Below are 230,686 nucleotides of genomic sequence, written 5' to 3'. Positions count from 1 at the left end.
AGGCAAATTTTCTGTAGTGATTCGCTTTCATTTTTCTGAATTTAATATGTTCTGAGATTTTCGATTACATTTTTCTCCGTTTCAAATTTATCGGCGACCAAGATTTTGCCGGGTTTTTTGGTAAGCAGTAAGCGGTAGAAACGAAACCGACTTGCGGCTAATGAAATAACACCATTTGCAGGCGTTTTGTTTAATCGCATCAGGCTGCGCCGAGGGTAAGTCAGAAATAAAAAAGATTCGTGATTCGGCTTAGAAACAAGCTAGAACTAGGCTGACGCTATATTGGAAAAACTGATCGATGCAATCGATGATATGTCTTGGATTCACCAGAAAATCTTTGAGCAACTTCAAAAACAAAAAAAGCCTTGTAATCGATTCGTTGCCTTTTCACCCATCTGGCATTAAACATTCCCCTTTCATATATAACTCACCGTTTTGGCGTTTGCCTCGTCGTATTTGCAGAACTCAAAAAGTATAATCGTTCACCTCAAAATGACCATTAGTTGTACAAAAACAAACCATTTCTGAACAAAACAATACCATCCTGCACTTTCTTGATGATTACTTTTGCCTTGTAAAAGGAATTTAAAAGCCAATACAACTGTAGCGCACAATAAGTAAGTACAGTTAGTCTAACCAAATCATTATGAAAATTAGTTTTTCCAACTTAAAACATCAACATACCGCAGTAACTTTTAAAATCGTTTTGTTTCTATTTTGCCTGCTATTATCAACGTGGGTTGTTGCGCAGGAAAGGAATAGGTTTAATACCATTGATAATAAACAGTACCATCTTGTTAAGCCTGGTTACGATAGCAATACTGTACTTCAAAATCCGCTAAATGGATGGGTAATGTATGCTTCGAGAAATGCGGACGTTTCGTATTGGGACACCACTTTTTTTGTTCCGGAGTTAGGGAAGAAAATTAAGCCAATTGATTATGCGTCGGCATGTTATGTAAGAACGAGTTGGGCGTCTTTAAACCCCTCAGAAAACGTTTATGCCTGGAACGATCCAAATTCTAAAATTGCAAAGCTGATTAAGGGTGCTCAAAATAGAGGATTACCTATTGCTTTTCGTATCGTTGTTGATGGACGCGATCAGGGAGCGAATACACCAGCTTTTGTTTACGCTGCCGGCGCAAAATTTTATTTAGAAAATAAAGCAAATCCGGATAGAAAAACACCATATCCCCAGGATCCTGTTTTTAGGAAATATTACTCAAAATTTATTGAAGCTTTTGCCAAAGAATATAATGATTCTGAAAAAACATCATTTATTGATGCCTACGGGCTTGGTAAATGGGGCGAAGCGCACAATGTAGTGTATCAGGACCCAGGTAAATCTTCCGATTCCGCTAAAACTGAGCAATACAAGGAAGAAGTATTGGATTGGGTAACCGATTTATACACCCGCAACTTTACTAAGGTTCCGCTGGTAATTAATTATCATCGGCTAATTGGTCACCCGAAAAGCTGGGCAGCAGCAAATCCAAACAGCCGGAGATTATTAGAAAAGGCTATACATAAAGGGTACAGCTTAAGGCATGATGCATTTGGTATGACCGGATATTATCAGCAATGGGAGAAAGATTTTGCAAAATCATGGAATTTCAAACGACCAATTATCATGGAAGGTGGCTGGATCGTTTCAGGTACGCATCGGTATTGGATAGATCCGAGTAATCAGTATCGGGAAGGTCACGATGAAGATGTTAGAAAAGGAGAATATGAAGCATCGGCTGAGGCAAAGGTGAACATGATGGACTTCCGGGCCGGTGGTGAAACCGCATCCTGGTTTACAAAGGCATTTCCTTATGTTCAAAAATTTATCTCGGAGGGTGGATATCGATTGTATCCGGATGAAATAAATCTTCCCGTTGAGTTGAGTTCCGGAGATGTTGTTAACATCTCGCATCGTTGGAAAAATATGGGCTGGGGCTATTGTCCGAATAATATTCCGCAGTGGAATTATAAATACAAAGTGGCTTTTGCTTTATTAAACGATCGTGATGAGGTGGTTAAAGCGTTCGTAGATTTAAAAAGCGAACCCTCAAACTGGATAAAAAACCAACCCACTAAGTACATTTTTAACCAGCGCATCCAACTTCCTTCGGGTAAATATACCTGGGCGATAGCGATTGTTGATACAACGAAAAATAATCGTCCGGGAATAAAACTGGCCATCAAGGGCAAAGCTACCCCAACGGGCTGGAACAAATTAAGCCAGGTTATAATTAAGTAGAAATTTCAAAATAGTAGCGTGATCAATATGCTAAAAACAAGTTATAAATACCTCATTACATTCATATTATCGGTCTTCACTTTACCTCTTTATGCTTCCAATGACACACCTTACAGTCGATTGGAAAAGGATACCCTGGTAGTGGGGAACCAGTGGATAGAAAGAAAATTTCTTTGGAATAAAGGCAACCTGATTACCTACAGTTTAACCGATAAAGCCACTAAACAAATCTGGCTGAACAGGTTAAAAAGCCCTGATTTTCAGGTAACTAAAGATGAACCAACAAATGGAACTTATACTTCGAAAGAAGTGAAGGAAACGGCCATTCATCCCACTTATCTGGCTGTAGAAATCAATGTTTCGCTGGGTACTTTATCTGTTAAAAAGGTTTATCGGATTTATGACGATAGCCCTGTAATTGCCTGCGATATTTATTTAAAAGGTAGTACGAATCTAGCATCGGATGCCAGTGCCATTAACGCCGCGGATCGGAAAAACATCGAGTTTGCTGAAGATATGAAGTCGCAGCAAATGACGGCTATTTTAGATCAAATTAAACTGGATGGTTTTCACTGGCAAACCAAGATCGTTGAATTTTTTGATGTGACCGACTGGAATAACAACCTGATTGAAGAAAGGAATATCATTCCTTATCGCAAAACGAATTACAGAGGGAATTTATTGGTAGCGCACAACAGCGAAAATAACAAAGGCTTTTTCTTTTTGAAGGAAGCGCCGACCTCAAGTGTTCAATTGGCTTATCAAGGTTACGATTTTACCACCGAGTTCGGCCATTTTACCGTAGCCGGATTAGGATTGACTGCCAAAGATATCAAAGCTGAGGAATGGACCAAAGCCTATAGCAGCGTAATCGGTGTGTACAGCGGTGGCGAATTGCAGCAATTAACTGCTTTGCGTAGTTATCAAAAAAACATCCGCAAGCTATTGCCTGAGCGTGATGAAATGGTGATGATGAACACCTGGGGGGATCGCAGTCAGGATGCGAAAGTAAATGAAAAGTTTAGTTTACTGGAGGTAGAAAAAGCAGCCGAATTAGGAATTTCACACTTTCAGATTGATGATGGCTGGCAGATCGGGAAAAGTCCGAATTCAGCTGTAGCAAAAGGATCTTTTAAAAACATTTGGGATAACCCTGATTACTGGAAACCAGACCCCAAAAAGTACCCAAATGGTTTACATCCAATTGTAAAGCGGGGAAAAGAATTAGGGGTAGAAATCTGTCTATGGTTTAATCCGAGTGTGCAAAACGACTATGCAGACTGGCAGAAAGATGTGAACGCTTTGGTGAGTTTATACAAAACATACGGCATCCGTACGTTTAAAATCGACGGTTTGGCTATTCCCACTAAACAATCAGAAATCAATCTCCGTAGGCTATTCGATGGCGTGTTAGCGCAAACCAATAACAAAGCGGTGTTCAATTTAGATGCTACCGCAGGCAGGAGGGCAGGCTACTACACTTTTAATGAATACGGCAATGTGTTCTTAGAAAACCGTTATACCGACTGGCAGAATTATTATCCCTACTGGACATTAAGAAATTTATGGGCTTTAGCGAAATATGTGCCCGCAGAGAAATTACAAATCGAATTTCTGAATAAATGGCGGAATGCTGATCGGTATGGTAAAGATATTTTTGCGCCGGGGAATCATTCTTTCGAATACTTATTTGCCACTACAATGGCAGGGCAACCACTGGCCTGGTTTGAGGGAACGGGTTTGCCAGCTGAAGCACTAAAAATCAAAGATCTGATTAAAGCTTACCGCAAAATACAGCACGATTTCCATTTGGGAATCATTTTGCCCATTGGCGATGAACCTTCCGGAAGGTCCTGGACTGGCTTTCAATCGTTGAAAGGAAACCAGGGTTACTTCATTTTTTACAGGGAAAATACGGCCGAAGCAGTTGGTACCGTAAAAACCTGGTTGCCCGCCGGAACTACAGTGAAATGTACACCAGTTTTAGGAAACGGAAAGGCCATAAAAACGACGATTGCGAAAAACGGATCGATTGAAGTGACACTTCCAAAAATAAACGACTTCGTAATGTACCGCTACGAAATCACCAATTGAGACTATATATGAGAATTATTCTAACCACATTTTTACTAGCCCTTACCATCAGCTCCTGGGGACAAAAAAAGTACCAGTTAAAATCCCCCGATGGGAAATTAGTAGCCACTATTTCCCTGAATGACAGGATTAGCTATGCCATTACCCATGAGGGAGATACCATTTTAAAACCTTCTGCCTTGAACATGGCCTTAGAAAACGGCGTGACCTGGGGCAAAGGCTCCCGGCTAAAAAGTGCCAAAACAACTACATCCCATCAACAGATTAAGGCATTGTTTTATAAAAGAAGCCAGATTGATGACCATTACAACGAGCTGGTTTTGAATTTCAGGGAGAACTTTAACCTCATTTTCAGAGCTTATGATGAAGGTATCGCTTATCGCTTTGTATCTACCGGCAATCATCCAATAACTGTAAAAAACGAGGAGGCTGTTTTCAATTTTTCGAAAGATTTCAACGCCTATGTGCCCTATGTAAAAGGAAAATTTAAGAATATCGAAAGCCAGTATTTCAATTCTTTTGAGAACGAATATACTTACACGTCATTGAGTAAAATCAATGCTGATAAACTGGCTTTTTCGCCTTTAGTGGTAAGTCTAGATCATGGTAAAAAGGTTTGCTTAGCAGAAGCTGACTTGGAAAGTATCCAGGCATGTTTCTCACTAACGCTAACGGTTCTAACTCCTTACAATCAAATTTTGCGCCTTATCCAACGGCAACCCAACAAGGCGGACATAACGAGTTGCAGCAATTGGTTACGGCTCGCCAACCTTATTTGGCCAAAAGTAAAGCTAAAGCTCAGTTTCCATGGCGTATCGTAATTGTTTCTACTAACGATAAACAACTTGCAGATAATGATATGGTTTACAAGCTGGCAGCGCCATCAAGACTGGCAGATGCTTCCTGGGTTAAACCTGGTAAAGTAGCATGGGAATGGTGGAACCATTGGGGTCTCTCAAAAGTAGATTTTGAAGCAGGTATCAATACCAAAACCTATCAGGCTTATATCGATTTCGCCGCTAAAAATGGAATTGAATATGTGATTTTGGATGAAGGCTGGGCTGTCGATAAAAAAGCCGATTTGTTTCAGGTTGTGCCCGAAATAGACTTGAAAAAGCTGATTGCTCATGCAAAAGCTAAAAATGTAGGCATCATTTTATGGGCCGGCTATTACGCTTTCGAAAGAGATTTGGAAAAAGTGTGTAAGCACTATGCAGAAATGGGCGTAAAGGGTTTCAAGATTGATTTCATGGATCGTGACGACCAGCAAATGGTCGATTTCCATTACCGTGCGGCCGCAGTTGCGGCTAAATACAAGTTGATGCTGGATTTTCACGGAACTTATAAACCTACAGGCATCAACAGAACTTACCCTAATGTGATCAATTTTGAGGCAGTTCATGGTTTGGAACAAATGAAATGGACTGGCCCGGAGTTAGATCAGGTGACTTATGATGTTACTTTTCCATTCATTCGGATGGTGGCCGGACCGGTTGACTACACGCAGGGTGCGATGCGTAATGCCACCAAAAGAACCCACCGGGGGATAAACGATGAACCGATGAGCCAGGGCACACGCTGCCGTCAGCTGGCACAATATGTCATTTTCGAATCGCCGTTAAACATGCTTTGCGATAGCCCTACCAATTACGAAAAAGAGCAGGAAAGCACCGATTTTATTTCGGCAATTCCAACCGTTTGGGACCAGACGGTTGCTTTGGATGGTGAGATCGGGAAGTACATCGCCATTGCCCGTAAAAAAGCAAATCATTGGTATGTAGGCGCAATGACCAACTGGGATGACCGTAAGCTTGATATCGATTTATCATTCCTTGGAGAAGGGAACTACGTAGCGGAGGTATATCGAGACGGCGTTAACGCCAATCGGATCGCCTCCGATTATAAAAAAGAAACCATCACTATTCCTGCTAATCGTAAAATGACCATTTCTATGGCTAAAGGCGGCGGTGTCGCCATGAAAATTTCTAAGAAATAAATACACAAAATAATGAAGCCGAGAACCTTTTATTTAGCATTGTCGCTCTTTTTAAATTTGATTTTTTCACATTCCATGGCACAGCAAACCATGACCAATGTTTATGGCAGAAATGTGCAATCTTTAAATGGGAAATGGGATGCGATTATTGATTTATACGACCAGGGGAGAAAAAACAAAATCTTCCTCAATAAAAAGCCTGAAACCAAAATTGATTTTTACGAATATTCTTTTGATAACGGACTTCGCTTAAATGTGCCCTCAGACTGGAACAGCCAAATGCCCGAACTTAAATACTACGAAGGCACCATTTGGTATGCTCGTCATTTTGATGCAGCAAAGGAAGTTGACAATCGTTCATTCCTTTATTTTGGAGCGGTAAGTTACCGTTGCAGAATTTATCTGAACGGTAAAGAAATTGGTCGGCATGAAGGAGGTTTTACGCCTTTTCAAATCGAGGTGACTGATGCTATAAAAGAAAAAGATAACTTTTTAGCGGTCGAAGTTAATAATACGCGTCAGGTTGATGCTATTCCGGCCATGGCTTTCGATTGGTGGAATTACGGTGGGATTACCCGTGATGTGTTTTTAGTAAGCACACCAAAAGTGTTCATTGAAGATTATTTCATCCAGCTGGATAAAACCAAAGCCGATAAAATTAATGCCAGCGTTGAACTTTCTGAAAAGGTTAGCCAATCGGTAACTATCGAAATTCCTGAACTTCAGTTAAAGCAAACAGTTAGAACAGATGCCAACGGCGAAGCGAAAACTTCGTTTGCATCGAAGAAAATAAAGCGGTGGTCGCCGGGCTCGCCTACTTTGTACAAGGTTAAAGTTTCCAGTAAGAGCGATCGGGTAGAAGAGCAAATCGGTTTCCGTAATGTTTGGGTCAAAGGAGAGGATATTTATCTGAATGATGAACCTGTTTTCTTAAAATCCATCTCCTTTCATGAAGAAATTCCGCAACGTAAAAGTCGTGCTTTTTCCGAAGCAGATGCGGTTATGTTGTTATCAGAAGCCAAAGCTTTAGGTTGTAATATGATCCGTTTGGCGCACTATCCACAGAACGAATATACCGTTAGGCTGGCCGAAAAAATGGGTTTTTTGCTATGGGAAGAAATTCCGATTTGGCAGGGGATCGACTTTAAAAACGAGTCGACCAAAGAAAAAGCTGGCAAAATGATGCGTGAGATGATCATGCGGGATAAAAATCGTGTTGCTTTAACGTTTTGGGGTGTAGCCAACGAAACGCAGCCGTCGGCACCTCGTAACGCTTTCATTAAATCACTAATTGACATTACCAAATCGATTGATACTACGAGATTGATTACTGCGGCTTTTGATTTGGTTCGTTTTAACAAGGACAAGCAGGTTTTTGTAATGGACGATCCTTTTATCAAAGCGTTGGATGTTGTAGCAATCAACAAATACCTGGGCTGGTACCATCCCTGGCCCGTTACGCCAGATAAAGCAACCTGGGATGTGGCTAAAGGGCAGCCATTAATAATTTCTGAATTTGGTGGTGAAGCACTTTACGGAAAAACCGGAGATGCAGATGTAGCGAGCTCATGGAGCGAAGATTACCAGGCAACCTTGTACAGAAAGAATTTAGAAATGTTTAAACATATCCCAAATCTAAGGGGCACTTCGCCATGGGTGCTTTTTGATTTCCGTTCACCATTCCGTTTTCATCCGACTAACCAGGAAGACTGGAACAGAAAAGGTTTGGTCTCTGACCAGGGCTACCGAAAGAAAGCCTGGTACTTAATGAAAGAATATTACGATAGTAAATAGAAAAACCGCCATTGCGAGGACGAATGACGAAGCAACCCTACAACGGTTGTTTACAAGCGCCCTATCGCTTTAAGATTGCTTCGTGCCTCGCAACGACGCCACTATTTTCGTCATTGCGAGGAGGAACGACGAAGCAATCTTTTATGGAAGGATTACCAAAGTATAATGAAATAGAAAATTAGCACACCCACAAATGAACCCTTATAAAAACCTGACTATATTACTGTTACTGCTTTTTTTGATGCAGGCTTACACACTAAAAGCGCAAACTGCATCCATAGATTTATCTGGTAAATGGAGATTTCAAACCGATGTAATGGATTTTCGCAGAGGATCTCTTTCTCCCCGGTATAACCACATTTTACCGGAAGAAATCCAGCTTCCAGGCATTACCGACGATTATAAAATTGGCTATAAAGTGCCATACCAATACATTGATCGCTTAACCAGAAAATACGAGTACATGGGGCCGGCCTGGTACCAACGCGACATCGAAATTCCTGCAGCCTGGAAAGGCAAGAAGATTTTCGTGTATTTTGAACGTACGCATTGGTTAAGTTCAATTTATGTTGATACTAAAGAGGTAAGTGCCATTGATTATATCAGTGTACCACACAACCACGATTTAACCAATTTCGTTAAACCAGGAAAAACCCATCGGATTACTGTTTGTATCGATAACAGATTTCAATACAAAACCCATAAATGGAACCATGCCCATACCGAATTTACCCAGATTAACTGGAACGGGATCTTGGGAGAAATGAAGCTGGTGGCAATTGATCCCGTATATTTGGAAGACCTTCAGGTATACCCCAACATTGCAAACCGCTCGGTAAAAGTACGCTTACAGATCAATAACGAAACCAAAAAGCAATTTACAGGCAAGGCTTCCTTCACTATAAATGGTAAAAATTACAACCTCAAAAATGAAGTTGCGGTAGTGAGCAAAGACTCGGTAACTTTTGTAGAAGCCAATATTCCAATGGGTAAAACTGCCAAACTTTGGGATGAGTTTAACCCGAATGTTTACGAGATTACCTGTCAGTTAAACACTTCTGATGGAAAAATAAACTATCAGCATGAAAAAGCGACCACTTTTGGATTACGCGAAGTAAAGCAAGGCAAAAATCATGTCGTGATGAACAACCGTCCGTTGCATTTGCGAGGCAATGTGGAGAATGCGGTTTTTCCAAAAACTGGTCATGTGCCGGTTGATGATGCTTCGTGGGAACGGATCATGTTATTAATGAAAGATTACGGAATGAACCACCTGCGTTTCCATTCGTGGTGCCCGCCAAAAGCGGCCTTTCGCATGGCGGATAAACATGGGATTTATTTTGAAGTGGAAATGCCAATGTGGGGTAAGGATGCCGAACCTGATGAAAACAGGTACAACTTCTTTCGCAGGGAAATTAAAGCAATTTTGAAAGAATATGGTAACCATCCGTCATTTGTTTTGTATTGCAACGGCAACGAAATCACAGGGAATTTCGATTTTATTGAAGAGTTGACAGCCGAAGGAATCAAGTTAGATCCCCGTCATTTATACAGTGGTTCTACCGCTCGCACCCGTGTAAAATCCGATCAGTATTATGTATCGCAGCAAACTAATAAAGGTCCGGTAAAAGTTTACGAAGGTTTACCGAATACAAACTGGGATAGGAGCACCGAGTCTGATGTTGATGTGCCGGTAATTTCTCACGAGTCTGGACAACGTTGTGTATATCCGAACTTTGAAGAGATCAAAAAATACGCGAATAGCCCGGTAGAAGCCCGAAATTTTGAAGTATTCAGAGATATGCTGCAGAAAAACGGCATGCTAGATCAGGCCAATGACTTCTTTCGTGCTTCCGGGGCATTAACGGTTTTAGAGTATAAAGCTGTAATTGAGGCATTGTTGCGTTCATCCAAATCTGCTGGTTTTCAGTTATTGTCTATTAACGATTTTCCCGGCCAAGGTTATGCGCCAGTCGGTATCTTAGATCCATTCTGGGATAGCAAAGGTTTAGTTACACCCGAACAGTTCAGAGCGTTTTGTGCGCCTACAGTGGCCTTATTGCGCTACGAAAAAAGTAGCTTTTTCAATTCAGAAACGTTTTCGGGTAAAGCAGAAGTTTATAATTATAGTAATGCCGCCTTAAAAAATGCAAAGTTAAAATGGTGGTTAACTGATGAGAGCGGCAAAGTATTGCAAAAAGGAAATCTGAAAAGCCAGACTATTGCAAATGATAGTGTTTCGCCGGTTGGCGAATTTTCGATCCCGTTAAAAGGCATCAGTGTTTCGCAAAAGCTAACGGTACATTTATCAGTTAACGATCAGATCCAAAACAGCTGGGACATTTGGGTTTATCCAGGCCATGAAAAGTTAATGCAGTCTACCGATCAGGTTTTGTACACTACTGTTTATGACGATGTGGCTAAAAAGCAATTATCAGCGGGTAAAGCGGTGGTGCTTTATCCTGCTCCCGAAAATGTAAAAGGACGTAAATCAATGTTCCATAACCATTTCTGGAATCCCATCATGTTCGCCTGGGCGCCTATGACTATTGGAAATTTAGTACACAATAAACAACTCATGTTTAACGACTTTCCCACCTCATACCATACCGACTGGCAATGGTGGGATATCCTAAACAACGCCAAAGTAATTGAAATGCAAGGTGCTCCGGAACAACTTCGCCCGTTTATCCAGGTGATTGATAGTTACGATAACAACCAGAAACTGGGTATCGGTTTTGAAGCTAAGGTAAACGGCGGAAAACTGTTGGTCTTGGCGGTAGATACGAAGATGGATATGAATAAACGTCCGGCTACACAGCAACTATTGTACAGTATAGATAATTATGTAAAAAGCGATAAATTTTCGCCGCAGGTTTCTGTGGAAGAAACTTTTATCCAATCATTTTTAACGAACTAATAAAGGAACGTGATGTGGAAAAAAATAGCTTTAGGGCTAACGTTAATAGGTAGCCAGGCTTTAATGGCGCAGGAGATCGTATTTAACAAGAAAGCTTCGCTGAATCAGGCTTACCAAAAGGCAGTGGAGGCAGAAAATTTGTTGCCAATGAACGATCTGAACATGGAGTTTGGATACGTTTTATATCAAGCCGAAATCACCACCGAGGCAGAAAGTGAAGATTTAGAACTGGAAAACGTTCGTGATTATGCTGCTGTTTATATAGATGGAAAGTTGCTGGGAAGGTTAACCGATAACCATAAGAAAATCGATATCAAAACTACTCCCGGCAAATATTTACTGCAAATTTATGTAGAAAACATCGGTAGAATTACCTACGGGCCAGAAATAACAGACAACTCGAAAGGCTTGTTTGGAGAGGTCACTTTAGCTGGAAATAAGGTCTCAAACTGGAAAATGATCCCGTTGATGATCAAACAGTATCCGGTTAAAGACCTTGTATTTGAAGACCGTAAAGAAACTTCTGTTCCCGGATTTTATAAAGGGAATTTCAACATTGACGAGCTGAAAAAGACTTACCTGGATATTACCGGATGGGGAATGGGAGAAGTATGGGTAAACCAAAAATACATCGGTTCTTACTGGGAAGAGGAAAAACAACAATCCATCTTAATTCCATCTGAAGATTTGGTAAAAGGAGAAAACGAAATTGTAGTTTTCGAGCTCAAAAACAATCAGCAAAAGACAATGAAATTATCGCCAATTCCTGTTTTTAAATAGAGATGATGAAAAAGACAATTTTAGCGCTGGCGCTTACTTCGGCTACGTTATTTTCGGGCTATAAAGAAGATACACCGGTTTATAAGGATGCCAGACAACCTATCGAGAAGCGAATAGAAGATTTGATTGCTCGGATGACCCTGGAAGAAAAAGTGATGCAGCTGAACCAGTACACCCTTGGCAGAAACGACAATAGCAACAATATGGCCGATCCGGTGAAGGGTATTCCGGCGGAAATTGGATCACTCATTTATTTTGGCAGCAATGCTGATTTACGGAACACCGTACAAAAGAAAGCCATGGAACAAAGCCGCCTGGGTATTCCGATTATTTTCGGTTACGACGTCATCCACGGCTTTCGGACCATTTACCCGATTTCTTTAGGTCAGGCTTGTTCCTGGAATCCGGTATTGGTCGAAAAAGCTTGTGGCGTAGCAGCGCAGGAAGCTCGGATGTCTGGTATAGACTGGACTTTTTCACCCATGATTGACGTAGCCAGAGATGGCCGTTGGGGCCGTGTTGCAGAAGGTTATGGCGAAGATACTTATACGAATGCCGTTTTTACTGTCGCTTCGGTCAAAGGTTACCAGGGTAAAAATTTGTCGGGCGATAAAAACGTTGCGGCTTGCCTGAAACATTATATTGGTTACGGCGCTTCGGAAGCTGGCCGCGATTATGTGTACTCAGAAATTTCTAATCAGACGCTTTGGGATACTTACATGTTGCCTTATGAAGAAGGCGTGAAGGCTGGTGCAGCAACTTTGATGAGTTCGTTCAACGATATCAGCGGAACGCCGGGTTCGGCTAACCATTATACCTTAACCGAAGTATTGAAAAAGCGCTGGAAACACGATGGTTTCGTAGTTTCGGATTGGGGTTCTATCGAGCAGCTTCGTCCGCAAGGCGTAGCCGCTAACAAAAAAGAGGCCGCTTTAAAGGCATTTACGGCAGGCGTAGAGATGGACATGATGAACAGAAGTTACGATAACTATTTAGGCGAGCTGGTTAAAGAAGGAAAAGTGTCTCAGGATTTATTGAATGATGCCGTAAAGCGTGTGCTGAGGGTGAAATTTAAATTGGGATTATTTGATCGCCCGTACGCACTAGCCAGTACCGAAAAACAAAGGTTTTATCGCCCCGAGAGCTTAAAAATTGCAGAACAATTGGCTGAAGAGTCGATTGTTTTGCTTAAAAATAAGAATAAAGCACTACCACTAAATAACATCTCAAAAATTGCATTGATCGGCCCTATGGCGAAAAGCCAGGGGAACTTATTAGGTTCCTGGGCTGCTCAAGGCAAACCCGACAATGTTATTAGTATTTATGACGCCTTGCAGGCAGAATATAAAGGCAAAGCCGAGGTTTCTTATGCTTTGGGCGCTGATTTTGATGGGCAGGACAAGAAAGGTTTTGACGAAGCAATAGCCTTAGCTTCAAAATCTGACGTAATTGTATTGTGTTTAGGTGAAAAGAAAGAATGGAGTGGAGAAAATGCTTCACGTTCAACCATCGCTTTACCACAAATACAGGAAGAATTGGCTATGGAACTTAAGAAATTGGGCAAGCCGATCATTCTGGTATTGTCCAGCGGTCGTCCGTTGGAGTTGAACAGACTGGAGCCCCTTAGCGATGCGATTTTAACCGTGTGGCAACCGGGAACACCCGGCGGTAGGCCATTATCGGGTGTGTTGTCTGGTCGTGTAAATCCTTCTGGCAAGCTGGCGATGACTTTCCCCTTTTCCACAGGTCAAATTCCAATTTATTACAACCACAGGCAGAGTGCCCGTCCGCAGCAAGGAAAGTATCAAGACATTCAAAGTACGCCATTATATGAATTTGCACACGGTTTGAGCTACACCACTTTTGAATACGGTGAGCTGCAAGTTTCATCAACCCAGATAAAACGCAACGAAAAATTAACGGTAGAAATTCCGGTTAAAAATACCGGAGATCGAGACGGTATCGAGACTGTACATTGGTTTATTCAAGATCCGGTTTCAAGCATTTCGCGTCCGGTTAAGGAGTTAAAGTATTTCGAAAAACAACTCTTGAAAAGGGGCGAAACGAAAACCTATAAATTCGAAGTGGATTTACAACGCGATCTGAGCTTTGTGGATGGAGATGGCAAGCGATTTTTAGAAGCTGGTGATTACAACATCATTGTTAAAGACAAGAAAATTAAAATAGAAATCGTAGATTAACGCTCTTTAATAAAGATTTTGCTTTAAATTTCAATTATCCCTTCTTTGACAATCTAAGCTTCCTGAAGTATCGGGACAGGTAGTCGAAGATTACTTTTGGCAGCATGTTTCGGAAAGATCGGCCTGGAAAAAGTGTAATCAGAATTTAAGCACTTTTTAATAATTTAATGATGAACAGCAATCGTTGCTAATGAAAAAATACATCCTTGTCGCTTGTTTTTTTACGGTGCTTTTTCAAAGTGTCTCCGCAATCGATCTCTCCAAATATCGATTTCATGTAATGCCAGAAACTTCTTACTACGGTGGGATACAGAGCATCGCAAAAGATAGTTTGGGAAGGATGTGGTACACAGGCCCTGATGCGCTTTTTATGTACGATGGCAATAGTTTTTACCAGTTAAACGATATTGTTTTTGCCATTCAGCCCAAAGTAAAGTGGGGATATGGTTCGGTAGTTAGAGATAAAAAAGGGAGTCTTTTTGTAAGTACCGGAAATGGTTTATTGAAATTCGATTATCAAAAATTCGCATTCAATTTAGTAGTTAGTGGCCGAATACGGTCAGTTTGTTTACACGATGATGGTAAGCTGTATATTTTATCGGGCGATACACTGAAACGCTATGATGATAAAACGAAGAAAACAGATTTTTTTCCTCTTCCTAAAAATCAGTCATCTAATAACCTGATAAGCGTAAAAGGAAATATATTTCTTACCCAGGATGCAGTATTGCAAAAGGTAGATATGGACAGAAAAAGATTGGTGCCATTTGCCAATTTTGGGGCGGTTACCAATGCCGTTAATGATGGTTTATCCTATCGCGGTTTGTATTATTTCCTTACGCAGAGAGGAGGAATTTACGTTACTGATGAAGCCGGAAATCTGAAGCAAAAAATTCCGGTGGTGGTGGCGGGCAGTCAATCTATGCTTTCCAAAAAATTATACATCGATCAAACAGGGATAATGTGGGTAGCTACGCAGGCGGGCTTGTTTTTTTACGATCCCGTAGCTGGAACAAGCAATTACCTGCGCATGAACCTTAACGATGCTTTTTCGCTGCCAACAAACTCTATCTGGACGATTTATGCAGATCCCGACCAGGGTGCGTGGATAGGGACTTATGGTGGAAAAATCGCCTATTGTTCGCTTTACGATTCGCGGGTACGTTACTTTAATCCCAGTCCCGGTGGGCTCAACCATCCCGTTGTAAGCAGCTTTCAGGAAGATCATTTGGGTAACATCTGGATTGGAACCGAAGGTGGTGGACTGAACTATTGGAACAGACAAACCGATGCTTTTAATCACTACCTCAAATCGCAGGGCAATTCGCCCAATTCTAATATGATCAAGCGTTTAAAGTTCGATCAAACGAATAAACAACTGGCTATTTCGGCATACAGCGGTGGCATCGGCTACCACGATATGAATAGCAAATCTTTCAGCAGCCTGGATTTCTTTTCTCCGGAAAGTAAACAGCCGTTAACAGTTTACGATTTTGTTCGTGATCATGAAGGAACCTGGTGGATGAGTGATCCGGACCGGTCTTTTTTTTACAGAAAAAAGCAAAATGGCCCCGTTGAGTTAGTGAGGGTAACGGGTGCCGATGGAAAGGTATTGACTTCAGAAGTAGAAGCAGTATTTATTAACAAGCAAAACCAACTTTGTTTAGTTACGCATCAGGGCTTTTTTATTGTCGATCCAAACAACCTCAAAGTAATAAAACATTACCTGATCAAAGATCCGTCTTATGCAGCAAATTACTTGTGTAGCTTTGTTGAGGCATCGAATGGTGATTTTTGGTTTGGAACACTGGGCAGGGGTGTAAATGTCCTCAAAAAGGATGGAACCTACCTAAATTATGGTCCGGCTAATGGTTTGACTGCCAAAATGGTTTTCGCGATTTTGGAAGACGAAGCTTCGAAGAATATGTGGTTAAGCACCAATGATGGTTTGTACTTATACGACAGTAAAACCAGGGTGTTTGATAAAGCCAGGTTTTACCAGGAAAACAGCTGCGGATCTTTCTACATCCGCTCTGCCTATAAAACAAGCAAAGGCGAAATGTTGTTCGGTGGAACCAATGGTTTCATGCTGTTTGATCCTGCTTTTCTAAACAAAAACCCACAAAAGCCGAAAGTGTTCTTTACCGGGTTTTTAGTGAATAACAATCTGGTAACGGCACACTCAGAAAATTCTCCTTTAGAAAAAGATATTGCCAGTCTTTCTAATCAAAAAGAAGATAGAATACAACTTTCGAGCAGCCAATCGAATGTAGAAATCAGGTTTTCGGCCGACAGTTATTTATCTGCAGATAAAAACCAGTTTGCCTACCGCATGATAGGTTTAGGAGAGAAGTGGCAAACCAGCCATGCCAATCAAAAATCGGTACAGTTCCTCAATCTGCCTGGCGGAGATTATACTTTCGAAATTAAGGCTTCTAACAATGACGGACTTTGGGGCGATGAAATTTCGAGGTTGTATATTCATGTAGATCCCCCGTTTTTTCTTTCATGGTGGGCCTATTGCTTTTACTTTATTGTAGTGGCTTCTTTGCTCTTTTTCATTACCAGATATTACACCAATAAGAAGGTTTTCCAGGAAAGGTTAGCTTTAGAAGCTTTGAAAGAGCAAAATATGCAGGAATTAAGCCAGGCTCGTACAGATTTTTTTACCAATATTTCGCATGATTTAAAAACGCCCCTCACCCTGGTAATTCAGCCACTGAAGCAGTTAAAGGAAACGTTAGCTACCAACGACAGTGCGGTGGGTTATATGGGTTTGATTGAGAAAAATGTATCCAGAATACAAAGAATGATCAGCCAGTTGTTGCGTTTCCGCGAAATTGAAAGTCAAAAAATTACGCTTAATCCGCAAATCGGCGATTTCATCACCTTCGTTAAAGATCTTTTTGGATTATTTGAGCTCTACGCTAACAAGAAAGAAATTGAAACCAATATTGCTGGCCATAAAGATAACCTGATGGTTGCTTTTGATTACGATGTGATTGAGAAAATCTTGACCAACCTATTCTCCAATGCGTTAAAATATACACCAAACAAGGGTTATGTCGGTGTTCGGATCTATAGCTCAACCGATGAGGAAAAAGAACGTTTAGCGCTAAAATTAGATGAACAGGAAATTGAATATATTTCAATCGAAGTCTTAAATAGTGGTGATGGATTTTCCGAAGAACAGATTGCAACACTTTTCACTTCGTTTAATCGCTTATCATCGCACCGGCCAACTTTTGAAGAAAGTTCCGGATTGGGTTTAGCGATTGTAAAAAAATTGGTTGATGTGTTGAACGGAAAAATCTGGATGGTAAATAAAACAGATAAAATTTCTTTCACGATTATGCTGCCGCTCAAAAAACAGGCTGGTACGGGAGATATGCAATCTACGGTTTATGATTACACCATTTCGGAGATCGACGATATTGTTATGCAAGATACTGAAGAACCACAAAATGGTGCCACAGGCTTAAGAAAGGCAGATAATATTTTGCTGATTGAGGATGATCCGCAATTGCGGGCCTATTTGGAACAACGCCTGGCTGAAAAGTACCATGTGTATACGGCCAGCGATGGCGCAGAGGGAATGACCAAGGCAGAAAAAATCTATCCTCAACTGATTATTACGGATTTGATTATGCCGAAAAAAAATGGTTTGGATGTTTGCCGCAGTTTAAGGCAGAATTTTAAAACCAGTCACATTCCAATTATTATGATTTCGGGCAATGGCGATGATAATCAGAATAAAATAAAGGCATTGGAATACGGTGCGAGTGTGTTTATTGATAAACCCTTCGATGTTGATTATCTGTTGCAGCAAACAGAAACCATTCTTAAAAATCAACAGGAACTGAAAGAAAAATACAGTAAACGTATTCAGGTAGATCCTTCAAATGTGACGGTAACCTCAATGGATGAGGAGTTACTGAGGAAAGCGATGAAGGTGATTGAAGAGAATATTGCCAACGCTAATTATTCTGTCGAAGGTTTCGTATCGGATATGAATGTGGGCAGGACAATCCTATACCAGAAAATTAATGACATTGTAGGCATGTCTATCAAGGAGTTTATTCTTAACATCCGTCTGAAAAGAAGTGCCTATCTGCTGGAAAAGTCAGATTTAACGGTGGCAGAAGTAGCCTATGAAACGGGTTTCAATAATGCAAAATACTTTAGTGTTTGTTTTAAGAAGCAGTTCGATTTAAGTCCTTCAGAGTTTAAAAAGAAAACAGCCGGGAGTTTGAAGAAATAGTATTTCCCGGCGATGTGGCATTGTCAAATTGTTTGGTCGTTCCTACGCCGTCATCCTCGCGTATGCGGGGATTGTAAAGCGTATATATCTCTTTAAAGGATTGGCTTATTCCTTGCATTAAGATCCCGGAATAAATCTGGGATGACGTTCTTGTTGCAGGGGAGGTGAAACTTCCAGAGGTACCAAAACCTCAAAAATTCCTTGTTAAAGTACAAAAGCGAACCATTTCTGTACAAAAGTAAACCTTCCTGATTGAGTGTTTTTTTAGTTTTGAGCATACCAAATATTCAAACCTAAAATCAATGAACACAAAAGTAACACACATCTCATTGCTATTGCTAATAGCTTTAATTAGTGTTGGTCAGGTCAGGGCGCAGTCGCTTAAAAATGTAATCGATAAAGCTTTTAGAAATGCGGAGCAACAAAGCCTGTTGATGGCCAGAAAGTATGAAAACCAGCCGGGCAGGTTGCCTAAATCTTTTGAAGGAGGTAAAGATACTTCATCAGACTCCCGATGGTGGTGCAGTGGGTTTTTCCCCGGTTCGCTCTGGTATTTGTACGAAAACAATAAAAATACCGAATTGCTTAAGTACGCTAAATTATTTACAGATAGGGTAGAACGGGAAAAATACACCACCGATAACCATGATGTTGGCTTTATGCTTTACTGTAGTTTCGGCAACGGTTTGCGCATAACCGGCGAAGAACATTACAAGGAAGTATTATTAACTGGTGCAAAATCCTTGGCTACCCGTTTTGATCCTAAAGTGGGATTAATCCGTTCGTGGGATCATAACACCGCAATTTGGCAGTATCCGGTAATTATTGATAACCTCATGAACCTGGAGCTGATGTTGTGGGCAGCTAAATATTCCGGGGACGATAGCTTTCGAAAAATCGCAGTTTCACATGCAGATAAAACGATGATTCATCATTTTCGTCCGGATCACAGCTCTTACCACGTAGTTTCTTACGATAAGAAAACGGGCCTGCCGCATAAAAAACAAACACACCAGGGTGCCGCAGATGATTCTGCCTGGAGCCGAGGACAATCATGGGGTTTGTACGGTTACACTTACTTATATCGCGAAACTAAGGATCAACGTTATCTGGAACAAGCTAAAAACATTGCCAATTTCTTAATCAATCATCCTCAGATGCCAAAGGATTTTATTCCTTACTGGGATTACAATGCACCGCAAATTCCAAATACCACCCGCGATGCTTCTGCGGCAACGGTGATGGCTTCGGCATTAATTGAACTGAGCGATTTTGTAGATGCGGATCTGAAGAAGAAATATATGAAAGTGGTAGATACCCAGATTAGAACCCTGGCATCTGATGAATACACCGCTAAGCCAGGCGAAAACGGCAATTTCATCTTGAAACACAGCACCGGAGCTTTTCCTTTCAAGGCCGAAGTTGATGCGCCATTAACCTATGCAGATTACTATTATCTGGAAGCATTAACAAGACTGAAAAAAAGGCTTTAAAATACAGTAAAAACAAGTAATCTTGCGTATTCAATTCAAAATCTCTATAAATTCATTGCAATGGCGATCTTCAGGAAAGCATTATTCACAGGCTGTATTTTATTATGCAGCATCAATTTTTTATCAGCCAAACAAAACCACAAAACGGAAGATATTGCTATCACTCCGAACCATTATAAAACGGGGACACAATCAGCACGCATACAAAAGGCCATAAACGAAGCGAAGAAAACCACAGGCAAAGTTGTAATCCCCAGGTATGATGTGGTTACAAAAACGGATGTCTGGTTGATAGATGAGGCTATTTTATTGCCGTCTGATTTCGAATTGGAACTTAACAACTGTAAAATCAAACTCTCAGATCGATGCAGAGATAACTTTATCCGTTCTGCAAATTCGGGTTTGGGAATAACGGCTGTAGCATCTTTAAATAACATAAGGGTAATAGGCGTAGGGAATGTATTGCTCGAAGGTGCAGATCATCCACGTTCTACGGGAGATCACAACAAAACATTATCGCTCAATCCAAATGGTTTCAGCGAATCTTTTGGTACCGATGCCGACAAACCCAACGAAAACCAGAAAGGCGGCTGGAGGAACCATGCCATTATATTTGCACACGTAGATGGATTTGAAATTAGCGGCATCACGTTAAAAGATTATCACGGGCATGGTTTGGTTTTAGAACGCAGTACCAATGGTGTTGTGAAAAATATCACTTTTGATGTTAGGCAGGCCGTAAATATAAACGGAACGGCGCAGCAAATCCTTAATCAGGATGGGATGGGAGTGCGTTTTGGTTGTAAGAACATCATCATCTCTAATATCAGAGGAAAAAGTGGCGACGATTTTATCAATATAGGCTTAACAGACACCGGTGTGCCGGCAGGCAACGAAAATGTAAATGTGGTAAGTGGCTCCGTCTACACCGGAGATAAAGATAATATTGCTAACATCTACCTTCAAAACTGGCAGGATTTCTACTCGCTATCCCATCGTGCTATTCGTATTATGCCTGTAGGTAAACTAAGAATCAGCAATGTCTTCATCGAAAATATGATCATCAGTCCGTTATCCAAAAAAGGATTGGAAGTTGAATTTGCAGAGAACATCAAAGGTTTATTCGTGAGAAATCTGGTGAGTAATTTTCAAATACAAGCCAAAGGAATTTCAGATGCTGGTTTTAGAGATATCTTTTATACCGGTGAGGGTGCTCCGATAAATGTTACGCCAAGCGAAAGTGTAGCGATCGATAATGTGAAAAATATCAGGAAATAAAAGCTTTCAAAAAAAGGGCTTTTTTGAAATGTAAAGATCAAAAAGTGCTTTTAATTGCTGTTCTGTACAAAAGCAAACCATTTTCGTACAAAAGTGAACCCTAGAAGGTGCTGATCTGCTATAGATTTGTAATAACGAAATCAATAAACCCTAACCAAATATGAAAACTAATTACCTACCACAGTCGGCATTTGCCGATGCACCGCTAAACACAGCAAAAATAAAGAAAAGCTACGCTCCATTTTTTAATCACCCTGCAGTCTTTTGCCTGATTGCGGGCGGAAGAAAATAAGCCGGATTCGATTATTAAAATGCTGTTAACAATTTAGGGGACGCCTTATTTTTTAACCAGCACTTTAATATTAATCAGATAACAAAATGAGTATTTAAACATCTTCACAGGTGATTCATTTTAAGATAAATTGCTAACCATATATAAAACTAGATGATAAAAAAGCTACATACCAAATCTGCGGGTTGGTTATTAGTTGTTATTTTATCCTGGGGCAGTATAAATTCACTTTATGCCAAGCCAATCGAAATAACGCTCAATAACAACGCTAAGCCAGAAACCAAACGATTTAAGGAAATTGTTGGTACAGTAAAAGACGAGAAAAATCTTCCGATACCCGGAGCAAGTGTTAAAATTAAGGGTACAACTATTGGCGTTCAAACCGATGTGGATGGAAAATTTAAAATTAACGCTAACCAGGGTCAAATCCTTGTGTTTTCCTTCATCGGCTCTGAAAGTAAGGAAGTAGTAGTGGGCAGTTCCACCGCTATCAATGTAATTTTGCCTGCTACCAGTAGTGCCTTAAGTGAAGTAGTGGTTAACGGCTATTCAACACAAAGAAGATCTGCTGTAACGGCGGCAATTAGCACGGTATCGGGTCAGGATTTACTTAAATCTCCCGTAACAAACGTTAATAATGCATTGGCTGGTCGCGTACCGGGATTAGTCGTTCAGCAAACCTCTGGTCGTCCGGGAATTAACTCTGCAGCGCTATACATTCGCGGGCAGGTTTCGCCAACAGCAACAGCTTTGATCATTGTTGATGGGGTGGAAAGAACTTCGTTTAGTGATATCGATGCCAATGAAATTGAAAGTATTAACGTATTAAAAGATGCCTCTTCTACAGCATTATATGGTTTGAAAGGTGCCAATGGTGTGTTTGTTGTCACCACCAAGCGGGGCATTGAAGGACCTGCCAGAGTTACACTTTCCAGTAACCTGGGGTTTGTTAGTCCAACATCTCGTCCGGAAATTTTAGATGCCTATGAAAGTGCATTATTGCTAACCGAGGGACAAATTAATGTAGGCGATCCGAGAACATTTACAGATGACGATTTAGCCATATTTAAATCAGGTACCGGAAACCCTTTGCTATATCCTAACGTGATGTGGTACAATGAACTGGTAAAGAAAAACTGGATGCAAAACCAACAGAATGTTACAGTTTCTGGTGGTAGCGAAAAAGTAAAATACTTTACATCTTTCAGTCATTTGAATGAGGAAGGTAACTTCAAAGAATTTAAAACACCACTGGATTATTCGACCTCGCCAAGTTACAGCCGTTACAATTTTAGGGCTCGTGTAAGTATCGATCTGACTAAAACGACCAACTTTGAAGTGAATTTGGCTGGTAGAAACGAACATCGCTACAGTCCGGCCGGGATGAGTGAGTACAATGATCCGGCAGGGGTGGTAAGCAATGGTATTGAGGGCCTGGTGGGCAGGGCTTTAAAAATGCCAACCTGGGCAGCGCCTTTCTTTAAGGAATATATTAATTCTGATGATCCAAAAATTATCGCATTGGATGGTAATTACAATCACCTGGTAAATTATGGTTTGGGTGGCGTTAACTCCGTCAATCCTTACGCATTACTTACCTATGGTGGTTATGCTTTCACTGATAATAACGTTGCAGAATCAATTTTTACACTCAGGCAGAATCTTGATTTTGTAACCAAAGGTTTAAGCTTTAAAGCGCAATTTGGTTACGATGCCACGCAACTTTCCGGAAAGCTGCAAAGAGGAAGCACCGGATATTTGGAGTTGAACCGTACAACGTTAGCGCTTACACCGGTAGGAGGAACTTACAACGACTTTTTTGGTGCACCGGCCTACTCAAGAAGTGGATTTACCAAAACCAATTTACAGTTGTTTTTAACCTATGGCAGAACATTTGGCAAGCATAATTTAAGTGCAAATTTAATCGGCCAGCGAGAATTGCAGGGCTCTGCAGCAGCGGCAGCGCCTTATGCTAATCAAGGTGTAATATCAGAGGCCACCTATAATTACGCAAATAAATACTTTGTAACGGCAAGTGCCACATATAATGGCTCTGAAAACTATGCCAAAGGTTATCGGTACGGTTTGTTTCCTGCGGCAACGGTAGGCTACAATTTAGCAAATGAGGAGTTCATGAAAAAGCTATCCTGGATGAGCATGTTCAAAATTCGCGGATCAATCGGACGGGTGGGGATACCCAGTCCGGGCACCAGTCGTTTTTACTACCAAAACCGGTTCGGAGCAGGTGGAAACGCTGTTTTTGGTAATCCTAACAGTAATTTTAGTGCACCTACCTATATCCAGTCGCAATACGGAAACCCTTTCATTACTTTTGAAATTTCTACCAAGCGGAATTTAGGTCTTGATTTAGCTTTTTTTAAAGATAAGCTGAATATTACTGCCGATTTGTTTGATGATAAACGTTCTGATATCCTATCTACGCGTTCTGCCACAAGCTTTGCCACTTATGGGGCAACAGTTCCAAGTACAAATTACGGTGTAAATTACAATCATGGTTATGAACTTTCGGTTACCTATAGAGATAAGGTGAAAGACTTTACTTACGCCATTACCGGAAACTTAAGTTTTGCCCGTAACGAGAGAAGAGTGTTGGACGAAGCACCTGGACTGGCTGAAAATTTAAGGGCTTCCGGAAAACCAATCGGAACTTTTTTTGGCTACCATGTGCTGGGCTTCTATGCTGATCAGAAAGACATTGATAGCAGCCCTAAAAATAAAATTACCGCTTACCCATCTATTCCCGGCGATTTTAAATATCAGGATATCAATGGCGACGGTATTATTAACAATCAGGATGTCATGGCAATTGGCCATCCAAACATTCCGGAGTATAACGCCAGTTTAAATCTGCAATTGGGATATAAAGGATTTCAGTTAGCGGTATTATTTAATGGCGTAACCAATGTAAGTTCAAATGTGGTTTTCCAGAGCGGAGGCACCAATCAGTTTTATGTACCGATGTTAGACCGGTGGAGCCCTACCAACACCGATGCCAGCTGGCCTGTCATTCGCCCGGGATTAAACGCAAATCCAAACGAAAGTTTGAATGATTTTACCCTTCAGGATGCCTCATACATTAAGCTTAGAAATGTGCAGCTCAGCTACACTTTACCCAGGCAATGGCTTTCCCGGTTAAAAGTGAATAGCTTAACCGTTTTTGTAAGCGGGCAAAATCTAAAAACCTGGACCAACTTTTACGGCATCGATCCGGAAAATAGTTTGTCAGGAAATGCCTATGCTTCATCAATTACAACTATTCCTACTACTAAAGTGGTTAACCTTGGTCTCAATTTATCATTTTAATTAACGAAATCATGAAAAAAATCATAAGTCTTTTGTTATTGATTACCATAACAGCCAGCTACTCCTGCAAAAAAGATTTCCTGCAAAGAGATGTAGGCATTCAAAGTGATTTGGAAGAGGTTTTTAAAGACCCGTTGCTGGCTTCCAGATTTGGAGATTTTACCTACACGCTCTCTATAACAGATTATGGCCGCTTAAGCGGATATAAAGGAATGACATCTCAGTTTACTGATGAATCTATTGCCAACAATGGCCAGATTGAGGTTGCAGCGATGAATACCGGCCAGTTTCTTGATCCAGGAGCATCTGATGTGACCGGTATTTATTCGCAAATGTACAGAGGTATCCGCAATGCAAATTTAATGCTTTCCAATATGGGCAAAACCCCATGGACTGAGTTGTATAATCCTAATTATATTAAAGGAGAGCAATTATATTTAAGAGCGTATTTTTATTTTGAGTTATTGAGACGTTTTGGTGGAGTAGTGCTGTTAACAGAAGCACAGGATTTTACAGAAGCATCGACCGACTTAAGCAGAGCCAGCTACGACGAAACACTTGCCTTGATACTAAAGGATATTGAAGAATCGATCAAACTTCTGCCGCTCACAAATTCCGATTGGCCTAATTCGGCGGCGCAATCTAATCGGGCTACCGGCGCAGCAGCAATGGCGTTAAAAGCAAGGGCTTTATTGTTTGATGCCAGTCCGCTTAATAATCCTGATGGCGATGTGAGTAAATGGAAAAAAGCCTCAGCTGCATCAAAAGCCATTATAGATTTAAATAAGTTTTCGCTGGAAGCTAATTATGCAAATGTGCTTACCGTAGCCAACTCCAGCGAATACATCAGAATTTGGCCAAGAGGCGGAAGAGGCTTCATTGGCACTTACCTGAGCGATTTTTTAATTCCTACCAGTTATGGCGGAGCACAATCTAACCTTTCGCCACTTCAAAACCATGTGGATTTATATGAAATGGCGAATGGAAAACCAATTACTGACCCTACATCTGGCTATAATCCACAAAACCCCTATGTAAACAGAGATCCCCGCTTTTATGTCAATATTTTATATAATAACGTAACCTGGCAGGGAAGACCAGTACAAACCTGGCAAACTGAACCAAATGCACAAGGCATTGTTACCTATGGCACTGATATCAGTTCTGCAACTTCTATTACTAAAACCAGCTATTATTTAAAGCGACTTTGGCCCGAAACTTCACGCTCTGGTTCAAACGCATCAGCTTTGTTAAATTATGTTTTTTATAGATATGCAGAGGTGCTGTTAAATTACGCCGAAGCTTTAAATGAAGAAAGTGGTCCGACAGGAGATGTTTATAATGCTGTAAATGCAATTCGTTTAAGAGCCAAAATGCCTGCTTTACCCGTTGGCTTAACACAAGCGCAGATGCGTGACCGGATCAGGAACGAAAGAGCTGTTGAATTTGCTTTTGAAGATATGAGATGGTGGGACATTCTGCGATGGAAAAAGGGCGCTGAAATTGTGGCTCAGCCCATGAAAGGTATGAAAGTGATTAAAAATGCAAATGGAACTTTTACCTACAGTGTAGTAGAGTTACCTGCTTTTAGTAAGGTATTTAATGATCAAATGTATCTGTATCCGATACCGCGTTCTGAAATGAATAAAACCAGTGGGGCTTTAAAGCAAAATCCAGGTTGGTAATGATCAGTTACATAATTTAAACGACACGAAATGACTAAATATATTAAAAGTTTGGGCTTGCTTTGGGTTACGGTATGCGCTATCGGCGTCACTGCTTCGGCTCAAAGCACTAATCAAACTGATACAACAAAAAATAGCAATGCGAATGTAAACCGCGTTGCTCAGCCAGATTCAACAAATACACTGATTGAAATTCCTTTCGGAACAAGAAGCAGAGAAGAATTGAATTATGCGGTAAGCGCTTTACGTTCTACCCAGCTTACACAGGTTCCGATCAGTAACTTATCGGGCCTGCTCGCTGGCAGATTAAGTGGTTTTCTCTTCAGGTGGACTGGTAATCAGCCGGGAGGGGGGAATGTATCCTACCAGATTCGCGGAAGATCATCCTACGCACAAGGATCTACACCAACCTTCTTAGTGGATGGTATAGAGCGTGACTTTGAAGATATGGATATTACAGAGATTGAGAGTGTGACCGTATTGAAAGATGCTGCTGCTTTAAATTATTATGGGTTAAATGGCGGCAATGGAGCCATTTTAGTAACCACTAAACGTGGAAAAATAGGCCAGAATTTTATAACTTTAGATGCTCAAGGTGGCTTTCAATCTGCCAGTAACATCATTAAACCATTAAATTCTTATGATTTCGCCACACTTTATAACCAGGGTTTAACCAATGTTGGTCAGACTCCTGCATACAACGCTCCAGCTTTGGATGGATACAAAAATCACACTGACCCTTATTTGTATCCTGATAATAATTACGTCGAGAGATTTATTAAAAAACAAGCGCCTACACAACGTTATGCCATAACGTTTAGTGGCGGTAACAAAAGGGTACGTTATTTTAGTGCGGTAAGTTACCTCAATCAGCAAGGTCTTTTTAGGGAAACAGAAACTCCAAATTACAATTCAAACTATGGTTATAAGCGCTACAATTTCAGAATTAATTTAGATTATGATGTAACTAAAACATTAACGCTCTCTTTATTAGCTGGTGTAAGAAGTGAGGTGAGAAACGACGTAGGCGATGGAACAAGTACGGTTCTAAATAATTTATACAACCTGCCGCCAAACGCATTTCCCATTTTAAATGCCGATGGCACTTATGGTGGTACCTCACTTTTTCAAAACAATCCTTTAGGTCAGTTACAGGCCACTGGTTTTTCCAGAACCACTACCAATATTTTATTAGCCAGTATCATGGCCGATCAAAAGCTTGATTTTATTACCAAAGGTTTATCTGCTAATTTATTCTTCTCTTACGACGGTTATGGCAATTATGGCGATGGTTTAACAGAAAATTATGCGGTATTTAATCAAACAGTAACACCGGCCCAAACGTATCGTACGCCTGCGGTAATTGCTTATCGTACAGCAGCTTTTCAAACCAATACCAAGAATAATGAACTTTGGTTTGGTTTGGATTACAAACGCAGTTTTGGCGAACATCAGGTGAATGCCAGCGTAAAAGCACAGCAATATGTAAGTTCCGCGGTGGATAGAATTGATTATCGTTCACGGATGTTAGTAGGCAGGCTCGACTATAGCTTCATGCAACGGTACATGCTTGGATTTACAGGAAGCTATTCTGGTTCGGAAAACTATGCACCTGATCGTCGGTTTGGTTTCTTCCCCGCAGTATCAGCCGGTTGGTTGCTTTCAAAAGAAGATTTTTTGAAAGATTCTGAGCTTATCAGTTTCTGGAAGTTACGCGCTTCATATGGCAGATCAGGCAATATCGGCCCCACTTATGACACCGGTGGCAACATTGTAAGGCTTCCTTATCGTACCTTATTCACCAGAGATGCCGGTCCGTTTTTAGGCTCCACCTTTTCAACTTCAACAACAGCACGTTTGGTAAGTCCGGCAGGAAATCTGTTAACCACCTGGGAGAAGGTTGATCGTTTGAACATCGGAACAGATGTTGATTTCTTCAAAGGCGCTTTTTCGTTTTCAGTTGATTATTTTAATGAAGAACGTACAGACATATTAGGGCCGCCTAATTTACCAGGTATCGTAGGGATTGCCATTGCTCAGGTAAATTCGGGTAAAGTAAGCAGCAAAGGGTTTGATTTAAGCGGAACCTTTAATAAAAAAATTGGTGATGTTTTATTGAGCGCCAATGCTAATTTTACTTATGCCAAAAATATTATCCTCGAAAGAACAGAAAATACTTTGCCTAATCAATCAACCATTGGGCGCTACATTGGGGGTGGAAATTACTATATAGCGGAGGGTATTTTTCAAAATCAGGCTGAAATTAACGCCAGTCCGAAGCAAACCTTGGCCAGCTTAGTTGTTCCCGGCGATATCAAATATAAAGACATGAATAACGATAATATCATTGATGCCAATGATGCTGTCGCTGGCGATTATACCGATATCCCAAAAATGTACTATGGATTTGGGCTTAACATCAGATACAAACAGTTTGATTTAGGAGCACAGTTTCAGGGAATTGAAGGTAGAACGGTCGATGTTTCTGACATTGTATACGCCGGTCCTAATGGATTAAATCAATTGCGTTTGGAAAGCTGGACACCTGCTAATGCAGCAACGGCACAATATCCGCGTATTGGCATTACCGATAATGGGAACAATACAGCTAATTCTACTTTTTGGTTACGTTCTGGAGATTTTATAAAATTGAGATCTGCAGAATTTGGCTATTCTACACCAGAACGACTTAATCAAAGGTTGCGTTTTGCAGGAGCCCGAATATTTGTTAGCGGTAACAATCTGTTTGCCATTTCATCACTTAACAAATTGGGTATAGATCCTGAAACACCAAATGCAGGTCGTTTCTCTTCTTATCCTTACGTTAAAACATTCGCAATAGGTATTAATATTAAATTTTAATTGAGATGAAGACAAAATTATTTTGTGCACAAATCCTTTTTGGCTTTTTGCTAATCTGTTTTAGCGCTTGTAAAAAGGATTTCTTTACGCCATCATATAGTGAAGGACCTGTAATTGAAGAGGCAATCTGGAATACCGACCGAAGAGTAAGAGAATACCTGAATAATGGCTATAATTATATGCTGGCAAGGTATAATGTTGATGGTTCCGGCGCATTAATGGCGAGCGGAAGCGATGAGGCAGTTAATTCAAACCTGAACAGTAACATCAATATTTTTAACAATGGTAACTGGAGCAGTTCCAGAACCTTTGATGAACAATATACCAACCTCTATAACGGTTTGTGGGTGGTGAATACGTTTCTAGAGAGATCGCCAACGGCGGTTATTTTTCCGGCAAGTGATTTGCGTGGATTAAGAGGGGAAGCTTTCTTCCTTCGCGGGCTATTTCATTACGAGCTTTTTAAAAGATATGGCGGTGTGGTTTTGGCAACACGTTCATTTTCTCCAACCGAAAACCTTAACATTCCAAGAAATACTCCTGATGAAGTAGTACAGCAAATTGTAAAAGATTGTGATTCTGCAATTAACCAAATTCCGGCCGCTTCCACCAAAGATTGGGATGCTGCGAATTACGGACGAGCAACAAAGGCCGCAGGAATGGCATTAAAAGCGAAAACGCTTTTGGTGTATGCAAGCCCCCTGTACAATACAGGCAATAATTTAGAGCGGTGGCAAAATGCTGCGAAAGCGGCAAAGGATCTGATTGATTTAAACAAGCATAGCTTGCTGAGTAATGCTTTATTCCAAGGTTTATGGGATTACACAGCCACTGCAACAACCTACAATAATGAAGTGATATTCGCAACGCCTGCCAGTAATACCAATGCTATTGAATCTAATAATGCACCAATTAGCTTTACAGGTGGATTAGGAAGAACCAACCCGACACAGAATTTAGTTGATGCTTTCGAAATGACAAATGGTAAGCCGATCACCGACCCTACATCTGGTTATGATCCGCAAAATCCGTACACTGGTAGAGATCCCCGTTTAAATCAATTTATTGTTTACAACGGAGCAACCTTTAAAACAGGAAGTTTAAGTCGTGCCGTAGAAACTTACGAAGGTGGCCGCGATAATGTGCCGTCTAATATCAATAACACCAAATCTGGCTATTACTTAAGAAAATTTTTAAGCGGAAATTCGACATACAACATTACCGGTACAACCAGTGTACGCAGGCCGTGGGTGCTTTTTCGATATGCTGAAGTGTTGCTAATGTTTGCAGAGGCATCAAATGAATTCTCAGGACCTAATGCAGACGTTTATAATGCCATTAATGCGGTTAGGAATCGTGCGGGCATGCCTTCGCTATCAGGATTAACACAATCTCAAATGCGTGAACGAATTAAAAATGAAAGAAGAGTCGAGTTTTGTTTCGAAGAGCAACGCTTTTTTGATGTTCGTCGTTGGAAAGAAGGAGAAAAATACTTTAACGGTGAAGTTAAAGGAATGAAAATCTCCAAAACTGGAAACGCATTAACCTACACACCCTTTGTAATTGAAAACAGGGTATTTACAAGCAAAAATTATTGGTATCCGTTTCAGCAAAGCGAATTGAACAAAGCCAGTAACCTTGTTCAAAATCCCGGTTATTAAATTATTGCGGCTACAAATGTAAAGATGAAATCAACATTTGTAGTCGCTATTCATATCCGATACGCAGCTTCATTTTTTTGAGATTCAAAATGAATAAAATACAATCTATCCATAAGGCAGTATTCAGGCATACAAAGCAAAAAGTCAAAGTACTTTTCTTACTGCATTTATTTCTGTTAATGTCAGCAAAATCGCAGGCGCAAAAAACAGATAAATTTATGGGCGAAACAGTAAATTATGATGAGGAGGCTGTGCCTGCATATACACTTCCGGATGTTTTAAAGACCGGCAATGGAAAAAAAATCACGAGTCGTAAAAACTGGGAAGCAAAGCGTAGACCTGAAATATTATCCCTTTTCGAAGAAAATATTTATGGAAAAATGCCTCCACGTTTAGATAGCCTGAAGTTTATGATTTCCAATATTGATTCGAATGCAATGAACGGAAAGGCACTTTTAAAAGAAATCCAGATTACGGTATGGCGGAAAGGAAATTTTTTAAGCTTCCCGCTTGTACTCTTTATTCCCAAAAACCGAACGAAACCAGCGCCTGCATTCTTACTTATCAACAATCGGAGTAAAAAAAATACCGATCCCACTCGAGTGGAAAAAAGTACGTTCTGGCCTGCAGAAATGATCATTGATAGTGGATATGCCATTGCTGCATTTCACAACGCCGATGTAACTCCAGACCGGAAAGACAGCTATCGACAAGGTTTATTAGAAAAAATATTTCCTGAAGAGATACAGAAGCCTGACGGGATTAAAGCCATTGGTGCCTGGGCCTGGGCAGCCAGCAGGGTAATGGATTATTTTCAAACGGATAATGATATTGATTTTAATAAAGTGGCCATTGTGGGGCATTCCCGAGGTGGTAAAACTGCATTGTGGGCTGCAGCTCAAGATCAGCGTTTTGCCATGGTATTGAGCAGTTGCTCCGGAAGCACAGGCGCTGCGCTGGCTCGTCGGCGTTATGGCGAAACAGTGAGTTTAATTAACAGGCAATTTCCGCACTGGTTTAATGACAATTATAAAAAATACAACAACCAGGTTGATCGTTTGCCTGTAGATCAGCACATGCTCATCGGATTGATCGCTCCAAGGCCGGTTTACGTGACCAATGCAACGGAAGATCGATGGGCGGACCCAAGAGGTTCATTCCTTTCTTTGGTGAACGCCAAACCCGTTTATGATCTGTATAAAAAGAAAACCATGCTCCCGGCATCATTTCCAGATACCAATAGTCCGACTATTCGTTCCGCCATCGGTTACCATTTTAGAGATGGCAAACACGACCTGAACGTTTACGACTGGACCAACTTTATAAAATTTGCAAACTTTAATTATAAAAGATGATCTTGTTCTTTGCACTTTAAATCAATTTGATTTGGGATGATTGGTGCCCAAACTTACCGATTACAATTGGGCACCAGTTAGGGCACCAGTTTGTATGGTTTAAGATGTTTTGAAATGACTTATAATTTTTGAGAATTGTGGTTTAAAATATCTTTTAAACAGAAAAGGCGCAATCTCTTGCGCCTTTCGTGATCCCGCTGGGATTTGCACCTGGTGCTAAAATCAGCGTTTAAATAGTATTTTATGCGATTTTTGATTTTTACTCACCTAATCTCTCACCATTTTTTTCGATACGTTTTAGCTGCAATTGCTATAGTGTAAATATAATCATTCCCTTTAAAAATTAAAAGAAATTTAAATTACCAATCACTGTGCGGTTCGACTCCGGCAATGGGTACAAAAATCTTCGGGACTCCCGAAGATTACCTAAGAAAATACTCTTCCTTTATCTGAAGCCCTTTCTTTTAATAAGAAAATAAACATTAGTTGATATCTTCAAGATAAAAAAATCCCCTATATTCATAAACTCAATTAAAACTATCTGTAATGGAAAATTGCGCTCACTATTGGATAATTATTGGTATTATGCTTTTCTCAGGTTTTTTAGGTGGATTTGGTAATTATTTGATGCTGAAGAAACAAAAAAGTGAGAATCCACATCAAGAAAACTTATTAATAAGATCAATTGTTCTTGGACTAATAGCTTCATTTTGTGTACCACTTTTCTTGAAAACAATATCAAGTAACTTATTAGACAAACCTGTTTCTACAAATCAAGGAGGCATTTTATTTAACTCCAATTACTTCGTATTAGTAGGCTTTTGTTTACTTGCTTCAGTTCTATCTAAACAATTTTTAGAAAGTCTTTACGAGAAAGTAATTAAAGCACAAGAAGATGCAAAAAAAGCAGTACATAAGGCCGAAGCGGCAAATGAAAAGGCCGAAGATGTTGTAGCATCATTAACGGAAAAAGATATTCAGGAAAGTAGTAGCACAAATAACAATGATTTTGAAAATGTTGCTCCTAACCTAATAGTTTCTTTAGAAGATCAAATAATAACTTCAATTAGAGATTCAAAATATATTTGGAGATCTATTTCTGGTATTGCTAAAAATCTTAACAAACAAAAATCTGAAATACAGCCAATCATTGATAAGTTGATGGATGAAGGGAGGCTTGAATCAAAGCTTAATTCACAAAATCAAATTCGTTATAAAGTTAAATTTTAACAATTAAATTGTTAAGTCTTCGGGGCCCTAAGATACCTAACTTCACGGTTACGGAAACCCGTAAATTAAATGAGGATTGGATTGCTAGATTTGAACTATAAAATTTTAATTACTAATATTATGGAACAAATTCAAGCAATTAAACCTGGTCCGAAGCCTAAAAAAGATAATGGACAAGATGATAAAAGAAGAAGGGTTTTACCTGAGACAAAGCCAAAACACCCTGATTTAAAGCCACACAAACATAGACCCAAGGATTGAATTTATTTGTTGATGTATTAAGTTTTGCTAGGCAAAAAGATATATTAAGTGTTTTTTGGCTTCCTCTTTGTTTTTGAAGTAGCAAGTTCTCTTTCTCTCTTAATCTGTTTGCTTGTTATTTCGCCAAAATCCTACATTATTTTGAGTATTTTTTCTGCTTCTTCAAGCGAAACTACTATCTCTTTTTCGGCAAGGATTTGCTGAGCTTATTCAGGTGTAATGTTGCGTTCCATACTCTGAGTATACACAAACTGACAAAATGATACGTCAAAACTTAATGCACCAAAAGCTAATTCTAAAGTTTATAGCAAAATGACTTAAATTACTCGAATGCGCTCTATTTTTTTGAATTTGAAGATTTCCGCCTAAAAATAATAGCAAAAAATATAATTCAAGTATAATAATCTAAAAAAAACAGCAAAATTGTCAGAACACCATGAACAGCTGGCAGAATTTTAACATGTCATGTTGACATTAATCTTAAATAAGCGTCAACATGTTGACATTATTGTGGAGTAAAAAACTGTGGCACAATTATGATGGATTTGTTTATGGTTTGTTCTTTATAAAAAAGAAAAGCCTGCTGGAGTAGTGATCCACGCAAGCTTTAAAGTATGTCATCAGTTTCAGGAAACGGTTAACCACCGTTGGCATGCTAATATGACGGTTTTTGTTATTTACGTCGCAAAAGTAAAAAAAGTTTGATGTATTCATAGTTTATTCGCTTTGTAACAGTATTATTATCATTCATATCTTAACCACCTGATTCCGGAGTAAGTTGCCCTGACACGAAATAGAATGGGCGTAAATGTAGATTTTGCAAACTAAAACTATTATGCAGAACCACACAAATTCGGATGCGATGCACCGATCAGGAGCGGTAAGGATACCCACCTCCATTTTGCCTGTTTTTAAACAAGGCTCGTTTTTAATGTATATACAGCAAAATGCTGACTTTTCGAAAGGAGGGATGGTTAATGGCTGATTCTACTAAAAACACAATCAAATTTTATCCAGTTTGCAATGGCGATATGACATTGATTACGCTGGCAGATAAAACAACAATTCTTGTAGATTGTAATATTCGTGAATCTGCTAAAGGTGATGATGACGAGAATCTTTTTGATGTTCATGAGGATCTACTTAAATCTCTTCAAAAAGATGCTGACGGCATTCCCTTTGTTGATGTTTTCATCCTGACACATGGAGATTGGGACCATTGCCGTGGCTTCGATAAGAATTTCTATCAGGGAAATCCAAAAGATTATACTTCGACCGACAAGAAAAGCAACTTGATCCGCGTTGAGGCTATGTGGTTCTCGCCAATGATTGCTGAAGAACACACCAATACTGATGAAGATGCTTATCAAACCGAAGCAGAAAGAAGATTGAAGCTGCATCGCGATAAAAACTCGAAAAAAGATGACCGTGGGAACAGGATCAGGATCATCGGTTATGATGGCAACTCAAAGTATGAGGACCTCGATCACCTTAGATCAATTCCCGGAGATATAGTAAGCCGCTTTAATGATAAAAATCAGGATACGTTTTCAATTTTTGTGCATTCTCCTTTTAAACAGCATTTGACTTCTGCTACCAAGGATAAAAACTCTACCAGTATTGTATTTCAGGCTCGTTTTAAGGAGAAAAAAGAAGATGCTACATTTTCTACGCTTGCCATGTTTGGTGGGGACTCTGACCATTATTCATGGGATACCATTCTAAAGGAAACAAAGAAATCAGGCAAGGATAAAAGTGAAAGTGCGTTGAACTGGGATATATTCCTTTCTCCTCACCATTGTTCCTGGTCTTTTTTCAATGATCGTCCGCAGGTGGATAACAAAGAACCAAAGAAAACTTCATTAGAGGTGCTGGATTACAAAAGAGGTGCTAGTCCTAAAATAATCGCTTCTTGTAAAAAGATTGTGGAAGCTAAACCTAATCCACCCCATAATGCTGCCAAAAAGCAATATGTGGATAAAGTTGGTGACGCTAACTTTCTGAACACCACGGTATATGAAGTTAAAAATGACACGCCGCAACCGATAGTGTTTGAAATTACTACTCAGGGACCAATAAAGCCTAAAGTGCAGGAAGGTACTGCCAGAGCCGCAGGCAGTGCAGCACTAGGAGTTGTTAATTCTGCTTCAAAGTATGGAAGCGGAAAAGTTTAGTAATAGCTTACCGGATTTTACCGGTGAGATTGTGAATCCTGCATTGCAGGATTCACTTTTATATTTAAAAAACGTTCTGGGCGACAAGTTCGTCATAAAGGAATGGGATGAATACCGGATTGCAGTGCCTGTAGATATTGCCGTGGAATTGCCTAGCCTGGGAAATAAAGATGGTATCGATATCAGTCCTTCTGAGCCGGTAATCTTTACTTTCAGTCTTAGGCACTACCCTGCTTTCTCACCAACTGTATTAACAGACCGTCTGGATTTTCCAAAAGATAAGCTTGCGCACCTATATATTGCAAAAAATGGTAGGCCGCCAGCGTTTTGCTACGTTAGGGGTGATAGTAATGAATGGTATGCCAATAAGCGTATTAACGATTTGCTGATCCGGATCGGTAATTGGCTTAGGGATGCTGCAACGGGTGAATTGACAGAAAACGGTGATCAGTTTGAACCTTTGAGGTTGGAGGGCTATGAGGATACTATTATTTATGACTACGACCGATTTGCCGAAACAGTACTACAGGACAAGGCTTTAATTCCGGGTGAACATTATTCAATTGCACTGTTTGAAAGAATCAAAGACGGTGAATCCAGCACTTACAAATTCCAAAAATTTGTAACAATGACAAATGCCCTAAAAGTGATCCAAGAGGTAGACCTCGAAAAGAAAAAAGATAAGAAGGCATTGGATCGAAAGCAATACCATTTTGGGTATGTGCTGTGGAGTGGTGACGATACAACTTATAAAAATTACGAGATCGAGTTTCCCGAAGATTGGGAAGGCTTCAAATTGTTCTGTAATAATTTCGGCATTGACCACTCAAAGTTTGAGGATATGGTTGCGACTGGCGATGCAAATTATTTTGTTCATTTCCCAGTGATTTTGGGAATAAAAAGACCCTCGACGCTTGTTGGCTATTCTTCAACTGTTGAGTTTGTCAATTTTCGTTTTTGGGTTGATACCACCGATGTCTCGGATGGAAAAATCATAAACAACATCCCTGTGAAAATCCAATCGCACAACCAGCCGCTTACCACTGCAAAGGCACGGGCGATTTCTGGCGATGAAAATGAGTGGAAAGAGCGCAATGTGGTGTTTGGCTGTGGTGCATTGGGTTCTAAAGTCGTGATGCATTTTACAAGGGGAGGTCAAACTAATCTTACCTTGATCGATCCAGACCACATTTCTCCACATAATCTGGTTAGGCATGCGTTGTTTGCAGACGATGAAGGAAATAACAAGGCTTCTGCATTGTCAGCAAAGATTACGAAAATGTATCCTATGGGCTCAGTAAGAACTATTAGCGGGCCATCCTTCAAGGACGATGTTTTTGAAAAGGAGGAAACTTTTAAAAATTATGGATGGGCAATGGATTTTACCGCTTCAGATGCTTTTTTCAATAAGATTACTGTCGCTAGTAATATGGGGGCGTTAAAAATTGCAAGCGGTGGAATTTCCGATTTCGGGAATCTTGGCATCCTGCTCAAAGAAGGCGCTAACAGGAATCCGAGGATTGACGATTTACAGGCAGCCCTTTACAGTACTTATAAAACAGACCAGAAGATTTCTGACTGGCTTCGCAGGGAACAATTGGCTACTTCAAATGGTAATCTCATTGTACAGGTTGGTATTGGCTGCAATTCGGAAACGACTGTTCTATCCGATGATAAGATTTCATCACATAGCGCTTATTTTGCTGGTGTGCTAAAGGGGCAGATTCCCAAGGATGTTCAAACTGGCAAGGTATACCTTAATCGCATTATCGGCGATGAAGATTACAATATTGAAACCTCTGTCCTGAATGTTGACCCATTTGACATTATAGCGGCAAAAAATGATGCTTCCTGGTCAGTTAGGTTCAAGAGTGGGATACTTGAGCAAATTAAGTTAGAGGCCAAAAAAGCAAAAAGAAAGGAAACCGGGGGCGTATTTGTTGGAATCATAAATTACAAGACAAAGACTATCCATGTAACCGACCTCATATCGGCACCACCTGACAGTAAAGCAAACAGTATTTGTTTTTACAGGGGCTATTCGGGCTTGCCAGAAGAAATCAAAAATGTCACCGAAGGTGCCGGTGGTCAACTCGGTTACATTGGGGAGTGGCATTCTCACCCAGATGGACCCAATGGTTTGAGCAGCGTAGATATGAACAGTATATACAGGTTTAAGGATGAGTTTTCAGGACTTGTTACCCCCTTGCCAGTGTTTTTGACGGTTGTTGCCCCTGCGGGAATTTTACCTTTTGTGTTTTAATTAAATAGTTATGAGTACAGAAACTAATTTAAAAGCTGCAAATTCGGCTTCATTATGGGCTTTCTTCATTTTCAACTTTGTTGTTTTCAACTCGTTGTTTTTTACCAGTTATTATGATTCGATTCTGAATGACTTTAAGTTGATGCTGTCGGCAAGAACGTCAGGAGTACTTATTGCACCGGTAGTATTGTTTATTGTTAATGGATTTTTATCCAGCGAACAAAAAGCGATTTTGATATTTTGGAGGTTAAAGAATGTCTTACCAGGTTCAAGGGCATTTTCAAAACACGGAAAGAGAGACCCACGGGTAAACATGAATAGGCTCGGCGCTCTCCATGCACCACTCCCTATTGATCCTACTGATCAAAATAGATTGTGGTTTAAGCTTTACAAAAGTCATCGTGAAGATATTGCAATCTTAAAAAGCCATAAGGATTTTTTATTGGCAAGAGATATGACTTCAATGGCTTTTCTATATTTAATTCTTGCTGGTATTCCAATGTTGTTTTTTGCAAAAGCGCCTTTAGTATATTATTACATCATTTTTTTAATAATGCAATACCTGACCTTAGTAACAGTCGGGCAAAACAAAGGGAAAGCATTTGTAACTAATGTCCTAGCTATAGAATCAACAAAATAACTAATATATTATTAGGTAATTAGAAGTTCGATTAGTGTACTTCCTAATTTTCAGAATCTTCCAGTGAATCGATTGGTATTCTGCAAAAAATCTTCAAATCCTCCTCCAATTGGTATGGATTGAAGTTTATACCGAGTACAAAGCCAGAAAGATAGTTTTCAGGAACATTCTTTCTGTTTTTTTTATGCACCAAACTCTTGTTTATCAGATATGTTAAGCGTGCTGCTGGATTTGTAATTGCGGTTCGACCTTCAAAATCTAAAATTCTCCATTTTTCTGAAAAGAACGAACCAATAATATATCTATTCTCTTCGATTGTACCTAAAGAATACAATTCTGTCAATCTTTTGAGCCGATTAAGTATTCTTTTCGAACTATTATTTTTTGTGTTGTCGTCACTCATAGGCGCTAATTGCTTAACTAATCTAAATTTTACAGGTAGCAGAAAAACTGAGTTCCGAGTGTTTTTCTTATCACCATCCTGAGTTTCGGTGCAAGGGAATGAAATCCGTTTGTATCACAAACGTACATTTCACTCCGCCAAAAAAACAGGCGGAGTCACCCTCTTCCAAGAGGACAGTACTGGTTAAAAAAATGTGATACAATTTGATGTTTAAAGGCCGGAGTTAAATCCTGGTCTGCGCCTATTGATCGGTTGGTTTGTTGGTAGGTTTTCGATAAACTGCTCCAGGTTCAAAGGAAGAAAAACCCTAAGTTTTGTGCGGATAAATTTGCGCGGTGCAGTTACAATTCTTTTAATCTTTGGAGAATGTTTTCCGCTAAAATTGCGACCTTTTGACTCTAATATATTGTTCATGATTCTATGTTTTTGATCGAACCAAAGGTGGGCAGGAGAAGTTCCGGAAACTGGGGAGCAAATAGGGGAGTTGTTATAGAAGATGGGTGAGATATTTATTAAATATTATGCTCAATATGAAAATCTGTACTAGATGAGTTTGCAAATAAGTACTGTTATTTTCTGGTGAAATACCATAATCATTAATGAGTTATTCGCTAGTCGTTTTAGATCTCCTGCGATTGCCCGCTGATCAACTTATATTGGTTAGGGTGTCTGAACATACCATGATATGGTATGTTTCTATCTCTCAAAAAGTCAAAAAGTTCTTCCTTCTCTTCTTTGTTGTTTTGGTCAAATCGACTTCCAAGATAAACGGCAACTGGATCAGGTACACTGACCTGCTTTGGAAAAAAATCCCCTTGTTTAAAAGTAGTAATGCGCCACTCTTGCTCATAACTCCAATCACTGCTTTTTACCAAAGAAGAGCAAACCAGTGCCATCGTATCCAGCTCTTCCAAAACACCAACTTTATATACCTCATCGGAATAGCGTACAGGTTGGATAAGTGGCCTTACGTGGTCGACATCCCTAAAATCGTATTCTAGGCATATTCCCTTATGCTCCTGCGCGTAGTGAGGCCACATCAGCAGAGAATCATTTCGCTGGGTAAAACAGGTGATTCTAAGTTTTTTACTCTCGTTTTCATTGATTTCAGTGAATCTTTTTTGCATCGTTTCTAATTGCTCTACAGCGCTTATAGTGATAATATTTCTGGAGATGCAAATTCGTCTGTAGGCTTCGTAGGGTTTCTCATTAGTACACAACAGATTTATTTCGTGTTTGGTCAAATCTGAGAATTTTGCGGCAAAACCATCTTGAAACTTTTTACTGGCATAATACATTCTAAGACATTCATCATTGTCAAATTGTAACATACACTCGAACGGGTCATTTAATGAGCCCATCTCTGCCAAATGGATCTCCTTATTTTTTAGGCTTTTGATTGTCCATTCGTTAAGTCCCTTATATTTAAAGAATGATTTAGGGAAGTGTTGTTCCTTAATCGGCATAGCCGTTTCAAAATCACTTTTCAACATTGCATTCCAATACGTTTCAACCCAGTTTGAATTCATTGTGTTTCAAAATAAATAATTGATGAAGGGTGATGCTTGTCTATCCACCTGGACCAAGTTAATATTTTGAGTGTGTAACTCAAAAATTCTGGCAACGATTATAAATGTTTAAAACTCTGTTGAAGCCGCGAAAGATTTTGTATTAATTTTAAGGCTATGGAAGTTCCAAAAATAAATCAGATCGATTACAACAGTACCTATATCAGTATGAATCTGATCGATGAGCTTGATTATTACTTAGGTGGTTATGCTAAGCCAAATGCTGAATTTATATTTTCCCTAAATACATTTGTTGAGTCATTTATTGCCTGTTCAGGATTTTATACGTCTTTAACTGAACTCAACCATATTAACCTGACTTCTGGAGCATTGTTTCCTCATGGACGGCCCATACTTAATATGATTGTCAAAGAAACGGGTCTTCGCTTTGTAAACGGTGTGGTAGAAAAACCGGCAAAAACAATTTATTCAGATTATGATCAGCTGCTCACTAGAAAGGAAGCACACCAAAAGTTCATTGCCAAATTGGATAAGCTTGAGTTGGAACAGTTTCTGCTTAAAAGCAATATCTTGTTGACTCCAGAGTTTATTCCACTAATGACTTCGACTTTTGAAAATGGCGAATTTTCTGTTTTTGAATTGCACAGTACCTCAAGTGAACTTGTATCAAACCTGCTGAATGTTTCACACCACAATAGTATACAAACCACATTACCAATCTATCTCTTTAACAGGCAGGTTAATGAATTAACCAAAACGCCTTATTCGATACAGGCACTTGAAAATGTCGCGAGAATTTTTGATGAAAAAATTGATAACCTCAAAAAAAGCCTTGGCTACAAATATCTCCCCATACCACCCTTTACCAATATTTTATTGAGCCAGTTACGTTCAATAGCTGATATACCGGCTAAACTCACTCAGTTGAGAGCTGATTACCAAGAGCTCAGAACACAATTTGTAGAACTGGAGAGAAATATTTATGGAACAGAGAGTATTAAAGAGCAATCTGATGCATATTATAAGTTCACAGAATTTTGGACGGTATTTAACAAAAAATACCTCAACAAAAACAATCGGATATTTTATGGAGCACTTGATCTTGGACAGGGCATTGATGCAGATAAGTCTGTGGATACCTTTATTGATAAAAAGAGTCCAGCAGAAGCATTTACTGACCTGAACATGGGTAAGCTAGGTGTGAACTTGGTCAAGGGTGCTTACAACTGGCATCAGGATAGGAAAGTGATCAAAAGATTCAAAGGTTTGACAAATATCTGGGAGCTTTTCGAGAATAGTACCAATCTAACCCAACAGCTGGGCAATTTTGAACGGCTTTTTCGAATTAAGTTCACTGATGCGGAAATTAGTGCTGTACGTCACTTTATTCAAAATCATTTTACTGACATCTCATCAATTCAATCGCCATGAATTATTTAAACAGAAGAGAATCAACTGGAATATTTGTGTATGACGATGGCATTTATCGGGAATATAAGGCGGATGTGGGAAATGGTTCAATCAACTCCATAGCAGTTGCACTTGACTACGATCTCAATGAAGTGCATTCCTATTTTCTTTCAGAAGGAACTTCGGAAAAGATCCATCATATCGTATTGGAAATCTTTAGCCGCAATGTAATATTTGTACTGACCCACAAACATGTCACCTTCATCACTGAAAAGGATATTAGGAAGGCAATGACTGGATTTTCTTATGATTACGAATATAGTCCATCAAGAGTTCAGGATATTTTAACTGCCGGCGTTGATAATAGTGCGCTTGGAATTGATTTTTTGTCGGACGTACTCAATATTAAGAACAGAGCAACTTCTGGGCTCTTTTATGCGAAAAAAATAAAGACTTATTTACAGATAACTGATGGGATTTTGACGGACTTTCAGTTTGATGATGGTTTTAGCACAGGAGCCAGACAGCTTCGAAGTGCTAACCAGACTGTGTTTGATGGCATTTCAGAAATTGCCAAAAGGTATCGGCCAGATGATATTTTTATGCAAACTAGAGAAATCAACCAGCAGTCAGAAGCATGGGCGATGGTTCCTGGAGCCCGTGGAAATGAATATTGCTTTTTGCACCGCTATGCTAACGACAGTATTAATTTCTATATGCTAATGGTTTGTCATTATGATCAGGATATTACCGAAGAAGAATTCAGAAGCATCAATTTTGGACGCTATGAATGGGATAAATCTTGGAAGGGAATTGGCCGGAAATATAATTGCGGACGGTTTACTTTTCAGTTCTTACCAGATGGAACACTCAACGATTTTGCCATGTTGTAAATATGTTAAATTTAGACTATTCTGGCCCAAATCTAAGAATCCTTTTTACCAGATCTAAACTTCAATAAAAAATCTTTCATTTCTTTCTGTCTTTTCGCTATGAGGTCTTTTACCTCTTGGTCGGGATTGAATACACGGTCTATAAAATCAAAAAACTGATCAAGACCATTATTTTCCTTGGAATAGTGCACAACTAGAATACACGAAGGACTGTAGTTTCTTGCGATAACAGAGGTTACAAAATCAATCTCTTTGTTAAAAGAGTTTAAATATTTGTTGAGGGTTTCCCGCTCATTTTCCGTAATAAAGTTATTGAAAATGGTATTGTTATAAGTTTCCAGATCAATTCCCGCTGGACTCTTCACTACCAGGCAGGTTTCATTAGTGGAAATTTCCTCAATATCATCGGCAAGTTTTATCCTGTCAATATCTACATCTTCCCGGATTCGGAAAAGTTTAGCGGTGGTTACAATAATCGGAATATTATAAAAGATCGTGTTCTCAAAATGTTCACGCAAAACACTATCAACCTGATGTTGCATTCCATTGATGATCCGCCCGGCCATCGCATAGGAAAGTTGATGAATAGCCTGCGTTATGGTCTTCGGATTATTTCCGTAATTTGTAAGCTCAATACCTTTTGAGCATAAAGGTGCAAAGGGAATTGGGAAGGGCGGTTGATAGTGTGGCGCAGTATTAAAATGCGCGTTTTTATGCATAAAGGAGGTATGAGTAATTTTGTCAATTCCATCATACTGTTCAGGTAGAAATACCCACTTAGTGCTTTCGTGCCTATATTTACACTCGATCATTAAATCGGCGAAATGGGGGGTTACAATGTAGGAACTATCCAGGTCATAAGAAAACTCCGTCAGATTTTTATCTTCATTTTCTCTGAAATAAGTGTATTCAAAATTGCTAACACAATTTTTAGCGTCCAAATACCTTTTGATCTCAAATTCCAGTGGGATGCCACTTTTCAATAAATGCTCTTTCCAATTTGACTTATTTGCCATGTGGTGAATTTAAACATTCTAGGTAAGTTCGCATTCAATCTCTAATGTAATTGGACTGTCAAGTTTTCCACACCCCCCCTTTTGCGTTAAGACCATTAGATATTCTCTAATCCGCAAAGCTTTTCAGTCCAGTACATGATTGGAAAATTGTTGATACCAATGACCACTTGTAATGATGTATCAGGGATCGCCCCTGGGGAAAAGTAATTAATAGTTTGGAATGAGGATTATTCCAAACTATTAACCGAGTACAAAATTTCCCTACGGGGATATGCTGAATAACTCCAGCGATTAACATTTTTTTTGGAGATGTTCATTCTTTGATTAGAACGCACCTTTTAGTGTCGATAAGCATATTATCCCATTCAATCAAATGCCTATCTTTCTGTACAAAAGTCTCTTGACTGATCAGTCTGTGTAACTCAGAAAGTTTCCCGTTTAATATCGCATGTGGGTTAATGCCCTGCCTCATCAACAGGGGCTTCAATTCCGGGTAATAGTTTGCCAATTCACCCTTAGTATAAAGCTCTACCCCGTCAAATAGTGCTAGAGTTTGACCGATGTTAAAAGCCAAACTTTTATATATATTACCATTCGTTACAGCATTGTTTGTAAAGGGTGTTTCGAAGTCCAATTCAGACAACAAGCCAATACTATCACTCCATTTTCCCGACATAAGAGCTGGTCTTAACCGTTCCTGATATTCCTGGTGCCGCTCATTATTTTTAAACCAAAGGATCGACGCATTCACACATTTTACCACCGCGAGTGGTCGGTTCCTGAGAACTAACCGGTCGATCGGAAAAGCGAAGGGCTGCTCATGATGCCGATAGGTATGGTATAGGCTGTTATTCACACCGTCAGCCGGTCCCTTGTTGGGAATCGACTCCGCTACAATGCCGTCTCTGATCTTGATTATATTTATATTCCATTGGCCGATCTCAGGAAATTTCAGTTTTAAAGCATGGGCGATCATCGAATCCCCTTCTTTAGAAGAGGCCTCTGGATGATCGATCATGACATCAATATCAACCGAATCGGGTGAACCAAAAAAATAATACGGATAACCAATATCTATCATAACTCAGGCCAAACATATTTAAATGGCCTTAGTTCTTCAAGAACCTCTTCTGCCTTATCGCGAATTTCAATTTGCAAGTTCTGAAATGCCAGTTTAGCTGCATCGATCTGTGCATCTTCAAGGTGATGTGTACTAGCCGTACCAACCTCCGCTACACGGGCTTTCAATCCATCCAATAAATCAAGTGCCTCCTGGGGCGGAAGTTTTTCGAGGGTTTTAAGGCCTGTTTGAAAGCGTGACAGGTCAATATGGAAACCATTTTGTCTGTTAAACAACGTACCTGCTAATACCCCATCGACAAAACCAGCTGGCAGGTTTGTCTGCCCAGGCAAGGCATCAAAATAACCAATTGCATTCCAGTTATTACCTCTTGCCGCATAGGTCAGACTAGCTCCGATAGCCGCCTGGCCAGTGCCGTCCAATCCATCCAACAATCTCCGGCCATTTTCTGACTTTATAAAATCGACTATCGGATTTTGTTTATCGTAATTGCCCGTATCCATGCCAGCCAAAATCCGGGTCAGCATCTGCGGCTTATCTGCATAAAAATTGATCGCGTAACTGAACTGGATGTTATCCAGGAATGCGAAATATCGTGTACGGTAGTCAGGCTCCAAGATACCGGATCCAACTAATTCAAAAAACGTACACTTGATTTGGTAGCGTTTGGTCTCATCAACTTCAGCTAGTGCATAATCAAAAAGCAGTTGTTTGATCCTGGCTGGAAATTTAATCCAGGTTTGGGTTGTCGCACATCCAAATAATACGGTAAAGGGGTATCGAACTGTTTTAGCCTCCAAGGTCCAATTTGGATCGTCCAACCGGAGTGCACTTTCAGCCAGCAATTTTGTCAGAAAGAGTTTTAACTTATGCTGTATGTCTTTTTTTGTCTCATTGTTTTCTATCCCCCCCAGTTCAGCCAACAGATTTTTAAACAGATAAGGATGAAGATCATGCGTAATACGGGGCAAAACTCCACTATAATACTTTAGTATTTCCACTTCGTTATTAGGCAAAAAGAAAGGCTTGTCAACCAGGTTTCTGATCATCTCATCAAGAAAGCCCTTTTTGTATAATAAAGGTTTTGCGACGCAAATTTCTACCAATTTATTGATGATAAATTTAGTCTCGTCTAAATTGGGCGCAAGTTGGTAAGGGTGTGCAAAAATACTTCTTTGGCCCCAGAGATATTCTAAAGTAGCTTTGTCCGTTGCATCTACGAGGTTCAACCCAACGGCTTTCTCCAGAATAATTTTGTCAACTGATTTTTTGTTGTTTTCCGCTTCCCCTATAGCTGCCAATGCCGTTGTTGCAGCAGCATCACCCAGATTGGAAGATTGCAATATTTTATTTTTCAGATTCTCAGAAATACCTACCCAGCTCATGATATAAGCTGAGCGCAGAAAATTTGCATTCAGGCAACCGATAATTTCATCAAATAATGGATAATCCAGAGGGTCATGTATCTGGGCTTTTAGGGCATTGCCCCATTCTTGTATACTCATAGCGTTAATTATTTTCTGTAAAGATAATCTTTACTGTATTTGTAGTCAAAATTGTCGTGACCTTTTAAACAATACACTTGATAGGAATTGTCAAACCCGCCAGCTTCGCTCCGCACTCATATATTACTGACAGTACTTGGCTGGTGAACTATGCAATAATAATATACCTGCATATCTCAGAAATGGATTTGAATAATAGTTTATGACACCAGTACCTAGCCGCATATTTTTAAGATTATAAAAAAAATATACAGCTACGCAGATAGATTGCGCAGTTTGCATGTAGATTCGTTAAGTTAATCAATAAACGACGTTATCGATATGGATACCAAAAGAGAAACAATTTTTTCACGCATGCTCATTGACGAAGATAAAGTTCAACTAATAGAACTTTCATCCATTTTGGATAGGACGGTGGATTTAGGGGTAGCGATACTCGAAGCTGACTTAGCAAGGGGTGGAGATGAATTAGATCTGCCACCAATACTGTTTCTTAAAAACCTGATAAGCAATATAGATGGTATTTCGGTCTTAGTTGCTAACTCCATCATTGAACCTTGTAACACGCTATTAAGAACATTGCTGGAAAACTTCCTTTCGCTGGAATACCTTCTTGAAGATAATTCCGGATCAGGGCAGCGTTCAAGAAACTTTATGGTCTGGGATTATGTTGAGCGGCGCAAATTGCTCAAAAAGGGCGACGTGAATAGCCCTGAACATGCACAGTTGTCCAAAAAATTTAAACAGGACAAACGGCTTTTCGATAGCCCGGTAATGTCTTTCCCCATGGCGGATAAAATCTGCGAACGGATAGATACGGGTTTGAACGGAAAACCCAACCGGGAGACCTGGCTAGAGTATGAAAGAACAAAGAAAATAATAAAGAAAACCCCTGCATGGTACAATTTATTTAATGGTCCAGGCTCACTTGAAGGTCTTGCAGCCAGGGTTGGTTATCCCGCCCTTTATGACATACTATACCGGGGGTTTTCACCTTCAAGCCACGGGAATAATATTGTGCCTGGTAAAATTTCTTTTTCGGATGGTCCGCAGGTTAATCTTGAACCCTTACGTGACAAAATGCGGGCCTCCGAAACAGTGAACCACTGCCTTGAGATCAGCAATCTAGCATTCCGGACTTACCTGAAAAAACGCGTACCGTTTTTGGCGGAAAGTTATGGGGCATGGGTTACTTATACATCTCCCTACAGGACGCAGCTGAACAGTGAAGTGAGCGAGATGATAAAAAAGGAAGATCAATGGCTTTTGGATAGGCTACAGTTGAATGGGCGTTCTCGATAATTATGAAATAAGCTTGACTGTGTTTTTCGGTGAAAGCGATTCTTCCCCACTTTGGTGGTAGGATAAAATCTTGATCACCTAGAGCATTCTAATAGCCCTATTGTGCTACCCCATGTTTTTATCTATGTATTTACCTCGTATTTTAGAGTCCTATGGATCTAAGTAAAACGCTATTCTACGAAAGGAAAAACAAGCTCAGAGAAACCAGGGCAATGGCGAACCGTTTTCTCGAGGAAAATATATCCATCAAAAGTAAACTGACCGCCAAATGGGAACAGGAGCGGGTGGAAAGCAACATCGCCCACCTAAAGGAAATTATTGCCGGCTTAAATAAAGAACTCAGCGAGAAGGCCATCAAAGATCACGTACAAGAGACCTTGATCGAGCTGGTGTCTCACAAAAAGGCAAAAAAAAAGTCCATGGGTGCTAACCTGCTCAAAAATTTCACGGAAAATATGCTTCCCTATGAAATCGCCAAATATTCCCTCAACTATTCCATTGATAATGATTTTTACTGGACCAAAGATGGCACGATAGGAGATCACTACGAAGTTGCCGTGGGAATCCGGGATCCCGAAACGTTTGGAGTTTACTGCAGCGAAAAGATCGCCAATATCCGCGAATTTGTGCTCCCATACCTTAAAGATTATCTGGACTATGATGGAGATTTACTAGAGAGCATTGTTACAAACTTCGATCAGCAGCAGCCCGCAAACAGCAACATCCTACTAATGGTGGTCATTGAAGGCATGGTAAGGGCTATGTGCGCAAAGCTTTACCTCCGTCAGAATCCTTCAGCTACTCAGCAACAGGCCACAAAGTTCATCAAAAAATTCCAGTCAATGGAATCCCTGATCATCAAACCCGACTGGAAAAACGATATCCCCTACGATTTTTTTGCTGCTATCAATCTCGCCAAACACATTGACGATCCACAGCTCGAACAAGCCAAAGAAAAATTCAGAGCGGCAGAAAAATTTCGAAAGGAAATCTCAGCCGCTCGGCCCGCGTCCTTGAGATTCTTGCAGATCCAACTTTAACCGATCAGGATAAACAGGATCGTGCTGTGACGATCACCAATGCTGCAATGGATGATATAGTGCCATGGGTGGATTTTGAAAAACAGCCCGTTTACGTATCAATCAAAGTTGAACTACAGTTTTTGGTCCGCAGGTTCAAGGAAGATCGCAATGAGATGATCCATGGCGGTTATGAATCCTACAACAAAAAATGGAAAAGCAATAGCTACCTGTCTGCGATAATCGCCACCTGTAATCTGATGAAAAAGCTCGACCGCGTTTACGGTGAGGTTATTCCTGCAAATTCCATTGCGATTGCAAAAAGTAGCTAACAAAACAAACTGGGGATTATTTCTTAGGTTTAGCTACGTTTTTTTATGATGTTTTTTAATAACAATCTTTTTGTCTTTGGCGGGTTGTTCGCTGATTTCTAGTTGCTTATAACATTTAAGCAAAGGGATATCCAAATCGGGCAGGCCCTGGTATTCCGTCAGGAGCTTATCATAGGCCAGTAACTGCTTTGGATTATCATGGGTCTGAAAGATCAGATAGATGCCTTGTCTGAAATTGGCATTCAGATATTTGGTCATCTTGATGCGATATCCCTGGCGCTGCTTTTCATTCTGGATCTCCGAATTGTGCAACAGTTTTAGTTCGACCATTATGGGCCCATAAAGCCCGTAAGAAATCAGATAATCATATTTTAATCCTTCATAACTTTCAACTTCCCTATAAATATCAGATTTTCGCAAACCGTTCTCCATCAGTGCTTTTTCCAGTGCTATTTTCAACGTTTTCTGGATGAGTACTTCCCCGAGTTTGGGCTCAGATCCCGCCGAGCTTGATTTAAGCTGATCAGAAACCCGGTAAAACCCCTCATTTTCGATCAAGTTTTTGATTTCGGTGTTGATCACCTTTAAGATTAGTTCCCGGAGCTCACTGTGGCTGTTGATTGGTAAATAAACTTTAGAAAGAATGAGGTTAAGTTCCTGAATTGCCACAATAAAAGGCTCAGGATTTTTCTTTTTCTGTTGCAGGTCTTTGATGAGTTCGTCCAATTGCAGGCTAAAGGAAAAGGTCTGTTCCGTGACTGGAAATTTACCTACAACCTTTTTGAGATCTGAAATGACCTGGGCAGTGACAAACGTTTTGAAATAAGAATAGATAACCTGTTGCAGGTAAACACTATAACGGAAATTCAGTTTTCCATTTCTCAAAGAAAATGAATAGGTCAGCAGCTCAAGCATCTGGGCATAAATCAGTGGATCCTCAATACCATAAAAGCACACCGGGAACTCCGGTCTATCCATCTCGCTCTCAAAGCTACTTACGCCCCTTGCTCCGTTATACTGGTGATCGGTATCAAATGGACGGACGCGATCCCGCAGTTCCTTGAAACGCCACAAAATAGAATCCCGGTCTCTAAACCTGGTAATCAATGCCGCATTTGCGACATCCCTTAGCTTTAGGCTGCTTGCAGGGGCCTCAAAAATCAGTTTTAGATTAGCGAAGTCCTGCTTATCTCTGGCCAGTTCACCGAAGGCAGCAAGCGTCTCTTCCTTTTCCCAGGATTTGACTTTGGGATCTTGAACCAGTTTAAAAAGTACTGGGTTAAGTGCATCGAGTTTAAATGTTTTTGCCACTTCTGCAAGTGAGCGGGCACTTAAAGCCAGCATGTCGTCCGTTCTGGACATGCAGAAATCATACAGCAATTTCACATCTTTAGGGGTGATGGGGCTGATCGTTTTAACCAGGTTCTGCAGCATGTCCTTGCGCTGGTGCTCAAAGATATCGATCCTGGGTAGAGTCTTGAGCAATTTTTCCCGATAGGAAATGATCAGCTTCTTTTCACCCAACAGGTAAGCCGCTTTAAAATACAGCTCAATATGAAACCAGGTATCCTGGTTATGACTGAAGCTAGTCTGATTTTCTTTTACTTCCTTGATTTCGATTTTGAAAACATCCGGTTTATAGGATTCAAGGATCATCGCAATCACCTCGATGAGCTCCGCTCTGTCATCGGTACCGAGCTGGGGTTCGAGCTCATCAAATTTATTGACCAGAAAGGGAATCAGGGCAGGGTTAAAGAATTTTTTATCCTCCAAATAATAATCCCTGAGCTGCTCAAGGCTGGTTTTCTCCTTTTTCCCGACATAATGCGTTTTATTTTTGGCCCAGACCTGGATATATTTTTTATCAAGATAAGTAAACAATGGATGATTGATCATTCTTTCAAGCTGGTTCTGAGCCATATGTACCACCCGATCAAGCCGCCATTCTGCATTGTTTTTGAGCAGAAAAGCTTCGATCAGCTGAAAAGTCGGCACATCGATATGGATCGCCATTGATCTTACCAGCTCATCCACTGAAGAAAGGAAAGTTTTTAGTGGCATGATCTGTTTAAGGACCATCCTGTCTTTTTTGATCAGATAAATCAGCGATTGTTCACAGATCTTAGGCAGGTAATGTGCATATTGGTCCTGCGCATAAGTGGCCAGCACGAACTTCCTTACGGCATTGTCCACTTTCCTGTCATCTAATGCTTCTATGGTTTCAAAGAGGCGATAGAACCCATTTCCATATTGGAAGTTATCGTTTTTAAGTCCATCAGTTATCCTGCAAAACGTATCAAAAACAGCAATAATATTTTCTGCAATCGTGATGTTGTTTATTGCACTTTCCAGATTGTTGATGTTTCTGCCTTGTATAATGATCCTTTTGATAAGTTGGATAACTTTCGGCTCATCAGGAGCCATATTGGTCAAAGCATGCAAAAGATTATTAAGCAGATAATCCTTCTTACCTTCAAACTTATTAATGAGTTTTAATAAGGGCTCTGGTCGATGTAAGGCAATTAGCGCATATAATATAGTCGTATGGATCGAATACAGTTCGTCTTTCTGGACCAGTTTGGTCAGGTAGCTCACCCATGTATCGATTTGTTCATCATTTAAGCACCCTCCCTTGGCGAGCGCCTCGATCAACAGGATCTGATTAGTCTGGATGTGTCGTACAGGGTCGGTAAGCCGGTTTTCAGCATATAGCGGGCTAAGGATCGCCGTGTTAGCGGGAGTGATAAAATTTGACAACTGGGTATAGATCTGGTATATTAGCTTGCCTTTTGTGGAATAATAACTAAAGATTGTTTGAAAGAACTGATCTTGAAAGACAGTTTCAAAACGCTTGGAGGGAACATCCATTAAAATGGAGATAAGCTTGTCATCAATTCCTTCATGCTTTCGTGTCTGGATAAAGGTGATGATCGGCCGCACAAATTCCGGTTCCATGTCCACCGCGAAGCTAAGCACATCAATCCAGTTCTGCCTCATGATCTGAAGTTCAGGTTCAATCATCAGGTCATAAATGGTCTGAAATCGGTAACCCAAACGGGTCAGTTCCTTTGCGGCCAGATATTCCTGGAACTCTGAGTTTTCAAACTGCAGCATATCACCGGTTGTTTTCATTACCCTTTCCAGTAAAGTGTCCAGATCAATAGAATTGAGGAAAATCAGGCTGATGTTGGAATCGGTGAGGTCGAGTAGTGTAATAAAATCCTCTTTGGAAATCTGGTTGAGTCCATGGATCTCCATCACCAGCGAGAGCCTTTCCAGCACACGTTTAGTCAGGTACTTTTGGTTGGAGTTTGATTTGTCAGCTTTATCCTCATATTCCAATTTATAGTAAATTACCCTTTCAAATAGTTCTGACTTGCGCAATTCAGTGATCTCACTGGGCTGCTTCTTATGGTGCAAGATATACTTGCAGAATTCACTTAAGTACCTGGGTACCGATAATATGGATTTTCTGGTGTCGGCCTTGGAGTTTTGCACGATTTTTTCAATATCATCCCGGCTAAAGTCCAATGATTTTAAATTCATTTCCATGAACTCGGAGATCTGGAAGTCTTCAAACGCCAGTAGCCTGATAAAACTGAAATTTGCTTCAATTAGCAAATGCTCGATCAGCGGTAAATAATGCGTACGGTTGGTGATGATAAGTTTGATCCCATGCTCTCTACAATGGTTAAAGACCCTCAGAAAGGTCGCGATGATATCCTTATTTTCATCCAACGCATCAAATATGAAATAGGGGCGATCCTTTGGAAGTTCATTTTTTTCAAGATCGTTCCGGATACCGTTCTCATAGTAATAAGAGATCTGCTCTTTTTCAAGGAGTTCAAGTACCTGTGTGATGAGCGTGGTTTTGCCATACCCTGGTTCAGCGATGACAAAAAGCTGATCAAACTCGAGTAGATCTTTGGTCTCCAGTTTCCTTGCAGAACCAAAAACATTTATTTCCGTTGGCTTATCGTTCAACAGATCATCGAAGGTATTGTAACGCTGGTAATATTGAGGGATTAAGTTAGATTTCATAAGAGCACAATTAGAGCCACAAATTAGTATAAACTCTAGAATAATGAAAGGATTAACCGAATTGACAAAACGAACAGTAAATTCAGGATGGTACCGGTAGATTGGTATATAATTTTCATAGTAGTGAGATTAGGAGTATATGAAGTTATATTTCGTTAAAAAGTTGCTCCATTTTAGTTGAAGTTTCCAATACACGATTGGGTGTTCATGCTGCCGATGAAAACATTATCGGTTCAGTGGAATATGTGAATGGATATATCAGGTTGAGCTACGATATTGAAACGCCGTTTATCTTTAATCAGGAGCAGGTTCATGTCGTACGTTCTGAGATTCAAAAAAAAAGGGTATTAAGGCAACAATTTCTTGAAAAACAATGTAAAATAGGTAACCACCTTACGTAAATACTAGCGTCAAGCTTTTACTTTCTTTGGCCCTACTATTAAAGACTTTCATGTCGGAGAAAATGGAAATAGGGATGCTTTTCTTTTGGATTTTATAAAAGATCATATTTAATAGTCGTTCAACACTTAACATTTCTGAAAAATGAACCTAGGTATTGACATTAAAAAAAATATTTCTATAAATGTGCACGCTTGTTGGCAAGCTAGCCCGTTCGTGCAAAGATTTTCATCAGCCAATTTAGTTTAATAATGCAAACCAACCGCTTATTATCCTAACAAGATTACGGACGCATAAAATCAGGATAGTAAGATGGTACAAAAGGATTGTATTATGGAAACTATTGAGTATTTCAAACTCCAAGCAAAAAATCTTCACAAAGATTTCAAAACCCAAAAAACCTATTTCGATTCCGAACTGGAACGCAACCTATTTGAGTATGCGCCTAAGTTTTTCGACATCGACCCATTGATTACGGACTTCGAAATCAATGAAGAAAAGTTTACCCTAATGAACGCCCAGCACATCATTGCAAAACTGGCGGGATTTATAAAGTGGGCACAAATGGAAAAAGCCTCAGAATGGGCCCTGGAACTAGGCAAGATGCTCTTCAACAACATGCACAAAATCAGGCCTGAAGACTGGGAATATTACATCCGGAATCTAGAGAACCAAAACGGCGTATTGTTTACAGATGAGGGTAAGTTCGACATCTTTAAAGAGGTTTTTGCAGATGTAGATGGCCATGAAACTACTGGCTGGGATTATCGTCTATTTCGTGACCTAAAACCCTCGACTAAGGTTAAAAAAATTAAACCCAGGAAAAAGAAAAAAAAGAAAGCTGTTGAAATTACCACGCTTCCAATGAAAGGAATACGTCTTAAAAAGTTCATTGAAGCAGCCAACTGGAAATTCGAGGATTTGATGGAGACGATTGAACCTGAACATCCTGAAACGATACGCAAGTTATGGAATCCACAGGTCTACATCAATCAGGTGATCATACCTGATAAGTTGCCGATTGACCGCAACTATGCACTTTCCCTGGTTGAAGCGTTTTTAATTCATCATTTTATTGACCTCGACAGCATGGGCAACAATCCCGACGAAAAATAGGGGATGCTTATCGTTTTAATTTAAGCCGCTAAAATAAGGCAAATCGGCACGATTGTGTCGATTTGCCCGTAATATGTAGACGCTAGCGGAGTGGTTTTTTTCGGTGGAAAATCCAAAAAAATCAATGGATCTTCACCTATTACCGACTTTTTACTAAATACGTCGATTTCTTAAGATATCTCCAAAGGATTCTGGAAATGGTGTTAAATTTAATTCTATATACGATAACATTTTCAAATCTTGTAAGAGTTGTTTGGACGTGAAGTTGACATCGAGTACAGAAAACTTCGGGACTTTCGAAGATTACCGAAGAAAAGTCCTTGGTATGTATATTGAGGACTTTTCTTGTTTTAATGTAAATTCAAAATTTCGTTTGCTGATGCTCTATAGCAGTAACCTGTATGAGGAAAGCTAGCCATGACATTTTTTAAACTTCAACCCGCTGCCGCAGGGGCATGGCTCATTGCGGCCTATTTTCGATGGAAAATCCCGTTTTACTTCATGAATATTCGCTTGTTGCTGCATGGCATCCATAATTTGCCCATACTCCGGCGTGATGTAAACAAAAGCATTTTCCTCAAGTTTCTCCAATCCATGCTTTAAATAATAACCCAAATACTGCAGTTCATTGGCCGCCCGGTATTGCTTACTGTAAAGCGTCCGGCGGTGGATATAATCAATAAACCGCCCCGGGGTTTTAAGGTAAGCCAGCAAAGTTTCCAGATCAAAAATACCAAAGGCGACTGGTGTAGTATCCAGCTCATCCCCAAACAAAATATGCGTCAGATGGGACATCGCCGGAAACTGGTCAAGCAAAACAATGACCGTTTCGAATTTAGATACTTTCCTTGGTGAATATGTTTCGCCACCAGGTAATTCAAAATTATAGTCTTCCGGGTTTTGTAAAGCGATAATACATAAATCGGCCTGGTCTTTGGCAATGCGCACCGCTTTTTCAAAATCAGCGGTAATTTGCTCTAAATCTCCCTTTTTGGATTTCTGGGTCAGCTTTTTGGATTTAACCTGAAAAATGAAGGCGGTATCCTCGCTATAAGCCAGGATATCCACATCCGTGAGGGTGGTAGATTTTTTTATTTTTATGTTCACATTCCGCTGCACATTTCCTGCTCCAAAAAAACCTGAAATGTAATCGGATACCAAATCCTCTGCCGCATTTCCACGGTTTTTAGCTGCCTTGGCACAATAAGCTTTGTCTGCAAACATCCAGTAATAAGGGGACTCATACATTGCTTCCGCCACAAAATAGGGCAGTGGAATAAAATAATCTTCATGGGTTAAGCCAATAATTGGCCGCTCAGTAAAAACATTAAAGTCAGCAATATCGTGATAAGTGGAATTCAGTCCCGCATAAAGGTCGAAGCTAAAAGCTTCCAATATCGCTGCCCCACTGGATAGTTCTCCAACCAAATCTGACTTTGTAAAGAGAAATACCCCAACTTTTTCGTTTGGTCTGATTTGCCTTTTCGAAATTCTGACCAATTGTAAGCGGCCATTAATCATTCGTCTGATGTTCTCAAAAAATGCAGGCAGTTCCGATAAAATTATTCCCTTATGCGCTAGTAGCCAATCTGCATCGGCTCCATATTTTTTAGCCAGCACTTCCACGTACTGAGTATCATAACCTGCAGTAGAAGAATAAAAGAACGCTTCTTTAAAAAGCTGGCCGTTCACAAAAGCATCGTAAATGCTTTGCCCTTGATTTCTTTTCTCCAGGTTATTAAAAAATAGGCTTGTATGGTATTGTTTTAACAGTTCATCGGTTTGCCTCATCAAAATCGAGGGGTCATTTGCAGCCGAAGGATTGTGCTGATTTTTAATCCATAGCCCCACCAGCATCAAAAATTCATTATAGCTCAGCACTTCCTGAGCATCAGCATTTGCTATCTTTTCCGCTGAACCCATAAAATCCCGGAATATGAACCCGGCTAAAACTTCCATATAATTTTTAGCACTTACCAATTCATTTAAGGAATGGAGCACTTTTTCATCTTCTACAAAAGGATTTGTCTTCATTAAAATGTTAAATTCTATAAGCCTGATTTACTGAACCCAGAAAATAACAAATGTTTGTTATTATTCTTAATTGAAAAAACAGCCTGAATGGATCTCGATTGCATAATTTGGACGTGGCATTGCCATTGGCGACAAATTGCGGAAAGGAACATCTTTGAATTGGTCATGTAGTTGTTTGGACATAATGAGCGTTTTTTTACTATTTATTAAAAGTAATCAAAACTTCGCATATACTCAACGAATACCACTACACTCAATTTTATAACAGTTTTTTAGATTTATCCATGTCAGATTAAAATTTCCCCCTAGACCTTTTGTAAACCGATTCTGGACAATCCACTAGACTAGTCAAGACTTCCTCGTTGAATTTGCTGAAAAAAATCTCCACACCTCGGATTGCTCGGGTAGTTTTTTTCGCAAAGTCTTGCCTTGCCTATTGGATTGTATCAATTAAGAGGGTTATCGAAAGGCCAATAGGCTTCTACCGATTGATTTAAAAATAGCGTGACGAACAATACAAATGGCAGAAGCCAACCCGCAGAACTAAATAGCAAAATACAAACGGCATTCTGCATAGCCAGACCCGCTCTGCACCATACCAATTAGGGTGAATGAGATAATATAAAATTTTACTATTTTAGTATTGAAATAATTATCTAAAAATGACGGGCTTAATTCAATTTTTAACTAAAATACAAACTTTTGAACTCCGACTCATTAATAAGACCGAATTAAAAAGCACCATAAAAGAGGCCCCAAATAAGCCTGCTTATAGCCTCGCCCATGAAACACATTACTATGATTCGTTCACTTATAAAAGCGAGATCAGGTTATTAAAAGACATGGCATTAATTGATCTGCTGTCGCTTAACGACGTCAGCTTAAAAAGAGAACTTGAACAGCTCAAAAAATTAAAGGAAAGGTTTAAACTCATATGGACAAATTTTCACCAGCATTACGGTGAACTTAAAGCCGAATATCCCGGCAACTTCATATTTTCGATCCAACTCAATTATTTGTTTATCGTTAACAACCTTCAATCAGACTACAAGGATATTTATATAGGTGATGAGTTTGTGGAAAGTCTGCACGATACTTTGAAGATTAGGGACAAGTTCTTAAGTGAGCTAATCAGCGAAGTAGATGAAATTCTAAATCCCCGTGAAACCTTCGAGGAATGGATGGCTAAACAGAAAAACCCACAACAAACTGACGAAGCCACGGCAGAGCAGCCACCAAAAATCCCATATAATCCCGATGCGGGTCGGCCAAAATTCAATCATCAATATGTAGATGATTTCTTGCAACTGATAAGGACTTATTTTTCAGAAGAACATTTCAACCAACTTGCCGCACTGATAAAAGCGGACGAACAACCTGCAAGCCAGTTGATCTTCAACGGAAACAGTAATAAACTGGCCGATGCTTTTAAGCAGCTTTATGAAGCCAACCTGATTGTGGGATGCAATAAAGCAGAACTTGAAAAATGGATTCTAAAACACTTCTTATATAGCAATGGAGATAAAGTAAACGAATATTCGGAGGGCTGGCTCAGTGCGATAATATCTTCCGATACCAAGGTCTGCAAATCACCGATTTTAGAGGTAAGGATAAAAGACAAAGTTCCTTTTCTGGTTCCAACAGTCCGAAACAAAAAAAACAGTAAATATTAGTAGGGAAACAGTAAGGATGCGGTTTAACGTGTTGTAACCCTACAAAACAAGCCACTAAAATTGCGGTATCAAAACAAAAGATACCGCTTATGAAGTACACATTTGAAGAACTACCGCAGGCCATTAGTACACTGCACGAAAAGGTAGACCGTATTAAAGACCTGCTGCTGGAAAACAGGTCGCAAAATTCCCTACGTCCCCGAGACGATTTATTGACCATCAGACAGGCTGCCGAATTTCTCAGCCTGTCTATACCCACGCTTTACACCAAAGTGAGCCGCAAGGAAATCCCCGTGAACAAGCGGGGCAAAAGACTTTATTTTTCCTCGGTGGAACTGTCAGAATGGGTAAAGTCGGGAAGGAAGAAAACCACTGAAGAAATCTATCCCCCAACGAACGGTATCCCACCACCAACATAACTATCTATCCCTATAGCCAAGCAGATATGTATCCATATAACAACATAGATATATATCCACATAGCAGCGGTTTATGTGTAACAGAAACCACTGGCACAGCAGCTAATTCGCTACTGCCCGAAAAGGCTGTGGGGCTTTCAGGGGAGCTGTCATTGGCGGTAGAAAGGCTGTTCAGGCAGTCAGTCCCCTTTCCGGGGGCTGAGCAAGCGGAAGTTGGGCAGTGGCCCTACTTGCTTGCCCTGAGCTATCGCTACAGGGGTTTCAAGTATCCTCCGGGGATACTTGTTGGCCTTTCAGGCCGATAAAGACAGTAAACGGTATACTTTGAAGTATACCGAATAATTAAATGTAAAAACATATGTATATGTGCATTAATGCATATATCAGCACGACAGGAGTAAATTATGAAGATGGACATCATTACAATGGACGACTTACAGCAGTTCAAGACAGAAATGCTAAATGAAATGAAAAATATTTTGAAAACTAATAGTGGCGCCTCAAATAAATCATGGTTGAGGAGTTCTGAGGTAAGGAAAATGCTAAATATTTCACCTGGAACATTACAGAACCTGCGTATCAATGGCAATTTGCCATTTCGTAAGGTCGGGGGAACTATGTTTTACAGTAGGGAAAAAATTGAAAAGATGATGGAGGGGAAATAAAATGAATAAAGATGAAAATTTTTACCACAAAGGATTGCGTAGATACTTTGAGCAGGCGTCACAACAGCCACATTTTTTTCCAACGCATTTAAGCATATTAATTGCATTGGTTCAGTGTTGCAATTATCAGGATATAACGCTCCCATTTAATGTAAGCAGAAAAAAGCTTATGCGATTTTCAAGGATAAAGTCTGTTTCTACATACCACAAAAATATCAGGGAATTGAAGGAAAGCGGTTTTATTAAATATAAACCCTCGTGGCATCCAAAGCTGGGAAGTGAAGTGAAACTTAATATAGAATTGGAGAAAAACTTTTAAGGATATGGTAATGGAAGATATCAATATCAAGTCTGTGCGATACCCAAAAGCAACGGACGAAAAACTGGAAAAAATTTCGCTGAAACTGGGGAGAACAAAAAAACTGGTGGTTATACAGATGGTAAATTATTTTTATGGTACAAAAAAAGATCCCGTCGATTTCAATGATGAGCTACTTAAAAAAGAGCTTGTTAACGGAGTAAATAGAATAATTTCCTTTTTTAAAAAACAGGAGAAAGATTTTCTGCTACCAATGTTTACCGATAGTAATGGACTCATCATTATAGCAAAAGAGCATACGGAATATTTCAAAATAATCTGGCAGCATCTACAGAGAGAGGAAAAGAAAAGTGACGGAATTTATAACCGCATGGCACAATTGGAAAAAGAAATTGCCAGAACGCACCAATACTACAATGAAAAAAGTAAACTAAAATCTAGTTTTAGAGAAATACTGAACTATTACATCAATCAAAGAGAATCGTTAGGATGGCCAGTATCTGCCGCCAAAAAGGAGGAATTGCAAAGCCATGTCAGAAAATCCCTTGAAAATATTTAGCCTATGTATATCAATATCACGGCATCCGAAACGGGGAATAACAAAGGCAGTAGTGGAGCTTTGGTCAATTATTTGGAAAAGGAGAATGATCTAAAGAATGGGAAAAATTCCATATCGGATTACGAAAACTGGTTCAATGGTGTTAGAAACGATGTTAGGAGACAGGAAGTCCGGGTAAAAATCGATAATAATATTGCAAAGCTTGGCCGTGATGACAATAAGTTTTTCCTGATTAATATCAGTCCAAGCCAAAAGGAGCTGGAACATCTTTTTAAACAATATGAAGAGAGTGGTGCAAAAGAGAAACTCAAAGAATTTGCGGTGAATGCTATGGACGAATACGCTAAGAATTTTAAAAGACCAAGTATCCATACCAATACCGATCTTTTATGGTTTGGCAAGGTTGAAAACTATCGTTACTACAAGTACACAGACAAAGAAGTAAAAAATGGAATAAAGCAAAAGGGCGATCGAAAAGAAGGACGACAAATGCACGTTCAGATTATCGTAAGCCGAAAGGATGCCAGCAACAAAATCAAGCTAAGCCCGATGAACAATTCAAAGGGCAAGAACCAGGCACATTCCAAAAAACTGGGGCAGTTCAACCGTGTGGCGTTCAAGCAATCGGGAGAGAGCATCTTTGATAGGCTCTTTGGTTTTGACAGGGGGCTAAAGGAGACTTTTGCGCATGCCAACGTACAGAAGAATGGCAGTATCGCACAGAAGGAACAGATGGATATTCTTGCAATGTCAACAAATCAGCAACATAATTTAAAGCATGTTAATGAACTGGCACGGGATGTAGCAGATGGGCTTTTTCACTCGGTTGCGGATATGGTCTTGGTAACAGGCCAATCGATAAGTGGGTTTATCGAGGCAATGCTGGAACCAGTGCAGTCTATCGAGCCAGATGTAAATCCAGTGGAGCTTGCAGCACGGAAAAGGCGGAAGCGACAGATGCAACAAAATCAAGGCCTTGGGCGGTAGTCTCAGATTTTCCCCCTGCGCATTTGCGGCCTGCAAAAACGGCCAGCCCACACAGCCCCGCTGTTTTTGCTCTGGTGTCTACGGAAAAGGTTTGGCCGTTTCCTGCCGTTTGTTCCGTTGGTCGGGATAATTCTATTTGATCCTACGCCTTGATGTAATCGCTGTGAATGCTATTACTGAATTCAACTTTTGTCAAAACCCCTTACCACAATGTCCAGAATTTGTCCTTTTTAATTAGTTTTTTGACGTATAAGGATTTTAATGGTTGTGGTTTTGTTTTTTCAGATTTCAACTGTTTGTCCATCATTTCATTCATGTTCCATCCAGATGTAAATGTTGGCTTGAAGTGGTATCCCTTTCCACTCCAGTTTTTCACATCATATTCAAAATCAATATCGATTTGTCCAATTACTTCATATAGCATTGAATAATTTTTGAAATACAAGTCTGGCATGTACCAAGTCACCTCAACTTTATCTTCCCAGCTGGCAAAATTGAGAACTAATACTTCAGAATTTCTAATGTCATCCAAAGTTGGCTTTGTTGAACTATTCACTCTCGTTGTAGCAACTAAATTGTAAGCTGTTTCAGGATTTTGATCCGAAGCCAAGACTATTGCAGCTCCGAAATTTCCATTGTCCAGTTTGAAGCTTATACAGTCACCAGTAGAAAATACTGGGGTTTTTAACTTAGCTTTTTTACGAGGCTTTGGCTTAAGCCTGTTTGTTCTTAATTTGTCTATAAATTTTTCTAATGAAATTCTGCGTTTCTTAATGTCTACTGCGCTTGCGCCAAGATCAAGCCAGATTTTCAACTCTTCGCCACTTTCAATTATTTTTTCAATTTTATTTAATATCTGGGGATTGAGAGAATTAGTTTCCCAAAGCGCAAGACCAAGGGCAAACCAAAGGCTGTTTTTCTCTTCTTCGATTTCCAGTATTTCCCAATTGTCATTGATTATTTTTTCTGAAATAACATGTGGCTCTGCACCTTTATTATATTGGTCAAAAAATTCACTATATATGTCAGCAAATGCGTCGTTGTCTTTTATTGAAGTTCCCCAAGTTCCCATTTAATTATTTTTATATCATTTATATGAGTAAGTATACGTATAGTCAGGTATGCATTTTGGATGGCATAAAATTTCTGTACTTGTGAATCCTATTTCCCTATATATCTATAAACGAATATACTCGTTTATATCTATTATTAGATGTTACAGTTGAGCAAACCTAACAGCTATAAAGTATGACATGTTATTGAATGCGCTGAAAACCGAGCTATTTTTTTTAGGCCGGAAGGTGTTAAAACGAATTTAAGCCTTTGTCTCAATGCGCTGACTGATCAGCCACGTAGCCTCGAAAAGTTTGACCAATTGTTCGTAAACAGTAATTACTTCAGATTTGGAAAGGCTTTCTTCCATGAAGGAGGTGCTCAGCGCATTGTGAAGCCATGTGTGCAGGATTTTTTTGTAGCCGTCCAGTTTATAGATCTTGAACATTTTCTTTAGTACAGATGAAGGCTTTACGATCTCCCGAATGCTCAGATTTTCAGGATAGTCCCGTAGCTTCTTCCTTTCCGTTTTGATGTACCATTTTGCGATATCCCTTTCCTGTTTGTCATCGAAGTCAAGTCTGCCAAGCTTGTAGCGCTTTAAGAGCCAGGCGGCCTCTATCAGCTTTATGGTCAGTTCGTAATGATAGACAAGGTTGTCTGGGCTACATTTTTTTGATTCTTCGGATTCAAGCGCTGCATCGTTTCTCCAGCGTTTCAGCATCTTCAAATGATTGGGCAACCAGGAGTGACTGAAAAAATCGTGTACCACTTTTATCTGATCTGTTATTTCATCACTGTTTAGATAAACGATCCTGTTATCAGATGTTTTTTTTGTTTGCTTTTTCATAATTCAAGTATTGGTCTGTAATATTTTTTCGATCTGTACATCATCGGCGTTTTTTAAGACCGCATAATCTGATGCCGATTTAGCAAGCAGTTCTATTTTCTCGTTGCACATCTCCTTTGCCAACAAAAGAAAAGATGCTACCCGTTGATAAAGACGTTCCGCGTCCTGCCGGGAAACCGTAAAATCATCTTTATAACGTGAACCAGAATAACTTTTTGCCATTACATCAAATAAGCGCTCATCTTCGGGAGTGGACAGGAAAAGTTGAAAAGGGCGTTCGGAAAAGCAAGTACACAAACGGAGCAGGCGGTAAAGGTTATGGAACTCCGAGCGGTAAGCAATGTTAACCCTCACAAGACAGATACAAGTCTGTTCTACAGCCTGATGGAGCATAAAGGCACAAATCCCGAACTGTTCCTTCTCCAGACATTCGGATGCGCACATTAGAAATCCGTCAGCCAGTGGTATGCGATGTTGATAATGTCTAAGCGCCTTTATTGCGGCCATTGTGGGGATAAACGCAGCTATTGGATCACTGTCTAACAGCCCGTCATTACTATAGAGCAGTTTTCCATAGGTAAGCACCCCGATAAAAAAGCGGCTATTTTGCTGTACTGCGTCGATAAGGGATTGCCGGCCGTGGGAGATCACCGTAATCGTTCCATGCTGATAATAGGTGTTGGCAAAATCCTGCATTTCGTAATCAACTCGGGTTGCCGTTTCGGTAACCACCAATAGGCAATGGTCACATTTAAAATAGCCTTGATTGTCATTAAAGCAGCCTTGGGAATTATGAGTGTAGCTGTTCTGCGAAAAGCTGAAGATCTGGAGTGGTTCGAACTTCTGGGCGATCCGATGGATAAACTCCCTAAAATGGACAGCGTGTTCGGCTTCTGGTGATACTTTTGGTTCCATATTGATCTCATTTAGTTAGTAGCGTTTAAATGAGTCTTGGAGATGCAGAAATAGGTGCGGAACTGCATCTCGTGGTTGCATAAAAGTTTCTGAAGCCTTACGTAACACGAGTGTACAGCAGTCCCGCACCTATTTTAGGAATACGCAAATATAGCATATTAATAAATAGGCTGGGTAATCTGCTGTCTTGCGCTACGGCTTCAGAAATGCAACCGCAAGACCATTAATATTTTGTCGTTGTTTAATCTTATATATTCCGATTATCCAATACCCTAAGGTAATCAGTTATTTGCAATACTCCAAATAAAAATACTCTTTTTATGGAGTGTGTTAAAATGGAGTATTTGTGTTACTTTATTTCATGGCAAAAGGCAATCTTCTAACAAGCGAAAAGGAATTGAGGAAAATAGGCTTAAGACTAAAAGCCCTCCGCAAATCTAAAGGTTATACTAGTCCAGATAAGTTTTCCTATGAGAACAACCTGAACCGTTCGCAGTACGGTAAATATGAGGCAGGTAATACCAATATCACAATTGGCACATTGATCAACATCTTAAATTGTTTTGGCGTGAGTTTGAGCGAATTTTTTAATGAAGACTATGATGGAATTGAACAATCAAAATAATGGAGATAAATTATTTAAAAGGTGATGCCACCAATTCTGCAACTATTGGCATCAATATAGTTTACGACATTTAGAATGTGGATACCGATTTCATTAACAGAATTAAAAGAATGCATTTCACGTGTTGAATTAAAACTTGACGGTGAGTTGCTGAATTTCTGGAATCTGATTAAAATTATACCTCAAAAATGGCACGAAACAGAATATGGAGTTGAGGGTGGAGGATTTTGGGTTGTCGCAGTTTTCGGGAATACAGTAGTTTTTTATAATGATATCGAAGATGGGTTTAATATTTCACCATATACAGCTTACGGACAGATTAGCAAATATGCATGTGAACAAGCCGAACTTGATTGGATCGTAGAACGATTTTACAATTCATTAAAACAGAATGCTCAACTACCAATGCGCACAAGTGATTTGACAAGCAAGATACTTGCATATCGATATCTTAAAGATTTCGATATCGATCAATCCATCGACTGGGCTGTTGAAATGTTGTCGCTTGGTTACGAAACACCGTCTTTACTGATCTTAGCAGGTATTTCTAAGCCAGCAAACTTTTTTGAAACAGAAAAATATCTACTCTCTTCATTTAATGAGCTTGTTATCGTGTTGCCAGAAGAACAAGAAGCAATTGTTGGGTACTGTAGAACTTTCATTGAAAAAATGGCTAAATCGATAGATGTTAAAAGCAATCTAAAAGCTTTGTATTCGACAGGTCTGGCTTTTGATTATGAAAAACCAATTTTCGATTTTTATCTACTGTACTGGGCGTGGGGCGATTTAGACTATGGCGAGAATTATCAAGATTATGTTCCAGAGGCTACCAAAGATAATATAGAAGGATTGGTAACAAATAAAGCAATCGCGTGGCTGCAGAACAATAGATACATTTAACCAAACTTGCTGAACCCTAAATTAAGTAATAAATATTTGACCTCTTTTAAAATGGCAGAAGAAGAATACGAAAAAATACTTTTCCAATTTCACAGTGATGTCCTTGATGAAGAAACCATCGAGACAATGTGGGCTGTAGTAATTGATAAAGAAAAAGGCCTTTACAAATTGGACAGTATTCCCTTTTATGCTCCCGACGTCGCGGCTGATGATATTATTTATGCAGAATTTGATGAAGATCAAGAACGGTTAACCTACAGGAACACAGTTGAAGCGTCTGGTAATTCTACTGTTCAGGTTGTAATATTGGATTCTGGCACTGATACAAATGAAATTAGAGAAATGTTTGACTCGCTTGGCTGCACTAGCGAAAAGTATAATGAAGGATATTTTGTAATTGATGTCCCTAGTAGTCTGGACTATTCAGCTGTACAGAATAGGCTAACGGAGCTGCAAAATGCTGGGATTATCGGTTATGCAGAGTCCTGTTTATCTAAAAAGCACGGGTTGGAGTAAATTATGAAAACAGAAATCGATTTTTTATCCGATAAAGAAGTAGAAATTTGGAATTATGCCGAGTCTCAAAATGGAACGATGGACTTTTTAACCGAAAAACTTTCCGCGGAAGGAATATTTGAGCAATATCGGAATATCCATAAATCTTATCTTGAACTCTATTCCCGCATTGATGAAGAAACAATAAAGCTTGAAATCTTAAAGCGGCTGATATTTTTAAATTGGTACGCTCTGGTAGAGCCGAGTTGTTATACAGGAATTGAAGATCTTGACAATGCAACCGCATCTGAATCATATTCCATTTTAGATCAATATTTAATCGATGGAAAAATCGATTCAGAATTTAAGTGGATGTTGTCTTTCTATTCCAGTTGGGACTACACGATACTTCCATTTTCAGAAAATAAACTTGAAGCCTTAACTGCATTTGTAAAAGGGGTAGATACTTCCATTTTAAGCTGTCCTAAAAATCAGTTGCCAAAAGGCGTAATGGATAACAGGGGACAGATGGGAATTTATTGGATAAGTATGTCAGTTGAAAAGAAGATTATATGAGCACCCAAAACAAAAAAGATATACAAGTCATATGCTTAGCTATAAATTAATATATTAGCAATACAAAACCAGCAAATTTATGGCGCAAATACCACTGCTTACAGCTGCATTGGAGAATGTTTACGCCTGGTATATATAAGTTACTGGTAGGCTTAAGAGGAGAATACATTGGACAACAAAATTGAGACATATTCGACACTTTGGAGTTTGGTTGACCTAGACCAGACAGATCACAAACTGAAGGAAATCGCGGTTCTCTTCTTAAATGCAATGAACGACTGGCCGACACAAGACCAGTACAAAATTGCAGACTTTGACAAAGAACTTAAAGAATATTTCGGCTCACCATTGACAATTGAGAAAATACAACTAAAGAAGTTTAATGGAAAAAATGCTTGGCAGGTTGAAGCGGGCAGTTCAATAGTTGAAGTCATTGACACTTCGGGAAGATTTTGGAATGAAAGTAACTTCGATAATATATTAAAAAATATTCTTAATTTCTATGAACAGGAATTTAAAAGGACTGACTTTATTGCACAACTGAAATATAGGACAACAGAACAAGGTGGTAGACAGACTCCAGCTAAAAGCGGTTACAGACCACAAATAAAGTTTGACTTGATAGAAATGCAGACATCAGGACAACAAACTTTTATTGACAAGGAAACTGTTTTTCCTGGTGACACAGTTAACGCAAAAATTAAAATATTATCACCAGACTATTTTTCGGGTTGTCTGACAGAAGGAATGGAGTTTGAATTTAGAGAAGGTGAGACAGTTATTGGGACAGGAGAAATAAAATATATCGTAAATGACAAACTTGAAAAAGCCAACTGGTAACAGCACCTACCCAGATGGCGGGGTTTCGTGTCCCTAAGAGAGTAATGATAAAAAATCAGTGGTAAATCATAATTGTTTCCAATTAACCACGCTTTGTTAGAGCCACTATAAACATAAATTATATGTTATTTAAGTATAAATCAGCCAAACATTTCATAATGCTGTTTTTTGCATTCTGCTTTATTTCATGTGCTACGATTTTCAAAGACAGTCCTCTTACGCTCTTGAAAGAGGTTTATAATCATAAGAAAACAAAAAAAGCCATGGTGTTTATGAACGATGGGAACGCAACAACTGATAATTCCTTACATGTAATTCTGGAAAATGCAGATTTTGAATTAACCGAGGCGGAGTCAGGAAATGTTTTTATCGTAGATTCTGATCATAACTCTGCAAAACTGGATTCAGATGCGATAAACTTAACCTGGTTAAGTGAAAAAACTTTGGAAATCTCATTTGATTCAAAATTGAGGGCATTTAAAAAAGCTGATGAAATAGATGGAGTGAAGATTGTATATAAAGAACGATAGAAATAACCATATGAAATGTTATCTATACATAGACAATGATAAGATTGGTAAAGTTGATTTCAAAGTAATTGATGAAAGTATGGGAGCGATATCGGGCGAACTAATTACTAATGAAAATTACGGAAAATACAAACTAACCGTTCAACAACATTTTCAGTTGAAAGGCATTTCCAATATTGAAGATTTTAATTTTAGAATTACCTTAGAAAATGGAACAGAACTAAATCCCGCAGGTGGCATAGGGGTTATTGATTCCGCAGAATTCAATGAGTTAAAAGTTGAATCGGCTGGGCTGGATTTATCGATTTTTAGAAGTGGCAAATAATTACTGTAGTTTACCTATGAAAATTGACCAAATATCAGAGATTGGAATAGACATCGAAGAAAGGCTGTGCATAAAACCCTCAATAGCTCGTTTTGATCTCATTTATAGAACAGCCACAGAAGTACATTGGGATGCAAACGGACTTTTCCTTTTTTCACCGAAACCGAGAGAATTGACTTATCTTGATTGGTATATTCATATTGTAGCTGTAGTAAATGATGAATGTGGTTACAAGCTGGTATTGAGTGATAAAACTATTTGGACAAACATTCCTGATGAATTAAAATGGGGAATTCTAAAGTTGGATAAAAAAACGTTTAAAGGAAAATAGCTCTCCATCAACCGCAACTCATTTTGTATCTGAACCAATAATGAGCCAATTAAAATACCTTCATATTTTAAGGTTCCAATTTGGTACCTTAAGATAGGTTATCACGAATTGTGATAACCTATCCCTGGTATTTGTATAAATCTAGCGACTCATTCCTCTGCCACGATCGTTTTTCTGGCTATTTTTTGTTTCCTGAAGCTTACGGTACAATTCCCTGCTTTCTAGTAGATTGGTATATTCACGTACCGCCTTTGAAATACTTCCCTGCACATCCTGCCATTTTAGCTTTCCATCCATCAGTTTTACGGGAACATTAAAGTCGATATCGTTATGGTACATTAGAGACGACTTAGCAGTGTTAGGGTCGACATTTGGATATTTCTGGCAGTAGTAATCCAATATTTCATCTAAAGGCATTTCCATTAACAGGTAATGCATATCGATAAAATCCTTGATCCTTTGTCCGCTATTCACAATTGCATTGATCTTCATGGCAGATATATCCTGATTGGACATCATCCTTATGCCTTCGATTGTTTCTATTGGTCTGATAGATGGATACTTGTGCGAGATAAAATCAAAATCAACTTCGCCAATGCTACCACTTACATAATTGCCCTTGTGGCGTTTTACATCCGCACCATAGCTGTTCCTTAAATGTACAGCGAGTCCATCACCATCAAAGTCTGACGAGCTGAAAAGGTCGATATCTACGGATTCCCTGTGGCCAATCCTTAAAGATAGTGCGGTACCTCCAACAAGGTAAAAGGAGTTGAGCTGATGGTCTTGCATCAGTGTCTGGATTAGATCCAGTGTCCCTGGTGTAACTGTTTCTTTGTGTAACATCTGAGTTTTTCTTTGCTCAACTGAAAATATTTACAAACGGCCTCCATGGTCATATCAGAAAGATAGGTGATGTCTTCATTGAGGGCTCGGATTACGTTTTCTCTACCATAAAACCTGATCATCTCTTCCCAATCCATTGTATTGCCTTTATCAAGCACCCGTTCGATAACGGTTTTGTAACTCCTGTTCCAGTCCAGTTTTTCGAAATCAAAGTCCCAGAACAGTACCTTTGGAAGGTCGGGTCTTCTGATCTTTTGTATCAGTGGCTGTCTTTCAATCTTGATTTCATCGTTTTCGAACGGAACCTTTTTTTTGGAAAGATAGTTGTTCAATGTATGATAGTTATAGGTTGGGTAGCTGTCGCAAAATCCCTTCAGACTTGAAAACACATCGATATCCGTACTGGCAAATCTTTTCCAGTGCACAACGATTACTCTTTTGTTCAATTCCTTTGACATCCTACAAATTTAACTAAAACAGGAACTAATGCCTAATATTTTTAAATATTTGTCAGTTGTTGTTTATTTGTCTATTAATATTTATCATTTAGAATCGCCATATCTGCACTTACCTTTATATCCAAGACCTTTGCATATATCTGGGTAGTCCTGATATTGGTATGTCCAAGCATCTTCGATACGCTTTCCATTGGCACTCCATTAAGAAGGGTAACGGTGGTAGCGAATGTATGCCTTGCAATATGTGAGCTTAAGGGTTTATCAATTTCGCACACAGTAGCAATTTCTTTTAGATACTCATTCATCTTCTGGTTGCTCGAGACTGGCAATGCTCTGTCTTTGGTGATGCAATAGGGATGATCGATATATTTTTCCAATACTGCGATTGCAGGAGTCAATAGGGGAACAGCAGAACGCGTTCCCGTCTTGGTTCTGTTTATATAAACCCATTTTTTGCCATCTAAACCTGTTTTAATATTAGATAAGCTCAGCTTTTCTATGTCAGAATAAGCAAGTCCCGTGAAACAGCAAAAGATAAAAACGTCCCGTACCTGACTCAGTCGCTCGGTTAAGAACTGCTTTTCTGAAATTTTAGTTAATTCATCCTCTGTAAGAAATGAACGCTCTACGTTTTTACTCTTTAGTTTGTATCCAAACATTGGATCGCTGTCTATCCATTTTAAGCTCAAAGAAATACGTAGGATTTTACCAAGACTTTTCAGATACCTTACTGTGGTATTGTTGGCACAACCGTTTACTGACCTCAGGAAAAAATCAAAATCTCTTATAAACGCATGGTTAATATTTTTGATGTTGATATCTGTTATCTTGTATTTTTCATTCATGAAAGCTACAAGATGCCTTTCCAAGACCTGAAAGCGCTTCAAAGTACCAATGGCGTATTCACGTCCAACTAGGGCTTCCATCTTTTCGTTGTGTATTTTGATCCCTTCCATCAAGGTATGCTTCCGGACTTCCCGCCCGATAAATTTGCACTTAATTCTTTCGGAGGTAATAATTTCACCTGCATCAAAAAGATCCCTGTAAACCTGGTTGATCATTGCCTGGAGATTGTCCAGGTAAGCATTAAAGCTTCTGACATCTTCCTTTTTTCCATCCTGTCTGCCTGATTTGGTATTCCACTTTTCAGGATCGCACTCAAGCCCGCTGGTCATTTCTGCCCTTTTTCCGCCAACAGTTATCCTAAGATAAACTGGGACATGGCCGCCACGATAGTTTTTCTGCTTTTTAAGATAAAAAAGCAGGCTAAAATTAGTCTTCATATAAACTGAATTAAGGTTAACAAAATTAGCCCTGCAGTCTGAAAACGTCAAGATGTTCGATGGCCGAACGACTTGCTAAACAAGTGGTTATGTATAATTCGGTGAGTACTTCTGGTACCTAAATTACTCACCGAATCACACACTTTTAATATGAGATTCGGTGAGTATTTTGGTTTTTCTACTAAAACAAAAAAGCTTGCAATCATTTGATTTGCAAGCTTTTACGTAGTTTTGATACTATCTTCTGTGATCCCGCTGGGATTCGAACCCAGGACCACTACATTAAAAGTGTAATGCTCTACCAGCTGAGCTACGGAATCTTCTTTATCAGAAACAATATCCGTTTCCTTTAAAGTGGTGCAAATATAGGGTTAACAACAATTGCGTGCAAATAAAATTTCTGGAAATGTCATAGTATATTGATTTATAGGCGAATTAATTTTTCCTTTCGCTTTTTTAAACATAATTGATAAATTTAGCAACTACTATTAAGATCATTTCATGTCGAAAATCAACCTATCGTGCGCTATTTTGCCACTTTTTTTCTTGTTCTCGTGTAACTCAGATTCCAAAAAAGCCGCTGCAGAGGCAAAGTTCAAGCAAGATTCTATGGCTTCGTGCGAGAAAAATTTGCCAAAACGGTTCGGAGCCGTCAAAGATACATCGAGTTTTGCAAGCAATGCCGTAAGTCACGATGGTATGGTTTTAATTCCGGGGGGCGAGTTTACGATGGGCGCATCAGATAAAGAAGGGCGGGAGGATGAGTATCCAAAGCACCGGGTAAAACTGGCTTCCTTTTGGATGGATGCTACCGAAGTGACCAACGCCAGCTTCAAGAAATTTGTTGATGCAACAGGCTATGTTACCACAGCCGAGCGCAAGCCCGATTGGGAAGAAATGAAAAAGCAATTGCCGCCCGGAACGCCCAAGCCCGACGATAGCGTTTTCGTAGCAGCCTCTTTAGTATTTTATCAGCCGAAGTCGGTAACCAGCTTAAATGATGCTTCGCAATGGTGGCGCTGGGTAAAAGGTGCCAATTGGAAGCACCCACATGGCCCAAAGAGCGACATTAAAGGGAAAGAAAATTTCCCCGTTGTACACCTATCGTGGGATGATGCGCTGGCGTATTGCAAGTGGTCGGGAAAAAGATTACCAACAGAAGCAGAATGGGAATATGCCGCAAGGGGCGGTTTGAAAGATAACCTCTATCCCTGGGGCAACGAAGATATTGAGAAAGGAAAAGCAAAAGCAAACACCTGGCAGGGTAATTTTCCGGTTAAGAACACAGATTGGGATAAATTTAACGGGCTGGCCGCCACGAAGCAGTTTAAAGCGAATGGGTACGGATTGTTTGATATGGCCGGAAACGTTTGGGAGTGGTGTAGCGACTGGTACCGACCCGATTACTACAGCACACTGAACGGATTAAGCACCAACCCACAGGGGCCACCCGATAGTTACGACCCAATGGAACCAACCGTACCCAAAAAGGTAGTTAGAGGCGGTTCTTTTATGTGTAATGCTTCGTACTGTAAAGGGTATAGGGTAACCTCGAGAATGAAAACCTCAACTGATACGGGCCTCGAACATACCGGTTTTAGATGCGTAAGTTCAAATTAGTAAAAATCACGCAAACGTTTGACCTCATATTTCTTGAAATATTTGCTTAGTTTGGTCCTAACAATTAAACCGAACCAAACTTTATGCAATCGACAACAAAACCAGGCCAGGGGCAGGGCCTAAAACCCCTTATCATTATTTGCGCCCTATTTTTTATTTTTGGCTTTGTAACCTGGGCAAATGGTACTTTAATTCCTTTCTTCAAGTTATCTTTCGGATTAACAAATCTTCAGGCGTTTTTTGTAACCTTTGCCTCGTACATGGCTTACTTCTTTTTAGCCTTACCATCCTCATGGATACTTAAAAAAGTAGGTTTCAAAAATGGCATTATTTTAGGTTTGTTGATTCTTGGCTTGGGTTCGCTCATCTTTATCCCCGCTGCCCAAACCAGAACTTTTGGCTTATTCCTCACCGGAATTTTCGTTCAGGGAGCCGCATTGGCCTTGCTTCAAACGGCATCAAATCCTTATTTAACCATTATCGGGCCGATAGAAAGTGCAGCAAAGCGCATCAGTATAGCTGGCATCTGCAATAAATTTGCAGGAATGATTGTGCCTTTGATTATGGGCACGCTGTTTTTAAAAAATGCTTCGGAAGTAGAAAAACAAATAAAAGCCGCCACCGGAGCCGTACACGAGCAATTACTTAATGATGTTTTAGGAAGAGTAAATATGCCTTACATTGTTTTGGCCATTGTTTTTTCCCTTTTTGCTTTGCTTATTAAGTTTACCAACCTGCCCGAAGTGGAAGTTGAGGAAGATGTTGTTGATGAAACCAAGGGCGCTGTTGTAAAACATACCAGCATATTTCAATTTCCACATGTGTTTTTAGGGGCGCTTTGCATCTTTGTTTACGTAGGCGCCGAAGTAATGGCGGGCGATATTATCGGTATCTACGGCAGGGAGCTCGGCATCAGTGCAGAAATTAGCGGAAAATTAACCTCTATTACGCTGTTTAGTATGTTGGTAGGCTACATTATCGGCATTGCAACCATTCCAAAGTATATATCACAACAAAAGGCACTCCGCATCTGCGCAATTTTAGGTATCGTGTTTACGGTGTTATCTTTTGCTATTTCCAGCTGGTTTGCAGTGATCTTTGTTGCCTTGTTAGGATTGGCGAACTCGTTAATGTGGCCGGCAATTTTCCCCCTGGGAATCAGCCACCTGGGCAAGTTTACCAAAATTGGTTCGGCAATTATGATTATGGGTATTGCCGGCGGCGCCATAATGCCGTTGATGTACGCATTTTTAAACGAAAAGTTACATATCAACTTTCAAATGGCCTATCTGTTAACCGTGTTGCCATGCTATTTATACATTCTTTACTTTGCAATAAAAGGTCACAAAGTAGGCTTGAACTTAAAGTAATCCAAAAAATCAATACACCCTTAAGCCCGGTCTGTAAAGATTGGGCTTTCTTTTGCCATAAATTTTCACTTATTTTGGCGCATGATTAGGAAAGTGACTTCTCATTTCTAATATCTCATATCTCAACAAAATGAATAAAGCTATTTTCCTGGATCGCGATGGCGTTCTGAATCACGAGATCTACGATTACATTTGCCGCGTTGAAGATTTCAAAATTCTTGATTATCAGATTCCGGTTTTAAAAAAACTGTACGATGAAGGTTACCTTTTAATAGTAATTACCAACCAGGGCGGTATTGCTTTAAAGAGATACAGTGAACAAGAGTTGGCGATTATGCATCAAATGCTGCGAAATGCGTTTATTGCCAAGGGGGCCGATATTGCAGGATTTTATTACTGCCCGCACCATCCAACCGTTGGTGGCGAATGTAAATGCCGCAAGCCTGCATCGGGAATGATTTTAGATGCCATTGATATGTACGAAATTGACCCTGCACAATCGGTAATGATCGGCGATAAGCCCCGAGACGTTGAGGCCGCTAATGGGGCAGGAGTGAAAGGAATATTAATTCAACCTGATGAGCAGATCAGTTACGATAAAATTAAGGAAGTTTTGAGTCGTGAGTCGTTAGTCTGAAGTCTTTCCGTCATTTCGACTGGAGCGAAGCGTAACGGAGAAATCTGTTTGATCAGCGCTACTGCATAAGGGCAAATGATATCTCCGCCGATGAAAAATCGGCATTTGATATGACGGGTAGTTTTATACGCATCGCTTACACTACCATTCCGATTTAGACCCGATTGTAATGGCAGCCTCCGATTCCTTCAATCGGAGCTATAATGGAAAGCGGGGCAGAAGCAACCGATGTGCACTGTAATTGCTCTCCAAACAAACAAATTCCCTCATAAAATGTAATCACCCTTTGCAATCTACATAACATACAAGAGTTCTCCGTAAAGTTGTCAGCTAGTAAAAAGATCTCTCCGCTACGGTCGAGATGACGAGTAATTGAAGTGAAAAGAAAAAGCCCTAATCTCCAAGCTGAAAATTCAACTCAAAAATTAGGGCTTCATATCCGGAGACTCCCGACTGAGGACTCTGGACTAAAGACTATTTCCCCGCTGCCTTAGCATGATCGGCCAGAAACGTTGCCAAACCTGTATCGGTTAACGGGTGTTTCAATAAGCCAACAATAGCAGCCAATGGAGCAGTAATTACATCAGCACCGAGTTTTGCACAATTTACAATATGCAACGGACCACGGATAGAAGCGGCCAAAATTTGAGTTTCGTAACCGTAGTTATCAAAAATCGTTCTGATATCTTCAATTAGCACCAGGCCATCGCTTGATATATCATCTAAACGACCCAAAAACGGCGAAACATAAGTTGCACCAGCTTTAGCTGCCAATAGTGCCTGCCCGGCAGAAAAAATTAATGTACAGTTGGTTTTAATGCCTTTTGATGAGAAATATTTAATGGCCTTAACGCCGTCTTTAATCATCGGCACTTTCACTACAATTTTAGGATTTAGTGCTGCCAAAGCTTCACCTTCCTTAACAATTTCATCAAATGTGGTTGCAATAACTTCGGCACTTACGTTATCTTCAACTATATCGCAAATGGCTTTGTAATGGTTAATTACGTTTTCCTCGCCGGTAATGCCTTCTTTAGCCATTAAGCTCGGGTTGGTAGTTACACCATCTAAAATGCCAAGATCATGCGCCTCTTTAATTTGGTCGAGGTTTGCTGTGTCAATAAAAAATTTCATGGTTTTAAATTCTTAAAATGATTATTAGGTTATCTTTCGGGAACCCTGACGAATTTAATGCTTCCCCCTTCAGGGGATTAGGGGGTAAAAAAAAAGGGCAAGCACCTTCTATCGCACCGCTACAACCTTCTACCCTTGCTATGTTCCCATCCTGGGGGAGTTCAAAGGGAGCTGGTCGTAAAAGACTTGCCCGTCACAAAGGTAGGAAAAGATGTTGTTTTGCAAAATGCATTTTTCTAATTTCTCAGCTATTGCCGCTATCTTGTTGATTAGTAAATTAATAATTTTCCTCCGTGGTTGCAACGGTTTCATAAGAATGATGAATTAGCTGTAAAACGGCATCTTTTTTGAGCCGGGCAGGCGAATAAGTCTTCTCACTTTTTTTAATTATCAATTCAATAAACGGCCGAACTGAACGTGTGCAACGACGATTGGAGAGCAAGATCAGATCAGACCAATAAACATAGCTCAGCATTATCAAAATTGCATAGCTTGCCGATTTGTGTTATTTACTAGTAAAGAAACTATTCACATTTAAAATCAATGAACTAAACTTTTGGGCCATTTGCCTAATGTCAGTATATGCTTATTTACCAAAATCTTCGGTTAACATATTCTTAACAGGGACTTCATTTATTTATCAATTTGATATTTAATGCACCAAATTTTGTTTATAAACTAAGATAATTCAAAAAATAATAACAACTCGGTAATTTAAAAATGCTTTTTCGTATCTTAGTGTTTCCTATACACTAACAACTAACGAGCAAAGAATGACACCAAACAGTGGATTGTACGATGCGCAATTTGAACACGATGCCTGCGGTATTGGGTTCGTTGCGCATGTGAAAGGGCGAAAATCGCATCAAATTATCTCCGATGCACTTACTATTTTAGAAAATCTAGATCATAGAGGGGCATGTGGAGCAGAACCAAATACAGGCGATGGCGCCGGTATCATGATTCAGATTCCTCACGAATTTTTATATGACGAATGTCTCAAAGCAGGCTTCAGCTTACCCGAAACCAATAATTATGGTGTTGGGATGCTGTTTATGCCGAAGGATATCCGATCGAGAGAGGAATGCAGAGAACTGATTTACCGTGCTGCAGAAAAATTGGGATTGGAGATTTTGGGTTTCAGAAAAGTTGATGTTGATACGACCGATATTGGCAACATGGCGCTTTCGGTTGAACCCGAAATTGAGCAGGTGTTTATTGCCCGCCCTTACGCCATTGCAGCAGGCGCCGATTTCGAACGCAAGCTCTATGTTTTTAAAAACTATCTCATTAAACTTATCGCCAACACGGTTAATGGCGGTAAAGATTTCTACGTGGTTTCGCTATCGGCGCAAACCATTATATACAAAGGCCAGCTGACCTCGTTACAAGTTCGCACTTACTTTACCGATTTGAGCGATAAACGCATGGTTTCTGCCCTTGGCCTAGTTCACTCTCGTTTTGCAACCAACACCTTTCCATCGTGGAGATTGGCTCAGCCTTTCCGTTTTATAGCGCATAATGGCGAGATCAACACCCTGCAGGGAAACCTGAACTGGTTCAGGGCCGGTGTAAAATCTTTCGCTTCGGCTTATTTTACGCCAGAAGAATTGGACATGTTATTGCCTGTTATTGATGAGACGAACTCCGATTCTGGCTGTTTGGATAACGTAATCGAACTTTTACTTCACGCCGGTCGAACCTTACCGCACGTTTTGATGATGTTGGTGCCAGAAGCATGGGATGGTAATGAGGATATGGACCCGCTTAAAAAGGCGTTTTACGAGTTCCACGCTACTTTAATAGAACCGTGGGACGGTCCGGCTGCCATTGCCTTTACCGATGGTAAGCTGATTGGCGCCACCCTCGATCGTAACGGTTTGCGCCCTTCGCGTTACGCCATCACTTCAGACGATCGCGTAATTATGGGATCAGAAGCTGGTGCACTGGCCATCGATCAAAGTACCATTATCGAAAAAGGCCGCCTTACACCCGGCAAAATGTTCGTCGTGGATATGGAGCAGGGAAGAATCATCAGCGATGATGAAATTAAAACGCAGGTGTGCGGCAAAAGTCCTTACGCCGATTGGATCAATCAATATCAAATCCGTTTAGAGGAACTGCCCGAGCCACGTGTAATGTTCACTGGCTTGTCGTCAGAATCGATATTTAAATACCAGCAAGTGTTTGGCTATAGCAGCGAAGACGTAGATCTGTTGCTTAAACCAATGGCTATTGAGGGCAAAGAGCCAATCGGCTCGATGGGAACCGATACACCGCTTGCCATTCTTTCAAAGCGCCCGCAACACTTGTCGAACTACTTTAAACAGTTGTTTGCGCAGGTAACCAATCCGCCAATCGATCCCATCCGCGAAAAAGTGGTAATGAGCTTAGCGAGCTTTATGGGCAGCATGGGCAACCTGTTGGATGAATCGCCAAAGCAGGCCCATTGTGTAGCCATTAAACACCCGATTTTAACCAATCAGGAATTAGAAAAACTGCGAAGTATCGATACAGGCGTTTTCCAGGCGAAAACCTTGCAAACTTATTTTCGTGCCGATGGAAAGCCGGGTGCAATGGCAAAAGCGTTAGATCGTTTGTGCCGCTATGCCGTTGATGCCGTAGAAGATGGTTTTCAGGTAATCGTATTAACTGATAGGGCAATCGACTCTGAACACGCGGCAATGCCATCATTATTGGCTGTATCTGCCGTTCACCACCACCTGATCCGCAAAGGCTACCGCGGTGCTGTGGGGATCGTAATTGAGGCGGGCGACATTTGGGAGGTGCATCATTTTGCTACCTTGCTTGGCTTCGGCGTTACGGCAATTAACCCGTACCTAGCTTTAGAAACCGTTAGCGGTTTCCAAAAAGAAAGTGGCTTATCTGTTGAGCAGCTTACTAAAAATTACATCTATGCCGTAAATAGTGGTTTGCTTAAAATATTCTCTAAAATGGGTATTTCCACATTGCAATCGTATCAGGGAGCGCAAATTTTCGAAATTTTGGGCTTAGATAAGCAAGTGGTAAATACTTATTTCACAGGTGCAGTATCCCGTATCGGTGGTTTAAATTTAGATGAAATTGCTAAAGAGACCCTAATTAAGCACCACCGCAGTTTCGGTCCCACAACACAAACCGATAACCTATTGCCTGCAGGGGGAACTTACAAGTTTCGTCGCAAGGGCGAGGCGCATTTGTTTAACCCGCAAACCATCCACTTGTTGCAAAACGCAACCCGTAAAAACGATTATAACATCTTCAAACAATATTCTAAACTGGTAAATGAGCAGACACAACAAGCTTACACCATTCGGGGTTTGTTTGAGTTTAATTACAGCCGCCCGTCGGTTCCATTAAACGAGGTCGAATCTACAGAAGCCATTTTGAAGCGTTTTGCAACAGGGGCAATGTCTTTTGGGTCCATATCTCACGAGGCACACTCCACTCTGGCGATTGCCATGAACCGCATCGGCGGAAAAAGCAATACCGGCGAGGGTGGTGAAGACGAAATGCGCTACACTAAAATGGAGAATGGCGACAGCATGCGTTCGGCCATTAAGCAGGTAGCATCGGGTCGTTTTGGTGTAACCAGTTATTATTTAACCAATGCCGATGAGCTGCAGATTAAAATGGCTCAGGGCGCAAAACCGGGCGAAGGCGGTCAGTTACCCGGCCACAAAGTAGACGATTGGATTGCCAAAGTGCGTCACTCTACGCCCGGTGTAGGTTTGATTTCGCCACCTCCGCACCACGATATTTATTCGATTGAGGATTTGGCGCAGTTGATTTACGATTTAAAAAATGCCAATCGTGCAGCAAGAATCAACGTAAAACTGGTTTCTAAAGCAGGCGTAGGTACAATTGCCGCAGGTGTTGCAAAAGCACACGCCGATGTAATTTTGGTTTCAGGTTTCGATGGTGGAACAGGTGCTTCACCGCTAACCTCAATCCAACATGCAGGTTTACCGTGGGAGCTTGGTTTGGCCGAAGCACATCAAACTTTAGTTAAGAACAAGCTGCGTAACCGTATTGTGCTTCAAACCGATGGACAATTGAAAACAGGACGAGATATTGCTATTGCAGCATTATTAGGTGCCGAAGAGTGGGGCGTTGCAACGGCAGCACTTGTTACAACAGGTTGTATTATGATGCGTAAATGTCACCTGAATACCTGCCCTGTAGGCGTGGCTACGCAAGACCCCGAATTGAGAAAATTATTTACTGGTGATGCTGATCACGTGGTAAACTTATTTTATTTCCTGGCCGAAGAACTGCGTGAAATTATGGCTGAACTCGGTTTCAGAACCATAAACGAAATGATCGGCCAGTCGGATATTTTAAAAGTACGCGAATTGCCTGCTGAAGACTGGAAATTGAAGCACTTGAATTTATCGGCGATCTTGTTTAAAGCAGAAGATAATGGTTTGCCATTGTTTAATACCGAAGAACAAGATCACGGTTTGGCCAATGTGTTAGATCATCAGTTAATTGCGGCGGCACAGCCCGCAATTACCAATAACGAGCCTGTTTTTGCAAGCTTCAATGTTAAAAACACCGATCGGTCACTAGGTACCATGTTATCGAACGAGATTTCGAAAGTACATTTGGGCGCAGGTTTACCTCCAGATACTATCAACTTTAAGTTTGTAGGCTCTGCCGGGCAAAGTTTTGGTGCTTTTAACACACGTGGTGTTACCTTATCGTTAGAAGGTGAAGCGAACGATTATGTCGGTAAAGGCTTATCAGGAGCTCGTTTAGCCGTTTATCCATTCTCAAATTCAACATTCGTACCCGAGCAAAACATCATCATCGGCAACGTAGCGCTTTACGGGGCTACCTCAGGTGAGCTTTATGCCCGCGGAAAAGCAGGAGAGCGTTTCGCAGTTCGTAACTCGGGCGCTACGGCCGTTGTAGAAGGTGTTGGCGATCACGGTTGCGAATACATGACTGGCGGTGAGGTGCTAATTCTTGGTGATACCGGAAGTAACTTTGCTGCTGGTATGAGTGGCGGCGTGGCCTGGGTTTACGATGCCAATGGAACTTTTGCCCGCAAGTGCAACAGGGAAATGGTCGATCTGGATCCCCTGCAAACCGAAGATGAACAACGAATCATGGCATTGCTAAAAACGCATATCAGACTTACAGACAGTAAGGTTGCTGAGTTTATCTTAAGCGATTGGAAAACACAATCGAATCATTTTGTAAAGGTGTTCCCTAAAGAATACAAAGCAGTTTTAGCAAAACGTAATCAACAAGTTAAAATACACTAAGCCATGGGAAAAGTAACAGGATTTCAAGAATACGATAGAGTTGCGCCCACAAGAGAAGCGGCTACAACTCGTATAAAACATTATGGGGAATTTTTGAACGAATTGCCCGCACAAGAATTAAATAATCAAGCTGCCCGTTGTATGGATTGCGGCGTTCCGTTCTGCCAATCGGGTTGCCCATTAGGAAACGTTATTCCAGAATTTAACGACGCCGTTTATCAGGCAAAATGGGAGCAAGCTGCAAATATCTTATTGAGCACTAACAATTTTCCAGAATTTACCGGAAGAATTTGTCCGGCGCCATGCGAATCTGCATGCGTATTGGGCATCAATCGTCCCCCGGTTTCAATTGAGGAAATTGAAAAGCACATTATCGAAATTGCTTTCGAAAAAGGTTTCATCAAGGCAAAGGCACCATTAATTAGAACGGGCAAAAAGGTTGCTGTAATTGGTTCAGGTCCCGCTGGTTTAGCCGCTGCTGCTCAGTTAAATAAGGTTGGCCATGAAGTAACCGTTTTCGAACGTGATGATGCACCGGGTGGGCTTTTGAGATACGGTATTCCCGATTTTAAACTGCAAAAAAATGTGGTCGATCGCCGCATTGATCTGATGAAAGAAGAAGGCATCATTTTTAGATGCAACGCCAACGTAGGCGAAAATGTAGAAATCAGCACGCTTTTGCGCGATTTTAACGCCGTTGTTTTGGCCGGAGGGTCGACCATTCCGAGAGATTTACCGATACCGGGCAGAGAAGCCAAAGGTGTTCACTTCGCTATGGATTTCTTAAAGCAACAAAATAAACGTGTGGCCAATCGTGCGGTTGTTACCGAAGACATTATGGCTTCAGGCAAAAATGTAATCGTTATTGGCGGTGGAGATACCGGATCTGATTGCATCGGAACTTCTAACCGTCATGGCGCAAAATCGGTAACGCAGTTCGAAATTATGCCAATGCCGCCTCAAATGCGTACCACAAACATGCCCTGGCCAACCTATCCAATGTTGTTAAAAAACACTTCTTCGCATGAGGAAGGTGCTCAGAGAGCATGGTCGGTAAACACCAAAAACTTTATAGCCGATGAAAACGGGAACCTGAAAGCCTTAAAAGTGGTTGATGTGGAGTGGGAAATCGATGCAAACGGAAGGCCGCTTAGCTTTAAAGAGGTAGAAGGCACTGAAAGGGATTTGCCCTGCGAGCTGGTATTGCTGGCAATGGGTTTTTTGCACCCGCAAAAAGAAGGCTTAATTGAAAAATTAGGTGTTGAGCTCGATAACCGAGGTAACGTAAAAGCATCCGAACATACCTACCAAACAAATATCGCCAAAATTTTTGCAGCCGGCGATGTACGTCGTGGTCAATCGCTCGTAGTTTGGGCAATTTCCGAAGGAAGAGAAGCCGCCCGTAAAGTAGATGAATACTTGATGGGAACTACAAAACTGGCATCAAGAGATGCCATTGCTTATGCCTAAGCGAAAGGTCCCGTTCGGTGTCATTCTGAGCGGAGTCGAAGGTTAAATAATTCAATAAAAAAAGGTTGTGAGGAAACTCGCAACCTTTTTTTTGATTGGGCGTATCGGGCGTTAATGTGAACGTTCATTCTCAGAAGCCAGTTTTCTGCAAAAACAAGGGAGTTGATTATTTTTTTTTTGATGCTGTCATCTGAGTTTTAATTTCTCGGAAAAAAATCAATATGGCATGCCAAAGGACAACAACCCACTGCCCAAAAGGGGAAGTGAGACTATCTCGTCGTAGCGTCGCACTACGACATTGTATTGTATTCAAGAGCAACGTTTTAGTATTGTATTAATCGTAAAGTGCCGTAATAAAGCTTCAATTCTAGAGGATGAACCCCTTTCACCCGACGGGATTTACTAAAAGAAAAACAAACCACAGACACTGATAGGGAGAGGCTTCAAGCCACTGACCTTTATTTCCCTCTCTCCCGGAGAGGGACTTGCACCCCAGAACACGCCTCACAAACTTTCAAAGGGAGAGGATCTTTTGTAACAAAATACTTAGTCAAACGTTTGCGTAGATTTTTTTATTTGTTTTCGTAGGCTTTCGACCTTATTTTTAGTAACCTTAAGGAAACCAAATATATCCTACGCTACATGAAAACTAAACAAACCGAAAACTCCGGTTCTCGTCGGGATTTTATTAAGAAATCGGCAATTGCATTGTCTGCATTTACCATTGTACCGCGATACGTGCTGGGCGGCACCGGTTTTATTGCCCCGAGTGATAAACTAACCAAGGCCGTAATTGGTGTCGGATCGATGGGTAGAGGACATTTCGGCTATGACGGGACCCAGGTAGTGGCCATTTGCGATGTTGATACCAGACATTTGGCCCAAGCCAGTGCGATGCTCGATAAAGGCGTAAAAACTTTTGGCGATTACCGCGAATTGCTCAAACTGCCCGAAGTTGATATTGTACACATCGCAACTCCGCCGCATTGGCATGGCATTATGGCCGTAGAAGCCGCCAATGCAGGGAAAGATGTTTGGTGCGAAAAGCCCATGACGCATACCATTGGCGAAGGTAAAAGGGTAGTAGAAGCTGTACAAAAGCACGGCACCATGTTTCGATTAAACACCTGGTTCCGCTTTAAAGATACTTTTTATGGAATGGGCACCACCGTAAAACCGATTAAGAAACTGGTAGATAGCGGGCTTTTGGGCTGGCCTTTAAAAGTAACCGTTGGCAAACACACGGGCTACGACTGGAAGTTTTATTGGGTAGGAAAGGACGACCTCACGCCGCAGCCCGTTCCGGCAGAACTCGATTACAACATGTGGCTCGGCCCCGCACAATACAAACCTTACAACCCGCATCGCGTTCACACCACGTTTAGAGGCTATTGGGATTACGACGGAGGCGGTTTGAGTGATATGGGCCAGCATTATATCGACCCCATACAATACTTTTTGGGCAAAGACGATACCAGCCCGGTTTCGGTTGAAATAGATGCGCCGCAGCAGCACACCGATGCCGTAGGTACCTGGCGGAGAATTACCTACACTTATGCAGATGGTTGCCAAATTATTTTAGATGGCGAAGGCAAAGACACCAACGTACCCTATATTGAAGGGCCAAAAGGAAAGCTATATCCCGGTTTTAAGTCGGATATTCCGGATTTGGAGCGTAAACTGGCGGCCTTTCCCGATCCGGCCCTGCAAATCACCGATTTCACGCAATCAGTTAAGACCCGCCAAAAATTTGCGCTGAACGAAGAAAACGGGCATCGATCGTGCAACATTGTAAACATGGGGTTAATCGCACTCAAACTCGGGCGCTCGTTGAAGTTTGATCCGGTAAAACAAGAATTTATCGATGATGATGGTGCCAACAGATTAATTAATCCCGTAATGCGGGCACCTTTTTCTATTTAACAATTTCTCAACAACCATTTCAACCGACTGCATAACCAAATGAAAAAAATATTTTTAGCCCTGCTCGTGGTGTTCGCACTTCAACACATGGCCTATAGCCAGGAGCAGGCAGACCAACGAACGATAACCACGCGAATTGCCGATTTGCTTGCGCAGATGCCCGCCAAAGATGCTAAACTGCTAAAAAACAATATTGATGATATTGCAGCGCTTGGCGAAGCTGGTTATGTACAACTGATTACGGGCTTAACCGCCGGCAAAGGCAACAATGCGCAGCTCGAATATGCAATTGGCGGTTTTTCTGCCTATGTAAGTCAGTCCGGCCAGGAGAGCCTCCGTAAAATGAGTGTGAATGCCTATTGCAAAGCACTACAAAAGTTGACAGACCCTCAAAACAGGGCATTTGTAATCAGCCAGTTCGATTTGGTAGGAAAAGACGACGCCGTTTCTTGCTTGGCGCCTTACCTGGCCAACGATTTCCTTGCAGATGTAGCAGCCCGGGCTTTGGTAAAAATCAACACAGAAAACGCCAAGGTTACACTTTTAAACGGATTAAGCAATGCAAAGGGAAATGCCCGCATTGCAATTGTAGAAGCTTTGGGCGACATCCGTTATCAAAAAGCCGCAGAGAAATTAATCCCGTTAGCCACTGATGCAGATCCGGCCTTGGCTAAAATGGCCCTCTACAGTTTGGCCTACATAGCCGATCCCGCTTCGGAAAAAACACTGGCCGCAGCCACAGAAAAAGCCGGCTACAAATTCGAAAACACCAACGCCGTAGGCAGCTACCTCGTTTTTGCGAACCAACAACTTAAGAACGGAAATAAAGAACTTGCCTCAAAAATTGCAAAAGACGTTTGGACAAGAACGAATGCCGCAGAAATGATCAATGTTCATATCGCTGCATTAAAATTGTTGGTTGAGGCCACCGATGATAATCAGCAGTTGTTGTTAACCGCCGCTACCGATGCCAACCCCCGTTACCGCAAGGCTGCTTTGGCTTTTGCAATACCCTATATTAAAGGTGGCAATACCGCTGCCTGGGTTAATACCATGAACAAGGCCGGCAATGAGGTAAAAGCCGATATCATAAACACCCTCGGTAAAGTACCGGCCGGGCAGGCGCTCGATGCAATAGTTAAACACTTCAACAACAAAAATCCCAAAGTAAAACTTGCTGCAATTGATGCAGCCGTAAGCATCGGTCAGGATAAAGTATTGAGCAAGTTACTGAAATTAATGAAAAATGCTGACTCTACGACGCTTCAGGCCAGTTCAGATGCCATAAAACGCATGAAAGGCACCGACATTACCGCACCAATTGCCGCCGCCATTCCGTCATCGAAGCCCAGTACTCAAATTGTATTGCTGAATTTGCTGGCGTCTCGGGCTGCAAACGTACAGTTGGAAGCCGTTTATGCACAATTAAAAAATACGCATCCCGAAGTGAGAACAGCGGCCTACGCAGCACTGAGTTCGGTGGCCATAAGCGATAATCTTCCACAGCTGTTCAATCTGCTGAATGAGAGTACCGGCGCCGATGAACTTGCCGTTCAAAAGGCGCTGGTTGCTGCTGTAAATAGCGGCGACAGTACAAAAACCGTTGAAATTGTATTGGCGCAGATGAACACGGCTCCTGAAAAAAAGAAGGCGCTTTTTTACAAAGTTTTGGCGAGTCTGGGCGGCAACCAGTCGCTCACCGCAGTGACCGATGCTTATAAAGCAGGAAACGAAACTACGCAGAAAGCAGCTATTGAAGCCCTTGCAGCATGGAAAGATGCCACAGCATCCGCGGCGTTGATCGCGATTGCAAGACAGACAAAGAATCCGTCTTTTTTAGCGATGGCGATTGAGGGATATCTAAAACAGATCCGAACAAGCAATGCAACTGCAGAACAAAAGTTCCTGATGCTTCGCAATGCGATGGACGTGGCGCAGACGGACGGACAAAAGCAGCAAATCTTAACTGATTTAGCGCAAGCCAAGTGTTTCAATTCGCTCGTTTTTTCCGGCAAATACCTCGATGATCCTGCGCTGCAGCAAGCCGCAGCACAGTCTGTGATGAATATTACCCTTTCCGGAACGTATAATGGCGATTTGGTTAAAAACCTGTTAAACAAAGCCATTGCCGTAATAACAGGGCCTGATAGCGGCTACCAAAAAGAAGGCATGCGCAAATACATCAACGAAATGAACCCGGGAGAAGGGTTCGTATCCATTTTTAATGGTACCGACCTAACGGGATGGAAGGGTTTAGTGGCCGACCCGATTAAGCGCTCGAAAATGGATGCAAAAACCCTTGCTGCCGAACAAGAAAAGGCAGATGCCGAGGCGCAGCAAAGCTGGAAACCCATTAATGGCGAGCTTCATTTCGTGGGCAAAGGAAACAACCTGGCAACGGTGAAAAAATATGGCGACTTTGAGATGTTGGTTGATTGGAAAATTGTTGACGACAAAAAAGGTGAGGGAGACGCGGGAATATACCTTCGCGGGACACCGCAGGTACAAATTTGGGACAATGCCCGCACCAACGTTGGCGCCCAGGTAGGCTCGGGCGGTTTATACAATAATAAAGTGAACGAAAGCAAACCGTTAAAGGTAGCTGACAACAAAATTGACGAATGGAATACCTTTAGAATACTGATGAAAGGCGATCGGGTGACCGTCTACCTTAACGGCGAACTGGTAACAGACAATATCATCTTAGAGAACTACTGGGACAGAAATTTACCGATTTTTGCCGAAGAGCAGATTGAACTGCAGGCACACGGTTCGCCGGTGGTTTACCGCGATATTTACATTCGTGAACTGCCGCGGGTTAAACCCTTCCAATTGAGTGCAACCGAAAAGAAAGAGGGTTATAAAGTCCTTTTCGACGGCACCAATATGCATCAATGGACCGGGAACACGGTCGATTATTCGATTGAAGACGGCAACATCGCCATTCGACCGAAGCCCGACAAGGGCTCTGGTGGCAATTTATTTACCAAAGATGAATTTAGTGATTTTATCTTCCGGTTTGAATTTCAGCTCACCCCCGGCGCAAACAATGGTTTGGGCATTCGTGCACCGTTAGCGGGCGATGCCGCTTATACGGGAATGGAACTACAGATTTTGGATAACGATGCACCAATTTATAAAAACCTGCATGTGTATCAATATCATGGCTCAGTGTATGGTACGCTGCCTGCAAAAAGGGGTTTTCTTAAGCCAGTGGGCGAATGGAACTACCAGGAAGTAATTGTTAAAGGGCCGAAAATTAAGGTGATTTTAAATGGCGAGGTCATTTTAGATGGCGATATTACCGAAGCTCGTAAAAACGGGGCAGCAGATGGAAAGGAACATCCGGGCCTATTACGCAACAGTGGGCATATCGGCTTTTTAGGACACGGCTCTTTTGTACAGTTTAGGAATATCCGCATTAAGGATTTGAGCAAGAAGAAGTAGTAACTGCTGTCATCCTGAGCGCAGGGAAGCTGGCTTCAATTTAAGTACAAACCAAAATGGCCAGGGGCGGCAGCAGTAAGGCAAGTTTTGGTGACTGGTAGGTCAGAGATTCTTCCTTCGTCAGAATGACAACAACAAAACTAAGGCAGCCAACTTGCGCTAAATGCTCATTTTCAGAAAAAAAAGGCTGTAATTTAGTTAACGGCAACAAAAAGCCCTTATCATACATTCAATGTTAAATTAGATTATTATCACACAATCAGATAAAATGGAACAGACAAAAGAATCATTGCACTCCAAGTCAAGAAGAAACTTTATTAAAGCGACGGCCCTTGCAGCCGCAGGATTTATGATTGTGCCCCGCCACGTGTTAGGCAAGGGGTTTTTGGCACCCAGCGATCGGTTAATGGTTGCTGGCGTGGGCGTAGGGGGCAAGGGACAAAGCAACCTGGCCAATATTTACAAAGGCGGTAAATCGGACATTGCATTTTTGTGTGATGTTGATGATAGGAGGGCGGCCAACTCGGTAAAGAGCTTCCCAAAGGCAAAATATTACAAAGATTATCGTGTGATGCTCGAAAAAGAGCACAAAAACATCGATGGCGTGGTGGTTTCAACTCCCGATCATAACCACGCCATGATTGCCATGGCTGCGATGCAAATGGGTAAACACGTGTATGTAGAAAAGCCTTTAACGCACGACATTTACGAAGCACGTAAACTCACTGAAGCCGCTAACCGCTACCAGGTGGTAACGCAGATGGGAAACCAGGGTTCATCGGGCGATGGCGTAAGGCAGTTACAAGACTGGTGCAATGCGGGTATCATTGGCAAGGTGCACACGGTATACTGCTGGACTGATCGCCCATCGTGGCCGCAAGGCATTTTGTGGCCTTCTACCGGCGGAAATGTGCCTCCGGAACTGGATTGGGACTTATGGCTGGGTAGTGCTCCCTATAAACCGTACGTAGAAAAATTGGTTCCATTTAACTGGAGGGGCTGGTGGGATTACGGAACAGGCGCCATTGGCGATATGGGTTGTCATTTGATCGAACCACCTATCCGGGTTTTGGGATTGGACACACCGATTGATGTGCAGTGTAGCGTTGGAAGCATTTATGTAGACGAATTTAAAAGAGGCTATTTTCCTGATAGTTGTCCGCCATCGAGCCATGTCATTCTTACTTTTGAGAAAACAAAGAAGACGAAAGGCAACTTGCAGATCCATTGGATGGACGGAGGAATTAAACCTGCCCGTCCCGAAGAACTGGGCCCGAACGAAAGCTTCGGCGCCAACGGCGTGTTGTTTGAGGGAACAAAGGGAAAGATGATGTGCGACGTTTATGGTGCAAACCCACGATTATTGCCCCTATCGCGAACGAACGAGGTACATGTTAAACCAAAAATTGAACGGGTTAAGGGTGGTGTTGATGGGCATTATTGGCAATGGGCAGAGGCTGCTATTGCGGGCTATGGAAAAATTCAGCTGAGCTCGCCTTTCGAAATTGCCGGCCCGGTTACTGAAACGCTGTTAATTGCGAACCTGGCTATTCGGGGTACGGATGTGCAAAAACCTAAAGCAGACGGCAAGGGTTTTACCTACCCGGGGAGGGACATCAAGCTTTTATGGGATAAACAAAATTTACGGGTAACCAACTTCGACGAGGTAAACCAGTTTGTAAAACGCGAATACCGTGCGGGCTGGAGTCTGGGTGTTTAAAAGCTACAGGGTATTGCGCAGCTAAGTTAAATTAGCGTTTAATATAATTGATGATTATAAATTGGCTAAAACGCCTTGTACAAAAATGATAACGATATTGACCTCATGTTAAATACAAATAAAAATTTACGGGTGCTGGTTGTCGGTTGCGGCAATATGGGTGCGTCTCACGCGATGGCATATCACACTTTGCCCGGTTTTGAGATCTGTGGTCTGGTCTCAACCGGCAACAGCAAGGTGGTACTGAACCAGCGGCTTGGTGGCGGCTATACACTTTTTAACGATTACAATGAAGCACTGGAGGCCACCAAACCTGATGCGGTTTGTATTTCTACTTACCCTGATACACACGAGGAGTTTGCTGTGCAGGCATTCGAAAAAGGGTGTCATGTATTTATTGAAAAACCTTTGGCTGATACCGTTGAGGGTGCCGTTCGGGTGGCTGAGGCGGCAACGAAAGCAAATAAAAAGCTGGTGGTCGGGTATATATTGCGTTACCATCCCTCGTGGGAGAAGTTTATAGAATTATCACAACAAATGGGTAAGCCTCTGGTTATGCGCATGAACCTGAACCAGCAAAGTCAGGGTGCAAAATGGACGGTTCACCGTAATTTAATGAAAAGCTTAAGCCCGATTGTAGATTGCGCCGTACATTATATCGATGTAATGTGCCAGATGACCCGCTCGAAGCCCGTTCAGGTAAGTGCCATCGGTGCAAGGCTAACAGATGATATTCCTGCATGGAACTACAATTACGGCCAGCTGCAAATTCGGTTCGCCGATGGTTCTATTGGCTGGTACGAAGCCGGCTGGGGCCCGATGGTAAGTGATAATGCTTTTTTTATCAAGGATGTTTTTGGTCCGAAGGGAGCCGTTTCCATAGTTGCCAAAAAAGCATCACAAGCCGGTAATTCTGATGACATTGATTCGCATACCAAAACGGAATCGATTAAAATCCATCACGCAGCCTTAAACGATGACGACTGTTTCTTAAGCCCTGACGAATATTTGGATTTGCAAGATGAACCCGATCATCAGGAACTTTGTAACCGCGAACAACGTTTCTTTTTAAAGGCCATGAACGAAGATTTGGATTTAAACCAGGCAACGGAAGATGCGATAAATAGTTTGAAGATTGCGTTTGCTTGCGATGAATCGGTAAAGACGGGGCAGGTGGTTACTTTGTAACGACACCCGTCATATCCAATGCCGATTTTTCATCGGGAGAGATACCTGTCGCCACTAGGAATGACGATCGCCGCGATTGTCCGTCTGAGCGGAGTCGAAGAGCTGTTTGAGAGAAATACAAGACCCTTAACCCAAAGCCTGTTCCAAATCGGCAATTATATCATCTACATGTTCAAGCCCGACCGAAATCCGCAACAGGTTTTTTGGTGTTTTACTGTCGGGCCCTTCAACCGAATAACGGTGCTCGATTAAGCTTTCTACGCCCCCTAAACTGGTGGCCTGGGCAAACAACTTTACTTTATTTACAACTTTGCTGGTTGCTTCTGCATCGCCTTTAACTAAAAAAGACATCATGCCTCCAAAATCTTTCATTTGTTTTTTGGCAATTTCGTGTTGCGGATGAGTTTCCAAACCGGGATAAAAAACGGCTTCAACCTTTGGATGATTAACGAGGAACTGTGCAACAAGGCGACCGTTTTCGCAGTGCCCCTTCATTCGGTAAGCCAATGTTTTAATGCTTCGGCAAAGTAAATAACAATCGAACGGAGAGGGGACAGCGCCGCCGGTTTGCTGAATATTTTTAATCTTTTCCCAAAGTTCATCTTTCCTGGCAGTAACCAATATTCCACCCAAAATGTCGCTGTGGCCACCCAGGTATTTTGTGCTGCTGTGCATTACAATATCGGCGCCAAGCAGAATTGGGTTTTGCAGAATCGGTGAGGCAAAGGTGCTATCGCAGGCCAGGGTAATTTGATGTGCTTTTGCAATTTTCGCAATTTCGGCTATATCAGTGATCTTTAACAGTGGGTTCGACGGTGTTTCAATCCAAATGAGCTGCGTGTTGGGCTTAATGCTGGATTTTATCAGGTTTAAATCCGTTTGATCGACAAAGTCAAATTCAAGTATTTCATTAAAAATAGTAAGCAGCTGTTTTTTAATTCCCCAGTACATATCATCGGGCGCCAGGATATGGCTACCGGGCCGCAGTGCCTGAAAAAGACTTAACCCGCAATTATTGCCCGATGCAAAAGCCGCAGCGTCTTTACCGTACTCTAATTTAGCTACAGTGTTTTCTAAAGCAGACCGGTTTGGGTTACTTACACGGCTGTACATGTGCCCGCCCGGATAACCGCCATGTTCGTCGCGAAAAAATGTCGTCGATAAATTTATTGGGGGAGTAACATCTCCGGTGGTATTTTTTACCAGATTAGAGGCGTGAATAGCAAGGGTTTCGGGTTTCATGATGATTTATTGTTTTAATCGATTATTCGCGAGGCAATTTAATAATTCGCCGCTAATTTAAGCTTCGTAATTGTTTTGGCAAGATTTATGTAATCAGTTTCCCGAAATTAAAATTAAACTGAAATGAAAAGATTATTTATAGCTATCGCAATAGCATGCTCTACTTTAGTAATGTTACAGAGTTGTTCATCTACAAAAAATGCAACAACAGGCATTAACGGCGGCAGAGGTACCATCACCGGTACCTGGGTGTTAAACAATATAGCGCTGGAGGGATTGCCAGATCAGGCGGTACAAGGTTTATTTGGCGAAAAATCATACAAATGTTTCGAGGGCAGTACATGGAAATTAACCAACAGTGGAAACGGTTCGTACACTTTGCCTACATCCAGCGAGTGCGGATCGGTAATGCAAACCATCTTTTGGTCGGCAACACCAGCTGAAGAAACCTTTCAATTTAAGAAAATATACGAAGGCGATAAGGCGAAGAACGTAACTGAGGGTTACCGTTTGGTATTGACTCAACTTTCAAAGGGGAGTATGGTAATGAAATCGCCAATAGAATTCGGCGGAAAAACAGCTAATATTGTGTTAACTTTTTCTCCCGCTGCAAACTAATTATTATGGTCGTATCAACGATACTTTGTCAGGCTGAGCGGAGTCGAAGCCCAATTTACCGGCCTTTCGACTCCGCTCAAGGTGACCATCGGCGTGACATGAATGTTTGACATAACACTAGCAAAAAGATAAAAAAAGCACTTCTGAAAAGAGGTGTTTTTTTTGTTAATGACCAATGAACCAATGAACCAATGACCAATTACCAATGACCAATTAGCAGTTAGCAATTGAGTCATCCGATGAATATATGCGATATGCCGATATTCATCGGATGACTTTGATGAACCCATGACTAATGAACCAATGACCAATAGCAATAAGTCATCCGATGAATATATGCGATATGCCGATATTCATCGGATGACTTTAATGAACCAATGACTAATGAACCAAGTGTCATCCTGAGCGGAGTCGAAGGATAATGAACCAATAAACCTTTTCCTTGTTTGTTACAAGAAAATGATTTTCTAATCCGCTCAATATCGTATTTTTGTAGAAAATAATCAGGAATGAATACAACTGAGCAAGTTGAAAAAATATTAGCTGATACCTCATTATCAACTGAACTACAAAGCATAGCACAAAAAGTCCTCCGAAAAGAAAGAATTACATTTGATGAGGGCGTTTATCTTTACGAGCACGCAGAACTCGGCTACCTTGGGGTTCTCGCCAATTTCATCCGCGAAGAAAAACATGGCGATAAAACTTATTTCAATCGCAACTTCCATTTAGAGCCCACCAACCTTTGCGTTTACGACTGTAAATTTTGCTCTTATTCTCGACTAATCAAGCAAAAAGAAGAAGGTTGGGCATTAACGATGGATCAAATGCTCGACATTGTTAAAAAGTATGATAACGAGCCGGTGACGGAAGTTCATATTGTAGGCGGCGTGTTGCCTCAATACGATATGTCCTTTTATTCGGCACTTTTTACCGCAATAAAGACACATCGCCCAGAGTTGCATGTAAAAGCATTAACGCCGGTTGAATATCACTACATATTTAAAAAGGCGAAAGTAGATTACGCCACGGGTATGAAGCTAATGAAAGAGGCAGGCTTACAATCGATGCCGGGTGGAGGTGCTGAAATTTTCCACGCTGAGATTCGCGATCAGATTGCCAAAGACAAATGTACAGGTGAACAATGGCTGGCCATACACGAGGAATGGCATAAGCTGGGCATGAGAAGTAACGCTACCATGCTTTATGGGCATATCGAAAAGTTTTGGCACCGTGTTGATCACATGGAGAAACTCCGTAAGCTGCAAGATAGAACCGGTGGTTTTCAAACATTTATCCCGCTTAAGTTCAGAAATCAGCACAACCAGATGAGCAATGTTCCTGAATCGTCTGTAGTAGAGGATTTAAGAAATTACGCCATTGCCCGCATTTATCTCGATAACTTCGACCACATCAAAGCCTATTGGGCAATGATTAGTCGCGAAACAGCCCAGCTCTCACTAAATTACGGTGTCGACGATATAGACGGTACTTTGGATGATACTACAAAAATTTATTCGATGGCTGGTGCAGAGGAGCAAACCCCGGCGATGAGCACCCGCGAACTGGTGAACCTGATTAAGCAAGTGGGCAGGAAAGCGATAGAAAGAGATACGTTGTACAATGTGGTTACCGACTTCGAAAATGTTGTTTTTGAGGAAGAACAAAAGCCACAATATTATAAGCTACCGGTAGTGAATTAATTGTTGAATGACGGAATGAGAGATTGAGTGAATGAATGAAAGAATGACAGATTGAGTGAATGTTTACATGATGCTCTTCCGTTTGATATGCCTTCATTCAATAATTCAAAACTCACTCATTCAAAATTTACTCATTCAATATTCACTCATTCAATATTCACTCATTCAAAACTCACTAATTAAAAATTCACTCATTCTTAATATGAAGCAAATTTATATCATCCGCCACGGCGAAACGGAACTTAACAGACAGGGCATAGTACAAGGTAGAGGTATAAATTCTGATTTAAATGATACTGGCAGGGCACAGGCGGAGGCGTTTTATCAAAAATACAAAGATGTCGGTTTCGATAAAATTTATACGTCTGACTTAAAGCGAACCTGGCAAACCGTTCAAAAGTTTATCGACTCTGGGTTGCCCTGGGAAAAGGTTTCTGGACTGGATGAATTAGCCTGGGGTGTTTGGGAGGGAAAACCGAATACCGAAGAATCGAGAGAAGCTTTTCGGCAAATGCTTGAGGCCTGGCAAAACGGCGATTACCGTGCTCATTTTGAAGGTGGAGAGAGCGTTCAGGATGTATACGATCGCTTGAAAGAACCGATGAATTTGCTGGCAAACAGACCAGAAGAAGAAACGGTGCTTCTGTGTATGCATGGAAGGGCAATGCGGGTTTTTCTATGTCTGCTGCTCGGCATGCCGCTAAAACAAATGACCGAATTCCCGCACCAGAACACGGTACTGTACAAAATGGGCTTCGAAAATGGTGAGTTTTCTGTTCTCGAATTTAATAGTGCCATTCATTTAGATGGTTTAATAATTGGCTAACGTGAATGTAGTACTGATGAACGAATTACCTGTTTCTGGTTAGCAGCATTTTTGTTAAGATACCCCCAAATTAAATACTCATTGCCAGTCGCTTGCAGATTCTTCCTCCAGCCAGAATGACAAATAATTGAAATAAAATAACACCTTGAATAAAATAAAAATATCGGCTGTTGCCTACACCAACACCAAAGCTTTTATATACGGAATAGCACATTCCGACATCATCAATAAAATCGATTTAAGCTTAGACATTCCGACGGATTGCGCAGCTAAAGTAATTAACGGTCAGGCAGATATAGGTTTGATGCCCGTGGCGGCTATTCCATTGGTGCCCAATGCAAACATCATTGCCGACTACTGCATCGGTAGTGATGGCGCCGTAAACTCGGTGTTCATTTTTAGCGATGTTCCTGTAAACGAAATCAGAACGCTGCGCTTGGATTCTCATTCCCGCACCTCGAATAACTTGGCCAAGGTGCTGCTTAAATTCTTTTGGAAGCAGGAAGTGGAATTTACCACTGATGTGAGTGCAAAAACCGACGCCATCGTTTTGATCGGCGACCGAACATTTGGTAAAAAGAATGATTACCCATTTGCCTATGATATGGGCGAGGAATGGAAAAACTTTACCGGGCTGCCGTTTATGTATGCTGCCTGGGTAGCCAATAAAGAGATTTCGCAAGCATTTAAAAACGAATTTAATGCCGCATTAAAATTTGGCCTCGATCACAGAAAAGAAGTTCTTAAGAGCCTGCCTCAGACCGAAAATTTCGATTTGGAAGACTACTTGTACAACAAACTGCAGTTTGAGGTTACGGATGACAGAAGGAAGGCGCTAAAACTATTTTTGGAATATATTGATCAGCTTTAGTTAGACTTTTTACGAAATCTAATCTTAACTTAGTCTAAAATCTATTCGCCAGCATGTTCGATGAACTGAAAATTATACCTGTTGAATTGCTCGAAGCGTATTGCTCGCAGGTTGATAATGACCTGGATCAAAAGTTCGATAAGTTAAAAGATGCAGAGATTTCGACGGAATCGTTTGACTTTTATACCTCTGTGTCCTCGGTTTATTCAAGTAAAATTGAGGGTGAGGATATTGACTTGGATTCTTACATCAAGCATAAGCGGTTTGGAATAGAGTTTTTACCCGATTACACCAAAAAAATCGACGATTTATATTTTGCTTACGATTTTGCAAAGAACAACCCATTAAATGCAGAAAATGTTGTTAAGGCACACGAACTACTGAGCAGGCATATTGTGGCCAAAAATTATCAGGGAAAGCTGAGAAATAGCAATATGTATGTTTCTACACCTAATGGTAGGATTGAATACGTGGCGGTTTCGCCGTTTAATCTTCGAGCAGAAATGGAGAAGCTTAATCATGATTTAGCCATCTTATTATCTGTAACGCTGAATATTAAAGAGGTTTTCTTTTTTGCGGCGATAATTCATCTGGTTTTTGTGAAAATCCATCCGTTTAATGATGGAAACGGTCGCACGGGTAGACTACTGGAGAAATGGTTTTTAGCTCAAAAGTTGGGAGATAAATCTTGGTTTTTACAGTCCGAAAAGATGTACTATCAAAACCATCAAGAGTACTATGAAAATTTGAGAGTTTTAGGGCTCGAATATGAAGAGCTCGATTATTCCAAAGCATTGCCTTTTTTAGTCATGTTGCCGCAGTCCTTCTGATAAAAAAATTGGTCCGATTGAGTTTTGCTATTACCTATAACGAAGAGAAGTCAAGTTTTTAAAACTTGACTTCTCTATATTGTGCTCTAAATCAACTGTTTAGTGACTTTTCATTTTTCCGGCTATGGTTTCCATTGCGCTTTTCAGTTTAGTTAAGGCGCCGGCTATCGCTAAATCATAATTGGCTCCAAAACTGGTTACCGCCACTGGCTCTTTTCCGGCAACTCTTGCTTCAAGCAAACAGCGCTTATCCTCCAGGCCTTCTTTGCTGCCATTTTCATCAGATAGGTGTACTTCCAAACGCATAATTAAATCGCTAAAACGGTTTAAGGCATCTTTGATCTGATTTTGGATCTTATCGTCGTATTCCTGATGGATTGTTAAGTTTTTGTCGGTATTCAATTGAATCGTCATAGTAATTATATTAGGTTAAGTATTTATAAATTAAACACACAATATAATAAAACGTTTGGAAAAAGAGCGCATTTAATCGCAAGTGGCACATGGTGAACCGTTTGATGGTGATAGAGAAACTCTTCGGATTTGATACACTGTATTCGAGGATTTCTCCCCAAAGGAGCTCCTGCGGAGCGATACGGTCGAAATGAAGATCGGTTCCGGGTCCGAATCGTTATCCCGTAGGCCCTGGTAATTGGTGCTTGGATTTGGTAATTCGATTAAACGCTAACAATCTTTCAACTTTTCAACAAAACAGCAATAGAACGCTTAATCGTGTTATCTTTATAGCTTTTGCAAATTAATTTCAGTTTTGGCTAAAAACACGAATAAAGAAACCCCGTTAATGCAGCAGTACAATGCCATAAAGGCAAAGTATCCGGGTGCACTTTTACTTTTTAGGGTTGGCGATTTTTACGAAACCTTTGGCGAAGATGCCATTAAAACCGCTCAGATTCTGGGCATCGTGTTAACCCGTCGCGGCACTGGCCCTAATGGCGGCGCCTTAGAGCTGGCTGGCTTTCCACATCATTCCCTCGATAATTACCTTTCAAAATTAGTTAGGGCTGGACAGCGCGTCGCGATTTGCGATCAATTAGAAGATCCAAAGGCCACAAAAACCATTGTAAAACGTGGCGTAACCGAATTAGTAACACCCGGCGTGGCCTATGGCGATAATATTGTACATCAAAAATCGAACAATTACCTCGCGTCGGTTTTCTTTGATAAAGCGCTTATCGGCGTTTCCTTTCTTGATATCTCAACCGGCGAATTTTTAATCGCTCAGGGAAACAGCGATTATATTGATAAGCTTTTGCAGGGGTTTAAACCCACGGAAGTCATTTTTCAAAAATCGAAACGGCAGGTTTTTTCCGAGCATTTTGGCGATCGGTTTTATACTTTTGGTTTAGATGAGTGGCCTTACACTTCAGATTATGCCGAAGAAACCCTCACCAAGCATTTCGATGTAACGTCGTTAAAAGGATTTGGAATTGAGCGCCTGCAAAGTGGAATTGTAGCTGCTGGCGTTGTTTTACATTATTTGGGCGAAACCGAACACCGCAATTTACAGCACATTACCTCCATTAGCCGGATAGAGGAAGACCGTTTCATGTGGTTAGATCGGTTTACCATCCGCAATCTTGAGCTGGTAAACTCTCCAAACGATAATGCAGTTACCTTGTTCGATATTTTAGACCACACCTGCACGCCAATGGGGGCAAGACTGCTTCAAAAGTGGATTATTATGCCGCTTAAAGAACTCAAGCCCATTCAGGAAAGGCTCGGCATGGTCGATTTTTTTGTTAAAAATAAAGCGCTTGCCGATGAGTTTCTGGCCAACATTAAACAAATAGGCGATTTAGAGCGGCTCATATCGAAAGTGGGATTACAACGTGTAGGTCCGAGGGAATTGGTCGCTTTAAAAAGAGCCTTAACCCATATTGAAGCCGTTAAAAAACTCGCTGCCGATTCTAAGAATCCGTTCCTGATTAAAATTGCCGATCAGTTGAACCCCTGTTTACCTATTCGCGAAAGAATAGAACGCGAAGTTCAGCCCGATCCTCCGGCGGTATTAATGAAGGGTAATGTGATCAACGACGGAATTGACGCCGATTTAGACCGCTTACGCAAAATTGCTTTTGGAGGCAAGGATTTTTTGGTTCAAATTCAAAAACGCGAATCGGAGGCCACAGGTATTCCATCGCTCAAAATCTCCTTCAACAACGTTTTTGGGTATTATTTGGAGGTCACCCACACGCATAAAGATAAAGTTCCAGAAGGCTGGATTCGGAAGCAGACACTGGTTAATGCAGAGCGGTACATTACGCCTGAGCTTAAAGAATACGAAGAGCAGATTTTGGGCGCTGAGGAAAAGATTCAGGCAATCGAAATTCGGCTTTACAATGAGCTGATGTACGAAACGGCAAGTTATATTAAGCCAATTCAGCTCGATTCGTTCTTGATTGCGCAACTCGATTGCCTGTTGTGCTTTGCGCAGCTCGCCGAAAAAAACCATTATGTTTTGCCCAGAGTGAATAAAGATAAGGCAATTGATATTAAAGGCGGACGGCATCCGGTTATCGAAAAGCAGTTACCCGTGGGCGAAGAGTACATTACAAACGATGTGTATCTCGATGCCGATTCCCAGCAGATTATTATGATTACCGGGCCGAACATGGCCGGTAAATCGGCAATTTTGAGGCAAACTGCCCTGATTGTCCTTATGGCCCAAATGGGAAGCTTCGTGCCTGCCAAGACCGCCGATATCGGTTTGGTTGATAAAATCTTTACCCGTGTTGGTGCGTCAGACAATATTTCATCGGGCGAAAGTACCTTTATGGTGGAAATGAACGAGACGGCCAGCATCCTGAACAACATATCAGATAACAGTTTGATCTTGTTGGATGAGATTGGCCGCGGTACCAGTACTTACGATGGCATTTCCATTGCCTGGGCCATAGCAGAATTTTTGCACCAGCACCCGACATCGCGGCCGAAAACACTTTTTGCAACGCACTATCACGAGTTGAACGAATTGGCCAATACCATGCCGCGGATTAAGAATTTTAACGTTTCTGTTAAAGAAATGACGAATAAAGTGATCTTTTTGCGGAAACTCGTTCCCGGTGGCAGCGAGCATAGCTTCGGAATCCATGTGGCAAAAATGGCCGGCATGCCGCCGAAACTGATTGGCAGAGCAAATGAGATTCTGAAAAAACTGGAGATCGACCGGACAGAGGGGCAAAGCATTAAAGACAGTATAAAAAAAGTTCAAAACCAGGCTTACCAATTGCAGATGTTTGCCATTGACGATCCGGTGCTGGTGAAAATCAGAGACACGCTGAACAATTTAGACGTTAATGCGCTAACACCGGTTGAAGCGCTGTTGAAATTGGATGAAATACAACGATTGATCAAAAACTAGAAAACGCTAAAAGGTTTCGGGTTTAAGATGAAGGTTTTAAACGCTAAACTTAACACGAGAAGAAGATGAAACGAACGTTAAACCCTGTACTTTACACCTCAAGCCTTATCGTCATCATGCTATTCGTTGCTTCTTGCGGAACACGAAAATATACCGTTAAAGGCAATACAAATGCATCAAAAGCCGCAGATGCGATGGCAAACCTGAAGAGCAAACCGCTTTATAAATTCATTACCGATTGGACGGGCGTTAAATATCGCTTCGGTGGTCTCGATAAAAACGGCATCGATTGCTCTGGATTTGCTTATCTGCTTGAAAAGGAAATTTACGGTGTTACCCTGCCTCGGATTTCCCGCGATCAGGCCAATTTTGCCAGGAAAAAAAATTACGGCGCCTTGCAAGAAGGAGATCTTGTATTTTTTTCATTCGGCGGAAATGACGTAGATCATGTTGGCGTTTATCTCAATAATGGCTTCTTTGTGCACGCAAGCACAACCCGGGGCGTCATTGTCGATGATTTGAATTTACCCGCCTATCAAAACGTGTTGGTTAAATCGGGTTCGGTAAATTGACCGATTTGCCCAAAATCGGCTCCCCGTCATTTCGAACGAAGCGCTCCATAGGAGTCCTACGGAGGAGAAATCTTTGTAAAAATATTTAATTGATCACCCTCAAGAAAGTTCGGGACTGCGGCTCCATCCAGATCCGATAGCAATCTCATAAAAGCCAAAACTAAACCCTTTAAGTCTTCGTTATAAAACTATGCGTGTATTTGTTATAATCTGCTTATCTTTAATTACTTATTCTGTTAATGCACAGGTAAAACTGCTTAAGCTCGACGATTTGAATCAGCGCATTGCAAATGGGAAAGACACCACTTACGTAATTAACTTTTGGGCCACGTGGTGTAGTCCATGTGTTGCAGAGCTACCACATTTTGAGAAGTTGCGTGCCGAAAACATCAAAAAACCCGTTAAGGTGCTATTGGTGAGTTTAGATTTTAAATCGAAGTTACAAAAACAGGTCGTTCCGTTCGTTTCAGCAAATAAAATTAAGGCGGAAGTTTTTCTTTTAGATGAGCCAGATCAGCAACAATACATTGAGCGGATAGATAAAAAGTGGTCTGGCGCAATACCGGCAACCCTGTTCGTAAATAAGCAAGTGCGGCGTTTTTACGAGAAAGAGTTTACCGAAACAGAATTGAAAAATACCTTGTTCAACTTAAAATAACACGATTATGAAAAATTTATTTCTAACAGGTTTGCTGTTGATCTCGACCTTGGCATTTGGTCAAACCACAGGTTATCAGGTAGGAGATGTAGTTAAAGATTTTGCACTTAAAAATATCGACAGCAAAACAGTTTCGCTGGCCGATTACAAAGATGCAAAAGGCTACATCGTTGTATTTACCTGCAACACCTGTCCCGTGGCAAAAGGTTACCAAGATCGGGTGGCCGCCCTAAACGCTGCTTTTGCCATTAAAGGCTATCCCGTGGTGGCCATAAACCCAAATGACGCCGGAGCCGCACCCGATGAAAGCTACGAGAAGATGCAGGTTTTGGCGAAAGAAAAAAGTTTTAACTACCCATACCTGTTCGATCCCAATCAAGTAGTTACAAAGCAGTTCGGTGCATTAAAAACACCGCATGTTTTTGTATTAAGCAAAACAGCTAACGGAACCACGGTGGAGTATATCGGCGCTATAGATAACGACCCCGAAGGTGGCAACGCTACCAAAGTAAACTATGTAGAAAACGCAATTGACGCTTTAAATTCTGGTAAAAAGCCCGCGGTAACCGCAACAAAGGCCGTTGGCTGCAGTATAAAATGGCAAAGGGGATAATTTCTTATCCCCTTTGAAAACTTGATATTTCAATTTGCATCAACAACTTGTGCCAATGTTATGTAATGATAGAACGTCATGATGAATGTCACCCTGAGCGAAGTCGAAGGGCAAATGAGTGCGGCTCTAGCTACACTTCAACTGCATCAAAATTGGTCGATGTGGCCAGGGTTTTCCAAGCGACCATGTCTTTTTGTACATCAGCAATTTTTGCATCTGCAACTTGATAAGCATCCGGGCCCAAAAATAAATGTAGCGGAGCGCTGTCACTTTCTGCCGCGGCAATCATTACATCGGCGGCTTTTGCCGGATCGCCCGGTTGTTGGTTATTGATATCGTGCTGGTGGGCAGCCTGTGTATCGCGTACCGATTGATAAGCATCGATAGGATGTTGGGGAACCGCAAGCGAACCAGAAGTTAAAAAGTCAGTTCTAAAATAACCTGGCTCAACAACAGTTGCTTTAATGCCGAACGATTGAACCTCGGCAGCAAGCGATTCGGTAAAGCCGGCAACAGCGAACTTAGTAGCGCAATAGATGCCAAAACCAGGGAAGTTTCCGGAGAAACCGCCGATAGACGAGATATTGAAAACATGTCCCGACTGTTGCTTTCTCATTTGCGGCAGCGCTTTTCTGATTACATTTAGCGAACCGAAAACATTCACGTCGAAATTTGCACGCGATTCCGCATCGGTTAATTCTTCAAGCGCACCAATCATTCCGTAGCCGGCGTTGTTCACCACTACATCTAGTTTCCCAAATTTCGTAATCGTTTGCCCAATTGCCTCTTCAACACTGTTCTCATCCATCAAGTTTACCGCTAAAGGCAGAAAGTTGTCCATTTCGCCAACTGCAGTCGATAAGTCGTTTAAGTTTCTTGAAGTTGCCGCTACCTGATAACCTTTGCTCAATAATTTTTTTACCAATGTTAGTCCGAGGCCTTTAGATGCACCCGTAACAAACCATACTTTTTTGTTTTCCATGATATATATTTTTTTGCTTAATCGTAATTGATCGTGTTTTAATTAGCTGTTTTGACGTTGATCAGCCTTAAGCCAACCGTCGCCAGTTTAAAAATCTGTTGAAATGGTTATTGCTTTCCAGTCTTGAAATTCTTTTGTAAGCGCCTCTGTTTTCGTGGTTGCTCTTTGCAACGCATCCTTTCCAAGCAGCAAATGAATAGGTGGATTTGGCATGCTTACCAGCGAAATCATTGCCGCAGCAGCCTTTTCTGGGTCGCCTGCTTGTGCGCCGTTCATTTTTAAATACCGCTCATGTACCGCTCTAACATCTTCGTAATCAGCTATCGGATTGCTCGCCAGCACAAGCGACTCTTCGGTGAGAAAACTCGTTCTAAAGGCTCCCGGTGCAACAGCCGTAACCTTAATACCAAAAGCCTTTAAATCTTCAGCTAAAACCTCCGACATGGCAATTACCGCTGCTTTGGTTGCAGCATAAATCGCCCAGCCTGTGGCGCCAACAATACCAGCAATAGAAGCGATGTTGATGATGTGGCCCGACCGTTGCGCCCTTAATTGCGGACTGGCTTTTCGGATGACGTTCAAAGTTCCAAACACGTTGATGTCGAAACTGTTTCTTGTTTCCGTATCCGTTAATTCTTCAATGCTTCCACCAATTCCATACCCGGCGTTATTAATCACCACGTCGATGCGGCCAAACCTGGCCACCGTTGCATCGATAGCGGTTGCTACGCTCTGTTCGTCGCCAAGATTTACTGCCAGGGGGAGGAATTTTTCTGATTGCGAAGCCACGGCGGCAACTAACTCGTCAACATTTCTTGACGTAGCAGCTACCGACTGACCTGCTTTTAATAGCTGGTTGACTAAACTTAGGCCTAAACCCTTTGATGCACCAGTTACAAACCAAACTTTTTTAAGTCCCATAATTTTATCCTTTTTGTTAAGACAAAATTAAGGCGATTGCGAAGTTCGGGCATTACGTGAATCAAACTGATGATTACGAAAATCAAACAATTCGGTACGCGGTGGGCGTATGGTTGGTTAATTTCTTAAAGAAGTTGTTAAAATGCGTTGGTTCCTCAAAGCCCAAACAGTACCCAATTTCCGAAATGTTCCAGTCGGTATGTTTAAGCAGGGCTTTCGCTTCGGTAAGCAAGCGTTCGGTAATATAGTGTGTTGTCGTTTTGCCGGTTGTTTCTTTAATCGCCCGGTTAAGGTGGTTTACGTGTACCGAAAGCTGTTCGGCGTAATCCTTTGCCGAGCGCATGGTAAATCGCTGCGATGTTGTTTCAATCGGGAACTGGCGTTCAAGCAGCTCGGTAAATACCGAGGTAATTCGGGTGTTGGCATTGGTATGCTTAAATAAAACCTCCGAAGGTTGGGTTTTCAGAGCGAAGTGCGTTATTTCTGTAATGTAATTTCGCAACAAATCATATTTGTAAACGTAATCGGCATCGATTTCTTCAAGCATCTTATCGAAAACCGACACCACGTAGGCATCTTGCTTGGCATCCAATATATAGGCCGGGTTCCCACCTGGAGCAAACATTGGTAGGTCCCCAATATTTCCGCGAATCTTTTCCTTGAAAAAAGCCTCGGTAAATATGCAAAAGAAACCTGTTACCTCGCTTTTTGTTCCACTGGCCAGTTCCCAGGTGTAGGGAACAAACGGATTAAAAAAAATAAGTGCTGTGCCATTTACCTCAATGCTTTTATCGGCATAATGGTAAACGTTATGCCCGCGGATGAGCGAAATTTTATAGAAATCTCTCCGGTTGTAGCTCATTTGCTTGCGGTCATCACGCAAACAATCTTCCAGGCGGAAAACGTTAAAGTGGCCGACGCCATTTTGAAGGTTCTCTGGTAAAAAGCTAAACTTGTTTTGGTAAAACTCTTCTAAGGTTTCAATCGTACTCATAACTCAAAGTTACAAAATTCAAACGAATATCAAATATCCCGACGTCACCCGTAATACAATCCGATTTTCAATCCCAAGAGACATAAGAACCGCATAACCTTGGCGCCTTGCCTGGTTAAAAACGACACTGGCGTGATAAAATAATTTTGTGCAATATACCAATCGGTATATATTTGCAGTGTCGAAACCAGTAAAAATGACCAAGGCAGAGAAGACCAAAAATTTAATTATAGAAAAGACAGCACCTATCTTCAATAGGAAAGGTTATGCCGGAACTTCGCTAAACGACATTACGGCTGCAACTGGTTTAACAAAGGGCAGCATATATGGTAATTTTGCCAATAAGGACGAAGTTGCACTTGCTGCGTTCGACTTCAACCTGAAGAGCAATCTTTCTAAGATTGAGGCGGAAATGAACTGTCAAACCACCACCAAAGGCAAACTGTTGGCTTATATCGACGTTTATCAAGGGCTTATCGGCTCAATATCTAATGGCGGCTGCCCGATATTGAATACGGCTACCGATGCCGACGATACGCATCCAGCCTTGAGGAAAAAAGCACTGCAGGCGGTTTTGTCCTGGAAAAAAAACATCATAAATTTAGTAAACGAGGGAATTTCGCAAAACGAGATCAAGGAGGGAAGCGACCCTGAGCAAATTGCGCTAACAATGATCGCGATGATTGAGGGCGGAATAATGATTGCCCGCTTAACAAACAAATTGTCTAACTGGAATTCAATTATGGACTCGTTAAAAAAATACATCAATACATTAAGCTAAAAATTTTTAAACTAAAATATACCGATTGGTATAAAAAATCGAAAAAATGAAAACATCAAACAACACCGTATTAATTGTTGGCGGTACAGCGGGCATTGGTCTCGAAATCGTTAAGCAACTTGTGGCATTAAATAACTACGTTATTGTTACCGGACGAGATAAGCAACGCCTGGAAACTGCTTTGGCAGGATTGCAAAATGTTACGCCGATTGCGTTCGACGTAAGTAAAGAATCGGACGTAACTGCACTTGTGAAACGGATTGAAGTTGACTTTCCGCAGCTAAACATGGTTATTAACAACGCCGGGCGTGCCTTTGTCTATCACTTAGCAGATGAAGCGGAAGATGCTTTTGGTAACGCCGCAGAAGAAATGATGACCAATTATCTTGCTATCATCAGATTGAACCAGAAGCTCATGCCCATCCTCAGAGCGCAAAACGAATCGGCCATTGTAAATGTATCGTCAGTAGTTGCTTTTGTTCCGGGAATCAATTTACCTACCTATGCGGCGAGTAAGGCCGCTTTACATTCCTATACTACATCGTTAAGGCTGAGTTTAGAAGAAACATCGGTTAAGGTCTTCGAGCTGATGCCACCATTGGTTGATACAGCCTTCTCGAAAGAAATTGGCGGTCATAATGGAATTAAGCCTGCTGTTGTTGCCGACGAGTTTATTGCTGCATTGGCCAAAAATGAGTTTGAAATTAGGGTTGGCGATACCGAAAAAATTTACCAGTTGTTTCGCAAGGCACCTGCAGAAGCGCTGAGCTTAATCAACGGAACCAGAAACGTACAATAAGAACCTAGATCGCGTTGCGAAGCATTATGGCTAGGAAATTTTGCCTTTACATGGCAATTTTAACAACTGGAATGCCCACCTTTGCGGCCAAAAGATTAACAGGCGAGAATGTCGCACGAAAACATAAAACTAATAAAATGAAACGAGTAGTTGTAACTGGTTTGGGCGCTATTACGCCGCTGGGAAACACAGTAGAAACCTTTTGGGGAAATATTTTGGCTGGAAAAAGCGGCGTCGGGCCGATTACGAAATTTGATACGAGCAAGTTTAAGACACATTTCGCGGCTGAAGTAAAGGATTTTCACCCTGAATCTTTCCTCGATAAAAAAGAGGCCAGAAAGTACGATACATTTACCCAATATGCCATTGCGTCGACCGATCAGGCGATTAAAGATGCAGGCTTAGACTTTACCACCATGAACGACGATGAATTGGCGGAGGTAGGCGTGATCTGGGCAACGGGCAATGGAGGCATCTCTACGTTTGAACAGCAGCTGGCCGAATTTCATCAAGGTGATGGAACGCCCAGGTTCAGTCCGTTCTTTATCCCTAAAATGATTGTCGATATCGCCGCAGGGGCCATCAGTATTCGCCATAAACTTCGCGGGCCCAATTATTGTACCGTTTCCGCTTGCGCATCATCCAATACGGCAATTATTAATGCATTCGATACCATCAGGCTGGGAAAGGCCAACGTAATGATCGCCGGTGGCTCAGAAGCTGCAATAACCGAAGCCTCAGTCGGCGGCTTTAGCGCCGCACAGGCGTTGTCCAAAAGGAACGACAGCCCCGAAACGGCATCGAGACCGTTCGATGAAACGCGTGATGGCTTCGTAATGGGCGAAGGAGCGGGTGCGCTAATTTTAGAAGAATTGGAACATGCCCAAAGCCGTGGTGCGCATATTTATGCCGAAATTGTAGGTGGCGGTATGGCTGCCGATGCGTATCACCTCACCGGAACTCCGCCTGATGGTATTGGCGCAACGCTCGGCATGAAAAAGGCGCTAAGCGACGCCAACATTTCGCCCGATAAAATCGATTACATTAACGCCCATGCAACCTCTACAGGTTTAGGCGATTTGAGCGAGTTAAATGCCATTAAAACGGTGTTTAATGAGCTTCCCGTAGTAATTGGTGCATCCAAATCAATGACGGGCCATTTATTGGGTGCGGCAGGTGCCGTTGAAAGTTTGATCAGCATCCTGGCCATACGAGATGGGATAGTGCCGCCAACAATAAACACCGAAAAGCTCGATGAAAATATTCCAAAGGGCCTCAACATTGTGTTATCCAAACCGATTAAGAAAGAAATCAATTACGTGCTTAACAATACTTTCGGTTTTGGCGGACACGTGGCCAGCACTATTTTTAAAAAATTTGAAGGCTAGCTTACTTGTCCATCAGTAAGTTAACAAGTTCTTTTAGTTCTTCTACCTCTTTTTCGAGGTTTGCAATGCGATTTTCCAACTCTTCACTGGGTTGGAAAATTGTTGTTTGCGGGGTGCTTGTTTCTGCTTCCTGGCTTTCTATATAATCGCCCAGCAAATGGACAAACCGAGCTTCTTTTTGCCCCGTTCGTTTCGGTAGCTGTTTCACAAATGGAGGTGTTTCATTTGCCAGTTGCTGCAGTTGCTCAACCACTTCTTCTATGCTCTCAAATTCGTAAAGCCGGCCCGAGTTGCTATTGATCTCGCCGGGTGTAAGCGGTCCCCGTAAAAGCAACAAACAAATAACTGATAGGGCAGAGGGCACAAGCGGATAAACAACCCCAAGGTTATGTTTATATTTAATTACTCTACTCGAACCGCCTGTAGCAGTTGAAATTAAACCTTTTATCTTCAGCGAATTTAAGGTAAGTGTTACTGTTTCCTCGTCGTAATTAACTACCGGACTGCGAGCGCTTTTTTGGTTACAGGCAGCTGTTAAACTGTTCAAGGTCATCGGGTAATAATCTGGAGTGGTGCGGCTCTTTTCAATCAACGAGCCTAACACGCGTTGCTCCTCTGCTGATAAATTGGGTAGTGGTTTGATGGCTTCCATTCGATAAAAATAGAAATTGGCTTAACATTTTCGAAATTAATTTGCTATTACCTGCGGTTGGAGGTTCAGAATATAAACTTTGGGGGATTTAGATTACATATGCAGATGATTTGCATATAGCGCATCGCCCTACCGCGTGGTTGACCCAAAAGCAAGCTGTTCTACAGGCGGTTTTCCTGGTCGATACAAACCTTTCACAATATTTATTTCTTGACTTTAGCTGTTTTTCATTTTTAAAGTGATGTCTCCAACATTATAACTGTATACTGAGGCAGGTAAAAAAGAAAATGATAGGTTATCTACTGTTTTTATTCCGAATTGATCGATGGAGGTTACCAAAGCCTTGTCAAATGAATTGGCCTTGCAAAACTGGACCAAGCTCCTCAATTCGTGAGGTTTGTCAAAGTAACGATTGCTCCATTTGATCTCTACACCCCACACGGGCTTATATTTCTTATCGTCAACCAAAACCAAATCCACTTCACCTTCATTTTTACCATCCTTCCACCGTGCGTAAGTTAAATCTAACTTTTCGCGGTGCATCCATTGCGATAGCACTGCGGTTTCTATCAAATTACCCATTTCACTGTCAGTTTCCGAAATAGGCGAAAACAATGCAGTTCTTAACGATGGGTTAGTTAAATACACCTTAAAACTGGTAACTCTTTTTAGGCGTTTGGCATTTACATCGACTTTATTCAGCACTTTTATTAAAAAAGCAGCCTCTAAATATTCCAGATATTTTTTGAGCGTATCTTTCTGTATTCCGCTCTCTCTACTCATGGTTTCATACGAAAATTCGTTGCCAGTATTATAAGCAATGTATGTAAAAAAGCGATTCAATTCCTGTACATCTTTAATTCCGTACAAGCTGGGTAAATCACGCAACAACACTTTGTCCACAATGTCGTTCTTAACGTATCTACCCATGTCACTTTGAATCTTTTCAGACAAAACTACTTCTGGGTATCCCCCGAAATTTAAATAATGAACAAACTCTTTATTGAGTGCTTTTACATCATGAGTTAAACAATATGGTATTTCTTTTTCTCCATAGGTGATACTACCGTCGTAAATAAGGTGATCCATGTTTTTAAGATGGATGTATTCCTGAAAGGTGAGTGGGGGGAGCATAAAATCGGTGAACCTTCCTGCACCGCTTTCAGTGCTATGCCATTTTAATGCTGCCGCAGCCGAACCCGACACCACAAATTTAGTTTCGGGGAATGAGTCTACCAATATTTTTAGATGCCTTTCCCAATCTTTCAGATATTGAATCTCATCGAAGAAAACGTAACAGCCATTTAAATTAGTTTGATTAAGTGATTGATTGCAAAGGCTTAAAATGTCTTCTAAACTAAGGTGGATATAGATCGGGTTGTCTATGCCAATAAAAAAGATCTTTTTCGGATCTACATTTTCAGCAATCAGTTGCCCTATACTATGAAAAAGCATCACCGTTTTGCCCACACGTCGTGGCCCCATAAGTACAACTGCCCTGTGTACCTCTCTTTCGATTACATTTGGATAAAAAATGTTAAAGTATAAGCGTCTTGACATGGCACTGTACAATTGTGGTATTTGCTTATTTAGCCACCACGGGTTTTCATACCGCAATCGTTCGATAATCTTCTCTCTCGGAATAAGGTTTAAACTGGTCATCATTTCGCTTATTTGATACAAATATGGTAAAATAAGCCGATTGAAACATGCTTATTTGGTACAAATATGTCGAAATAAGCTTTTTTTTGACTTTTTTTGCGCTTATTTTCAAGGGAAAAACTGGTCAGTAACTACCGATCACAGTATTTGAGCGAACCGGTTCTACTATTCTAAAACAATAAAACGGCAGAAGAATCAACATGATCATCGAAGCAAGTTAACTACATTATTGTTACTCGATAGAATTGTTCTGAATTATAAAATCAAGTGTTTTTAAGGTTTAGAATAGCGAACTTTAAAATCAAGATTACCTCAAAACCTATTTTTATGCAATCATCTGATAAGGAATCAAATCGTGGCGATACGCGGCGTGACTTTTTAAAGAAGAGCTCCGTAATTACTGCCATTGCGCTTACCCCTGCGGCGGCAGTAAAAGCGGCCGAAAACCAGGCCGACGAACGTTTTGCCGAGCTTTTTGAAAAGATTCCGCTAAATATTACCGTAAATAACAAGGCTTACAGTACATCGGTAGAGCCGCGGGTTACACTATTAGATTATTTACGCGAAGAACTCCATTTAACCGGAACCAAAAAAGGTTGCGACCATGGCCAGTGTGGCGCTTGTACGCTACATGCCGATGGAGAACGGATTAATTCGTGCCTCAGTTTGGCAGTAATGAACGAAGGAAAAAAGATTACCACCATTGAGGGTTTGGCCAGCGGAGCGGAACTACACCCCATGCAGGCTGCATTTATTAAACACGATGGCTTTCAATGTGGTTATTGCACACCCGGGCAAATTATGTCGGCAGTTGCCTGCGTAAACGAGGGGCATACCGGTTCGAGAGCAGAAATTGCCGAATATATGAGCGGAAATATCTGTAGATGTGGTGCTTATCCTAATATAGTTGATGCGATTATTGAAGTTTCGAAAGGAGGCGCAAAGGTATGATCAACTTCCAATATCTCCGAACAACGTCCGCCAAATCGGCACTGGCCTTGTTGCAAAAAGATAAAAATGCAAAGTTTATTGCTGGCGGCACAAACCTGATCGACTTAATGAAAAGGGGCGTTACCTCGCCCGAGAAATTAATAGATATTAACCATGTTCCCTTACGTCAGATTGAACTTGTGGGCCACAACATTATTATTGGCGCACTGGCCTCTAATACCAACGTTGCAGAAAACAAATTGATTAAGGAGAAACTTCCGCTGCTCGCGATGGCCTTAAACGCCGGGGCATCAGCGCAGTTGCGTAATGTGGCCACCGTTGGCGGCAATATGATGCAGCGCACCCGTTGTGGTTATTTTTACGATACAGAAATGCCATGTAATAAGCGTGAGCCGGGTTCTGGGTGTGGTGCCATTGGTGGCTTTAACCGAATGCATGCCATTTTTGGAACATCCGATAAATGTATTGCCGTTCATCCGAGCGATATGTGTGTGGCACTGACAGCGCTGGATGCTGTAGTGGTAATTGCGAACGCCAAAGGAGAACGCAAGCTTCTATTTAAAGATTTTCATCGCTTACCCGGCGATACACCCCAGTTAGACAACAACTTAAAGGCTGATGAAATGATTATCCGGTTAGAAATCCCGGCCAATAATCTTGCGGCTCATTCCCATTATCTTAAAGTGCGAGATCGGGCATCGTACGCCTTTGCGCTGGTATCGGTAGCCGCGGCGGTTGAAATTAGCGATAACAAAATTAAAGATGTTCGTTTGGCGATGGGCGGAGTTGCACACAAACCCTGGCGGCTAACGGCATCAGAGGACTTTTTAAAAGGCAAGGAAGCCAATGCCCAAAATTTTGAGCAAGCTGCATCATTAGCCATGAGTGGAGCAAAAGGCTTCGGCGAAAACGATTTTAAGCTCGCAATGTCTCCAAATTCAATTATTGAGGCCCTAAACCTCGCAACTGCTAAAGTGTAACCATGGAAAAAAGAGTTTTAAAAGATGAAAATGACCGTGTAGATGGAGTTTACAAGGTTACCGGAAAGGCAAAATATTTCGCAGAGTATGATTTGCCGGGCATCACCTACGCAGCGCTGGTTACAAGTAATATCACCAGGGGCAAAATTACTGCCCTCGATACAAAAGCCGCACAAAAGGCGCCGGGTGTAATTGCTGTGCTTTCACATTTAAATAAACCATCGACACCTGGATATGAGCAAGAAGGTGGTTCGCCAATGAAGATTTTTTATACCGATAAAATCTTTTATAACGGCCAGCCAATCGCCATTGTTGTTGCAAATACCTTTGAGCGTGCCACTCATGCCGCATCGTTGGTTAAGGCCACTTATGCCAAGGAAGACTTTAATACTAATTTCGAGAAAGCAGTGGTCGACCCGAAGGCAAAGAAGCTGCAGGGCCAGCCCGATTATAAACGCGGAATTGAGAACGCGTACCAAACAGCAGAAGTGAAAATAGAGGCAAAATATCACCTGCCTATCGAAACCCATAACCCAATGGAGTTAGCGGGTATAATTGCCGACTGGCGTGCCAATGATCAGTTAACGGTTTATGCTAAAACGCAGGGCGTTAAATCAACGCAAGGCACAATTGCAAACGTGTTTAAAATTCCGACAGAAAACATACAGGTTAATTCTGAATTTGTAGGCGGTGGTTTCGGAATGGGCCTGCGCACATGGCCGATGGAAATAGCAACCATTATGGCCTCAAAACACATTGGTAAGCCGGTAAAGCTGGTAATTACCCGCATGCAAATGTTTACTATGGTGGGCAACAGACCGGCAGCAATTCAAACGGTAGGTTTGGGCGCTAATAAAGATGGAACGCTCACCGGAATTACGCACCGTGCTTTCGGCGAAACATCCAGATATGAAAACTTTACCGAAGGCCTGGTAAATATGGCTAAGTTTATGTACCAGTGCGATAATGTAAACACGCAATATACTGTTGTTCCGGTCGATTTGGGGGTGCCGATCTGGATGCGGGGACCGGGCGAAGCCACGGGTGCGTTTGCACTGGAAAGTGCGATTGATGAAATGGCGCATGCGCTTAATATGGATCCGCTTGAGTTTCGGACAAAGAACGATCCCGAAAAGGATCAGCAGCGGAACAAGCCCTTTTCGGATAAGAATATAAAAGAAGCCTATCGTGTTGGCGCTCAAAAAATTGGGTGGCATGAGCGGAAGAATGAACCCGGCGCTTTGGCTAATGGCCAGTGGAAAACCGGATTTGGGGTAAGTGTAGGTGTTTTTAATGCAAATAGAGGCAGGGCGACTGTAAAGGGAATTTTAAAGGCAGATGGAACGTTGGTGCTGCAAAGTGCAACCAGCGATATCGGCCCGGGAACCGGAACGGGAATGACTTTGATAGCCAGCAAGATATTAAATATGCCCGGAGATAAAATCAGGTTCGAGCTGGGCGATTCCTCGCTGCCTCCGGCGCCAAGCCAGGGCGGCTCCGCTACACTTTCTACCGTCGGTTCTGCCGTAAATGATGTTTGCGTTGCATTAAAAGCCACGGTTGCCGAACTGGCGGCCAACTCAAACATGGACGCCACCTCGAATTTTGTCGACGTACTAAAGAAAAACAACCTGCCAGCTATCGAAGTAACCAAGCAAAGTCAGGCAGGCAAAGAACGCGAAGATTATTCGCTTTACTCATTTTCCATTCATTTTGTAAAAGTAAAGGTAAACAGCTTAACGGGTGTGGTTAAGGTTGATAAGATTGTTTCTGTTGGCGATTCGGGTACCATTGTGAGTCCGAAAACGGCACGCAGCCAAATGGTAGGCGGCGCTGTTGGCGGCGTGGGCATGGCCCTAACCGAAGAAGCAGTTGTCGATCACCGCTTTGGCAGATACATCAATAATAATTTTGCCGATTACCATGTGCCGGTAAATGCCGATATTCCGGAAATTGAGGTTCACTTTATCAACAAGCCCGACCCGTACATTAACCCAATGGGAGCGAAGGGCATGGGCGAAATTGCGTTGATCGGCTTCTCAGCAGCAGTTGCCAATGCGGTTTTTAATGCTACGGGAAAAAGAATCAGAACGTTGCCGATTACGCCAGATAAAATTTTGGCATAAAAATACTTCTTCGCGGGAGTGCTGAGTTTAAACTGGATTGAACTGTTTTTTTTGAATTGCCGTTGACTTTAGTCAACGGTTAAAAGGAATGCCAATGGGGGCTTCAGCCTTAATTATTGTGGTGAATTTTTTAATGTGTTTTTTTGGAAACGAATGATCAGTGCTTGTGGCGGACTGCAGTCCCGCTCCCGCTTCTGCTCCCAGCGGTGGTTCAGTGTTGATTGATCGGTAATGAACTGGGGAGCATCTCGCTTCGATCGGGTTTAAAAGCAAAGTTTGTTCAGGAAGCCCATTGCCGTTGACTTCAGTCAACGGTTAAAAGGAATGCCAATGGGGGCTTCAGCCTTAATTATTGTGGTGAATTTTTTAATGTGTTTTTTTGGAAACGAATGATCAATGCTTATGGCGGACTGCAGTCCCGCTCCCGCTTCTGCTCCCAGGGGTTGTTCAGTGCCGATTGATCGGTAATGAACTGGGGAGCATCTCGCTTCGATCGGGTTTAAAAACAAAGTTGGTTCAGGAAGTTCATCGCCGTTGGCTTCAGTCAACGGCTAAAAAGAATGCCAATGGTGGCTTTAGCCAAAAAATCGATACATTTTTTAAATTTAAGAAAAGCCTCGAACAAAAACCTATATCCCTTATCTTCGCGGCATGTTAGAGATTATTTATCAGGACGAGCATCTGATTGCAATTAACAAGCCCCACGGCTTATTAGTGCATCAATCGTCTATCGCCAGAGACGCTACCGAGTTTGCCTTGCAAATGTTGCGCAATCAGGTGGGCAAACATGTTAGTCCCGTGCATCGGCTCGACAGAAAGACTAGTGGGATTTTATTGTTTGCTTTCGATAAGGAGTCTGAAATTGCTATGCACCAGCAATTTATGAATGCAGAAACCGATAAAAAATACCTGGCGGTATTGCGGGGCTTTACCCCCGATGCGATGGATATCGACTATCCGCTTGTTAAGGAGAACGGCACCTTGCAGGATGCATTTACTTCGTTTACTACGTTGCAGAAAGCAGAAATTGATGTAGCTTTTGGTAAGCACTCCACATCAAGGTATTCGCTGGTTGAGGCCGTTCCCAAAACAGGACGGATGCACCAATTAAGGCGGCACTTTAGTCACATCCTTCATCCTATAATCGGCGACAGAACCCACGGTTGCAACAAGCAAAACAAGCTTTTCTTAACACAATGGAATATGTCGACCATGTTGTTGCATGCCTCCGAACTGCACTTTACTCATCCCAAAACTTCCGAACGAATTTGTCTCAAAGCCAATTTACATGATGAATTTAAAAGGGTAATGAGTTTTTTGAATATGCAACTCTAGCACAATTTTTGTCAACAAAATCAGTTTATAAAATCATCCATGAATAAATACATCCCTTTAGTTTTCCCTTTGTTGGCCCTTTTTGCCAGCAGTTGTTCTTCAGTTTACATGCCAAACGTTCCAAATACCCCAATGCTAAGCCAGCAAGGCGAATTTAGTGGTGGTGGACACATTTCTTTAAAAGGCAATGCAAGCATTAATGGTGCATACGCCGTATCTAATCACATCGGCGTTTTGTTTAGCGGTTCAACCATGAGCAGCGAGAGAAAAAGCAAAGACTTTGGCCACAAGTTGATTGAAATTGGCGGCGGTTACTACGACACCTTCGGCCCTGATGATAACAGGATTATAGAAATTTATGGTGGCGTTGGAAAGGGGTGGAGCGACATCACTTTTCGCGATTACAAAAACGACGTGTTGCTAAGCAGCGAACTTCAGGAGGTAGATTATCGCAAAGCCTTTTTACAAGTAAACTACAGTTCGAAAAAGAAAGATAATTTAAGGCTTTTCGGCAAAGATTTTCCGATAAATTATGGTACAGCACTGAGAATCAGTCATGTAAAAATGGATCGGTTCTTCATAAACGGCGTGGTGCAGCCCAAGGAAGATAATATTTTCTTCGAACCGGTTTTCTTTACCAGAATGGGATTAAATAAAAACCTTCAGCTCCAGTACACTACAAGCAGCAACATTGGGTTAAAAAACAGGGATTACATGACGGCGGGCAACTCGATTTTCACTATCGGTATAATTTTTAATGTAGGAGGAAAATAATTGGCAGAATGAAATGAAATGTTATTTTTGAAAAAAACAAAAAATGCGTTTCTCAAAACCAATACTTTTAGGATTAGCTAGCGTGCTGCTAATTCTAACCGCCAAACAATTACACGCCCAGAAGCAACGCGAATATGCGATACTAAATTCGGGGGATACTGTATTCTGTAAAATGACACGGTCTATTTTTGGAAATATTTCATATACCGTAAACGGAGGTGAGTCGATCAGGCTTCGCCCCGATGCCGTTAAAGAATATTTTTTTAGGAAAGACAAAACGCCTTTTGTCTCCAAGAAGTTGCCAAACGGCGATTTGGAGTTTTTAGCTTTACTTGAACGTGGTAAAATTAATCTATACGAATTAAGTTATCAAACTGCGGGTTCAGCCGGCGGCCCCGGTGGAGGCGGCTATATGGGCGGTTCTTCATGCTTTTATTATGTTCAAAAGAAAGATAGCGATTCGCTTTATTTAATCAAATCCACATCGCTTATAAATAAAAACTGACAGAAAGAAAGACGTGCATATTTTGCTGAGCTTATTGAAGATGATAAAGAATTACAAAATAAATTCCACGCAAAAAACAGTTATAGTTTCAAGAACCTAAGGCAAACGATAAATCTATACAACAAGCGTAACCACATTACACGCTAGGTAACTGCGCCAGAGCCCTTGTTTTATTTTGAAATCTTAAAAACAATAAGATAGACGCTGTTAGCAGGCCAAAGGTTAATCCGTACCAAATTCCGTTTGCGCCTAAGCCAAAATGAAAGCCCAATACGTAGCCCACCGGAATACCAACTACCCAATAGGCCAGGAAGGTGATTACCGTTGGAATATTCACGTCGCCCAGGCCCCGCAACACGCCTAAACCTACAACCTGCGTGCCATCAAAGAGTTGAAAAAAGCCGGCAATGATCAGTAGTTGAGCAGCTATTTCAATCACTTTTGTTTCAGAAGTATAAATGTAAGGCATCAAATTGTGCGCAGCAATAAACAGAACGGCAGTACAGCTCATAAACACCAGGATAACATGATAACTGGCAATTGCCGATTTGCGGAGATCGTCTAATCGGTTGCGGCCTAAATTGTTTCCCGTTTTAATGGTGGCTGCCGAAGCTACGCCGCTGGCAATCATATAAGTCATCGCTGCAAGACTAATTGCAATTTGGTGCGCCGCCTGTTCAATGGCGCCGATGGTTCCAATAAGCACCGCCGCACCGCTAAAAGCACTGATTTCGAACGAATATTGAAGCGCTACCGGAGCGCCGATCTTTACAATTTTAATCGTTCTTATTTTGTCGATAAACGTGGCCTTGAAACTAATGAGGTAATTTTTGAAATTTTCAGAGCGCAGCACATAGATGGCCATTACTGTGGCCATTAAAATCCTATCGATGAGTGTGCTCAGGCCCACGCCGCTAACGCCCATCGATTTTATGCCGAACATGCCCCGCACAAAAATAATCCCAAGAATAATATTTAGCACATTGCCCCAAATGGATATAAACATAGCCTGTTTGGTGAAGCCCAGCCCCTCGGCAAATTGCTTAAAGGTTTGGAAAATAAGTAATGGGATAATCGACACCGAGAGCAGCCCCAAATAAGGCTTGGCATAAAAAACCACTGCTGGCGACTGGTTTAGGTGATCGATGACGAGTAAAACACCAAAGTGAACAAGCACGTATAGAAACAAGCCTACCGAAATGTTGATGATTAAACTGTTGGATAAAAGTTTTCCGCATTCTTCGTAGTTCTGCCGACCGTTTTCTTGCGCAATAAGCGGAGTGAGGCCGTAAGAAATACCCAGCCCAATAACCAAAACGAGGATAAAAATACTATTGACCAACGACACTGCCGCAAGTTGTGTAGCATCGGTAAAATGTCCGACAATAACACTGTCGGCCATTTGAACCAGCGTATGGCCAATCTGCGAACCAACAATGGGTAGCGCCAGATGGAGATTTTCTTTATAATAAGGCTTGTATTTAGCGTAAATTCTGGAAAACATAGGGGTGCAAAGATCGTTTTTTTGAGGCTTAAAAAGTGATGCGATATTGAGTTAATTTTAAACAGTTCGCTTTCGGCTCCAGTCGCGAACTTTCCTATCGTGTGGACACATCTCCTTTGGCCCGTTCGTCATCCTTTGTCATGCTGAGGAACAGCCTGTCCCGATTTTTCGGGAAAGTATCTGTAACCTACTCTTACCGTCCTGGCCCACTCACTCGCCCTCGTTTGGCACTGCGGTTTTGACGTTCTGTGTTCCATAGCTTGGGGATTCTTCGTTGCACTCAGGATGACAGCGTTAAACCTATCTTCCCAACGCCTGTATTTTTTCAAAAAAGTGATTTCTTTATTGCTTACAGGAAACACCTTCCCGACGGAGGCAACAGATATCTCTCCCGATAAAAAAATCGGGATTCGATATGACGGGGGGCAATAACGGCAAGCTACTTCTACCAGCTAACCGCAGTAAAATACTCCTCCTTTTCGCTGGTGTGTGTTCTGATTACGTTGGCCAGAATTAAGCCCACAAGTATCTTCTGCGCCTTGCGGTACGAACAATGAAGTAACTTACTAAACCCCTTTAAGGTAATCTTTTCGTTTTGGGCCAAAAATTCCAATAACTTTTTCTCATTGTCAGAATACGATATCAGCACGCCATTATCTTTATGCTCACTTTTTAGAACCTCAATAATGATTTTGCTTGCCAGTACACTTTTATCGTGAATGCGGATATAAGCCCACCATTTTTTCTGATCGTCTAAAGCATAATGTGGTTTTGTATCGCTTTCGGGGATATTTGCCACCAGCACCAACTTATCATCAACATAAATTTCTTCAAACGAAGGTTCGATCGCAGGTTTGCAAAACTGGTGGGCAGCGGTTAGAATCATGTATTTTTCTTCCTCTTCCGATTTTACGCCCTTAATTGCACCATCGTCCGCAACACCAATCAGTAATTTGCCACCCTTATTATTGGCAAAGGCCACCAGGCTTTTGGCAATTTTTTCGGTGCTGGTAATCGTTTTCTTAAAATCGAGGTTAACACCTTCGCCCTGCAAAATAAGATTCTTGATACTTGGCATAACATATTTTAATAAGCAACTCTGGGTGTTTCTCCCTGATGCAGGTTTCTGATATATACTTCGTTCATTACAGTGGCGCAAAGTTCGCCCGTTGTATTGGTAATTTCCATGGGGTAGGCCTTCACAAATTTCCCGACCGTTCTTAATGCTTCCTCAGCCTCCGCTATCATTTCGTCGGTAAGCCTAATCGTGAAGTAAAGGTTCGTACGGCCCGGCTTTAAGTATTGAATTGAAGCACTTTTGAGCCAAACCCGAACCTTAAAGCCCCTTCGCTGCATCAGCTGATCAAATAGCAAGGCATAAAAAGGATCTGTTGCGGCATAAATGGTGCCACCAAAAATAGAACCGTTATAATTTTTGTTCAGGAAACTCTTGCTCAGCTTCACTGTGCAGCTTCTAAAATCATCTTCAAATCTCTGAACCCAGATGCGCTGAAAAAATAAGGGAGGATAAAATCGCATCACCCATTTAAGGGTATTTTGAGAAATAATCATATAGACTAATATCAGAAAGTTTTATCACCTTTTAAAGTTTTAACGCCCTTGTTTCCGTAATATTTTAGTAAATTAGATGCATGCATATTTTCGACACTGTTACGGCTGCCCTGGCCGATTTAGATAGCCGCGGCTATAACCTCGATTTTAATTTAACGCCTGATGCGCTGGAATGTAAGGAGATCGATTTACTTTTGATGCCCGAAGAATTTGAGATCGACGAAGTATACCGCTTTGAGGGGATGACCGATCCTGCAGACAGCTCGGTAGTGTACGCCATATCATCAAACGTGGGCAATTTAAAAGGTGTACTTGTTGATGCCTATGGCGCTTATGCAGAAAACGTATCGCCCGAGCTGCTCAACAAGCTGAAGATTCACCATGAATAGTAGTTTCTTATTTGTTAATCAGCGCTTTAACTACTCTTTTTTACGATTTAACCTAAAAAGTTAAAACCAAATGATTAAGAGGTTGTTAAGAGTTGAGATAACATTAAAAAACTATGAAAAAAATAATCTTAAGTCTTGCTTTTGCTGGCACATTGATGATTGCCACATCAGCATGCAATTCGTCGAAGAACATGGCTGGTTCTTCAGATAGTACAATGACGGATTCGACCGCTACAACGGCCCCGATGGATACTACATCGACCACAACGCCACCTGACACATCGAGAACGATGCCGCCAGATACAACAAAGAAAATGCCTCCTATGTAGGATCCGAAAGCCACTCAAGAACCAGAGTGGCTTTTATTTTTAAATTCTATTTTATTTATTTGTGCTTATTTGTACTTTCAGCACTTTAAACCAAATATTTGAAATGGAACCTTCCCAGCTAAAAGCCAAAAACCGCAATGTAATTTTCCTCGTTATTGTTGCCGCTCTAGGCTATTTTGTAGATATCTACGATCTTGTATTATTTTCGGTAGTTCGCGTCCAAAGTTTGGGTGAAATCGGTGTCTCCGCAAAAGACATGCAATCAGACGGTTTTCTCATTATCAATGCACAAATGTTTGGCCTTTTACTGGGCGGAATACTTTGGGGCGTACTCGGCGATAAACTCGGAAGGATAAAAGTGCTTTTCGGATCGATCCTTTTATATTCTTTGGCCAACATCGCCAACGGTTTTGTAACTACCGTTAACAGCTATGCAATAATCAGGTTTATTGCCGGGATTGGGCTTGCCGGAGAGCTAGGCGCCGGAATTACGCTTGTAGCCGAAACCATGGATAAAGAGAAAAGGGGCTATGGAACGATGATTGTTGGCGCTATCGGCCTTTTGGGGGCCGCAGTTGCAGCAACCGTTGCGTCGCATTACACCTGGCAAACATCTTATTTTGTAGGCGGCGGAATGGGGCTTGCCCTGCTGCTGCTTCGCGTTGGCACCTTCGAATCGGGCATGTTTAAGCACGCCGCCAAGTCCGAAATAGCCAAAGGAAACATCTTTATGCTTTTTAATAACAAGAAGCGGTTTCTAAAATACCTCTATTGCATCTTAATAGGCGTTCCCTTGTGGTTCGTAGTCGGAATTTTGGTTACGCTGGCGCCCGAATTTGGAAAGGCCCTTGGTGCAACCGAGCCCTTAAAAGCAGGTACCGGAATTATGTTTACTTACTTTGGCATTGCCATTGGCGATGTAGTTACCGGACTGTTGGCTCAGGTTTTGAAATCGAGAAAAAAAACGGTTTTCATCTTCCATTTGCTTTCCGTTATCAGCGTAGTGGTTTACTTAAGTAGTTTTGGCCTAAGTAGCAGCTCATTTATATGGATTTGTCTGTTTATGGGTTTCTCGGTAGGGTATTGGGCCACCTTTGTAACCATAGCCTCCGAGCAATTCGGAACCAACATCAGGGCTACCGTTACTACAACCGCACCCAACTTTGTTCGCGGCGCCCTGATTCCAATCACTTTCTTTTTTGAGTTTTTAGCAAGTAAGTACGATTTAATCACCGCCGGATATCTGGTAATGGGCGTGCTTACCTTAATTGCCATGTTCGGATTGAGCCAGCTCAAAGAAAGTTTTGATAAAGATTTAGATTATTTGGAAGAGTAATAGTCGAAATGTGTAAAGCGGCTGAATCCTAAACGATTTACGTTTTGGAGCGCTCCGTCTTTGCGAAATCAATTTTTCATCGATGGAAGCAATCTCATAGGAGATATTATTTAATCAAGAAGATTGCTTCCCCGAAAAGTCGGGACAGGCTGTACCTCGCTATAACGTAGTCCCTTTGGGCAATGACGACCGCCTTAAAAAACGGCATTCATATTAATGTTATGTAATAAATAAAAACTACCATTGACGTTATTTAGTAACTTATTGGATTACAATTACTTAATTATAGGTTGGCCAAATGAATGGAACGCCAACTACGAACGGTCGTCATTCCCAATTTAATTGGGAATCCTAAATCGAAAGAAAGACTTTAACTTGGCATTGTGATTCCCGCCTGCGCGGGAAAGACGGCAAGAAGATATAAACGTCATTCATATTGATTTTTATGCAATGAATTACTGCTCAGGATGACAGCGTTTAACCTGTCATCCTAGCTCCTTATGGTTTTTCTAAAACGGATCGCTAATGACGACGACAATTGACAAAAGTTAAAATCGCTAAAACTGTGCTTCAATCAGTTAAAAATAAAAAGAGGTTAAAAACGCTGTCCACAAGCGTAAAACTTTTCCACAATGCCTTAATTCGCTATATTTTTGTTAAATTCGCAAGGTTATAATAATACCTTTTTTAAATATCGTTTTAAACAACGAGGATAATAATTTATGGCAGAAGATTTAGAGAATCAGCAGAACGACAAAATCATTCAGATTAATATAGAAGAGCAAATGAAATCGGCCTACATTGACTATTCAATGTCGGTAATTGTATCAAGGGCCTTGCCTGACGTACGCGATGGATTAAAACCGGTACACCGCCGCGTTTTGTATGGTATGCTCGATCTAGGTGTAACCAGCAACAAACCACATAAAAAATCGGCCCGTATTGTGGGCGAGGTTTTAGGAAAGTACCACCCACATGGCGACTCATCGGTATATTTTACCATGGTTCGTATGGCCCAGGACTGGAGCTTACGCTACCCAATGGTAGATGGTCAGGGAAACTTTGGCCACATTGATGGCGATTCGCCGGCTGCAATGCGTTACACCGAGGCACGTTTTGCAAAAATTGCCGAAGAAATGCTTGCCGATATTAATAAGGATACGGTAGATTTTCAACTAAACTTTGATGATACGTTACAGGAACCTTCGGTTTTACCATCAAAAATTCCCAACCTTTTAGTAAACGGATCATCGGGTATTGCGGTGGGTATGGCTACCAACATGGCCCCTCACAACTTAACCGAAGTTATTGATGGTATTGTTAACTACATCGATAATAGAGAGATTACTATTGAAGAGTTAATGAAGTTTATTAAGGCGCCCGATTTTCCGACAGGTGGTATCATTTACGGATATACCGGTGTTAAAGAAGCCTTCGAAACTGGCCGTGGCCGTATTGTAATGCGTGCAAAGGCAGAAATCGAAAACATTAAAGATCGCGAAGTAATCATCGTTACCGAAATCCCTTACCAGGTAAACAAGGCGCAAATGATTGAGCGTACTGCTGAACTGGTTGGCGAGAAAAAGCTCGAAGGAATTTCTAACATTAAAGATGAATCGAACAAAGATGGTATTCGGATTGTGTACGAAATTAAACGCGATGCCAATGCATCGATCGTGCTCAACAACCTATATAAATATACGGCTTTGCAAACCTCTTTCAGTGTAAACAACATTGCATTGGTAAAAGGCAGGCCGCAAATGCTAAATCTGAAGGATTTAATTGTACATTTTGTTGATCACAGACATGATGTTGTTATCCGCCGTACGAAATATGAACTTGCCGAAGCCGAAAAGCGTGCGCATATTTTAGAAGGTTACCTTATTGCGTTAGATCACTTAGACGAAGTGATTAAACTAATCAGGGCTTCTGAAACACCAGATGAGGCTCGCATGGGCTTGATGGAGAAATTCGGGCTGAGCGATATTCAGGCACGTGCAATTTTGGATATGACGCTTCGTCGTTTAACAGGACTAGAGCGTGATAAGATTAAAGAGGAGTATGCTGAACTGATGAAAACCATCGATTATTTGAAATCTATTTTGGCAGATGAAGGTTTGCGTATGAAGATTATCAAAGATGAGCTTGAAGAAGTGAAGCAGAAATTTGGTGATGAGCGTAAAACTACCATTGTTCATTCTGCGGAAGATATGAGCATGGAAGATTTCATCGAAGATGAGGAAGTAGTCATTACTATCTCGCACGAAGGTTATGTGAAACGTACACCTGCAACCGAGTTTAGAGCGCAGGGCAGGGGCGGCAAGGGGTCGAAAGGTAGCACCTCGCGTAATGAGGATTTCATCGAGCACATGCTCGTGGCTTCTAACCACAACTATATGTTGTTCTTTACCGAGGCCGGAAGATGTTTCTGGTTAAGGGTTTACGAAATTCCCGAAGGCTCGCGTACCAGCAAGGGCAGGGCTATTCAGAACATTATCAATATTCCGAAAGAAGAAAAAATTAAGGCTTACATCAAAGTGAAGAACCTTAAAGATCAGGAGTATCTGGAGAACAATTTTATTATTATGTGTACTAAACAAGGTACAATCAAGAAAACTTCTCTCGAGGCTTATTCCCGTCCCCGTGTTAATGGTATAAATGCAATTAACATTAATGAAGGCGATGTTTTATTGGAAGCCTGCTTAACTGATGGCGAAAGCGAGATTGTAATGGCCTTACAATCGGGCAGGGCCATCCGATTTAACGAAAAAACGGTTCGCCCGATGGGTAGAACAGCCACTGGCGTGCGGGGTGTACGACTGGCACACGATAAGGATGAAGTTGTTGGCATGATTGCTGTAAACAATCCTGAAGTTACAGTGTTAGTAGTATCAGAAAAAGGATATGGAAAACGTACCGATATTGAAGATTATCGTGTAACAAACCGTGGCGGTAAGGGTGTAAAAACTATTAATGTTACTGAAAAAACAGGACAATTAGTTTCGATAAAAGGCGTTACAGACAGCGAAGATTTGATGATCATCAATCGCTCGGGAATTGTAATCAGAATTCCGGTAGCCGCTTTACGTGTAATGGGACGTGCCACGCAAGGCGTTCGATTGATATCGTTAAAAGGAGATGATGAAATTGCATCGGTTACTAAAATCGATCATGAGGAAGATGAAGAGGAAACGGTAGATTTGGAAGGCGTGCTGGTTACAGATGGGGAAGAGGTTGAAGCAGATACGACCGAGCCGGAAGAAACTGATGACGAAGCTGATACAGATGACGAAACCGAAGAAGAAAATTAATTAAATAAAGATTAGAATAAAAATTATGAAAAAAATATTTCTAGGTATAATGTTAGCAGGCGCAGCAAGCACTGCATTTGCTCAGAAAAGCGAGGTAGCCGACGCCAAGAAAGTTTGGAATGTGACGCAGTTTTTGCTTCAAAATCAAACCGGACCGTTAGAGAAAAAGTTAGAATCGATTAACACTGGTTTAGCACACACCGAAAAGGCAATTGCTGATGAGAAATCGAAAGTAATGCCCGAGGCATGGTCTTACCGTGCACTATTCGCATCAACTGCGGCGCTGTTAGATACCGTAAATATGGCCAATGCCAATGCCAACCTAAAAATTGCTCAGGATGCAATAGCGGAAGCAAAAAAGCTGGATACTAAAGGCGCCGAGAAAGACAATATCGCTTTAGCCGAAACTAATGTAACAAATGCGGTTAGAAACGGTGGCGTGCTTGCCTATAACAGGAAAGATTACAAAACTGCTTACGAGAAATTCGTTGCAGCTACTGTAATTAATCCACAAGATACTTCCATGTACTTAAATGCAGGTATCGCGGCCAGAAACATCGAAGATTATCCGGGGATGATTACCCAATTTAAAAAAGTGATTTCGTTAAATTCGCCGCAGTCGAAAGATTTGTATTCGGAAATTATTAGCACAGCGCTTGCAAAGCAAAAAGATACTACCGCCGCACTTGCTATTATTAAAGAAGCTACAGCGAAATTTCCTGACAATACAGACTGGATCAAAACTGAAACACAAATTTATATCGACAGGGGAGATGCTGCAAAATCAGAACAAATGCTTGTTGCTTTAGCTGCAAAAGAGCCAACAAACCCAAATTATCAGGTTTTGTTAGGTAACATTTATTTTTCGCAGGCACTTGCTTTGCAAAAAGATCGCAATAAAATCGACTCTAAAAAAGTTAAGGAATTTAATGAAGTTACTACAAAAATGAATGCCATGTTGGATAAGGCTTTGCCCTTTTATCAAAAAGCACTCGAATTAGATTCGAAAAACCAGGGTGCTTTGGAAACTTTAAAAACCATATACGCCTTTAGAAACGACACCAAAAATTACGAAGACATTAAAAAACGTTTAGACGCGCTTCCTAAGCAATAAACACCGATCTAAAAAAAAGAGTCCTGATTTTATCGGGACTCTTTTTTTTTGTTTAATTTTATGGTTTTAATAACTGTACCAAATTCTTTCCTATGCAATACCGCTTTAAAATATTACTTGTTACGCTCGTTTTTTTGTCTGTTAATGCTGTGGCCCAAAAAAGCCAGATCCTTATTGCCAGAAACTCGGTTGGTAAATTACAAGCGTCAATTGCCAATAAAGAAGAGCCGAAAAAACAATTAGAGCTCATTTCCGAAGGCTTAAAGGCGATAGAATCGGCAGAGAAAGATAATAAGACCAAAAAATGGTCGGAAACCTGGTCTATTAAGGCATATTTAACATCTTTTGCTTCGTTGATAGATACTGATCCCAACAATTCAAACAAATATTACGATTCGGCAGTAGATGCGGTTAAGCAGGCGAAAAAACTGGATAAGTACGATGATAACTCAGGACTAATCAAGGCGTCGAATCATAACATTTTGATTAAGAAGCAATACAAAGGCAACGAGGCTTATTTTGCGAACGATTTTAATGAAGCATTTACTGATCTTAAGGAGGTAAGCGACAGTTTTCCGGCCGATACGGCTTTGGCCTTAAATACTGCAATATGCGCCCTGAACATTCAATCGTACGATGAAGCACTGAATTATTTTAAACGGGCCAAAGAAAATGGAATCAGAAATCCGTCAGTTTATCAGAAAATGGCACAAATGTACATTGTTAAATCTGACAACGAAGCAGCAATAAAAACGCTGGAAGATGGTTTGCTGCTTAATCCGTACAATCGTTTTTTGACTAACGATTACATCAATTTATTGCTCGACACCGAGAATTTCACGAAAGCACAGGGATTGATCGAAAAAAACCTGAAGTTAGAAAGAAACAGCAAGCTTCTGTATTTTCTGTACGGCTACATACAGCAGGCTGGCGGCAACAATGCAACGGCAATATTGGCTTATGATAAAGCCCTGGCATCTGATCAGAATTATTTCGATGCACTATATCAACTTAGTTTGGCGTACTTAAATACCGCCAATGAAACGCTGCGAAAAAATCAAGCTGATAAGGCCGTTCAATTTACCGGCCTGGTTGATAAGGCACAGTTTGCGCTACAGCGTGCAAATGAAATTAATCCAAACGACAAGAAAACCGTTCAGCTTCTCATCGATATCTATTCTAAAAAGAACGAAACCGACAAAATTGAAGAGCTTAACCGCCGGTTAAGAGAAATGTAAAAATCAGCGAGAATTTGGTGAGAGGCGAGGTGTTTAAAAAGTCAACTTAACATAATATTAATTATAGGACAAAACGGTTAACGGAACTGCACAAAGAAACGAACTTCGAATACCGTTTGTCAGCTATAATAATATTATGTCGGCACTCCGCGAAAAGCTGCGTTTGCCCTGCGCAGTAACACCGACAGAAAATGATGAACAGCATATAAATCTCAAATCTGTAAACCACTGTGAAGAATAAGTCGCAAAGCTGGCTGTCCGTCAACTCATTCGTATTTATTTGTCCCTGGAATGATCTTTTTTAAAGGCAAACAGAAACTGTCTTTTGGAAGAAATGCGAAACATGTTGATAATTGCAGGTTTATAGATTATATTTGAGAAAAGCCATTATTCCTATTTATGCTTGATCCATCTAATGTCCTACGAAGCGCTTTTCTCAAACATATACAAGATCCTGTAGCTGTTTTTGATACCTTTCCCAAATTAAAAATGCTGGAGTGTAATCAGCAGTTTAAAGCGCTGTTAAACCGGCTGTCTGGCGGGCAATCAGTTGAAAATGAGCCTTTTTTGGGACTGTTCAATCAAATTGAATATCAAAAGTTTGAACTCGAAATAGCGGCAGCCGTTAAGGATAACGAAAAAGCATCTTTCAAAACCAACTTAAACGGCGTTCAGCCAAATGAATATTGGGAAGTAGATATGACGCCGATAGCTTTTGAAGCGTCAGAATCGACTACGATGGTAATTTGCTCGTTCAAAAAGACAGATGACCGCATTCACGATTTAATTTCGGAGTTGCTAGAAAGAGAAACCAAATTCAGAAACTTTTTTGATCAGGCCCCGGTCGGGATGTGCGTTTTAAAGGGCACGGAACTTACCACCGAATATGCCAATGAAAACATGCTGAATTTGTGGGGTAAAACAAGAGACGAAATCATAAACAAGCCTCAGGAAATTGTTCATGCAGAACTGGCTGACCGGGAAGATATTCTAACTAAAGTGAGGAGCATTTTCTCTACCGGTCAGCAGTTAACCTTAAACGAACTACAGTTTTCGACCTCTGCAGGCGACGCCTATCTAACCGCCATATATCAACCACTCAAAGACGAAACGGGAACAGTTACCAGCATCTTCGTTATTGTCAACGACATCACCGAGCAGGTAAACTTCAGAAAGGAGTTGCTGAAAGCTAAAGATATTTTAAAGCTGGCCATGGATGCTTCGGGCATGGGTTCGTGGAATGTCGATTTGAACAGTAAGCGGTGTTTTTTATCTGAAAGAGCACAAGAAATTTATACGCTCGACCATAACAATTTGAGCATAAGCGAAGCAAAGTCGCTTGTGATGGAACGAGATATGGAAACGGTAAGTCAGTCCATTAGAAAAGCATTGCACCATCAAACTTCGTTCAACATTGAGTACGAAATCAGGATTGATGGTACGCGGCATACCAAGTGGTTACGATCGACTGGTAAGGCTTACTACGATCCCGACGGAAAACCAATTTACATCGCAGGAGCCGTACTGGATATTACTGCAGTTAAGCAAAATGAACTCAGGAAGAACGATTTTATCAGCATGGTGAGCCACGAACTGCGAACGCCATTAACCTCATTAAGTGCTTACATTCAGCTGCTGCAATACAAACTCAAAGACGGAAAGGACGCTTATGCTGTTGATACCCTTAACAAAGTTGGCATTCAACTTAAGCGCATGTCGCTAATGATTGATGGCTTCCTCAATGTTTCATTGTTAGAGGCGGGAAAGATTTATCTGAACAAGGTGCAATTTAACCTGATGGAGCTGATTGAGGTTATCGCTGAAGAAAACAGGATTATTTTGCCGAGTCATTTTATCCAGGTTGTAGGCGAATGTGATGTAATGGTGAATGCTGATAAGGAAAAAATCGGAAATGTATTGAACAATCTGATCGGAAATGCCGCCAAGTACTCAAAAAAGGAATCGTTGATTGCAATAAAGTGCGAAACGAATGACAACGAAGTGATTGTTAGTATTGAAGATGAAGGAATTGGCATCAAGGCCAGCGACCTCGACAAATTGTTTGATCGTTTTTACCGGGTTGATAGCCCTGACACAAAAACCATTTCGGGCTTTGGCGTCGGTCTGTACATCTGCGCCGAACTCATTAATCAACACGGTGGAAAAATTTGGGTGGAAAGTGAATTGAAACAAGGCTCCACATTTTATTTCAGTTTACCTTTATAAAAAAAAATGCAGAATTGACAGTTCTGCATTTTTTTAATCATAACTAAGACTATCTACTAAACAGTAAAGTAGATAATGAATTTTGCGACCACCAATCGCAAGATTCTGGCATCATAGTTCAATCCTGACTGATATGACACCGTTCCCGTGTTAAAGGTTTAACTTTCGTAAACCTATAATGAAACAAAGGTAACGCTATGTTATTGGGCAAAGAAGCAAAGTAGATAAGCTCAGATAAAAAATAGATTAATTTAAATATTCGATGGATATCGGTAGTGATTCGACTTAATGCCACTCCCCTGTCGCAACTTTCTGTTCCACATTACTCGGTCATTCCGTCATCTGTCCCGAAGCTTTGGGATCAGGATCTTTACATCGTTACTGCCCAATATCTAAGATGCTGAAATAAATTCAGCAAGACGACCTTTGATGTTAAGCCAATCGATGAAACCAATAGAGAAAGTTCAGGACCTCAATTCAGCATTTTAAATTCGATTTACGGATGCTTACTTCATGACCGCGACCCCTACTCTATTTTTAATCGCAAATAAATAGCGATTTGTAAAACCAAATGTCCGGGAATGTTGTTTCACAAAGTGAACTAAACATCCTGATCATGAATTTGAATTCATTTTACGTACAAAACGACGAAATTATCCTTTTATCTGAAGAATCTGATAGAAACTATTGGTGCGATCGACTTGGTGTGAGCCATGAGGTTCTGAAATCGGCGGTGCGTGCCACAAAAAGTATTACTTTAAGCCAAATTGCCGCGTATTTAAACGAAAAAATAGGCGATAAAAAGGTCGCGTAACTTCAGCCTGTCAATTTAAACAGCGCTATCAGCGGCTTCTGCCATAAATGGCAGTTTGCGCTGATAGATATTTTGTTATTTTGGCGGTTATCGCATCATCGTCCATTTGCCAGTTCCAGTTGCCGTTGGCATTGCCCGGAACGTTCATCCTTGCGTTTTCGTCCAAACCCAGAACATCCTGAATAGGCAAAATTGCGATATACGCGTTGGTCCTATAGGCGAGTGTTAACATCGCTTCGTGGATGTTTTTATGATTTCTCGAAATGCCTGTATACAGCTTAATGCGCTGTTTTGTTCGCTTGTCGATTTCGGTGTTGTACCAGCCCACAACGGTATTGTTATCGTGCGTGCCCGAATAAACAATGGCATTGGTTGAAGGGTAACGATAAGGAATGTGTGGCGACAACTGCATATCTTCGCCAAAGGCAAATTGCAATACTTTCATTCCGGGTAAGTCGAACTCGTCTCTCAGCGCTTCCACATCGCTCGTAATTTCTCCCAAATCTTCGGCTATAAAAGGCAGCTTGCCCAGGTGTTTTTTTACTTCATTGAAGAAATCGGCGCCCGGTCCTTGCTGCCAGGTTCCGTTAACAGCATCCTGTTCTGCGGCTGCAACGGCCCAATATGACGAAAAAGCCCTAAAGTGATCTAAGCGGAGCAGATCGAAAAGTTCGAGGTTTTTCTTCAGTCGCTTGATCCACCAGTCGTAGCCAGTCGCTTTCATATTTGCCCAGTTAAACACCGGCATCCCCCAAAGCTGGCCTTTATCATTAAAATAATCGGGCGGAACCCCCGCTACCATTTTGACGTTGAGCCCTTTATCAAGACTAAAAAGTTCAGGGTTGGCCCAAACTTCAACAGAATCGTGATCGAGATAAAACGGCAGGTCGCCGATTATTTTGACGCTATTTTTGTTTGCATAACCTTTTAACGCAAGCCATTGGCGATAAAAAATAAACTGCTGCCACTTAATTTCATCGATCTCTTCGGCATGCTCACTTGTAAATTTTGCAAGCATATCGGGCTTGCGGGTTTTTAATTCTGCAGGCCAATGGTACCAGGCAGAGCTTTTTAACTGCTGTTTTATTGTCGCATAAAGTGCAAAATCATTTAACCAATGGCTTTCCTGTTCGCAAAAGGTGCTATAAGCTTCAGCTAAAGTGTGATCAGCCGATTTAGAAAAACGTTTATAGGCTTTTGAGAGCAACTTCGACTTCGATTTTTCTGCCTTTTCAAAGTCGACGCGGCTTGTGGTTTTAATTTTAAATTGATCAAGGTCGGATGCATCTAAGAGGCCGTCATGCAGCAGCGCTTCCGGAGAAATGAGCAGATAGTTGCCTGCCATTGCAGAATTGCTGGAGTACGGCGAATGGCCATTTGTAGATTTGGTTGGATTTAATGGCAATATTTGCCAATACTGCTGACCTGCCGCCGCTAAAAAATCTATAAACTGATAAGCCGGTTTGCCAAAATCGCCAATGCCATATTCAGAGGGCAAGGAGCTAATATGCATTAATATGCCGGCACTGCGGGCATCTTCCGGAGATTTCAGTTGCAACAAGCCCAGTGGAATTTCGCTAAAAATTTGGCTAATTAATATTCCATCGTTCAAAAAATCCTTCGCTCCGGCTTTTTCCGCCATCAGATTTTGCCACGATGTAGGAACGCCCGATGGTAAAATAACCTCAGTATCGAGCCAATCGAACGCATTTAACTCCTCATTTTTAGCAATGGCGGCCATGCCCAACGGTACGGCGATTAATAAAAAGGTATCGTTGAACTTTCTGATATAGGCGCAAATATTTTTAGCGTATTTTCCCTTAACCTTTAACGGAATGTACTCACCTTTTTCAAAAACGGTTGCGTGCGTTTTGCGTACGCCCAATAACTTGTGGGTAAGCCATAACTTGGCTTTGCCGTTGTAACGCTCGCCCCAGATTTTTTTTAACGATTTTTCTGATTCAATTTGCGAAAGAAACTCCTCTCGTTTCGTGTAATCAACCGGCCTCCTGTTGTCGGGATCAACCAAACTTAAATCCCATAGTTCCGCTCCCTGATATAAATCCGGTACGCCCGGGCAAGTGAATTTTAAGAGCACTTGTGCCAGGCTGTTAACGATTCCGAAATCGGCTATTCGCGTCGAAAATTTATTCAGCGCCTGATAACTTTTTGCTTCCTGATCCAACAACTCATTGGCAAAATCTTTCACCAAAAGCTCATATTCTTCATTCGGTTCTGCCCAATCTGATCTTTTTTTAGCCTCGCGAAGTGCTTTTTCGATGTACAGCGCCAAACGGTCTTGTAGCCCCTCGTCCGATTCGCCAGGCATGGCCATTGTGCCCAAAATTGTTTGAAATATGAGATAAACATCGTTGTCGTGAAGCCACGCAAACGATTTATCTTTCGATTTAAGTTTGTTGGTAAGCGCAATCAGCCTGGTAACCATTTGCTCCCATTCTTTCGGAATATCGGTTAGCGTGTTTAGCCTTGCCCGCACATCTTCCCCTTTTTTTGTATCGTGTGTTGCGCTCCCATTCAGGGCAAGCGGCCAATGTTGTTGCCGGTCGACCATTTTTTGATGGAACTCTGCTACCGTTAAACCGAAAGCATCCGGCGCATCGCCCACTTCGGTGTGGCCAACAAAGCGATTGTAAGTAAACATGAGCGTATCTTCTACCCCTTTGGCCATTAGCGGGCCGGTAAATTGCATGCAGCGCAGAAAAAATTGGGTTAAACGCTGGTTATATTCTGCGTTAGCAGCTACCGGATTTTCGATGAATATTTGCCATAGCAACTCACCAACAGGCGCAAGCTCGGCGTTTTCGACTACGGGTTTGAGCAGTGATTTTACGTTTTTTAACGCATCGCCACTCAACGGAAAATTGTAATTATAGTATCGGTAAACGGGCATTTGCACCATCATCTCGCCAATGGCCTTTTTCAAGAGCTGACGATCCGGAACTGTTCCTTCGGCAAGTTGGAGGTTTGTAAACAAGTCTACCAAATTATCGAGTTCGCCCTGCATATGATCGAATAAAATTGCCGTTTTCTTCTCATGGATCATTGCGGTCGGATCGAGCTTTTTACCAATTACCTTTTTGTAAATTTTGTTGAACGCACTTTTGGCTGCCTTGTTGGTAAACAGATTGTTCATCATGGCTAAAAAATCGTAACCGGTGCTGCCCTGTGTTCGCCAGCTCTGCGGCATTTGCTCATCGCTCTCCAGAATTTTTTCTACAACAACATAAACGTCTTCGCCTACTTCTTTATAAAGCCGATCGAGATATTGCTTCGGATCAAAAAGCCCGTCAATGTGATCAATTCTTAAGCCCTGAAAAATGCCTTTTTTTACGAGCTTGAAAATGTATTCGTGGTAACGATCAAATGCATCCTGATGTTGGATGTTGAGACAAATAAGCCCGTTAACGGTAAAAAATCGACGGTAATTGATCTGGCTGTCTGTCTCTTTCCAATTGCAAAGCCTGTAATGTTGCTCATCAGCAATTTTCTTTATCAGCCTTTTATCACTGTTAACTTCCTCGAGTTTTCTTCCTGCCAACTCCGCTTTAGACGATTCGTTAAGCGGCCAGTTACTTTCGGCATAACTTAAGTAATAACGGCCAGCAATTTCCTTAATCTCAATCAGTGAATCGTTAATTGCCTCATCCAGATCGCTGCCTAAAAACGGAACCATCAGTTTCTGATCATCAGAGAAATCGATATCAAAGAAAGTGGCAAATTCAGAAGCTGAACCCTTTTCCAACACATCCATTAGCCAGGCATTGTTCGGATGATAAGCCATGTGGTTGGGAACAATATCCTGCAACCACTGCATACCAGCTTCTTTCAGCGTTTTTGAAATGGCAAATAGTTCTTCTTCGGTGCCTATTTCGGGATTAATGTTAAGCGGATTGGTAACGTCGTAACCATGGGTACTCCCCGGTACAGCCTCAAAAATCGGCGAAGCGTATATCGTATCAACACCCAGCTTTTTTAGGTATGGAATAATTTTGCTGAGCGATTTAAACGTAAAGTCTTTGTTGAACTGAATGCGATAAGTGGTGTTTGGATTATACATTTGCGCTTGCTAAAATTAAAATAGATTCTGGTGAAACATTAATGGTGTCGTTAATTGCCGGCTGTTCAGCATCGCTTCCGCCCCATTCAACTGATGCAGAGTTAAAAATTACCTTGCTGTTTGCTACATGGCGACCTGGAAAACCTTGCGTTTCTTTGGAGAAATTCATTAAACAATAAACCTTTCCGTTTTGGTTGCTTCGAGTAAGTATTAAACAATTTTGATCTTTGAGCGCCTCTGCCAATACACCCGTCCGATCGAGCTTATTAAGGACAGGGTTCGATTTTCGAAGCGCGATCAATGCCTTGTAATAGGCAAAAAGCGTTTTGTGCTGGTTTTCGTTCAGCGCTTCCCAATTCAGTTTAGAACGGTTAAAGGTGTCTTCGCTTTGCGGGTCGGGCGTTTCATCTGAATGGTGAAAGGCAGCAAATTCTGATCTTCTACCCTTTCTCACCGATTCGATAATGTCTTCGTCGGTGTGGCTGATAAAAAACTGAAAGGGATTTGCTTCGCCATATTCCTCGCCCATAAATATCAGCGGTATGTATGGGCTGCAAAGCACTGCTGCTGCCAATAGTTTTAACATTTCGAAGCTTACCAATGTGGATGTACGCTCGCCAAGCATTCGGTTGCCAACATGATCGTGATTTTGCGAGAAAACGATAAACTGATTTCCCTGGTTTCTCTCGGCTTTTATGCCGAACTTCTTTTGCCGGTGAGGCGAATATTGCCCGTCGTACACATAAGCGTCTCGGTACGATTTAGCGAGATGCTCAATACCGTTAAAGTCGGCATAGTACCCGTTTTTCGCTTCTCCGGTAGTTACCCTTAACGCATGATGAAACTCGTCAATCCATTGGGCATCCATCCCATAGCCTTTATCCGCTAATGGATTTATGTATGTATTGTCGTTTAAATCGAGCTCTACCAAAAGCAAATATTCCCGTTTTGTATGTGCTGAAAGCTGATTTACATACTGCTTAATTTCGGCTAAAATGTGTGTGGTGCTCAAATCCTTTATGGCGTGCACGGCATCCAGTCGCAGTGCATCGATGTGGAAATCGCGAAACCACATTAAGCAATTCTCAATAAAATACTCCCGAACCGCATCACAATTTGCGTCGTCGAAATTTATCGCATCGCCCCATGGCGTATTGTATTTCGCCGTAAAATACGGCCCGAAATCTTTCAGGTAGTTGCCTTCTGGTCCAAAATGGTTATAAACAACATCTAAAATTACAGCGAGCCCTTTCTCATGGCAGGTGTTTATGAGCTGTTGTAACGCTTCTGGCCCTCCATAGCTATCCTGTACCGCGAACGGATACACACCATCGTAACCCCAATTGCGGTTGCCGGGAAACTGTGCAACTGGCATAATTTCGATTGCAGTAATGCCCAGCTCCAATAAATAGTCTATCTTCTCTGTTATCGAATTAAAATCTCCGGTCGGTGTAAAAGTGCCTGTGTGCAATTCGTAAATAATCAGGTCTTCCGTTCTAACACCTTGCCAACCCAAATCAGTCCAGTTGAAAGATTTGAGGTTGTAGGCAGTCGAATTTCCAGAAACCCCGTTTTTTTGATATACAGATGCAGGATCAGACCTCAGTAAAGGCTGGCTATCTGTAGTTTGCTGTTCGGCTTCTTTATTTTCGAGTGCAAAGCAATATTCGGCGTTTTCGGCTATTTCATTACTTTTAAGATACCAATAACCAAGCGATTCTTTTTGCATTTTAAGGCTCAGCTCGCTTTCGGTAATCAGCACAGATACATTAGTTGCAAATGGCGCCCAGAGCCATATTTCGGCAGTGCCGTCTTCTAAAAAGTTTAATCCAACTTTTCTTTTGCGGATATCAATCTCCATATATTTTTAAGGCTAAAACGCTAAGCTTCTCACAAAACTCGATACAAGCAGGTTGCTTTCGAGGTAAGAAAGCGGATTGGCAGATTATACAATTATAGTTTTTAAGAGCGCACTGTGGTTGGTGGCTTATTTAGTCTTTTTTTTGTTGGCCATTCTGATTCGCATTTCATCCTCAACTTGTTTTTCCTCATCCTTTTCGGCCAGCGGTGTGTCGGTTTTAATTTCTTCTTCATTTCCGACGGCAGCAATTGCCCTATCTTTGTCACTTCCCTTTTTAATCTCTGCCTTTATCATATGTTCTCTATTTAGGTAATACGTACAGGAAACAAGCAATTGAATAGAATGGTTTTGAGTTTCCGCTGGTCGGGATCGTAGACCGTCATTGCGAGGCTGGGACCGTGCGAGCCGAAGCAATCTAACTAAAGGCATTGCTTCGTTCCACTTCCCAACTTTTTTCGCCTTGGATTTTAAATCCAGTACTATTTAGGTCGGAATTTAGTAAACTCGTCATTGCGAGGCTGGAACTGTGCGAGCCGAAGCAATCTAACTAAAGGCATTTCTTCGTTCCACTTCCCGACCTCTTTCGCCTTGGATTTTAAATCCAGCGCTATTTAGGTCGAGGTTACAAACCTCGACCAGCGTTATCCGTTAGTCTGGATTTGCAATCCTGACTTGTTTAGCCCTGGATTTTAAATCCAGTGTTAGTTAGGTCGGAATTTAGCAAACTCGTCATTGCGAGGCCGGGATTGTGCGAGCCGAAGCAATCTAACTAAAGGCATTGCTTCGTTCCACTTCCCGACCTCTTTCGCCTTGGATTTTAAATCCAGCACTAGTTAGGCCGAAATTTAGTAAACTCGTCATTGCGAGGCTGGAACTGTGCGAGCCGAAGCAATCTAACTAAAGGCATTGCTTCGTTCCACTTCCCAACTTTTTTCGCCTTGGATTTTTTAATCCAGTACTATTTAGGTCGGAATTTAGTATACTCGTCATTGCGAGGCTGGGGCTGTGCGAGCCGAAGCAATCTAACTAAAGGCATTGCTTCGTTCCACTTCCCGACCTCTTTCGCCTTGGATTTTAAATCCAGCACTAGTTAGGCCGAGGTTACAAACCTCGACCAGCGTTATCCGTTAGTCTGGATTTGCAATCCTGACTTGTTTAGCTCTGGATTTTAAATCCAGCACTAGTTAGGTCGAAATTTAGTAAACTCGTCATTGCGAGGCTGGAACTGTGCGAGCCGAAGCAATCTAACTAAAGGCATTGCTTCGTCCCACTTCCCGACCTCTTTCGCCTTGGATTTTAAATCCAGTACTATTTAGGTCGGAATTTAGTATACTCGTCATTGCGAGGCTGGGACTGTGCGAGCCGAAGCAATCTAACTAAAGGCATTGATTCGTTGCACTGCCCAACTTTTTTCGCCTTGGATTTTTAAATCCAGTACTATTTAGGTCGAGGTTACAAACCTCGACCAGCGTTATAGTCTGGATTTGCAATCCTGACTTGTTTAGCCCTGGATTTTAAATCCAGTGTTAGTTAGGTCGGAATTTAGTAAACTCGTCATTGCGAGGCTTGAACTGTGCGAGCCGAAGCAATCTAACTAAAGGAATTGCTTCGTTCCACTTCCCAACTTTTTTCGCCTCGGATTTTAAATCCAGCACTATTTAGGTCGAGGTTACAAACCTCGACCAGCGTTAAATCTCTACAAGCGCTTGAAATAAATCGTCATTGCGAGGCCGGGATTGTGCGAGCCGAAGCAATCTATTAGCGAAGATGAAATTACAAACCTCGCCTACGTTACCAATGAGAAAACCTTAAGCACCTATTGATTTAGCGAGAAACTTCGGATTACGGTTTTGCTTTGATCCAATAGATTGATCTTTGCGAGGGTATCTTCGCTTACCAAATTTATAATTTGTTCTTCCAGTTCGAGCGCTAGCTGATCGATTTTGTAGCCTTCGGTTACCACAATGTCGATCTCTGCCGCACCTTTGGCTTCGATGCGTTGCGCACGTTCGCCTAAAAATGCTTTAAGCTGATTAATTAATTCTTCCATACTTCTCATTTTCTAATTAAGAAAGCGTTTGAACAGGAAAATTGTTTCGCCTATTTAACTTCCTGTATTCAGGATTTGCGATCCCGACTGCTCCGGCGCTGGATTTGAAATCCAGTATTAAACAGGAAGGTCAGAATTTAGTATATTCGTCATTGCGAGGCTGGGATTGTGCGAGCCGAAGCAATCTATTAGCGAAGATGAAATTACAAACCTCGCTCAGCGCTTTGACAGAGATCGTCATTGCGAGGCTGGGACTCTGCGAGCCAAAGCAATCTAACTAAAGGCATTGCTTCGTTCCACTTCCCGATCTCTTTCGCCTTGGATTTTAAATCCAGCACTATTTAGGTCGAGGTTACAAACCTCGACCAGCGTTAAATCTCGACCAGCGCTTAAAATAACTCGTCATTGCGAGGCTGGGACCGTGCGTGCCGAAGCAATCTATTAGCTAAGACGAGACTACAAATCTCGACCAGCGTGCGTTTTGAGGGGGAAATCGTTTCGCGTATTTGACATAAGTGTACGCTTTTTTAAGCGCCTGGAAATCAACGTCCCGTAACGTTGAATGTATTTATACCCGAAATTAAACCGCAGGATAGCGGGTTTACCCGATAAAGGCAGTCTGAGCCCCTTTAATCGTACAGTTTAGGGTTGTGTAGCAAAATTGTGTACTTGTTTACGTTTCGTTTGGTATAACATTTGTTCAAACATAGATTCATCAACCCTAGAACATCATGACGCAAATTGAATTTAACAAAATGGTTAACAGCCATTCATTATCGCTTCGAATGCATGCTTTAAATTTTACCAAAGATGTGGAGGATGCAAATGATTTGGTTCAGGATACCATGCTAAAAGCAATTAGGTTTTACCAAAATTTTCAAGAAGGCACCAATTTTAAAGGTTGGCTGTTTGTGATAATGAAAAACACTTTCATCAATAATTATCGCAAAAATGCAAAGTCGAAAACGCTGATTACACAAGATGACGAGATTTCGTCGGCGAATTTGATGATGAGCGCTCAAACCAACGGAAGCGTTGGCAAAATGATTGTCGATGATATCCAAAAGGCACTAAATCATCTGCCCGATAGTTATAGTGTTCCCTTTATAAAGTATTTTGAGGGCTTTAAATACCACGAAATTGCCGATGAGCTTGGTATACCGCTTGGTACAGTAAAAACCCGCATCCATGTGGCCAGAGAAATGCTAAAAAAATACCTTAAAATGTATGCAAAGGGCAACGACTAGTGCCTGCTGGTAGTATAAATTACATTGTTTACTACATGTTGAGTGTTTAACAACAATTTAATAAAGCAAAAAGGCCCCGATATCGGGGCCTTTTTGTTTCATACTCGCGAAATTATTATTTTCCAGAGTTTTTCTTGTCAGTTACTTCTGCACGGATTTCTTGTGCTAAAACTTTAAGATCTTGCATTGCTTTACGCACACGAGTACCAGCAGCTGCATTGCCAGCGTTATAAAATTTTTCTACATCTGCTTCGATTGCAGCAACAGCAGCTTTAACTTTTGAGAATTTTTCCATCGCTAATTGATGTTTTTAAGGTTTAAAAAATTTATTTTTTTTCAATAATACATATTTACCTTGAATTAACAACAGAAAGCAAATATTAATTTGAAAGAAGTTTTGCACATTTTCACATTCGAAAAATGCCTTGGCGATAGAATAGGACAATTTTTTGTCTTTTTCTTGTACGATTTATACCGCCTCCGCGAGCTGCTTTGACAAGCTGATCAGGTTGTTAAATGTTTGGTTTGCACTGTCGATGCACACTTCATAATCGGCCTCGGTAACCGTTTCATTCAGTAGGGAAACAAAAGTTTTCCATTTGGCTCCAAGCGCTTCGCCATACACGCCATAATAGTTTAAACCTGCTTCATGGCCTTCAAAATTTTTATTGGCCAGAATATGTTTTTTTATAACGTTACCACCCAATGTAGCGCCTTCAAGCACATAAAGGGCGCCAAGCACCGCTGCATTATTTTTTTTGGGGATGAACAAATCAAAGTTTAGCTCCGGCAAAGTAAGGGTATCAATCTGCCAATAATCGAGGTCTTTTTCCAGCGCACCAAGCTTTAACCGTTCGCTCATTTCCAATCGTTCAGCAATATCGGCATCGAGCATATTGGCGAGGTTATTTTCGAGTTTTTGATGTATAATATAATTAATGGTCAACAGTTTCTTATAATCAGCTACACTCAACGTGTGGTTCATAATGTTGTTAACAAACATTAGCGATTCGAGCTCGTTGTGGCGCTCGGACGTTGCAGTTTTCAGTAAATTGGCAATCATGTATATTTTTCTAATTAGGTTTAAAACAAAAAATTCGAATTGAAAAATCCGAATTTTTAAAAAATGTGGAGACTTTTTAATTTAATCGCAAGTGCTGGTTAAACCAAAAGTCGTGTACCGAGTGGATGCATTTAACCAGATTATCGTAACCGTCCGGTTTGGTTAAATAGGCATTTGCCCCAAATTCTATCGATGCTTTAACATCATCAGGGTTATCGGAAGTGGAGAATAAGATTACCGGAATCCCCTTTAAGTAGGGAATGTCTTTAATAAATTTAAGCAAATCAAGACCGGATAAACCCGGCAGGTTTAAATCGAGCAAAATAAGTTTAGGCTTCGTTTTGGTATCTGCAAAATTTTGCAATTTCAATAAAGCCTCTCTCCCATCTTCTACAATGGTTAAATTTAATGTTTGTCGCACCTCTTGTACAGCACTCTGCATAAAAAAAGCATAGTCTATATCATCTTCTACGTAAAATATATCTGGCGTTTTCATTTTTATCTGTTTTTAAAAGCTACATAAAAAGTAGATCCACCGTTCAGTTTACTCTCAAACCATACTCGTCCGTTGTGCCTTTCTACAATTCTTTTTACAATAGCCAGCCCCACTCCTGTTCCTTCAATGTCTCTTGCATTGTCCATCCGCTTAAAAAGCTCAAAAACCCTGTCGTAATAACGATTATCAATTCCCATACCGTTATCTTTTACGGCATATACCGTTTCACCGGCATCAACCGTTGCCGAAACTTCAATTGTGGGCGCTGCAACCATCGATGAGTATTTTACAGCGTTGCTGATCAAGTTTGTAAATACCTGGTTAATCATTGTTTTATCCCCCCTCAAATCAGGTAATTGGCCTAAAATAAGTTCGGCCTTGTCTGCTTTAAAAGCCGACCACACCTCGGTTTCAATTTCTTTTAACAAGGCTTGCATGTTAACGGTTTCGAAATTGATTTCCGATCGGCCAACCCTTGCCAGGTGCAGGATTTCCTTAATCAGAAAATTCATTTTATCGGCACCTGTTAATATACGACTTAACATCTTCCTTCCGTTCTCATCAATGCTTTTATTTTTCAACATTAATTCGGCATAGGTTTTTATCGAGGTCAGCGGCGTTCGTAAATCGTGCGATATGGTGTAGCTAAAAGTATCGAGTTCTTCGTAGGCAGCCTGTAGTTTTTCGTTGAGCAGCCTGATTTCGTTGGCCTTTTTATTAATGTGTGTAACGATAATTTCGCGAATGCGGAGCACCGATGTGATCTCTTCGGGCAACCATTTTTCAGAGGTATTATTTACCACCTCAGACCAGATTTCGAACGATTTTCGTGGCGATAGGCTTTGCAGGCCATTTTCTGCCGTAGCAATAGGTTTTTCGGGGTTTCCGGCCCAGTTTACAGTTGAAATTTGTTCTGGCTTAAACCAGATAATGAGCTCATTAGGGTTTTTGCTCACCGAACAAGCCAGTATGCCCGATGCCACCTCTTTATATTTTTTCGCTGCACCGAATATTTCTGATAACCGATGGGTGTAATAGATCGATTCGTCGCTATTGGCCTTTATCCATTCGGCAAGCTCCCAAATGTCGTTTTCTTCGGGTACGATACCGATCGTTCTCAAAGTGCCCTCAAAAATAATAGCCACACCAGCAGCCTTTGTTACCTCTAATAGCGACCTGTTGTGGCCTGTAAGTGCATCGAGTAAGTATTTATCTCTGTTTAAATGCTCGGAAAGCACGCTTGCGGTATCTTTAAACAGTTCAACCGTTTCAGAATCTTCTTCGGCCTGCCGATACTCCAGTGCCGATGAAAGGATTTCGCCAATGAGCTTGGCCCCTTCCCTGGCTTTAAAGTCGATAAATTTTGGACTGTAATTGTGGCAGGCAATTAGCCCCCAAAGTTCCCCATTCGCAATCAGCGAAATGCTGAAGCTAGAGCGAACACCCATATTTTTGAGGTATTGGATATGGATGGGCGAAACCGCACGCAAACCACCGCTTGTTAAATCCAGCGGCTCATCCTCTTTAAAAGTCAAAATGGGCGAAGCCTCGGTATTTACATCGGCAATTAACCTGGTAAGGTTTAATTTATACAACTCCCTCGCCTGTTTCGGAATGTCGGATGCAGGATAATGAAGACCGAAAAATGGTTCAAGGTTTTGTTCCTTTTCTTCGGCCACTACCTCCCCGTGTCCATCATCCTGGAACTTATAAATCATAATTCGATCGTAACTGATCAGGTTTTTAACCTCTTTGGCTGCCCCTTTAAGTAAGGCCAATACGTTTTTGCCTTGCAACATGGATGAAGCAGACCTGCCAACCAAACTCTGTATATCGTACTGCAAGGTAACGGGCTCAAACTCGAGCAACCAGTCGTTTTGCGACGCGTTGATAATCAAGTAAAACGGGTTTCCATTAATTTCCAGCGGATAAGGGCTTATGGCATCGAAACTTTTCTTTACGAGGCCAAGTTTGAGGAGATCGGCAACATTAAAATCGGGCTCTTGTTGGTTAATGTGGCTGGACAGCACACCAATAGGTTTATCCAAAACATCTGCTGCCGAAAGCTGTAGAAAGTTGATTATATTTTCGCTCGCGTAAGAAACGTTAAAGCTAGATTTGTTAACGGCAATTAAGAAACCGTGCGATTGAACTTTCCCCGGAATATGGATGGGCTCTTTGTCGCAATTGGTTAAGTCAACGGAAAATTTAGTCATAATAAGATAAGATCTTACAAAAATATCAGATTTTTCTAATTAACAAATATCACGCCCGTTTTAGAATCACTCTAATTTGCTATATTCAGTTCAAGGATTTATTTTTTCTGTTATATTTGCATAAATTTAAACACTACCTGAAGCTTGGCAAAGAAAAACATTCTGGTTATAGAAGATAACCATGCGATCTTAGATGTTATTACCCTTATTTTAGAAAGCGAGGCTTTCAATGTAGCTGGCTTAAATAAAGGCGCCGATTTAATTAACCATGTACAAGAGTTCGGACCTGACGTTATTATTATGGACATTATGTTGCCAGATATTGACGGGCGGGTACTTTTAAAAGATCTTAAAGAAAACCCGTCAACCAGCCATATTCCCGTGTTAATGATTTCTGCACGATACAATGCTACAAACTATGCGCTCGATGGCGTATCGGCAGATGAGTTTATGGCAAAGCCATTTAATATTGATGAGTTGATGGATAAAATATATCTGTTACTGAAAGCTGATAATTAAGTCATTCCCGGCAGGTTTACCCCATTAGTCCTGAAATTTTTCATCAACTCTTGCTGAAACGACAGTTTTGTATCTGTAAAACCGTGGGCGTTTACCCAAACATTCATAATTACCTTGTATCCGCTATCTTCTAAGGTAGATACCCCTATTCTGCGTTCGGGCGTTTTCAGGCAGTCCTTAAAATCATCAACGGTTTTGTTAAATACTTTGAGTATTTGATCATACTCGATACCGTAGCTAAATTTAATTTCAATATCGAGCCTACGGCTACCCTCCCGGCTGATGTTAATGATTACTTCGTTAGATAGTTTTCCGTTCGGGATTACCACCGTGCGGTTATCAAATGTTTTTACAATGGTGTAAAACATCTGTATCGATGTTACGGTGCCCTCCTGTCCTTGCGCTATAATGTTATCGCCCACTATAAATGGCTTCAGCAATAAGATTAATACGCCACTGGCAAAATTTTGAAGCGTACCCGAAAGTGCAAGGCCCGCTGCAACGCCAATACCACCAATTAATACGGTTAAAAAGGTAAGCTGTATGCCGATAATTTGCATTACGGTTAATACCAATACAACCCTGAGCGCAATTATTACCACACTTAGCAGGAATGGGGCGAGCGAAGGGTTGATGGCTTTTCGTGCCATTTTGCCCTTCATCCAGCGGCTAAACAACTTAATAAGCCATAGCCCTAAAAATAGTACGGCGAAACCTAATAATACAGCTGGTCCTTTGTTAATAATCCAACTGTAAAACCTATCATAAAAGCGATTAATGTTATCAGCATCTACTTTCATAAAAACGGCAAGGGTAAGTTAGGGTTTTTTATGTTTTACCTGATCATCTTTAGCTACATCAACTTTTTTTGCATCTTTTGCCGATGTTATATTTTCATCTGCTCCCTTTGCTTTTTGTTCTTTTGCGGCAGTAGCCTTGCTATTTTCTGCCGGTGTTTTTGAATTTTTCATGTTCTTCCTATTAATTAATCATTTTCACTTAACCATTGCTTTGCCTGTTCAATTTCTTCGGGCTTAAATCCTTTCGACGTCCCCGGCGTAACTACAGTAAAAATATCCGAAAACCATTCTACTGATTTTTCGTTGCTTACAACGGCAATTTTTTTCCATTTTGTAAAGTTTTGCAAACCCGCTTTTGCATCCTGAACCCATGCGCCGGTAGTAAAGTTTTTGATATCGGTTTCCAGCACCAGCAAATACCTGATTTCGCCAAAGCGGTCGGCGGTACGTTTCAGGCCCGTTAATAAAACAGATTTCAAATCATCGCTGGTCACCTGCCCCGTTGCGCGTACGCCAAAAACGTTGTCGGGTAAACCCGTTATTTCTGTCAGCATAAATATTGTTTTAGAACAGAACAAGATTAGGAGTAAGATGTTTGCATGTTCTGTAAATTCTAAGCAGTTGTAAACGATTAAAAACACTTGTTTGTAATTGGTGTTATAGTATGATCATTTAATTAGAAAGAATAACGCAATGAAAATCAGTTTATTAAAATCGATGTCGGCAGGCTGTGCACTGGCGGCAATGGTTTCGGCGTGCAGCAGTGGCGATCAAAGCACCAGCACTACCGATTCTGTAATGGCAGATTCACCGAAAGTGGTAGCCTTAAAGCCCGCGGGCCCAGCGCCTGAATGGGGCAAAACAATTAAGCCCGAAATGCAGGTTGTGATCGAAAAGCTGGCAAGTTATGGCGATAAACCGATTGAGACCTTAAGCGCTGTCGATGCCAGGAAAAATCATACGCCAACGGATGCCGTTATGGATTTGGTGAAACAAAACAATATTACCGTGCCTGCGCCTCAGGTTGATACGGTGGGCAAGGATATTGCGGTTAACGGCGGCAAAATGCATATGCGTATTTACACGCCAAAGTTGGGTAAAGCTCCCTTTCCAATCATTGTTTACTACCATGGAGGCGGTTTTGTTATTGCAAATATCGACGTTTACAATGCATCGGCTCAAGCATTGGCCGAGCAGGTAAATGCAATCGTTGTTTCTGTGGCTTACCGACTAGGACCTGAAGATAAATTCCCGACTGCCCACAACGATGCTTTTGCGGCGTACGAATGGACGGTTAAAAATGCGGCCGGTATTAACGGCGATCCGGCAAAGATTGCAGTTGTTGGCGAAAGTGCAGGTGGCAACCTGGCTGCAAATGTTTCGATAATGGCAAGAGACAATAAAATAATGCTTCCGGTGCATCAGGTGTTGGTTTACCCAATTGCTCAAGCCAACATGAACACCGAATCGTACAAAATGTATGCCAATGCCAAACCGTTAAATAAAGCAATGATGACCTGGTTTACTGAGCAGTACTTAAGTACAATGATTGAGAGTCAGAACCCAAAGATATCGCTTGTAAACGCCAATTTGAAAGGACTGCCAGCTACGACTATTATTACGGCTGAAATAGATCCGCTACATGATGATGGAGCAATGCTGGCAAATAAGCTTGCTGATGCGGGTGTGAAGGTAAATAGTAGAAATTACGAGGGCGTTACGCATGAGTTTTTCGGGATGGCCCTTATAGTGCCCGAGGCAAAAGCAGCCCAGGCGTACGCAGCAGAACAACTGAAAGCGGCATTTAAGACATCAGGCTTGTAAAGAAGTGCTTGGCGAAAGATAAGGGTGCGGATGACAGCACCAGTTTTGTCATTATGACGAAGGAAGAATCCGCAACCTTCATCTCACCGTCCTTGCCCCCTTCACCCGGCTTCTTCTGGCATTGGGGATTTGGCGTTCGGCGTTTCATCGCCTGGGGATGCTTCGTTGCACTACCATTGCGTTTTTATGCACTTCGCTCTTTTATGAGGCTATACATGAACGGTCGTCATCCTCAGCTTGACTGGGGATCTTAATGCTACCTCTTTAAGGTTCCCGCCTGCGCGGGAATGACGACCGCCTTAAAAACGTCACTTGATAGTGATTTTTTGTTAAAAATTACCCCTCAGGATGACAGCGTAAAAAACCCGCCATCCTAACCCCTTTTCCTAAAACTAAACTCTGAGGATGACGACCGTTGATAGTTGATGTCAAAAAACTGGCTCTCGTTGAATGCTTCTGTGCCATGTAATACATCCAAAGCTGTGTCACACCATCGGAGAATCGGTAAAAAATACTTCAAAGATTTCTCTCCCGAAAGTTCGTGACGGGGTGTACCTCGCTACGCTCCTTTTTTAGATCCTAAGCTTTGCATTAATTGATCATATAAATCGTCGCTGGTAGCTTTTTGTGGTTTCATTTTCTTCACCGTAGCTCGTTTGCCTTTTGCTTTGGCCTTAATTATTTTAAGTAATTCGTTGCTATAATCGTCTTTAAAAGCACTTAAATCAAATTTTGAAGTATATTGCTTAATCAGTGCCAAGCCTACGTCCATTTCCTTTTTGGTGATGGTAATGTCATCCACCTTATTGATATCGGAAAGGCTTCTGATCTCCTGCTCAAACCTGATCTTGGTGATCACAATTACATTTTCGAGCGGATGGATTACGCAAAGATTTTCGGTGCTGCGTAAAACGAAGCGTGCTACGCCGGCCTTTCCCGATTTTTCGAGCGCCTTTAATAAAAGCGCATACGCTTTACGTCCTTGTTTTTCGGGCTCGGTGTAATAAGATGTTTCGTAGTAAATGGGATTTATTTCTTTGATGTCGACGAAGTTTTCCAACTCAATAATCTTGGTTTTTTCGGGAGATGCTTCTTCAAAATCGTGCTTATCCAAAATAACATAATTATCGTTCAGAAAGTAGCCTTTCACAATTTTATCAAAAGGAACTTCTTTCTGCGTTTTTTCATTTACCCGCATATAACGGATTTTTTCGTGGTCACGCTCATCCAGCATATCTAAATCAAGGTGACTGGCCTGAACGCCTGAGAACAGCTTCACCGGAATATTAACCAATCCAAATCCTATCGAACCTTTCCAAATAGATCTCATAAGCTTAAAATTTATAAGTTAACAAGGACAAAATCGTATTGTTTTGTCATCAACCATAGAAATTTTCGGATTTTAAAACAATTTACCCCCTTATTGTGTTATTCAGATACATTTATCTACAGAAATACTTATGAAGATCGCCTACATTTCTACCTATCCGCCACGCGAATGTGGTTTGGCAACATTTAACCAAAATTTAGTTAATGCATTAAGTTTAAATTCATCGTATAACGCGGCTAAAAGTTTTGTGGTAGCGATGAACGAATCGGAAGATGTACATGAACACGCCTATCCGAAGGAGGTAAAATTTGTGATCAGGCAGCAAAATCAGCAAGACTACATTGAGGCGGCTGAATTTATTAATAACAGCGATATAGATACTTGTATTATTGAACACGAATTTGGTATTTATGGCGGCAACAGTGGCGTTTTCCTTTTGTCGTTAATTAACCGACTGGAAAAACCTTTCATTACGGTGTTGCATACGGTGTTAAAAGAGCCGAGTTTTATGCAGCAGACCATCATTAAGGAGATTGCAAAAAAATCTTCGAACATTGTGGTGATGAGCAAAAAGGCTGTGTTATTTTTGACGAGTATTTACCAAATCCCGCAATCATCAATTAAACTAATTGAGCATGGTGTGCCCGATCTTGAGCCTATTGTTGACAATCAGGTGTCGCAAAGCGAGCTGTTTCGGGGCCGAAAAGTGCTGTTCACTTTTGGATTGATCAGCAGGAACAAAGGGTTAGAAACGGTAATTAAGGCCTTGCCAGCAATTGTAGATAAGCACCCCGAGGTATTGTATGTCATACTTGGCAATACACATCCGGGGGTTGTGCGGCATAATGGTGAGGAATATCGCGATAGCCTAAAGGCGCTTGCGAAGGATTTGGGCGTAGAAAAGAATATCGCCTTTGTAAACAAATTCGTTTCTGAAGAAGAACTTCATCAATATTTAACTGCCTGCTACCTGTATATTACTCCGTATTTAAATGAGGCGCAAATAACCAGCGGTACACTTTCTTATGCTGTTGGCGCCGGTGCCGCGGTAGTTTCTACGCCTTACTGGCACGCACAAGAACTGCTCGCCGAAAACAGAGGTCGGTTATTTGATTTCAAAAATGACCAGCAGCTATCGAATATTGTTAACGAGTTGCTTGATAACGATGACAAACATCAACAGCTGAAACAAAACGCCTATCGCTTCGGGTTGAAGCTTCGCTGGCCAGCTATCGGAAACGTATATTTAAAAACCTTGGAAGCGGCTTTAACAAAAGAAGCAAAACCCAAACGGGCAATCCCTCCTATTATCGATATTGAACGGATGCCCGCCCTGAACCTTAACCACATTTCGTTATTAACCGACGACACCGGGATTATTCAGCATGCCCGGTTCGGGATTCCGAATTTAAAAGAAGGATATTGCATTGATGATAATGCAAGGGCATTGATTATGGCGCTGATGGCTTACGAGCAGGATAAAAATCAAAAAGCGCTGCAATTGATGCCGATTTACCTCAGCTTTGTTCAATACATGCAACGTGAGGATGGAAATTTCAGAAATTTTTTAAGTTTCAATCGCAATTATCTTGATGAGATAGGTTCCGAAGATTCTTTCGGCCGGACAATTTGGGCCTTGGGCTATTTAATTTGCGTGGCGCCTAACAACTCTTATCGCGAGTTTGGCCGAGAGCTTTTTGCACACACTATTCCGCATTTTAAAGGTTTGAAACACCTGCGTGGAATGGCTAACACCATTATCGGAATTTCACATTTCTTATGTGCGCATCCCGGCGATGAGATTTTGATTAATGAAGTAAACCGACTTGCCGAATCGCTTGTGAGCGCTTACCGTACAAACAAGGATGGCGACTGGCACTGGTTTGAAGATATACTAACGTACGATAATGCAATTTTACCGCTGGCCCTGTTACATCATTTTGAGGCTACCGGAAATACCACTTCGTACGAAACTGCTATGGAAAGTATCGCATTTTTGAATACTTTCTCTTTCGAAAACGGCTATTTAAATCCCGTGGGAAACGCGGGCTGGATGAAAAAGCATGGCAAAAACCCGATATACGATCAGCAGGCAATTGAAACCATGGCTATGGTGCTGCTGTATGCCAAGGCTTTTGAATTGACGAAAGACGACAAGTATTTAAGCTTAATGCATACGAGTTACGAATGGTTTTTGGGCAAAAACAGTTTGCATATTCCGCTGTACGATTTCGAAACGCACGGCTGTGCCGACGGTTTGCAGTTCAACAGCGTAAACCGAAATCAAGGCGCCGAGAGTACGCTCGCCTACTTTATATCGCACTTAGCAGTTTTGAAAGCAGCAGAAACTGAATTTCAGACTTTATCCTCCCCCCTTGTTGAATCGGGAAAGGTAGCTTAACAATAGCTAGAGATACAACAACAATGGCTGACCAATTATTGGTCAGCCATTGTTTTTTTGTAATGTTTTTAAGAAGTCAAGTTTTTAAAACTTGACTTTTTTGTGCCCTTATGTACCTTATTCACAAACACTTCAGCACGCTTATCTTTCACCGTTCTCCAGCAACTTATTTAGCAATAGTTCTAAATTTACCGTTGCGAATGATGAGCTGTAGTCTGATAATCCGTAAGGGATAATCAATTCGCCGTTGCTGACGATGGAGCCGCAGGAATATACCACATTTGGAACGTAGCCCTCGCGTTCCTCGTTGTTCGGCATAATTAAAGGTTCTTTTAAATGGCCAATTTCTTTACTGGGATCTTCAAGATCGAGCAGAACAACGCCGATGCAGTATTTGCGCATAGGCCCTACACCGTGGGTAACCACCAGCCAACCGCGGTCGGTTTCAATCGGCGATCCGCAGTTTCCGATTTGCACCAGTTCCCAGTCGTAACGCGGCTGTTTCAGAAGCACGGGGTTTTCCCAAACGTTTACTTTGTCAGAAAACATCAGGTAGTTGTTCCATCCGTCAATCCGGCTCATCATTACATATTTTCCATTTATTTTGCGGGGAAACAAAGCGAGGTTTTTATTTTGCGCACCATCGCCGTACAAAGGTATCACCTTAAACTCGTAGAAATCTGCCGTTTGCACCAATTTCGGGATAATTAGCGAACCATCGAAAGCGGTGTAAGTAGCGTAGTAAAGCACTCTTCCATCATCTTTCACAAACTTCACAAAGCGGGCATCTTCAATCCCTTTTCGCTCAAATTCCGAAATGGGAAAAATAACACGATCTGAGATATCGGTGTCCTTAGAGAACGATATGGTGTGGTAAGTGTCTGATAGCCAAAGCACTTTGTCGTATTCTATCAGTCTGTCTGGCGAACCTTTATGTAAACTCTTTGAATCTTTAATAATGTTGCTGAGGCTGGTGTACTCGAACTTATCATCCAGCTGTGCTTCAATCTCTTCAATAACCGAAGGGTCTATCTGTGCGTATGCCGCTTTCTTAAAAAAGAGCTTCTTTACGTAAATGGCATTTTTTACTACTTCGGCCTCATCTACATAATTGCCGACAGGTAAAACCTGAATGTTGTTGTGTTTATCAATGAGCGCCCTTCTGAATACGATTGACGAAATATGCCCCTCTCCCACGGCCCTAAAACTGATGATTACCCGCTTCTCTCCTTCCACCAAATCGCTTTGGTCGGGATCATCAACAATACTCGGATTGAAAAATGCTGCTGATTCTATTGAATATTCGTGTGTAAAGTAAGCGCCGATCAAGAGCCTTTTGTATTGGTCTAAATCTTCGAGATCGGTACCCAAAACGGCAAGTTGTTTTTTTAACTTTTTACTATGCCGATTTAAAATTTTGGTGATGTTTCTATGCCTTTTAGAGTATTCTTGCAGTATTGGTGAAATTAATGCAAATACTTTTTCATCAGAAAATTCTAAAACTTTTTTAATTACTTGTAAAGCTCTTTCTTCTCCGTTGAAAAAAAAACGGGCAATTACTCGTTTGGTATCGGGATTTACCTTTACGGGTTTACGTTCGATGTATAATCTCATTTTTGGGCTGTTTTGTTTGCGAATTATAGTTGTTATCCTCAACACGGTTTTCAATGTATTAACTGATAACGCACATAATTGTTTATAATAATTATGTTATTAAAGATATTATTTAACTTTATCAAATTCGAAAAACGTCTAAATATTCCTATTATTATTTGTTACTAAACAGATGACCCATATTCACCCGACATCCGCAGAAACACGCTTAAGAAATGGCAACGCCTACGAAATTTTAAGTCTCAACCCCGATCTCGCTTTTGACAATATTTGTAAACTGGCCGCTGGAATTTTTGAAGTTGACAATGCCTGTATTAGTTTCGTTGGTGATGAGGTTTTCACTATCTCCCGCTTAGGCGATCGCATTTTGGCTGATGAATTTTTAAAAGGTGCAGTGGAGGTGCTCGAAACAGAGGAAGTATTTTTAGCAAATAATAACGAAGTATCAGCGCCAACATTCTGCTTATCTGTACCAATTAAAACATTGGATGATAAACTTATTGGAGTGATAAGTGTTTATTCAGATACAGAGGCGTTAGTGACTGATAAAAAGGTAAATATGTTGAAAAGTTTATCGGTTATTATAACTGATAAACTAGCGACGCGAACAGCCATACGAAATACAATGAGGGCGCAGGACGATCGCTTACATGTGCTTATTCACGACCTTAAAAACCCAATGACAACGATTTCATTGCAGGCTGAGTTGATGAGCAGAATGCAAAATATTGACGAAAAAGCTGCGACGATTGCTAAAAAAATCAACGTGCAATCGAAAACAATCGTCGATCAGCTGAACAATATCCTCAGTTCTGCCCGAAGAGAAAACGGCTCGTTTAAACCACAAAAGGAAAAAATCGACTTAAGTTCAATTTTACGTTCGGCTATGCAGTCAATTGAATTTGATTCTGTTAAAAAAAACAAAGCACTTCAGTTTGATGATAATGAGGAGCTGATAATTTATGGCGACAAAGAAAAACTGTCGACTGTTTTTTATCAGCTTTTACAAAATGCAAACAAGTTCTCGCAACCCAATGGAGTGATTGAAATATCCCATCAAAAAGCTGAAAATACAATTACCATAGCCATTAAAGATAGCGGAGTTGGTCTTTCAGCGGAAGATCTCGATCGCTTGTTTGTTAAGTTTGCTCCGCTCAGTAGCAAGTCTACCGCCAAAGAATTGTCGAACGGGCTAGGCTTAACGCTGGCAAAAATGTACGTTGATGTACATAAAGGAAAGATTTGGGCAGAAAGTGCGGGACAAAATGAAGGGACCACGTTTTTCGTTGAATTACCGATTAAGTAGGCTCCGTAAGTTCCTCTAATCGCATTTCTTCTAATAAAAACCGGGCGGGCGATCCTGTTTTTTGGAATGACCATTTAATAAGTCGGATAAAGCCATCTTCAATTTCGATTCCGGTAATATCGCCATCGTTAAAGCAACAGCAGCCGCTGTTGAAATAACCGGGCTCGTACGCTTTAAATTCGGGAGCTAAAGCGCCTGCTCTCACTCTGATCTTTAACTCAGCATTTAATTTTTCAACTTCAACTTCATCATTGGCCGTAACGGCAGCCTGTAGCCGCATGTAAATTCTTTCGAGGTGAGTAAGCGAAGCAAATACGGGTTGATGCGTGTGCCCCGTAATTAAGATGGTGTTTTTCCGTTGCGCCTGCCAGCTGTACATCAATTCATTATGGGCGGTTTTTAACTCGTTATCGTAAGCGGGAGTATTTGGGTTAATCTGCAAATAAGATTGCAGTGGCGCCCAAATTGTACTTACAAACCACTTACTAAACCAGTTGCCGTCGCTTGCAGAATCGCCTTGATGGCCATGCGTTAAAAAGATATTTAAATTTTGGTTGTCGAGCGCAAGCTTTAAAATTGCACCCTCATAAATGCGAACGCTTTCGCCGTATATCCGCTTTAGGTTGAAGCTTGCCAGTGGATCGTTATCCCAATAAAGGTCGTGGTTTCCGAATATTTTTGTAAAAGCCTTCCGAGCAATAAACATTTTTTCGGCCTCGAAGCTCTGCTTATTGTGCCTGATTACCGATTCTACCAAATTTTCCCATAACTCTTCGCTGTCGCCTAAGTTTATATAATGGAAGTTATTCGAATTATAGTGCTTTAAAGCCGCTAGATAATTTTTTTCAGCCAATGAGAAATCGTCTGCAAAGTCTCGCGCACCCTTGTGCTGGTCCGAAAAAACCACAATCTTATCGTTCCTGGTGATATTGAGGGTAATTCCCCGTTTACTTTTTTCGCCATTGATTTCGGCGAACAGCTTGATTAAAGCATCGTGAATACGGTCGCGGTTTGGCCTTGAACCAAACTTGTTCGACATTTTAATTACCCATTTACTCAATAACCGTTGTAAAAGTTTACGCATGCAATCAGGAGTTGATCAAAATTAACAAAATAAAGGGTCAAACGTTTTAAAAGATCACAACGATGGTTTCAGTTTATCAATAAAATTACTAATTTTGTTAGTATTGAAAAGATCAGGAAGTGCGGATTTACCTTTACATTATGGCCATGTTCCGCCGTGGTTGGCGCAGCGCATGGCCAAACTCGGGCTGGCTATTGTGGAATCTATATTGGTAGAATATGGTAAAAGTGAAGTGATTCGTCGGCTCAGCAGTCCATTTTGGTTCCAGAGTTTAGGTGCCGTAATGGGCATGGATTGGCATTCGTCGGGCATAACCACTTCCGTAATGGGCGCATTGAAGAAGTCAATTAACCCGCTCTCACGGGAATTGGGGATTTATATCTGCGGTGGCAAAGGAAAATTTAGCCGCGAAACGCCAAACGAATTGTTAAGAATAGCCGATAAAACCGGCCTCAATGGGAATGAACTGGTTCGGGCCAGTAAATTAAGTGCCAAGGTTGACAATACTGCGGTTCAAGACGGGTTTCAACTATATCTGCACAGTTTTATCTTAAACAGCGATGGCGATTGGGCAGTGGTTCAGCAAGGAATGAGCGATGCCAGTTCAACGGCAAGGCGCTACCATTGGCATTCGGAAAATCTGAAATCGTTTATTGAGGAGCCTCATTCGGGCGTTTGTGGAATAAATCAAGGTCAAATTCTCAATCTAACTGCCAGCGCGGCAAATACCACAAGGCAAACCATGATGGCGATTACCCAAGAGTCGCCCGTGCGCATGATGGCCGAAGTTCAAAAACTGGTAATGCCCAGCCACCACGACGTGAAAGCAAAAGATGTTGACTTGAAGCGTTTGGGAAGCATTTTATGGTTGGCGCAAGAAAAGCAACCAGCAGACTTTGAAGAATTGTTGTTGTTACAGGGAATGGGGCCGAGAACTCTACAGTCGATGGCTTTGGTAAGCGAGGTGATTTATGGCACGCCATCGAGGTTTTCCGATCCTGCGAGGTACTCGTTTGCCCACGGAGGTAAAGATGGGCACCCGTTTCCGGTGCCTGTAAACGTTTTTGATGAAACCATAAGCGTGCTACAAAAGGCAGTAGAAAGTGCGAAAATTGGCCACAGCGATAAGCAGCAAGCGATTAAATCGCTTCATCAGATTGCCAAAAATGCGGAAAAGGATTTTATACCGAATATGGATTTTGATAAAGTAATAGCCCGCGAACGAACCGACAGCTGGAAATACGGCGGCCGGACGGTGTTTGGTAAGGAGAAACCACCAGGCGATCAGTTGCGGCTGTTTTAAGTCCATTCGGATTGAGGATCGCGTTCCTAAATAGCACCATCGTCATTTAGATTTGTATGGTACAGGCAAGGTTATACAATTTATAATTTTAGCTTGGACTGCCCCCAGAAGTATGCACAAAAATAATTTAATTTTTAAACCTATGAGTTCGGTATTTTACCGGACTCGTTCCTTCTAGGTTAATCCTGATTCTGTCGTGATTATAATAAGTAATGTAAGATTTAATATCTTTTTTTAGTTCTTCTATGCTTTGGTACTTTTTCAAATAAAAAAGTTCAGATTTTATAGTTCCAAAGAAGTTTTCGATTACTGCATTATCTAAACAGTTGCCTTTTCTCGACATGCTCTGTACAACGGCCTTTTTTCTCAATAAATCCTGATATGCTTTCATCTGATACTGCCACCCCTGATCCGAATGTATGATTAGGTTCGTCCGTTTTCCAGGCACCCTTTTAAATGCTTTTTTGAGCATATCTGTCACCTGCTTGAAATTGGGACTTCCCGCTAATTCGTAACTTATTATTTCTCCATTGAACAGATCGATTACCGGCGATAGGTATACCTTCTGTGAGCCTACCTTAAATTCTGTAACATCTGTTGCCCATTTTTCAGAGGGGCATTTTGCCTTAAAATTATGTTGTAATATATTGTCTGGCGCCTTTCCAAACTGCCCCCTGTAGGATCTGTATTTTTTTGCCCTAATCACACTTTTCAGCCCCAGAACTTTCATCGACCTCAAAACTGTTCTACGATTGATGTGAAACCCTAGATTTCTCAAAGCATACACTATCCTTCTGTAGCCAAACCGGCCCTTATGCCGCTCATATATTTTCCTGATCTGCGTTTTGATCTGTGCATATTTATCTGTTGTTTTCTCCTGTTTAAGATAATAGTAGAATGTACTTCGGGGCATATCTGCCGATTGAAGTAAATCCTTTAAGTCGTATTCCCGCCTTAATTCATGGATAATCAGCGCTTTTTCCTTTTCTCTAATTCTTCCTTCTGAATTAAGGCGTACAACTTTTTTAGGTATTCATTTTCCGCACGTAAATATTTGTTTTCCAGTTCCTGCTCCCGCGCATTGGCAGTACCTTGTTTTGGGATTTTATCAGATTTATTCATAGATTTTGGCTTTCCTCGACATGATTTGAAAAGTGATTCTGCACCATGGCTTTCATATTTTTTCTGCCAGTTGCTAAGCATACTGACTGAAGGAATCTTGAACCGGATGCAGGCTTGGTACAAAGATAAGCCTCCCGCTCTTAATGTCTGTATTGCCTTTAACTTAAACTCACCATCATATTGGCGAGCAGGAAGCCGTAGCCCCTCTATCCCATAGACTTTGTAAAAACTTACCCATCGATCCAGAATGGTGTGGTCAAGTTGGTTTTCTTTAGCTATCGCACGCACAGAGCCTTCTCCTTTGATGGCCTGTTTTACCAATAACAGTTTTAACTCTAAACTGTATTTAATTTTTCTACTCATAAAAATGCCCCCGTAAAGTGTTTAACTTCTGGGGGCAGTGCATTTTAAAAACTTGACTCCCTTGTTAAACTTGGAGCGACTTGTAGTTAAACGACAAGTTCTACAATTCGTTACTATAAACCGATCTTATCGCATCCCTGAGATTATATTTTGATGCCATCACCTCGCCATAGGCGCCAGCGCTGCGAATGGCAAAAATATCGCCCCTGAACGATTCCGGCTGTTCTACTTCCTTACCAAAGCAATCCGTACTTTCGCAAATCGGCCCAACAATATCGTATTTGATCGTCGCAGGCGCAAAACTTCCGACTTCGGATTTCCGACTTAAATTCTCGATTTTATGATATGCCTGGTACAAAGCTGGGCGCATTAATTCGGTCATTCCGGCATCCAAAACAACAAAGTTCTTTTTCTTACCGTTTTTGATGTACAAGGCCCGTGTAATTAACGAGGCCGATTGTCCAACAAGCGCTCTCCCCAATTCAAAATGAACTTCCTGGTTTGGCTTAACGTCTAAAAACTCGTCAAAGATTTTAAAATAAGACTCAAAATCTGGAATCTGGTTATCAGGATTGTAATAATCAATGCCCAGGCCACCGCCTACATTTAAAACTTCGACCACAAAACCGCGATCTTCAAACCAGGTGCAAAACTCGTTTACCCTTACGCAAAGGTTTTTATACACATCGAGGTTGGTAATTTGAGAGCCAATATGAAAGTGGATTCCAACAAACTTTAGGTTTTGGGCCTGTTTTAAGGTATCGGCACATTCTGGCAAGTCCCATGAATTGATACCGAATTTATTTTCATCCAGCCCCGTGGTAATGTTGTGGTGCGTGTGGGCATCAACGTTCGGATTGATACGGATGGCCACCTGTGCGGTTTTGCCTTTAGCTGCGGCCAGCTCGTTAAGGACTTCCAATTCTTGAATCGACTCCACGTTGAAGCAAAATATATCCAGATCGAGCGCTTCGTTTATTTCTTTGTCTGATTTACCCACCCCGGCAAACACAATTTTTTTATGATCAAAACCAACTTCTACGGCCCTTCTCACCTCTCCGGCGCTTACACAATCCGCTCCGAAGCCAATCTCCTTAATCTGGTTCAACAATACCGAATTGAAGTTTGCCTTCAACGCATAATGGATGTGAAATTGATAAGGCGCTGCTGCCTGTGCACAAGTGCTCAGCGTTTTTTGCAACAAATCGGTATCGTAATAATAAAAAGGCGTTTCTATATTGCTAAACTTTGATATATCTTTATCGGCGAACATGTTCAAATTTCTTATTATATTTTTAATTCTATTTTTTGGGCTGATTTATTTGGGTAACTATCTCGATTTAAAGCACGGAAGAATTACCCGGAAACAGTATAACGGAAAAGTCCGGTTTTTTATCGTACTGCTTTTGATTGCATTGTTTTTCTTATTTATTCGCAAATGAAGATTATTGCCTCCATATTTATCGTTTTAATCATTTCGATAGGATTACTGAATTCGTATAAAAAGTACAAAAACGGTTTACTGCCTCAAACTTTCCTCGCCTTTCATTTCCTGATTGGACTGCTGGTTATCATTGGTGCTTTTTACCTATTGTTCGAATAATTTACTTTAAGATATCGGTTTTGGGAACTTTTAAAAAGTCACTCACATCATTAATAATTGACATTAGTGTTCCCAACCGCAAAGGATTGTGATTCGGAATTGTGACATGGTGAGTTGTTTCTCCAACCACGAGTGATAACCGGATATGACTGCCTTTTTGCCTTGTAATTTCATAACCAAATCTTTTTAAAACCTTAATTAGATCCGTCGCTGATAAATCACGAGGTGCCTTCATTATACGGTTAATAGTTCCTCTTTAACAGAATGAATGCGGATAATCTTCGGCATTTTATCTTCGTCAAAATGACAAAGAACGGCTTCTTTGATGTTAATTTTCAAATCATCCATATTATCCGCCTCAGTAAAAATAGATTCGCCAAGGGCCCTGGCTACATAACCGCCCTCCAAACTTTCTTCCACTAAAAAAAATACCTCATTCATAACGCTAATATAAATCAATTTATTCAAACAATCTATTGTGCAAGCTTCGTAAAGCCTCCGTTTTATACTCGCTCAAGATCAATAACGAAACATTGTAGTTGCTTCCACCGTAAGAAATCATTCGAATCGGAATGTGCTTTAATCCTTCTAAAACGCGGCTTGCAAAACCATGCTTTTCCGAACCGAAATCGCCAACTACACAAACAATACTGTGGTTGGTATCAACCTCTACCTTGCCAAAACTTTCAAGCTCCTCGATAATTTGTGGCAAATTTCCAACCTCATCAATTGTTAACGAAACTGCAACCTCCGATGTTGTAATCATATCGATAGGCGTTTTATAACGTTCAAATACTTCGAAAACTCGGCGCAAAAAGCCGTAAGCCAACAACATCCGGCTCGATTGAATGCGAATTGCCGTAATACCATCTTTTGCGGCAATAGATTTAATTTTTCCCTTTTCGCTATCGTGAGTAATCAAAGTACCCGATGCCGATGGCTCCATTGTGTTTAGCAAACGAACCGGAATTTTATATTTCTGCGCCGGAAAAACAGATTGCGGATGCAAGATCTTCGCACCGAAGTAAGCCAATTCTGCCGCTTCATCGAACGAAAGTTGCGCAATTGGCTTAGTACCCTTTACAATTCGCGGGTCGTTGTTGTGCATTCCGTCAATGTCCGTCCAAATTTGAACCTCTTCAGCCATAATTGCTGCGCCCAACAACGATGCCGTATAATCGCTTCCGCCGCGGCGCAGGTTATCAACCTCGCCAAAACTGTTGCGGCAAATATAGCCTTGCGTAATAAAGAGCTTATTATCTGCATGTTGCGCCAAAAGCGGCGTTAAATGCTTCGTTGTAAAAGGAATATCAGGCTCGTTATCGTCATCAGTTTTCATAAAATCCAGTGCGGGCAACAAAACCGAAGGTACACCGATAGATTTTAGATAAATATGGTAAAGCGTTGTCGACAACAATTCGCCTTGGGCCAGCACCACTTTTTCTTCAATTGCCGTAAAAAGATCGTTGGCGAACCCCGCCAAGAAGCCAAAGTGATAATCGATTACTTCATTTCCCTGCTCCTGAAATTCTGCGGCGGGCAACAACTCAACAACAAAATCCTTATATTTTTGATACAAATTTTCAACGCACTCGCTTCCCTTCTTCTTATCTCCAGCTAAAAAATAATTGGCAATTTCTACCAAACTATTGGTGGTGCCAGACACGGCCGACAAAACCACAATTTGTTCTTCATTTGGATTAATGATATCCAACAACTTCGTCATGCGCTCGGGACTACCAACAGATGTACCCCCAAATTTTAATATTTTCATTTGATGCTAATTGTTTTTTATTTCTTGAGCCCTTCATAATTAATTGTTTGAACAACAAAATCACGAATGGCTCAATTGGTTTAGTATTTGGTTCAACTAAAAGAAACGCGTCATAACTTCACAATATTGCGAAAAAGTTACCGTGGCCACAGTTTAATACTGGATTTTCTTTATTATTGTATCGGGGCGTGAAATTAAACAAAAGCAGCTTAAAAGCAACACCCTCAACAAAATAAAATTTGGAGGAGGCAAATTTATTTCGCTTTCGCCAAACTTCATTAAAGAAATTTTGTTCAACACCAGATATTAAATTAAAATACAGCTCAATGCAATCAATTGATCAAACAACACAAGCCACAATAAATCAGTGGTTAAACGGAAATTACGACGAACAGACTAAATCTGAAATTCAGGCACTTGTGGATAACAACGCCACTACCGACTTAACTGATGCTTTTTATAAAAGTTTAGAATTTGGTACCGGAGGCTTGCGGGGTATTATGGGTGCGGGCTCAAATCGCATCAATAAATATACTATCGGAACTGCCACTCAGGGACTGGCCAATTATTTGAACAACAAATATCAAGGTGAGAAAATTAGTGTTGCTATTGCACACGACAGTCGCAATAATTCTGATTATTTTGCAAAGATTACGGCCGATGTTTTCTCGGCAAATGGAATTCACGTTTACTTTTTCGAAGCGCTGAGGCCAACTCCCGAACTTTCGTTTGCCGTTCGTCATTTCGGTTGCAAAAGCGGCGTCATGTTAACGGCTTCGCATAACCCTAAAGAATATAATGGCTATAAAGCGTATGGCGCCGATGGCGGCCAGTTTACTTCGCCTGATGACAAACTGGTTATTGATGAAGTAAATAAGATTAAAAGCATCGACGAGGTGAAGTTTGACCGCGTAGAAGCAAATATTGAAATGATTGGTGCAGATGTCGACAAGCTGTATCTGGATGGGATTGCGGCGCTTTCAATTTCGCCAGAAGCAATAAAAAGACAGCACGACCTTAAAATCGTGTACTCACCTATTCACGGAACGGGAATTACGCTGGTACCAAAAGCGTTAGCACAGTTTGGCTTTACTAACGTAACCGTTGTAGAAGAACAAAGTGAACCCGATGGTAATTTCCCGACGGTGGTTTATCCGAACCCAGAGGAAAAAGAAGCTCTGACTTTGGCTATGAACAAAGCAAAAGAAATTGATGCTGATTTGGTTTTGGCAACCGACCCGGATGCAGATCGTGTTGGTATTGCTGTTAAGGACAACAACGGCGAATGGGTTTTACTAAACGGTAACCAAACCGGAAGTTTATTGATTAATTATCTGCTTTCGGCATGGCAAGAAAGCGGAAAGCTAGATGGAAACCAATTTATTGTTAAAACCATTGTTACCTCGAATTTAATCGAGGAAATTGCGAAAAAGAAAGACGTAACTTACTACAATACATTAACAGGTTTCAAATATATCGGGCAGTTAATGACCGAGTTAGAGGGCAAGAAGTATTTTATTGGTGGTGGCGAGGAAAGTTATGGCTACTTAATCGGCGATTTAGTTCGCGATAAGGACGCGGTTGTTTCTGCAGCTTTTATTTCTGAAATGACGGCCTACTATAAAGACAAAGGCGCAAGCTTATATAATGCCTTGTTAGATATGTATGTGGAATACGGCCTCTACAAAGAAGACTTGGTTTCGCTTACCAAAAAAGGTAAAACCGGCGCCGAGGAAATTAAGGCCATGATGGTAAAGTTCCGTGAGAATCCTCCGGCAACGTTGGGCGGCTCGAAAGTTTCGGTGTTGAAAGACTACGAATTGAGTCAGGAAACTGATTTAGCAACAGGAAAAGTTACGAAATTAGATTACCCAACATCAGACGTTTTACAGTTTATAACCGAAGATGGTAGCATTGTTTCTGCCCGCCCGAGCGGTACAGAGCCGAAAATAAAGTTTTATTGCAGCGTAAATGCGCCATTGGCCGATCGCTCTGATTTTGCAAAAGTAAATGAGGAACTAGGCGCTAAAATTAAAGCCGTAATGGCCGATTTGCAGGCTTAGTTAGTTTTTTTATTACACTTTGATAACGATAAAGTAGATAAACACAGATGAATGGTTTTCATCTGTGTTTTTTTGTGATGAACCTGTAGTCGTTGCTCCGGTTTATTTTGAAGTGTATTCTAAAAGCATTCACCGCCAATTAAAATTGACGGTAAAAATGGTTTTTGTGCCCTTTTAACAGTGCTTTTTATTCCATTCTGTCAGGCTGAGCGGAGTCGAAGCCCTAATTAATCACATCTAAAATTGGCCGTTTGCTTATATAAACTATTGCCGGCTGACTCTTTTCGTAATCTAAATATTTCCCTGAAATTTTATCGTGAATTGAACATGTGGCCGAAACGTATAATCTTCCTTTTTTATCAAGATATAAGTTGGTTATTTGATTATTAAACGGTAGATCCAACAAGTCAGAAGTTCCGTTTTTAACAATTTCAACATCGCTTTTTAATACAATAGAGGCGTTTGGACTGCCATTAATTGGCTCCAGATTTTCTTTTATTCTAAGCGTAACCTGGTTATTCGGACGTACTAAACCGTACGCTTGCGACCTTTGTTTAGATACCTTGAATTGGTCAGCATTTTTCCACGTCGAACCATTATCCAATGTAAAATAATCTGAATAAGAAGCTAAGGCCTGATTGGATTGGCTTTTCGGGAGGTGTGCATATAAAGCAAAAACCGTATCCGCCTTAGCTAAAAACCCAAAAATCGCCTGGTGATCTTTTTTCGTTAAATTCCAGGTCTTGGCGTTATCAGTAGTTTGATGAATAGCATACAAGGTCGAAACCAGCAATGTATCATCAATACTTCCATAAACAGCATGCGCCTCTTTCCCATCTGCAATTTCAATTCTTATCCAATTTGGATCGCTAAAGACCGGGTCAACAGCTAAAGTTTCTGTTTTGGAGCACGATGATAGTACCATCATTAACGCAATTGTTGTTAATAATCTCATATTGTTTCATTTTGTGTACTGCAAGATAACAATAATGGATGTAAACTAAAAACACAGGTGCTTTTTATCAGGGAGATCGCCAATGGCAAAAAAGCATGCAAATTTATTTTTTCCGTGTTTTCATGTTTCCGTCTTGTTTACTTTTGTATCAATAGCTACGTTTTTAAAGCGATCTACTTGTACTTTTAATCAAACCAGCATTTGGTGTGCATTTTGAATTGAGTAAACTAATTTCAAATTGTTATATTTACAAGTAATAGATGATATCATGACGGAAATAATATTAAAAGACGATATAGAGCAACGTAAAATTGATGCCTTATTAAACTTCCTTAAATCATGGGATATCGATGCTGAGATTAAATCAACTCGACCAGTTATAGGTGAGAAATCAAAAGAATTCTCTCTTTCTAAAGGCATTTGGAGCGATTATGACATCGAGGCTCGAGAGCTTAGACATAAGGCGTGGAAAAAATAATGGTTTTGTGTGATACAAATATCTTTATTGAAATCTACAAAGGAAACGATTTGATCATTGATGTGCTTAGAAAATTAGGTCAAGACAATGTTGCCATCTCTGATGTTTCTTGTGCGGAATTACTTTATGGTGCAAGAAATAAAAAAGAGTTTGATCTAATCAGAATGGACATCAATAAACTAATTGTTCTTCCCATTTCTTCTATAATTTCTACCAGAGCAGTAAAGTTGGTAGATGAATTTTCACTCTCACATAATCTTAACCTCGCTGATGCACTTATTGCATCTACAGCGATTGTTCACAATATAGAATTGTACACACTTAACTTGAAGGATTTCAAATTTATATCGGACCTTACTTTAATTTAGATCCCTCAAGCCTTTATTCATTCGCTCTTTATCTAAAGCGCCCGCCCCCGTTGATCGCAATCATTGTTCTTTAAACGTCATTCTCATTTTTTCTTTTGCTTCAACCAATTTCTTTAATACTTTTGCAGCAATACCATGATAAAGAGAATCCTGATCTACCTTTTAGTAATTTGCTCCATCTCAAACGGAGTGATGCCCTTATTGGTTTATTCTGGATACAACCTCAACAAAGCTTACATCAGCAGTGTATTTTGCGTTAACAAACAACACCCCGAACTGCATTGCGATGGTCAGTGTTTTTTGGCTAAAAAGCTAAAAGACCTCGACGGAAAAAACAAGCAAGTTCAAGAAAACCTGAAAAGGATTGCCGAGGCTGAGCCTAAATTTCAGGTTCTTGCCATCAATCCGAACATTCCATATTTCATTATCACCTCAGAAAGCGGTTATCTCGAAAAACCTGTTAAAGACCTTTCTGCTTCCATTTTCCATCCGCCCAAGACGGTTTAAGTCATTTATTTTCAGGCGCTTACATTGACTCGGCTGGGTTAAAGCATTTCCAGACCGAAAGTTATCGGAACTGAGCAAAGCGAAAGCTAAAGCCTGAAACAACCATCTGTTATGCGCAGCACTATAAATTGCTGAAACTACGCTTGAGACGTTTCCAAAGAAATTCGATACTTAAAAAATTTGATCGGGTTTCCACTCAGCGTAATATTCAGTTCACTTAAATCGATTTCAAAATGAAATTATCATCATACTTATTGGCATTGCTATGCCCGATTATACTTTTATCATCATGCAAAAAAGGCGATGACCAACCAGCCGCAGATTCAAAATCTAGTTTTACAATGGAGTTTGAACATCAGGTAAACGGATCGCCGCTAACGTTGAACACCAACACTTACAAAAACGCAAAGGGCGAAGATTTTAAGATCAACGTATTTAAATATTATGTGAGCAACATAAAATTAAGCAAGGCTGACGGAACGGTTTTTTTAGTTCCTGAAAGTTATTTTTTAATTGATGAATCGAAACCTGCATCGAAACTGATTACGGTAAACGACATCCCGACAGGCGATTACAACAAAATAGAATACACCATTGGAGTTGATTATGCCCGTAATTTCGCTGGCGCACAAACCGGTGCACTCGATCCGGTTAATGGCATGTTTTGGACCTGGAACAGCGGTTACATTTTTGTAAAATTAGAAGGAACTTCGCCACAGTCTACAGCGGCAAGCAACGCACTAACCTTTCATATCGGCGGCGTAGTTGATCCAAATAATACAATCAGAACCTTCACTGCGGCGATTAATGCGGCCAACCCTTTACGTGTTAGAACAGACGCCAAACCCGACATGCACTTTATCGTAAATGCTGCGGCGCTTTTTACGGGCACAACCGATGTAAGCTTTGCCACACTCAACCTAACAATGGGAGGCGCAAATTCAGTAATTGTTGCCGATAATTATTCAAAGGGTTTGTTCCGTTTAGATCATATTCACAATTAATATGTCGAGCAAAGCAATCGTCTTTGCCATGCTGTTCCTCAGCATGGCACTGATGTACGCCTGTAGTAAAAATGAGGACGAGATTAAGCCGGAAGAAGCGCATATTGCTTTCTCCGTACCGTCTAACTTCCCTGCTCCGGCTTACGATTTTAAGGACAATAAATTAACCAATGCGGGCTTCGCGTTGGGCAAAAAATTGTTTTATGATGCCCGTTTATCGGCCGATAAGAGTGTTTCGTGCGGAAGTTGCCATCAGCAATTTGCAGCCTTTGCCAACCTCGACCATAAAGTGAGTCACGGCGTTAACAATTGCCAGGGAAAGCGTAATGCGCCGCCATTGTTCAATTTGGCCTGGCAGAAAGCGTTTTTTTGGGATGGTGGCGTTAAAAACATCGAAACTTCGCCCCTAAATGCCATTACCGACGCCTGCGAAATGGGTACTGATATCCAAACCATCATCACTTTTTTAAAGAACACTGCACCTTATCCCGACCTGTTCAAAAATGCCTTCGGCTCGTCGGAGATAAATTCGCAGCTCCTTCTAAAATCCATCACACAGTTTACGGCGGTGCTGGTTTCGGGCAATTCAAAGTACGATAAAGTAATGCGCAACGAAAATGGAGCTGCGTTTACCGCTTCCGAGCTCGCAGGCTACAATCTTTTTAAGGAAAAGTGCGCCAAATGCCATGCTGAACCATTGTTTACCGATTGCTCTTATCGCAGCAACGGGCTCGACTTAACCAGTGCCGACGAGGGACGTGCCCACATCACCGGCCTAAGCACAGATTTCGGAACATTCAGAGTACCCACACTTCGCAACATAGGATATACGGGACCGTACATGCACGACGGGCGTTTTTACAACCTCGACGAAGTTCTTGAGCACTATAATTCTGGCGTAAAGGGATCGGCAAATCTCGATGCACAGCTTAAAAGCGGCATTCAACTCAATTCAATGCAAAGAGAACAGATTAAAGACTTTTTAAAAACTTTAACAGATCATGAATTTATCAAAAATACATTATTTAGCGAATCGTAAGCTGTTGATCTTACTATTCGTTTTTGCAGGTACCCAAAGTTTTGCCTGCGATATTTGCGGATGCTTTATGGGCATTACACCCTACTATAATCGCAACAGCATCAGCCTGTTGTATCGTTACCGGTCATTCAGCGGCTACGATGGCCAGTCGCATTCGTTATTTCCTAACGGTGGCAAGTTCTTCATCCCCGCCCGAAGTCAAAATTCGCCAATAACGGGCCATGCTGGTAACCCCGATGATTATGAACTTTACCGTTCGTTAGAAATCAGGGGCAAATATTTTATCAACAGTCGGCTCGAAATCAATGCAATTGTCCCCTATGTTGCAAACAGCGAACGATATAACGGCTACACTTCGTCAATTTCGGGCATCGGAGATGTAAACGTTTACGCAGGATATCATCTGGTGCAAAAGCTCGACGATGGCTTCAAACAGCAATTGATCGCTGGTGCGGGGATAAAATTGCCCACAGGAAAGAACGATTTCAAAAATATGGAAGGCATCCGCTATTCGTCATTAATGCAGGGAGGAACTGGCAGTACCGACGGTTTCGTTTATCTCAATTATATGGTCGGCCTGGGCAAGTTCGGGGCCAGCTTGAACACATCGTACAAAGTAAACGGAACCAACAGCCGCGATGAGGGCATCGCCAATAGTACAACCAGCTTTTTAAACATCTTTTATGTTCAGCGTATCGGTAAAGACGTGCAGGTGATGCCATCGGCGCAGTTTTTTTACGAGTACTCAGGCGGAGAAAAATATAAGGGCGTAAAAACCGGCGAGCATGTAATGAATAACTTAATGGGTGGCGTTGGCCTGGATGTGTTTTACAAGAATGTTGCCTTAAACGCCGGGATTCAAAAAAACATTTGGGAAGGAGAAACCGATCACCCAATGAGCGCCGGAAAGCTCTATGTAGGCGTAACCTATAATTTCTAAACCAATACACATGAAAAATACAACAACATTGGCTTTTTGCTTATTCGCATTGCTTTTTAGTGCGTGCAAAACCGAGCCAGACTCGAAAGCAGTGAAAAAAGAAGTGTTAAACATCCACGACAAGTTGATGGTGGATGGCGAAAAAGTGGTAAAAAACAGAATGAGGCTCGATTCAATCTTAAAATCGGGCAAGGTAAGTTCCATTGCTGATTCTAGCGAACTGGTAACACTGATTGAAAAGCTAAATATTGCCGACGAAGGCATGATGGACTGGATGCACTTTTTCAACGATGATTTCAAGGGGAAAACGGAACAGGAAACCCTTGAATATTATAAATCTGAAATGGTTAAGATTAGGGCAGTAGAAGATCATTATATCGACGTTACCAGACAATCTGATTCGGTTTTGAAAATCTTTAACGTTGTGCCAGCAAAAAAAATGGGCATGGAACACCATAAGCACTAAAAATTTTCACAGATTATACAAGTTTACGCAGACAGATTAGTTGTTCTTTCTGCGTTTACTATCTTTGACGGGCAAGTCCTGGTTTGAGCAAGTAACAAAACCGAATTAAATGCCCGCTGCCCGGGCGGAGGTTGTATATTTACATTTTAATACATAAACATGAACAAAATTATATCTTCAGTTGCACTTTGCTTATTGTCTGTGAGCATCCTTTCCTCATGTCAGCAAGAAAAAAAACTTCCAATTTATGGCGATCGCCAGACAGAGGTTGTGAAGGATGCTTCGGGCGTGGAGAGGATTGATACCGTTTATCAAACAATTCCCGATTGGTCTTTCTTAAATCAAGACAGCGTTGTGGTTACCAACAAAATTACTGATGGAAAAGTGTACGTGGCGGATTTTTTCTTCACCTCTTGCAGCACTATTTGCCCGATTATGCACCGTAACTTACTCACTGTATATAATGAATTTAAAAATAATCCGGAGGTGATGTTCCTATCGCACACCATTGATTTTAAATACGATAAACCCCACGCCTTGAAAAAATACGCTCAAAAATTGGGGGTAGACGGACCAAAATGGCAATTTTTGTACGGCACTAAAGACAGTGTATATACTTTGGCCGAAAAAAATTATCTGGTTGCAGTTGGCGAAGATAGCACCGCAAAAGACGGTTACATACATCAGGGTTATCTCGTTTTAATTGATAAGGACCGAAAAATTCGTGGCGCTTACGATGGCACCAAAGAAGAGCAGGTTGAGCAATTGAAAAAAGATATTCCGGTTTTGCTGGCCGAATATAAAAAGTAGAACGGTAAAGCTAAAAGCTGAAAGAGTAAAGCTGAAAGGTGAAAGCAAAAGACTAGAGACTAAAGGCCAAAGCCGAAGGACTAAAGCGAAACGATTTACCACACATCATGCCTTTTTTAATGCTTCATGGGCCCATTAAGTAACAAAACATACATGCGCAAATACATCATTACTTCTATTTTCGTCTCTTCGGTTATTGCGGTAATTGTATCCTGTCAAAGTCAGGAAGAAATTGACCTGCAAAATTACATGTCGAACGGAAAAGACATTTATCAGGCCAAATGCCAGAACTGCCACGGTGAAAACGGCGAGGGGCTCGGCCTGCTTGCTCCGCCCCTAACCGATTCTGTTTTTTTAAAGAGCAACAAAGCCCGTTTGGCCTGTATTGTTAAAAACGGAGCGAACGAAACCTTTGTTATTCATGGTAAGGAATACAAAGAAAAAATGCCTGCTTTTCCCGAAATGGCGGATATTGATGTAGCCCAGGTAATCACTTATGTGACCAACTCTTTTGGCAATAAGCAAGCCTTCGTGCCTTATAGCGAGGTTTCGAAAGATTTGGAGAATTGTAAAAAATAACGTTATATACAATAACCCATCACATTTCGTACCAGTACTAACCGCAAAACCGGTGTAACTAGGTAACAGATTTCTCAGGAGCGAAAAAGCCCCTTTCGAAATGACGGTAAATGGAGGGAAACAATAAAGACTAAACTTTAACACCTTTTTGCTCAAAAAAGCCCATCTTTGCAAAAAAAATGCAGGTTGTTCTATCGCTGTCTCGATTCGATTCCTATCGGATTATGGAGAGAGAGGAAAGTCCGGGCAACACAGGGCATCTCGCTTTCTAACGGAAAGGGATTCGGGATTGAAGACCTGAATTACGGATCAGTGCAACAGAAAATATACCGCTCCGATAAATCGGAGTAAGGGTGAAAACGTGCGGTAAGAGCGCACGAGCATTGCAGGCGACTGCAGTGGTTTGTAAACCCCGGGAGTTGAAAGACCAAATAGGCTAACATTCCGGCTTTACGTCGGGATAAAGGGCGGCCCGTCCGATGTTAGTGGGTAGGTCGTTAGAGGTAAACGGCAACGTTTACAGTAGATTAATGATAGAAATCCTGATTACTCAGGAAACAGAACCCGGCTTATAGACCTGCATTTTTTTTATTCAAGCGCCAATAAGGGTCGAGGGCGAAAGGTTTAAGGTTGAGGGTACAGGCGTATTGCTACATCTTGTATTCCCTACTCAGTACTCCAGACTCAGTACTCCAGACTCAGTACTCCAAACTCCCTACTTTGGACTCAGGACTCCAGACTCAGGACTGAGGACTCCCTGCTCATTCATTCAGCAAAGCAAGTTTCGTTTCGCTCAGTTTCGCTTGTTCCTCCTCTCCCAGAACCGGGAATTTTAAGTTTAAACTTTTCAATTTATCCTCAATAATTTCGCTTATCGCCAATCTGGCAAACCACTTTTTGTCGGCCGGAATAATGTGCCAAGGTGCATCTGCAGTGCTCGTTTCGTTTATAGCCTCTTCATAGCTTTTCATGTACTTATCCCACAAGGCCCGTTCTTTAATATCGCCCGATGAGAATTTCCAGTTCTTCGCAGGATCGTCAATTCTATCTAAAAAACGTTGCTTTTGCTCATCCATTCCCACATTTAAAAAGAACTTTAAAATCACCGTTCCATTGGCAATTAAATGCTGCTCAAAATTTCTGATACTTTCATACCGTTGTTTCCAAAACGCTTTATTTACATCTTTCAGCTCAGATACACCCGGAATTTTCTCATTTAAAATATACTCCGGATGCACTTTACAAACCAGCACATTTTCATAATGGGAGCGATTATGAATGCCTATCCGCCCACGCTCTGGCAGCGCCTTGTAATGTCTCCATAAAAAATCGTGTTCATATTCCTCTGATGTGGGCACTTTAAAGCTAAATACCTGACATCCCTGCGGATTTAAGCCACTCATTACGTGCTCAATTGCGCTATCTTTTCCGGCAGCATCCATCGCCTGAAAAATAATTAAAAGCGAATGCGTATCTGAAGCATAAAGTCTTTCCTGAAGCTGATTGACCTCAATTTTTGATTTAATTAACGCGTCTTTTGCTTTCTCCTTACTGTAAGTTCCGGTAAAATCGGTCTTCGCTTTTTTGATCGAAAATTTGTGGTCGCCATATACAATCAGATCTTTAAATTCGTTCTTCATATTTCTATTTTGTCTCGGTAAAATTGCAGAATCAATATCTTTAAATATAGAACTAAAAAATAGTATATTAAATAGGCTGATTTGCATTTAGAGTTTTTTATATTTAACCTTTTCAGCATTTACTCAAGATCATCTTAACCAATATGTTTAAAGAGATAAAAAACAAGTACTTACGCTATCCCCTGATATTTATATTTTTTATAATAATTTTCTTTTCCGCTCTTCAACTCAATTTTTTATGGTTATTTGGCTACTCGCCCAGCGTTTCGGACATTAAAGAGCCTACGCTTCGTGTTGGTTCTGAACTTTATACTGCCGACGGAAAATTAATTGGAAGGTATTTTAAAGAAAACCGAACCCCTGTTAACTTCAATGAAATTTCGCCAAGTGTAGTAAAAGCATTGGTGGCTACGGAGGATGTTCGCTTTTACAAACATTGGGGTATTGACATTCAGGCAGTTGGCCGTGCGGTAATCGGATTTGGTAAAGATGGTGGAGCAAGTACGATAACACAACAGCTGGCCAAAAACCTGTATCGCACCCGGTACAACAAATCGCAAGGACTGCTGGTTAAAATCCCTTTGGTAAGAACACTGATTGTAAAGCTTAAAGAGTGGATGACGGCAGTTAAACTGGAAGCGAATTATCCTAAAAACGAGATTCTGACCATGTACCTCAATACCGTTTCGTTTGGTAACAATGCTTACGGAATAAAAACGGCAAGTAGAATTTATTTCGACAAGGAAGCAAAGGATCTTTCTACTACCGATGCGGCCATGCTTGTTGGTATGTTAAAGGGCACTACACTTTACAACCCGACTAAAAACCCCGATAAGGCGCTTGAAAGAAGGAATGTAGTGCTTGCCCAAATGAACAAATACAATTATTTGAGCAAAGACAGCTTGTCGATCCTTTCGAAAGAACCCATAAAACTGAAAGAAGGCGAAATGCAGGACGGCAGCGATGGCGATTCGTATTTGCGAAGTGCTGTGGCCAAATACCTCGAAAAGTGGTGTACGGATAACGGTTACGATTTATACGAAGATGGATTAAAAATTTACACCACCATTGATTCGAAGCTACAGAAGTATGCCGAGGAGGCAGTTGCCGATCAGATGAGAATTTTACAACGTAGATTTTATAATGTTTGGGGAAACGAAGATCCGTGGTATGATTCGGAAAAGCAAAAGGTCGATTATCCCGACAGGGCCATGAAGAACCTGCCTATTTATGCCATGCTGCAGAAAAAATTCCCCAATAATCCCGACTCGGTGCTGGCCTATTTCAACAAGAAAAAGAAGATGCGAATCTTTACTTACAAAGGCGACCGCGATACTTTATTCTCCACGCTGGATTCGATTCGTTATTACGGTAAGATTTTGAATACGGGTATGATGACGATGGAGCCGGCGAGCGGAAAAATCAAAGTTTGGGTTGGTGGTATCGATCACAAATTCTTCAAATACGACCATGTAAACCAGGCAAAAAGACAGGCCGGATCTACCTTTAAACCATTTGCCTATTTAACGGCGCTTGAACAAGGAATGAGCCCCTGCGATAAACTGACCGATAAACCGGTAAAAATTGAATATCAGGATAAAGGGGAAACCAAATATTGGGAACCAAAAAATGCTGATTACAGCGTTAGCTACCGCGAAATGAGCTTACGTTGGGCGATGGCAAAATCGGTAAACACAATTACTGCCCAACTTACCGAAAAAGTAGGTTGGGATAATGTGGTAAAGGCTGCACACGAGTGCGGAATAGATAGCCATTTAGAATCGGTACCCTCGGTGAGCCTGGGCTCTAACGACGTTTCTGTTTATGAAATGGTTAAGGCTTATGCCACTTTTATGAACAAGGGAATTAAAACTGACCCGATTTTGGTGGAGAAAATTACCGATTTGGATGATAACCTGATCGAAGAATTTAAGCCAAAAACCAAACGGGCGTTAACTGAAGAAATTGCCTGGTTAATGACTTATATGTTTCGCGGAGGTATGGAAGAACCCGGAGGCACCTCGCAAGCTTTGTGGGAATGGCCGAACCTGTTTAAAAAGAACAACCAAATTGGTGGTAAAACAGGCACCTCGTCTGATTATGTTGATGCCTGGTACATGGGGCTCACCAAAGATCTGGTAACTGGCGTTTGGGTGGGTTGCGATGAAAGAACCGCCCACTTTAAAAATGGCGAGCAAGGTGAAGGCTCGAGGACTGCCCTACCGATTTTTGCAAAATTTATGGAGAAAGTTTACCTCGATCCATCAACGGGCTACACTTACGGACCGTTTCCTAAAGCTACGGTTGATATTACCAGAACCTATAATTGCCCTAGTCCTCGCATTGTTGTAGATACCACCACCACCGATAGTGTTGCGGTAGATTCGACAGAATTTATTGTGCCAGAGACGCCTGATCAGGAAGATCAACCGGCCACAGAGCAGCCCAAGGTGGTTAAAAAAGAAGAAAAGAAGCCTGAACCCGCTCAAAATCAACCGGCAACAACTGCCCCGCTTTCCAAGAAAGAAGAAAGGGAATTAAGGCGAAAACAACGACAAGAGGAAAGAGAGAAAAAACAAAATAACGAAAACTAGGCTCACACTGGTTTATATTAAATGTTAAATTCCTGATAATGAACTAAACATTCGCTATTTTTATTTCCTGTACTTTGATAGATTTTATTGCACACTAAAACAACCTATATGAAAATAAGCTCTACTATTTTGAAGCGATATTTCCCTATGCTGCTTTTGTTTATGATTTCTTTTTCGGCCCAGGCGCAGTACTTCGGGCAGAACAAGGTAAGATATAAAAAGCTTGACTTTAAGGTGCTCCAAACTCCGCACTTTGAAATTTACTATTACCTAAAAAACGAAAACCTGCTTAAAAGATTCTCGCAAGATGCTGAAACCTGGTATAAAATGCATCAGGAGGTTTTCAGGGATACGTTTGTAACGAAAAATCCATTAATCCTGTACAATAACCACCCCGATTTTCAGCAAACTACAGTTTTAAATGGCGAAATAGGAATTGGAACAGGCGGTGTTACCGAGGCCCTAAAAAACAGGGTTATTATGCCGGTAATGGAATTGAACAGCCAAACACGGCATGTTTTGGGCCACGAGCTGGTGCATGCCTTTCAATATCACACCCTGCTCGAAAAAGACTCCATTAGCCTCGAAAATGTAGGCCAAACGCCACTCTGGATGGTTGAGGGCATGGCAGAGTATTTATCAATCGGTAAAAAAGACGCATTTACATCAATGTGGATGAGAGATGCGATGCTTAATCGCGATATTCCATCGCTCAAAGACTTAACAAACTCAAATAAGTATTTCCCCTACCGTTACGGACAAGCATTCTGGACCTACATTGGCTCGCAATATGGCGATACCACTATTGTTCCCTTGTTTAAAAATACTGCAAAATATGGTTATGAAAATGCCATTCGTTATACATTTGGTTATGATGACAAAACTTTATCCGGCTTATGGAAAAATGCCATTGATGCGCATTATAAACCAATGTTGAAGGCAGATAGTTCGCAAATTAAGATTACGGGAACAAAAATTATCGATAATAAAAACGCCGGAAATATGAATGTTGCCCCGGCATTAAGCCCCGATGGTAAATATTTGGCCTTTATGTCTGAAAAAGACCTCTTCGGAATTGATTTATTTCTGGCCGATGCGAAAACCGGTCGAATTATCCGGAAGCTCAGCAGTCAGATTTCAAACGGGCATATAGACGATTTCAATTTCATTGAATCTGCCGGTGCATGGTCGCCCGATAGCAAACAGTTTGCATTTAGTATTTTTAGTCATGGCAGAAATCAGATGATGATTATTGATGTAGCTAGCGGAGCAACCGTTTCTCAAACCGCTATGGATCAGGTAGCGCAATTTGGGAACCTGACCTGGGCGCCAAACGGAAAAGACATTGCTTTTTCGGGCATGGTTGAAGGGCAAAGCGACATTTTTTCTTACAATCTTGATACAAAAACAGTTACTCAAATTACCAACGACATTTACTCTGATTATGCACCGAATTATTCTCCTGATGGGAAAAAACTGGTATTCTCATCAGACAGAGCTGCGATACAGGCGCAAACCACAAATGCTGTTTTGCCGATAAATTTGGCCGTTTACGATATTGCAGCCAAAACGGTTACGAATTTAGATGTGTTTCCGGGAGCAAACAATTTAAATGCCCAGTTTTCGTCGGATAGTAAGAACGTTTACTTCTTATCAAACAGAGATGGATTCAGAAACCTGTATAAATATAACTTTGCCGATAATACGGTAGATCAATTGACCGATTATTTTACCGGAATCAGTGGAATAACCGAGTTTTCTCCGGCCATATCCGTCTCTACTACGGACGAGATTGTGTACAGCTACTACCGCTATCAACGATACACTTTGTACAATGCTAAGCTCGACAGTTTTAAGGCCAAGCGCATTGGCAATCAGGAAGAAAATTTCGACGCGGCAATTCTTCCTCCGATGGAAAACTTCGGGGTAAACATTATCAACTCAAACCTAAGAAATTTCGATCGTTTCGAAAAAATTGTAGCCGATTCGATGAAGACTGTCCAATATAAACCTAAGTTCAGGCTAGATTATCTGGCCAATAGCGGCGTGGGTGTATCTTCAAGTCGTTTCGGAACAGGTGTTTCGGGAGGCATTGTTGGCATGTTCAGTGATATTTTGGGCACGAACCAAATTATTGCAAATTTATCGGTTAACGGCGAAATTTACGACTTTGGCGGCTTGGTGGGTTATATCAATCAAAAGAGCAGGATCAACTGGGGAGCGGCAATTTCGCATATTCCTTACGTTTCGGGTTTTAGCTCGTACGGTTTTGAGCAGCTGCCCACAAGCAATAACACAACAACGGATGCAATAAATTACCGCACCGATATCATCAGAACTTTCGAAGATCAGGTGCAGGTATTTGGCGCTTATCCATTCAGTAAAATCCATCGCTTTGAACTTGGTGGCGCATTTTCTCATTACAGCTATCGCGTTGATCGGTACAGCAATTATTACAGCCCCAACGGCTATTACCTCGGTTCGGAACGTAGTAAACTGTCTAACGAACAGGCAAGCAACGATTACGGCATCCCTTTCAATTCATTTACTTTATATCAATTGAATGCAGGCTTTGTTGGCGATAATTCGATTTTCGGCCTCACTGGTCCGCTCGATGGATTTAGGTATCGCGTGGCTGGAGAAAAGTATTTTGGAACTTACAATTTTGCAGGTGCTACCGTCGATTTGAGAAAATATTGGAGGGCGAAACCGGTTACCCTTGCAGTGAGATCTTACAATATGTTAAGAATAGGTAAAGATGCCGATCGCCTCTACCCGATGTATCTCGGTTATCCGTACTTGATCAGAGGCTACGAAGTAAACTCCATCTACAAGACCAATTCAAATACGGCATCACAATCTTTCGATATTAACTCACTGAGCGGAAGTAAGATTGCTGTGTTTAATTTTGAAGTTCGTCTGCCGTTTACCGGACCTAAAAAATTGACGGCAATTCCGTCGAAATTTTTGTTTTCAGACTTGAATTTGTTCTTTGATGCGGGTGTTGCATGGACAAACGACACGAAAGTTGTGTTTAAAAACCAGCCTACTTATACGGAGATTCCTGTTAAAGATGAAAATGGCGAAGTTGTCGGGTCGTACCAAACCACCAACGAACGCGTTCCGGCAATGAGCGTAGGCTTATCGTTAAGGGTAAACATATTTGGTTATTTTGTGATAGAGCCTTATTACGCTTTCCCGTTTCAACGAAAGGATGTTAAGGGTGGCGTTTTCGGTTTAACTTTTGCACCGGGCTGGTAAGGGTAAAAATGATAGAATGAGTTAATTATTGAATAATAGAATTAGTGAATTGCGAAATTAATTTACTATTAAAAGATTCAATGCTAAATTGCTTCGTTCTATCATTCTAAAAAGAATTATTCAAATATAACCTCAGAAGTTCGGCTAATGGCATCTTCCCTTTGGGCATATGTGCTTTTTATATGAACGGTCGTCTCGCTGAACTTGATTCAGCATCTTTTTAAGCTAGCTTTTATATTAAACAGATCTTGAAATAAACGGCGTAGCCTCGTGCATTCCATTAAAACATAAACTTGCTATGAAAAAATTTAGGATTATGATGAGCCATATTCTGGAGCGATAACTCGCATCAGGAGCAGTTTTATTAACCAAATTAAAGTTATTAAGACAAACTCGTAAAGGCCAGCTTAACCTGATTCGTTGGGTTTCTATGAAGCAGGATGTTTTCAAAATCTAAACCAATGGTTAAATCAATCCAATCGGGGTTGCAAGACCGTACTAAACGTTCTTTTTGCATCCTTGTAAATCGACTTATCGATTTGAACCGAACCAGCGCCTGTGCTTCTGTTTTAAATTCTTCAAAGTACACCAAACGGGTAAGTTGTTTCCCACTATCAAAAAATAAGTTCGGCATCTGCTTATAAAAATCCAGTGTTTTAATTAAATCAGAGCTCATGCCTACATGCATGCTGGTGCGATTTCTGTCGGTAACGATGTAAACAAACTTTTTCATAATAATGGGTTCAAAAATTAAAACTAAACTATTTAGTATAGCTTCTTGCAATTCAAAATAATATTACTAACTTTATGAGCATAAAATTACTAATTATTTTAGTAATTACAAACTTATTATAAAATTTATTTTTATGTCAAATATTTCAAATAATTTAAAGTATCTCAGAAAGAAAAAAGGCCACACACAGCAGAATTTCGCCGATATTATGGAAATCAAGCGCTCGCTGATTGGTGCTTACGAAGAAGATCGTGCGGAGCCTAAATATGAATTACTAAAAAAAATAGCTGAATATTTTGACTTAACGATCGATGAATTCATCAATGAAAAGATATCTGACAGTTGGAAACCGAAGCCGAAAAGCTCTGGATCTAACTTAAGGGTGCTCAGCATTTCGGTTGATAAAGACGATCAGGAAAATATAGAATTGGTTCCGGTTAAGGCCAGTGCCGGTTACCTTAATGGTTACGCTGACCCGGAGTATATCAGCGACCTTCCGAAATTTCAGTTGCCCCTGCCCGCTTTGAGGCAAGGCACTTTCAGGGCCTTCGAAATTATGGGCGATAGTATGCTTCCGGTTCAGCCGGGTAGTATTATTATAGGTGAATACCTCGATAACTGGAATGAGATTAAAACCGGGGAAACATACGTTGTCATCAGTAAAAACGAGGGCGTTGTGTATAAGCGTGCGGGTAATCGTTTCAGGGAAAACAAAGATTTAAAGCTCATTTCTGATAATAAAGTTTACGATCCATACACGATCAGTGCAGATGATATATTAGAAATCTGGAAAGCAAAGGCCTACATTTCTACATCGTTACCGGAACCTACTCCCGACCCAACAATTGAAACGCTAACCCAAATGATGTCGCAAATGCAGAAATCGATTTCCCAGTTAAATAAGAATTAACATTTATTTAACAACTCGCCATTAAACTCTTTTGCGCTTTTCATATCTATTAAACAAAACACATAAACATATAGACATGAAAAAAGCAATTTTAACAATAGCAATCGCGGTAATGGGTTTAAGTGCCGCATTTGCTCAAGACACTACCAAACGGGTAAGAAGGCAGATGCCAAAAATGACTGCTGAGCAAAGGGCTGACAGGGTAACTGCCCGAATGGAAAAACAACTGAGTTTAACAGCAGACCAAAAATCGAAGATTTATGCAATAGAATTGGATAACGCAAAGAAGATAGATGCATGGCGAACTGCTGATAAAGGCGACATGAAGGGCAAGATGAAAGAGCGCAAGGCCGCGATCGATTCGCAGAAAGCAAAAATTGATGCAGTTTTAACAGCTGAACAGAAAACCAAAATGGAAGCGTTTCGTGCTGAGGCCAGAGAAAAAGGCGAAAGAATGAGAAAAGGAATGCGTCACCGCGATCAAAAAGATAAAACGCCAGTGGTTTCTAATCCGCCAGCACAAGGATAAAAAGTTCATTGGTCAGTCATCGGATGAATACCTGGCACGCTTGCTAGGGTCATCCGATGACTATTTTGCTAATTGGTCACTGATATTTGGTTATTAGTTTGTTAGTCATCGGATAAATACCTGGCACACTCGCTAGATTCATCCGATGACTATTTTGCTAATTGGTCACTGATATTTGGTTATTAGTTTGTTAGTCATCGGATGAATACCTGGCACGCTCGCTAGATTCATCCGATGACTATTTTGCTAATACTGATATTTGGTTAATAGTTTGTTAGTCATCGGATGAATACCTGGCATACTCGCTAGATTCATCCGATGACTATTTTGCTATTTGATTATTGATATTTGGTTATTAGTTTGTTAGTCATCGGATGAATACCTGGCACACTCGCTGGATTCATCCGATGACTATTTTGCTAATTGATTATTGATATTTGGTTATTAGTTTGTTAGTCATCGGATGAATACCTGGCACACTCGCTAGATTCATCCGATTACTACTTGGCTAATTGGTCATTGATATTTGGTTATTAGTTTGTCAGTCATCGGATGAATACCTGGCACACTCGCTAGATTCATCCGATGACTTTTTTGCTAATTGGTCACTGATATTTGGTTATTAGTTTGTTAGTCATCGGATGAATACCTTGCACACTCGCTAGATTCATCCGATGACTTTTTGGCTAATTGATTATCGATAATTGGTTATTTTTATTATTGATTATTTTTAGAAAGCGTTCCGATTATCGGAGCGCTTTCGTTATTTTTGGTCGATGAGCGATATTGAGCAGTTTCTCGACCGTAAACTTGAACAGCGAAGGGTAGATCATTCGATTAGAAAGTTATCAACCCACTTCCCCCCTGTCGATTTTTGCTCAAACGATTACTTAGGCTTCGCAAAATCGGACGAACTCAGATTACTTGCAGAAAACAAAATAAACGATCTGGGAAGAACAACGAATGGCTCGGGTGGCTCACGTTTGTTAAGCGGCAACACGGCATTTACTGAAGAAGTGGAAGCCTACATTGCAGATTTTCACGACGCAGAGAAGGGGTTGATCTTCAATTCTGGTTACGACGCAAATGTGGGTTTATTTTCTTCGGTTCCGCAACGTGGCGACACAATTATCACTGATGAACTGATTCACGCAAGTATTATCGACGGATGCAGAATGAGCCACGCCGACCGCCAGCGATTTGAGCACAACGACCTGAGCAGCCTCGAAAGCAAGTTAAAAATCGCTAAGGGAAAGATCTTTGTGGCAGTAGAAAGTGTATACTCCATGGACGGCGATTGCGCTCCTTTGACAGAAATTGTATCGCTTTGCGAAACTTACAATGCAAACCTCATTGTTGATGAGGCACACGCAACAGGCATATTCGGTCATCATGGAACGGGCCTTGTAAATCAGCTCGGACTTGCAGACCGTGTTTTTGCGAGGGTTGTAACTTTCGGTAAGGCGTTGGGTTCGCACGGGGCTATTGTGCTCGGTAGCAACACCCTAAGAAATTTTCTAATCAATTTCGCCAGATCATTTATTTACACAACAGCAGCACCATTACACAACATTGCGCTAATTTGGGGAGCATATCAGTTGCTTCCGGAGATCGACCAAACAGTTATTCATCAAAAAATTGCTTTGTTTAAGAAGCTTGCAAACGAAAATAATCTGCAGTTGATGGAGAGCAACAGCACCATTCAGGGAGTAGTTTTTTCGTCGAATAGCGAAACTAAAGCAGTTGCGGGGCATTTGCAAAAAAATGGGTTCGATGTTCGTGCCATTTTGAGCCCTACGGTTCCGCTTGGCAAAGAGCGTTTGAGGATTTGCCTGCATAACTATAATTCGGACGAAGAAATCGCATCGCTAGTAAAACACCTTAAAAAGATTAAGTAAAATGACTACATATTTTGTTACGGGAATTGGAACGGGAATAGGAAAAACGCTGGTTAGTGCCATTTTAACAGAGAAGCTCAAGGCCGATTATTGGAAGCCCATACAATCGGGAGATCTGGAAACAAGCGATAGTTTGGCCGTTGCATCGCTGATCAGCAATCAAAAAACGGTTATTCACCCCGAAGTTTACCGACTGACACAACCGCTTTCGCCGCATTTATCGGCCCGATTGGACGGAATTGAAATAGAAATGGCGAAGATTGCAATGCCCAATACCAGTAACAATTTGATTATTGAAGGTGCAGGGGGATTAATGGTTCCGCTAAATGAGAAAGACTTGATTGTCGATTTGATCAAGAAACTCGCCGTTGAAGTGATTCTGGTCTCTCAGAATTACCTGGGCAGCATTAATCACACTTTATTATCCATCAACTTATTGAAGCAATATCAAATCCCAATTAAGGGCGTTATTTTTAATGGTGATGAAAATAAAGAAAGTGAACGATTTATTCTTCAATATAGCGAGGCGAAGAAGCTTGGAAGTATTTCAAACCTGAAAGAGATAACTAAGGAAACGGTTATTTCCGCTGGGGAAAGTATTTTGATTTGATAGTCTTTTTCCTTCTGTCATTCTGAGCATCGCGAAGAACCCTTAACCTACTTACCACAGGAACCTGAGCACCCCCAGCCCCGCTTCGCCGTTTGGTTGGTGCTGTATTATCGGCAGCATTCCATCGATTGGGGATCCTTCACTGCGTTCAGGAGGACAGGAAGAATAAATGTCATCCGATAGCTATCGGATCTGACGAAGGAAGAATCCCTAACCTATTTATCATAGGAACCTGAGCACCCCGATCCTACCCGCTCTTTTGGCGGCTGCTTTATTGACGCTAGCTTTCCATCGCTTGGAGATCCTTCACTGCGTTCAGGATGACAGCAAGAATGAATGTCATTCTGACGAAGGAAGAATCCCTAACCTATTTACCACAGGAACCTGAGCGCCCCAGCCCCCCTTCGCCGCTTTGGTTGGTGCTGTATTATAGGCAGTGTTCCATCGCTTAGGGATCCTTCACTGCATTCAGGATGACAGCAAGAATAAATGTCATCCGATAGCTATCGGATCTGACGAAGGAAGAACCCTTAACCCACTTACCACAGGAACCTGAGCCCCCCAGCCCCCCTTCGCCGTTTTGGTTGGTGCTGTATTAAAGGCAGCGTTCCATCGCTTGGGGATCCCTCACTGCGTTCAGGATGACAGCACTACTTCAAATAACCGCTCTTTTTCAAAAAATCTGCCCACACCTGGTATCCTGAAGGAATCAAATGCAACCCATCTTTAGTTAACTCAGCTTTTAAGTGGTTGCTTTGATCTAAGAACACGGGATATAAATCAATTACCGTTACATTTTTCGCTGTAAATTTCCTAATCTGATCGTTTAACCAGAGGATATGTTCGTCCTTTCCGTAGTGGTTCTTGAATTTTTCAAAGGAGCTATTAACGGGCAAAAGCGTGTTGAAATAAATTTGCGTCTTTTTCGATCCCTTTCTAATTCTGGCAATCATTGTTTTATAGTTCCTTAAAATAATGCTGTCGGGAATATTTCTCGAGATATCATTTATGCCGATCAAAATGAAAATTTTCTCCGGTTTGCCATCAATTACATCTTGCAACCGATCGAGTACGCCAAAGGTAATATCGCCAGAGATACCCCGATTTTTTGCTTGTGGCAAATCCAACAGCCTGGCCCAATCGGTACCCGCAGTGATGCTGTTTCCCAAAAATACAAAGTCTTTTTTCGACTTCGGATCGGCCTTAAACTTAGCCGCAAGCTCTGCATATTTACCCGGCCTGTATGTACTATCCCACTTTACCGTTTGGGCATTTACGGCAATACTGTTTAAAGCTAACAATAAGCTTAAGGCGATTAGGGTTCTTTTAAAAAGTGTTCTCATTTGACAAATTAGGTTTATTGGTTCACTAGTTTATTTGTTCAGTGGTCAGATAGTCATCCGATGAATATTTACATGTTGCCAATATTCATCGGATGACTTACCTTGAATAATTGATCATCGTTTATTAAATTTTATCAACGCTGAAAGAGCAAGCTAGCGTTTGTAACATTTTTAGGTTTCATTGCTCATCATTATTTGGCACCAATTAAATTTCGTTTTTCTCTTCTCCAGGTGAAAGCGGTGAATACAATAGCAAGCGCACATGCGGCAACGATCGCTATAAAACAGGCATCCCAACCGAAATCATCAACCAAGTGCCCCACGGCTGCGTTTGCAAGTAAATCGCCAATAAAATAACCAAATAAACCTGTTAAGCCTGCTGCTGTACCTGCGGCCTTTTTGGGCACCAAATCCAGAGCCTGAACACCGATGAGCATTACCGGGCCGTAAATTAAAAAGCCTATCGACCAAAGTGATACATTTTGCAACCATTGGTTCCCGACAGGATTTTTCCAGTAAATCAAAACTGAAATCAATGTTAAGGCCATGTAGATGATGGTTACCGGTGCTCGTCTTCCTTTAAAAATATAATCGCTAAGCCAACCGCACAGCAAGGTACCGGGTATTGCGGCGAGCTCGTAAAACGACGATGCCCAGGCGGCCTCGGTTGTGGTATATCCTTTTGCCTCGCCCAAAAAAGTAGGCGCCCAGTTCACAATGCCATTTCGTACCAAATATACAAACGCATTGGCAATGGCGATGTACCATAAAAGCCTGTTGTTAAAAACATACTTAAAAAATATTTCCTTTGCCGTAAACTCTTTTTCCTGAGAGGTATCGTAGGTTTTGGAGTAATCGTTGTTATACACTTCGATGGGTGGCAAACCGCAGGATTGTGGCGTATCTCTAATTAAAAGGTAAGCGATAAATGAAAAAAATATGGCTACCATGCCGGGGAAATACAGCTTACTTTCCCAGCCCACAAATATTTCTATTGCCCAAATGGTTAGCGGGCCAACCATAAACCCACCAACGTTATGCGCCAGGTTCCAAATAGACATTGCCCGGCCTCGCTCTTTTATAGAATACCAGTGCACTACTACCCTGCCGCATGGTGGCCAGCCCATTCCCTGAAACCAGCCGTTTATAAAAAGCAGTACAAACATAATGGCAATGGATGAGGTGGCGAACGGGAAAACACCCATTACTACCATTGTAATAGCCGAAAGTGCCAGCCCAACGGGTAAAAATATTCGGGCGTTGCTTCTGTCGGACACATTGCCCATCAAAAATTTGCTAAAACCGTAGGCGATGGAAAGTGCCGAAAGTGCAACGCCCAATTGTCCTTTGGTGTAACCTTGCTTAATCAGATCGGGAATGGCGAAAGAAAAATTCTTCCTTACAAAATAATAAGCGGTGTAGCCCAAAAATATGCCTGCAAAAACCTGCAAGCGCAATTTCCAATAGCTGGAATTTACGCGATCTTCGGGCAATAGTTCTTTATGTGCGGCAGGCGCCGGGAAAAAATTAAAACTCATATTTGGTTAGTGGGTAGGTTAGTGATTATTGAAAATCGGGAACATGAATCTAATTCCCGACTGGAAAACTTATTTATTGGGTTTTAACTAAAATATCAGGATAATCGGAAATAATTCCATCAACATTTAGCGCTTTTAACTTCTTGATATCTTCGGCAGTATTTGGCGTCCATGGAATAACTTTTACGCCATCGGCATGCGCTCTCGAAACCATATCTTCGTCCACCATTTGCCATGCCGGACTTAAAATAAAGGGTTTGTAACCCAGTTCGGCTATGTTTTCGGCATATGTTTTTTTGTTCGAAACCAAATAAGAGGTTCGTACATTCGGGTATTTCCTGGTAATGAGTTGTATGGTTCTCTTATCAAAAGATTGAATTACAACGTAGGGAAGAATCTTCTTTTTTTGAAGAACCGACATCAACAGTTGCACAAATTCTGCAGGCTCGGGATTGGTAACTCCATCTCCCTTCTCGCTACTTTTAGTCTCTATATTATAAAAGAACTGCTTGCGGTGATTTACCCTGATATCCGTTTGAACGGAATCAATTAAATCGGATAACAGGGAAATGTGCGTTTTGATCTTTTTTTGCTGAGGGAATAAATCGTAATATTTGGTACCTAAATCGAACTTCTTCAATTCTGCATACGATAATTTGTAAATGGGATATTTCTTGGCGTCGGTACCTGCAATTTCGTTGCCTTCGGGTGTAAGCATAAACGCCGGGCTCAGGTAATCATCGTGGGTAACTACAACTTTGCCGTCTTTAGTAATGTGTGTATCCATTTCCAGGGTGGTTATGCCGTTTATTGTCATGGCGTTTTTCATGGCCACAATGGTATTTTCGGGCATTAACCCTCTGCCACCCCGATGTGCCTCTGCGCTGAACTTTGGGAATTCGGCAGGTTTTTGGGCCGAGCAACTCATGCTTAGCAAAGGTAAAGCGGCAATTAATGGTGCAATTGATATTAGTTTCATGGTATTTGGTTATATTAAATTATGAAGGACTTAGGCATGACGTTATTTTATTAATCTATCTATTTGTAGTTCAGCTAAATGGATGGGACGACAGCTATAAACGGTCGTCATCCTCAGAGATCAGTTTTTGAAAAAACAAAGGAGTTAGGATCACGTTTTTTTTCAGCGAATCGTCATTGCCCCAAAGGGGCTACTTTGTAGCGAGGCCGGGTTCGTGCGAGCCGAAGCAATCTGATTTACGAAATGAGATTGCTTCGTGCCTCGCAATGACGATCTTTCATATGTCTGTCATCGGTAGCTTGTACCGATAGCTGTCGGTAGGGGATCTTAATGCTTGAGCTTTAATCCCGAAGCTTCGAAACCGCTGCCTGCCCGTCTGTTCAGGCGGACGCAGGAATGACCGATTTCGAACTACTCTCAGTTGACTCACTTCCCTCTTTTTTGGCAGTGGTTGTTGGCGTTTTGCATCCGATAACTATCGGATCCATCGCTTGGAGATCCTTCGTTACACTCAGGATGACAGGGCTTGTAATCTGTCATCCGAATAGCTGTCTAATTCAACCGCCTTATTTTTGTGAAAATCTCCCTTAACCTTTAATCTCCGCCTCGAACTTTTCTCCGAACCGATCTGTTGCCACCACCTTAACTGTTTTTACCGATGGCGCAAAATGTGCCATAAACAGGTGATCGGTTGATCGCGGCTCAACAAACGGACGTGGATTGGGAAGTTTATCGCCTTTGTACAATTTAACCGCCAAAGGATCGTAGCCATCTTGTTGCGCCAACGCTCCCATCGGTTTCCCATCTAAAAAATATTCTACTTTCCACTCCGGATCGTAATTCCACACGTTGGCAATCAATCGTTTCTGGTTAGTTAAAGTATCTACATAAATATCAAGCTGCTCCTTGCGGTCTCTTCCGGTCGATTTATAGTACCATTTCAGCTCGGTGCCGTCTACTTCATAAACTCCGTAACCGCGTGGCGTACCGTCTTCGCAAATCGGGCCTGTCCACCAGCCACCGCAAACCGTACCATGATTGTGCTCAAAGATGCCATTTTTGATTACATTTTTATTGAAATGGGTATGACCCGACATGATGTGCACATTCTTGAAGTCTTTTAAAACCGCATAAAAATCGTCTCTGTTTTTAACGGAATTATGAACAGGAATATGCAGGGCGATAATCAGCAGCGCATCTTTAGGCACGAACTGCAGGTCTTTGGCCAACCAGTCCAATTGCGTTGGCGTAATGTAGCCGTCGTAAGTTCTTTCTACACCCAAATAACGTACGTCATCTAAAACAACGTAATGTGCTTTTCCGCGGTTAAACGAGTAATACGTTGGCCCATAATGCGCCTGGAAAGTTCGGTCTGATGTATCATCGCCGCCTTGCCGGTAATCCTGATCGTGGTTGCCCAGTGCCTGGAAAAACGGAATGCCGATCTTCGCAATGGCTTCATCGTAATCTGGAAAAAGGTCGAAATTGTCCCAAACCAAATCGCCCACGCCAATGCCATGTACCGGAGTTTTGCCCATACTTTTGACTACGGCATGCGTATCGGGAACTGAAGTAGCCATCATCTGTGCTACATCTTTCTTATTTTTTACCTGCGGATCGGCCCAAATAATGAAATTGTGTTTGTTATCGTTTTGTTTAAGTGGTTTTAAGTCGAAGTTCAGCTTACCGGCCGCATCTGGCTTATAGTAATGGCGTGCAATGCTGCTTTCGGTTTTGAATTCGTAGCCAGCCGGTGTACTGATCCACACGAAACGGGCAAGCTCATGAAGCTTGATTTCGTAGTTGCCCGACTTATCGGTTTGCACCACGCTGTACCCATCAGAAATAACAACACCTGCAACGGCCTTGCTTTTGCTGGTCACCGTTCCGCTTACTACGCCATCGACCGTAAATAACGATGATGGAAATGCTTTTAAGCTAACAAATAATGTTGTGGTTAATAAACTTGATTTTTGAATGAAGGATCTTCTGTTCATGGGTAATTATTGGGAAAAAGGAAAATAAAGTTGTATCATAAATAACTAGGATCGTGAAATTGTATAAAAATGAAGTTTAGCAATACGCCAGCTCTGTCATGCTGAGGAACGAAGCATCTGCAACCCATACCTTACCGTCATTGCCCACTCACCCACCCTCTGTTGGCAGCGGTATTTAGCGTTCTGCATTTCATCGCTTGGGGATCCTTCGTTATACTCAGGATGACAGTGCTGAAAAATTCCATCGCAGATCCTTTGTTTTTTTAAGACCACTCATAGTAGCGGTTTTAGCTTTCATAATTATAAATTTAATCCTCAAACCTATTTGAAAAGTTGGGATTTAACACCCAACTTTCATAGGGTGAGGTTCTTAATTTTCAATTGTTGTAAATCCCTCTGCTTGTTCAATAGCTGATAATGGCGACGAGTTGCTTAAAGCAATAAACTTCGCATTTCTGCCGGTGCTCCATATACCTGTCGTGGCATCGTAAACACCTCCCAATAAGGTGAAAGTACCATCGGGAGTTGGTAAGCTAAACTTGCTTTTATTTGTACCTCCACCATAAAAAGCAACAACTTTTCTATTTTGAATTGTGCTGTACTTATCGGTATTGGTTATTCTGTAACCTACTTCTGGTGGGCCAGCTGCATATACTGCGCCGTTTCCGCCATACATAATTACATCTAAAGGCGTTGAAGTTCCGGTTACAGTAAGTCCTTCGAACACCGCAACACCTGCCACGTTTCCGCTGTTGGCGAGGAGGTTTCCGGTTGCTGTTCCAAAATCGTCGCCGTTTACGGTTGAATATTGCTTGCTAACAATCCAAACGGCATTGCTAATATCGGTAGAAGCGCTGCCCCAAATGCGTTTATTGGCGCCCACATAACAAAATTGACCTTTTTTAACTGTTCCGCTCTTGATATTAAACTTGTAGGTTCTGATATCGCCAAACGCCCAGCCCGTGTTTGGTGGGGCTAAAATACCTGCGTTGTTACAAGTAACCACAGAATAAGGAGTTACTGCAAAATCAATATCGCGGGTGGCCTTAAACTGAATATATTCGTAGTTCACATCACTTCCGTTCGGATTGGTCATATAACCTGTAATAATCAACGCTGAAGGTTTAATCTCCGGTAAGGCAAAAATATCATCAGCCGATCGCGGTCTTAACTCAACGCCTGTAGCCGTGGTAATCACAATCCCTGTAAAATCGGCAAATGGTACCGGCTCGTCGGTAGCAAATTTTGCAGCGGTTTCCGTATGCACAACAGCGGTTCCAAATCCATCGCTAATGGTTTTGTTGCCTGCGTAAGTGTCGCCGTTTACCGGTTCGGGCGTTATCTTGCCTTTGCTAATGGTAATTAATGTGCTTTCGTAAAACATTGGCCTGCTGGTTAAAGCGCCGGTATTTACGGCTCTTAAAATGATTGATCGGCCAGATGCCTTTTTGTCAACGTTTGTTGGCGCAACGCCATCCAGCTGCAAAATTCCGTTTACTCGCTTCATTGTCGAACCAGTAATTTTTACATGCACCGAATCGCCCGGAACATACTTTGCAGCCTCAGTACCAATGTTTATGGCGATACCCCTTAGCGAATCGACACCGTTACCTGCAATTCGGCTGTTTTGTAAAAACATTAAGCCGGCCGGAATATTGCCATTCGACTGATCGGAAATTACAATGCCCTTCACATAATCGGCGCCACCTAAATTTTCGCTGGTAAGCGCAACGTCGGCATTTTTATAAAGCTTACGTAAATCGAAATTTGAAATGTACGGACTTACGGTTATTCCAATATAGTCGGTATCACGCTTACATCCTATCCAAGTGCTACCAATTACTACAAGCGCACTGATTAAAAATATTGTCTTTTTCATATTATCTTGAGATATGATTAAGGTTTTTGCCACCAAACAAGTGTATTGATATCATCTGCACCTTGCGCTGCAACGGCATTTGCGTAACTTGTTGGATTGGCTGATTGAGAAACTATTGGATAATTTAATCGGGCGGGCATTTTACCACCGTTGGCCAAGCCTGTGCCTTTCGGTAAAAACGGATGTCCCGTTCTGCGATATTCGATCCATTGCTGGAAATCGACAAGGAACATGGCATAGTATTTTTGAAGGTGGATCAATTGCATTTTGCTTACTGTACCGGCAGTTTTATTTTCTAAAGGTAAGGCATCGTTCCATTCAATATCAGCTTTGGTAATGTAATCGGCTACGGCAGGATCTGCAGCGGATGTGAAACGTGTTGGCAACCAGTAATTAATGGCATCGGCAACGCCTTTGTTGTAATAAGCTTCACCGGTGCCCGAAATCCATCCTTTTGCGGCGGCCTCTGCGAGAATAAAATCTACTTCGGCACAGTTCATAATGATACCGGTGTAGCGATCGGTTTGTAGTGTTACGCTTGCGTTGGTTGCATCAGAGTAGAAGTACGATTGTTTGATAATAGATGTGCCCATATCGTAGCCGCTTGGCACGCCAACTAATCCGGCCGGCCCTGCAGCAATGCCAAACCGGTTATAACCGTTTACACCATAATCGGCCCTCACGCGTGGATCATTCCAGCTGGTTAAATTTTCAAGAAAGAACTGCGTAATGGCCGGAGTTCTAAAATCAACCGCTCTAACACTGATCATAAAGGGTGACGAATAAACGGATGTTGTACTGTTTGTTCCGTTCCACAATATTTTTGCGGTATGGGTATTGTTTTCCATTATAGGATAATTGCCTTTGTTGGAATCGGCAATTTCTTTGATTTTGGCAATTACGTCTGCGCTTACTTCGGATTTACCCGAAATACGAAGCAACAACCTTAAATATAAGGAGTTACCCAACCTGCGCCATTTGCTTACATCGCCCTGGTAAACGGGATCGCCGGTTGGAATAATTGCAGTTCCCTGTGCAAGCAAGGTATTGGCTTCTTCAAGCTTTTTGAACAAATCGAGGTAAATGTCTTTTTGTTTATCGAAAACAGGTTCGTAGTTACCTTCCTTGCCCTGATTGGCCTCGCTGTAAGGCACATCGCCATAAACATCCGTCAACAATTGAAACACCCAAGCCTGAGTAATCAACGAAATTCCCTTGTACGATGAATTTTCAGATTCTGGTTTGCTTGCAATATTATAAATATCACGCAGGTTGGTTAAATCCGGGTACCATGCATTCCATGTGTAATCGGCCCACGTGCGCCTTACATCATACCTAAATACTTTTCCTTCGGCATCGCTAATATCAACTGTTACCTGCATCAACTCGTTGTTGAAGTTACGGTTACGCACCATGTTGGCATACAACACATCAACCAGGGCTGGCGCCAATAGTTGGTTAGCGGTTACCGACGCTTTTCCTATCGGATCGGTATTTACTTCGTTAAAATCTTTTTTACAAGAGAAAACCAAAGTAGTTACCGCTCCAAATAATATATATTTTGTTATTTTATTTATCGATTTCATAATTTCTATTTTATATCCCCACAACTAAACGGAAACCATAACTTCTGGTAGATGGCAACTGACCGGTTTCAAATCCCTGAACAATATCCGTTCCTGATAAGGTACCAAACTCAGGATCGAAAGCTGGCCATGGCGACCAGATAAAGAGGTTACGGCCATACACGCCAAGTGTCATTTTGGTAAAACCAATTCTTCTTAAAAACTTCGTATCAAAAGCGTAGGTTAAATTGGCCTCTCTAAATTTTAGATAGTCGGTTCTAAAAACACTTCCTTCAGCCTGGTCCGAACCGTATAAAGAAGTATAAAAGCTCTCTAGGTTTGTGGCTACAACATCGTTGGTGCGGTAGGTTCCATCTGCATTTTGAATAACACCATCGCCAACTACGCCATTGTAACGGCCGGGCACGGTTAAAGCAAGCTTACCCAAGGCGGCCATTCTCGAAAATGTTAACGAGTGCGCTACCGCACCCAATTGGGCATCAAATAATCCCGAAAGGCTAAAGCGATCGTAAGTAATGGTTGTACCGAAGCTGAACCTGAATTTTGGCATTGTGTTACCTAAATACACCAAATCGGTACTGGCCTTGGCGTTACCCGTTGTTGCATCGTAAACAATTTGTCCCTCAGGTGAACGTACATAACCGCGGCCATATAAATCGCCCATGCTGCCACCAACGTTGGCCACAATCTGGCCACCGCCCAAAGCGCCTGTTCTTAGCACCACCGAACTATCGGCCAATTCGATGATCTTATTTCTGTTTGCCGTAAATGTTCCGGTAAGCTGCCATTTGAATTTTTTGGTTTGTAATGGTGTACCGTTTACCGAAAGCTCAAGCCCCTTGTTCTCTACCTTACCTACGTTAAATACCGCAACATTATATCCGGTTGCCCGATCTACAATTCTACTTAAAATCTGGTTTTTGGTATTGCCCATGTAAGCAGCAAAATCGAAGTTTAAGCGGCTTTTTAATAAGCGCAACTCAGTACCCAACTCAATTGTTGTTGTTTTTAATGGCTTTAAATTCGGGTTCGGCAATATGCTCGGGTTCGTCATGGCGCTATCCGGATAAATTCCGTTTGATGCCAGGCTGTAATTGTAAGCGGTACGATATGGTGTTGTACCTCCGCTACCTACTTGCGATATTGAAGCCCTTAATTTGAAGAAGCTGATTATTTTAGGCATTTCCCAAAGATCGGAAGGCACGAATGATGCACTTGCCGATGGATAGAAGAAGCTCACGTTATCGGTTCTGAAAGGCGTTGCAAGGGTACTGTTCCAATCTTGACGACCTGTAAAATCAAAGAATAAATAATTTTTGAAGCTGAAAGATAATAATCCGTAAAAACTGTTGATTCTATATCTTGCAGTATCTGGTACAGAAATTAACGGGTTTGCGTTATTTTCTAAACTGTACACGCCGGGGATAACCAATCCATCGGCACGAAGCTCCGATTTTTTGTACTCGTTACGCATTTGACTACCGCCAACCGATGCATTCATCTGTAACGATTTAGAGATTTTTTTATCGTATCTTAACAAGAAATCGGCGTTTACTTCGTACGAGTTTACGTTTGCTAAGCGGTAAGATCCCTGCGCAAACTTGTTACCTGCAGCATCAAACGGGCGTTGCGTATCGCGAACATCGTGGTTATAATCTACCGATCCGCGAACCATTAAACTTAACTCACTGGTAAATTTATAAGTGGCCTGAAGGCTTCCCAAAATACCATTTCTGCGTTGCTTGTTTAAGTATTGCTCAGAAATAGCATACGGACTTTCGGGGTTTGTTGTTGTGATATTTACAAACTGTTCGTTTACTCTGCCGGGCGCCCAGTAATCGCGGTACCAATCCGTATTTACGTTGGGCTGCGCAAACATAAACCAATACATTAACGATTGGTTTCCGTAACCTGTTGCGGGTAAGTTATCGCTATGCCTGTTGTTGTAAATGGCTTTAACCTGAACATTTAACTTTTTGGTCAGATTGCCGTTGGCAGAATATGAAAGCGAGGTACGTTCCAAACCTGTATTCGGCACAATCCATTCGTTATTGCCGTGGGTAGCCGAAAAACGCATGCCGATACCTTTAACCGCACCATCTAAACTAACCGAGTTAGAAGACTCAAAACCAGTTTGAAAAAATGATTTCACCGGATTTTCGTAAGCCATCCAAGGTGTTCTTGTTAAACCTCTCGTTTTCGTAACCGGATCGTACTGGTAAAAGCTTGTTCCCTGATTAAAAGGCGCTCCCCAACTGGCACTTGTTCCGTTTGTACTTCCGCCATCTTCTGTAGTGCCGTAAGAGAAATAGTTTACGCCAAATTGCCCCTGTCCGTACTCTCTTTGAATATCCGGGCTTTTATTTACACTTTCCCAGGTACTATTAGAAGTAAAGGTAACGCCCAATTTCTTTTTATTCTTATTACCGGATTTGGTCGTAATAATAATGGCTCCATTTGCACCACGCTGCCCGTAAAGTGCACTTGCACCCGGGCCTTTAAGCACGGTAACGCTCTCAATATCATCAGGGTTCAAATCGCTTAATGCCGAACCAAAATCGGCAGGCATAATATCGCCCGAGGTACCGTAAACACCTCCTGATGATGCGGCTGTGCGCCTTGATGAACTGCTGGCCACCACCCCATCGATTACGATAAGTGCTTCGTTATCGCCGGTAAGGTTATTTTCTCCACGCAAAATAATTTTGTTTGAGGCAGCAGGACCGCTATTTCGAACCAAATTTAGGCCCGCAACTTTTCCTGATAAGGCCTCTGTCCAGTTACTCGCAACCGCATTTGTCAGCTCAGTGCTGTCTACTTTCGTTACCGAATAACCAAGCGCTTTTTCTTCCCGCTTAATACCCAGCGCCGTTACCACAACTTCGTTTAACTGACTGGTAGATGATGATAAACGCACAACGGCGTTGTTATCGGTATTGGCAAACGTTTTTGTTAGTGCATTATAACCAACCATGTTATAAACCAAAGTACCTCCTTTCGGAATCACTACGGTATAGTTTCCATTCTCGTTGGTTACACCGAGCACCTTGCGGCTGCTATTGGTAATAGTAGTACCCACTAAAGGTTGTCCATCTTCATCATCAAGTACGGTTCCCTTAATGGTAATGTTTTGCACAGCACCCTGAGCCTGCACATTATTAATGCAGAAAAAATGCAATGCAAATAGAACAGTGCAAAACTTAATGCCTAGATAAATGGGTCTGAAGCATTCAATTCGCTTTTTGTTGCGGCCAGGACTGCGCTCCTTTGAATGCAGAAAGCATTGTTGCCGAGATTTTTTGATAGTAAAATTTTCAATCATAATTGGGATATATCCGGTTAGCAATAGGGTTCATAATTTCGATTTATTTCGTCCGGATTTTGGGGCAAAGTAAATCGGTTTATGTTAAACGAATGTTAAGGACTTGTTAACCTATTGAAAACGCAACTTATAGATTACGATTTATTGGTTTTTATTACCTTACCTTTCGTTAATTAAAATTATAAAAACAATTCGAAAGTAAAAATAATCAAAATAAAAACTTTCAACTAATTTCTTCATTTCTTAAAATGAAAACGCTGGAGGACAAGAAATACCAACTTTTAAGTACTACTAAATTGGTAAATAACGTCAAAAAACGCCCCTTATGGCGGTATTAGCGTCAAATTGAAATCCACTAAACATTGGCGGAAGTACTGCGTAATAATTTCATTACAGTTGACAAAAAAGGGATTTCCAAAAATTGAAGTAAAACGAAACCTGCGATTTGTAACATCCTTAATATGGATAAATCGAAATACTTAGAAACATATCAGCAGTGCAAGCGCATTGCAGAATAGCCACTTGTAAAACAAAATTAAACTCAAGCCAATAATTGTTTGTGGTTTTAATTTATTTGTAGAACTTCGGACTTATAATAATAGACAACTATGGCGATTAAAAAACAAGGCAACGGGAACAATATTTTGTCAATTGATATCGGTGGTACGAGCATTAAGACGGTTCTGCTTGACGAAAGTGGCAATATGCTTACTGAATATTTAAAGAGTAAAACGCCGAGCGAAGCTACTCCAAAGGATATTGTTTCGGGCATTGTTGAACTAATTAAGCCATTTCCTGAAACTTTTAACAGGGTTTCTATCGGTTTTCCGGGCTACGTAAAAAACGGCATCGTTAAAACGGCACCTAATCTTGCAAAAAATAAATGGGCCGAAGTAGACCTTGCGCAACGCGTGGCAAATGTTTTGAAAACCCCGGTTCGGCTGGTTAACGATGCTGATCAGCAAGGGCTGGGCGTAGTAGAAGGCAAAGGTTTCGAAATTGTTTTTACCGTTGGCACTGGCTTCGGCACAGCATTATTGTTCGATGGCGAACTGCTCCCCCATTTAGAGCTGGCACACTTCCCTATTAACAAAGAGGAAGATTACGACGATTATGTAGGTAACCGGGCTTTTGAAAAAATCGGGACGGAACGCTGGAACAAACGCTTAAAAAAGGTTATCGAAATATATAAAACTGTTTTTAATTACGACACTTTATATATAGGAGGAGGAAACTCGAAACACATTAACTTCAAGCTCGAGGATAACATTAAATTGGTTACGAATAAAGATGGGATTAAAGGAGGCGCAAAACTTTGGAAACTGGCAGATAAGTATAACATTTTTACGGTGAACCCGGAGTAGGGAGTTGGGAGTTGGCACTGAGCAATAACAATACTTAGTACTGGTTGTAGCGTCTCCAATGCTATTAAGTTAAGCTTGTTAATGTCATCCTGAGCGGAGTCAAAGGACAATGAACCAATGAACCAATTGTCATCCTGAGCGGAGTCGATGGACAATGAACCATTAAACCAATTGTCATCCTGAGCGGAGTCGAAGGCCAATGAACTAATAAACCAATTGTCATCCTGAGCGGAGTCGAAGGACAATGAACCAATAAACCAATTGTCATCCTGAGCGGAGTCGAAGGACAATGAACTAATAAACCAATTGTCATCCTGAGCGGAGTCGAAGGACAATGAACTAATGAACCAATTGTCATCCTGAGCGGAGTCGAAGGACAATGAACCAATAAACTATTTATCGCTTTATTACACTGTACTAACATCACAACATAAAATATTAATTTGTAAACCCTAATTTTGAATATCTAATAAGAAATATAAAATGGCAAATAACGATTCGAAACAATATAAATTGGGAATGATTGGTTTAGGCACAATGGGCCGAAATCTTTTGTTAAACATGGCCGATAAGGGCTTTTCGGTAACAGGTTATGATAAAGATCATAAAATGATTGCCAAGCTGGAAGAAGAAGGGAAAGCGCACAACCTTGTGGGGTTTGACGATATCGAAAACTTCATCAACAGCTTGCAAACGCCACGCACTTTGGTGTTGCTGGTTCCGGCCGGCCCAATTGTAGATAGCGTTATTAACGAATTAAAGCCGCTTTTAAGCAAAGGCGATATTATTATTGATAGCGGAAACTCTCACTTTACAGACACCAATCGCCGGGTTGATGAGTTGGAGAAAGACGGATTGCATTTCTTTGGAATGGGTATTTCTGGTGGCGAGGAAGGTGCCCGCTTCGGCCCGAGCATGATGCCGGGTGGCGATAAACAAGCTTATGCCGTTGTTGAGGATGTTTTTAACGCGGTTGCAGCAAAAGTTGGCTCCGACCCTTGCGTTACTTACATTGGTCCCGGCGCTTCAGGCCACTTCGTTAAAATGGTTCACAATGGTATCGAATATGCCATTATGGAACTCATTGCAGAGGTTTATGGCATCTTAAAAAATGGCCTTGGCTACTCAAACGACGAAATTTGCAAAGTGTTTACCAAATGGAACGAGGGCAGGCTACAATCTTTCCTACTTGAAATAACTGCGGAAATCTTCGTTTTTAAAGATGTGGAGACGCAAAACGATCTTTTAGATCAAATTAAGGACGAAGCCCGTTCAAAGGGAACCGGAAAATGGACGTCGGAAGTTTCAATGGAGCTTCAGTTGCCGATCCCAACCATTAACGAAGCCGTGTCAAATCGCGATTTATCCAAATTTAAAAAATTAAGGGTTTCTTTAGAGGAGGCTTTCGGCAAAAAAGATACAAAAGTTGAACTTAGCGTAGACGATCTCGAAAATGCCTTTTACTTTTCAATGATCAGTGCTTATGCGCAGGGAATGCACCTTTTGGTTCAGGCGTCAAAAGAATATCAATACAACTTGAAGCTACAGGAAATTGCAAAAATCTGGCGTGGCGGTTGCATCATCAGGGCAACGTTTTTAGAGGATATTTATCAGGCTTACGATAAAGACAATGGGTTAGAGCACTTGTTTGGCGACGCAAATATTCAGGATATTATTAAAAGTACGCTGGCTGGAACACGTAAAACCATTTCAGCCTGTATAAACGCAGGCGTTGGTATTCCGGCTTTTGCTTCTACCCTAACCTATTTCGACACCATTACAACAGGCAGAATGCCATCGAACTTAATTCAGGCACAAAGAGATTTCTTCGGTGCACATACTTTCGCACGTATTGATAAAGATGGCGTATTCCACGCAGATTGGAATAAACTTTCGTAATTTTAAGACTCACATCAATTATAAAATGAAGACTAAAACCGCATTAAATCCTACAATATTTGTAATATTTGGAGGTACAGGTGATTTAAATAAAAGAAAACTGGCGCCTGCGCTTTACAACTTGTTTATTGAAGGTTATATGCCCGAAAAGTTCGCCATTATTGGAACTGGTAGAACCGAATTTACCGACGAAAGTTATAAAAATGCACTCGAAGATGCTGTGAATCAGTTTTCTCGCTCTGGAAAGGTGAAAGCCGATAAATGGGACGATTTTGGAAACACAATTCATTACTGCCCAACCGATTTTGCCCAGCCGAAAACCTTCGAAAACCTGAAAGGTGCGGTAGAAAAATATCAGAACGAGTACGGTGCCGAAACACAGGTAATTTTCTATCTCGCCGTGGCGCCTAATTTCTTCCCAATTATTGCGGAATGTTTACAGAAATATAAGCTTACTCAAGACGAGGACAACAGCCGCATTGTAATTGAGAAACCGTTCGGACACGATTTGGAATCGGCAAAGGAGTTGAACACCTTATTAAGTACCATTTTTACCGAAAAGCAAATTTACCGCATCGATCATTACTTGGGTAAGGAAACCGTTCAGAATATGATGGCTTTCCGTTTTGCCAACGCCCTTTTCGAACCACTTTGGAACCGTTCTTACATCGACCATGTGCAGATCTCGGTAACTGAGCAGCTTGGTGTAGAAGATCGCGGTGGTTACTACGAAGGTGCAGGCGCCTTGCGTGATATGATCCAGAATCACCTTTTGCAATTGCTCTGCCTGATTGGAATGGAAGCGCCAATTAATTTTGATGCCGACGAAATCAGGAACCGAAAAGTGGAGGTTTTAAAAGCCATGCGTCCATTTGCGCCAGAAGATATCCGTTTCAATACCGTTCGGGGCCAGTACAGCAAAGGCTGGGTTGAAGGTAAAGAAGTTCCCGGCTACCGTCAGGAAAAAGGTGTAGATCCACACTCAAATACAGAAACTTTTGCCGCCGTTAAATTTCATATCGACAACTGGAGATGGCAGGGCATTCCGTTTTATTTACGAACCGGGAAGCGCCTAAACCAAACATCATCGTTGATTACCATTCAGTTTAGAGATGTGCCGCACCAGATTTTTTCATCGGGTGTAACCGAAAACTGGCAACAAAACCGCCTGGTAATCAGCATACAGCCAGAAATGAGCATTCGTATGCAGGTGCAGGCCAAAAGACCAGGTTTGGATATGGTATTAAACCCGGTTGATATGGTTTTTGATTACAAGGGAACTTACGAAGGCGATACCCCCGAAGCTTACGAAACTTTATTGCTCGATGCCATGATGGGCGACCAAACCCTGTTTATGCGTGGCGACCAGGTAGAAGCCGCCTGGGAACTTGTAATGCCGATATTAAACACCTGGGAAAGCAAAAAATCAATTAACTTCCCCAATTACCCTGCTGATAGCTGGGGCCCTGAAGAAGCCGAGGCTTTAATAGCCAGAGACGGTTTCCATTGGTTTAATTTGCCGTTAAAGAATAAAGAATAGAACACAACTCGTCATTGCGAGGCACGAAGCAATCCTATTATACAGATTGCTTCGTGCCTCGCAATGACGATTAACTTATAAAAATGAATCTACTTATCTACAAAACCCTCGAAGAATTAAATCAAGACCTGGCTGATTATGTGATCAAGATCGCCGAAATGTCGATCGAGGAAAACGATCGTTTCAACTTTGTGCTCACCGGGGGAAGCTCTCCCAAAGCGCTTTATACTTTTTTAGCCACTGAATGCGAACACAGGATTGATTGGGAAAAGGTTTATTTCTTTTTTGGCGATGAACGTAATGTTCCGACTGATGATGAAAATTACAATGGCTTAATGGCAAAGAAAACGCTTCTTGATCCGCTGGGGATTAAGGAAGATCACATTTTCTATGTAGATACCACCCTGGCACCCGAAAAAGCTGCAATTGAGTATAAAAAGGCATTAGATAAGCACTTTGATGGAGAAGATTTGGTGTTCGATCTGATTTTGTTGGGCATGGGCGACGACGCACATACGGCGTCGATTTTTCCACATACCACCCTGGTAAAAGATGAAGAAGTAAATGTAGCATCGGTATATGTAGAGAAGCTAAATACTTACCGAATCAGTTTCACTGCGCCATTAATTAACAAAGCGGATAACGTAGCCTTTTTGGTTTTCGGCGAAAATAAAGCCGAAGCAATTAAGCACGTTGTTGGCGATACGGAAAAAAACTTCGATCTATATCCGTCGCAATTAATCGATCCTATCGATGGAAAGCTAACGTTTTTTGTGGATGACAAGGCGGTTTCATTGCTCGAATCGTAAGCTTAAAAACATCTTTCATTAGTAACGAATAATATCTTTCATTACTAATGAATAATATTAGAATATACTCAAAGTCGGTTGGTCATTTAGAGCGCCCGCCTAATGTCAATTAGTTAAGCTCGACGGGTGTCAGTCTGAGCGGAGTCGAAGACCTTTTTTATTCGATAAAACCATTAACATCCGCCCTTCAACTAAGCCTGTATTGAGCCTTTCGGCTTCGATCAAGATAAACTACAGCCGAAATGCTCAGGGTGACAATGTTCTATAATTCTATCCTTAACTAAACGACATTGAGCGCCCGCCCGGATAGGCTGCAATGCTATTAAATTCAGCTGTTTAAGGTGCCAAATATGAACGGCCGTCATCCTTCCCGAAACTTCGGGAGGGATCTTAATGCTAAAAATTAGGTGCTTTGCATTAAGATTCCCGCCTACGTGGGAATGACGAACGGACAAAAGGAGATGTGTCCACAAGATAGGATAAGTCGGGATATGCTGTGCCTCGCTACAAAGTAGCCTCTTTGGGGCAATGACGCCCCAACCTGTATGGCATCATCCATTAACGGCCGTCATCCTCAGCTTGACTGGGGATCTTAATGAATAAAATTTGGTGCTTTGCATTAAGATTCCCGCCTACGCGGGAAAGACGAACGGGCAAAAGGAGATGTGTCCACAAGATAGGATAAGTCGGGATATGCTGTGCCTCGCTACAAAGTCGCCCCTTTGGGGCAATAACGCTCTTTCAAGGCCTCTGCAATGCAGAAACCTCACTTTAATCCAAATTCTCTTCAATTAACAAATTAATAATACCATCAGCCATCCCCACTTTCGGAACAAAAATCTGCTTAATTCCGGTCCATTTCATCAACGTTAAATAAATTTCGCTGGCCGGGATAATTACATCAGCACGATCGGCATTTAAGCCCAGCACATGAATGCGCTCTTTTAGCGAATAGCTGGTAAGTTTATTGTACAGTGCATTCAACTTTTGCAACGACATTGGCGCTCCGTCCTTTTCATCGCTCATGCGAAAAAGCTTGTTGATGTTTCCACCCGTGCCAATTGCAGCCAAATGTTTATAAGCCTTTGTATGCTCCTTTACCCATTCTCTCATTTCATCCCAGGTTTCTTCTTTATCCTGATTATCCAACATCCGTATTGTTCCGATGTTAAACGACCTCGATGCTTCGGGAACGCCCTTTACAAAAACCGATAGCTCTGTACTGCCGCCGCCCACATCAATGTAGAGGTAAGTTTTATTTTCGTCGAGGTTTTCTTCGATATGGTTAGCATAAATGATGTTGGCTTCCCTTTGGCCCTCAATAATTTCGAGACTCAGGTTGGCTTGTTCTTTAATTTGCTTTACGATATCTTCGCCATTCCGGGCTTCACGCATGGCAGAAGTAGCGCAGGCCAAATATTCAGACACATGATAAACGTCCATCAGATTTTTAAAGGCAAGCATCGTTTTTACGAGGTCGCCTGCCTTTCGCTCCGAAATATGCTGATCCAGAAAGGCATCATCGCCCAAACGTAACGGCACACGAATCAGCGTGTTCTTTTTATACTTGTATTTTCCTTCTTGTTTACTGATATCAGCAATGAGTAACCTCACTGCATTCGAACCAACATCTATAGCTGCGTATCTTAACATTACGATTGGTGCTTGGTTTTTAAATAGTTATAAATATCCACTTGGGCTCTTATTTTTTTGCTCTGTCTGTTTTTATGGTATTTGTTGCTGTTGGTTGCGTTAATTTGTCGCGATTTTGTGTTATCCTGCAGCTGCAGATCGATAATATCCTGAATTTCCTGCTTCACATCCGCATCAAGAACCGGGAAGCCAACCTCTACCCTGTGCTCAAAATTTCGGCTCATTAAATCGGCCGACGATAAATACATGTCGTTTTTGCCATTGTTACTAAAGATGTAAACCCGGGCATGTTCTAAAAATTTATCAATAATACTTATCGCCGTAATGTTTTCGCTAAAGCCCTTTATACCGGGCACCAAACAACAGATTCCACGAACGATGAGTTGAATTTTTACGCCTGCGTTGCTGGCATCGTAAAGTTTGGAAATTATTCCCTCATCGGCCAAACTGTTTACCTTGAGCATAATGTAAGCCAACTTGCCGGCCCTGGCGTTTCTAATTTCGCGATTGATAAAATTGATCAGCTTCGAGCGACTTTCTAACGGGGAAACGATCAGGTGCTTAAAGCCTTTTGTAACGGTTCTTTTCGAAAGCGCATCGAATAATTTTACCAAATCGTTCGTAATTTCCTTTTTAACGGTAAAAATACTGTGATCGCAGTACAGGCCGGCGGTTTTTTCGTTAAAGTTTCCTGTAGCCAAATTAGCGTAATATACCGGTTTATCCTTTTCTATGCGTTTAACCAAACAAATTTTCGAGTGTACTTTGTAATCCGTAAGGCCATAGTTAACCTTAACGCCTTCTTCCATCAGCCGCGTTGTCCAATAAATATTTGCTTGCTCATCAAAGCGGGCCTTTAGCTCGAGCACCACCGAAACTGCCTTTCCATTTTTGGCCGCATTAATCAGGGCATTAATCACTTTAGAGTTTTCTGCAAGCCGGTAAAGCGTAATCTGAATCTCCGTAACCTTTGGATCGATAGCAGCCTCACGCAAAAACAAGATGATGTAGTCGTACGATTGGTAGGGCAAATTGATGAGATAATCGCGGCGGGCAATTTTAGCGAAAACGCTTTCTGTTCTGTGCAGTCCATGAACCTTTAACGGAACGTTTGGCGTGTACTCCAGCTCCTTTTTACCCACATTCGGAAAAGCAATAAAATCGCCAAATTTGTGGTAGCGATTTCCCGGAATCAGACTTTCTGCTTCGAGCTTTAATTTATTCACTAAAACTGTAAGCATATTCAATGGCATGGCCGAATCGTACAGCAAACGCATGGGCTTGCCTTTTTTTCGCTTTTCGAGACTGCTCTTCAAATCTTCGATAAATTTATCGTTGATGTTTTTGTCGATATCCAGCTCCGCATCGCGTGTAAGCTGAATAGAATAGGCTTCGAGATTATCGTAGGCAAATACATAAAAAATATCGTCGAGGCAATACCTTATAATATCCTCTGCCAAAATGATAAATTTCAGGTCGTTCGTTTCCGGAAGCACCAAAAAGCGTGGCAAATTAGGCGGAATTTCAATCAGCGCATACTTTTCCCTAATTTTGGTATCGGTTTTCGATAACTTAACGAAAAAATACAAATATCTATCTTTAAGTTCGGGGAAGGGTTTCTCCATATCGAGCATGATGGGAACAATGTTCGAAAGAATTTTGTCTCTGAAATGATTTTTAACAAACTCGCCCCTGCTTACATTAAGCTGCGTATCGTTTAAAATGAAGATTCGGTTTTGGGCCAGTTCATTAATTAAAGTGGCCTGAAAAAGCTGGTCGAACTTTCGTTCTTGCTTTACCACAATGTTTTTTATCTCGTTCAATATTTTTTTGGGATTAAATCCCAAAAGCGCCTTTGCCTTGTCGTTCAGGTTGGTTAACCGCGTCATGGTGGCTACACGCACCCGATAAAATTCTTCGAGGTTGGAAGAAAAGATAGATAAAAATTTAATTCGCTCAATAAGTGGCACGGTTTCATCTGCCGCCTCCTGTAAAACCCTGTCGTTAAAATATAACCAACTTATTTCGCGGTTAAAAAATGGGATCTTCTTTTTGCTCATGTAAAAAATAAAAAATCCCCGTCAACACAGGGATGCTCAAAACTGCAAATTAATTTGTTAAGTTTATGTTAACTTAGGCCACTATTCATATTAAGCGATTAACAATTATAGCAATTTGTTTTTCTTACCGAGGTTGGCGGCTTTTGACGTTGCTTTTTTTTCGGACCCGGCAGTTTTTCGTGCTGCTTCGGGTTTGGATGGCGCTGTTGGTTTTGTAGCTGGTTTTGCAGGTTTCTTTTCCGTATCGGCACTGGGTACAGCGGCAGCCTTTTTCGTCGCTGGTTTTGCCCGCATTGTTGGCTTAGTGATAACTTTCTCCGCTTTTTCTTGCGTAGCTATAGCCGCAACTTTAACACTTTGTGCTGTGGGCTTTGCCTTTGCAACGGCTTTTTTAACCACTTTTTCTGCAGTTTTTTCAGCCTTGCTTACCTTTTTGATCACCGGCTTTGTAAGCTCTTCCTTTGCCTCTTTCGATGAGCTTAACAACCCATCTATTTTCTGGCCAACATCGGCCTTGATTACTGTAAATTTTTTCGTCAGTTTTTTTGCAACACGTTTGCTGGCCCTGGCTACCTCGGTGCTAATTTCGGAGGCATCGTGACCTAAACTTTTAACCACCTCTAAGAACTGCGATGCCAACGATTGCTCCAATTGTTTCTTCGCATCTTTCCTGGTGGTTTTTTTTTGAGACTTTGATTTAGTGGTTTTCATATTATTTTTTGTTTTTTTGTGAAAGTGGATTGAACTGAATAAATCTACTTATTTTTTAATTTAAAAGCTAAAACCATGCCTTCTTTTGATATAGTGAGTAAAGTTGATGCGCAAACACTTGATAATGCGATCAATAATGCCAAAAAGGAAATATTGAACCGATTTGACTTTAACGGCTCGAAAAGCACCATCGATTTGGATAAAAAAACAAACGTTGTTACCATTTTTACTGAAGATGATATGCGTTTGAAGGCCATTGAAGGGTCAATTATTTCGCGGATGATGAAACAAAACCTTGATCCTAAAAGCCTCGATTTTGGGAAAGAAATTATTGCTTCGGGAAACATGATCCGCAAGGAAATTACGGTGAAGGAAGGTTTAGACAAGGAAGCCGCAAAAAAGGTGGTGGCTAAAATTAAGTCAAGCGGATTAAAAGTTCAGCCAGCTATTATGGATGATCAGGTTCGGGTAACTGCCAAAAAAATTGATGATTTACAGGCCGTTATCAGTCTTTGCCGCGGCGAGGATTTCGATCAGCCTTTGCAATTTATTAACATGAGAGCGTGATTTAGTTGGGAGTTGGGAGATTGGAGTTGGGAGTTGGGAGTTAGCAGTAAGCAGTTCGCAGTTCTCAATTGGCAGTTAACCAGTTCAACAATTAACCATCATTCATTCTAAATTCATTCATTCATTCTAAATTCATTCATTCAATAATTCACCTCCAGCCATGCAGATCAGCGAAAACGGTTTTATTTTTTCAGATAAGAAGGAGCTCCTTCAGGTTGCTGCAATCCATCGGTATTTGAGCGAAGAATCTTATTGGGCCAAAAATATCCCGTTGGATGTTGTTCAGCGATCAATTGATAATTCTTTGTGCTTTGGCATCTACAAAAATCAGCAACAAGTGGGCTTTGCACGCTGGATAACCGATGAGGCCACTTTTGGCTGGCTATGCGATGTTTACATAGAAAAAGCGTTCAGGGGATTGGGTTTGTCGAAAAAGCTCATGTCGTTTATGATCTTTCACCCTGCCCTGCAAGGCTTGCGTCGCTACCAATTGGCAACTTTAGATGCACATGCCTTGTACGAGCAGTTCGGCTTCAAGCCCATTGAGCACCCCGAGCAGCAGCTGGGAATCGCCATCAAAAACCCTTACCAAACCAACAACGAATAGCATTTCAAACCTTTTCATTGGTCTCTTGTTTTCAATACAAACGAAAAATAGAAACCCATGAAAAAGATTTTTTTAATTTCTACCATTGTTGCAGGCGCACTCTTGTTTCAGAGCTGTCAAACCGCCGATAAGAAATCATCAACTGAAAAAGACAGTGTTGCCGGCGACACGAATATGATTACCGGAAACCATGTGGCCGGAACGGAAAGTACCGAGTCTGGTTTGGATGAAGATGGCGCTACATTTTTAAGAAAAGCAGCAGCGGGCGGAATGATGGAAGTGGAAGCCGCCAAAATTGCCCAGAAAAACGCATCCAATCAATCGGTTAAAGATTTTGCCGATAAAATGCTTACCGATCATGGCAAGGCAAATCAGCAATTAAAGGAACTGGCCGATTACAAGAAAATAATTACTCCAAATACACTTCCTGCTGAAGAACAAATCCGCCTAGATGAATTGAAGAAAGTAACCGGGGCGGCATTCGATAAAGCATATATGGAGATGATGGTTAAGGACCATGACAAAACGGTAGCCATATTTAAAGACGGGACCAACAACCGCGATGCCGCACTTAAATCATGGGCCTCTAAAACACTCGCCATCATTGAGCATCACGATCAAATGGCAAAGGAAATTGCGTCATCGCTAAAGTAGTAGCGCATTTGGCGAATCATCATTTCGAGCGAAGAACTCCTTTAACGGAGAAATCTTTAAACTTTTCATCCAAAGATGCTTCAAAGATTTCTCCGTTTCGCTACCGATGAAAAATCTGAACAACTGTGCTGCAGTTGAAACGACGTTCGAATTTTAACGTATCTCAGTGGTATCTTACATGGGAGCGAACGGGCGAAATGAGTTGTGTCTACCCCCAAAATTTCCCCTGGGCTCAACCTGATAAATTTAAATCGAATTTCTTTTTGCGACAGCCTCTTTTTTAGGTCGCGTTATCGGGCTTATACCAATCCTGTTAAAAATTTCCGCTTTTATTTTTCTTTATTCCAGCTAAGTTTTTAGCTTTGAGGGTCACCCAGCTGTGGCCTCCCTTTAAATTCCTAATCCAACTTCTTGCACCATTTCGCTCCATTACTCCTAAAAGTTTTGGCTATTCGCACAATTTTGTTACTTTTGGCTAATTTTTAATTAGTCTAAATACAAATTATGAGAAGATCTTTTACTTTTTTACTCCTCCTATTCACTATCAAGGCATTTGCTCAAACAGGCAGCATTAAGGGCACCGTAACTACAGCCGATGGTAAGCCGGCAGAACTTGTCAGCATAAAGTTTCGGGAAATTAAGCGGACCAGCGTTGCGGATGAAAATGGCGCATTTACCTTTCATAAAGTGCCCGTTGGAACTTATACGCTGGTAGCTAGCTATACCGGATTAAACCCTCAGCAGCAGCAGGTAACCATCATCGCCAACTCGGAAACAGCCGTAAACTTTATTTTAACTGAAAATCGGGAGCAACTAAACGAGGTATTTGTGCAGGGCAACAGTAATAAATTTGCCAATAAAAACACAGAGCATGTGGCCCGAATGCCATTGAAAAACCTCGAAAACCCACAGGTGTATAGTGTTGTGGGCGAGAAATTATTAAAGGAGCAGGTGGTAACTACCATGTTAGACGCCTTAAAAATGGCGCCGGGTGTTGCGCCAACTTCGTTTCCAAGCGGCGGAGTGGGTTTGGTATCTCGTGGCTTTATCACCAGCATTGGCGCCCGTAACGGTTTACAGTCTAATTTGGGCCGTTCCAGCGCCGATGTTTCCAACATCGAACGTATCGAATTTATTAAAGGCCCGTCAGGTGTGTTGTTTGGCTCGGGAATTTCCTCTTTTGGTGGCGTGGTAAATCTGGTGACCAAAAAGCCAATAGAAAATTTCTTCGGAAATGTGGGTTTAACGGTGGGGAGTTTTGGGCTGGCCCGCATCACGGCAGACGTGAATGCGCCTGTAAATCAAGATAAAACCCTTTTGGCCCGCGTTAATACGGCGCTACATCGGCAAAACAGTTTCAGCGATTTTGGCCGCACCAATAGCTTCGCCTTTGCGCCGAGCTTATTGTACAAGGCGAGCAATAAGCTTACCTTTTTATTTGATGCGGAGATTTTTAATGCCACTTCGTCAAGGCCCACCTACACCATCATCAACCCGAAATCTGGCTATACCAATTTCAAAGACCTTCCGCTGCCCTACCGAACATCGTTATACGATAACGACGTGGATGCCAAAACGGAATCGCAGAAGTATTTTGTCGAGGCGAAATATCAAATCAACGATCATTGGACATCATCGAGCAATCTCTCGTACGTAAACGAATTTACCGAATACAGTTATCAAACTTACAATACCTGGACGGCCAAAAACACGGTGGCGAGGTATATTGGCATTTGGGGGCCTATAAAAAATACTTATATCAATGCGCAGCAGAATTTTGTGGGCAAATTTAAAACCGGGCCGATCAAACATACGCTGCTTACGGGGCTGAACTATACCAATTTATATGCGAACGGTTCGAGCAAGAGGGCGCCAAATTTCGACACGGTGAATGTAACGATGCCCAACAAGCTCATCAATAAAATACAGGCAAATGATATTTTGCTGAAACCATCAGCAGTAATCAACTGGCGTAACACCAAAAACGAATTGATGGGCGCCTACGTGTCGGAAGTGTTAAATGTAGAAGACAGGTTGTACGCCATGCTGAGCCTGCGTTTCGATCGGTATACTTCTAAACAGACAGGGCAGGATGATTATCAACAGAATGCCTTGGCCCCTAAACTGGGTCTCGTTTATCAATTGATAAAAAACCAGGTTTCGGTATTTGGCAACTACATGAGCGGTTTCCAGAACAACAACCCCATACAAGAGCAGCCCGATGGAAGCATTTTGAGCGTGAAGCCAATTTTTGCCAATCAATGGGAAGCCGGGGTAAAAAGCGAAATCTTCAACGGCAAGGTAAGCAGCACGTTAAGCTATTATAGCATCAATATAGATAACGCCCTACGCAGAAGCGATGGCAATTTCATCAGCCAGGATGGCCAGCAACAAAGTAAAGGCTTCGAGTTTGAGTTTTTGGCCAACCCCATAGCTAGCTTAAATATTATACTCGGCTACGGATATAACGAAAACAAGATTGTAAAGGCTGCCGCAAACGAGGGCAACTTTGTGGCCGGGGCGCCAAACCACATCGCCAATTACTGGCTAAGCTACCAATTTGCATCGGGGGCGCTAAAAAACGTTGGTGCAGGCTTTGGGGGTAACTACGTGGGCAAAAGCTATTTTAACGACAGCAACAGCATCACACTTCCCCAATACCATGTGGTAAATGCGGCCCTGTTTTATAACGACTTAAAATGGCGGCTGGGCCTCAAAATGAATAATATTGGCAATGCGCATTATTGGGATTATTTCGGGATTTACAACCCTACACGAAATTTTGCGGTCGATTTTACGCTTAAGTTTTAAGATATGACGGTTAAAAAGGCCATCGGCAAAATTCACCTCTGGCTCGGGCTCGCCTCCGGCCTGGTGGTGTTCATCGTGTCCATCACCGGCTGTATCTTTGTTTTTGAGAAAGAATTGTTCGCCGTTTTTAACCGTGAATTGGTGGATGTGCATTTGCCAAAAAACGCAAAAACCCTGTCGCTCACCGCACTCCAAAAAACAGCACAACAAGCCCTCGGCGTTGCCGATACCGTTACGCGGGTAACTATGTATGGCCAGCCAGAACGAGCCTGGGAGTTTGATGCCTTTAACGTAGACAAGAAAAAGGCAAGCCGCGGTTTTTGGGCAGCTACTGGCGTAAGGTGGAAAAGGGCCTTTGTAAACCCTTATACGGGCAAGGTAAATGGCGTAATTGACCTGCGGTATGATTTTTTTACCACCATTAGGGCCATCCACCAACACCTTTACCTCAACGCCAGAATAGGAAGCCTCATTGTGGGCAGCGCAACACTGATTTTTGTAGTGATGCTGCTTTCGGGGCTTTTTTTATGGTGGCCCAAAAACAGGGCTGCAGCTAAACAGCGGTTTTCGCTAAAATGGAAAGCCACCACCCGATGGAAGCGCAAAAACTACGACCTGCACAACGTACTTGGGTTTTATATCCTGGTTTTTGGCCTTTTTATAGCCCTCACAGGCATGGTGTGGTCTTTTACCTGGTGGGAAAACACCGTTTACAAAATGTTCGATGGCCGCATTAACAAAGTAGAACTGCTACCAAACCCCAATCAGCCGCCAATAAAACACCAGCAGGCCAATGTTTTAGACCTCGCCGCACAAAAGCTAACCACACAGAACCCATCCTATCACAGCATTTTCCTTTCTATAAATAAAAGCGCAAACATGCTGGTAACAGTCGCAAATTTTAAAGACAACAGCCTGTGGTCGGGTTATAACTACTACCTGTTCGATTTGACAACGGGGAAACAATACGCAGATCTGCTGCAAAAAAACAAAACCATTGGCCAAAAATGGCGCAACAGCAATTACGATCTGCACACTGGAAAAACCTTGGGATACGCCGGCATGACGATGGCATTTTGCGTCTCGTTCATCTGCGCCTCGTTGCCGGTTACGGGCTTTTACATCTGGTGGGGCCGTAAAAGGAAGAAAAACTTGAGGCGTTATTAGCTAATAGCTATTTTTTCGATTTGAAAACAAATGCTTGTTGTCCTTGTCGGGGATGTTTATTGCCTGGCTACCAGATCGTTAAAACTAACCCCGGCATACAGCTTAATCCTTTTGATGGCAGCTTTCCGGTAATCCGGAGATGGCCTACAACCAAAAAATTATGCCTTGCTATAAGGAATTGCCTTTGGCACCAAACGGAACTTTACCGAAGTGCTGCTACCGCCCTTGCGCTCCAAAAAATAATGGCGTAAATGCTATCAATTGATGAAGCAGGATGATATATAAATCAAGCGGCTGCGCTACAAACAGAAAACGAGCGGGCCATTTTAAGTTAAACACAAATAAAAGAACAATGAAAACACTTTTTACTGCATTACTCCTACTATTTACCATCAACATATTTGCCCAAACGGGCCGCATTAAAGGTTCCGTAACCACAGCCGATGGCAAGCCCGCGGCACAGGTAAGCATCAGGTTTGAAAGAACGAAACGGACAGCGGTTGTGGACGAAAATGGAACTTTCGCCTTTGTTAAAGTGCCAGCGGGAACATACACGCTTATAGCAAGTTATACGGGTTTGATTACGCAAAAAAAGCAGGTAAAAGTAATTGCGAACGAGGAGGTAATGGTAAATTTTGTGCTGACAGAAAACGAAGAGCAACTGCAGGAGGTAGTGGTGTCGTCATCTAAAATGCACTCCCGACAGAGCGAAATGGTGTCTAAAATGCCCTTAAAAAACCTAGAAAATGCTCAGGTATACAACATTGTGAGCAAAGAAATGATGAGAGAACAGATGCAGGTTAATTATCAGGAAGCCTTAAATAATATTCCGGGAGTGGTAACCAGCACCGTTTCTGGCGGAAATGGAGGCGCTTACGCCCAAATGAGGGGATTTTATTCGACAGGCGGATTTGTAGACGGGCTGGCAGCAGTTCAAAATGCGGGCACCGACCCGATAAACCTGGAGCGTATCGAAGCCATCAAGGGCCCATCGGGTACCTTGTTCGGCTCCACGGCATCTTACGGCGGCCTCATTAATCGGGTAACCAAAAAACCTTATGAATTTCTGGGCGGCGAAATTTCCTATTCATCGGGAACCAACAACCTAAACCGCTTAACGGTTGATTTTAACAGTCCGCTGAACCAAGACAAGACCGTGCTCTTCCGCATCAACGCGGCCTTGCATAACGAAAACAGTTTTCAGGACTATGGCTATAAAAAGAACTTTGCGGTAGCCCCAAGTTTTCTATTCAAGGTAAACGATAAGCTGTCGATATTCCTGAACAGCGAAATCTATCAATCGAACTGGATAGGAACCTATTATAATTATAGTTTTCCATCCAATATAACCAAAATAGCGCAATTGCCTATCGGCTATAAGCAAACTTTAATTGGCGAGGGATTGGAGAGCCGCATCAGTACCTTAAACCATGCAGTTAGGGCCGAATATCAGTTGGCGCCCAATTGGAAATCCATCACCGCCTTTTCTTCGATGCAAAATGTTTGGCAGCCAAGCTATTTTTATGGACTATCATGGAATTCGGATAATTTATATACCCGTACGGTGGGAAAAGTTAGCAGGGCGGCCTTTAATACCCTCAACATTCAGGAAAACGTTCAGGGTGAATTTCATATCGGAAAGCTAAAAAACAAGTTGTTGTTTGGTTTGGATTACTATGATAATGATAACACTTTCAGTGGGTATCCCGACAAAGACTATGATATACTGACGCTTCCCTCGCAAGCGGTACTGCCCATATCCGAAGCGAAGTTGGATAGCCTTTATAATAACGAACAGTTAGATGCCTCTTCTTTCGGGCAACGTACATTTTCCATATATGCCTCTGATGTAATTAACATTTCGGATCGATTTTCGGCGATGTTAAGCTTGAGAATGGATCGTTTTCACAATAAGACACCTATAAATAATGGAGTGAAGAGCGAGAACGATGCTTATAAGCAAACTACCTTTTCGCCAAAGTTCGGGTTGGTTTACCAAGCTTTGAAAGATCGTCTTTCTGTGTTTGCCAGTTATTCGAATGGTTTTGTGAACAAGGGAGCCGTACAGCAACAAGATGGAAGCGTGAGTGTATTTAAGTCCGAGCAGGCCAACCAGATCGAAGCGGGAATGAAGATAGAAACGAGGGACAAAAAACTGAGCGGCTCAATCAGTTATTTTAATATACTGGTAACTAATAAGGTCAGATTTGATGATGTTACAAGACTGCAGATTCAGGATGGTAGCCAGCGCCATTCGGGCGTTGAACTTGATTTGTTCGCCACGCCCATACCGGGCCTCAGCATCAATGCGGGCTACACCTACCTCAATCCCAAGTACGAAAAAATCGAAGCCCAATTACAGGGCAAGCTTCCCGTAACTACGCCAAAACACGCTGCCAACCTGTGGGCAAGCTATAAATTTGCAAATGGCATTGGCCTGGCCATTGGTGGGAACTATGCCGCTAAATCTTTCGGCAACAACGCCAATACCTTTACGCTTCCGGCCTATACGGTTATCAATTCTTCGGTGTTTTACGAGTGGAACAACCTTAGGCTCGGCCTGAAAGTGAACAACCTGGGCAACCAAAAATATTGGGACATTAATTATTATCCCCAAAATTTAAGGCAGTTTATAGGGAATGTTGGGTATAGGTTTTAAATTTTATCGGGCCTGAAAAAATTTCTGTGTGTGTTTTGTTTCTTTACCACCACGGGGCATAAAGAGCAATTTTAACACCTTTTTAACACTTATAAATTGAAATAAAGCTTATTTTCGCCTTTTAAAGATAGAAATAAATGAACAAGCATAATTTTTTCAAGGTGCTAATAACCGGCACATTTGTAGTTGCACTGCCTTTGTTTGTGAACGCACAAAAGGCAAATTGGCAAAATCTCGATCTAAAAACAGACTCTGCTTTTGGTATCAGTACAGAAAAGGCGTATAAGGAGTTGCTGAAAGGCAAAAAATCAACGAAGGTAATCGTTGCTGTTAACGATGGTGGTGTAGAAGCCACGCACGAAGACTTAAAACGTGTGATGTGGGTGAACGCAAAGGAAATTGCAGGCAATGGCAAGGATGATGACAAAAACGGCTACGCAGACGACATTCACGGCTGGAACTTTATTGGCGGGCCAAAGGGATCGGTCAATTTCGAAACACTTGAGCTAACACGTTTGGTTCGCCGCGACCAGGAGCGCTTTGCCACTACTACCGATGCCAATGTAGCTGAGAAAGATAAGGCCGATTGGGAAGCTTTTAAGGCCAGACGAGCTGATCTTGAAAAACAACTTGCCGAAGCAAAAGCGGGTCTTGCCAATATTAATGGCTTTAAGGCTGCGTTAGATGGCGTTGTGAAGAAAATTGGTAAGGAAGAACCAACAGCCGAAGATTTTAAGAACTTCAAGCCGTCGAACTATTTGGAGGAAAGGATTCAAGGTATAATGGGCGAGCAATTGGAAAAAGGCAGCTTTAAGGATTTTTACGAAGATCAAATTAAAGAAGGTTTGGATTATTACACCCGTCAGGCCGAATACAATTTAAATCTTGATTACGATCCGCGTAGTATCGTTGGCGATAACCCGAACGACGCTACAGAGAAATTTTATGGAAATAACGACGTAGCAGGCCCTGATGCCATGCACGGAACGCACGTAGCCGGAATTATTGCTGCTGATAGAACCAATAAAATCGGAATTAACGGTGTGGCAGATAATGTGGTAATTATGGGCGTTCGTTGTACGCCAAACGGCGATGAACGCGATAAAGATGTTGCCAATGCCATCCGTTATGCGGTTGATAATGGCGCCAAGGTAATTAACATGAGTTTTGGTAAAGCCTACAGCTGGGATAAAGCAGCGGTAGACGCGGCGGTAAAATATGCGGTATCGAAAGATGTGCTTTTAGTACATGCCGCAGGTAACGAGAACAAAGACCTTGAAGTGGAGAACAATTTCCCAACGCAAAAATATTTAGATGGAGGCGTGGCAAGTTCGTGGATAACGGTTGGTGCATCGGGCCCGAAAGACGACGAAACATTGAAAGCCAGTTTCTCTAACTTTGGTAAAACTCAGGTTGATGTGTTTGCCCCGGGTGTTGATATTTACTCAACCGTTCCGGGTTCTAAATACAAAAACTTAAACGGAACGAGTATGGCCTCTCCGGTTGTTGCAGGTTTGGCAGCGTTAATCCGCTCGTACTATCCGAAACTTACTGCGGTGCAGGTGAAAGAAATTATCATGAAATCAGTTACCAAAGTAAATCACAACGTTTCATACAAAAAAGGTGAAGAAGGTGCCGAAGAAACAGTTTCTGTTCCTTTCGCTGACTTATGTGTAAGCGGCGGTATTGTAAATGCTTACAATGCGTTAAAACTGGCAGCTACTTACTAAAACAGTTTTTTCCATACAGAAAAGGCGAACCATATCGGTTCGCCTTTTTTGTTTCATTGATATAATCGTCTTTGGATTTATAATCCATTTCGAAACCGGGCGCTGAACATGCGTTTTGGCATTTCGCTTTCATCGCCTGGGGATCCTTCGCGTACTCAGGATGACAGCGTTAAAACCTTAATTAGTGCAATGTCAGAAAACCAGTTGGTCGAGATTTGTAAATCTCGACCCCAATAGCTTTGGATTTACAATCCATGTCGAAACCGGGCGCTGAGCGTGCGTTTTTGGCGTTTCGCTTTTCATCGCCTTGGGATCCTTCGCTTACTCAGGATGACAGCGTTTGCACATTGAAATCAATGACAGACCTATGAAAGATCGTCTTTGCCCAAAAGGGGCTATTGTGAAGTCTGTCCCAACTTCTCCGGAAAGCAATCTCATTTCGTAAATCAGATTGCTTCAATCCATTAAAAATCGGGACGAACCGGGCGCCGCCATCATTACATAAACATATCAAATGCCAGGCGGTAAGTATTGCAATGCGCATCAACAATCTCCTTAATATCTGCAGAATATCCGCCACCCATACTCACCTGCAGGGGCAAGCCCCGATTTTTACACGTCTCAAGCACAATCCTATCGCGTTCTTTACAGGCGGCTTTACTTAACGAAAGCTTTCCAAGTTTATCGGTAGCGAGCACATCAACTCCCGAAAGGTAAAACACAAAGTCGGGCGTTGAGCGTTCAAGTGCCTGTTTAAAGTGAGTATGTAATAATGAAAGGTACGCATCATCTTCAAATCCGTCGGCTAACGGCACGTCGATGTCGGACTGCTCTTTCCTAAATGGAAAGTTGCGGTCGCCATGCATCGAGAAAGTAAACACCCGATCATTGTTTTGAAAAATCTCTGCCGTTCCGTTTCCCTGATGCACATCTAAATCAACAATTAAGATCTTTTGTGTTAAACCCTTATTTAACAAATAGTTTGCGGCAATCGCCTGATCGTTAAGGAGGCAAAATCCTTCGCCCCAGTTGCTGCCAGCGTGATGCGTTCCTCCAGCAACATTAAATGCAATTCCATGTTCCATGGCCAATAACGCACCGTCTATTGTTCCTTGTGCAATCCGTAACTCGCGTTCTACCAACTGTGCATTAAGTGGGAAACCGATTCGACGTTGTTCTTTAGCGGGCAAAGTTATATCGCGAAGTTGGCCCCAATAATCGTACGCATGGGTGAGCAGCACAATTTCCTCGGTTGTTGGCTCGGGAGAGAAAAGGTTCCCCTGTTCAATCGTTCCCTCGTAAAGCAACTGCCCGGGAATGAGCTCATATTTCAACATGGGAAAACGATGTCCCTCGGGTAACGGATGAGCATAAATCGGATCCCAGGCAATTTTTATCATTTTCCTAAAATTTCTTCTACGTGCTTTTCAATATTGTTGCAAATCGTATCCACAGGAAGGTCGTTTGCATCTTCGCCAAATGGATCTTCTATTTCTTCAGCTATCAACTCCAAACTCGCTAACACATAGAGGATAAAAGGAACGATAAGCACCAGATAATAGCCAAGACTAAACACCCAACCAATGGGGATCGTTAGTACATAAATGAATATGAATTTCTTGATAAACACACTGTACGAAAATGGTATTGGGGTATTTTTTATCCGCTCGCAGCCGCCGCAAATGTCGGTAAACTGATTTACATCCTGCGTTAAAACAATCAGCTGCTCTTGCGAAATCAAGCCTTTGGCTGTGAGCTCGTATAATTTAGATATCATGCTTGTAGCTACCTGATTAGGAATATGCTTATCTTTTTTCACTTCAATTAAGAAGCTGTTTTTGCCAAAGTACTTTTTCTCTCTGAGGTGCTCTTTCAAAGCAAACGCATATTTGGGAATCCCGTATTCGAAAAACCGGGTTTCTTCTTCCGGCAACTGCAGGGCTTTTATTTTCATTGCGAAATTGCGGCTAACGTTGGTTAAGCCACCCAGCAACTTCCGCCCATCCCACCACCGATCGTAAGATGTGTTGGTTCTGAATACTAATAGCATGGAGATCACAAAACCGAGTAAACTATGCATCATCCCGATATTGCTTACATAATCGCTTTTAGAAAGCTTAAATACATGAAGCTCGAGAAAGGAAATAATTGCAGAGAAAATAGCAACGCTGAGCATCAGCGGCCAGAGTTTATTAAAGGTATCGGCTTTATGCAGCCTGAATATGAACGTAAACCAATCTTTCGGGTTGTAGTTTATCATCTGGGATTATTTTGATTTTAATACGTTAGTGGTGACATCGAGCAAGGTTACTCCGGTGAGATAGATATCTTCGAATGAGTTGTAAAGCGAAACAGGACTCAGGCGAATAACATCAGGCTCTCGCCAATCGCCGAGGATGTGATTTTCCATCAAACCGTCGAAAATTTGCTTGCCATGCGCTTTGGCAATGATTGATAATTGCGCCCCCCGATCATCGCTGCCTTTAGGAGTTATAATCTTAAACTGCTCTTCCCCTACCGATTTATTAACCTCGTTGATAATGAATTCCAGATATGATGTTAAAGCAATACTTTTGCTCCGTAAGGGAGCGATGAAACCTGCTTCCTTAAAAATTTGTAGCGAAGCGTGGTATAGCGCCATGGGCATTACCTGCGTGCAACTCACCTGCCAACCGTCTGCGCCAGCCTCAGGAACAAATCCTTTTTCCATCTTAAAACGGTTGCTTTCCTGATAGCCCCACCATCCTGCAAAGCGATGTAATTCGGTATTGCCAAAATGTTTCTTGTGAACAAAGATTGCGCTTATCCCCCCGGGACCAGAGTTTTGATACTTATAAGAGCACCAGCAGGCAAAATCAACATTCCAGTCGTGCAGCTTTACGGGCACGTTTCCGGCGGCATGCGCCAAATCCCAACCTACGGTAGCGCCAATATCATGCCCGGCTTTGGTAATCGTTTCCATATCGTACCACTGGCCGGTATAATAGTTTATCCCTCCAAAAAGCACCAAAGCAATTTCATGGCCGTTTTCTTTAATTTTAGCCACAATATCCTCGGTCCGAAGCACATGCTCGCCTTCGCGTGGAAAAACCTCTATAATTGCATCTTTAGGATCAAAACCATGAAATTTGACCTGACTCTCAATGGCATATTGATCTGACGGAAATGCACCACCCTCCATAATGATCTTAAAGCGCTTACCTTGTGGACGGTAAAACGACACCATTAAGAGATGCAGGTTTACCGTTAGCGTATTCATCGGGCAAACCTCTTCGGGCAATGCGCCCACAATTGGCGCCATCAGTGTTTTCAGCTCCTTATGGTAAAGCATCCAGGGTTGGCTGCCATCAAACCAACCCTCAACGGCGTGGTTTGCCCAGCGGTTTAGCTGCCCTGATATCACCTCACTTACTACTTTAGGCTGCAATCCTAAAGAGTTACCGCACAGATATATAAATTCTTTTTCATTATGTTTTGGAAACAGAAACTGATCTCTAAAATGCTTCAATTCATCGGCTTCATCCAGTGCCCGTGCAAAGGCTAAATTGTTCTCTAAATTCATTGCTCAATATTACAAAAAAAGCAGGTATTGTTTCCAATCCTGCTTTCATACGAAGTCATAAAAATTTAAAACTTCATGGTATCGTGCTCTCCCATGTCGGGCGTACTTCCGGTAACAACGGCCTTAAGCACACTAAACAAAACCACTAATTTGGATGATGAAGAATCCCAATACTCGGCTTCATCGGGCGTAACCTTAATAAGAATAAGCTGCGGATCGTTTATCCCTTCGGGGAACCATGCCTTAACAAATGGCGAAAAGTAAGCTTCTTTTCTCACCTTGTCATCAACCAGTTCGGCTTTCCCCTTTACGGTAAGATAAGTGTTTTTTGAAGGATCGCTGTAAGCGAGCAGCACGTTGTTATCTTTGGATATTTCTTTCGATTTAGGCGAATATTCATTAGTATAAAACCAGATGCTGCCATCATCTTCAATTTTCGCTGTTCCCATTGGGCGGCTGCCAAACTCTTCGTTTGATGAAAAGGTCGTAAACATACAGGTACGAACACTTTCTGCCATTTCCTTTAAAATTGATATATTTTTCTCGTTCTTCATTTTGTAATTATTTAAATGAAAAACAGGGCAACACCTTAAATGTTTTAATTAAAGCTAAAGCTTGTTGGGCTTACTCACATATTTGTTGCCTCTAACAAAGAACCGCCACGGCAGTAAAGCGTGCTCCTGCGCATAAGCTATTCCAACGCGTGGGCAGGCTGCTATCTCATCTTCGCGATATCGAATCTGATGATCTTCAATCCATATTTCTTCGCCTGTTAAATCCTTGGTGTTGAATTTACGGTCTATTCCCAGCGCCCTGGCTGCAGATCCGGGGCCCGATGAAATGGCACTTTTTGTAGCGGGCATTTTTCGACGCTGTTCCATCAAATCCTTGCCAACTAAAGGTTCAATTGCCCTGATGAGCACGGCATGGGGCTCATCTTTTACCGATGTTACCACGTTAAACAGGTGGTGCATGCCATAACAAAGGTAAACATAGGCTACACCGCCCTGGCTGTACATGGTTTCCGTTCTATTAGTGCGGCGCCCTCCGTAAGCATGCGATGCCTTATCGTTAATGCCGAAGTACGCTTCGGTTTCTACAATGATGCCCGCAGAAATTTCGCCGTCGATTTTGGTAAAGAGTACTTTCCCCAACAGATCTTTAGCTACGCCAACGGCATCCTGATTGAGATAATATGCGGATGATAGCTTCAAAACTACTTAATGTATTGGTTTAATAAAATTACGATAACTTGTTGTAAGTAAACAGCATCAGCTTCATCAAAATGATTTAAGAACTCACTATCTATATCAAGTACGCCGATTACTTCACCATCTTTAATCAGTGGTAAAACAATTTCAGATCGGGAGGCGGAAGCACAGGCAATGTGGCCCGGAAATTCATCCACATCGGGAACGATAAGGGTTTTGGACTGAGCCCATGACGAACCGCAAACACCTTTGCCTTTTTTGATCCTTGTACACGCAACCGGCCCCTGAAATGGCCCTAACACTAATTCGTCGTTCTTAACCAGATAAAAACCCACCCAAAACCAATTAAATTGCTCTTTGAGGGCGGCCGCAACATTTGCCATGTTAGCCACGAAATCGGTTTCGCCGTACAGCAACGCCTCAATTTGTGGAATGAGCGATTCGTATTGCGCTTGCTTGCTCGTACTTCTGTTTATCGTTAAATCTTCTGCCATAACGATCAAAGTTAAAAAGGATTTATGTCTTTTCGCGCTTTCGTGTTGATAATGACAAAATTTTGAAAAGATAATAGGGGTAATTTCACTAGTTTTGACGCAATTAGACTACCTAAGCATGATTGTAGCTTTAACCATTACGAAGTTTAAAACCACCACTATTCCTTTCGCATTTTTAGGGATGGCCTTGTTGCGCATTCCCTTATGGCTGAATAAAAAATGTACATTCTGGAAGTTGATGGGTTGTGGAAAGAATGCGCAGGTAGATTTAGCACCTGATTTTAAACATTGGGCCGTGCTCACCACCTGGGAGAGCAAGGCAGATTGTGACGCTTTTTATAGTAGCGCTTTTGTAATAAAGTGGTTCCGCTTTTTTGGAAACGAGGAATTTACTACTTTATTAAAACCTTTAGCATCACATGGATTATGGTCTAATAAAGAACCATTTATAACAACAAAAAATGACACTTACAATGGTAAAATAGCGGTGATTACAAGGGCCGCTATTAAGCCCGCTAAACTGAAGGAGTTTAGAAGCAATATTAAGCGGGCAGCAACAGCTATGCGCCAGGCCGAGGGCTTTCTGTTATCGGCCGGGATGGGCGAAAACCCCTTTTTCGATCAGGCTACCTTTTCCATTTGGGAAAATGCGGAAAGCATGAAGAACTATGCGTACAGAACGTTCGACCATGCCGATGTGATTAAAATGACCCGTCAGCGAGAATGGTATTCAGAAGAGCTTTTCGCCCGCTTTGCTATTGTATCATGCAGTGGCACGCTAAACGGTGTCTCCATTCAATAAACATTAATTTAAACAAACCATCATGAGAGTTATTGCAGAACTAGCACATCCGGATTGCAAAATATCCATATTTTCTATGAACCAAAAATACATCGTTAAATTCGAAAAAGGCACTTTTGAGCAGAGCTATAAATTATCGGAACTGGACCTGAGCGGAGGTGGGGTAAACGATGTTTTTGCCATTATCGATGAAGCGTTTATTGCCACGGTAATCGACAGGTTTAAAACCATGAGGCACGATTTTAATCTTGCTTACTCAAGGAATCAGTAAACCAATGCTAACCGCTGTAAAACAGTTAGTTACACGGCATAACAGAATATAATTTTGTTTTTTGAGCGAAATTTATGGTGAATAAATCGCTGTAACTAACTTTTATGTTTAAGTATTGGTAATTATATTACTGAAAATTAATTGTTTAAGCTTACAGATAAAATTAAATTTGGAAGGCCCATTTTGCAAAATTAATGAGAAGTTTGGTTGATTTTGATCTTTGAACGAGTAAAGAAACTTCCAATTCATTTACAAGCATTTTTAGAACGATTTCTGAACAGGCCGCACAAAATAAACCTGACAGTACCCCATTTTTTTTGCGCATTAGGATGCCTGCCGAAGTTCGGGAAGGATGACAACCGTTCTTAGAAAATGCCATTAAAAATGTTGTTGTTTTGATTATTTCGGCTCATAAAACGATGTTTCAAAGATGTGTCCACACGATAGTAAGTATCGGGACATACATAGTAGTACCATTGACGTTTTTCGAAACAATAAAAAAATCGTCATCCGATAGCTATCGGATTCGACCAAAGTGCTTTATAGGCCCTTTGGAGGAGAAATCTTTGAACTTTGAATAGAGATTTCTCGGCTACGCTCGAAATGACGAACTTTTCTAGAAGTCCTCTGCTAAAAAGCGTCGTAGCTCCAATTAATTTTTTTCCTGAAAAATTAACACTCAGAATGACAGCAAAAAAATTGCAGGTCCGAAACATATGCCGCGAGCCTCTCCTTTCTAAAAAGGAATAATCAGCTTGAAACTGAAATTTCTGCCCATATTGTAAATCCCCGACTTGCCGTTTGGAGACGATTGGTAATATTCGAAATATTTGAGTCGATTTAAATTGGACTGGTAAGCAATGTTGAAAATGTTATCTACCTGAACAAACAGATCGGCAACAACTTTTCCCGATCTTGCCCGGAACGACGCTCCCATCCCCGCGTTGAACAAGGTGTAGCCCTTGGTGAAGGTTTCTGTATTGTCGAGTGCATAAAATTTGTTCTGATCGGCAAATATTGCTACATCGGCTTTAAAGTACGGACTTGCCAAAAACCCGATGGGCTGTTGCGCGGTAACCTTAACCTCCGATCGAATTTGCAGCGGTGGAATGAAGGGTAAATATTTCGCTTGTTTTCCATGCGCCCTAAGTAATTCTTCGCTTTTATTTAAGCCGACAACATAAGCGAAACTATGATTAAAGCTGAGCCATTTGATGTTTGATGGGTGCAGGTTTGCGGCCACTTCCACCCCATACAATCGGGCCTTGGCCTGCTGATACTGATAAGTCAAATTACCAGGAACGATAACTACAGGATTGCCGTTAACATCGGTAAGGCGTGATTGAAAAATATAGTTCTGAATATCATTGTTAAATACCTCAAGGCTAAAATCGGCATCATGCAAATTGACCATCACGCCGATATCCTCCTGAAGATTAAACTCGGGCTTAAAAGTCCGGTTCCCCAGGTAAACAATGTGAGCACCGGGGTCTAACCCATTTGATCCGATTTCGGTGATATTCGGTGCCCGGTAACCTCTTGCCAGATTCGCTTTCAATAACACCTTTTCAGAAACGTTGTATGTTAACCCCACGCTACCAGAAACGCCGTAGTATGCTTTTTTAAAAGCTGGGAACTGCAGATCTGCCGCCGCATCATTCACTGTGCTTTGTTTCCCAAATCCGGTTAGCGGATCAGTACCGACGTAAAAATCCGGCCAGTTGATGGTACGCCGATCAATTCGCAGTCCTCCAGATACGGCCACCTTGCCCAACGTTCTTTTAGCAAAATAAAAGCCCCCAACATCAAACAAATTATAATCGGGAATAGGAAAATCAGTCGCCTCCCTGCTCCTGTTGGTTTGATACATGCCATTAATGCCCGCAGTACTCTCTATGCCGGCAAATTCGGGTAAATTATACTTCAAATCATAATTAAGCGTATTTAAAACCACGTATAACCCCGCCTGGCCTGGCGCTGTAGGATGGTTGTATTCTCGCCGAACACTTTGCTGCGCACCAATTAACAGGTTTAAATCGCTGCTTTTAAACTTAAACTGGCTGTTGTTGTAAAACCTGAAATGCTGAATGCGCTGGTGCAACGGATTGATCACGTATCGATCCAAATCGGCTTCGTCAACAACAGGTCGGTTTTTGATATCGTCGCCAGTGTCTAACACCTGCCTTGTAAAACGGCGGCTCAGCGAATCCCTGCTCCCATCCGGAATTTCCATTTTGTTATCGTAATAGGTAACCGCAGTTTTGGTAAATCCCCAGTTGCCATCTAAACGGGCGCTTGCAGAGAGGTTGTATTCTTTAAATGCGGTACCGAAAACGAGGCCATCGATTTTATTCTCGTAGTTGTGCGCAGCTTTTGTGGTGGCCCGCAAGGTAAATTTCCAATTGTTAATGGCATAGCCCAGCCCAAGTGAGGCGCCGAAAAGGCCATTATTGCTTTGGTAATTGGTACTAAAATCGCCGTTTAGTTGTCTATCTAAGAAGTTGGGCTTGGCTGGAATCATGTTGATTACGCCCGCTACCGCGTCAGAGCCGTAGCTAAGGCTTGCGGGGCCCTTAACCACCTCAACACGCGATATTCCATATTCATCTACCTCTATCCCATGCTCATCGCCCCACTGTTGCCCCTCCTGTCGCAAACCATCGTAGAGCGTTAACACCCGGTTGTACCCCAAACCCCGGATGAAAGGCTTAGATACGTTCGGCCCGGTTGTAACCGCGGTAACGCCTGCAACGCCTTTTACAATGGATTCGATTAGGTTGGTGCCCCCGTTTTGTTCCATGGCCTTTTTAGATAGCACCGCTATTGGTATAGGGCTTTTTCGGAGTTCGGTGGCGCGGTTTACCCCTGTTACCACAACTTCGCTCAAATTCGCATTGGCGGGAGCCATTTCCGCAGTAACATTTATCACTGGCGAGTTCAACGAAACTTTCAGGGTTTTGGTCTCGTAACCGATGCCAGAGAAGCTAAGCACATAGCTCCCATAACTAAGTCCTGATAACTGGAAGCTTCCCTCCGAGTTCGATTTAATGGTTCGACTGGAACCTGCCAGCTTGATGTTGATATTTGCTAGTGGTGCATTAGTTGAAATTAGCATACCGTTAATTGTTCCGACTTGCGCAAAAGCAACATGCATGCCGATTAAAAAGGATAGCGAAAGTAATAGGGATTTCATGATTGAAGCTTATCTAAATTAATTTTTAGACAAATCTAAATTATATTTTAAACAAATAAAAATTTATTTAGCAGACAGCAATCCGAGTAAATTTTAGCAAATTTCAAAGAATGGGGCGATTCGTTATTCGAAGAATATTTGCACTTCGCCGGTATTCGCCGGATTTACTTAATCGAAAAAACTTCAAACGCTGCAATTTCCGTCTGAAATATTTAAGCGATCCGTAATTTAAATACTTTGTAACTAATTACTTATTTCAGCGGCTAAAAGGAATCGGCAAATAGTTTAAAATTTATTTTCGCTTATTAATTAGAACTTCTATATTTGCAGACATTTAAAAAATGGGCCTCGGTAGCTCAGTTGGATAGAGCAACGGTTTTCTAAACCGTGGGTCAGGGGTTCGAATCCCTTCCGGGGTACAAAAGCAGAACCGTAAGTTGAACAAATGTTTGGCTTACGGTTTTTTTATGGCCCAAGCCGAATTTTAAGCCTCCAATCGCTTTCATCCAGTTAGAGAACGCTTGTTTTTAACCAATCGATAAATGAAGACATCTGATCTGTACTTAAACATTGACAAACAATTGTTCCCGCAATTAGTTAAATAAACTCATGCCTTAAAATCAATCCTATGAAAAGAATCATGCTTATTGAAGATGAAGTGTCAATATTGGAGGCAACGCAAATTGCTTTAGAAATGTACGACTTTGAGGTGCTCGCTATAGCGGATGCGAACAACATTTTCGACCAGATCGAATCATTTCAGCCAGAAATAATTTTGATGGACTATAATATGGGGCACCACAACGGACGAAAGATTTGCGACCAAATTAAATCGAACCCGGCTAATGCCAAAATTAAGGTGCTCTTGTTTACGGCGGCAGTAACGGACGACACAGAATTTAAAAACCCATTGTTTTCTAATTTCGATGGCTATGTTGCCAAGCCTTATTCTATAGAAGATTTAGTAGAAAAAGTGAGCAGATAATAAAAGATGGCTAAAACAGTGGCTTTTAGCTCGGTTTTGAAATCATATTGGGCAAAAAAAAAGCAGTTGGCTAGTGCCAACTGCGTTTAAAGGCATAAAATGCCATTAAAAAGTCTTTAAGGTCCACAATCCTGAAGAGCCTTTAAGTTTAATCTAAATCGTCCCGTTGATTTAATTTTAAAGAATTTCTGTAAAGATATACAGACAAAACAACAAATTCATGCTAACTACCTATTTCGATGACATATGTCAACATAAATCAACCCAGGCATAATTTTTCAATTTTTTTAGCTCAAAAAGTTATAAGCGTAGCAAAAGAGACTGAAATATCTATGCAAATCGACGAAAACTTTCCTCGGAAGTTCAAAATAGGTCACAAAAATTGCCGAACCAGCATTCTTTTTAGGGAGTTAAACATTTACAACCCAAGAAAAAACATTTTTTGGATGGATTTTTTAAAATAATTTTGCTTTCACCTGCCCACATTTAAAAAAAATAGCCAAGTCATCTCTTTTTTAATCTATTACAAACATTAACGTTTCGAAATATTGTAACTGATCGGGTCCTATAGTAATAAAGGGCTATTGCTGGCACTGTTGGATTTGAATAATTTCGTAACCATATCAAAACAACTAAAATAGTGGGTTGTACTTTGATCAAAAGGTGTAACAAATTAAAACTTAACGAGGAACATACCTCATCCCTAGAAAATGAAAAAAGCTCTTATAACAGGTATTACCGGCCAAGACGGCGCTTATCTTGCAGATTTACTGCTAAAAAAAGGTTACGAGGTACATGGTATCAAAAGAAGAAGTTCTCTTTTTAATACCGATCGGATTGACCATTTATACCAAGACCCTCACGAAAGCGACATCCGCTTTAAACTGCATTACGGCGATTTAAGCGACTCGACCAACCTGATAAGAATAGTACAAGAGGTACAACCCGACGAGATTTATAATTTAGGCGCCATGAGCCACGTTAAGGTAAGTTTCGATACACCAGAATATACTGCAAATGCCGATGGCATAGGTACCTTAAGGTTGTTAGAGGCGTTACGAATATTGGGCCTTGAAAAGAAAACCAGAATATATCAGGCATCTACTTCAGAATTGTATGGCTTGGTTCAGGCTGTTCCGCAGAGCGAAACCACGCCATTTTATCCACGCTCGCCATACGCCGTAGCAAAAATGTATGCGTATTGGATTACGGTAAACTACCGCGAGGCTTACGGCATGTATGCGTGTAACGGAATTTTGTTTAACCATGAAAGCCCGCTAAGAGGCGAAACTTTCGTAACGAGAAAAATTACCCGTGGCGTTTCTAAAATTGCCCTTGGTTTGCAAGATAAGTTGTACCTGGGTAACCTTGATGCGAGAAGAGATTGGGGCCATGCAAAAGATTATGTTGAGGCGATGTGGTTGATTCTTCAACAAGATGTTGCCGAAGATTATGTTATTGCCACTGGTGTAACCACTACCGTTCGCGACTTTGTTAAAATGTCGTTTCAGGAAGTGGGCATCGAACTCGAGTTTAGGGGCGAAGGCGCACAAGAAAAAGCTTACGTGGCGTCGTGCTCAAACCCTGATTACCTGCTACCATTGGGCAAAGAAGTTGTAGCGGTAGATTCGGCTTATTTCCGCCCTACAGAAGTGGATTTATTAATCGGCGACCCAACAAAATCTAAAACCAAGCTAGGCTGGAAACCTCAGTACGATCTGGCAGGACTGGTAAAAGAAATGATGGCGACAGACGTTGATCACTTCAAAAAGGAGCTGATGCTGAAAGAAGCCGGATATGCAGTTAAAAATCAATTCGAATAAGCTATTTAAATAAGTTAACCTCCTCAATCGATAACATTGGAAAAGAACGATAAAATTTACATTGCCGGACACCGGGGTATGGTTGGTTCAGCCATATACAGAAAACTTCAAAATGAGGGTTACACCAACCTGGTAACCAAACAATCGGGCGAGCTCGATTTGCGAAACCAAGCAGCGGTGGCAGATTTTTTCGAAAAAGAAAAACCCGATTACGTTTTCCTTGCGGCGGCCAAAGTTGGCGGAATAGTAGCGAACAATACCTACAGAGCCGACTTTTTATACGAGAATTTAGCGATACAAAACAATGTTATCCATCAATCTTATGTGCATGGCGTTAAAAAACTGATGTTTTTGGGCTCAAGCTGTATCTATCCAAAACTAGCCTCTCAACCATTAAAGGAAGAATATCTTTTAACGGGCCGCTTGGAAGAAACGAATGAGCCTTACGCAATTGCTAAAATTGCGGGCATAAAAATGTGCGAAGCTTATCGCGATCAATATGCCTGCAATTTTATATCGGTAATGCCAACCAATTTATATGGCTTTAACGATAACTACCACCCCGAAAATTCGCATGTATTGCCCGCACTGATCAGAAAGTTTGATGAGGCAAAAGAACAGCAATTAAGCGAAGTTACGATTTGGGGATCGGGAAGCCCAATGCGGGAATTCCTTTTTGCTGATGATTTGGCAGATGCCTGCTATTTTTTGATGCAGAATTACAACGACCCGAGCCTGGTAAATATTGGCACCGGCGAAGATTTGACAATCAAGGATCTTGCCCTGCTGATTAAAGAAACCATTGGATTTGCAGGCAATTTAGCCTTTGATACCTCGAAGCCCGACGGAACACCCCGTAAACTGATGGATGTATCGAAATTGCATGCCCTTGGCTGGAAACACACCACCCCACTTCAGAAAGGGCTTGAACTCGCCTATCAAGATTATTTGACCAAAAAGAAAGCGTACGCTTAATAAGATATCTGTGTTGATCGGCTTTTAAACCGATCGTAAATTAAAACTAGAAAGATGAAAATAGCTGTAGTTGGTACAGGATATGTAGGTTTGGTTACAGGCACTTGCCTGGCCGAAACCGGAAACGATGTAATATGCGTTGATGTAAATGCATCGAAGGTAGAAAAAATGCAGAACGGTGAAGTGCCGATTTACGAGCCCGGCCTCGACCTGCTTTTTCACCGCAACATTGAGCAAGGGCGGTTACATTTTACCACCGATCTTGCTTCGGCAATTAAGGAAGCTCAAATTATCTTTATGGCTTTGCCAACGCCCCCAGGCGGTGATGGCGCTGCCGATTTATCGTACATTTTGGGTGCCGCAGGGGATATTTCGAAAATCATTACCGATTACAAGGTGATTGTAAACAAATCTACCGTACCTGTGGGCACGGCCGATAAGGTTAGCGCCGTATTTGCACAAAATACAAATGTGCAGGTAGACGTGGTTTCTAACCCGGAGTTTTTACGCGAAGGCGTTGCTGTTGATGATTTTATGAAGCCCGATCGCGTGGTGATCGGCACAAAAAGCGAGCGTGCCAAAAAATTGATGTCCGAATTATACGGTCCGTACGTAAGACAGGGAAACCCAATTTTATTTATGGATGAACGTTCGTCGGAATTGACAAAGTATGCGGCAAACTCTTTTCTTGCTACCAAAATTACTTTTATGAACGAGGTGGCTAACCTTTGCGAACTGGTTGGTGCGGATGTGGATGCGGTGCGACGTGGAATTGGCTCTGACGAAAGAATCGGAAAACGTTTCCTTTTTCCGGGAATTGGCTACGGCGGCTCTTGTTTCCCTAAAGATGTTCAGGCATTGGTAATGGCGGCAAACGAAACAGCATACGATTTTCAGATCCTTAAATCGGTAATGGAAGTGAACGAGCGTCAGAAAACCATCATCGTTGATAAAATGCTAAAATACTACAAAAACGATTTGCAGGGTAAGCATTTTGCACTTTGGGGCCTGGCTTTTAAGCCAGAAACAGACGATATCAGAGAAGCTCCGGCTTTATATATCATCAAAAGCTTGGTAGCACATGGCGCTACGGTAACGGTGTTCGATCCCGAAGCGGTGGAAAACGTTAGAAATGTAATCGGCGATCAGGTTACTTACGCAGAAAACATGTACGATGCGCTGGAAAACGCCGATGCCTTGCTAATTGCAACCGAATGGTCTGTATTCAGAAATCCTGATTTTGACAAGATCGACAATCTGCTAAAATCAAAAGTGATCTTTGACGGCAGAAATCTTTATGATCTTCAGAAAATGATCGATCTGGGCTATTATTACAACAGCGTAGGCAGGAAAAAAATTACAACAAATGGTGATACAGCTCAGCCCATTCAATTATCGTCAGACGCTGTAGAAGCACCGGCGGTTTAAGCGGTAAGTTTACCCTAACTCGTCAAAATATTGTCATCCTGAGCGGAGTCGAAGGACAGATATTTTTCGTTTTATCCTATAGAAAAGGGCCTGCCCGACTTGTCTAGAGAGCTAAATGCAGGCAATTACTAAATAGGCACAAGCGAGACGCTTGCGCCAGCGGAGGTTATTGTCATCCGATAGCTATCGGATCTGAACGGAGTCGTTGTCAGTCTGAGCGGAGTCGTTGTCAGTCTGAGCGGAGTCGTTGTCAGTCTGAGCGGAGTCGTTGTCAGTCTGAGCGGAGTCGAAGACTAAATAGGCACAAGCAA

Annotated in this window: 187 protein-coding genes, 2 tRNA genes, 2 other RNA genes and 1 pseudogene (1 of these 192 running past the window's edge); 122 read left to right on the top strand and 70 right to left on the bottom strand. The window is 41.5% G+C overall.

Annotated elements, in window-relative coordinates; translation table 11 throughout:
* Positions 1–31, bottom strand: partial view of a DUF305 domain-containing protein gene (locus tag IZT61_RS02195; RefSeq protein ID WP_196099573.1) — the beginning only. The gene continues 422 nt to the left of window position 1, outside the view; the window shows 31 of its 453 coding nt (coding positions 1–31); the start codon lies at positions 29–31; its stop codon lies beyond the left edge, outside the window.
* Positions 32–499: 468 nt separating this feature from the next.
* Positions 500–640, bottom strand: a complete 141-nt coding sequence (locus IZT61_RS22165) for a hypothetical protein (RefSeq protein ID WP_230383820.1) — start codon at positions 638–640, stop codon at positions 500–502.
* Between the two features lie 6 nt (positions 641–646).
* Here IZT61_RS22165 and IZT61_RS02190 point away from each other — a divergent pair, with 6 nt between their 5' ends.
* The 23 genes and pseudogenes from IZT61_RS02190 (at position 647) to IZT61_RS02095 (ending at position 38,809) form a co-directional block, all read left to right on the top strand.
* Positions 647–2,245, top strand: coding sequence for a DUF4832 domain-containing protein (locus IZT61_RS02190; RefSeq protein WP_196099572.1), 1,599 nt, complete (start codon positions 647–649; stop codon positions 2,243–2,245).
* Between the two features lie 120 nt (positions 2,246–2,365).
* On the top strand, positions 2,366–4,339 hold the full coding sequence (locus IZT61_RS02185) for an alpha-galactosidase (protein ID WP_230383819.1): 1,974 nt from the start codon (positions 2,366–2,368) through the stop codon (positions 4,337–4,339).
* Positions 4,340–4,347: 8 nt separating this feature from the next.
* Positions 4,348–5,162 (top strand): annotated as a pseudogene (locus IZT61_RS22160) (glycoside hydrolase family 97 N-terminal domain-containing protein); the annotation flags it as partial.
* Between the two features lie 36 nt (positions 5,163–5,198).
* Complete coding sequence (locus IZT61_RS02180; protein ID WP_394370739.1) at positions 5,199–6,335, top strand: glycoside hydrolase family 97 catalytic domain-containing protein; 1,137 nt, start codon at positions 5,199–5,201, stop codon at positions 6,333–6,335.
* 12 nt (positions 6,336–6,347) lie between these two features.
* Entirely contained in the window at positions 6,348–8,129 is a 1,782-nt protein-coding gene (locus IZT61_RS02175; RefSeq protein WP_196099570.1) for a glycoside hydrolase family 2 protein, read from the top strand.
* 193 nt (positions 8,130–8,322) lie between these two features.
* Positions 8,323–11,049 carry a sugar-binding domain-containing protein gene (locus IZT61_RS02170; RefSeq protein ID WP_196099569.1) on the top strand — a complete coding sequence of 909 codons (2,727 nt, stop codon included), beginning with the start codon at positions 8,323–8,325 and terminating at the stop codon, positions 11,047–11,049.
* A gap of 12 nt (positions 11,050–11,061) precedes the next feature.
* On the top strand, positions 11,062–11,829 hold the full coding sequence (locus IZT61_RS02165) for a hypothetical protein (protein ID WP_196099568.1): 768 nt from the start codon (positions 11,062–11,064) through the stop codon (positions 11,827–11,829).
* 2 nt (positions 11,830–11,831) lie between these two features.
* Positions 11,832–14,030: a glycoside hydrolase family 3 N-terminal domain-containing protein gene (locus IZT61_RS02160; protein WP_230383817.1), complete on the top strand. Its 2,199-nt coding sequence runs from the start codon at positions 11,832–11,834 to the stop codon at positions 14,028–14,030.
* A gap of 190 nt (positions 14,031–14,220) precedes the next feature.
* Positions 14,221–18,291 carry a hybrid sensor histidine kinase/response regulator transcription factor gene (locus IZT61_RS02155; RefSeq protein WP_230383816.1) on the top strand — a complete coding sequence of 1,357 codons (4,071 nt, stop codon included), beginning with the start codon at positions 14,221–14,223 and terminating at the stop codon, positions 18,289–18,291.
* A gap of 302 nt (positions 18,292–18,593) precedes the next feature.
* Positions 18,594–19,784 carry a glycoside hydrolase family 88 protein gene (locus IZT61_RS02150; RefSeq protein ID WP_196099567.1) on the top strand — a complete coding sequence of 397 codons (1,191 nt, stop codon included), beginning with the start codon at positions 18,594–18,596 and terminating at the stop codon, positions 19,782–19,784.
* Between the two features lie 60 nt (positions 19,785–19,844).
* Entirely contained in the window at positions 19,845–21,062 is a 1,218-nt protein-coding gene (locus tag IZT61_RS02145) for a glycoside hydrolase family protein (RefSeq protein ID WP_196099566.1), read from the top strand.
* 160 nt (positions 21,063–21,222) lie between these two features.
* A complete protein-coding gene (locus IZT61_RS22375) occupies positions 21,223–21,354 on the top strand; it encodes a hypothetical protein (protein WP_262895705.1) in 132 nt (43 codons plus the stop codon).
* A 153-nt stretch (positions 21,355–21,507) separates the two neighbouring features.
* The gene (locus IZT61_RS02140; protein WP_196099565.1) at positions 21,508–24,678 is read left to right on the top strand and encodes a SusC/RagA family TonB-linked outer membrane protein; all 3,171 of its coding nucleotides are present in this window, start codon (positions 21,508–21,510) and stop codon (positions 24,676–24,678) included.
* Between the two features lie 11 nt (positions 24,679–24,689).
* A complete protein-coding gene (locus tag IZT61_RS02135) occupies positions 24,690–26,363 on the top strand; it encodes a RagB/SusD family nutrient uptake outer membrane protein (RefSeq protein ID WP_196099564.1) in 1,674 nt (557 codons plus the stop codon).
* 30 nt (positions 26,364–26,393) lie between these two features.
* Entirely contained in the window at positions 26,394–29,225 is a 2,832-nt protein-coding gene (locus IZT61_RS02130; RefSeq protein ID WP_196099563.1) for a SusC/RagA family TonB-linked outer membrane protein, read from the top strand.
* Positions 29,226–29,230: 5 nt separating this feature from the next.
* Positions 29,231–30,886, top strand: a complete 1,656-nt coding sequence (locus IZT61_RS02125; RefSeq protein ID WP_196099562.1) for a RagB/SusD family nutrient uptake outer membrane protein — start codon at positions 29,231–29,233, stop codon at positions 30,884–30,886.
* Positions 30,887–30,975: 89 nt separating this feature from the next.
* Positions 30,976–32,241: an alpha/beta hydrolase family protein gene (locus IZT61_RS02120; protein WP_196099561.1), complete on the top strand. Its 1,266-nt coding sequence runs from the start codon at positions 30,976–30,978 to the stop codon at positions 32,239–32,241.
* Positions 32,242–32,787: 546 nt separating this feature from the next.
* On the top strand, positions 32,788–33,471 hold the full coding sequence (locus IZT61_RS02115; RefSeq protein ID WP_196099560.1) for a YEATS-associated helix-containing protein: 684 nt from the start codon (positions 32,788–32,790) through the stop codon (positions 33,469–33,471).
* A gap of 120 nt (positions 33,472–33,591) precedes the next feature.
* Positions 33,592–33,732: a hypothetical protein gene (locus IZT61_RS02110; protein ID WP_196099559.1), complete on the top strand. Its 141-nt coding sequence runs from the start codon at positions 33,592–33,594 to the stop codon at positions 33,730–33,732.
* 835 nt (positions 33,733–34,567) lie between these two features.
* The gene (locus tag IZT61_RS22155; protein WP_230383815.1) at positions 34,568–34,717 is read left to right on the top strand and encodes an efflux RND transporter permease subunit; all 150 of its coding nucleotides are present in this window, start codon (positions 34,568–34,570) and stop codon (positions 34,715–34,717) included.
* Positions 34,710–35,906: a ComEC/Rec2 family competence protein gene (locus tag IZT61_RS02105; RefSeq protein WP_196099558.1), complete on the top strand. Its 1,197-nt coding sequence runs from the start codon at positions 34,710–34,712 to the stop codon at positions 35,904–35,906. Before IZT61_RS22155 ends, IZT61_RS02105 begins: the two co-directional genes overlap by 8 nt.
* Positions 35,887–38,169, top strand: a complete 2,283-nt coding sequence (locus tag IZT61_RS02100) for a ThiF family adenylyltransferase (protein WP_196099557.1) — start codon at positions 35,887–35,889, stop codon at positions 38,167–38,169. Before IZT61_RS02105 ends, IZT61_RS02100 begins: the two co-directional genes overlap by 20 nt.
* 10 nt (positions 38,170–38,179) lie before the next feature.
* Positions 38,180–38,809, top strand: coding sequence for a hypothetical protein (locus IZT61_RS02095; protein WP_196099556.1), 630 nt, complete (start codon positions 38,180–38,182; stop codon positions 38,807–38,809).
* A 43-nt stretch (positions 38,810–38,852) separates the two neighbouring features.
* Here the strand turns inward: IZT61_RS02095 and IZT61_RS02090 are convergent, their stop codons facing one another.
* Positions 38,853–39,212, bottom strand: coding sequence for a hypothetical protein (locus IZT61_RS02090; protein ID WP_196099555.1), 360 nt, complete (start codon positions 39,210–39,212; stop codon positions 38,853–38,855).
* Between the two features lie 620 nt (positions 39,213–39,832).
* Positions 39,833–40,741 (bottom strand): DUF2971 domain-containing protein, encoded by a 909-nt coding sequence (locus IZT61_RS02085; RefSeq protein ID WP_196099554.1) that lies wholly within the window; start codon positions 40,739–40,741, stop codon positions 39,833–39,835.
* Between the two features lie 156 nt (positions 40,742–40,897).
* On the opposite strand from IZT61_RS02085, the gene IZT61_RS02080 reads away from it, so the two are divergent.
* Both IZT61_RS02080 and IZT61_RS02075 read left to right on the top strand, forming a co-directional pair.
* Positions 40,898–42,172 carry a hypothetical protein gene (locus IZT61_RS02080; RefSeq protein WP_196099553.1) on the top strand — a complete coding sequence of 425 codons (1,275 nt, stop codon included), beginning with the start codon at positions 40,898–40,900 and terminating at the stop codon, positions 42,170–42,172.
* Entirely contained in the window at positions 42,169–43,044 is an 876-nt protein-coding gene (locus IZT61_RS02075; protein WP_196099552.1) for a hypothetical protein, read from the top strand. Before IZT61_RS02080 ends, IZT61_RS02075 begins: the two co-directional genes overlap by 4 nt.
* Positions 43,045–43,076: 32 nt before the next feature.
* On the opposite strand, the gene IZT61_RS02070 is transcribed toward IZT61_RS02075, so the two are convergent.
* The 3 genes from IZT61_RS02070 to IZT61_RS02060 form a co-directional block, all read right to left on the bottom strand.
* Entirely contained in the window at positions 43,077–44,060 is a 984-nt protein-coding gene (locus IZT61_RS02070; protein WP_196099551.1) for a hypothetical protein, read from the bottom strand.
* 313 nt (positions 44,061–44,373) lie between these two features.
* A complete protein-coding gene (locus IZT61_RS02065) occupies positions 44,374–45,141 on the bottom strand; it encodes a hypothetical protein (protein ID WP_196099550.1) in 768 nt (255 codons plus the stop codon).
* Positions 45,138–46,646: a hypothetical protein gene (locus tag IZT61_RS02060; RefSeq protein ID WP_196099549.1), complete on the bottom strand. Its 1,509-nt coding sequence runs from the start codon at positions 46,644–46,646 to the stop codon at positions 45,138–45,140. The genes IZT61_RS02065 and IZT61_RS02060 overlap by 4 nt, the downstream gene beginning before the upstream one ends.
* A gap of 321 nt (positions 46,647–46,967) precedes the next feature.
* Between IZT61_RS02060 and IZT61_RS02055 the strand changes: the two genes are divergently transcribed.
* The 3 genes from IZT61_RS02055 to IZT61_RS02045 all read left to right on the top strand — a co-directional run bounded on the left by IZT61_RS02055 (position 46,968) and on the right by IZT61_RS02045 (position 49,299).
* Positions 46,968–47,948, top strand: a complete 981-nt coding sequence (locus IZT61_RS02055; protein WP_196099548.1) for a DUF5677 domain-containing protein — start codon at positions 46,968–46,970, stop codon at positions 47,946–47,948.
* A 152-nt stretch (positions 47,949–48,100) separates the two neighbouring features.
* The gene (locus IZT61_RS02050; protein ID WP_196099547.1) at positions 48,101–48,988 is read left to right on the top strand and encodes a hypothetical protein; all 888 of its coding nucleotides are present in this window, start codon (positions 48,101–48,103) and stop codon (positions 48,986–48,988) included.
* Positions 48,989–49,014: 26 nt separating this feature from the next.
* Complete coding sequence (locus tag IZT61_RS02045) at positions 49,015–49,299, top strand: hypothetical protein (RefSeq protein WP_196099546.1); 285 nt, start codon at positions 49,015–49,017, stop codon at positions 49,297–49,299.
* 33 nt (positions 49,300–49,332) lie between these two features.
* On the opposite strand, the gene IZT61_RS02040 is transcribed toward IZT61_RS02045, so the two are convergent.
* Positions 49,333–53,340 carry an NACHT domain-containing protein gene (locus IZT61_RS02040; RefSeq protein ID WP_196099545.1) on the bottom strand — a complete coding sequence of 1,336 codons (4,008 nt, stop codon included), beginning with the start codon at positions 53,338–53,340 and terminating at the stop codon, positions 49,333–49,335.
* Positions 53,341–54,072: 732 nt separating this feature from the next.
* Here IZT61_RS02040 and IZT61_RS02035 point away from each other — a divergent pair.
* A complete protein-coding gene (locus IZT61_RS02035) occupies positions 54,073–54,855 on the top strand; it encodes a hypothetical protein (RefSeq protein ID WP_196099544.1) in 783 nt (260 codons plus the stop codon).
* Between the two features lie 411 nt (positions 54,856–55,266).
* Here IZT61_RS02035 and IZT61_RS02030 read toward each other — a convergent pair whose 3' ends face one another.
* Positions 55,267–56,889 (bottom strand): YecA family protein, encoded by a 1,623-nt coding sequence (locus IZT61_RS02030; protein ID WP_230383814.1) that lies wholly within the window; start codon positions 56,887–56,889, stop codon positions 55,267–55,269.
* A 662-nt stretch (positions 56,890–57,551) separates the two neighbouring features.
* On the opposite strand from IZT61_RS02030, the gene IZT61_RS02025 reads away from it, so the two are divergent.
* The 7 genes from IZT61_RS02025 to IZT61_RS01995 all read left to right on the top strand — a co-directional run bounded on the left by IZT61_RS02025 (position 57,552) and on the right by IZT61_RS01995 (position 61,511).
* On the top strand, positions 57,552–58,562 hold the full coding sequence (locus IZT61_RS02025; protein ID WP_196099543.1) for a hypothetical protein: 1,011 nt from the start codon (positions 57,552–57,554) through the stop codon (positions 58,560–58,562).
* A gap of 89 nt (positions 58,563–58,651) precedes the next feature.
* Positions 58,652–58,981, top strand: a complete 330-nt coding sequence (locus IZT61_RS02020; RefSeq protein ID WP_196099542.1) for a helix-turn-helix domain-containing protein — start codon at positions 58,652–58,654, stop codon at positions 58,979–58,981.
* A 26-nt stretch (positions 58,982–59,007) separates the two neighbouring features.
* Positions 59,008–59,286, top strand: a complete 279-nt coding sequence (locus IZT61_RS02015; RefSeq protein WP_196099541.1) for a hypothetical protein — start codon at positions 59,008–59,010, stop codon at positions 59,284–59,286.
* 99 nt (positions 59,287–59,385) lie between these two features.
* Complete coding sequence (locus IZT61_RS02010) at positions 59,386–59,646, top strand: helix-turn-helix domain-containing protein (RefSeq protein ID WP_131562733.1); 261 nt, start codon at positions 59,386–59,388, stop codon at positions 59,644–59,646.
* Between the two features lies 1 nt (position 59,647).
* Positions 59,648–59,965: a hypothetical protein gene (locus tag IZT61_RS02005; RefSeq protein WP_196099540.1), complete on the top strand. Its 318-nt coding sequence runs from the start codon at positions 59,648–59,650 to the stop codon at positions 59,963–59,965.
* A 10-nt stretch (positions 59,966–59,975) separates the two neighbouring features.
* The gene (locus tag IZT61_RS02000; protein WP_196099539.1) at positions 59,976–60,524 is read left to right on the top strand and encodes a BfmA/BtgA family mobilization protein; all 549 of its coding nucleotides are present in this window, start codon (positions 59,976–59,978) and stop codon (positions 60,522–60,524) included.
* 3 nt (positions 60,525–60,527) lie between these two features.
* Positions 60,528–61,511: a DUF5712 family protein gene (locus IZT61_RS01995; RefSeq protein WP_196099538.1), complete on the top strand. Its 984-nt coding sequence runs from the start codon at positions 60,528–60,530 to the stop codon at positions 61,509–61,511.
* Positions 61,512–61,713: 202 nt separating this feature from the next.
* Here the strand turns inward: IZT61_RS01995 and IZT61_RS01990 are convergent, their stop codons facing one another.
* The 3 genes from IZT61_RS01990 to IZT61_RS01980 form a co-directional block, all read right to left on the bottom strand.
* Positions 61,714–62,583, bottom strand: a complete 870-nt coding sequence (locus IZT61_RS01990; protein WP_196099537.1) for a hypothetical protein — start codon at positions 62,581–62,583, stop codon at positions 61,714–61,716.
* Between the two features lie 243 nt (positions 62,584–62,826).
* The gene (locus tag IZT61_RS01985) at positions 62,827–63,414 is read right to left on the bottom strand and encodes a hypothetical protein (RefSeq protein WP_196099536.1); all 588 of its coding nucleotides are present in this window, start codon (positions 63,412–63,414) and stop codon (positions 62,827–62,829) included.
* 3 nt (positions 63,415–63,417) lie between these two features.
* A complete protein-coding gene (locus tag IZT61_RS01980) occupies positions 63,418–64,329 on the bottom strand; it encodes a HEPN domain-containing protein (protein WP_196099535.1) in 912 nt (303 codons plus the stop codon).
* A 361-nt stretch (positions 64,330–64,690) separates the two neighbouring features.
* Here IZT61_RS01980 and IZT61_RS01975 point away from each other — a divergent pair, with 361 nt between their 5' ends.
* From IZT61_RS01975 to IZT61_RS01940, 8 genes are all read left to right on the top strand, one after another.
* On the top strand, positions 64,691–64,954 hold the full coding sequence (locus IZT61_RS01975) for a helix-turn-helix domain-containing protein (RefSeq protein ID WP_196099534.1): 264 nt from the start codon (positions 64,691–64,693) through the stop codon (positions 64,952–64,954).
* 75 nt (positions 64,955–65,029) lie between these two features.
* Positions 65,030–65,854 carry a hypothetical protein gene (locus IZT61_RS01970; protein ID WP_196099533.1) on the top strand — a complete coding sequence of 275 codons (825 nt, stop codon included), beginning with the start codon at positions 65,030–65,032 and terminating at the stop codon, positions 65,852–65,854.
* A gap of 51 nt (positions 65,855–65,905) precedes the next feature.
* Positions 65,906–66,370 carry a DUF4265 domain-containing protein gene (locus tag IZT61_RS01965; RefSeq protein WP_196099532.1) on the top strand — a complete coding sequence of 155 codons (465 nt, stop codon included), beginning with the start codon at positions 65,906–65,908 and terminating at the stop codon, positions 66,368–66,370.
* A gap of 3 nt (positions 66,371–66,373) precedes the next feature.
* On the top strand, positions 66,374–66,925 hold the full coding sequence (locus IZT61_RS01960) for a hypothetical protein (RefSeq protein WP_196099531.1): 552 nt from the start codon (positions 66,374–66,376) through the stop codon (positions 66,923–66,925).
* A gap of 168 nt (positions 66,926–67,093) precedes the next feature.
* A complete protein-coding gene (locus tag IZT61_RS01955; RefSeq protein ID WP_196099530.1) occupies positions 67,094–67,765 on the top strand; it encodes an EF-Tu C-terminal domain-related protein in 672 nt (223 codons plus the stop codon).
* 122 nt (positions 67,766–67,887) lie between these two features.
* Entirely contained in the window at positions 67,888–68,295 is a 408-nt protein-coding gene (locus IZT61_RS01950; RefSeq protein ID WP_196099529.1) for a hypothetical protein, read from the top strand.
* A 10-nt stretch (positions 68,296–68,305) separates the two neighbouring features.
* On the top strand, positions 68,306–68,620 hold the full coding sequence (locus IZT61_RS01945) for a hypothetical protein (RefSeq protein ID WP_196099528.1): 315 nt from the start codon (positions 68,306–68,308) through the stop codon (positions 68,618–68,620).
* 16 nt (positions 68,621–68,636) lie between these two features.
* Positions 68,637–68,951: a hypothetical protein gene (locus tag IZT61_RS01940; protein ID WP_196099527.1), complete on the top strand. Its 315-nt coding sequence runs from the start codon at positions 68,637–68,639 to the stop codon at positions 68,949–68,951.
* Positions 68,952–69,092: 141 nt separating this feature from the next.
* Here IZT61_RS01940 and IZT61_RS01935 read toward each other — a convergent pair whose 3' ends face one another.
* From IZT61_RS01935 to IZT61_RS01920, 4 genes are all read right to left on the bottom strand, one after another.
* Complete coding sequence (locus tag IZT61_RS01935) at positions 69,093–69,797, bottom strand: nucleotidyl transferase AbiEii/AbiGii toxin family protein (protein WP_196099526.1); 705 nt, start codon at positions 69,795–69,797, stop codon at positions 69,093–69,095.
* A complete protein-coding gene (locus IZT61_RS01930; protein ID WP_196099525.1) occupies positions 69,755–70,255 on the bottom strand; it encodes a DUF6922 domain-containing protein in 501 nt (166 codons plus the stop codon). The genes IZT61_RS01935 and IZT61_RS01930 overlap by 43 nt, the downstream gene beginning before the upstream one ends.
* A 74-nt stretch (positions 70,256–70,329) precedes the next feature.
* Positions 70,330–71,538 (bottom strand): site-specific integrase, encoded by a 1,209-nt coding sequence (locus IZT61_RS01925; protein WP_196099524.1) that lies wholly within the window; start codon positions 71,536–71,538, stop codon positions 70,330–70,332.
* Between the two features lie 247 nt (positions 71,539–71,785).
* Positions 71,786–71,858, bottom strand: a tRNA-Lys gene (locus tag IZT61_RS01920).
* Positions 71,859–72,039: 181 nt separating this feature from the next.
* On the opposite strand from IZT61_RS01920, the gene IZT61_RS01915 reads away from it, so the two are divergent.
* From IZT61_RS01915 to IZT61_RS01905, 3 genes are all read left to right on the top strand, one after another.
* Complete coding sequence (locus tag IZT61_RS01915; protein WP_196099523.1) at positions 72,040–73,158, top strand: formylglycine-generating enzyme family protein; 1,119 nt, start codon at positions 72,040–72,042, stop codon at positions 73,156–73,158.
* 83 nt (positions 73,159–73,241) lie between these two features.
* Complete coding sequence (locus IZT61_RS01910; RefSeq protein ID WP_196099522.1) at positions 73,242–74,528, top strand: sugar MFS transporter; 1,287 nt, start codon at positions 73,242–73,244, stop codon at positions 74,526–74,528.
* A gap of 130 nt (positions 74,529–74,658) precedes the next feature.
* Positions 74,659–75,165: a D-glycero-alpha-D-manno-heptose-1,7-bisphosphate 7-phosphatase gene (locus tag IZT61_RS01905; protein WP_196099521.1), complete on the top strand. Its 507-nt coding sequence runs from the start codon at positions 74,659–74,661 to the stop codon at positions 75,163–75,165.
* 474 nt (positions 75,166–75,639) lie between these two features.
* Here IZT61_RS01905 and fsa read toward each other — a convergent pair whose 3' ends face one another.
* Complete coding sequence (gene fsa / locus IZT61_RS01900; RefSeq protein ID WP_196099520.1) at positions 75,640–76,299, bottom strand: fructose-6-phosphate aldolase; 660 nt, start codon at positions 76,297–76,299, stop codon at positions 75,640–75,642.
* A gap of 92 nt (positions 76,300–76,391) precedes the next feature.
* Positions 76,392–76,491: signal recognition particle sRNA small type (gene ffs, locus IZT61_RS01895), an RNA gene on the bottom strand.
* A gap of 581 nt (positions 76,492–77,072) precedes the next feature.
* Here ffs and gltB point away from each other — a divergent pair.
* From gltB to IZT61_RS01875, 4 genes are all read left to right on the top strand, one after another.
* Positions 77,073–81,572 carry a glutamate synthase large subunit gene (gene gltB, locus IZT61_RS01890; protein ID WP_196099519.1) on the top strand — a complete coding sequence of 1,500 codons (4,500 nt, stop codon included), beginning with the start codon at positions 77,073–77,075 and terminating at the stop codon, positions 81,570–81,572.
* A 3-nt stretch (positions 81,573–81,575) separates the two neighbouring features.
* Positions 81,576–83,042, top strand: a complete 1,467-nt coding sequence (locus IZT61_RS01885) for a glutamate synthase subunit beta (RefSeq protein WP_196099518.1) — start codon at positions 81,576–81,578, stop codon at positions 83,040–83,042.
* A 642-nt stretch (positions 83,043–83,684) separates the two neighbouring features.
* Positions 83,685–84,965, top strand: coding sequence for a Gfo/Idh/MocA family oxidoreductase (locus tag IZT61_RS01880; protein ID WP_196099517.1), 1,281 nt, complete (start codon positions 83,685–83,687; stop codon positions 84,963–84,965).
* 39 nt (positions 84,966–85,004) lie between these two features.
* Entirely contained in the window at positions 85,005–88,412 is a 3,408-nt protein-coding gene (locus tag IZT61_RS01875; RefSeq protein ID WP_196099516.1) for a DUF1080 domain-containing protein, read from the top strand.
* 40 nt (positions 88,413–88,452) lie between these two features.
* Here IZT61_RS01875 and IZT61_RS01870 read toward each other — a convergent pair whose 3' ends face one another.
* On the bottom strand, positions 88,453–88,641 hold the full coding sequence (locus tag IZT61_RS01870) for a hypothetical protein (protein ID WP_196099515.1): 189 nt from the start codon (positions 88,639–88,641) through the stop codon (positions 88,453–88,455).
* Between the two features lie 39 nt (positions 88,642–88,680).
* Between IZT61_RS01870 and IZT61_RS01865 the strand changes: the two genes are divergently transcribed.
* Positions 88,681–90,132, top strand: coding sequence for a Gfo/Idh/MocA family protein (locus tag IZT61_RS01865; RefSeq protein WP_196099514.1), 1,452 nt, complete (start codon positions 88,681–88,683; stop codon positions 90,130–90,132).
* Between the two features lie 105 nt (positions 90,133–90,237).
* Complete coding sequence (locus IZT61_RS01860; RefSeq protein ID WP_196099513.1) at positions 90,238–91,320, top strand: Gfo/Idh/MocA family protein; 1,083 nt, start codon at positions 90,238–90,240, stop codon at positions 91,318–91,320.
* Between the two features lie 126 nt (positions 91,321–91,446).
* Here the strand turns inward: IZT61_RS01860 and IZT61_RS01855 are convergent, their stop codons facing one another.
* Positions 91,447–92,562 carry a trans-sulfuration enzyme family protein gene (locus IZT61_RS01855; protein WP_196099512.1) on the bottom strand — a complete coding sequence of 372 codons (1,116 nt, stop codon included), beginning with the start codon at positions 92,560–92,562 and terminating at the stop codon, positions 91,447–91,449.
* A 123-nt stretch (positions 92,563–92,685) separates the two neighbouring features.
* On the opposite strand from IZT61_RS01855, the gene IZT61_RS01850 reads away from it, so the two are divergent.
* The 6 genes from IZT61_RS01850 to IZT61_RS01825 all read left to right on the top strand — a co-directional run bounded on the left by IZT61_RS01850 (position 92,686) and on the right by IZT61_RS01825 (position 97,410).
* Entirely contained in the window at positions 92,686–93,180 is a 495-nt protein-coding gene (locus tag IZT61_RS01850) for a lipocalin family protein (RefSeq protein WP_230383813.1), read from the top strand.
* 509 nt (positions 93,181–93,689) lie between these two features.
* Positions 93,690–94,883: an aminofutalosine synthase MqnE gene (gene mqnE, locus IZT61_RS01845; protein ID WP_196099511.1), complete on the top strand. Its 1,194-nt coding sequence runs from the start codon at positions 93,690–93,692 to the stop codon at positions 94,881–94,883.
* Positions 94,884–94,970: 87 nt separating this feature from the next.
* A complete protein-coding gene (locus IZT61_RS22535; protein WP_394370732.1) occupies positions 94,971–95,066 on the top strand; it encodes a pentapeptide repeat-containing protein in 96 nt (31 codons plus the stop codon).
* A 19-nt stretch (positions 95,067–95,085) separates the two neighbouring features.
* The gene (locus tag IZT61_RS01835) at positions 95,086–95,709 is read left to right on the top strand and encodes a histidine phosphatase family protein (protein WP_196099509.1); all 624 of its coding nucleotides are present in this window, start codon (positions 95,086–95,088) and stop codon (positions 95,707–95,709) included.
* Positions 95,710–95,854: 145 nt separating this feature from the next.
* A complete protein-coding gene (locus IZT61_RS01830) occupies positions 95,855–96,580 on the top strand; it encodes a menaquinone biosynthetic enzyme MqnA/MqnD family protein (RefSeq protein WP_196099508.1) in 726 nt (241 codons plus the stop codon).
* A 53-nt stretch (positions 96,581–96,633) separates the two neighbouring features.
* Positions 96,634–97,410 carry a Fic family protein gene (locus IZT61_RS01825; RefSeq protein ID WP_196099507.1) on the top strand — a complete coding sequence of 259 codons (777 nt, stop codon included), beginning with the start codon at positions 96,634–96,636 and terminating at the stop codon, positions 97,408–97,410.
* Positions 97,411–97,509: 99 nt separating this feature from the next.
* Here the strand turns inward: IZT61_RS01825 and IZT61_RS01820 are convergent, their stop codons facing one another.
* Positions 97,510–97,824 carry an HPF/RaiA family ribosome-associated protein gene (locus IZT61_RS01820; protein ID WP_196099506.1) on the bottom strand — a complete coding sequence of 105 codons (315 nt, stop codon included), beginning with the start codon at positions 97,822–97,824 and terminating at the stop codon, positions 97,510–97,512.
* A 355-nt stretch (positions 97,825–98,179) separates the two neighbouring features.
* Here IZT61_RS01820 and mutS point away from each other — a divergent pair, with 355 nt between their 5' ends.
* The 4 genes from mutS to IZT61_RS01800 all read left to right on the top strand — a co-directional run bounded on the left by mutS (position 98,180) and on the right by IZT61_RS01800 (position 102,635).
* Positions 98,180–100,792, top strand: coding sequence for a DNA mismatch repair protein MutS (gene mutS / locus IZT61_RS01815; RefSeq protein WP_230383812.1), 2,613 nt, complete (start codon positions 98,180–98,182; stop codon positions 100,790–100,792).
* Positions 100,793–100,857: 65 nt separating this feature from the next.
* Positions 100,858–101,364 (top strand): C40 family peptidase, encoded by a 507-nt coding sequence (locus IZT61_RS01810; protein WP_196099505.1) that lies wholly within the window; start codon positions 100,858–100,860, stop codon positions 101,362–101,364.
* A 190-nt stretch (positions 101,365–101,554) separates the two neighbouring features.
* A complete protein-coding gene (locus IZT61_RS01805) occupies positions 101,555–102,022 on the top strand; it encodes a TlpA disulfide reductase family protein (protein ID WP_196099504.1) in 468 nt (155 codons plus the stop codon).
* Positions 102,023–102,029: 7 nt separating this feature from the next.
* Positions 102,030–102,635 (top strand): thioredoxin family protein, encoded by a 606-nt coding sequence (locus IZT61_RS01800; protein WP_196099503.1) that lies wholly within the window; start codon positions 102,030–102,032, stop codon positions 102,633–102,635.
* A 130-nt stretch (positions 102,636–102,765) separates the two neighbouring features.
* Here IZT61_RS01800 and IZT61_RS01795 read toward each other — a convergent pair whose 3' ends face one another.
* From IZT61_RS01795 to IZT61_RS01785, 3 genes are all read right to left on the bottom strand, one after another.
* Positions 102,766–103,617, bottom strand: coding sequence for an SDR family NAD(P)-dependent oxidoreductase (locus tag IZT61_RS01795; protein WP_196099502.1), 852 nt, complete (start codon positions 103,615–103,617; stop codon positions 102,766–102,768).
* An 87-nt stretch (positions 103,618–103,704) separates the two neighbouring features.
* Positions 103,705–104,538, bottom strand: coding sequence for an SDR family NAD(P)-dependent oxidoreductase (locus IZT61_RS01790; RefSeq protein ID WP_196099501.1), 834 nt, complete (start codon positions 104,536–104,538; stop codon positions 103,705–103,707).
* Positions 104,539–104,620: 82 nt separating this feature from the next.
* Positions 104,621–105,532 carry a helix-turn-helix domain-containing protein gene (locus IZT61_RS01785; protein ID WP_196099500.1) on the bottom strand — a complete coding sequence of 304 codons (912 nt, stop codon included), beginning with the start codon at positions 105,530–105,532 and terminating at the stop codon, positions 104,621–104,623.
* 178 nt (positions 105,533–105,710) lie between these two features.
* On the opposite strand from IZT61_RS01785, the gene IZT61_RS01780 reads away from it, so the two are divergent.
* The 3 genes from IZT61_RS01780 (at position 105,711) to fabF (ending at position 108,500) form a co-directional block, all read left to right on the top strand.
* Positions 105,711–106,313, top strand: coding sequence for a TetR/AcrR family transcriptional regulator (locus IZT61_RS01780; RefSeq protein WP_230383811.1), 603 nt, complete (start codon positions 105,711–105,713; stop codon positions 106,311–106,313).
* Positions 106,314–106,359: 46 nt separating this feature from the next.
* Positions 106,360–107,112: an SDR family oxidoreductase gene (locus IZT61_RS01775; protein WP_196099499.1), complete on the top strand. Its 753-nt coding sequence runs from the start codon at positions 106,360–106,362 to the stop codon at positions 107,110–107,112.
* Between the two features lie 137 nt (positions 107,113–107,249).
* Positions 107,250–108,500: a beta-ketoacyl-ACP synthase II gene (fabF, locus tag IZT61_RS01770; RefSeq protein ID WP_196099498.1), complete on the top strand. Its 1,251-nt coding sequence runs from the start codon at positions 107,250–107,252 to the stop codon at positions 108,498–108,500.
* A gap of 1 nt (position 108,501) precedes the next feature.
* On the opposite strand, the gene IZT61_RS01765 is transcribed toward fabF, so the two are convergent.
* Entirely contained in the window at positions 108,502–109,152 is a 651-nt protein-coding gene (locus IZT61_RS01765) for a YceH family protein (protein WP_196099497.1), read from the bottom strand.
* A gap of 216 nt (positions 109,153–109,368) precedes the next feature.
* Complete coding sequence (locus IZT61_RS01760) at positions 109,369–110,817, bottom strand: ATP-binding protein (protein ID WP_230383810.1); 1,449 nt, start codon at positions 110,815–110,817, stop codon at positions 109,369–109,371.
* Between the two features lie 324 nt (positions 110,818–111,141).
* Here IZT61_RS01760 and IZT61_RS01755 point away from each other — a divergent pair, with 324 nt between their 5' ends.
* From IZT61_RS01755 to IZT61_RS01730, 6 genes are all read left to right on the top strand, one after another.
* Positions 111,142–111,765 (top strand): (2Fe-2S)-binding protein, encoded by a 624-nt coding sequence (locus IZT61_RS01755; RefSeq protein WP_196099496.1) that lies wholly within the window; start codon positions 111,142–111,144, stop codon positions 111,763–111,765.
* The gene (locus tag IZT61_RS01750; protein ID WP_196099495.1) at positions 111,762–112,745 is read left to right on the top strand and encodes an FAD binding domain-containing protein; all 984 of its coding nucleotides are present in this window, start codon (positions 111,762–111,764) and stop codon (positions 112,743–112,745) included. The genes IZT61_RS01755 and IZT61_RS01750 overlap by 4 nt, the downstream gene beginning before the upstream one ends.
* A gap of 2 nt (positions 112,746–112,747) precedes the next feature.
* On the top strand, positions 112,748–114,871 hold the full coding sequence (locus IZT61_RS01745; RefSeq protein WP_196099494.1) for a xanthine dehydrogenase family protein molybdopterin-binding subunit: 2,124 nt from the start codon (positions 112,748–112,750) through the stop codon (positions 114,869–114,871).
* 651 nt (positions 114,872–115,522) lie between these two features.
* Complete coding sequence (locus IZT61_RS01740; RefSeq protein ID WP_196099493.1) at positions 115,523–116,206, top strand: pseudouridine synthase; 684 nt, start codon at positions 115,523–115,525, stop codon at positions 116,204–116,206.
* A gap of 39 nt (positions 116,207–116,245) precedes the next feature.
* Complete coding sequence (locus tag IZT61_RS01735) at positions 116,246–116,980, top strand: hypothetical protein (protein ID WP_196099492.1); 735 nt, start codon at positions 116,246–116,248, stop codon at positions 116,978–116,980.
* Positions 116,981–117,023: 43 nt separating this feature from the next.
* A complete protein-coding gene (locus tag IZT61_RS01730; RefSeq protein WP_196099491.1) occupies positions 117,024–117,485 on the top strand; it encodes a hypothetical protein in 462 nt (153 codons plus the stop codon).
* A 136-nt stretch (positions 117,486–117,621) separates the two neighbouring features.
* Here the strand turns inward: IZT61_RS01730 and IZT61_RS01725 are convergent, their stop codons facing one another.
* The 3 genes from IZT61_RS01725 to IZT61_RS01715 all read right to left on the bottom strand — a co-directional run bounded on the left by IZT61_RS01725 (position 117,622) and on the right by IZT61_RS01715 (position 120,561).
* Positions 117,622–118,989, bottom strand: a complete 1,368-nt coding sequence (locus IZT61_RS01725; protein ID WP_196099490.1) for an MATE family efflux transporter — start codon at positions 118,987–118,989, stop codon at positions 117,622–117,624.
* Between the two features lie 445 nt (positions 118,990–119,434).
* Positions 119,435–120,067: an AlbA family DNA-binding domain-containing protein gene (locus IZT61_RS01720; RefSeq protein WP_196099489.1), complete on the bottom strand. Its 633-nt coding sequence runs from the start codon at positions 120,065–120,067 to the stop codon at positions 119,435–119,437.
* 8 nt (positions 120,068–120,075) lie between these two features.
* A complete protein-coding gene (locus IZT61_RS01715; RefSeq protein WP_196099488.1) occupies positions 120,076–120,561 on the bottom strand; it encodes a PaaI family thioesterase in 486 nt (161 codons plus the stop codon).
* Positions 120,562–120,641: 80 nt separating this feature from the next.
* Between IZT61_RS01715 and IZT61_RS01710 the strand changes: the two genes are divergently transcribed.
* From IZT61_RS01710 to IZT61_RS01675, 8 genes are all read left to right on the top strand, one after another.
* Positions 120,642–120,950 carry a phosphoribosylpyrophosphate synthetase gene (locus IZT61_RS01710; RefSeq protein ID WP_196099487.1) on the top strand — a complete coding sequence of 103 codons (309 nt, stop codon included), beginning with the start codon at positions 120,642–120,644 and terminating at the stop codon, positions 120,948–120,950.
* Positions 120,951–121,063: 113 nt separating this feature from the next.
* Entirely contained in the window at positions 121,064–121,279 is a 216-nt protein-coding gene (locus IZT61_RS01705; protein WP_196099486.1) for a coproporphyrinogen III oxidase, read from the top strand.
* 103 nt (positions 121,280–121,382) lie between these two features.
* On the top strand, positions 121,383–122,615 hold the full coding sequence (locus tag IZT61_RS01700) for an MFS transporter (RefSeq protein WP_196099485.1): 1,233 nt from the start codon (positions 121,383–121,385) through the stop codon (positions 122,613–122,615).
* Positions 122,616–123,337: 722 nt separating this feature from the next.
* Positions 123,338–125,926, top strand: coding sequence for a DNA gyrase subunit A (gene gyrA, locus IZT61_RS01695; protein WP_196099484.1), 2,589 nt, complete (start codon positions 123,338–123,340; stop codon positions 125,924–125,926).
* A gap of 25 nt (positions 125,927–125,951) precedes the next feature.
* Positions 125,952–127,040, top strand: a complete 1,089-nt coding sequence (locus IZT61_RS01690; RefSeq protein WP_196099483.1) for a tetratricopeptide repeat protein — start codon at positions 125,952–125,954, stop codon at positions 127,038–127,040.
* 92 nt (positions 127,041–127,132) lie between these two features.
* Positions 127,133–128,278 carry a tetratricopeptide repeat protein gene (locus IZT61_RS01685; RefSeq protein ID WP_196099482.1) on the top strand — a complete coding sequence of 382 codons (1,146 nt, stop codon included), beginning with the start codon at positions 127,133–127,135 and terminating at the stop codon, positions 128,276–128,278.
* Between the two features lie 489 nt (positions 128,279–128,767).
* Complete coding sequence (locus IZT61_RS01680) at positions 128,768–130,504, top strand: sensor histidine kinase (RefSeq protein ID WP_196099481.1); 1,737 nt, start codon at positions 128,768–128,770, stop codon at positions 130,502–130,504.
* Positions 130,505–131,120: 616 nt separating this feature from the next.
* A complete protein-coding gene (locus IZT61_RS01675; protein ID WP_196099480.1) occupies positions 131,121–131,318 on the top strand; it encodes a DUF3606 domain-containing protein in 198 nt (65 codons plus the stop codon).
* Positions 131,319–131,346: 28 nt separating this feature from the next.
* Here the strand turns inward: IZT61_RS01675 and treY are convergent, their stop codons facing one another.
* The 4 genes from treY to IZT61_RS01655 form a co-directional block, all read right to left on the bottom strand.
* Positions 131,347–135,396 carry a malto-oligosyltrehalose synthase gene (gene treY, locus IZT61_RS01670; protein WP_196099479.1) on the bottom strand — a complete coding sequence of 1,350 codons (4,050 nt, stop codon included), beginning with the start codon at positions 135,394–135,396 and terminating at the stop codon, positions 131,347–131,349.
* Positions 135,389–137,257, bottom strand: a complete 1,869-nt coding sequence (gene treZ, locus IZT61_RS01665) for a malto-oligosyltrehalose trehalohydrolase (protein WP_196099478.1) — start codon at positions 137,255–137,257, stop codon at positions 135,389–135,391. The genes treY and treZ overlap by 8 nt, the downstream gene beginning before the upstream one ends.
* A 126-nt stretch (positions 137,258–137,383) precedes the next feature.
* Positions 137,384–137,551: a hypothetical protein gene (locus tag IZT61_RS01660; RefSeq protein WP_196099477.1), complete on the bottom strand. Its 168-nt coding sequence runs from the start codon at positions 137,549–137,551 to the stop codon at positions 137,384–137,386.
* A gap of 1,522 nt (positions 137,552–139,073) precedes the next feature.
* The gene (locus IZT61_RS01655) at positions 139,074–139,307 is read right to left on the bottom strand and encodes a hypothetical protein (RefSeq protein WP_196099476.1); all 234 of its coding nucleotides are present in this window, start codon (positions 139,305–139,307) and stop codon (positions 139,074–139,076) included.
* A 731-nt stretch (positions 139,308–140,038) separates the two neighbouring features.
* Between IZT61_RS01655 and IZT61_RS01650 the strand changes: the two genes are divergently transcribed.
* On the top strand, positions 140,039–140,554 hold the full coding sequence (locus IZT61_RS01650; protein ID WP_196099475.1) for an RNA polymerase sigma factor: 516 nt from the start codon (positions 140,039–140,041) through the stop codon (positions 140,552–140,554).
* 115 nt (positions 140,555–140,669) lie between these two features.
* Here IZT61_RS01650 and IZT61_RS01645 read toward each other — a convergent pair whose 3' ends face one another.
* From IZT61_RS01645 to IZT61_RS01630, 4 genes are all read right to left on the bottom strand, one after another.
* On the bottom strand, positions 140,670–140,849 hold the full coding sequence (locus IZT61_RS01645) for a hypothetical protein (protein WP_010602585.1): 180 nt from the start codon (positions 140,847–140,849) through the stop codon (positions 140,670–140,672).
* 174 nt (positions 140,850–141,023) lie between these two features.
* Positions 141,024–141,617 (bottom strand): biliverdin-producing heme oxygenase, encoded by a 594-nt coding sequence (locus tag IZT61_RS01640; protein ID WP_196099474.1) that lies wholly within the window; start codon positions 141,615–141,617, stop codon positions 141,024–141,026.
* Between the two features lie 76 nt (positions 141,618–141,693).
* Positions 141,694–142,113, bottom strand: coding sequence for a response regulator (locus tag IZT61_RS01635; protein ID WP_196099473.1), 420 nt, complete (start codon positions 142,111–142,113; stop codon positions 141,694–141,696).
* A gap of 2 nt (positions 142,114–142,115) precedes the next feature.
* Complete coding sequence (locus IZT61_RS01630; protein WP_196099472.1) at positions 142,116–144,329, bottom strand: ATP-binding protein; 2,214 nt, start codon at positions 144,327–144,329, stop codon at positions 142,116–142,118.
* 144 nt (positions 144,330–144,473) lie between these two features.
* On the opposite strand from IZT61_RS01630, the gene IZT61_RS01625 reads away from it, so the two are divergent.
* On the top strand, positions 144,474–144,848 hold the full coding sequence (locus tag IZT61_RS01625; protein WP_196099471.1) for a response regulator transcription factor: 375 nt from the start codon (positions 144,474–144,476) through the stop codon (positions 144,846–144,848).
* Here the strand turns inward: IZT61_RS01625 and IZT61_RS01620 are convergent.
* The 3 genes from IZT61_RS01620 to IZT61_RS01610 are packed head-to-tail and all read right to left on the bottom strand — an operon-like array spanning position 144,845 to position 146,202.
* Complete coding sequence (locus IZT61_RS01620; protein ID WP_196099470.1) at positions 144,845–145,648, bottom strand: mechanosensitive ion channel family protein; 804 nt, start codon at positions 145,646–145,648, stop codon at positions 144,845–144,847. The genes IZT61_RS01625 and IZT61_RS01620 overlap by 4 nt on opposite strands.
* Before the next feature lie 18 nt (positions 145,649–145,666).
* The gene (locus tag IZT61_RS01615) at positions 145,667–145,819 is read right to left on the bottom strand and encodes a hypothetical protein (RefSeq protein WP_196099469.1); all 153 of its coding nucleotides are present in this window, start codon (positions 145,817–145,819) and stop codon (positions 145,667–145,669) included.
* Between the two features lie 14 nt (positions 145,820–145,833).
* Positions 145,834–146,202 (bottom strand): SpoIIAA family protein, encoded by a 369-nt coding sequence (locus IZT61_RS01610; RefSeq protein WP_196099468.1) that lies wholly within the window; start codon positions 146,200–146,202, stop codon positions 145,834–145,836.
* Positions 146,203–146,341: 139 nt separating this feature from the next.
* On the opposite strand from IZT61_RS01610, the gene IZT61_RS01605 reads away from it, so the two are divergent.
* A complete protein-coding gene (locus IZT61_RS01605) occupies positions 146,342–147,472 on the top strand; it encodes an alpha/beta hydrolase (protein WP_196099467.1) in 1,131 nt (376 codons plus the stop codon).
* 559 nt (positions 147,473–148,031) lie between these two features.
* On the opposite strand, the gene ku is transcribed toward IZT61_RS01605, so the two are convergent.
* Positions 148,032–148,802 carry a non-homologous end joining protein Ku gene (ku, locus tag IZT61_RS01600; RefSeq protein ID WP_196099466.1) on the bottom strand — a complete coding sequence of 257 codons (771 nt, stop codon included), beginning with the start codon at positions 148,800–148,802 and terminating at the stop codon, positions 148,032–148,034.
* Positions 148,803–148,932: 130 nt separating this feature from the next.
* Here ku and IZT61_RS01595 point away from each other — a divergent pair, with 130 nt between their 5' ends.
* Positions 148,933–151,203 (top strand): glycosyltransferase family 4 protein, encoded by a 2,271-nt coding sequence (locus IZT61_RS01595; RefSeq protein WP_196099465.1) that lies wholly within the window; start codon positions 148,933–148,935, stop codon positions 151,201–151,203.
* A 141-nt stretch (positions 151,204–151,344) separates the two neighbouring features.
* Here IZT61_RS01595 and IZT61_RS01590 read toward each other — a convergent pair whose 3' ends face one another.
* Positions 151,345–152,817 (bottom strand): glycoside hydrolase family 130 protein, encoded by a 1,473-nt coding sequence (locus tag IZT61_RS01590; RefSeq protein WP_196099464.1) that lies wholly within the window; start codon positions 152,815–152,817, stop codon positions 151,345–151,347.
* Positions 152,818–152,989: 172 nt separating this feature from the next.
* Between IZT61_RS01590 and IZT61_RS01585 the strand changes: the two genes are divergently transcribed.
* Positions 152,990–154,123: a GAF domain-containing sensor histidine kinase gene (locus IZT61_RS01585; protein WP_196099463.1), complete on the top strand. Its 1,134-nt coding sequence runs from the start codon at positions 152,990–152,992 to the stop codon at positions 154,121–154,123.
* Here IZT61_RS01585 and IZT61_RS01580 read toward each other — a convergent pair.
* Positions 154,116–155,207 (bottom strand): metallophosphoesterase, encoded by a 1,092-nt coding sequence (locus IZT61_RS01580; RefSeq protein WP_196099462.1) that lies wholly within the window; start codon positions 155,205–155,207, stop codon positions 154,116–154,118. The genes IZT61_RS01585 and IZT61_RS01580 overlap by 8 nt on opposite strands.
* Positions 155,208–155,310: 103 nt before the next feature.
* Between IZT61_RS01580 and IZT61_RS01575 the strand changes: the two genes are divergently transcribed.
* Entirely contained in the window at positions 155,311–156,510 is a 1,200-nt protein-coding gene (locus IZT61_RS01575; protein WP_196099461.1) for a DUF763 domain-containing protein, read from the top strand.
* 127 nt (positions 156,511–156,637) lie between these two features.
* Here IZT61_RS01575 and IZT61_RS01570 read toward each other — a convergent pair whose 3' ends face one another.
* The 3 genes from IZT61_RS01570 to lysA all read right to left on the bottom strand — a co-directional run bounded on the left by IZT61_RS01570 (position 156,638) and on the right by lysA (position 159,268).
* Positions 156,638–157,477 carry an IS3 family transposase gene (locus IZT61_RS01570; protein ID WP_230383944.1) on the bottom strand — a complete coding sequence of 280 codons (840 nt, stop codon included), beginning with the start codon at positions 157,475–157,477 and terminating at the stop codon, positions 156,638–156,640.
* A 2-nt stretch (positions 157,478–157,479) separates the two neighbouring features.
* Positions 157,480–157,995, bottom strand: coding sequence for a helix-turn-helix domain-containing protein (locus IZT61_RS01565; RefSeq protein WP_196099460.1), 516 nt, complete (start codon positions 157,993–157,995; stop codon positions 157,480–157,482).
* 100 nt (positions 157,996–158,095) lie between these two features.
* Complete coding sequence (gene lysA, locus IZT61_RS01560) at positions 158,096–159,268, bottom strand: diaminopimelate decarboxylase (protein WP_196099459.1); 1,173 nt, start codon at positions 159,266–159,268, stop codon at positions 158,096–158,098.
* Positions 159,269–159,433: 165 nt separating this feature from the next.
* Here lysA and IZT61_RS01555 point away from each other — a divergent pair, with 165 nt between their 5' ends.
* The gene (locus tag IZT61_RS01555; protein ID WP_196099458.1) at positions 159,434–159,598 is read left to right on the top strand and encodes a hypothetical protein; all 165 of its coding nucleotides are present in this window, start codon (positions 159,434–159,436) and stop codon (positions 159,596–159,598) included.
* 1 nt (position 159,599) lies between these two features.
* Here IZT61_RS01555 and IZT61_RS01550 read toward each other — a convergent pair whose 3' ends face one another.
* From IZT61_RS01550 to IZT61_RS01540, 3 genes are read right to left on the bottom strand one after another with little or no spacing between them, the layout of a single operon-like run.
* The gene (locus IZT61_RS01550; RefSeq protein ID WP_196099457.1) at positions 159,600–159,833 is read right to left on the bottom strand and encodes a type II toxin-antitoxin system HicA family toxin; all 234 of its coding nucleotides are present in this window, start codon (positions 159,831–159,833) and stop codon (positions 159,600–159,602) included.
* Positions 159,833–160,039 carry a 2-oxoisovalerate dehydrogenase gene (locus IZT61_RS01545; protein ID WP_196099456.1) on the bottom strand — a complete coding sequence of 69 codons (207 nt, stop codon included), beginning with the start codon at positions 160,037–160,039 and terminating at the stop codon, positions 159,833–159,835. The genes IZT61_RS01550 and IZT61_RS01545 overlap by 1 nt, the downstream gene beginning before the upstream one ends.
* Positions 160,040–160,058: 19 nt before the next feature.
* Positions 160,059–161,372 carry an aspartate kinase gene (locus IZT61_RS01540; protein ID WP_196099455.1) on the bottom strand — a complete coding sequence of 438 codons (1,314 nt, stop codon included), beginning with the start codon at positions 161,370–161,372 and terminating at the stop codon, positions 160,059–160,061.
* Positions 161,373–161,698: 326 nt separating this feature from the next.
* Here IZT61_RS01540 and IZT61_RS01535 point away from each other — a divergent pair, with 326 nt between their 5' ends.
* Positions 161,699–163,435 (top strand): phospho-sugar mutase, encoded by a 1,737-nt coding sequence (locus IZT61_RS01535; RefSeq protein WP_196099454.1) that lies wholly within the window; start codon positions 161,699–161,701, stop codon positions 163,433–163,435.
* A gap of 223 nt (positions 163,436–163,658) precedes the next feature.
* Here the strand turns inward: IZT61_RS01535 and IZT61_RS01530 are convergent, their stop codons facing one another.
* The gene (locus IZT61_RS01530; protein ID WP_196099453.1) at positions 163,659–164,390 is read right to left on the bottom strand and encodes a hypothetical protein; all 732 of its coding nucleotides are present in this window, start codon (positions 164,388–164,390) and stop codon (positions 163,659–163,661) included.
* Between the two features lie 268 nt (positions 164,391–164,658).
* On the opposite strand from IZT61_RS01530, the gene IZT61_RS01525 reads away from it, so the two are divergent.
* The 10 genes from IZT61_RS01525 (at position 164,659) to rnpB (ending at position 171,169) form a co-directional block, all read left to right on the top strand.
* Positions 164,659–164,868, top strand: a complete 210-nt coding sequence (locus tag IZT61_RS01525; RefSeq protein WP_196099452.1) for a hypothetical protein — start codon at positions 164,659–164,661, stop codon at positions 164,866–164,868.
* Positions 164,856–165,236 (top strand): type II toxin-antitoxin system VapC family toxin, encoded by a 381-nt coding sequence (locus tag IZT61_RS01520; protein ID WP_230383809.1) that lies wholly within the window; start codon positions 164,856–164,858, stop codon positions 165,234–165,236. The genes IZT61_RS01525 and IZT61_RS01520 overlap by 13 nt, the downstream gene beginning before the upstream one ends.
* 135 nt (positions 165,237–165,371) lie before the next feature.
* Positions 165,372–165,743 (top strand): hypothetical protein, encoded by a 372-nt coding sequence (locus tag IZT61_RS01515; RefSeq protein ID WP_196099451.1) that lies wholly within the window; start codon positions 165,372–165,374, stop codon positions 165,741–165,743.
* 233 nt (positions 165,744–165,976) lie between these two features.
* Complete coding sequence (locus IZT61_RS01510) at positions 165,977–166,747, top strand: MbnP family protein (protein ID WP_196099450.1); 771 nt, start codon at positions 165,977–165,979, stop codon at positions 166,745–166,747.
* Between the two features lies 1 nt (position 166,748).
* Complete coding sequence (locus IZT61_RS01505; RefSeq protein WP_230383808.1) at positions 166,749–167,786, top strand: cytochrome-c peroxidase; 1,038 nt, start codon at positions 166,749–166,751, stop codon at positions 167,784–167,786.
* Positions 167,749–168,726 carry a transporter family protein gene (locus IZT61_RS01500; protein WP_196099449.1) on the top strand — a complete coding sequence of 326 codons (978 nt, stop codon included), beginning with the start codon at positions 167,749–167,751 and terminating at the stop codon, positions 168,724–168,726. The genes IZT61_RS01505 and IZT61_RS01500 overlap by 38 nt, the downstream gene beginning before the upstream one ends.
* A 10-nt stretch (positions 168,727–168,736) precedes the next feature.
* Positions 168,737–169,192, top strand: coding sequence for a hypothetical protein (locus IZT61_RS01495; protein ID WP_196099448.1), 456 nt, complete (start codon positions 168,737–168,739; stop codon positions 169,190–169,192).
* Positions 169,193–169,351: 159 nt separating this feature from the next.
* Entirely contained in the window at positions 169,352–170,002 is a 651-nt protein-coding gene (locus IZT61_RS01490) for an SCO family protein (RefSeq protein WP_196099447.1), read from the top strand.
* Positions 170,003–170,155: 153 nt separating this feature from the next.
* The gene (locus IZT61_RS01485; protein ID WP_196099446.1) at positions 170,156–170,581 is read left to right on the top strand and encodes a c-type cytochrome; all 426 of its coding nucleotides are present in this window, start codon (positions 170,156–170,158) and stop codon (positions 170,579–170,581) included.
* A gap of 178 nt (positions 170,582–170,759) precedes the next feature.
* An RNA gene (gene rnpB, locus IZT61_RS01480) (RNase P RNA component class A) lies at positions 170,760–171,169 on the top strand.
* A gap of 173 nt (positions 171,170–171,342) precedes the next feature.
* Here the strand turns inward: rnpB and IZT61_RS01475 are convergent.
* Positions 171,343–172,221 carry a polyphosphate kinase 2 family protein gene (locus tag IZT61_RS01475; protein ID WP_196099445.1) on the bottom strand — a complete coding sequence of 293 codons (879 nt, stop codon included), beginning with the start codon at positions 172,219–172,221 and terminating at the stop codon, positions 171,343–171,345.
* A 143-nt stretch (positions 172,222–172,364) separates the two neighbouring features.
* Here IZT61_RS01475 and IZT61_RS01470 point away from each other — a divergent pair, with 143 nt between their 5' ends.
* Entirely contained in the window at positions 172,365–174,815 is a 2,451-nt protein-coding gene (locus IZT61_RS01470; protein ID WP_196099444.1) for a transglycosylase domain-containing protein, read from the top strand.
* Between the two features lie 108 nt (positions 174,816–174,923).
* Complete coding sequence (locus IZT61_RS01465; protein ID WP_196099443.1) at positions 174,924–178,076, top strand: peptidase MA family metallohydrolase; 3,153 nt, start codon at positions 174,924–174,926, stop codon at positions 178,074–178,076.
* A 382-nt stretch (positions 178,077–178,458) separates the two neighbouring features.
* Here IZT61_RS01465 and IZT61_RS01460 read toward each other — a convergent pair whose 3' ends face one another.
* Positions 178,459–178,809 (bottom strand): GIY-YIG nuclease family protein, encoded by a 351-nt coding sequence (locus IZT61_RS01460; protein ID WP_196099442.1) that lies wholly within the window; start codon positions 178,807–178,809, stop codon positions 178,459–178,461.
* 133 nt (positions 178,810–178,942) lie between these two features.
* On the opposite strand from IZT61_RS01460, the gene IZT61_RS01455 reads away from it, so the two are divergent.
* The 4 genes from IZT61_RS01455 (at position 178,943) to bioD (ending at position 182,756) form a co-directional block, all read left to right on the top strand.
* Positions 178,943–179,719 carry an XRE family transcriptional regulator gene (locus IZT61_RS01455; protein WP_196099441.1) on the top strand — a complete coding sequence of 259 codons (777 nt, stop codon included), beginning with the start codon at positions 178,943–178,945 and terminating at the stop codon, positions 179,717–179,719.
* Positions 179,720–179,795: 76 nt separating this feature from the next.
* Positions 179,796–180,248 carry a hypothetical protein gene (locus tag IZT61_RS01450; protein ID WP_196099440.1) on the top strand — a complete coding sequence of 151 codons (453 nt, stop codon included), beginning with the start codon at positions 179,796–179,798 and terminating at the stop codon, positions 180,246–180,248.
* 776 nt (positions 180,249–181,024) lie between these two features.
* Positions 181,025–182,146 carry an aminotransferase class I/II-fold pyridoxal phosphate-dependent enzyme gene (locus tag IZT61_RS01445; RefSeq protein ID WP_196099439.1) on the top strand — a complete coding sequence of 374 codons (1,122 nt, stop codon included), beginning with the start codon at positions 181,025–181,027 and terminating at the stop codon, positions 182,144–182,146.
* A 1-nt stretch (position 182,147) separates the two neighbouring features.
* Positions 182,148–182,756, top strand: a complete 609-nt coding sequence (gene bioD / locus IZT61_RS01440; RefSeq protein ID WP_196099438.1) for a dethiobiotin synthase — start codon at positions 182,148–182,150, stop codon at positions 182,754–182,756.
* 650 nt (positions 182,757–183,406) lie between these two features.
* Here the strand turns inward: bioD and IZT61_RS01435 are convergent.
* From IZT61_RS01435 to IZT61_RS01405, 7 genes are all read right to left on the bottom strand, one after another.
* The gene (locus tag IZT61_RS01435) at positions 183,407–184,099 is read right to left on the bottom strand and encodes a GDSL-type esterase/lipase family protein (protein WP_196099437.1); all 693 of its coding nucleotides are present in this window, start codon (positions 184,097–184,099) and stop codon (positions 183,407–183,409) included.
* A gap of 191 nt (positions 184,100–184,290) precedes the next feature.
* Positions 184,291–185,637, bottom strand: a complete 1,347-nt coding sequence (gene glpT, locus IZT61_RS01430) for a glycerol-3-phosphate transporter (RefSeq protein WP_196099436.1) — start codon at positions 185,635–185,637, stop codon at positions 184,291–184,293.
* Between the two features lie 73 nt (positions 185,638–185,710).
* The gene (locus IZT61_RS01425) at positions 185,711–186,616 is read right to left on the bottom strand and encodes a glycerophosphodiester phosphodiesterase family protein (protein ID WP_230383807.1); all 906 of its coding nucleotides are present in this window, start codon (positions 186,614–186,616) and stop codon (positions 185,711–185,713) included.
* Positions 186,617–187,203: 587 nt separating this feature from the next.
* Positions 187,204–188,613, bottom strand: a complete 1,410-nt coding sequence (locus tag IZT61_RS01420) for a calcineurin-like phosphoesterase C-terminal domain-containing protein (protein WP_196099435.1) — start codon at positions 188,611–188,613, stop codon at positions 187,204–187,206.
* Between the two features lie 370 nt (positions 188,614–188,983).
* Positions 188,984–190,492: a DUF5689 domain-containing protein gene (locus IZT61_RS01415; RefSeq protein ID WP_196099434.1), complete on the bottom strand. Its 1,509-nt coding sequence runs from the start codon at positions 190,490–190,492 to the stop codon at positions 188,984–188,986.
* A gap of 17 nt (positions 190,493–190,509) precedes the next feature.
* On the bottom strand, positions 190,510–192,078 hold the full coding sequence (locus tag IZT61_RS01410; protein ID WP_196099433.1) for a SusD/RagB family nutrient-binding outer membrane lipoprotein: 1,569 nt from the start codon (positions 192,076–192,078) through the stop codon (positions 190,510–190,512).
* Positions 192,079–192,088: 10 nt separating this feature from the next.
* Positions 192,089–195,256 (bottom strand): SusC/RagA family TonB-linked outer membrane protein, encoded by a 3,168-nt coding sequence (locus IZT61_RS01405; protein ID WP_230383806.1) that lies wholly within the window; start codon positions 195,254–195,256, stop codon positions 192,089–192,091.
* Between the two features lie 752 nt (positions 195,257–196,008).
* On the opposite strand from IZT61_RS01405, the gene IZT61_RS01400 reads away from it, so the two are divergent.
* From IZT61_RS01400 to pgl, 4 genes are all read left to right on the top strand, one after another.
* Complete coding sequence (locus IZT61_RS01400) at positions 196,009–196,764, top strand: ROK family protein (RefSeq protein ID WP_196099431.1); 756 nt, start codon at positions 196,009–196,011, stop codon at positions 196,762–196,764.
* 483 nt (positions 196,765–197,247) lie between these two features.
* A complete protein-coding gene (gene gndA, locus IZT61_RS01395) occupies positions 197,248–198,663 on the top strand; it encodes an NADP-dependent phosphogluconate dehydrogenase (RefSeq protein ID WP_196099430.1) in 1,416 nt (471 codons plus the stop codon).
* A gap of 25 nt (positions 198,664–198,688) precedes the next feature.
* Positions 198,689–200,203, top strand: a complete 1,515-nt coding sequence (gene zwf, locus IZT61_RS01390; RefSeq protein ID WP_196099429.1) for a glucose-6-phosphate dehydrogenase — start codon at positions 198,689–198,691, stop codon at positions 200,201–200,203.
* Between the two features lie 83 nt (positions 200,204–200,286).
* A complete protein-coding gene (gene pgl / locus IZT61_RS01385) occupies positions 200,287–201,012 on the top strand; it encodes a 6-phosphogluconolactonase (RefSeq protein WP_196099428.1) in 726 nt (241 codons plus the stop codon).
* 771 nt (positions 201,013–201,783) lie between these two features.
* Here pgl and IZT61_RS01380 read toward each other — a convergent pair.
* From IZT61_RS01380 to IZT61_RS01370, 3 genes are all read right to left on the bottom strand, one after another.
* Positions 201,784–202,665: a Ppx/GppA phosphatase family protein gene (locus IZT61_RS01380; protein WP_196099427.1), complete on the bottom strand. Its 882-nt coding sequence runs from the start codon at positions 202,663–202,665 to the stop codon at positions 201,784–201,786.
* Positions 202,665–204,725 (bottom strand): polyphosphate kinase 1, encoded by a 2,061-nt coding sequence (ppk1, locus tag IZT61_RS01375; RefSeq protein ID WP_196099426.1) that lies wholly within the window; start codon positions 204,723–204,725, stop codon positions 202,665–202,667. Before ppk1 ends, IZT61_RS01380 begins: the two co-directional genes overlap by 1 nt.
* 105 nt (positions 204,726–204,830) lie before the next feature.
* Complete coding sequence (locus IZT61_RS01370; RefSeq protein WP_196099425.1) at positions 204,831–205,436, bottom strand: hypothetical protein; 606 nt, start codon at positions 205,434–205,436, stop codon at positions 204,831–204,833.
* Positions 205,437–205,511: 75 nt separating this feature from the next.
* On the opposite strand from IZT61_RS01370, the gene IZT61_RS01365 reads away from it, so the two are divergent.
* The 7 genes from IZT61_RS01365 (at position 205,512) to IZT61_RS01335 (ending at position 215,631) form a co-directional block, all read left to right on the top strand.
* Positions 205,512–206,003, top strand: a complete 492-nt coding sequence (locus IZT61_RS01365; protein WP_196099424.1) for a YajQ family cyclic di-GMP-binding protein — start codon at positions 205,512–205,514, stop codon at positions 206,001–206,003.
* A gap of 160 nt (positions 206,004–206,163) precedes the next feature.
* Positions 206,164–206,610: a GNAT family N-acetyltransferase gene (locus IZT61_RS01360; RefSeq protein WP_196099423.1), complete on the top strand. Its 447-nt coding sequence runs from the start codon at positions 206,164–206,166 to the stop codon at positions 206,608–206,610.
* 57 nt (positions 206,611–206,667) lie between these two features.
* Positions 206,668–207,264: a DUF4142 domain-containing protein gene (locus tag IZT61_RS01355; protein WP_196099422.1), complete on the top strand. Its 597-nt coding sequence runs from the start codon at positions 206,668–206,670 to the stop codon at positions 207,262–207,264.
* A gap of 504 nt (positions 207,265–207,768) precedes the next feature.
* Positions 207,769–210,075: a TonB-dependent receptor gene (locus IZT61_RS01350; RefSeq protein WP_196099421.1), complete on the top strand. Its 2,307-nt coding sequence runs from the start codon at positions 207,769–207,771 to the stop codon at positions 210,073–210,075.
* 3 nt (positions 210,076–210,078) lie between these two features.
* Positions 210,079–211,242, top strand: coding sequence for a PepSY-associated TM helix domain-containing protein (locus tag IZT61_RS01345; RefSeq protein ID WP_196099420.1), 1,164 nt, complete (start codon positions 210,079–210,081; stop codon positions 211,240–211,242).
* Between the two features lie 352 nt (positions 211,243–211,594).
* Positions 211,595–213,901: a TonB-dependent receptor gene (locus IZT61_RS01340; protein ID WP_196099419.1), complete on the top strand. Its 2,307-nt coding sequence runs from the start codon at positions 211,595–211,597 to the stop codon at positions 213,899–213,901.
* A 137-nt stretch (positions 213,902–214,038) separates the two neighbouring features.
* Complete coding sequence (locus IZT61_RS01335) at positions 214,039–215,631, top strand: S8 family serine peptidase (RefSeq protein ID WP_196099418.1); 1,593 nt, start codon at positions 214,039–214,041, stop codon at positions 215,629–215,631.
* Between the two features lie 497 nt (positions 215,632–216,128).
* Here IZT61_RS01335 and IZT61_RS01330 read toward each other — a convergent pair whose 3' ends face one another.
* The 6 genes from IZT61_RS01330 to IZT61_RS01305 all read right to left on the bottom strand — a co-directional run bounded on the left by IZT61_RS01330 (position 216,129) and on the right by IZT61_RS01305 (position 220,898).
* Entirely contained in the window at positions 216,129–217,031 is a 903-nt protein-coding gene (locus IZT61_RS01330; protein WP_196099417.1) for a histone deacetylase family protein, read from the bottom strand.
* A complete protein-coding gene (locus tag IZT61_RS01325) occupies positions 217,028–217,891 on the bottom strand; it encodes a bestrophin family protein (RefSeq protein ID WP_196099416.1) in 864 nt (287 codons plus the stop codon). The genes IZT61_RS01330 and IZT61_RS01325 overlap by 4 nt, the downstream gene beginning before the upstream one ends.
* A gap of 6 nt (positions 217,892–217,897) precedes the next feature.
* Complete coding sequence (kynU, locus tag IZT61_RS01320; RefSeq protein WP_196099415.1) at positions 217,898–219,193, bottom strand: kynureninase; 1,296 nt, start codon at positions 219,191–219,193, stop codon at positions 217,898–217,900.
* A 65-nt stretch (positions 219,194–219,258) separates the two neighbouring features.
* A complete protein-coding gene (locus IZT61_RS01315) occupies positions 219,259–219,747 on the bottom strand; it encodes a pyridoxamine 5'-phosphate oxidase family protein (RefSeq protein ID WP_196099414.1) in 489 nt (162 codons plus the stop codon).
* Between the two features lie 54 nt (positions 219,748–219,801).
* Positions 219,802–220,407 carry a DNA-3-methyladenine glycosylase gene (locus tag IZT61_RS01310; protein WP_196099413.1) on the bottom strand — a complete coding sequence of 202 codons (606 nt, stop codon included), beginning with the start codon at positions 220,405–220,407 and terminating at the stop codon, positions 219,802–219,804.
* Positions 220,408–220,409: 2 nt separating this feature from the next.
* Complete coding sequence (locus IZT61_RS01305; RefSeq protein ID WP_196099412.1) at positions 220,410–220,898, bottom strand: GAF domain-containing protein; 489 nt, start codon at positions 220,896–220,898, stop codon at positions 220,410–220,412.
* 118 nt (positions 220,899–221,016) lie between these two features.
* On the opposite strand from IZT61_RS01305, the gene IZT61_RS01300 reads away from it, so the two are divergent.
* Together IZT61_RS01300 and IZT61_RS01295 are read left to right on the top strand one after the other, a co-directional pair.
* Positions 221,017–221,700, top strand: a complete 684-nt coding sequence (locus IZT61_RS01300; protein ID WP_196099411.1) for a DUF3291 domain-containing protein — start codon at positions 221,017–221,019, stop codon at positions 221,698–221,700.
* Between the two features lie 22 nt (positions 221,701–221,722).
* Entirely contained in the window at positions 221,723–221,971 is a 249-nt protein-coding gene (locus IZT61_RS01295; RefSeq protein ID WP_196099410.1) for a hypothetical protein, read from the top strand.
* A 163-nt stretch (positions 221,972–222,134) separates the two neighbouring features.
* Here the strand turns inward: IZT61_RS01295 and IZT61_RS01290 are convergent, their stop codons facing one another.
* On the bottom strand, positions 222,135–222,350 hold the full coding sequence (locus IZT61_RS01290; protein ID WP_196099409.1) for a hypothetical protein: 216 nt from the start codon (positions 222,348–222,350) through the stop codon (positions 222,135–222,137).
* A 357-nt stretch (positions 222,351–222,707) separates the two neighbouring features.
* Positions 222,708–225,164 (bottom strand): TonB-dependent receptor, encoded by a 2,457-nt coding sequence (locus IZT61_RS01285; RefSeq protein ID WP_196099408.1) that lies wholly within the window; start codon positions 225,162–225,164, stop codon positions 222,708–222,710.
* Positions 225,165–225,509: 345 nt separating this feature from the next.
* On the opposite strand from IZT61_RS01285, the gene IZT61_RS01280 reads away from it, so the two are divergent.
* From IZT61_RS01280 to IZT61_RS01260, 5 genes are all read left to right on the top strand, one after another.
* A tRNA-Arg gene (locus tag IZT61_RS01280) sits at positions 225,510–225,583 on the top strand.
* Positions 225,584–225,792: 209 nt separating this feature from the next.
* Positions 225,793–226,149, top strand: a complete 357-nt coding sequence (locus tag IZT61_RS01275) for a response regulator (RefSeq protein WP_196099407.1) — start codon at positions 225,793–225,795, stop codon at positions 226,147–226,149.
* Between the two features lie 710 nt (positions 226,150–226,859).
* Positions 226,860–227,972 (top strand): GDP-mannose 4,6-dehydratase, encoded by a 1,113-nt coding sequence (gene gmd, locus IZT61_RS01270; RefSeq protein WP_196099406.1) that lies wholly within the window; start codon positions 226,860–226,862, stop codon positions 227,970–227,972.
* Between the two features lie 36 nt (positions 227,973–228,008).
* Positions 228,009–228,947: a GDP-L-fucose synthase family protein gene (locus tag IZT61_RS01265; RefSeq protein ID WP_196099405.1), complete on the top strand. Its 939-nt coding sequence runs from the start codon at positions 228,009–228,011 to the stop codon at positions 228,945–228,947.
* Between the two features lie 54 nt (positions 228,948–229,001).
* A complete protein-coding gene (locus IZT61_RS01260; RefSeq protein WP_196099404.1) occupies positions 229,002–230,375 on the top strand; it encodes a UDP-glucose dehydrogenase family protein in 1,374 nt (457 codons plus the stop codon).
* The last annotated feature ends 311 nt before the right edge of the window (positions 230,376–230,686 follow it).

The organism is Pedobacter endophyticus (assembly GCF_015679185.1).
Taxonomy (GTDB): Bacteria; Bacteroidota; Bacteroidia; order Sphingobacteriales; family Sphingobacteriaceae; genus Pedobacter; species Pedobacter endophyticus.
Note: the sequence above shows the minus strand (reverse complement) of the source record. Positions and strands in the feature narration are given on the sequence as shown.

What these genes read in the sequence shown, in the direction of transcription:
- IZT61_RS02030 (WP_230383814.1), bottom strand. Translation starts at nt 56,889, where the DNA reads ATGAAGACAAATCCTTTTGTAGAAGATGAAAAAGTGCTCCATTCCTTA.
- IZT61_RS01550 (WP_196099457.1), bottom strand. Translation starts at nt 159,833, where the DNA reads ATGAAGGCACCTCGTGATTTATCAGCGACGGATCTAATTAAGGTTTTA.
- IZT61_RS01260 (WP_196099404.1), top strand. Translation starts at nt 229,002, where the DNA reads ATGAAAATAGCTGTAGTTGGTACAGGATATGTAGGTTTGGTTACAGGC.
- gndA (WP_196099430.1), top strand. Translation starts at nt 197,248, where the DNA reads ATGGCAAATAACGATTCGAAACAATATAAATTGGGAATGATTGGTTTA.
- IZT61_RS01930 (WP_196099525.1), bottom strand. Translation starts at nt 70,255, where the DNA reads ATGTCAAAGGAATTGAACAAAAGAGTAATCGTTGTGCACTGGAAAAGA.
- IZT61_RS01340 (WP_196099419.1), top strand. Translation starts at nt 211,595, where the DNA reads ATGAAAACACTTTTTACTGCATTACTCCTACTATTTACCATCAACATA.
- IZT61_RS01305 (WP_196099412.1), bottom strand. Translation starts at nt 220,898, where the DNA reads ATGGCAGAAGATTTAACGATAAACAGAAGTACGAGCAAGCAAGCGCAA.
- IZT61_RS02180 (WP_394370739.1), top strand. Translation starts at nt 5,199, where the DNA reads ATGGTTTACAAGCTGGCAGCGCCATCAAGACTGGCAGATGCTTCCTGG.
- IZT61_RS02130 (WP_196099563.1), top strand. Translation starts at nt 26,394, where the DNA reads ATGACTAAATATATTAAAAGTTTGGGCTTGCTTTGGGTTACGGTATGC.
- IZT61_RS01740 (WP_196099493.1), top strand. Translation starts at nt 115,523, where the DNA reads ATGTTAGAGATTATTTATCAGGACGAGCATCTGATTGCAATTAACAAG.
- glpT (WP_196099436.1), bottom strand. Translation starts at nt 185,637, where the DNA reads ATGAGTTTTAATTTTTTCCCGGCGCCTGCCGCACATAAAGAACTATTG.
- IZT61_RS01455 (WP_196099441.1), top strand. Translation starts at nt 178,943, where the DNA reads ATGTCAAATATTTCAAATAATTTAAAGTATCTCAGAAAGAAAAAAGGC.
- IZT61_RS02020 (WP_196099542.1), top strand. Translation starts at nt 58,652, where the DNA reads ATGAAGTACACATTTGAAGAACTACCGCAGGCCATTAGTACACTGCAC.
- IZT61_RS01460 (WP_196099442.1), bottom strand. Translation starts at nt 178,809, where the DNA reads ATGAAAAAGTTTGTTTACATCGTTACCGACAGAAATCGCACCAGCATG.
- IZT61_RS01285 (WP_196099408.1), bottom strand. Translation starts at nt 225,164, where the DNA reads ATGAAATCCCTATTACTTTCGCTATCCTTTTTAATCGGCATGCATGTT.
- IZT61_RS02140 (WP_196099565.1), top strand. Translation starts at nt 21,508, where the DNA reads ATGATAAAAAAGCTACATACCAAATCTGCGGGTTGGTTATTAGTTGTT.
- IZT61_RS01535 (WP_196099454.1), top strand. Translation starts at nt 161,699, where the DNA reads ATGCAATCAATTGATCAAACAACACAAGCCACAATAAATCAGTGGTTA.
- IZT61_RS01975 (WP_196099534.1), top strand. Translation starts at nt 64,691, where the DNA reads ATGGCAAAAGGCAATCTTCTAACAAGCGAAAAGGAATTGAGGAAAATA.
- IZT61_RS01675 (WP_196099480.1), top strand. Translation starts at nt 131,121, where the DNA reads ATGAATTTGAATTCATTTTACGTACAAAACGACGAAATTATCCTTTTA.
- IZT61_RS01640 (WP_196099474.1), bottom strand. Translation starts at nt 141,617, where the DNA reads ATGATTGCCAATTTACTGAAAACTGCAACGTCCGAGCGCCACAACGAG.
- gltB (WP_196099519.1), top strand. Translation starts at nt 77,073, where the DNA reads ATGACACCAAACAGTGGATTGTACGATGCGCAATTTGAACACGATGCC.
- ppk1 (WP_196099426.1), bottom strand. Translation starts at nt 204,725, where the DNA reads ATGAGCAAAAAGAAGATCCCATTTTTTAACCGCGAAATAAGTTGGTTA.
- IZT61_RS02035 (WP_196099544.1), top strand. Translation starts at nt 54,073, where the DNA reads ATGGAAACTATTGAGTATTTCAAACTCCAAGCAAAAAATCTTCACAAA.
- gyrA (WP_196099484.1), top strand. Translation starts at nt 123,338, where the DNA reads ATGGCAGAAGATTTAGAGAATCAGCAGAACGACAAAATCATTCAGATT.
- IZT61_RS22535 (WP_394370732.1), top strand. Translation starts at nt 94,971, where the DNA reads ATGCCTTCATTCAATAATTCAAAACTCACTCATTCAAAATTTACTCAT.
- IZT61_RS01605 (WP_196099467.1), top strand. Translation starts at nt 146,342, where the DNA reads ATGAAAATCAGTTTATTAAAATCGATGTCGGCAGGCTGTGCACTGGCG.
- IZT61_RS01420 (WP_196099435.1), bottom strand. Translation starts at nt 188,613, where the DNA reads ATGAACAGAAGATCCTTCATTCAAAAATCAAGTTTATTAACCACAACA.
- IZT61_RS02120 (WP_196099561.1), top strand. Translation starts at nt 30,976, where the DNA reads ATGAATAAAATACAATCTATCCATAAGGCAGTATTCAGGCATACAAAG.
- zwf (WP_196099429.1), top strand. Translation starts at nt 198,689, where the DNA reads ATGAAGACTAAAACCGCATTAAATCCTACAATATTTGTAATATTTGGA.
- IZT61_RS01490 (WP_196099447.1), top strand. Translation starts at nt 169,352, where the DNA reads ATGAACAAAATTATATCTTCAGTTGCACTTTGCTTATTGTCTGTGAGC.
- IZT61_RS02125 (WP_196099562.1), top strand. Translation starts at nt 29,231, where the DNA reads ATGAAGACAAAATTATTTTGTGCACAAATCCTTTTTGGCTTTTTGCTA.
- IZT61_RS01800 (WP_196099503.1), top strand. Translation starts at nt 102,030, where the DNA reads ATGAAAAATTTATTTCTAACAGGTTTGCTGTTGATCTCGACCTTGGCA.
- IZT61_RS02100 (WP_196099557.1), top strand. Translation starts at nt 35,887, where the DNA reads ATGGAAGCGGAAAAGTTTAGTAATAGCTTACCGGATTTTACCGGTGAG.
- IZT61_RS01710 (WP_196099487.1), top strand. Translation starts at nt 120,642, where the DNA reads ATGCATATTTTCGACACTGTTACGGCTGCCCTGGCCGATTTAGATAGC.
- kynU (WP_196099415.1), bottom strand. Translation starts at nt 219,193, where the DNA reads ATGAATTTAGAGAACAATTTAGCCTTTGCACGGGCACTGGATGAAGCC.
- IZT61_RS02090 (WP_196099555.1), bottom strand. Translation starts at nt 39,212, where the DNA reads ATGAGTGACGACAACACAAAAAATAATAGTTCGAAAAGAATACTTAAT.
- IZT61_RS01730 (WP_196099491.1), top strand. Translation starts at nt 117,024, where the DNA reads ATGCGTTTCTCAAAACCAATACTTTTAGGATTAGCTAGCGTGCTGCTA.
- IZT61_RS01885 (WP_196099518.1), top strand. Translation starts at nt 81,576, where the DNA reads ATGGGAAAAGTAACAGGATTTCAAGAATACGATAGAGTTGCGCCCACA.
- IZT61_RS01905 (WP_196099521.1), top strand. Translation starts at nt 74,659, where the DNA reads ATGAATAAAGCTATTTTCCTGGATCGCGATGGCGTTCTGAATCACGAG.
- IZT61_RS02150 (WP_196099567.1), top strand. Translation starts at nt 18,594, where the DNA reads ATGAACACAAAAGTAACACACATCTCATTGCTATTGCTAATAGCTTTA.
- IZT61_RS01945 (WP_196099528.1), top strand. Translation starts at nt 68,306, where the DNA reads ATGAAATGTTATCTATACATAGACAATGATAAGATTGGTAAAGTTGAT.
- IZT61_RS02040 (WP_196099545.1), bottom strand. Translation starts at nt 53,340, where the DNA reads ATGAAATCTAACTTAATCCCTCAATATTACCAGCGTTACAATACCTTC.
- IZT61_RS01660 (WP_196099477.1), bottom strand. Translation starts at nt 137,551, where the DNA reads ATGATAAAGGCAGAGATTAAAAAGGGAAGTGACAAAGATAGGGCAATT.
- IZT61_RS01545 (WP_196099456.1), bottom strand. Translation starts at nt 160,039, where the DNA reads ATGAATGAGGTATTTTTTTTAGTGGAAGAAAGTTTGGAGGGCGGTTAT.
- IZT61_RS01450 (WP_196099440.1), top strand. Translation starts at nt 179,796, where the DNA reads ATGAAAAAAGCAATTTTAACAATAGCAATCGCGGTAATGGGTTTAAGT.
- IZT61_RS01700 (WP_196099485.1), top strand. Translation starts at nt 121,383, where the DNA reads ATGGAACCTTCCCAGCTAAAAGCCAAAAACCGCAATGTAATTTTCCTC.
- IZT61_RS01495 (WP_196099448.1), top strand. Translation starts at nt 168,737, where the DNA reads ATGAAAAATACAACAACATTGGCTTTTTGCTTATTCGCATTGCTTTTT.
- IZT61_RS01965 (WP_196099532.1), top strand. Translation starts at nt 65,906, where the DNA reads ATGGCAGAAGAAGAATACGAAAAAATACTTTTCCAATTTCACAGTGAT.
- IZT61_RS01790 (WP_196099501.1), bottom strand. Translation starts at nt 104,538, where the DNA reads ATGGGACTTAAAAAAGTTTGGTTTGTAACTGGTGCATCAAAGGGTTTA.
- IZT61_RS01850 (WP_230383813.1), top strand. Translation starts at nt 92,686, where the DNA reads ATGAAAAGATTATTTATAGCTATCGCAATAGCATGCTCTACTTTAGTA.
- IZT61_RS01705 (WP_196099486.1), top strand. Translation starts at nt 121,064, where the DNA reads ATGAAAAAAATAATCTTAAGTCTTGCTTTTGCTGGCACATTGATGATT.
- IZT61_RS02060 (WP_196099549.1), bottom strand. Translation starts at nt 46,646, where the DNA reads ATGAGTATACAAGAATGGGGCAATGCCCTAAAAGCCCAGATACATGAC.
- IZT61_RS01755 (WP_196099496.1), top strand. Translation starts at nt 111,142, where the DNA reads ATGCAATCATCTGATAAGGAATCAAATCGTGGCGATACGCGGCGTGAC.
- IZT61_RS01580 (WP_196099462.1), bottom strand. Translation starts at nt 155,207, where the DNA reads ATGCGTAAACTTTTACAACGGTTATTGAGTAAATGGGTAATTAAAATG.
- IZT61_RS01735 (WP_196099492.1), top strand. Translation starts at nt 116,246, where the DNA reads ATGAATAAATACATCCCTTTAGTTTTCCCTTTGTTGGCCCTTTTTGCC.
- IZT61_RS01765 (WP_196099497.1), bottom strand. Translation starts at nt 109,152, where the DNA reads ATGGAAGCCATCAAACCACTACCCAATTTATCAGCAGAGGAGCAACGC.
- IZT61_RS01290 (WP_196099409.1), bottom strand. Translation starts at nt 222,350, where the DNA reads ATGGCATTTTCTAAGAACGGTTGTCATCCTTCCCGAACTTCGGCAGGC.
- IZT61_RS01985 (WP_196099536.1), bottom strand. Translation starts at nt 63,414, where the DNA reads ATGAAAAAGCAAACAAAAAAAACATCTGATAACAGGATCGTTTATCTA.
- IZT61_RS01325 (WP_196099416.1), bottom strand. Translation starts at nt 217,891, where the DNA reads ATGATAAACTACAACCCGAAAGATTGGTTTACGTTCATATTCAGGCTG.
- IZT61_RS01475 (WP_196099445.1), bottom strand. Translation starts at nt 172,221, where the DNA reads ATGAAGAACGAATTTAAAGATCTGATTGTATATGGCGACCACAAATTT.
- IZT61_RS01425 (WP_230383807.1), bottom strand. Translation starts at nt 186,616, where the DNA reads ATGAAACTAATATCAATTGCACCATTAATTGCCGCTTTACCTTTGCTA.
- IZT61_RS01820 (WP_196099506.1), bottom strand. Translation starts at nt 97,824, where the DNA reads ATGACGATTCAATTGAATACCGACAAAAACTTAACAATCCATCAGGAA.
- IZT61_RS01275 (WP_196099407.1), top strand. Translation starts at nt 225,793, where the DNA reads ATGAAAAGAATCATGCTTATTGAAGATGAAGTGTCAATATTGGAGGCA.
- IZT61_RS01795 (WP_196099502.1), bottom strand. Translation starts at nt 103,617, where the DNA reads ATGGAAAACAAAAAAGTATGGTTTGTTACGGGTGCATCTAAAGGCCTC.
- IZT61_RS01835 (WP_196099509.1), top strand. Translation starts at nt 95,086, where the DNA reads ATGAAGCAAATTTATATCATCCGCCACGGCGAAACGGAACTTAACAGA.
- IZT61_RS02115 (WP_196099560.1), top strand. Translation starts at nt 32,788, where the DNA reads ATGGAAAATTGCGCTCACTATTGGATAATTATTGGTATTATGCTTTTC.
- IZT61_RS01410 (WP_196099433.1), bottom strand. Translation starts at nt 192,078, where the DNA reads ATGAAATCGATAAATAAAATAACAAAATATATATTATTTGGAGCGGTA.
- IZT61_RS01745 (WP_196099494.1), top strand. Translation starts at nt 112,748, where the DNA reads ATGGAAAAAAGAGTTTTAAAAGATGAAAATGACCGTGTAGATGGAGTT.
- IZT61_RS01725 (WP_196099490.1), bottom strand. Translation starts at nt 118,989, where the DNA reads ATGTTTTCCAGAATTTACGCTAAATACAAGCCTTATTATAAAGAAAAT.
- IZT61_RS01565 (WP_196099460.1), bottom strand. Translation starts at nt 157,995, where the DNA reads ATGAGTAGAAAAATTAAATACAGTTTAGAGTTAAAACTGTTATTGGTA.
- IZT61_RS01400 (WP_196099431.1), top strand. Translation starts at nt 196,009, where the DNA reads ATGGCGATTAAAAAACAAGGCAACGGGAACAATATTTTGTCAATTGAT.
- IZT61_RS02015 (WP_196099541.1), top strand. Translation starts at nt 59,008, where the DNA reads ATGTATCCATATAACAACATAGATATATATCCACATAGCAGCGGTTTA.
- treZ (WP_196099478.1), bottom strand. Translation starts at nt 137,257, where the DNA reads ATGGAGATTGATATCCGCAAAAGAAAAGTTGGATTAAACTTTTTAGAA.
- IZT61_RS01880 (WP_196099517.1), top strand. Translation starts at nt 83,685, where the DNA reads ATGAAAACTAAACAAACCGAAAACTCCGGTTCTCGTCGGGATTTTATT.
- IZT61_RS02065 (WP_196099550.1), bottom strand. Translation starts at nt 45,141, where the DNA reads ATGATAGATATTGGTTATCCGTATTATTTTTTTGGTTCACCCGATTCG.
- IZT61_RS01380 (WP_196099427.1), bottom strand. Translation starts at nt 202,665, where the DNA reads ATGTTAAGATACGCAGCTATAGATGTTGGTTCGAATGCAGTGAGGTTA.
- pgl (WP_196099428.1), top strand. Translation starts at nt 200,287, where the DNA reads ATGAATCTACTTATCTACAAAACCCTCGAAGAATTAAATCAAGACCTG.
- IZT61_RS01365 (WP_196099424.1), top strand. Translation starts at nt 205,512, where the DNA reads ATGCCTTCTTTTGATATAGTGAGTAAAGTTGATGCGCAAACACTTGAT.
- ku (WP_196099466.1), bottom strand. Translation starts at nt 148,802, where the DNA reads ATGAGATCTATTTGGAAAGGTTCGATAGGATTTGGATTGGTTAATATT.
- IZT61_RS01415 (WP_196099434.1), bottom strand. Translation starts at nt 190,492, where the DNA reads ATGAAAAAGACAATATTTTTAATCAGTGCGCTTGTAGTAATTGGTAGC.
- IZT61_RS01690 (WP_196099483.1), top strand. Translation starts at nt 125,952, where the DNA reads ATGAAAAAAATATTTCTAGGTATAATGTTAGCAGGCGCAGCAAGCACT.
- IZT61_RS01300 (WP_196099411.1), top strand. Translation starts at nt 221,017, where the DNA reads ATGATTGTAGCTTTAACCATTACGAAGTTTAAAACCACCACTATTCCT.
- IZT61_RS01940 (WP_196099527.1), top strand. Translation starts at nt 68,637, where the DNA reads ATGAAAATTGACCAAATATCAGAGATTGGAATAGACATCGAAGAAAGG.
- IZT61_RS01595 (WP_196099465.1), top strand. Translation starts at nt 148,933, where the DNA reads ATGAAGATCGCCTACATTTCTACCTATCCGCCACGCGAATGTGGTTTG.
- treY (WP_196099479.1), bottom strand. Translation starts at nt 135,396, where the DNA reads ATGTATAATCCAAACACCACTTATCGCATTCAGTTCAACAAAGACTTT.
- IZT61_RS01960 (WP_196099531.1), top strand. Translation starts at nt 66,374, where the DNA reads ATGAAAACAGAAATCGATTTTTTATCCGATAAAGAAGTAGAAATTTGG.
- IZT61_RS01590 (WP_196099464.1), bottom strand. Translation starts at nt 152,817, where the DNA reads ATGAGATTATACATCGAACGTAAACCCGTAAAGGTAAATCCCGATACC.
- IZT61_RS01350 (WP_196099421.1), top strand. Translation starts at nt 207,769, where the DNA reads ATGAGAAGATCTTTTACTTTTTTACTCCTCCTATTCACTATCAAGGCA.
- fabF (WP_196099498.1), top strand. Translation starts at nt 107,250, where the DNA reads ATGAAACGAGTAGTTGTAACTGGTTTGGGCGCTATTACGCCGCTGGGA.
- IZT61_RS02025 (WP_196099543.1), top strand. Translation starts at nt 57,552, where the DNA reads ATGACGGGCTTAATTCAATTTTTAACTAAAATACAAACTTTTGAACTC.
- mqnE (WP_196099511.1), top strand. Translation starts at nt 93,690, where the DNA reads ATGAATACAACTGAGCAAGTTGAAAAAATATTAGCTGATACCTCATTA.
- IZT61_RS01610 (WP_196099468.1), bottom strand. Translation starts at nt 146,202, where the DNA reads ATGCTGACAGAAATAACGGGTTTACCCGACAACGTTTTTGGCGTACGC.
- lysA (WP_196099459.1), bottom strand. Translation starts at nt 159,268, where the DNA reads ATGTTCGCCGATAAAGATATATCAAAGTTTAGCAATATAGAAACGCCT.
- fsa (WP_196099520.1), bottom strand. Translation starts at nt 76,299, where the DNA reads ATGAAATTTTTTATTGACACAGCAAACCTCGACCAAATTAAAGAGGCG.
- IZT61_RS01360 (WP_196099423.1), top strand. Translation starts at nt 206,164, where the DNA reads ATGCAGATCAGCGAAAACGGTTTTATTTTTTCAGATAAGAAGGAGCTC.
- IZT61_RS01335 (WP_196099418.1), top strand. Translation starts at nt 214,039, where the DNA reads ATGAACAAGCATAATTTTTTCAAGGTGCTAATAACCGGCACATTTGTA.
- IZT61_RS01805 (WP_196099504.1), top strand. Translation starts at nt 101,555, where the DNA reads ATGCGTGTATTTGTTATAATCTGCTTATCTTTAATTACTTATTCTGTT.
- IZT61_RS01775 (WP_196099499.1), top strand. Translation starts at nt 106,360, where the DNA reads ATGAAAACATCAAACAACACCGTATTAATTGTTGGCGGTACAGCGGGC.
- IZT61_RS02080 (WP_196099553.1), top strand. Translation starts at nt 40,898, where the DNA reads ATGGAAGTTCCAAAAATAAATCAGATCGATTACAACAGTACCTATATC.
- IZT61_RS01915 (WP_196099523.1), top strand. Translation starts at nt 72,040, where the DNA reads ATGTCGAAAATCAACCTATCGTGCGCTATTTTGCCACTTTTTTTCTTG.
- IZT61_RS01825 (WP_196099507.1), top strand. Translation starts at nt 96,634, where the DNA reads ATGTTCGATGAACTGAAAATTATACCTGTTGAATTGCTCGAAGCGTAT.
- IZT61_RS01585 (WP_196099463.1), top strand. Translation starts at nt 152,990, where the DNA reads ATGACCCATATTCACCCGACATCCGCAGAAACACGCTTAAGAAATGGC.
- IZT61_RS01505 (WP_230383808.1), top strand. Translation starts at nt 166,749, where the DNA reads ATGTCGAGCAAAGCAATCGTCTTTGCCATGCTGTTCCTCAGCATGGCA.
- IZT61_RS02005 (WP_196099540.1), top strand. Translation starts at nt 59,648, where the DNA reads ATGAATAAAGATGAAAATTTTTACCACAAAGGATTGCGTAGATACTTT.
- IZT61_RS02165 (WP_196099568.1), top strand. Translation starts at nt 11,062, where the DNA reads ATGTGGAAAAAAATAGCTTTAGGGCTAACGTTAATAGGTAGCCAGGCT.
- IZT61_RS01810 (WP_196099505.1), top strand. Translation starts at nt 100,858, where the DNA reads ATGAAACGAACGTTAAACCCTGTACTTTACACCTCAAGCCTTATCGTC.
- IZT61_RS01875 (WP_196099516.1), top strand. Translation starts at nt 85,005, where the DNA reads ATGAAAAAAATATTTTTAGCCCTGCTCGTGGTGTTCGCACTTCAACAC.
- bioD (WP_196099438.1), top strand. Translation starts at nt 182,148, where the DNA reads ATGACTACATATTTTGTTACGGGAATTGGAACGGGAATAGGAAAAACG.
- IZT61_RS02110 (WP_196099559.1), top strand. Translation starts at nt 33,592, where the DNA reads ATGGAACAAATTCAAGCAATTAAACCTGGTCCGAAGCCTAAAAAAGAT.
- IZT61_RS01785 (WP_196099500.1), bottom strand. Translation starts at nt 105,532, where the DNA reads ATGAGTACGATTGAAACCTTAGAAGAGTTTTACCAAAACAAGTTTAGC.
- IZT61_RS01935 (WP_196099526.1), bottom strand. Translation starts at nt 69,797, where the DNA reads ATGTTACACAAAGAAACAGTTACACCAGGGACACTGGATCTAATCCAG.
- IZT61_RS02175 (WP_196099570.1), top strand. Translation starts at nt 6,348, where the DNA reads ATGAAGCCGAGAACCTTTTATTTAGCATTGTCGCTCTTTTTAAATTTG.
- IZT61_RS01330 (WP_196099417.1), bottom strand. Translation starts at nt 217,031, where the DNA reads ATGATAAAAATTGCCTGGGATCCGATTTATGCTCATCCGTTACCCGAG.
- IZT61_RS01540 (WP_196099455.1), bottom strand. Translation starts at nt 161,372, where the DNA reads ATGAAAATATTAAAATTTGGGGGTACATCTGTTGGTAGTCCCGAGCGC.
- IZT61_RS02190 (WP_196099572.1), top strand. Translation starts at nt 647, where the DNA reads ATGAAAATTAGTTTTTCCAACTTAAAACATCAACATACCGCAGTAACT.
- IZT61_RS01515 (WP_196099451.1), top strand. Translation starts at nt 165,372, where the DNA reads ATGATAAAGAGAATCCTGATCTACCTTTTAGTAATTTGCTCCATCTCA.
- IZT61_RS02070 (WP_196099551.1), bottom strand. Translation starts at nt 44,060, where the DNA reads ATGGCAAATAAGTCAAATTGGAAAGAGCATTTATTGAAAAGTGGCATC.
- IZT61_RS01315 (WP_196099414.1), bottom strand. Translation starts at nt 219,747, where the DNA reads ATGAAGAACGAGAAAAATATATCAATTTTAAAGGAAATGGCAGAAAGT.
- IZT61_RS01715 (WP_196099488.1), bottom strand. Translation starts at nt 120,561, where the DNA reads ATGATTATTTCTCAAAATACCCTTAAATGGGTGATGCGATTTTATCCT.
- IZT61_RS01445 (WP_196099439.1), top strand. Translation starts at nt 181,025, where the DNA reads ATGAGCGATATTGAGCAGTTTCTCGACCGTAAACTTGAACAGCGAAGG.
- IZT61_RS01860 (WP_196099513.1), top strand. Translation starts at nt 90,238, where the DNA reads ATGTTAAATACAAATAAAAATTTACGGGTGCTGGTTGTCGGTTGCGGC.
- IZT61_RS01370 (WP_196099425.1), bottom strand. Translation starts at nt 205,436, where the DNA reads ATGAAAACCACTAAATCAAAGTCTCAAAAAAAAACCACCAGGAAAGAT.
- IZT61_RS01355 (WP_196099422.1), top strand. Translation starts at nt 206,668, where the DNA reads ATGAAAAAGATTTTTTTAATTTCTACCATTGTTGCAGGCGCACTCTTG.
- IZT61_RS02000 (WP_196099539.1), top strand. Translation starts at nt 59,976, where the DNA reads ATGGAAGATATCAATATCAAGTCTGTGCGATACCCAAAAGCAACGGAC.
- IZT61_RS01530 (WP_196099453.1), bottom strand. Translation starts at nt 164,390, where the DNA reads ATGAGATTATTAACAACAATTGCGTTAATGATGGTACTATCATCGTGC.
- IZT61_RS01470 (WP_196099444.1), top strand. Translation starts at nt 172,365, where the DNA reads ATGTTTAAAGAGATAAAAAACAAGTACTTACGCTATCCCCTGATATTT.
- IZT61_RS01995 (WP_196099538.1), top strand. Translation starts at nt 60,528, where the DNA reads ATGTATATCAATATCACGGCATCCGAAACGGGGAATAACAAAGGCAGT.
- IZT61_RS01465 (WP_196099443.1), top strand. Translation starts at nt 174,924, where the DNA reads ATGAAAATAAGCTCTACTATTTTGAAGCGATATTTCCCTATGCTGCTT.
- IZT61_RS02085 (WP_196099554.1), bottom strand. Translation starts at nt 40,741, where the DNA reads ATGAATTCAAACTGGGTTGAAACGTATTGGAATGCAATGTTGAAAAGT.
- IZT61_RS01970 (WP_196099533.1), top strand. Translation starts at nt 65,030, where the DNA reads ATGTGGATACCGATTTCATTAACAGAATTAAAAGAATGCATTTCACGT.
- IZT61_RS01630 (WP_196099472.1), bottom strand. Translation starts at nt 144,329, where the DNA reads ATGACTAAATTTTCCGTTGACTTAACCAATTGCGACAAAGAGCCCATC.
- IZT61_RS01655 (WP_196099476.1), bottom strand. Translation starts at nt 139,307, where the DNA reads ATGGAAGAATTAATTAATCAGCTTAAAGCATTTTTAGGCGAACGTGCG.
- IZT61_RS01950 (WP_196099529.1), top strand. Translation starts at nt 67,888, where the DNA reads ATGTTATTTAAGTATAAATCAGCCAAACATTTCATAATGCTGTTTTTT.
- IZT61_RS01485 (WP_196099446.1), top strand. Translation starts at nt 170,156, where the DNA reads ATGCGCAAATACATCATTACTTCTATTTTCGTCTCTTCGGTTATTGCG.
- IZT61_RS02135 (WP_196099564.1), top strand. Translation starts at nt 24,690, where the DNA reads ATGAAAAAAATCATAAGTCTTTTGTTATTGATTACCATAACAGCCAGC.
- IZT61_RS02055 (WP_196099548.1), top strand. Translation starts at nt 46,968, where the DNA reads ATGGATACCAAAAGAGAAACAATTTTTTCACGCATGCTCATTGACGAA.
- IZT61_RS02095 (WP_196099556.1), top strand. Translation starts at nt 38,180, where the DNA reads ATGAGTACAGAAACTAATTTAAAAGCTGCAAATTCGGCTTCATTATGG.
- IZT61_RS02010 (WP_131562733.1), top strand. Translation starts at nt 59,386, where the DNA reads ATGAAGATGGACATCATTACAATGGACGACTTACAGCAGTTCAAGACA.
- IZT61_RS01510 (WP_196099450.1), top strand. Translation starts at nt 165,977, where the DNA reads ATGAAATTATCATCATACTTATTGGCATTGCTATGCCCGATTATACTT.
- IZT61_RS01760 (WP_230383810.1), bottom strand. Translation starts at nt 110,817, where the DNA reads ATGATGACCAGTTTAAACCTTATTCCGAGAGAGAAGATTATCGAACGA.
- IZT61_RS01525 (WP_196099452.1), top strand. Translation starts at nt 164,659, where the DNA reads ATGACGGAAATAATATTAAAAGACGATATAGAGCAACGTAAAATTGAT.
- IZT61_RS01980 (WP_196099535.1), bottom strand. Translation starts at nt 64,329, where the DNA reads ATGGAACCAAAAGTATCACCAGAAGCCGAACACGCTGTCCATTTTAGG.
- IZT61_RS01910 (WP_196099522.1), top strand. Translation starts at nt 73,242, where the DNA reads ATGCAATCGACAACAAAACCAGGCCAGGGGCAGGGCCTAAAACCCCTT.
- IZT61_RS01500 (WP_196099449.1), top strand. Translation starts at nt 167,749, where the DNA reads ATGAATTTATCAAAAATACATTATTTAGCGAATCGTAAGCTGTTGATC.
- IZT61_RS01650 (WP_196099475.1), top strand. Translation starts at nt 140,039, where the DNA reads ATGACGCAAATTGAATTTAACAAAATGGTTAACAGCCATTCATTATCG.
- IZT61_RS01345 (WP_196099420.1), top strand. Translation starts at nt 210,079, where the DNA reads ATGACGGTTAAAAAGGCCATCGGCAAAATTCACCTCTGGCTCGGGCTC.
- IZT61_RS01680 (WP_196099481.1), top strand. Translation starts at nt 128,768, where the DNA reads ATGCTGGAGTGTAATCAGCAGTTTAAAGCGCTGTTAAACCGGCTGTCT.
- IZT61_RS02145 (WP_196099566.1), top strand. Translation starts at nt 19,845, where the DNA reads ATGGCGATCTTCAGGAAAGCATTATTCACAGGCTGTATTTTATTATGC.
- IZT61_RS01620 (WP_196099470.1), bottom strand. Translation starts at nt 145,648, where the DNA reads ATGAAAGTAGATGCTGATAACATTAATCGCTTTTATGATAGGTTTTAC.
- IZT61_RS01720 (WP_196099489.1), bottom strand. Translation starts at nt 120,067, where the DNA reads ATGCCAAGTATCAAGAATCTTATTTTGCAGGGCGAAGGTGTTAACCTC.
- IZT61_RS01435 (WP_196099437.1), bottom strand. Translation starts at nt 184,099, where the DNA reads ATGAGAACACTTTTTAAAAGAACCCTAATCGCCTTAAGCTTATTGTTA.
- IZT61_RS01990 (WP_196099537.1), bottom strand. Translation starts at nt 62,583, where the DNA reads ATGGGAACTTGGGGAACTTCAATAAAAGACAACGACGCATTTGCTGAC.
- IZT61_RS01295 (WP_196099410.1), top strand. Translation starts at nt 221,723, where the DNA reads ATGAGAGTTATTGCAGAACTAGCACATCCGGATTGCAAAATATCCATA.
- IZT61_RS01635 (WP_196099473.1), bottom strand. Translation starts at nt 142,113, where the DNA reads ATGAAAACGCCAGATATATTTTACGTAGAAGATGATATAGACTATGCT.
- IZT61_RS02155 (WP_230383816.1), top strand. Translation starts at nt 14,221, where the DNA reads ATGAAAAAATACATCCTTGTCGCTTGTTTTTTTACGGTGCTTTTTCAA.
- IZT61_RS02105 (WP_196099558.1), top strand. Translation starts at nt 34,710, where the DNA reads ATGGCTGATTCTACTAAAAACACAATCAAATTTTATCCAGTTTGCAAT.
- IZT61_RS01865 (WP_196099514.1), top strand. Translation starts at nt 88,681, where the DNA reads ATGGAACAGACAAAAGAATCATTGCACTCCAAGTCAAGAAGAAACTTT.
- IZT61_RS01615 (WP_196099469.1), bottom strand. Translation starts at nt 145,819, where the DNA reads ATGAAAAATTCAAAAACACCGGCAGAAAATAGCAAGGCTACTGCCGCA.
- IZT61_RS01685 (WP_196099482.1), top strand. Translation starts at nt 127,133, where the DNA reads ATGCAATACCGCTTTAAAATATTACTTGTTACGCTCGTTTTTTTGTCT.
- IZT61_RS02050 (WP_196099547.1), top strand. Translation starts at nt 48,101, where the DNA reads ATGGATCTAAGTAAAACGCTATTCTACGAAAGGAAAAACAAGCTCAGA.
- IZT61_RS22375 (WP_262895705.1), top strand. Translation starts at nt 21,223, where the DNA reads ATGAAAACTAATTACCTACCACAGTCGGCATTTGCCGATGCACCGCTA.
- IZT61_RS02170 (WP_196099569.1), top strand. Translation starts at nt 8,323, where the DNA reads ATGAACCCTTATAAAAACCTGACTATATTACTGTTACTGCTTTTTTTG.
- IZT61_RS01925 (WP_196099524.1), bottom strand. Translation starts at nt 71,538, where the DNA reads ATGAAGACTAATTTTAGCCTGCTTTTTTATCTTAAAAAGCAGAAAAAC.
- IZT61_RS01555 (WP_196099458.1), top strand. Translation starts at nt 159,434, where the DNA reads ATGAAGATTATTGCCTCCATATTTATCGTTTTAATCATTTCGATAGGA.
- IZT61_RS22155 (WP_230383815.1), top strand. Translation starts at nt 34,568, where the DNA reads ATGCAGAACCACACAAATTCGGATGCGATGCACCGATCAGGAGCGGTA.
- IZT61_RS01645 (WP_010602585.1), bottom strand. Translation starts at nt 140,849, where the DNA reads ATGGAAAAATTCTCAAAAGTTAAAGCTGCTGTTGCTGCAATCGAAGCA.
- gmd (WP_196099406.1), top strand. Translation starts at nt 226,860, where the DNA reads ATGAAAAAAGCTCTTATAACAGGTATTACCGGCCAAGACGGCGCTTAT.
- IZT61_RS02075 (WP_196099552.1), top strand. Translation starts at nt 42,169, where the DNA reads ATGAATTATTTAAACAGAAGAGAATCAACTGGAATATTTGTGTATGAC.
- IZT61_RS02160 (WP_230383817.1), top strand. Translation starts at nt 11,832, where the DNA reads ATGATGAAAAAGACAATTTTAGCGCTGGCGCTTACTTCGGCTACGTTA.
- IZT61_RS01870 (WP_196099515.1), bottom strand. Translation starts at nt 88,641, where the DNA reads ATGTATGATAAGGGCTTTTTGTTGCCGTTAACTAAATTACAGCCTTTT.
- IZT61_RS01750 (WP_196099495.1), top strand. Translation starts at nt 111,762, where the DNA reads ATGATCAACTTCCAATATCTCCGAACAACGTCCGCCAAATCGGCACTG.
- IZT61_RS01855 (WP_196099512.1), bottom strand. Translation starts at nt 92,562, where the DNA reads ATGAAACCCGAAACCCTTGCTATTCACGCCTCTAATCTGGTAAAAAAT.